This window comes from Streptomyces sp. NBC_00075 (assembly GCF_045041225.1).
Taxonomy (GTDB): Bacteria; Actinomycetota; Actinomycetes; order Streptomycetales; family Streptomycetaceae; genus Streptomyces; species Streptomyces adonidis.
Map to the genome: position 1 here is coordinate 6,369,506 of NZ_CP108243.1, position 229,385 is coordinate 6,598,890.

Below are 229,385 nucleotides of genomic sequence, written 5' to 3' on the forward strand. Positions count from 1 at the left end.
CCCGGAGAGAACTACTCATCTGCGCCTACACCGTGGCCCTCGACCCGCTCAACGCGTTGCCCGAGTCCAACGACGACAACAACGAGTTCGCTTCCGGGACCGGCGACGGCTGAGTGAGTCCGTGCGTAACGCCCGTCCGCCTTCGTGCAGCCGTTCCGCATCTCTGTAACAGCCGTACGTCGTTTCCGGCGGCCATGTGTGATCCGGCCGCCGGACCACCGAGACATTCGGCCGCTGTCATTGGGCCCAGCCAGGGGCGTACTGCCCCGGCGGACACCCGAGAACAGACCAGGGAGCCACCATGTCCCCAACTTCCGGGCGGAGCCTGTCGGCCCGCCTCCGCGCCCACGCCCGTAAGGTCGCCGTCCCGGCCGTGCTGCTCGGCCTCACCGTCGGTGGTGTCGGTGTGTCGGCCACCGCGCACGCCGCCGAGGGCCCCAGCTGCGCCAGCGTCCCGGGCCAGACCTGCCCCGCCCCGGGCCCGGCCGCGGACCCCCTGCCGTCGCGCGGCTCGCAGCCCGCCGGTGTCTCCACCCAGCAGTGGCGGGGCGCGACCACCGCGGCCACCTTCTGGAGCAACGAGGGGATCAGTACGGCGTCCGGCGACCGCTACCACCTCGTGATGCGCGGCCAGACCGGCTACCCCGGACAGGGCTGGCCCGGCAACACGAGCGCGAACGCCCGAGCCTGGTACCACTTCGAGACCGGCAGCAGCTGGCGCCCGGAGCACCACTACATCGTGTACGGCGGTGTCTTCCAGGACCGCGACCACCGCATCGAGAACCTGGAGGAGTCCCACCACGTCACGCAGAACAACGCGAGCGGCTCGAACGCCGTCTACCGCGAGTACGACGTCAACTCGTGGAGCACCACCACCGCCAGCCGCGGCCGGGAGCGCATCGTCCGCAACGTCCGCAACGGCCACGTCTACGCGACGTTCGACCACTACGGCTCCTTCCACTACCTCGGCCGCTGGTAGGAGGACGTCATGACGGAGGGCCCCGAGGTCCGCGGCAGCCACTGCCGCACCGCCCTCGACCTGTTCGCCGAGTGGGCCGAAGTGCTCGGTTTCCCGGAGTACTTCGGGCACAACTGGGACGCCTTCGAGGAGTGTCTCCGCACGGTGACCGGGTCGGCCGACGGCCCCCTCACGGTTCTCGTCCGGGACGCCGGTCTGCTCCTCGTGGACGAGGACCCGCGGCAGCTGGCGACGTTCCTGGCGATCGTCGACACCGTCACCCAGGAGGCCGGTTTCACGCTCAGGTCCGATCAGGCAGCGTGAGCACCGCCTCCGCCCCGCCCTCCGGACGGTTGCGGAAGGCCAGCCCGGCGCCCAGCAGCCGGGCCTGGCCGACCGCGATCGTCAGCCCCAGGCCGGTTCCGGTGCCCGGGGCGGTCGTACGGAAGCGCTGGGGCCCGGAGGTGTGCAGGACCGCGAACAGGTCGGGCGGGAAGCCGGACCCGTGGTCGCGGATCCGCACCACCGGGCCGTCCACCTCGACCTCGACCGGCGGGGCGCCGTGCCGCAGCGCGTTGGAGGCCAGATTGGCGAGGACGCGTTCGACGCGGCGCGGGTCGGTCGTCACGACCGTGTCCCGGACCACCCGGACCTCCACCTCCGCCAGTCCCGCCGCCGGCCCCGTCTCCGCCAGTCCCGCCACCGCCCGCCGGGCCATCGCGCTGACCTGCCGCTGCTCGGTCTCCAGCACCGCCACCTGCGCGTCCATGCGGGCCACCTCCAGCACGTCCTCGACCAGCCCGCGCAGGTTCTTCACGGACCGCCCGATCAGGTCCGTGGCGGGGCCCGGCGGCAGCAGCCCGACCGCGGTCGCCATGCCCGCGACGGGGGTACGCAGTTCGTGCGCGATGTCGGCGGTCACCCGGCGCTCTGCCTCCAGCCGGGCGCCCAGCGCGTCCGCCATCGTGTCGACGGCGGCGGACAGCCGCGCGATCTCGTCCCGGCCGTCGGGGCGGACCCGGGCGTCGAGGTCGCCGTTCGCGATGCGTTCCGCGGTGCGCGCGGCGGCCGTGGCCCGGCGGCCCATCCGCACCCCGAGGAACAGACCCGCCAGGGACACCACGACGGTGGCCGCCGAGCCCACGGCGGCCAGGGTCCGGTCCAGCGTGGCCAGCGACCGCGCCTCGGGGACGTAGGACCGCGACAGCGCGAGCACCTCACGGTCCGAGACCCGGGTCGCCGCCCACAGCACCGGGCGCGAGCCGTCCCGCAGATACGTCACCCGGACCCCGTCCCGCACGGCCTTCGCCACCGGGGCCGGCAGGTTCGGCGGATCGATCCGCGCCGGGGACTTGCGGGCCGCCGCGTAGTCGTACGCGGCACTCATCAGCTGCTGGTCCAACTCATTGCGGGCGGTGGCGAGTTGGTCCGCGGCGGTGAGACGGTGGACCAGGACGCCGACCACGGACGCCACCGCCAGGGCCGCGGCGGCCACGGCGAGGGCGACCTTGGTACCGACGTGCACGCCGGGCGGCCGTCTCATGCGCGCAGCTTGTAGCCGAAGCCGCGCACCGTCTCGATGCGCTCCCGGCCGATCTTCGCGCGCAGCCGCTGCACATGGACGTCCACGACCCGGGTGTCGCCGGACCAGGCGTAGTCCCACACCCGCTCCAGGAGCAGGTCCCGGGTGAGCACGGTGCCGGGCGAGGCGGTGAACTCCCGCAGCAGCTTCAGCTCGGTCGTGGTCAGCGAGAGGGGCCGCCCGTCCCGCCGTACGTCCAGGGTCACCGGGCAGAAGGCCAGGTCGCCGAAGTGCTGGGCCTGGGCCGACGATGTCTCCGGTCGCTCGGGCGACGGTTCGGCCGGTGCCGCGCGCCGCAGCAGCGAGCGGATCCGGGCGACCAGGACCGGGCCGTCGAACGGCTTGGTCACGTAGTCGTCGGCGCCCGCCTCCAGGCCCATCACCACGTCCACCGGGTCGTTGCGCGCCGAGATCAGCAGCACCGGCACCCCGGACTCCTCGCGGATACGGCCGGCCAGGCTCACCCCGTTGAGCCCCGGCAGCATGATGTCGAGCACCGCCACGTCGGGCCGGCGCTCCCGGAACAGGGCGAGCCCGGTGACACCGTCGGCCGCCGTACGGACCTGGTACTCGTGCCCCTCCAATATCAGCCGGGTGGCCTCGCGGATCATCTCGTCGTCCTCGACGAGCAGGATGTCGGGCATGGGCGTCCCTTCGGGATGGGCGAGATGGTCAGGGCTTCGGTGTCTCAGTGCTTGGTCGTCAGGGCTTCGGCACATGCAGCCGGACACGGCTGGTGTCCTCCGCCCAGCCGGGCGCCGGCTGCCGGACCGGGGTGACGGACGCGCGGCTGTAGTACGCCGCGTACTGGCGCTCCACCAGCCCGCTGAAGGCGATCGAGACGGGGAAGCCCTTGTAGTCGTGGTGGGGGCAGCCGCCGGCGCAGGCGAAGTCGACCACCGTGGCCGTCGCGGTGGCCCGGGGGGAGCCCCAGCCGTGCCACTCCACGCCGTACAGCACGGTCCGGCCGGTCAGGTCCATCACGTCCGGGTGCTGCCAGGCGAGGGACTTCCAGTCCAGTACGTACACCGGTCCCGACCAGGGGATCCGGGACGGGGCCGGGCCCTCGACGCGTACCCCGCCGTCCGCCGCGCCGCATCCGGTGAGGCAGGCGAGGCAGGCCAGCAGACAGGCGGTGAGCGAGGCGCCCAGCACCGAACGACGACGAGGCATGGACGTCTCCCCCGTGCGATGAGTGGTCCACCTGGAATAGTGCATGTCCGTACATGAACGACTGGTCAAATCCACCCGTGATGTCCGCAACAGCGTCCTGCGCAACCTTCGGCGGGGAAACGGCGTCGAGCGGTCGGCGGCGTCCGGCTAGCGGCCGATACGGAGGTGGACGCGGACGGCCGTACCGCCGGAGCCGGTGTGGGTCCGGACCAGGTCCGTGACGGTGTGCACCAGCAGCAGGCCGCGCCCGCCCCGCTGGTCCCGGGCGGCCGGTCGGCGTCCGGCGAGCGGATCGGTCAGCCGTCCGCGGTCGCGGACCTCGCACACCACCTGACCGTCCTCGGCCCAGATCCGCAGGGTGCCGGAGCCGCCGCCGTGCACCACGCTGTTGGTGGTCAACTCGGCCACGGCCAGGGCGAGATCGTCCAGTCGTACGCCGGACAGGCCCAGCCGCGCCGCCCGCGCGACGGCGTAGTGCCTGACGACCGGCAGCTCGTCGACGCCGAAGAGTTGGGGCTCGGCCGACGGGGGAGCCGCCGGGAAGGGCCGGTTGTAGTGGGCGATGACCTCCCCGGGCGCGTACGACGGACTGGGCCGCCGGGTTCCGCTTCCGCCGGAGACGATCACGGGGTGGGTGGCGTACGCGTCGGTGAGCACCTTCTCGTCGAGGCGCTCGGCGTCGTACGGGCAGAGGATGGTCACGTCCCGGCCCTGGAAGGCCAGGTTGATCAGCGCCTCGTGCTGCACGCACGCCGGGTACTCGACGCTGCTGCGGCCGGGCCAGATCGGCTCCCCGATGATCCGTACGCGGTTGCGGGGGTGGGCGTCGGCGAACGCGCGTAGCACCCTCGGGATGATCCGGCCCGGGTTGCGGCCCGCCTCGGTCATGTCGACGAAGTACACGGACGCGGCGTCCCCGTCCAGGCTCTCCCTGAGCAGGTCCAGCTGCCGTCCGGGCACGGCGACCGCCACCGGCTGCCCCGCCTTCAGCCCTTCGCGGACGAAGGGCACCGTGCCGTCCAGGTACTCCTCCTCGCCCCGGTAGAACAGGGCGGGATGCACGAACGGGTCGGTGGCCGGCTCGGCGGTCCGCGGGGCGGTCATCGGGCCACCGCCCCGATCACGGTCTCCCCGGCCGGACGCGTGGCCGAGGCGTTCGTCTGCCGCAAACTGTCCACGCACCCACCCCGGTATGCCGGTTGACCCTCCCGTGTCCCGCCCCAGTATTACTCCCCGGCCCCGGGAAGGCCCTTGCCAGCCCTTGCCGGCCTTGTCGGTCCTCGTCAGTCCTCGTCAGTCCTTGTAGTCCGGGGCGATGCGTTCCACCAGCCGGAGCAGGGCCGACCAGGCCAGGGCGTACGCCTGGTCGTCCTGGAGGTCCGAGCTGTCGTCCTCGCCCGTGAGCTGGCGGGCGGTGAGTTCGCAGATGTCGGGGCCGGGGATGACGAGCGGGGTGCCGGACGCGGTGGCCGTGGTCTGGATCTCGCAGGCCTTGTCCAGGTAGTACATGCGCAGGAACGCCTGGGCCGGGGTCTCGCCGACCGTGAGGAGGCCGTGGTTGCGCAGGATCATCGCGGGGTGACCGCCGAGATCGGCGACCAGGCGTTTCTGCTCGGCCAGGTTGAGGGCGACGCCCTCGTAGTCGTGGTAGCCGAGCCTGCCGTAGAACTCCATGGAGATCTGGTTCAGGGGGAGCAGCCCGTGTTCCTGGGCCGCGACGGCGCAACCCGCCCTGGTGTGGGTGTGCAGGACGCAGTGGGCGTCGGACCGGGCCGCGTGGATCGCGCTGTGGATGACGAAGCCGGCGGGGTTGACCGGGTGGGGGCTCTCGCCGACGGGGTGGCCGTCCAGGTCGATCCTGACGAGGTTCGACGCGGTGATCTCCTCGAAGAGGAGACCGTACGGGTTGATGAGGAAGTGCTGCTCCGGGCCCGGGAGCCGGACGGAGATGTGCGTGAAGATCAGGTCGGTCATCCGGAAGTGCGCCACGAGGCGGTAGACCGCGGCGAGTTCGCGGCGCAGGCGCAGTTCTTCCGGGGAGACGGCGGGGCCGGACATGGGGACCTTTCGACGAGGTACGGCACGTGCGGGTGCGGGTGCGGGTGCGGGTGCGGGTGGGTGCGGGTGGGTTTTTTTAGGGGGAGGCTTCCGGTACGGCCGGTCAGGCCACGCTCAACTCCGGTGCGGCCGGGGCCGGTTCGCCCGCCAGGCGGCGGTGCCATGCCTCGACGACGGCTTCCTCGGTCGGCTCGGTCAGGAGGCTGACGGCCACGTAGGCGACGAGGCCGGCCAACAGGCCGTAGTAGATCGGCTCGTTGGCGAGGAGCCCGTCGGTCACCATGAACGCGATGACCGTCGTACCGCCCGCGATCATCGAGGCCATCGCGCCCTGGAGGTTGCCGCGCTTCCAGAGCAGCCCGCCCAGGATGGGCACGAGCAGCCCGCCGACGAGCAGGTTGTAGGCGACGGTGAGGGCTTCGATGACATCGCTGAGGACCACGGCGATGGCCATGGCGGCGACTCCGAGGACGACGATGGCGAGCCGGTTGGCACTGATCTCGTCGCTGTCCTGAGCACTCGTAGCCGTGGATCGGTTACGTCGGCTCAGCCGGGCCCAGATGTCGTTGTTGGCGACGGTCGCGGAGGCGATCAGCGCGCCGCTCGCCGTGGACATCATCGCGGAGAGCGCGGCGGCCAGGACCAGGCCCCTGACCCCGGTGGGCAGGGCGTGCTGGACGATCGTGGCGAACGCCTGGTCGGCGGCGGCGAGGCTCGGGTAGAGGGTCTTGGTGGCCATGCCGATGACGGCTCCGGCCAGGGCGTAGACCAGGCAGTAGACGCCGGCGACCGTACCGCCCCAGGCGGCGACCCTGTCGGAGCGGGCGGTGAAGACCCGCTGCCAGATGTCCTGCCCGATGAGCATGCCGAAGGTGTAGATCAGGACGAAGGTGAAGATGGTCTGGCCGCCGATGGAGGTCGGGGAGAAGAAGCCGTCCGGCAGCTTGTCGGCCATGGCGCCGAAGCCACCCGCCTTGACGACGGCGATGGGCAGCAGCAGGACGAGCACCCCGAGGCTCTTGACCACGAACTGCACCATGTCGGTGAGCGTGATGGACCACATCCCGCCGAGCGCCGAGTAGCCGACGACGATCGTCCCGCCGATGAGCACCGCGACCCAGCTCGGCACGTCGAACAGGACGTCGAACACACTGGCGTACGCGATCGTCGAGGTCACGACCAGCATGAGCGTGTAGATCCACATCACGACGCCGGAGATCACGGCGGCCGTGTCGCCGTAGCGCAGGGAGAGCATCTCGGCGACGGTGTAGACCTTGAGGCGCGCGATACGGGCGGAGAAGAACACGCTCAGGGCCAGCAGTCCGAGCCCGATGGCGAAGACCATGGCGGCGCCGGATATCCCGTACGTGTAGCCGAGTCGTACGCCACCGATGGTGGAGGCGCCGCCGAGGACGACGGCGGCCATCGTGCCGGTGTACATGAGCGGGCCCAGCCGCCGGCCGGCGACGAGGAAGTCGCTCTTGGAAGCGGCACGTTTCTTGCCCCACCACCCGACACCGACGATGCCGAGCAGGTATGCGGCCATGACGAGGTAGTCGACGGTCATCAGATCCTCCGGGGAACGAGGGAGAGGGGAGGGGGGATGTCGGCGACCGGGTGCGGGCCGGGCCGGAGAAGGGAGATGCGCGCGCGGGGGGTGCGAGGGCGGGGGTGGTGCCCTGTGGGTGGCACGACGATAGCGGCGGGCGGTACTGGTGCCGAAGTGGCGGATTCCTCCAATATGGAGAATCCCATTGGACGATTCCGGCACTCGCACGGGAGAACGGGAGAAGGGACGTCTCCTGATGACCGAGCCCGAACGGCCGTCCGAACAGCCGTCCGTACCGCTGAGCGCACTGCTCGCCGATCCCGCCCTGGGCCTGCGCCAGATCGCGGGCCCCGCAGAGGACCGTCGCGTGAGCACGGTCGGCACGACGGAGATCGAGAACCCGGCACCGTATCTGGTGGGCGGCGAACTGTTCCTCACCGCGGGCGTACGGCTGCCGCGCGACGCGGACGGCATCGATACGTACGTACGGCAGGTCGCCGCCGTCGGGGTGAGCGCGCTCGGGTTCGGCGTGGCCCCCGTGTACGAGGAGGTGCCGCCCGAACTGGTCGCCGCCTGCGACCGCCACGGCCTCCCGCTCCTGCGCATCCCGCCGGCCACCCCGTTCGTGGCGGTCGGGCAGGCCACGTACACGGCGATCGCCGAGGTCCGCACCCGCGAACTGCGCGAGATCTCCCGGGCCCAGTCGGCACTGGCCACGGCAGCGGCCCGGCCGGACGCGCTACGGGCCGTCCTCGACCGGCTCGCCGCGCACGCCGGCGCCTGGGCGGTCCTCTACGACGCCCACGGCAACGAACTCTTCAGCGCGGGCCCCCGCCCCGCGTCCCCGACCCCGGAACGCCTGCGCGACCTGGCCGTACGCACGCGCGGTGCCGCAGGTTCCGCACCGGCCGCGGCGGCGGACCATCAGACCGGCACCCACCTGACCGTCCACACTCTCCCCGGCCCCGACGGCACCGCCACCACTACGACCCTCGCCCTCGGCCAGGCCACCACCACGGCCCCGACCCCGGTCCACCGCCAGATCACCAGCACGGCAACGGTCCTGCTGGCCCTGCTCACCAGCCCCCGCCACGCCCTGGGCACCGACACCCGAGGCGCGGGCGCGCTGGTACGGCTGATGCTGGGAGCGACCCCGGCGGAGGTGGCCCCCACCCTCGATGCCGGCCACTGGACAGTGGTCCACGGCCGCCACGCCCGCTCGGTCTCCCCGGGCGATGACCCGGCCCAACTGGCCACCCTGGGAACGGCCTTGGGCACCCCGTACCTGTACGTGGACGGCCCCGACCTGAAGGCCCTGATCCCCGGCGAACCGGACGCCCGCCCCGAGGCTCCCGCCCAAGCGGCGGAACTGGGCTGGACGTTGGGCTTCAGCACGCCCGTATCCGCCTCGAACCTCCCCCAGGCCGACCGCCAGGCGGAACGGGCCCTACAACGAGCACTGGCCGCGCAGCTACCGGCCACCGTCCACACGGAGGACCCGCTGACGGTCCACGCCCTGGTCACCCCGGCCGACGCCCGCGACCTGGCCCGCACCCGCTTCGCCCCACTCGCCGAGGCGGGCACCCCGGGCGCCGCGATCCTCCTCGACACCCTCCACACCTGGCTGACCCTCCACGGCAGCTGGGACCGCACGGCCGCGACGCTCCAGGTCCACCGCAACACGGTGCGGCACCGCCTGGCCAGGGTGGGCGAGGCGCTGGGCGTCGACCTCCAGGATCCGGGCGTGCGGATGGAACTGTGGTTCGCGTTGCAGTGGTTGGAGCCTGACGCTACTTCGTGAGCATGCGGATGAGGGCGGTGAAGGCGGGGTGGGTGGTGGTGAGGATTGCTGAGGGGGAGGGGGTTGCGGAGTCGGAGAGGAGGACCGTTTCGGCGGTGACGGATATATGGACGCAGGCCTCGCCTTGGGCGCAGTAGGAGGACTTCTGCCAGGTGGTGGCGGGCATCTCGGGGTCCTTCACAAGTCGTGGGCGATGTCGTGGATGAGGCTCTGGGACTCCGCCGGGGGGAGGGTGGCGGTCTCCAGACGCTTGAGGAGCAGCCGGTACTGGGCCAGTTGGGCTTCGGAGTCGATGAACACGGGGCCATGGGACTGGTCCAGCTGCGCGGTGTCGAGTGTGGGTACGGGACCGCTCACGTAGTAGACGGACTGGCCCGAGCCGGGGTAGGAGCCCGCGTCGAAGGGGATCACGCGGATCGTCACGTGCTCGTGCTCGCCCACCTTGATCAGGTGCTGAAGCTGGGCGCGGGTCACGTCCGGGCCGCCGAACTTCATGCGCAGGGCCGCTTCGTGGATCACCGCCCGGTAGGGGACGGGATGATCCCGGTAGAGCACGGCCTGGCGCTTGACCCGGAACGAGACGCGGTGCTCGATCTCCGGCGGGGACAGTTCGGGGACGGCCTGGCGGTAGATCTCGCGCGCGTGGTCGACGGTCTGGAGCAGGCCGGGGATGTGCATGCTGTGTGCGGCGTACAGGCTGGTGCCGTGGTGCTCGATCTCGGCGAGGTCGAGCAGCTTGGGCGGGAGGATGTCCCGGTACTCCTCCCACCAGCCGCGCTTGCGCTCCCCGATCATGGCGACGAGGGCCTCGACGACCGCCGGTTCCGTGCAGGAGTACGTGCGCGCCATCACCCGTACGCGGTCCGCGCTGACGCCGAACCGAGCCACCTCGATGTTGCTCAGCTGCCCGGAGCTGGTGCCCAGCAAGGCAGCCGCCTGCGTGGTGGTCATGCCGGCGCGCTCGCGCAGCTTGCGCAGCTCGACGCCGAGCCGTGTGCGCCGGGCGGTGGGAGCTGCCCTGCCTGCCATGTCTGAAATCTCCCTAAAATGTCCCGAGTTGAGACGTCACCCACACGAGTGGAACTCTAAAGGAATCCGGTCATGAGGTGAAAGTAATCCTTGCGTGACCCTACTATGGATACCAGGCGCCCCCGCCCAGAAGCACCCCGCTCGACGGAGCGGCCACGGTCACTGGGCAACACCATCCAACTCCCCTCCGTGATCGGAGACTTCCGATGGCCACCGTATCGCCGTCATCCCCCTCCTGGAGCTACGCCCTCCAGCTCCCGCACGATCCCCGCGCACCGGGCATCGCCCGCGCGACCCTGCGTACCGTCCTGGCCGCCCACGACCTCACCCACCTGACCCCCACCGCGGAACTCCTCGCCTCCGAACTGCTCACCAACGCCCAACTCCACACCAGGGGCCCGTACATGCTCCGCCTCCTCGCCACGGAACCGGACCGTCTCCGGGTCGCGGTGTGGGACACGGACCCCAGGGTCCCGCCGGGCTTCCGAGACGAGGGCGCCCCCGCCTCCGTACCCCCGGACGACGCCGAAGGCGGACGCGGGCTGCATCTCGTACGGGCGTGTGCGGACTCGTGGGGGGTGTCGGTGCTGCGGGAGCTGGGGGCGTCGAAGGGCGGGAAGATGCTGTGGGCCGACTGCGGACCGACGGAGGTGCCCGGGTGATCACGCCCTGTCGGCCTTCCGTGAGCGGCGCCATATTGAGAAGTGTGGGGCCACGCCCGTTCATAGGAGCAGATCATGAGCGCACAGCCCGAGCACGCCTGGGGAGAGATGCCGCTCCCAGAGATCCGGACCGTGGACGACCTGCACAGTGCGCTCAGCCGTTATGGCTTCCCGGGGGACCGGGAGCGGTTCGAGGAGGAGCTGGCGGCTGCCATAGGGGCCTCCCCGACCAATGGCTTCAAGGGTCCCGCGGCCGTAATCAGGGCCTACCGCCACCGGGTTCGGATCAGGAACTCGCCGGAGATCATGACGGCCCTTGAGGAAGCTGCGCCCATGCCGAGAACGTTCGTGGCCCGCGCCCCCACCTCGGAGCGAGGCGGGGGTGCGGGCCGCGGAGCCTGTGGGGCAGTGCCGGGGTCAGCAGGCCGCGGTTGCTCCGCCGTCGTCGAGGTTGTCGTCGGAGAACCAGCCCTCGGTGCTGGTGCCGGAGATACGCGCGTACGTCCAGGTGTTGCCGTAGTCGTTGACGACGTAGCAGTGGTAGTAGAGGTAGGTCCCGGCGTACGTCTGGCCGGTGTTGCCGCAAGCGGCGTAGGGGCCGGTCTTCAGGGCGTACGTGCCCGTGGAGTAACCCGCGCCGGAGTCGTTGTTGCTGTGGCCCCAGCCGCTGCAGCTGATCGCCGCGACGGCGCTGCCCGGGGTCGCCGTGGCCAGGTTGGCGCCGGCCGCCAGACCGAGGGCGGCGAGGGAAACACCCAGCGTGCGACGTACCTTGCGGGAAACTCTGGAACTTGCCATCAGGCGTCCTCCTGAGAACACGGGGAGCTGATCTCCCCGCTCCTCGGCCATCCTGTGCGGCGCAGCCCGGAAGGTCGTTAGCGATCGGCGCCCAGTGCCTAGCGTTGCGTGCCGGGTGTCATGTGGCTCGGGGTACCGGTGGGGAGCGCGAGGGCGCGGTAGTCGCTGGGCGGCATTCCGTACGCGGCGCGGAAGGAGCGGGTGAAGTCGGCGGGGCGGCGGAAACCCCACCGTGCGGCGATGGAGTGGATGGTGCGGGAGACGAGTGACGGGTCGGCCAGGTCGTGGCAGCAGCGCTCCAGGCGTTGCCGCCTGATCAACGCGCCCACTGTCGTGTCCTGTTGCTCGAAGAGCCGGTGCAACTGGCGCAGGGAGATCTGATGGGCCGCGGCGACAAGTCCGGGGCTGAGCTCCGGATCGGCCAGGTGATGCCGAATGAACGCCTGGATGCGCAGGACCAATACGCGCTGGTGGCTCTCCGGCAACAGGGCGCGTCCGGCGTCGAGTTCGTGCGCGAGGGTCGCGGACAGCAGGTCGACCAGAACGGTGGCCAGTCGGGGTCCGTCCGTCGGCCGGAACTGGTCGGCGTCCTGGGACAGCCGCAGCATGAACTGCGCCAGCAGCGCCGCCACACCGCGCTGCGTGGTCAGCGAAACGGCGGTGAGGCCGAGGACGCGGTTCATGGGCAGTGCGAGCAGGGATCTGGGGATCTGGACGACGAGGTTCCCGGCGAGACCCTCACCGTTGGACACCCAGCCCTGGTGGGGGTGGGAGGTGTCGTAGAGGACCAGGTCATACAGGCCGGGCAGGGCGTCACGGCCGTGCTGGGACAGTGCCTGCCTGCCGCTGAGGATGAGCCCGGCACAGAGCTGTTCGGGGTCGCTCTCGCGGATCAGCCTCGGGGTCCGTTGGAACCGCATGGTCGACAACGACAGGTGACTCACCTGCACGGTGCCCAGATCCAGGAATCTCATCGACGCCCGGAACTCGTTCGGACGGTGGACGTAGAGGTCGGACGCCGCGAGTGAACGACTCATGTGGTCGTGCCAGTGCGGAACCCGCTCTGCGGCGGGCAGCGCACCGTTGTCGTAGGCCGTCACCATCATGGTCTCCCCCTTGATCCGAACCGGAGGGAATGCTGCGCTCGCTTGCGTACGGCCACAATGGATCGGCGCGCCAACAATCAGGCCACTTCGGCCACTTCAGCCACAGCCACTTCCGCTCTGAGTCGTATCGGGGAGCTACAGGTCGAAGACGGCGCGAAGCCCGATCTCGACGGCCCCCATGACCCGTTCGTCCACTGGTCCCAGATCCTCGGTGAAGCGAGGGGCGGACAAAGTGCGGAACTCGCCGAGCACGATGGTGCCCGAAGAGGGGGCACTGACGGGAATGTCGACGAGTGTCGCCTCGCGCACCTGCTGCGGGTAGATCAGTGCGCAGGTGGCGGTCTTGTTCTGAGCGTTCAGTGCATCGGATGAGATCACCAGGACGTGCGCCGGACCTCCGGAGAAAGAAAGCTGGTAGACGTGTCCGCGCTTCACCGGCCCGCCACCCGTGCCCAGCGCTCCAACGTGGTGTCCTCGGTTTCGGCGGGTTCCGCAGCGCTGGTCATGATTCCGGCCTCGGCCCGCACCCGCGCGGATTTTTCCAGCTCCTCGGAGAGCATCTGGCGGCGCAGTATCCGGGCGGTGTACGCGGAGGCGTTTCCCTTGGCCTTCACGAAGGCGGCCACCTCGTCGGGCAGGCTCATCGTCATGTTCACTGTCATGCGGTCATCATGCTCTGCGTCATGTTGACCCATGCCGTGCAACCGGACCGTCGTCCGGCAGGAGGTGGGCCGTGCGCGTGGCGCTACGGGATGCGGGCCGCCGACCCGCGCGTGATCACGCGCGCTGACGGTTGTCGCGCGGCGTTGCACGGGTTCATCCGAGCAAGTCCGCCGCTTCCGGCCGGGGTCTTCGACACCTCGGTGCTCACGCAGGACATCACCGCGGAGCTGAAGCGGGGCCATCCCGTCCTCGATCCTTGCCGGGATGCACCACGGGACCGTTGGGCGGGTTCGGTGGCGTGCTGCGCGTTCCGTCTCCGTGCGCTGTCAGGCGGCCTGGGTGAGTTCGGCGCGGCCGAACAGCAGGGCGTAGCCGGAGGGGAGTTGGGCGAGGACACGGCTGATGAGGTCCTCGCCGGCGAGCTGGGCCACGATGCGCAGGACGGTTCCGGTGTCCCAGCGGGTGGTGGCCGGGCTGCCGCCGGTGTGGGGCGCCAGGTCCTTCACGAAGGCCCAGCCTGTGACAGGTTCGGTGGCGGGGACCTGGGAGGTGAGGGCGACGGCGGCCCAATGCGGATCTGGCGCGGTCGCACCTCGTGCGAGCCGGCCTGAGGCGGATCCAGGCGGCCGGAGCGCACTTCGACGACACGTATCTGACCAGGGCCGAAATGGAGGACGCCCGTCTGCGGCGGGCCAGCCTCATCCGGGCCGGTCTGCCGGGCGCGGTCCTGCGCGGAGCGGACTTGAGGGAGGCCGATCTCCGTGACGCGGACCTTACCGGCGCCGACTTCACCGGCGCGAAGAACCTGTTGACAGCCGGTTTCAACGGTGCGGTCCTCAAGAACACCCGAGAGTTGCCTTCCTGACCGCAGCCCGACCTCCTCACCTCGACGAATTGTGTTGGCCGTTCTCACCAGGGCACCAGGTCCATTGCTCGCAGGGAACCGGACAGTGCGCCCAGGACGCTGTCCACTCCCTTCACTTGCTCTCCCTTCACTGCTCTCCCTTCACTTCTTCTTTCACTCCCCCAGATCCACCCGCACCGTCAGCAGATTCGTCCCCATGGTCCGTACGCCCGTGCTGTTCACCTTCGGCAGTGTCCGCAGCCGGGCGATCGGATCGTCGTCCGGGAGGAGGTGGGCCGTGCCCACGTGCCAGCGCCCGCCGACCCGAACTCGCACCCTCGGGTTCGCCTTGATGTTGCGTACGTACTGGGACTTCTCGCCGAACTCCGAGACCAGCCAGAACTCGTTGCCGATGCGGCGCCCGCCGAGCGGGGTGATGCGGGGGAGGCCGGACGTGCGGCCCGTGGTCTCCAGGAGGGTCTGGAAGGGGAGGCGGCGGGTGACGGGGTTGCCGATGCGGCGCTGGAAGGTGGTCGCGGCCTTGAATCTGAACTCTGTGAAGCGGGACATGTTGGTCTTGTGCCTCCTGCTCTCGTGCCGCTGCTGTCGCGTGCTCTTGAATGGTCTCCCAGAGGGGCAAGAGCTGGGTGAGATGGGTGGGCGGTGGCGAGTATGCGCGTGGTGACCTGGAACCTGTGGTGGCGGTTCGGGCCCTGGGAGGCGCGGCAGAAGGCGATTCTGTCCGTGTTGCGGGATCTGCGGCCGGATGTCGTCGGGCTTCAGGAGGTCTGGGAATGCGGTGGCGAGAACCTTGCCGCCTGGCTTGCCGATGAGCTCGGTCTGCACTGGACCTGGGCTCCTTCCGGTGCCCCCGAGCGCTGGCAGCGGCGTATCGGGGGCGCGAAGGTCGACGTCGGGAACGCGGTGCTGAGTCGCTGGCCCGTCGTCGAGAGCGAGGCGATGCGGTTGCCGGCGCCGGAGGAGCTGGACGACGGACGGCTTGCGCTCTACGCGCGGCTCGCCGCCCCCGGCCATCACGTGCCCTTCTTCACCACCCACCTCACCTCCGCGCCCCACGCCTCGGCGGTGCGCTGCCAACAGGTCACCGCCCTCGCGGAGTTCGTGGCGAAACGGCGTGACGGCACCGCCTTCCCGCCCGTCATCACCGGCGACTTCAACGCCTGGCCCGACTCCGACGAGATCCGGCTGCTGGGTGGTTACAAGACGGCCCCGGCTGTTCCGGGGCAGGTCTTTCTCGACGCCTGGGAACTGGCCGATCCGGCGGCCCCCGCCGCTACTTGGGACGCCGCCAATCCGTACGTCGCCGCCGGCTTCGGGCCCAGCGTGCGGATCGACTACGTCTTCGTCGGGCCTCCGGGGCGGGGCGGGCTCGGGCATGTGCGCAAGGTGGAGCGGGCCGGGCACGGGGTCGTGGAGGGCATCTGGCCGTCCGATCACGCGGCGGTGGTGGCGGATCTGGCGTCCGCCTGAGCCGGGGAGGGCGGGGTCGGGCTTGCGCGGCTGTGCCGCAGCTGGGAGCGGAGGACTGTTCCTTCGAACACCCCCGGCTGGCCTCCGCTCCCAGCTGCCACAACCATGTTTGATGCGCCGTGAGTTGTAGTCCATGTGCTTCGACGGTGTTCGAAGAGCGCTGGTCGGACGGTCGTGCGATGGGAGGGCGGTGTCTGGCGGCCGTCGGCCGCGACGAGTCGGCGTCAGTTCTCCGTGGGCTCGCTGTTCGCGAGTTGGTCTCCGAGCGGGGTCGGGATGTGGTGGGCGTGGGGGCCGGTGCGGTGGGTGGAGATCAGTCCGGCGTCGCGCAGCACGGCGGTGTGGTGGGAGACGGTGGCCGGTGAGATGCCCGCGCGGCGGGCGAGTTCGGTGGTGGTGGCGCCGTACGCGGCGATGATGGCCCGCAGCAGCGCGGCACGGGTGGGGCCGAGGAGTGCGCCGAGGACGCCGTGGTCGGTCCTGGCGGCGGGAGTACGTTCCGGGCTCCACCCTGTCCCGTGGGCGACGGGGTAGAACACGACGGGCGGCAGACCGGGATCCAGGTTGATCGCGGCTTCGCGGCCACAGAACAGGGACGGCACCAGACGCAGGCCGCGGCCCTCCAGGTGGATGTCGATGTCGTGGTCCGGACAGGCGAGTTCCAGCACGGGGGCTTTCCAGCTGATCGTGGGATGCAGCCGGGAGAGCATCGCGTCCAGCCCTTCGGTCAGCAGCGTCCGGGCCGCCGACAACCGGGCCTCTTCGGTACGGCTGTGCAGGTGCCGGCCCATGGGGACGATCGCGGCCGTGTGCCAGTCCCGCAGCGCCTGGGCCACTGTCCTCAGGGTCCGGGACGAGCCCTCGGCGAGCGGGTCGGCCCATGTCGGCAACCGGGAGTCCGTGAACCGGGTGAAGGTCTCCAGATCGGCCCGCAGAAGCGCTTTCGGTGTGTGCAGCAGGGTGTCCAGACCCGCGTCCAGGTCGGAGTGGCCGAGCGGTGTGAGGAAATCCGGGATCGCTCCATCGGGCCGCACCAGCGATCGCAGAGGGTGGACCGAGCGCGGGATGCGCTGACGCGCCCAGCGTTGCCATGGCCCGAACATCGCGCCCGGTCGCCGTTGCTGCAGAATCCGCAGGCTGATCACCGTCTCGGTCAGGAGAGCGGGACCCTCCGCGAGGGACACACGGAGAAGGTCGTCGTGGGTGAAGTGGATCCGGAACGCCATCTGTTCCCCCTGGAAGAGCCTTGGCAGGCATCGATCAGCGGACCAGACACAGGAAGCGATGACAAGCCGGTCCCAGGCCACGCCGCGCGTTTCCGTGCCCGGCTACAACCATCGGGCCGCCACAGCGGTCACACCGGTGTCAGTAGAACTTGCGCGAGAACGTGTGCGACGACGTGCGCTTCGCGCTGCCGACTTCCTTTCACCGGGGGCTACTTCATGAGATCTCGCCGTGCTTTGGCGCGCCCTGCCGTAGCGGTCGCCGCCGCGCTGATCCCGGCGGCGCTGCTGTCCGGGACGGTCGCGACGACCGCCGCGTACGCCACGGAATCGCCGAGCCCGTCGGCCTCGGCGCCGAGTGAGTCGGCGTCGCCCTCCCCGTCCGGCTCGGCGTCCGCTTCGGCCTCCGCGAGCGCCTCCCCGTCGATGTCCGCCTCCCCGTCCGTGTCCGTGCCGCCCGGCGACGGGAATCCGGAGTGCCCCACCGTGCCGGGCAAGGACGACAAGATCCTTCAGACCACCATTTCCGCCAAGACCAACAAGCTCGTCGCGGACAGCAGTTGGATGGAGATGACGTTCAAGCTGGAGAACCGCTCCGACATCGCCCTCAAGAAGGTGCAGGTCGGGCTGGAGAGAATGGCGTACGACAACGCCCCCGACAGCTCACAGCTGCACGAGGTGCTGGAATACGTCAATCTCCAGGAGTGGGACGCCAAGTCCCGTACCTGGAAGCGTGTCTGGTGGGACGAGGTCCAGATCGGCGGCTCGCTGCTCGGCTACTACGACGTGGCCCCCCACAAGACGACGAACGTCGCCGTGCGCATCCACGTCGGCAAGAACATGCCCTACGGCCGCTTCCCCGAGCTCGAACACGAGAACATCGGGTCCGGCTATATCGAGGCCTCCACCTATGGCATCCCCGATGGCGAGGGTGTGTGCGGATACGGGGACCACTGGGCCTTCACCATCCACAAGCCCGGCACGGACACCGGAGACGGTGACGGTGACGGCGCTTCCTCCACGCCCACCTCCACGCCGACCAGCGGCACCGGCGGCGGCAACACCCCCACCCCGCAGACCGGCAGCAGCACCGCCCCGGTCACCTCTGACACCACCCCGACGGGCGACCTCGCCCACACCGGCTCCTCCTCCGCGCTTCCGGTGATCGCCGGCGCGGGCGCCGTGGCCGTGGGTCTCGGCGTCGGAGCCGTGTACGTCGTACGGCGCCGCAGGTCCGGTACAGGCACCCACGCCTGACGCCGCCTCATTCCGCACCTCAACTTCCTTCCAACGCCAACGGGGGCCACTTCATGAGATCCCGCCGCACCCTGTCACGCCCTGCCCTGGCGGTCGCCGCCGCGCTGATCCCGGCGGCGCTGCTGTCCGGGACGGTCGCGACGACCGCCGCGTACGCCACGGAGTCGCCGAGCCCGTCCGCGTCGGCGTCGAGTGAATCGGCGTCGCCGTCCGCGTCCACGTCACCGTCTCCCTCGCCATCCGACTCCGCGTCCCAGTCGCCCTCGGCGAGCGTGTCTCCGTCGGCGTCGGTCTCCCCGTCCTCGTCGTCGGGGCCCACCGACCCTGTGGCCTGCACCGGTGAGAAGAGCGACCCGAGCCTGGCTGTCACCGTCTCCGGCGACGCCAAGAGGATGCTTCCGGGCGGGAGTTGGCGCAGTGTCACGGTCAAGGTGGAGAACCGTGCCGACACCGCGTTCAAGGGAGTCGAACTGAGCCTCCACAAGATCGGGTACCTGGACGGGCCCGACTTCCTCTTGGAGATCATGGAATACATCGACATCCAGCGGCGGGACGCGAAGACCCACGCCTGGGTGGACGTCCCGTTCGTCGACTACGGGGGGACCGGCTACCTGCCCGACCTCGACCTGCCCGCGCGCAAGACGACGACCCTCGATCTCCGTATGAGCGTCGACAAGGACATTCCCATGCCCGTTGCCTATCCCGGCTCGGACTATGCGGAATCCGGCTACATCGGGGGCGGTTCCTTCTGGGCCCGCACCAAACGACCCGGCGACGACGGCGGGTGCCTGTACGCCCAGGCGAAGAACCTGTTCTTCGACGTCTACGAGTCCGGAACCGACACCGGCGAAGGCGGCGGCACCAAGCCGCCGAGCAGCAGTGAGCCCACCCCGCAGGCCGGTACGACCGCCCCCGTCGACCCGTCGTCCTCCGCAACCACCACCCCGACCGGCGACCTCGCCCACACCGGCTCCTCCTCCGCCCTCCCGGTGATCGCCGGCGCGGGCGCCGTGGCCGTGGGTCTCGGCGCCGGAGCCGTGTACGTCGTACGGCGCCGCAGGTCTGAACCCCAGAACTCCTGAACCTCTGAACCTCTGAACCTCCTGAACAGGGCCCCTCTCGATGACGCCTGTCGAGAGGGGAAATCGCCATGCCATTTTCCGAATTCCCTTCAGACAAACGAACCCCTCCCTTCCGCTTGGGAAGGTTTCCGTAATTCCGTCGGGAAGGTAAACAGTCGGTTGACTGGTCACGGACAAGCTGTAACTATTTGGCGTCCAGCGCAAGATCATCCGGTATTGGGAGGGGTTCACTAAATGAAAATCCGTTTGGCCGTCGCTGCCCTCGGAATGTCGCTCGTCGCCTCGTTCGCCGCGGCCGGCCCGGTTTCCGCAGAAGAGGCGGATGCGACGCCGGTCGCGCAGCTCGCCGGAGACGCCGACGACCCGGCCATGGTCAATGGGGAATTCGCCACTTCCTCCAGTGGAATGGCCGCCGTGTTCTCGAACGGCAGCTTCGTCTGCTCCGGTTCCATCATCGCCGAAAGATGGGTTCTGACCGCCAAGCACTGCGTCGGCGGATCGATGTCCGTGCGCGTCAAGAGCCTGGACCGCACCTCGGGCGGCGGCATGGTGACGGTGGACGACACCAAGGTGCGTACGAACCACGACATCGCGCTGCTCCACCTGAACCGGTCCGCGAACGCCGAATACGTGCGGCTGGCATCCGCGCATCCCGCCGAAGGCACGACGAACTACATATTCGGCTGGGGAGCCACCTGTGAGACCTGCTCCTCGTCCGTGAAGCTGAAGCGCTCCACGGTCAAGGTGACGGACGTCAACGCGACTGACTACTACGGCGGCAGGGCCATCCGCAGCACCAAGATCAACGGTCTCGCCTGCTACGGCGACTCCGGCGGCCCGGAGTTCAAGCTCGTCGACGGGCTGCGCTACCAGGTGGGTGTCCTGTCCACCGTGCGCTCGGACTGCGCCGGATACAACAACTACTCCAGCGTTCCCACCAGCCTCGACTGGATCAACGGAGTGGCCGGTCTCTGACGGCGAGGGTTGCGCACCGCCGCGCCGCTTGCGCCGCGGCGGTGCGCAACCGCGCGTGTTCCATCAATCCTGTTCAGAGGTGAGTGAGTTGGGTCTTTCGCACAGCAAGATGTTCCGTATGTTCCGTGGCCGTCCGAGCCGCAGGTGGGCCTCCCGGATGGCGGCGGCGTTCGTCGTGGTCGCCCTGGCGCCGCTCGCGCAGCCGTCGGCCGCCTCGGCCGCCGACCCGCCGGTCGTCACGGGCGCGGTGTTCAACAATCCCAAGGGGACGGCGGCGCAGCAGAACGCCGTCAAGAATCACATCATCCAGGCCATCGGCGACACGCAGAGCGGGCGCCTCATCCGGGTCTCCCTCTACGCGCTGAAGGACCAGGACTACACCGACGCGCTCGTGGCCGCCCATGAGCGCGGGGTGAACGTCCGGGTCGTACTGGACTCGTCCTTCGCGGACGCGGCCGCCACGCAGAACCTCGTCAAGGAACTCGGCACGGACCGGACACAGCGTTCGTGGGTCGTGCAGTGCACCACCGGTTCGGCCTGTATCGCCGAGGGCGGCACGAATCCCATCAACCACAACAAATTCTTCACCTTCTCCCGGATCGGTGATGCCGGAGAGGCCGAAGACGTCGTCATCCAGACATCGGCGAACCAGACGGAAGTCAACGTCGCCAAATACTGGAACAACGCGTACACGATTGTCGGCAATACGGATCTCTATACCGCCTACGCCAACTATTTCAATGATCTGGCCGACATGAAGAAGAACGCCAACTACTACACCACCGCCAAAGTGGGGGATGTGAAGTACTACTTCTTCCCGCAGAAAACCGGGGACGTCGTGGTGGACATCCTGGAGAACGTCTCATGCGCCGGCGGATCGACTGTGAGCGTGGCAGCGCTCGCCCTCCATCGGGACGAAGTCGCCGCCGCGCTGGTTTCACTGGGCCAGCAGGGCTGCACCGTGCGCATTGTCTATTCCGAGAGCAACGACGTCGAAAAGCTGGCCGGTAAGAAGAACATCGACATGCGTCTGCTCCACACCAGTGACGGCTATCTCGTGCACTCGAAGTACCTGCTGATCGAGGGCACCTACGCCGGCCACGCCGACACCAAGTGGACCTTCACCGGCTCGCACAACCTCGACTTCTCGTCGCTCCGCGAGAACGACGAGGCGCTGCTCCGCCTGGAGGGGGCGGCGCCCTACGACGCGTACCTCGGCAACTTCACCAGCATGTTCCAGCAGGCGGTCGCGCAGTAGTAGGCGGTCGCGCAGCAGGACGGCCGTCCCGCACGGTCACATCGGCGTGGGCCTACTTCCCCAGGAAGATCGGGTTCGTGAACGCCGCCAACGCCCCGGGCAGAGGTGCGAGTACGGCCTCGTGCCGCACCTCCGCCCGGACGTACGCCGCGTACTGAGCCGTCGTACGCCACTCCACGACCCCCGCGCCCGCCACCGGCAGCACCGCACTCGTGAACAGGACGCCCTGGTCCGTCACGAGGCGGACCGTGCAGCGCGGGGCGCCGGACACCTCCAGGCGGACCGTCACCGGCGCGTCCTTCGACACCTTCAACCGGCCCCCGATGTCCGCGTGTTCGCCCTTCGGGCCGGATGCTGTGAAGGCGAGGACGACCGACTTGGACTCGGCGACGTAGGAACGTCCTGCCTTCAGGCCCTCCTGGATCGCCTCCCGGGTCAGGTCGTCGGCCAGGACGACCGTCTGCGGGACGCCCACCGGGTCGGGGTCGCGGTGGGCGTCGCTGTTGCCCATGGCCGGAATCCAGCCGCGCGAGCCCGAGGAGCCCTCCCGGTCCCGTACGGAGGCGACCAGCATGCCGTCCCAGTCCGCCAGCGCCACCTCGTCCTCGGGCGAGTAGGCGCCGTTCCACACCTCGACCGCGTCGGCGTCGTTGAAGCCGAACTTCCAGTTGCAGCCGACGCAGGTGGCGTGCGGGTGGGCCGGGACGACCAGGCCGCCGGCGCGGCGGATCTGGCGCGCGTACTTGCCGAAGCGGTTGTCGCGGGCCCGGTAGCGCCAGTCCACGAAGGTGCCCGGGTCGATGCCGAGCGCGACGACGTGACCGTTGCGGGTCGTCACCTCCTCGCCCAGCATGATGAGCAGGTCGTCGCCCGCCTCGTCGGCCCAATGGGCGTGTGCCGACTGCGTGTTGTGCTCCGACGAGTTGATGAAGTCCAGGCCCGCCGCCCGGGCGAGAGCCGCGAGTTCCGCCGGGGTGCGGCGGCCGTCCGAGTACCAGGAGTGCAGGTGGCAGTCGCCCCGGTACCAGGCCCGGCCCCTGCCCTTCGCGCGCTCGGGCGGGTAGACCGGGTCGACGACCTCTCCGGGCTCGCCGTAGGTCAGCGTGATGGTGATCTCGTACGAGAGGCCCTGCGGGGAGACCGTGTAGGGGCCCAGCGCGATGTGCCAGGTGCCCGCCTTCACCGGGCCGGGGATGTAGCCGGGGGTGGCGTCGTCCGCGCGGACGAAGAACTCCGTGCGGGCCCCGCCCGACCAGCCCCGGAAGCCCTTGCCGCCCAGCTCGGTGCCGCGCTGGTCGAAGACACCGATGTCGAGCGCGTTGCCCGCGGTGCCGACCGGGACGGACGGGCGGTCGTAGCTGTACGCGACCTTCAACTCCCGTACGCCCTCAGGGATTTCGACGGGCAGATAGACGAAGTCGGGGGAGCCGGTGGGCAGTGTGCCCCGTACCGTCTTCGTCTCGGTGCCGGGGGTCGCGGCCGCCGGGTTGCCATCGGAGAAGGTCACGCTTCCCAACGTAAGCGCGGCGGCGGCTCCCGTCACGAAGAGGGCGCGTCTGCCGAGTCCGGTTCCGTGGTCGTCTTCGCACATGCTGCTGCTCCCAGAGTGTCGGGGTATGACGTGGGCGATGTGACGTGGGTGACGCAGTGGTGGCGTGTAGCACCTTCATAGCCACTCTCGGGTCCGGGAGTGAACGCCCGTACAAGACAGGGGAATCGCGGTCTTTCGAGCGTGCAGCGCACACCTCGAGGTGACAGCGTGTTCTTGTTGATGCCGACTGGTCGGTATGGACAGACGGCGTGTCGCCCGGTACAGATATGGACATGCGCCTAGCCGTCACGATCTTCCTCACCGACGAGACGATCACCCCGACCCGCCTCGCCCGTGAGCTGGAACAGCGCGGGTTCGCCGGGCTGTACCTGCCCGAGCACACGCACATCCCGGTCGAGCGGACCAGCCCGTACCCGGCGGGCGGCGACCTGCCGCCCGAGTACGGCCGTACGCTCGACCCCTTCGTCGCGCTCGGCCAGGCCGCCGCCGTCACCGAGCGGCTCGCCCTCGGCACGGGCATCACGCTCGTCGCCCAGCACGACCCGATCGACCTCGCCAAGCAGATCGCGACCCTCGACCACCTCTCCGGCGGCCGTTTCACCCTCGGCCTCGGCTACGGCTGGAACGTCGAGGAAGCCGCCGACCACGGGGTGGAATGGCGTACGCGGCGCGCGCTGATCCGGGACCGGATGGCGCTGATGCGCGCCCTGTGGTCGGACGAACCGACCGCGTACGAGGGCGAGTTCGGGAGTGTGCGGGCGAGTACGGCGTATCCCAAGCCGGTGCAGAAGCCGCGCGGGCCGGTCGTCGGACCGCGCACCCTCATCGGCGGTTCGGCGGGGCCGAAACTGTTCGCGCACATCAGCGAGTACGCCGACGGCTGGCTGCCGATCGGCGGGCGCGGTCTGACCGAGTCGCTGCCCGTGCTGCGGTCGGTGTGGGCGGACGCGGGCCGCGACCCGGCCGCCCTCCAGGTCGTCCCGTACGCCATCCAGCCCACGCCGGGCAAGCTCGCGCACTACGCCGACCTCGGGATCGAGGAGGCCGTGGTGCAGCTGCCGCCGGTCGGCGAGGCGGAGGCGCTGAGCCTCTTGGACGCGTATGCCCCGTATCTGTAGCTCAGCGGGCCACGGCTGCCAGTGCCGCCCTGTAACGTTCGGCGGCCCGAACGGACAGGGCGGTCCCTGCAAGACCTGATCACATCGATCGTATGCTCGAAGGATGACGACTCCCGAGACCTCCGGAACCGGCCCCACCGAGCGCCCCGGCGCCACCGGCCCGACCGAGAACTCCATGCGTCGCGCCCTCAAACGCGCCCGTGACGGCGTCGCCCTCGACGTCAACGAGGCGGCCGTGCTGCTTCAGGCCCGCGGCGAGGCCCTCGACGACCTCACCGCGTCAGCGGCCCGCGTCCGGGACGCCGGCCTGGAGGCGGCGGGCCGCCCCGGCGTCATCACGTACTCGAAGAGCGTCTTCATCCCCCTCACTCGCCTCTGCCGTGACAAATGCCACTACTGCACCTTCGTGACGGTGCCCGGCAAGCTCCGCCGGGCCGGGCACGGCATGTTCATGTCCCCGGACGAGGTCCTCGACATCGCGCGCAAGGGCGCCGCCCTCGGCTGCAAGGAAGCCCTGATCACCCTCGGCGACAAGCCCGAGGACCGCTGGCCCGAGGCGCGCGAGTGGCTCGACGCGCACGGCTACGACGACACGATCGCGTACGTCCGTGCCATCTCGATCCGCATCCTGGAGGAGACGGGCCTGCTGCCCCACCTCAACCCCGGGGTGATGTCCTGGACGGACTTCCAGCGTCTGAAGCCCGTCGCCCCGAGCATGGGCATGATGCTCGAAACGACGGCCACCCGCCTCTGGTCGGAGCCGGGCGGCCCGCACTACGGCTCCCCGGACAAGGAACCGGCCGTACGGCTAAGGGTGTTGGAGGACGCGGGCCGGTCATCGGTCCCCTTCACTTCCGGCATCCTGATCGGCATCGGCGAGACGTACGAGGAGCGCGCGGAGTCGCTCTTCGCCCTGCGCCGCGTGTCCCGCGCGTACCACTCCATCCAGGAACTGATCATCCAGAACTTCCGCGCCAAGCCGGACACCGCGATGCGCGGCATGCCGGACGCGGAACTGGACGAGCTGGTCGCGACGGTGGCGGTGGCGAGGCTGTTGTTGGGCCCGAGCGCGTGCCTGCAAGCCCCGCCCAACCTGGTCGACTCCGAGTACGAGCGACTGATCGCCGCCGGTATCGACGACTGGGGCGGCGTCTCCCCGCTCACCATCGACCACGTCAACCCGGAACGCCCCTGGCCCCAGATCGAGGAACTGGCCGCCAAATCGGCAGCAGTCGGCTTCGAACTGCGCGAACGCCTCTGCGTCTACCCGGAGTTCGTGCAGCGGGGCGAGCCCTGGCTGGACCCGCGCCTGCTCCCGCACGTACGGGCACTCGCCGACCCGGAGACGGGCCTCGCGCGCGAGGACGCGGTCGTCGAGGGCCACCCCTGGCAGGAGCCGGAGGAGGTGTTCGTGGCGTCGGGTCGTACGGATCTCCACTCCACGATCGACACCGACGGCCGTACGTCCGACCGGCGCGACGACTTCGACGAGGTGTACGGCGACTGGGGCGCCCTGCGGGAGGCGGCGGCGCCCGGGATGGTGCCGGAGCGCATCGACACGGACGTACGGTCGGCACTGGCGACGGCGGCCGACGACCCCACTCGCCTGACCGACGACGAGGCGCTGGCGTTGTTCCACGCGGACGGCGCAGCTCTCGACGCACTGTGCCAAGTGGCCGACGACGTACGGAAGTCGGCGGTAGGGGACGAGGTCACCTACATCGTCACGCGGAACATCAACTTCACCAACGTCTGCTACACCGGCTGCCGTTTCTGCGCCTTCGCCCAGCGCCGCACGGACGCCGACGCGTACACGCTGTCGCTGGACCAGGTGGCGGACCGCGCCCAACAGGCCTGGGAGGTGGGGGCAGTTGAGGTCTGCATGCAGGGCGGTATCCACCCGGACCTCCCTGGAACGGCCTACTTCGACATCGCGCGCGCGGTGAAGGAGAAGGTCCCCGGCATGCACGTACACGCCTTCTCGCCGATGGAGGTGGTGAACGGCGCGACCCGCACCGGGATGTCGATCCGCGAGTGGCTGACGGCCGCGAAGGAAGCGGGCCTCGACACGATCCCCGGCACGGCGGCGGAGATCCTCGACGACGAGGTCCGCTGGGTCCTGACGAAGGGCAAGCTGCCGACGGCGACGTGGATCGAGGTCGTCACGACGGCCCACGAGCTGGGCATCCGCTCGTCCTCGACGATGATGTACGGCCACGTGGACCAGCCCCGCCACTGGCTGGGCCACTTCCGCACGCTGGCCCGCATCCAGCAACAGACGGGCGGCTTCACGGAGTTCGTGACGCTCCCCTTCATCCACACCAACGCGCCGGTGTACCTGGCCGGCATCGCCCGCCCCGGCCCGACGATGCGCGACAACCGGGCGGTCATCGCGATGGCCCGCCTGCTCCTGCACACGCACATCCCCAACATCCAGACGAGCTGGGTGAAGTTGGGGACCGAGGGCGCGGCGGAGATGCTCCGCTCGGGCGCGAACGACCTGGGCGGCACGCTGATGGAGGAGACCATCTCCCGTATGGCGGGGTCGAGTTACGGCTCGTACAAGTCGGTGAAGGACCTGATCGCGGTCGCGGAGGCGGCGGGACGTCCGGCCCGGCCCCGGACCACCCTCTACGGGGAGGTCTCGGAGGAGCGGCAGCAGGCGGCGGCTGTTTCGGACGGGCATCTGCCGGAGCTGTTGCCTGTGCTGGAGTGAAGGGGCGTGTGGATCCGGGCGCGACGGGGGACCGTCTGGGATGACTGTGATGACTCGGCTGCCGTGTGGGGCGGTCGGCATCATCGGCATCGGCATCGGGCGAGGAGAAGCGTGTGGATTCGAGCAGGCGTCGGTTCCTGGGCCGGTGGGGGAGTGCGGCGGCGGGGGTGGCCGCGGTGCCGTTCGCGGTTCCGCGCCCCGACCTTCCCCGCCCTGATCGTCCTCGCTCCGAACTTCCGGAGAGCCAGGTCCGCCCGGACGAGCGGTTCACGCATGAGCGGTACATGCGGCTGGCCATCGAGCAGGCCCGGAAGAACGCCTATTGGCCGTTCGGCGCGGTGATCGTCGCCACCCGCAGCGGCGAGGTGCTGGGGAGCGGGGTCAACACCGGGGCGGACAACCCGATGTTCCACGGCGAGGTGGTCGCCATGAACGACTACGTACGCCGGAACGGCAACCAGGGCTGGGCCGACACCACCCTCTACACCACCGGTGAGCCCTGCTCGATGTGCATGAGCGCGATGGCGTGGGCGAACCTGCGGCGCGTCGTCTGGGCCAGCTCGATCGACGAGATCCGCCGCACGGACATCAGCCAGATCGCCCTGACCGCAAGGGAGGTGGCCGCCGCGGCGCGGTCCCTCTACACCCCGGAGCTGCTGCTGGGCGGGGTGCTGGCCGGCCGCACGAACGCCCTGTTCGAGGAGGCGCGGCGCCTGCGCGAGCAGCTTCCGGCCGCGCCCTCGGCGAACGTGTCCTGACGACCATGGTCCGGCCGAGGGCGAAAACGCGGCACCACGAGCGGGTGGGGTCTCAGTCGAGGCAGAACTCGTTGCCCTCGACGTCGAGCATCACGAGGCACGACTCGTTGTACTCGTCGGCGATCAGCAGTCGCTCACGTGTCGCCCCGAGCGGGATCAGCCGCGCGCACTCGGCTTCGAGTGCGGCGAGACGCTCTTCACCGACGAGACCGGTGCCGACCCGTACGTCGAGATGCACCCGGTTCTTGACGACCTTGCCCTCGGGGACACGCTGGAAATACAGTCGCGGGCCGACGCCCGTGGGATCACTACAGACGAACCCCGCACCCTGCTGCTCGGGAGGCAGGGAGTGCTCGTAATCGGCCCAGGTCGCGAACCCCTCCGGGGCCGGCGGTACGACGTACCCCAGCACCTCGCACCAGAAGCGGGCGACGCGCTCGGGTTCCGCGCAGTCGAAGGTGACTTGGATCTTCCTGATCGATGACATCGGCGCACCTTAGCAAGGGGGTTCAGGGGATTCGGTGTAGTGCCCGGCTGCCTCATCCGGCGTGCAGGACCCGAAAGCGAGCAGCGGGTTCAGCGGGCTCCGCCGGATCCCGATCGACGACCTGGACGGGCGGCCGGGCCCACTGCCACACGCTGATGCCCGGCGTACGGGAGAACTGGATCCGCCCGCGGGTGCCCTCGACCGCGACGCTCGCCCAGGGCGCCCGGTCCGTGCCGTGAGAGCGGAACAGTTCGGCGAGGACGGTGACGGTGTCGTACCCCTCGAAGGCGACGAAGGAGGGAGCTGAGCCCAGCCGCTCGCGCAGGGCCGTCTCGACCCGTACGCCGAGCGGGGTGAGCCGCTCGGGCAGATAGCGCAGGAACGGCACCCCGGCGCCGTCCTCGCCCAGCAGCGCCGCCCATTCGGTGAACTCCGGTTGCCCGGCCGGGGCACCGATCAGGATCCCGGCGAGGCGCTGGTCGCGGCGGACGGTCTGGACGATCGGCACGGCGGGCTCCGGGTGGCCGACCAGCAGGAGGAGGGCGGTCGCGCGACTGCGGAGCAGTTCGTCGCACACGTCGGCAGGCGTGAGCGCGCTCATGTCGATGTCGACGACGGTGCCGCCGCGTGGAGCGAGGTGGTCCCGCAGGATGCGCGTCCCGGAGGCCCAGTACACACTCGGCTGGACCGCCACGGCGATACGGCGATGCCCCGCGCCGAAGAGAAAATCGGCGTAGACCTGCCACCCACGCGACTGCGGCGGGGAGAGCCGCGCGACCCATTCCGTCGGCTGTTCGGTGAGCGCGTCGAGTACGGCCGAGGAGCAGAGGTACGGCAGGCCGAGGGCGTCGGCCCTGGCGGCAGCGGCGCGGGCGACGACGCTGTGATACTCGCCGGCGAGGGCGGCGACGCCCAGCCGAGCCAGCTCGTCCACGGCAGCGGCGGCCCGCTGCGGATCGGCGGCGGTGTCCCGGACCACGAGTTCGAGCGGCCGTCCGGCGATCCCGCCGACGTCATTGACGTCACGAACGCCCAACTCCAGCCCGGAGAGCAGGTGTTGACCGGCCTCGACCCAGCCGGGTCGGGTCAGTGGAGCGAGGGCGCCGATACGGACCGGTGACCCGTCGGTCCGCTCTGCGGCGGCTGAGGGCGCGTTCGGGCGAGCCGGGGTGACCATGCCGGTCATTGCATCGACCCCCGTCGCCGACAGGCAACCGATTATCCGCTTGTCCGCCGATGGGTGTCGGTCCTGGTGGCTGGTCCTGGTGGCTGGTTCAGGCCGGCGGCCAGTTCCGCAGAGCCATGTCGGCCACCCGCTGGAGGTCGTCGCGGCCGGCGCCGCCGGCGGCTTGGACGGCGATGCCGTTCCCCACGGTCATGAGGTAGCGGGCGAGCAGTCCGGGATCGGTGTCCGGGGGCAGGTCGCCTTCGTCGACGGCCTGTTGGAACCGGTGCCGGAGGCAGGAGACGGCCTCGTCGCGCCAGGCGCTGAGGGTGTCGCGGGCGCCGCGTCCCGGTTCGCCGGCCGCGAGGGCGCCCTGGACGCCGAGGCACCCGGTGGGGCAGCCGGGGCGGGTGCTGGCCCGGACGGAGCCGTTCAGGAAGGCCGTCGCCACCTGCCGGGCGGTCGCCTCTTGCAGGGCGCGGGCCGCGTACGAGGCGGGGCCCTCGGTGTAGCGGTCGAGTGCCTTGCGGAACAGTTCCTCCTTGTTGCCGAAGGCCGCGTACATGCTGGTGCGGGTGATGCCCATGGCGTTGGTCAGGTCGGTGAGGCTGGCGCCTTCGTAGCCCTGTTCCCAGAAGACGTGCACGGCGCGTTCGAGGGCTTCGTCGGCGTCGAAGCCCCTGGGGCGGCCGATCGGCGCCTTCCGCTGGATCTCCATGCGGTCCACCCTACCTCTTCTGTACTGGTCGGTTCGAAAGTCGCCCCGAAGGTGCTACGGTCTCATTCGTCGGCAATCGGTACCGATCGGTACCGAACTTTGTGGAGGTCATTGGCATGGGCAGCATGGGACAGCTTGAGGGCAAGACCGCCGTCGTCACCGGTGGCGGCACCGGGATCGGCCTGGCCACCGCCTTACGGCTGGCGGCGGAGGGCGCGCACGTGTTCGTCACCGGCCGGCGCAAGGCCGAACTGGACGCGGCCGTCGCGGCCATCGGCCCGGCACGGGCCACCGCGGTGCCGGGTGACATCTCGGACCTGGCCGACCTGGACCGGCTGTACGACGCGGTCCGTGCCCGGGGCCGGGGTCTGGACGTGGTGTTCGCGAACGCGGCGAGCTTCTCGTTCGCGAGTCTGGAACAGACCACCGAGGACCACGTCGACCAGATCTTCGGCGTCAACGTGCGGGGCACCCTGTTCACCGTCCAGAAGGCGCTGCCGCTGCTCAACGACGGCGCCTCGGTGATCCTGAACGCCTCCACCGCCGCCGACAACGGCACGGAGGCGTTCGGCGCGTACGCGGCGTCGAAAGCCGCCGTCCGGTCCTACGCGCGGACCTGGGCCAATGAACTCAAGGGCCGCGGCATCCGGGTCAACGCGGTCTCACCGGGCCCGGTCGACACCCCCGGAATCACGACCGTCTTCGGCGAGGAGAAGGCGGCCGACGCCAAGGTGAGCCTCGCCGCGAGCGTGGCGATGGGCCGGATGGGCCGGCCGGAGGAAGTCGCCGCGGTGGTGGCGTTCCTGGCCTCCGGGCAGAGCAGCTATGTCCTCGGGGCCAACCTGTACGTCGACGGCGGCGAGAACCAGATCTGACCCGCGGGCGCCGACCGCCGATGTCCCAGCCATGGCCCGGGAGCGGCGCCGCCTGCCCCGACACCTACCCCCAGCCGTGCTCGGTAAGGCGGTTGGCGCCGTTCAGGTAGCCGAGCAGGCCCGCTTCGGGGTACTCGATGATGTCGTCGGGCAGATCGTGCACGCTGAACCATTCGAGGGCGAGACACTTCTCGGGTTCCCGGTTGCGGGGCGCTCCCTCCCACTCCGTGGCCTCGAAGAAGAAGCCGATCCGCTCGCCCGCCCCGTCCTGATGGTGATGCACGACGTGTACGAGGCGAAGGCGGGTGGGATCGACGGTCACGCCCGTCTCCTCGAACAACTCCCGGGCCGCACCGACACTCAAGGGCTCACCCTCGTCGAGCTTGCCCGAGGGCATGTGCCACCGGTGACGGCCGTAGGGGCTGCCCCGCTGCGACATGAGGATCATGTCGCCGTCGCGGAGGATGACGTGGGTGTCGATGACGGGCTGCGCGAGTTGTTCGCTCATGGGTCCTGGGGGGGATCGTCGGCTGGGGCGACTGACGCTAGCGGCAGCGGCGGGACGGTATCGACGGTCGCGGGCGGAGACTCGCCTGGCCGCCTGGCTCAGCCGGGGACGGCCAGGTAGTCATCTGTGGCGCGGTGCAGCGGGCATGCGGGCATGCGGGCATGCAGGCAGGCATGCAGGCATGCAGGCATGCAGGCTTTAGCGATACGATACGTCTCGTCTTGCTGTAGTCTCCTGTAGGAGGGGCATCATGGAACACTTCGTCGACGCCGCACCCGGTGTACGCCTCTGGGTGGAAGGCCGTGGTGCCGCCGACGCGTCTCCGTTGCTGCTGATCATGGGTGCGCAGGCGTCCGGCCTGGGCTGGCCGGACGAACTGGTGGACATGCTCACCTCGCGCCATCGTGTGATCCGCTACGACCACCGCGACACCGGGCGCTCCACCTGGGCCTTCGACCAGCGGCCCTATCCCCTCAGCGAACTCGCGGAGGACGCCCTCGCCGTGCTGGGCGCCCTCGACGTCCGACGCGCACACGTTGTGGGTATGTCAATGGGCGGCATGCTCGCGCAACTCCTCGTCGCCGACCATCCCGACCGGTTGCTCAGCGCGACCCTGATCGGCACGGGCGCGCTCAGCACCGTCCCGTACGTTCAGCCGGACGGAACCCTGACCCCGCCCGAGGAACTCCCGGGGATCGCCCCCCGCCTGCTGGAGATGTGGTCCCGCCCCGTGGCGGACCTCGGCCTGGAAGCAGAGTTGGAACGGCGGGTCGAGCACTGGCGGGTACTGGGCGGCGATCAGCTCCCCTTCGACGCCGAGTACGCCCGCGCCCTGGAGCGGAAGGTCATCGTGCACACCGGGCACTACGCCACCAGCACCGCGCATGCCCGCGCCGACGCCTCCGACCTGGACCGCACCGAGCAGCTCGCCCGGACCGCGGTGCCCACCCTCGTCATCTCCGCTCCCGCCGAACCGGTCTTCCCGCCGCCGCATCCCCACCACCTCACCCAGGCGATCCAGGGCGCACGCGTCGTCGACATCCCCGGCATGGGGCACGCACTCCCACGTGCGGTGCACGCGCCCCTCGCCGCCGCGATCCTGGACCACACCACCAAATGCTGACGCGTTGCAGGCCCGGCAACAGCCCCAGCCTCAGTACCCCACCCGAAACGTGGCGTCCTGCCGCTCGGTAGCCGTAGAGATGGGATCGATCCGCAGTACGTAATTCGAGTGCCGTATATACCGCGTCGGGTTGTTGTACGACCGGAACGACGACCACGTACTGTCCGCCAACCCCGCCGTCCGGTAGAACGTCGCGTCCCCCGCGAACGTCGACGTGCCGTCGTTCACGTCGAGTTGGAGGGCGTAGTTGTAGTGCCGGAGGTAGCGGGTCGGGTAGTTCACCGACTGGAACGAGACCCCGGCCGTGTCCGCCAGGCCCGGGACCAGCTTCCACTCCGAGTCGGTGTACAGGTCGAAGGGGTACTCGTCGATGCGGCCCACGAAGCCGGCGTGGCGGACGTAACGCGCCGGGTAGTTGTACGACTTGAGGCGGTTCCAGGCCGGGGAGCCCCACTTCGTCAGCAGGTTGTTGTACTCGGTCGTCGTGATCGTCGCGATGCCGCAGTGCTTGGAGTTGACCGGCTGGGTGTACGTCTTCTGGTCCAGCGCCGTCCAGGTGCCGGAGGCCAGGTCGGAGGTCTGCCAGGCGTAGAAGACACCGTTCGGGGTGTACGTGTCGCCCCACAGGTACCACGTGCTCGACGTCAGTGACTTGAAGACCGTCGGCGCCTCCGTACCCCCGTGCGCCACCCCCGCGCTGTACTCCGTGAAGCTGCCCGGGTTGAGAGACGTCGAGCGGGCCGATACCAGCGTCTGGTTCTTCTTGTAGAACAGGTAGTTGTAGCCGTTGACCCCTACCGCCATGTCGCCGTCGATCACGTCGTAGCCGGGGTCGAAGAACACCTGCGGTGCCGATGCCGTCACGAAGTCGCTCGTGTAGTTCACCATGATCACGTTGTGGCCGCTGGAGTTGACCGACGAGTAGATCACCGCGTACTGGCCCCGGCCCGCGTCCCAGAACGCCTCCGGTGCCCAGCTGTGGGTCGTCATGTCGTGCAGTTTCAGGCGGCGGTAGCCGGTGAAGGTGCGCAGGTCGGCCGAGTCCCAGACGTGGATGTACTGGCTGTTGTACGACCAGTCCGTGCCCTTGAGGTCGGTGGCGATGACGACGAACGTGCCGTCCTGCTTCCGCATGAGGAAGGGGTCGCGCAGGCCCAGGGCGCCCGCGGTCGGGGTGACCACGGGGTCGTTCTGGTTCAGCGGTGTCCAGTTGAGCGAGTCGGTGCTGACGGCCAGGTGGAGGCCGTAGTCGGTGCCGAGCCCGAGGCTCGTCGACTCGGTGAAGTAGCACATCACGTACGCCGAGTCCGCCGCGTGGGCCGTGCCGGCGCCCAGGGTCATCACACCGGACATGGCCAGGGGAGTTGTTGCTGCCATGCCGAGGAAGAGGCGGCGGGACGGCTGGGGTCTTGCGCTCATCTTTGTCTCCAAGCGGGTGCGGGGACTTGAAGTACGTAGCCAGGCTGGTTAGTTGGCGCCGGCTATTGGCCGAGATTTCGAACGCGGTTCGGAAAGTCGATCAGAAGGTAGATCGCACCACCGTGCTCGTCAATCACTCTGGCGACGCTGTGAGGATTCTTTGCGCACAACCCTCCGTGCTCGTCGCGAGTCACCTAGGCGTCTTGCAACTCGCCTGCTCCTCGTGAAGGTTGTGCAATGCCCTCTCGTTCCATAAGCCGCAAGGTGCTCCGCACCGCCTCGGCCCTCACCCTGGCCGTCACCACCGGACTGACCGCCCTGGTCGCCCTGCCCGCCTCCGCGGGTGCCGCAGAACGTGTTGCCACCGTGACGAGGGCTGCTGACGGCCGGTCCTTGGTCTACACGGCGGCGCCGGGCCAGACCAACAAGGTGCGGGTCGAAGAGTGGAACGACGGCGGTATGACGCTCGTCCTCATCCACTTCATCGACGACGTGGTCCCGATCGAGGACCCGGGAGACCTCTGCGGCTACCCCGACCCCGCAGACCGCACGAACATCGCCTGCGAGCAGATCATCCCGGACGACACCCAGGGGCACGTGGCGCTGACCATGAAACTCGGTGACGGCGACGACACCGTCGCCTTCAACAACCACACCCTTCTGGAGAGATACCCCACCGCGATCGACCTGGGCGCCGGAAAGGACACGTCGACCCAGACCGGCAGCATCGACGGCAACCTGGTCTACGGCGGACCCGGCGACGACAACATCACCGTGCACGGCAACGGGAGGGCCTGGGGCCAGGACGGCAAGGACACGATCCACGCCGACGGCGAGGGAAGCCGTGTCGACGCGGGCACGGGCAACGACCTCGTCTACGGGGGCGCGGGCCGGCAGACCCTGACCGGCGGCAACGGCAACGACACGGTCCGCGGCGGCACCGGCAACGACCTGATCTACGGCAGCCCGGGCAACGACATCCTGTACGGCAACAGCGGCAACGACACGATCCAGGGCAACAGCGGCAACGACAAGCTGTACGGCGGCCCCGGCAAGGACACCCTCAGCGGCGGCCCCGGCCGCAACGTCGTCCACCAGGACTGACGGCCCCCACCACGCACTTCACGCCTGTCCCCGGCACCCTTCCGGCCGGGGACGGACCCCTTGTCGGAGTACGATGATCCGACCCCCGGCGGAGTACCCGGCGGCGGGTTCCGTAGCTGAGGAGATGCGTGACCGTGGCTGCCCGACGGCTTCCCTCATCGGTCTGGGTCACCGGTCTGACCTTGGGCGCGGTAGCTGTCGTCGCCGCCCTGGCCGTGAAGGCCGAACAGGGTCCGCAGCCCCACGCCACCGCCGCCGCCAGGCCCAGCGCGTCCGCCTCCGCGCAGCCCTCCGCCAAGCCCAGCCAGGCCGCCGCGCCGGCCGTGCCGGACGGGTCGGGGACCGGGCGGCGGGTCGTCTACTCGCTCGGGCAGAAGCGGGTCTGGCTGATCGACGCGAGCGAGCAGACCCGGCGTACGTTCGTGGTGTGGCCGGGCTCGGTGAGCCCGGAGCCGGGGACGTACTCCGTGGGGCAGCGGGACGAGGCCCGCACCGGCTCCGACGGCGTCGCCATCGAGCACGTCATGTTCTTCGCCACCAGCTCCGGGCTCTCGATCGCCTTCTCCAACGCCGTCGACGGCGCCTCACCGCAGCCCGTGTCCGGCGTCCAGACGGGCGGTATCCGCATGTCCAAGGCGGACGGCACCGCCCTGTGGGCCTTCGGGGACGCGGGGACCGCGGTGACGGTCGTCCAGTGAGCGGCGCCGCTCCCTAGGACTCCTTCGAATCCTCGTCAGCCGTCCGGGGCGTACCCACCGGCAGATGGATCACCAGCAGCACCAGCCCGCTCAGCAGGAACACCCGCGTCGCCGCGTCCAGCCCGTTCCAGTCGCTCGACTGCCACATCGCGAACCACTCGCCGCCGATCGCGATGAAACCGGCGCCGAACAGCAGCATCAGCATCAGCAGGCCGTACGTCGAGACGCGCCGCGCCCGTTCGAGGTCGCGGCGGACCCACAGCCACGTACCGGCGATCAGGACGAGGGCCGCGACCGTCTCCCACGCGATGATCGCCACGTACGCCGCGTCCTGGAGGCCCTTCGACGTGATCGCTCTCCACATCAGGTCGTCGTCCTTGAACGTGGTGTCCATCGCGAGGACATGGCGCACGAACTGCTGGTTCGAGTCGAAGTCGGTGATGTTCCCGAGCGCCACCAGGGCTATGTAGAGCGCGACCGTCGCCGTCAGCAGGGTCGAGGCGAGGGTGAGCGCGGTGTGGGTGGAGGCGGAGGTACGGGTGGGGTGGGGGGTACCTGTTGTGGTCATGAGGCAACTCTATGGATCGGCCCGCACGCCGTCTCCCCGTTCCCTCCCCGGTTGACCTCCCGTTCACCGTCCGGGAGTTGGGCCAGACTGGTGTACGCGGCGACAGACAGTACCGATACGAGGGGACCCACGGATGGCTCAGGCCTCGCGGCCGTCGATGCGGCAGCTGATCGAGCAGCGCAGACGTGCCGGATTCGTCGGCCGGGGTGCCGAACGGGCCGCGTTCCGGGCCAACTTCGAGCTGCCGCCGGACGACGAACGCCACCGCTTCCGCTTCCACGTGCACGGCAACGCCGGAGTCGGAAAGACCTTCCTGGTAAGGGAGTTGGAGCAGCAGGCCAAGGAACGCGGCGCGCTCACCGCGTACGTCGACGAGGGCGTCGGCAGTGTGCCGGAGGCGCTCGCGGTGATGTGCCGTCAGTTCGCTGCCCAGGGGCGGCGGTTCAAGGAACTGGAACGGCTGCTCGCGGCCCACCGGGAGCGGCGGCACGAGGCCGAGTCCGCCGTCGCCAGCCTCGAAAGCCTTGAACCGCAGCCCGAAGGGCCCTCCGCCGGGAGTCTCGCGGCCGCCCGGATGGGGCTCGTCGGCGCCGGACTCATCCCCGTCGTCGGACCGTTCGCCGGTGCGCTCGACGCCGACCGGATCGCCCAGGGCGCCGACCGGGTGCGGGCCGGGATCGCCGCCCGGCTCCGCAACCAGGACGACGTCCAGCTCGTCCTCGCGCCCGAGCGTGTCCTCACCCCGGTGCTGCTCGCCGAACTGGACGGCATCTGCACGGCCGTGCCGTGGATCGTCCTGTTCCTCGACACGTACGAGCGCACCGGGCCGTTCCTCGACGGCTGGCTGCACGACATCATGACCACCGACCGCTACGGCGACCTCTCCTTCCCCTCCAACCTCGTTCTCGTCACCGCGGGTCAGCGGCCCTTCGACACCGGACGCTGGGGCGGCTTCGCGGACTTCGTCACCGAGGTGCCGCTCGGGCCGTTCACGGAGGCCGAGGCGCGCGGACTGCTCGCCGACAAGGGCGTGACCGCCGAGCCGGTCGTCGAGGAGGTGCTGCGGCTCACCGGCGGGCTGCCGGTGCTGGTGTCGACCCTCGCCGAGGCCCGCCCCGCCGACCCGGACGACGTCGGTGACCCCAGTGCGACCGCCGTCGGCCGGTTCCTGAAGTGGGAGACCGACCCGGTGCGTCAGGCCGCCGCCCTCGCCTGCGCGCTGCCGCGCCGCCTGGACGCGGACATCTTCCGGGCCGCCCTCCCGGCCGCTGTGCAGGCGGGCGACGAGACCGAACTCGACCTGCTCTTCGGGTGGTTGAGGTCGCTGCCGTTCGTGAACGACCGGGGGGACCGGATCCAGTACCACGACGTCGTCCGGGCGCCCATGCTCCGACTCCAGCGCCGGCGCTCCCCGCGCCGCTGGGCCGAGCAGCACACCGGTCTCGCCGACACCTTCGCCCGCTGGCGCGCCGAGGCCGAAGTCCCGCTCCTCGCCGACGAGTTGTGGGCGACGGAGGAGTGGCGGGAGCTGCGGCTCGCGGAGTCGTACCACCTGCTGTGCGCGTCCCCGCGCACCGCGCTGCCCGTCGTCCTGCGGGACGTCGTCGACGCCTGCGACCACGGGGAGGTGGTCGCCCGGCGCTGGGCGCACGTGCTGGTCGAGGCGGGCGACGACAACGAGGCGCCGGTGGTGGGTGGTTGGGGGCGCGACCTGCTCGCCGCCCTCTCCGTGCCCGCCGCGAACGAGGCCAACTCCACTGGGGCCGGCGACTCCACCGGGGCCGGCGACTCCGACGAAGCGGGCGGGGAAGGGGACGCGCGCAGGCAGGGCGGCGCGAGCGCCTACGGAGCCGACGGAGGCGGATACGGCGGCGACGGCGGAGTGCTCGGCGCACTGGCGCTGCTCCTGAACAGGGGCGGCCTCGACGCGCACGGGCAGGCCGTCGCGCGCATGCTGCGCGGGCGCGAACTGCGCATGGGCCGGGAGTACGAGAGGGCCCTCGGCGAGTACGAACAGGCCGTCACCCTCGACCCGGAGTTGGAGCGCGCCTACTACGGCCGGGGCGTCACCCGCGCCGAGCAGCGCGACTACGCCGCCGCCATCGCCGACCTCGACCTGGCCGACGAACTCGCCCCCGACACCGCCCGCATCCTCTTCGTACGCGGCGACTACCACCGCATCCTCGGCCACCACGAGGAAGCTGTCCGGGACCTGGACCGGGCGGTCGTCCTCGGCCCCGATCTGGCCGGTGCCTGGGCCTCCCGCGGTGTCACCCGGCACGGTACCGGCGACACCGAGCACGCCCTCGCCGACCTCGACCGGGCCCTCGAACTGGACCCCGAGCATGTGTGGGCGCTGGTGCGGCGGGCCCGGGTGCACCGCTCGCGCGGGGACCGGGACGGTCAACTCGCCGATCTGGACCGGGCGGTGGCCCTCGGCCCCGAGCTGGCCTGGGTCGCGTGCGAGCGCGGTGACGCGCTCCGGGTCGCCGACCGCGACGCCGACGCCCTCGCCGACTACGACCGCGCCCTCGAACTCGACCCCGCCTACGCGGGGGCGTACGCCAGCCGGGGTGTCTCCCGCAGCCGACTCGGCCGCAACGAGGGGGCGTTGGCGGACCTGGACAGGGCGCTGGAGCTGTATCCGTCGTACGCGTGGGCGCTGGTGCAGCGGTCGGTGGTGCGCCGTCGGGTCGACGGCTACGAGGCCTCGTACGAAGACGCCGACAGGGCAGTCGAGTTGGAGCCGGAGAGCGCGTGGGCCCTGTGGAACCGGGGCGAGGCGCTGCGCTGTCTGGGCCGCTTCGAGGAGGCGCGCGCCGACCTGGACCGGGCGCTGGCACTCGCCCCGGACAGTGTGTGGGCGATCGGCTGCCGGGGCGCCGTACTGCACGAACTGCGGTTGTACGGCGAGGCGTTGGCGGATCTGGACATGGCGGTCGCGCTCGATCCGGACGGCGCCTGGCATCTGATGCGCCGGATCATGACCCTGCTGGCGGTGGGCCGCCCGGAGGACGCCCGTACCGACCTCGCCCGCTTCCTGGTGATCGGCGACGACCTGGCCTGGGCGCACCACACCCTCGCGCAGATCCATCTCCTGGAGGGGCGTCCGGAGGACGCGGCGGCGGCGCTCGCGGAGGCCGCGCGGCACGGGCTGGTGGAGCCGGCCGGGCTGGAGGAACTGGCCCGTACCGCGCGGAAGTTGGGGGAGTGGGGGGCCGCCAGGGAGACGGCGGACCGGATGCGCGCCCTGCACGAGGCCGGCGGCGCCTTCTGTCTTGCCCTCGCGGTCGGCGGGGAGCAGGGCACGGAGGCCGCCCGCCCGGTCTGGCGCGAGGCGCACCGGCTGGCCTCCGGCTGGGACCTGACCGAGGGCGCCTCCGACTTCCTGCACGCGGTGATCGCGGCTGGCCTCGGCGACTGGGCCGACCTGGACGAACGCCTGGCCATTCTGCTCACGGGGCGGCGGGAGTGGGCCGACGTGGCATGGCTGGCCGACCTGCTGGGCGAGCTGGCGGCGGCACCGGGCGTACCGGCGGCGGACGGCGAGCGGATCGCCGTACGGCTGGAACGGGTCCGGCGGGCGGGGGAGAGGATCAGGAGGCGATATGCGGAGTGAGGGTGACGTAAAGCAGATATGGAGGAAATGGGGGGAGGGGGTGGGGGCCGTCGAACGGCTGTCGAATTGGTGATCAGTCGGGATCACTAGTGCGCTCTCATGCCCACTCATGTCACATTCCGCATACCAATCAGGCCCCTGAACAGACCGTTCCCGGTCGATTACAGTGCTGAGCTGTCGATCGTACGAACGTGCTGTGAGGGAGGCCCGAGGTGGGCGTGATGACATCCGGGGGCATGACCGGTGCCGCGTCCGGCGCCATCTGGGGCCGCTCGGAACAGCAGGACTTCCGCAGCCGGGTGCGTGGCACCCTGCTCGGCGCGGCCCTCGGCGACGCCCTGGGCACCCCGCTCGACGGGCTCACCCTCGACTCCATCCACGAGGCGTACGGCGCGGACGGCCTCGCCGATCTCGCCTTCACGTACGGCAGACGCGGCGCGATCACCGACCTCACCCAGCTCACCCTCTTCACCCTGGACGGCCTGATCCGCGCCCAGGTGCGCCGCGACACCGGCGCCTGGCACCCGCCGACCGACCTGCACCGCGCCTACCGCCGCTGGGCGGCCACCCAGAGCGACTGGGGCCCCGACGAGCGCCGCAAGGAGGACGGCTGGCTGGCCCACGAGGAGTGGCTGTACGCCCGCCGCGACCCGTCCCTCGCCTGCCTCCTCGGCCTCGGCGACGAGACGATGGGCACCCTGGACGCGCCCAAGAACCCCGGCGAGGCGGGCGCGGAGGCGGCGGCCAGATCGGGCCCGTTCGGGCTGCTGGTCGGCTGGGAGCCGCAGCTCGTGATGCAGTTGGCGGTGGAGTGCGCCGCGCAGACCCACGGCCACCCGATCGGTTACCTGGCGGCGGGCGCGTACGCCGTGATCGTGCACGGTCTGGCGCGCGGCGAGGGCATGGACGCCGCCGTGCAGCGGTCCCTCGCCCTGCTGTCGGCCAGACCGGGCCACCAGCCGGTGGCGGAGGCCCTCCAGCGTGCCCTGGGCGCCGTACGCCAGGGCATCCCGACCCCCGCGCGGGTTGACGACCTGGCCGGCGCCGGCACGGCGGAGGGCCTCCTGTCTGTGGCGGTGTACTGCGCGCTCGTCGGCGAGGACGTCCGCCACGGCCTCGCCCTCTCGGTCAACCACAGCGGTCAGTCGGCAGTGACGGGCGCCCTGACCGGCGGCCTGCTGGGCGCCCTGCACGGCGAGACCGCTCTGCCGCCCGCCTGGCTGGCGGAGCTGGAGGGCCGCCCGACGATGCTGGTCCTCGCGGACGACTTCGCGATGGAGATGACCCAGGGCCCGGCCCTGCACGGTCCGGCGGGGTCGTCTCCGGGATGGCTCACGCGGTATCCGCGGGCGTGAGAAGGGAGCGGACGTCAGGGACTCGTCGTGATGACTCGTTCCGCGCCGTGGCCGCCGCCGGCGTGGACGGCTGCCGGGCGCGTGGTCAGCACGGCACCCCGCTCACGGTGCTGAGCTGGCTGTCCGGGACCCATCCGGCCCACCCGCCGGTGGTGTTGTCACGGACGTAGTTCCAGTACACGCCTCCCACGATGCGATAGCAGTGGAGGTCGACGACGTGGCTCCTTTGTCCCTCGGCGCACGCGCTGGCCGAGGTGGAGGCCGTCTGGCGGAGCTTGGTGGCGTTGTTGATGAAGAACGTGCCCCAGGGAGCGGAGTCCTGGTCGTTCGGTGCCCAGTACGAGCCGGCGGTCTGGCACGGCCGCCAGGCGTCGGCGGCCTGCGCGGTGCCCGACAGGAGGACACCCTGCAGCCCCGCGGAGACGGCGATCACCGTTGCGGCCGACATGAAGCGTGAGGTCAGCGATTTCATCGAGAGCCCTTTCTGGCTTCTTCGTGGAGGAATGCGAGGGTGAATGCGTGGATGATCCCGGCCCTGAGGCGGGAGATTCGGCCGAAGTACCTGGCCGGACGACTCAAACGGTCGCAGCGACAGGTCGGCGCAGCCAGGAAAGCAGCACGCAACTGACCCGCAACTGTCCGGCACTTGGGCCGCAACTGACCGGATGTCCCCTCACCCGACAGGGGTGGGGAGATGGGACAGTTGGGCGACCAGAGGCGGGGGCCAGGGGGGTTGCCGATGCTGGGCGAGGTGCTGCGTGACCAACGGCGCCGACTGGGGCTCACGCAGGAGGAGTTGGCGGAGCGGGCGGGCGTGAGCGTGCGCACGATCTGCCATGTCGAGACGGGCCGTATCGCACACCCGAGGCCTGCCACCGTACGACGGCTGGGGGAGGCACTGGGCCTGGCGGGAACGGAACTCGAGGAGTTCCAGCGGGCGGGCACCGGCATCGCGGAAGCGCCGCACCCGTCGCGACCCGCGCCCGCGACGAAGGCGGCACCGGCTCAACTCCCGCCCTCGCACCCGGGTTTCATCGGCCGGACAGAACAACTCAACTTCCTGGACGCGTTGTTGGACAGCGAGGATGGCCAACTGCCCACCACCGGCGCGGTCGTCATCTCCGCCATCGCGGGCACCGCCGGCGTCGGCAAGACGGCCCTCGCCGTGCACTGGGCGTCGCGGGTGGCCGCCCGCTTCCCCGACGGGCAGTTGTACGTCAACCTGCGCGGGTTCCATCCGAGCGGCGCGGTGATGACGTCGGCGGAGGCGGTACGGGTGTTCCTGGACGCCTTCGAGGTACCGGCGGAGCGCGTTCCGGCCGGTGCCGAGGCGCAGTTCGGGCTGTACCGGAGTCTTTGCGCAGGAAAACGGCTGCTCGTTCTGCTGGACAACGCCCGCGACGCCGAACAGGTCAGACCGCTGCTGCCCGGAGCCCCCGGCTGTCTGGCCCTGGTCACCAGCCGCAACCAGCTCACCGGCCTCGTCGCCTCCGACGGCGCCCACCCGCTCCGCGTCGACCTGCTGACCATGACCGAGGCCAGGGAACTGCTCGCCCACCGGCTCGGCGCCGCCCGCCTCGTGGAGGACCCCCAGGCGGTCACGGAGATCATCAACCGCTGCGCCCGCCTCCCCCTGGCCCTGTCGATCGTGGCCGCCCGCGCGGCCACGGACCCCCACTTCCGCCTGCCGGAGTTCGCGAACGAACTACGGGGTACGGACACGGGGCCGGACGCCGGGACGGGCATCGCGCTGGACCCCTTCACGGACGACGACCCCGCGACGGACGTACGGGCGGTGTTCTCCTGGTCGTACCACCGCCTGAGCCCCGCGGCCGCCCGCCTGTTCCGCCTCCTCGGCCTGCACCCGGGCCCGGACATCACCGCCCCGGCGGCGGCCGGCCTCACCGGTCTGAGACCCGGGCAGGTACGCCCGCACCTGGCCGAACTGACCCGGGCGCATCTGCTGAACCAGCACGCCCCCGGCCGCTACACCCTCCACGACCTGCTCCGCGCGTACGCCACGGAACTGACCCACGAACACGACCCGGAGCCCGACCGACGCGCCGCACTGGACCGTCTCCTCGGCCACTATCTCCGTACGGCGGTCACGGCGTCCGAGATCCTCAGCTGGTACCGCGACCCGATCCCGCTGACGCCCCCGGGGCCGGAAGCCGCCGCACCGGAGGAACTCAACGGTCCGGCACACGCGTCGGCCTGGTTCACCGCCGAACTGCCCAACCTGACGGCGGCGGTACGCCGGGCGGCCAGGGCCGGCTTCGAGACCCACGCCTGGCAACTGGCCTGGACGATGGTCGCCTTCTTCGACCTCGCCGGCCACTGGCAGGAGTGGGTCACCACGCACCAGCAGGCGCTGGACGCGACCAGGCGGTCCGGTGACCTCGTCGGCGAGGCGCGGACCCGGCGCAACCTCGCCCGCGTCCGCTCCCGGCAGGGCCGGCACGAGGACGCCCTCGTGCATCTGCGCCGGGCGCTGAGCCTCTGCCGCGAACTCGACGATCCGGTGGGGCAGGCGCAGGTGCTGCGCAACATGAGTACGGTGCTCGGCCGCCGTGACCGGCACGCGGAGGCGCTGGACCTCGCCGAGCAGGCGCTGGGCCTGTTCGAGGGCGCGGGTCACCGGATCGGCCAGGGTCGGGCCCTGAACCAGGTCGCCTGGCACCAGTCGTACCTGGGAGAGCATCGACAGGCGGTCGACCACTGCCGCCGATCCCTGCGCATCCTCCAGGAGTTGGGGGACCGGGACGGGGAGGGCGCCACCTGGGACACCCTGGGCCACGCCCATCACCACCTGGGCGACCACCAGGAGGCGATGGTGTGCCTCACCCAGGCCCTGGGCCTGCGCCGGGAGCGGGGTGACCTCGCCGAGATCGCGGAGACCCTGGACCACTTGGCGGAATCCCACCTGGCCCTCGGCAACCGCCCCGAGGCGGCGGCCTGCTGGCGGTCCGCCCTGGAACTCCTGGACCAACTGGGCCACGTGGACGCGGAACGGGTCCGCGAACGGTCACGGGCGGCGGTGACACCGGAGGCGACTCCGCCGGACGCCCTGCACCCGGCGTAGGTCCGCGCCGGTGTCCCACGTCAACCGGGGCGACCGTTGCACGGCGGCCCTTGTCGGACAGCTGATGCGTACGGTTTTAATGCGTTTCGTCTGCGTATGGCCCGTCCGGGCGCACAGGTCTAATGTGGCGGCACGGAACTGTCCGCGGGCGCGGACACTGGTCACGGGGGACGTGCCATGGATCCGATCGTGCTTTCGGCACTCGCTCCGCCCCGCGGCGGACACCACGTCGGTACCCGGTCGACGAGGGCCGAGGCGCCCGGCGACCCCCGTGTCCACCGGGCCGGGCACGAGCAGCACCTCACCGGGGGCTGACCTTGGCCGGAGCGCCGCCGCCCGAGGAGGACAACGGGCGGCACGAGCCCCGCTTCCGGGCCGCGGCCTCGGGCGACGCCCGCGTCTACCAGGCGGGCCGCGACCAGCACATCGCCGAGCGGGACGTCCATCTGCACTACGCGGACGGGGTGCGCGAGGCCCGACGGGCGCTGCCCGGGGCGGACGCCGGTGTGTGCCCGTACCCGGGTCTGCCCGCGTTCGAACCGGACCAGTCCTCCTGGTTCTTCGGCCGCGACCAGCTCACCGCCCATCTGGTGGACCACCTCGACACACGGCTGCGCGAGGGCGGGGCGCTCGCCGTCGTCGGAACGTCGGGAGCGGGCAAGTCCTCGCTGCTGCGCGCGGGTCTGCTGCCGGCCCTTGCCCGGGGCGCACTGCCGGGATCGGCACACTGGCCGTGCGTGGTCCTGACACCGACGGCCGACCCGCTCGGCACGCTCACCGCCCGGCTCGGCGAGGCGCTGGCGCTCCGCGTCCCGGGTGCGCACAGCCCGGCGGGGTGGGCGGCGGCAGTCCGAGGAGCGCTGCGCCAACGCGGTCCCGGGCATCGACTCGTCCTGGTGGTCGACCAGTTGGAGGAACTGTTCACGGCCTGCGAGAGCGAACCGGACCGGCATGCCTTCCTCGATCTGCTGTCCACCCTGGCCCTCCCCGATCCGCGCGGCGGCACGACCGCGGTCCTGGTCGTACTCGGACTCCGCGCGGACTTCTACGGGACCTGCGCCCGCTATCCCCACCTGCGCGCGGCGCTGAGCCGCGGGCAGATCCTGGTCGGCCCGCTGTCCGAACCGGAACTGCGCCAGGTGATCCTCTTCCCGGCCCGTACGGTGGGCCTCGACGTGGAGCCCGGCCTGGTGGAGCTGCTCCTGCGGGACCTCGGCGTCACCACGGCCCACACAGCGGACGAACCGTACGAGGCGGGCCGCCTCCCGTTGCTCGCGCACGCGTTGCGCGGGACGTGGCAGCAACGGCACGGCCACACGCTGACCGTGGACGGATACCGTGCCACCGGCGGCATCCACCAGGCGGTGGCCGCCACCGCGGAACACCTCCACACGGCGCTCGACCCGGCCGCCCAGAGCGCGGCCAGGACACTCTTCCTGCATCTCGTCAGACTCGGCGACGGTGTCCAGGACACCCGCCGCCGACTGCCGTCCGACCGCCTCGGCACCCTCGGCGACGACCCGGCGGCCACCGCGCGAGCCGTCGAGGCGTTCGCCGACGGGCGGCTGCTGACCCGGCGTCAGGACGGCGTGGAGATCACCCACGAGGCGCTGTTGCGTGCCTGGCCGCGGCTGCGCCGCTGGATCGACGCCGACCGGGCCGGGCAACTACAGCACCAGCAGCTGGAGGAGGCGGCAACCGACTGGGCACGGTCCGGCCACGACACCGGCCTGCTCTACCGCGGTGACCGGCTGGCGGCATCCCGTGCCTGGGCCGACGGGCCGCACGCGGCGGGACTCAGCACCACGGCGGCGGCCTTCCTCGCCATGTCCGCACGGCACCGGCAGCGGGCCCTGCGGATACGCCGTGCCCTGGTGGCCGTCCTGACGGCACTGACCCTGCTCGCCTCCACCGCCGCGGTCGTGGCGTTCCAACAGCGCTCGACGGCCCGTACCCAGCGAGACGCCGCGAACTTCGGCCAGGTCACCGCCCAGGCCGACCGACTGCGCACCACACAGTCCCCGCTGGCCGCCCGGCTCGACGTGGTGGCCCACCGGATGCGCCCCGCCGACGCGGCGACCCGCCTGGATCTGGTGGCGGACGGCAACAATCCGCTCGCCGGCAGGCTCACCGGCCATGACGGTCCCGTGCGCGCGCTGGCGTACGCACCGGGCGGCGGACTCCTCGCCAGCGGTGGCGGCGACGGCACGGTGCGGTTGTGGGACGTGTCGAGCCGCGGCCTTCCCACCCCGCGCGGCGAGCCACTCGAGGTCCCCGGCCCCATGGTCATGTCGCTGTCCGTCGCGGCCGACGCACCGCTGCTGGCGAGCGGCGACAACAGCGGTGCGGTCCAGGTGTGGAACGTGGCGGACCCGGACCGTCCGCAGCCCCTGGGCGAGCCGCTGCGCGGCCAGAAGGGCGGCCATGTGATGTCCGTGGCCCTTAGCCCGGACGGGCGCACCCTCGCGGTGGCCGGCGCGGACCCGACAGTGAGCCTGTGGCGCGTGAGCCGCACCGGCGCGCCCCGCCCGCTGGCCGAACTGCCCGTCCTCGAGTACGCGCGCATGGTCTACGACGTGGCGTTCAGCCCGGACGGCACCACCCTGGTGAGCACGGCGGTGGACTCCACCCTGTGGCGCTGGGACATGACGGACCCGGCCCGCCCCAGGGCACTCGGCAAGCCCTACACCGGTTCCGGCAGCCTGTTCTCCGTGGCGTTCAGTCCCGACGGCGACACGCTCGCGGGCGGTGCCCCGGACGGGACGGTGGTCCTGCTCGACCTGTCGGACCCGGCCCGTCCCAAGGCACGCGGCCGGCCCCTGACAGGACACGTCGGCGGCATCGCCGAGGTGCTGTTCAGCCCGGACGGCAGCACCCTCGTCAGCTGCGCCGAGGACCGGACCGTACGCCGATGGCGGGTGACCGACCCCGACTCCCCGCAGCCTCTCGGCGAGCCCCTGACCGGCCACACGGCGACCGTCGACGCGGTGGCGTTCAGCCCGGACGGCAGGACCCTCGTGAGCGGTGGCGAGGACCGGGCGATCCTGCTGTGGAGCTTCCCGGTGACCGTCGTCGACGACGTCAGCGGGGCGTACTCACTCGCCTTCGCCCGGCGCGGCAGCACCCTCTTCGCCGCCACCGGGGACCTGTCGCTCGACGCCTGGCGCCTGACGGACCCCTCGCACCCCAGACCGCTCATGGCGACGCGGGACGACAGGGCCCGGACCGGCGGGGACATCGCCCTCTCCGCCGACGGACGCACCCTGGCCGCCGACACTCCCGACCTGTCGGTGCGGTTGTGGAACGTGGCGGACCCGGCCCATGTCACTCCCCTCGGCAGGCCCCTCGACACCCCGGACGAGATAGGAGATCTGGAGTTCAGCCCGGACGGCCGCATCCTGGCCGGCTACGACGACACGGGCGCCGTACGGCTGTGGGACGTGCGCGACCCACGCCGTGCCACCCTCCTCGGCAGACCGCTGGCCGATCAGTCCTTCCTCAGCGGAGCACTGGCGTTCAGCCCGGACAGCCGCACGCTGGCCGTCTCTGCCGCCCCCAACGGCATCAACCTCTGGGACGTCTCCTCGCCCGCCCGTCCCAGGCTCCTGGGCAGACCGCTGACCGGTCACACCGGGAAGGTGCTGGCGCTGGCGTTCACACCGGACGGCCGGACGCTGGTCAGCGGCGCGAGCGACGGCACGGCCCGGCTGTGGGACACGACCCGGCGCACCGCCCCCACACCCCGGGGAAAACCGCTGACGGGCCACTCCGGGGCGACGGCCTCGCTCGCGGTGAACCACGACGGGCAGCTGCTGGCCACCGGCGGCAACGACGCGACGGTGCGCCTCTGGGACATCACCGACCCGGACCACCCGATCTCCGCCGACCGCACCCTGACCGGCCACACCGAGGGGGTACGGGCGCTGGTCTTCAGCGCGGACGACCGCACTCTGGCCGGCGCCGCCGCGGGCCCCCTGGAGAAATCGGTACGTCTGTGGCACCTGGACCCGGCGGAGAACGCGCGCCGCGTCTGCGCGCTCACCCCCGGCGCGCTCACCGCCGATGACCGGCGCCGCCATCTGCCGGGCCTGCGGTTCGCCCAGCCGTGCCGCTGACCCGGCGCTGCCCGGTGGTGAGGACGGGCAGGGCCGGGCAGCGAGGAGAATCCGTCCCACAGCCGCCCGACCCTGCCTCGCGCCCTCAGTCCTTCACCCACCCCTTCCCGCCCGGCACGGAATCCGCCGGCTCCGGCACAGGCACCCGCACGGCCGTGCTGTCGTCCCCGTCCGTGTTCACGGTCTCGATGATCGCCAACCGCTCAGGCGTGTCCTCCGGCCGCAGGAACCCGATCAGGATGTACAGCACCAGCGACACGGCCAGCGGAATCGACACCTGGTACTGGAGCGGCACCCCGCCCTCCACGTTCCAGTTGATCGGGTAGTTCACCAGCCAGAAGGCCAGCAGCCCCATCGACCAACTCCCCAGCGCAGCCGTCGGCCCCGACCGCCGGAACGGCCGCAGCAGACCCAGCATCATCGGAATCGCCATCGGACCCATCAGACCGGCCACCCACTTGATGACGACCGTGATGATGTCCTTGAACGCGGGGGAGTTGACCTGCGTCGCCGCCGCCATCGACAGCCCGAGGAAGACGACCGTCGTCACCCGCGCGGCGACCAGCCCGGACGAGTCCGTCCACGACCGTGCCCGCTTCCAGATCACCGGCGCGCAGTCCCGGGTGAAGACGGCGGCGATGGCGTTCGCGTCGGACGAGCACATGGCCATCGTGTGGGAGAAGAACCCGACGATGACGAGCCCCAACAGGCCGTGCGGAAGCAGCTGTTCGGTCATCAGGGCGTAGGAGTCGGAACCGTCCGGCTTCTGTGACTCGACCAGCAGCGGAGACATCCACATGGGGAAGAACAGCACCAACGGCCAGACGAGCCACAGCGCCGCCGACAGACGGGCCGAGCGTTCGGCCTCCCTCGGGCTCGCCGTGGCCATGTACCGCTGCGCCTGGTTGAGCATGCCGCCGTTGTACTCGAACAGCTTGATGAAGAGGAACGCGAGCAGGAACACCGTGCCGTAGGGGCCCACCAGCGGCTTGCCGTGCCCTTGCAGCGCGGGCTCGTCCCAGACCCCGAAGAACCCTCCATGGTCGTCGAGTTCGGCGACGACGGCGACGAACATCGCGATGCCCGCCAGGAGTTGGATGACGAACTGCCCCAACTCCGTGAGTGCGTCGGCCCACAGCCCGCCGATCGTGCAGTACACGGCGGTGATCGCACCGGTGATGAGGATGCCCTGGTTGAGGGAGATGCCGGTGAAGACGGACAACAGGGTCGCGATCGCGGCCCACTTGGCACCGACGTCCACGATCTTCAGCAGCATCCCGGACCAGGCCAGCGCCTGCTGGGTCTTCAGGTCGTACCGGTTCTTCAGGTACTCCAGCGGGGACGACACATGGAGCCGCGAGCGCAACCGGTTGATGCGCGGCGCGAACAGCTTGGAGCCGATCGCGATGCCGAGCGCGATGGGAAAGGACCAGGTGACGAAGGACGTGACGCCGTACGTGTAGGCGATGCCCGCGTAGCCGGTGAACATCACCGCGCTGTAGCCGGACATGTGGTGGGAGATGCCGGACAGCCACCAGGGCATCTTTCCGCCCGCGGTGAAGAAGTCACTGACGTTGTCCACCCGTTTGTGGGACCAGACACCGATCGCGACCATCACACCGAAGTAAGCGATGAGCACGGTCCAGTCGAGACCGTTCATGTGCTCCCTCCCAGGGGCGTCGAGCAAGTCGAGCGGGGGTGTCGAGCGCCCGCTCATCGTCGATTCGCTGACATGGCAGCGACAACCGCCCGGTGGGTCAAGAGGGAGTAAAAAAGTTCGCGGAACTGACCTCTGTTCATGTCCATGAATGAATCCGCGAACGGTGAAGAATGGCGGAATTACGGCTACCGCATCAGCTCACCCGCGTTCACCAGCAACGACTGCCCGGTGATGGCCCGGGCCCGGTCCGACGCCAGAAACACCGCCGCGTCCGCGACATCCCCGTCCGTGGCCAGCTCGGGCAGTGCCATCCGCTCCGCGAGCCGCCGCCGTACCTCCTCCTCCGGTACCCCTTCTCCCTGGGCCGTGAACCGCACGTACGCCTCCACCGGCGGCCCCCACATCCAGCCCGGCAGCACGGTGTTGACCCGTATCCGGTGCGGCCCCAGCTCCCGCGCCAGTGAGTACATCGCGCTGGTCAGCGCCCCCTTCGAGGCGGCGTACGCGGCCTGCCGCACCTGCGAGGGAGCGGCCACGGCGGACTGCGTACCGATGAACACCACACTCCCGCCCCGCTCCTTCAGCGCCGGCAGGCAGGCCCGCGTCATCCGCAGGGTGCCCAGCAGGTTCACGTCCACGACCCGCGCCCAGCTCTCGAAGTCCGCGTCCTCGATCCCCCCGAAGTAGCTGTCCCAGGCGGCGACATGGACGACCCCGTCGATCCGCCCGAACCGCTCGCACGCCAGCCCGGCCAGCGCCCGGCACTGCTCCTCGTCGGTGATGTCGGTCGCCCGGTACGCCGTACGCGCCCCGTCCGGATCCAGCTCGGCGGCGGTCTTCACGAGGTGTGCCTCGGTACGCGCCCCGAGCACGGCGTTGCCCCCGTCCCGCACGACGGCCGCCGCGACCTGAAGTCCTAGCCCGGCACCGACCCCGGACACGACGACGGTCCTGCCCTCCAGCAATGACATCGGAGACTCCCTGGCTACTGACTCGGTTCCTGACGGGGCGTCAAAGTAGGGATGTTCGGCGGAGAAGGCCAGTGGCGTGCCTGGGCGACTCAGCTCGCGTACACCGGACGGATATGAGCTGGGTCGAATGGGGCCCGCCCCTTGCCGGACGGCATGACATGAACAGCCGTGAAGATCTCGCCGATCAGGGCGCGGCGTTGTTCGAAGCCTCCGTTTCCCCACTCGGTCGCATAGTCTCGCGGCCGAGCTGCCTCTGTGTTCACCGTGTTTTCGGCGGCTTTCTTTTCCAGGAGGTCGAGTTCGGAATTCATGGCTGAGATCGTTTGGTAGTAGTCGTCCGGGCGCAGGCTGGAGACGGACTCGTCCCCTCTGGCCCATGCGGTGATGAGAGTGCGCTTACGGGTGCCGATCTCCGAGATCCGCGTCTGTGCGTCGCGCAGTTCTTCCGCCGATGAGTCGTCGTTGCCGAGGGCCGGTGCTGCCCGCCCGCACATCCACTCCGTGACCAGTTTCTCCAGATGCTGATCCACCGGCGCCGCGCGGCGGCTGACTTTGCCGCAGGCGTTGCGGGCCCGTCCTGGGCAGTAGTAGATGACGTGCCCACGCTGTGCGACCCGCTTGGTGCTCATGGGAGCCTTGCGGACCCCGCACCGCAGGTACCCCGTGAACAGGTACTTGCGGTGGTCCAGCTCCAGCTGCGTATCTGCCCACAGCGTCCGTGCGTTGCATTCCTTTGTACGAGACGAACCCGCAATAACGGGGATTGGTCAGGATTGCCTTTACGGTCGGCTGAGCCCACTTTGCGCCTCGCGGTGAGGGAATTCTGTCGTGGTTGAGTTCGCGGGCGATACCAGTGATGGAGACGCCTTCCGCGAACCGCTCGTAGATGCGCCGAGCCACACGGGCGCGATCGGGCCTGAGAGTGCCGTCAGGGTTCCACGCACAGGGCGTCCTGCCGGTGAGTTCACCGGCCGCTGCGTCCGCCAGATGGTTTCGGGCGACACGTCGTGACATGTCCTGTGACGACTTGAGCGCCATGATGCACAGCATTCGTGCCATGTGCCTGTCCGCGTCGGAGATGAGATCGAGGTCGCCCGTGACGCCGGCCGCAGGGCGCTTCGTGTATTCGATGACGTCGATCAGGTCTTCGAGGTCCCTTGGCCGGCGGGCCGGCCCGACAACAGGTCGCCGAGCATGCGCCCAAACTCGGGGCGGACAACGGCCCAGTCGGCTGAGCCGTCCGCCCGCACGGTCCGCTTCTTCTTGAAGGCGCTGGTGTCGTTCTCCCGGTAGACCGCGGTGAATGGGGCCCAGCCCAGGGCGATGCGCCTTGCCTCGGCGTCGTCGAGTTGGAGGTCAACACTTTTCTCGTCGCCTTGGCGGTCCCGCGAAGTGCGTAGGTAGCAGCCGGGCCGTTGCGGAAGGTAGGCGCGCAGCGAATCGCCGACCGCGAGTGCAACCGAGGTCCGGTTGCGCCCCCGCTCGGGGATCGTCACTCCGTCCCACGACACGACGTCGGTCGACTCGTCGCACGCCCGTTCCCTCCGTCGGTGACCTGACGTACCGTCAGGAAATGTTCTGGGAAGCAATTTCGGGAGAGTGGGGGAGGGTGCATGCGGGACGCGGGAAGCGAAGGGACCCATTCTGATCTGTACGCCGAGCTGGCCTCGGTCGGGCCCTACGGGGCGGAGGTCGGGCACGCGCTGATCACGATGGTCGAGCCTCATCGGGGGCACGAACACGCCTACAACAGATGGTATGAGGATGATCATTTCATCGCTGGAGCGATGGCCATGCCCTGGATGTACGCGGGACGGCGCTGGGTGGCTACGCGCGACCTCCAGCTTCTGCGGTACCCGAGCGAGTCGGCCGTTGCCCGTCCGGTCACGGACGGCTGCTACCTCTCGGTCTACTGGCTGACCGCCGGTCGTTACGAGGAACACATGCGGTGGACCGTCGGGATCAACAAGCGGCTCAACCGTGACGGACGCGTCTTCCAGCAGCGCACTCACGTCTTCACCGCGTTCCAGGACCACGAGACGACGGTCTACCGGGACGGAGCGGCGGGACCACGTGACTTCCACGCCCTGGACCATCCGTACGCAGGTCTGGTGTTGCAGGTCATCGACGCCGAAAGCCCCGCAGTGCGAGCGGACCTGCTGGAGTGGCTGCGCGTCAGGCACCTGCCCAAGCGGCTCGCCGGCTCGCCCGCCGCGATGGTCACGGTCTTCCGGCCGACGCCGCTCCCTGGCGACCGTATGACGTACGTGAAGCAGGTAGAGGGTGTGGATGTACGGCTGACACTGCTGTGGTTCCTGGAGACGGGTCCACGGGACTGCTGGGAGCAGCACTTCACGGGGCTGGGGGAGGAGGTGCAGGAATCAGGGCTGGGGAGAGTGGAGTTGGTGGCGCCGTTCATTCCCACCGTGCCCGGGACGGACCGTTATGTGAACGAGCTGCGGTGAGCCCCGCGTCGCCGAGTCCGGGTGAACTGGCCTACCCGCGTCGGAAATACGCGTTGTCCCAGGCCGCGTAGCCCACGGCGGAGTCGTCCGCGGTCCTGACGGTGGTGACGAGCCTGAGGGTCTGTCCTTGGGTGACGGGAATCGAGATCCTGCCGGTGCTGTTCATCTTCACCGTGACGGTCTCGGTGTCCTTCTCGGTCTCCAACCGGAACTCGACCCCGACGGCCGCGAACGGACTCTCGATCGTGACATCAGCAGAGAAAACACTCGCCCCTGCCTGAACCTCGTACTCGTAGACCGAGGTTCCGCCGGCTGTCTCGGTGGTGACGGGAGAGAGGATTCGATAAGGGCACTCGACAGCTCCGATGCCTTCCGCTGCTGACGCGACGATGTTCTGAACCTCAGGAGTGCCCCTGAGGGGAGCTGTCTTCGCGAGACATACGCCCACGCGCGAATCTGGTTCCTCGAAGTATTCCCACACGACGAACGACGTGGCTCCGAGGAGCGCAAGGGTTCCTGCGACGGCTACCACGGCCGCTGCCCGGTGAGCCGCTGTCCACTGGAGAGTTCGACGCCATCGGGGAGTGGGCAGCGGTGGTTGACGAACAGCCCCGTCACCTTTGTCATCCGGCTTCAACTCGATGTTGTTGATGATGTTGTACTGGTCGCGCCCGACCTGGTTGGTTCGTCCATGGCCGGACGCTGTGGCCTGTTGGGACGTCGGGTCACCGGCGGGGTCGTCACTCATCGTCCCCCGGCTCTCTGTACTGGTCGCCGCCAACCTGGGTGACCGACGCGTCGCCCGACACCTTCGCCTCTTGTTCCACCTGCCCCGGCCTGCTGTCGGCAGCGGCGGGCGGGGGAGTGCGGAGGGCGTACTGGTTCCCGGCCACCTGCACGGACCGGCCCTGGCCGGAGGCCGTCGCTCGTTGCGACACGGTTCGTTGCGGGGAGGGCTCGCCGCGTTCCGGCGAGGGTTCCTCGGGTGCCCGGGAAGGCTCCCCGGGCTTCTGGGAAGGCTCCTCGCGTCCAGCCCACCAGCCGACCGCGGCGGCGGCCACCGTGGCCACCACTGTGGCGAATGCGGTCGCCACCACCCACTGGTTGGCTTCCTCGTCCGGCATCCAGTCGAACGACACCGATCGTGCCGTCCACAAGCACACCCCGAACACGACGACCGCCACTCCCACAACGACCGTCCACCGCCCCAGACGCCTCATCCCTGCCCGCTCTCCACTGATCCGTACGGCTTCTCCGCCCGCCCGCCCGTCTGCCTGCATGCCAGCACCGGAGAGACTTCACCTGCGCCGCGCTCCACTCGGCGCGGACTTGCCGCGACCGGCGTCAACTGGCCAGGGAGATTCGTTCGACGTGAGCTATCTCGACAGAGGCGATGTCGGACAGACCGCGGTCGTCATCCAGTTCGCTGTACTCGTCGAAATCGCCGGTGTCCGCGTCGGTCTTGCCGGGGGCGAGATGGGTTGCGGACACGTAGGCCTGGCCGACGAATTCGCCGTCCTTGTCGAAACCGTTGACGATCACGGCGTAATTGGCAGGCTCGTCGCCCTCGTTGGTGATCTTGTAGATGAACTCGTAGGCGGTGTCGGAGTCACAGTCGTTGTAGGCGTAGCTGTCGGAGTCGTCGCATTCCTCGCCGTCGCCGAGAAGGCTGTTCTTGCTCTCGACGAGCTTGCCGCCCGAGACCTCCACGTGGTTCATGGGGTCGTCATCGGCCAACGCCCACCAGGTGGTGCCTCCGCCGACGAGCAGGACCGCGGCGACGGCAGCGGCTGTCAGGGTGCGCTTGCCGGGGCGGCGCGATGGGCCGCCCGTGATGGGCGGGGCCGGGGGAGCGGGCGGCGGAGGCGGGGCGGCGACGCCGGGTCTGTCGGGCGGGTTGTCGGACATGGGATGCGGTGTACTCCAAGTCGGGCGCCCATCCGCGTGGACGGGTGTCGGCAGGCGTCCTGTTGAAAGGGGTTCCGGGGCGGGTCGCCCCGTCACGAGGCTACAGAGAGACGGGGCCCGGGGGTGGGTAAATGCCGAGCCCCCTCGGCTAGGACGGCGGGCCAGTCGAGAGGGCTCTTCGGTGGTGCTTGTGAAGTTGTTCTACTGCTGGTTCTACTTCTGGTTCTGCTGCTTGCTCTACTGCTTTTTCTGCTGCGTGGTGATCGTCGTGAGCGGTGTTACTTCACCGACGTCACGAACGAGTTCCACGCATCGGAGGGGAACGAGAGGGTCGGGCCCTCGGTGACCTTCGAGTCGCGGACGGCGAGCGCCGAGACGGTGGGCGACTTGACCTCGACGCACGCGCCGTTGTTGTTGGAGTACGAAGACTTCGTCCACGTGTCCGTGGCGCCCTGAGGAATTGCCATTTCTGCTCCGGTAGTTCAGATGCCGAGTTGCTGTCGCCGCACTACTGCCCCCATAGGGGAACGCAGTGCGGTTTGCGCCAACCTTTGGCGATCGTTGGCGTGATCGACGCTACTCGTCGACGCTCACGTTCGGAGCAGTCGTTCACTCGACCGGATGGCATATTCCGGAGAACCTTCCACCTGGTCTTAGCCCGGTGTAGGATCCGGCCGCTTACGCCGGGTCGGCTCAGCGCGCGTACTCCTTCGCGACATCCTGGATGAGGTGGAGGGAGTCGTCCACGTTCAGCGCCTGGGCCCGCAGATGCTCGTACATCACCGTGTATTTCTGCACCTCATGGGGCTTCTCCAGGTACAGGTCGCTGGTCACGCCCTCGATGTACACCACGCTCGAATCCGCGGCGTCCGCGAACTCCAGGATGGCGTACTGGCCGTTGATGCCGGGATGCGCGCCGACCCCGAACGGCAGCACCTGCACGGTGACATGCGGGAGTTGGGACATCTCCGCGACGTGCTCCAACTGCTCGCACATCACCCGCTTGTCGCCGACGGCCCGGCGCAGGGACGCCTCGTCCAGGACCACCCACAGCCGCAGCGGGTCCGTCTCCGCGGTGATGCGGTCCTGCCGCCGCAGACGGACCTGGACGCGTTTCTCGGTCTCCTCCGACGAACTCTCCGGTGACCCGCCCCGGATGATGGCCTCGGCGTACGGCCGCGTCTGCAACAGGCCCGTGATGATCTGGGGTTCGTAGACCCGCAGCGACTCCGCGTCCGTCTCCAGCCCGATGTACACGCTGTACGGGACATCCCCGAACGCGTGCCACCAGCCCTGCTGCCGCGAGTCCTTGGCCATCTCCATCAGGGAGTCGACCATCCGTTTGTCCTCGACCTCGTACACCCCGCACAGGTCGCGGACGTCACGCTGGCTGATGCTGCGCCTGCCGTTCTCGAGCCTGCTGATCTTCGACTGGGAGACCAGCAGCCGCTCGGCGACCTGCTCGGCCGTCATGTTCTTTTCCTCGCGGAGCCTGCGCAACTCCTGGCCCAGCCGGCGTCGCCTGACGGTGGGATTGACGTTGGACGCCATGGGACGTGCACCTCCGGCTGCGTGCCTGTTCGTGGCTTGCCACTTTCCGTATCTGCTGTTGAGCAGACTGCCACCAAGGTGCGTTCTACCGCTGGAAAACTGCGGATATGCGGTGGCCAGTCGGTGGATATGCGTCCGGTACAGGCCAGTTCGGCGGATTCCGCTTGTGCCCCGGCCACTTCCCGGCTTCGGCGGCATCCCGTATATGCCCGATGTCATGTGCCGCCAGGCGTGCCATGTGCCGCCGTGCGCCGAGGAGTTCCTCCCGACCGCCGCCGGACATGCGGCCGCGCGGGGCGGCGAGGAACGTTTCGGCTGCCCTCTCGGACAGTCTTGCGTTCCTCACCGCCCCGCGCGGGCCAGCGGCTCCCGAACCGGTCTTGGGGACTGCGGTGCGGCGCTGTTGAGGTCCTGCGTCGTGCGGGGTGGTGCGGGTGCCTCGCGGATCGGGCGTTCGCCGTGGGACTGCGGCTCAGTGAGCCACGGCGCGCGCCATGGATCCGCGGTGCTGGTGCGGCTGCATCGGAACGCCGCGAGCGGGTTCCGGTGCGGACCTGGCTCCGGGGGCGGCCTGACGGCCGGCCGGTGCCGGGCTGCGACGCGGCTGGGCCGCGACGCCGTTCTGCACGTCCATGACAGCGTGGGCCACCAGTCCGCCCATGGGGTCGTGCCGGATCAGATCCCGCAGCCGGGAGCGGGACGAACGTCCCTCGTTACCCGGATACAGGTGCTTGCCGAGACCGACCGCATGGGCCAGCGCGGCGAGCGCGGCCGTCCGCGGGTCCGGCGGTACGCCGGTGCGGATGGCCGTGTCCAGTCGGGCTCTGATCTCCCGGCTGATCTCCGTGTCCGTCGCCTGATAGCGAGTCGTCGGAAGCACCCCGCACATCTGTCCCGCCACGGCATGCACCATGCCGCACCGCTCCAGATGCGAGAGGTAGGTCTGACGCAGCCCCAGGCGGGGCCCGCCAATCCAGTTCACTGCGCGTACGGGTGCTCCGCGTCGGCGAAGCAGTTCCAACGCACAGTCCAGTGTTGGATCTCCAGTCGGCCGTGGTACGACCACGGCGATACGATCCCCGTCCGGGGCTATCCGTCCGGCCAGCGCCAGCTCCACTAGCTGTGCTCCGGCCAGACCGAGGTCGAGCGACTGCGGCTGTGCGGTGGTGCCCGTGGCCGGGTCCAACGCCAGCAGAAGAAGCTCTTCCGGAATTGATCTGCGGCTCCTGCCCATCCATGCCTCCCCGCGTGGATGAATGACAGGGTGACCCCTCTCACATTCATCTGTCGAGAGGGCGTGACCGGTTCGTAGTGGAACCAGTAGGTATGTCGTTCTCGTCTACCGCAGGAGTCAAGGCTGCGCACAGGACACTGGTAGGTGGTTCGGACAGTGTCGTTCGGGCGGCGGTTCACGGTTCGGTACACGCACGGTGAAGCGTGCGACGCATGGAGGAGGCATCGGTGGCGGGCGAGTTCCCCGACAGGTCGAAGCAGCGCGAGTCGTCGGAAGAACCGACGTCGGGGAGCGCGGGTCCGGTTCCCGGGGCCAGGGGTGAATCAGGCGCCGGGGCACGCGATCCACGGCTGGCGGTGGCCCGGGACCGGGAATCCACGGCGCGAGGTGGCGTGGACACGGCGACCCGGGTGTTCTCCCGCCCGCCGCTCCCGGCGGACGAGGGCGACGCCGACGTGAGTACGCCGGACACGGCCCCCGAAGCCGAGAGCGAGCCCGAGGACGCCGTCCCGGCCGGCGGTGGCACCGACGGCACGGGCAGCACCCGGCTGCGTGCGGCGGTGGCCGCCTGGGTCGCCGGCGCGGACGAGGGCGAGGTTGAGGGCGAGGACGGGTCCGAAGGCGCCGAGGGAGCCGCCGAGAAGGACGGCCTCGATGCGGACGCCGACCCGGACGCGGATACGGACGCCACGGCCGACGCCCCTGAGGGCGACGAGGAGCCCGCGGCGGGCTCTGCCGCCGATGCCGGACCCGCCGAGCCCTCCGAGGCCGCCGACGAGGCCCCTGGGGGCGCCGACGGGGCATCCGGGGATTCCGGCGAGGACTCCTCTGAGCCGAAGAGCGCACAGGAGAGCGAATCGACGCCCGGGACCGAACCGGAGCCCCGGTCCGAAGCCGATGCGGAGCGCGAGGACACGGCGGAGCCGAAGCCGGCTGCGGCGGCCGAGGGTGCGGCCGCCGACCTGAAGCCCGCCGCTGGGGCCGAGAGCGCGGCCGACCTGAAGCCGGATGCGGACGCGGTGGCCGAGCCGAAGTCGGACACGGAGCCCCGGGACGCGGCCGAGTCGAAGCTGGACGCGGGCGCGGTGACCGAGTCGGAGTCGGACGCGGGCGCGGTGACCGAGTCGGAGTCGGACGCGGACGTGCAGGCCGACTTGAAGTCGGACGCGGACGTGTCAGCCGAGCCGAAGCCCGACGCGGAGGGCGCGGCCGACTCGAAGCCGAAGCCGGACCCCCGCGTGGTGGCCAAGCCGAAGTCGAAGCCGGACCCGCGCGTGGTTGCCGAGTCGGACTCGGACGTGGAGGGCGCGGCTGACTCGAAGTCGAGGCTGGACGCGGAGTCCGAGGGTGCGGCCGAGCCCAAGCCGGATGCGGAGGCGGCCGAGCCGAAGCCGGCCACGGAGGGCGCCGCCGGCTCGAAGGCCAAGCCGGATCCGGATGTGGAGTCCGAGGGCGCGGCCGACTCGAAGTCGGACGCGGAGGCGGCGGCGGAGCCGAAGCCGGGCACCGAGGATGCGGCTGGCTCGAAGGCCAAGCCGGATGCGGCCGAGCCGAAGTCGGACGCAGCCGCCGACACCGACACCGACACCGACACCGACACCGACACTGAAGCCGAAGCCGACAGTGACGCCGATGGCGACCCCGCCCCTGGCGCCGCCGCCGACCCCGCCCCCAAGCCCCCCGTCGACCAGCCCACCGCCATCTTCAAGGCCGTACGCCCGCCCGCCGCGCCCCCGGTCGACCAGCCGACGACGATGCTCAAGCTGGGCGACGTCGCGGCCGGAAAGGCGAAGGCGGCCGAGAAGCCTGCGGGCGAGACGGCCGCGGCGGGCGCCAAGGATGGCAACGGTGAGTCCGTTGCTGAGCGCACGAGCAAATTCGTAGCCCTGAGGCAGCTGGACGACCCGGCCACCCGGAAGCCGCCGAGTGCCGCGCCGCCCGCCGCCGAGACGGCCAAGGCGCCCGCCGCCCAGTCGCCGAAGGCACCCGTCGCCGACGCCACCGCCGCGATCCCGCAGGTCGGGCCGGAACGTACGACGCAGCAGCCGTTGCCTCCGTTGCCGCCGCTGGATCTGCTCGCGGAGCTGACGAACACTCCGCCGCCGCCGAACACCGCGGTGCGGACGATCGCGCGCCGGATCAAGATCTGGACGCCGCTGGTCGTCCTGCTGGCGATCATCTTTGCAGTCGTACAGGTTCTGCGTCCGCTGCCCACCCCCGAGCTGACGCTGACCGCCGAGGACTCCTACACCTTCGACGGGGCGGCAGCCGCGCTGCCGTGGCCGTCCGAGGGGCAGGGCTGGATGGACGTCAACGGCATCGGGACCATGGGGAAGTTCGGCGAGCAGAAGCCCGTCGGCATCGGGTCCGTCGCCAAGGCCATGACCGCCTACATCGTCCTCAAGGACCACCCGCTGAAGTCCGGCGAGGACGGTCCGAAGATCACCGTGGACGCCCTCGCGGAGAAGGAGGCCGGCTACTGGAAGGAAGGCGAGTCGACCCTCACCACCGCCAAGGAGGGTGACACCCTCACCCTGAAGCAGGCGATCTCGGCCATCATGATCCCGTCGGCGAACAACATCGCCCGCCTGCTGGCGCGTTGGGACGCGGGCACCGAGGCGGCGTTCATCAAGAAGATGAACGACACCGCCAAGGAACTCGGGATGAAGAACACCGACTACACCGACGCCTCCGGCCTCAAGGAGACCACCGTCTCCACCGCCGAGGACCAGGTGAAACTGGGCAACGAGCTGGTCAAGATCCCGGCGTTCACGGACATCACCAAGCTGCCGGTCTGGTACGACCACACCGGAAAGAAGTGGGACAACTTCAACCGTCTCGTCCCCTACAACGGCGCCATCGGCATCAAGACCGGCACCACCACCGCGGCCGGCGGCAACCTGCTCTTCGCCGCCACCAAGGAGGTCGGCGGCGAGACGGTCACCGTCGTCGGCGCGATCCTCGGCCAGCACACCGCGCCGATCATCGACACCGTCAACGCGGTCAGCAAGACGGCGATGATCGCCGCCCGGGACGCGCTGCTCTCCTCGAAGATCCTGAAGAAGGGCGACGTCGTCGGATACGTCGACGACGGACTCGGCGGGCACACCCCGGTCGTGCTGTCGAAGGACGTCACGGCGGTCGGCTGGGCCGGGATGAAGGTCGAGCTGTCGTTCGCCGCGGCCGAGGACCTGCCGCACTCCGCCAAGGCGGGCACCACGGTGGGCACCCTCACCGTGGGCGACGGCAGCGGCGGCGCGGTGAAGGTACCGGTGCAGCTCCAGACGGACCTGGTCGAGCCCGGCTACGACAAGAAGCTGACGCGGGTCGGCTGAGCGGCACAGGGACAGGACGAGTAATCAGGAGAAGGAGAAGGGCCCCGGTCGGTACCGACCGGGGCCCTTCTCCTTCTCCTGATGTCCTGATTACTTGTCCGCTTCCTTCTCCTTCTCGTGGGCCTTCTCCACGGCCTCGCACTCCATCGTCGTGTCCTGGGAAGGCCCGCCGTACGCCGAGCTGATCCGGATGTCGCCGGGCCGCTCGACGGTCAGCCTGGTGAACTCGCCCTCGTCCGTCAGACAGCCGTTCTCCGCCCACAGCCAGGGCGAGTACGCGATCCGTACGGTCACCTCGCCGGCCTTCGGCATCCGGACGACGAGGTTGGCGCCGTCGGCGCTGACCACGGAGGCGGGCTTGTCGACCAGCGGGGTCGCGTTCTTGACCCGGTAGATCTTCCAGTTGGCGTCCTCCCAGACCGGCTGGAGATAGCTCGGCCCGCTGGACACCAGCGCGTGCTCCAGCTTCGCCGGGCCGTCCGGTTCGCCGTTGACGAGGACGACGAAGCCCACCGCCCACTGGGAGAGCCAGGCCTTGTAGGAGGCGGCGGAGAACCCGCCCTCGGGCTCCTCGGTGCCGCCGTGGCCCTCGTAGAAGAGCCGGCCCCGCTCGACGTCCGCCTGCCGGTTCCAGCCGCGGGCCATGTTGATGTACGGGGCGAGGATGGCGGCCTCGCGGTGGTCGCGGGCCGGGACGACCTCGACGCGCGTCTCCTCGGCGCCCAGCCGCTTCAGCTCGTTCACGACACCGTCCGTCTTCACGGCCCACTCCGGCACCGAGGTGTTGGTGACGATGTCGGCGATCGTCTTGCCCGACAGCCAGCTCACCGCGACCGTCATGGCGAGCCCGAGCGCCACCATGCGCCGCCGGGACGTGAACCAGGGGAGGGGGAGCGGCACCCGGGCCGTGAACCGGGGCAGGAGCGTCGGCCGGGGAGTGCCGGTGCCGGCCGGGACGACAGCCCCGTCCGGCTGCTCGTCCCGGTCCCCCACGGGCTCCTCGCCCGGCCGCTTCTCCGTGCGGTACATCATGATCGCGAGCAGGGTCGCCGGGGCCGCCAGCTCCGAGAGCCGCTCGACGTTCGTACCGATCGGGGTCGGGATCAGATAGCAGAGGACCACGCCGAGCGCGTACACCGCGGCGCCGAGTCGCAGCGTGCGCCAGGCGCGCGGGGCCGTCAGGACGACGATCGCGCACAGCACGACCGGCGGCCATATACGGGCGAACGGCATCGGCTGCTCGCCCTCGAACGGGAACAGCAGGGTCGTCACGCCCACGACCGCCACCGGGGGCACCAGCAGGGCCGCGGCCCGGCCCCAGTCCCGGGACAGGAAGTAGGCGGCGCCGACGACGAGGACGAACAGGCCGGCGACCGGGCTGCCCGTCGTGGCCAGCGTCGCGCACAGCGCGGCGGCGCCGAGATGCCGGACGCCGCGCCCGCTCACCACCGCGAGCACGGCCGCCATGCCGAAGGCAGTGCCCAGCACGAAGGTCGAGCGCCCCGAGATCACCTGGCACCACAGCGAGAAGCCGACCGCCATCGCCGGCCACATCGGCTTGCGCACGCCCGTGCGCGCGACCAGTTCCGCGCCGAGGACCGTGGCGGTGACCCCGGACAGCATGGTCGTCGCGACGACCCCTATGGCGGCCATCAGGTACGGGGACATCAGGCTGTAGTTGGCCGCGTGCAGACCGCCGTACCAGAACAGGTTGTATGCGGAGCCCGGGTACATCTTCGCGAACTCGGCCCACGCCACCTGGGCGGCCAGGTCGCCGCCGCCGGTCGCGAAGACCGCCCACCACACGAAGTACAGCGGCACCGCACAGGCGGTCACCGTCAGGGCCACCCGGTGGCGCTCGTGCCACACCCCACGTGCCTGCGTGGGCTTGTCGGCGCGCAAGGCAGGTCTGCGTGGGGTCAGCTCGGCAAAGGCCACTGCAATTCCGTTTCCGTTCGGCTCGGGCGCGCACACATGACCGGCGGGTGTCTGTGCTGTGGAGGTCTTTCCGAGGTAGACGCTAACCGTCCCCCGTGAGTTGGCTGACACGGCCCCATGTGACCAGGTGGTGACCGGGGCATGACGGAACAGAGCCCCACCAGCTTGAGACGGTTCCCGGACGGGCGCGACCGGATAATTCCGGCCGCGCCCTTCAGGACATCCCCAGGACATCCCCGACACGGTCCTCAGGGTCAGATGGGGAACGCGATGTCACACACCGCGTCGTCCGGCCCCGCCGCCTCCCAGTCCGCGAAGTACACCTCGCGGCAGAGCCCCGTAGCCTCGATGCCCTCCCTCGACATCCACCGCTCCACCGCCTCGAACGCGGCGATGATCTGCGGGTGGGCGACCTGCGCCTTGCTGATCCGCGTGTACGCGAGCCGCCGGGCCGGTTCCACCCGTACCGCCGTCCCCCGGGCCCGCCCGTGCGCCTCGGCCCAGGCCCGGGCGGCGGTCTCGTCGGCGACCGGGACGCATGCCTCGGCCGGGCCGTCGCTCTCCATGGACACCTCGGAGTGGTACACGACGAACGGCGCCGCCGTCACACCCCCGAACTCCCGGGCGCCCGCCTCCAGCCGCCCGAGCGACGCCCCGATCCACGCGGGCAACTCATCCGCGAGAGTGTGCCGCGTCTCCGTCAGCACCACCCGCTCGGGTACGTCCACCGTCTCGACCACGAATTTTCCGTACAGCTCGGCCATCTCGGAGCTCCTCCCGGACAGTCGTCCACGGAGGTAGTCGGACAGGGTGCGCCGGCTCGCGTGCCGCGCCTCGACGTCCGCCCAGTAGGCGGCGAGCCGCCCGGAGGCGGCCGGTCCGTCCCGCTCGGCCAGCTCCACCAGTTCGCCGATCAGGGCGAGCGGCATGTCCAGCTGGCGCAGCAGGGCCACCAGGCGGGCGCGTTCGATCTGCGCCGCGCGGTAGTAGCGGTAGCCGTTCGCCTCGTCGACGTGCGCGGGGGCGAGCAGCCCCAGCCGGTCGTACAGCCGCAGGGCCTTGGCCGAGAGCCGGGCCCGGGCGGCGAACGCGCCGATGGTGAGCAGCTCGTCGTCCCCGTCCACGTCCACTCCGACATCCTCCGTCACCGGGCACGGTCGGCCCGGTGACACAGGACGCTCACCCTTGCCCCAGGGACAAGGTCAACCCAGGTGGACGGAGGAGGTCAGCCGAGGGCCTTCTCCAGGGCGCCCACCAGCTCCGCCGTCTCCGGCTCGGTCTGCGGGGAGAAGCGGGCGACGACCTGGCCGTCGCGGCCGATCAGGAACTTCTCGAAGTTCCAGCGGATGTCGCCGGTGTGGCCCTCGCCGTCGGCGAAGCCCACCAGGCGGTCGTAGAGGGTGTGCCGGGCGTCCCCGTTGACCTCGATCTTCTCGGTCATCGGGAAGGTCACACCGTACGTCGCCGAGCAGAACTCGGCGATCTCCTCGGAGCTGCCGGGCTCCTGGCCCATGAACTGGTTGCAGGGCACCCCGAGCACGGTGAAGCCCTGCTCGGCGTACCGCGCCTGGAGCTTCTCCAGGCCCGCGTACTGCGGGGTCAGCCCGCACTTGGAGGCGACGTTGACGATGAGGACGGCCTTGCCCGTGTACTGGGCGAGGTCCGCGGAACCGCCCGTGAGGGCACCGATCTCGACGTTCAGGGGGGAAGAACTGGCATCTGTGGTCATAAGCGGATGCTAGCTCCGGTAGTTGTCGGTCGCGGCGCCCGCCCCCGAAGCCGTGACCAAGACCTCACCGGCCGCCGTACGCGAGTACAGCACCGACCGCCCCGCCCGCCGCCGCTCCACCAGCCCCGCGTCCAGCAGCACCCGCAGATGCCGCCCGACCGAGCCGAGCGCCTGTCCGGTCAGGGCGGTCAGCTGGGTGGTACTGAGGGGTGAGTCGAGGAGTACGAGCACGGCGGCGCGGGTGGGCCCGAGGAGCGCCCCGAGGGCCGCGGGCGCCGTACGCCCGTCGCGGTGCTCGGCCAGCGCCCCCGCGCAGGGATAGATCACGGCGTACCGCTCCGGCTCCTCCCACGCCACCCACCCCGCCTTCGGCGTCACGGGTACGAAGACCAGCTCGGCGCCGGCGATCTCGCGGGGCGGGTTCGCGTACAGGTTGATCTGGAGCCGGTCGCCGCCGAGCCAGCGCGTGCCGGGCCGCAGCGCGTCCAGCACGGCCGCCCAGCCGACCTGCCCGACCCGAGCGGTCCGCGCGACCACGTCGGCTTCGAGGATCCGGCGTCGCCGGTCCCAGTACGGGCGTACGGCGTCCTCCCACACGTACTCCATCAGGTCGGCGGCGAGTTCGGGCAGGTCGTCCCGGTCGGCGAGGGCGGCGGGGAGCGGGCCCAGGAGGGAGCGGGTGAGGTTGGCGTGGGCTTCCGTGGAGGTGGCGGCACGGATCCGCGCGACGCCCTCGGCGACGGTCTCCCGGTCCCTGGGGGTGGGGATGAGGAAGTCGGCGATCCAGTCCCGGCCGAGGCCCGCGCGGATGAGGAGGGCGGTCACGGGGTTGTCGGCGAGGTGGCGGCGGTACGCGGGCAGGTGGGCGTCCAGCCAGGCGCGCTCGCCGGGGTGGGCGGCCTTGGCGTAGTGCAGCAGTCCGAGGCTCGCGAAGGTCTCGGCGAGCGGGGAGATGACGAACCGGCTCCCGGCGAGGGTGTCGGCGTTGACCTTCCACCAGCCCAAGTCCCCCGCCCTTCCCCGTTGTTCCGCGGTTTCGCGCGTACGCGAAACAATAACGACCGCCCTGCGCGTCCTCGCAGACTCCGCGCATGCGCAGTTACTCCGCTCTCTTCCGCACGCCCGAATTCACCACGCTCTTCCTGTCCGCGTCGTTGCGGCTGGCCGCGTCGACGGTCGGCGGCCTGGCCCGCGGAACTCTCACGTACCGCGCCACGGGCTCCCCGCTCCTCACCGCCCTGAGCATGTTCGGTCCCCAACTGGCCCAGGTACTGGGCGCGACCACGCTCCTCTCGGCCGCCGACCGCCTGCCGCCGCGCGCGACGCTGACGGGCATCGCGCTGGGCTTCGCGGTCGGTACGGCGGCGATGGCGATGCCGGGGCTCCCGATCTGGGCGCTCTTCGGGATCGTCTTCCTCCTCGGTCTGATCGCGTCGCTGGGCGGCGGGGTGGGCTGGGGCCTGCTGAACGAGATCCTCGCCAAGAAGGGCGAAGGGGGCTATCTGCTGGGGCGTTCGGTCTTCAACATGGCGAACGGGCTGATGCAGATCGCCGGTTACGCGACCGGCGGCATCCTGGTCGCGGCCTTCTCCCCACAGGTCACGCTCCTGCTCGCTGCGGCCTTGCACCTGGCCGCCGCCCTGGTCGCCGCCGTCGGCCTGACCCACCGGCCACCCCGTGCCTCCGGCCGCCCGTCCATCGCCCAAACCTGGCGTACGAACGCCCAGTTGTGGGCGGCACGCCCCCGCCGCCTCACCTACCTCGGCCTCTGGATCCCCAACGGCCTGGTCGTCGGCGTCGAGTCCCTGTACGTCTCCTACGACCCCGGCTCCGCGGGCACCCTCTTCGCCTGCGCGGCCCTCGGCATGCTGATCGGGGACGTGACGATCGGCCGGTTCGTGCCACCCCGGTTGCGGCGCCGACTGGCTGTCCCGCTACTCCTGTTGCTGGCCGTCCCGAACCTGCTCTTCGCCTTCGGCCCCGGGGTGTGGGTGGCCGCGCTGACGGTGTGCGTGGCCTCGGTCGGGTACGGCGCCAGCCTTGTCCAGCAGGAACGCCTGATGTCCCTCACTCCGCCCGAACTCTCCGGCCACGCCCTCGGGTTGCACTCCGCCGGCATGCTCACGATGCAGGGCGTGAGTGCGGCCCTGGCGGGCACGATCGCCCAACTCACGTCCCCTGGCGCGGCGATGGCGTTGATGGCGGCGGGGTCGGTGTGCGTGACGGTGGGGCTGGTGGTGGCGGGGCGGCGAACGGAGCGCGGCAGGGCCGAGAACGGGTGCGCCACGCCCGCGGCGCGGGAAGAGATGGGCGTGACCTACGCGCCTGGGCCGCGTGGGCGCGACTCGACCGGCTCGCCGAGGGGGACCCACCCGGATGACGACGCGTGACGAACGTACGAAGAAGGCGGAGCAGGCGGAGCAGGTGACCGAGGGGGAGTTCGGCACCGACGATGGTGTCTCCGAGTCCGAACGGCTGTTGTTCGGGGGGCCGTTGCGGTACGACATGGGGTTCAACCAGCATCAGGGGTCGTTCCTGGAGCTGGGGCTGCGGACCATGATCTGGCGGATGCCCCGGCTGATCGGTGCCACCATCCGGCTCGCCCACCGCGCCGACCCGCGCGCTCTGCGTACGGTCGCCGTCGCGGAGTTGGGCGGGGGAGTGGCGCAGGCCGTCGGGCTGGTGGCCGTCAACCGGGTGCTCGCCCAGCTGCTCGGCGGCGGTGCCACCACCGACCGGCTGCGGGACGCCGTACCGGCGCTGGTCGTCGTCGCGGTCACCTCGCTCGTGGGGGCGCTGTTACGGTCCGCGTCCACCGCCGGGACCGGGCGCCTTGAGCCCAAGGTGTTCCGGGTGGCGACCGAGGAGTATCTGGAGCGGGTGGCCCGGGTGGAGCTGGCCGCCGTGGAGGACGAGGAGTTTCACAAGCTCCTCGATTCCGCCCAGTGGGGCGCCGAGTCCGCGCGGCGCATGATCCGGTTCTGTACGTCCGTCATGACCGCCGGTATCGCGCTGGTCGCCGCCGCCGGTGTGCTCACCGTGCTGCATCCGGCCCTGCTGCCCCTCCTCGCGCTGATGACGCTGCCCAGCGCCTGGAGCGCGCTCACCATCGCCCGCCGGCGCTACGTCTCCTTCCACACGTGGGTCCAACACGCCCGCGCGGGGCAGCTGTTGGCGCGGCTGCTGATCGACACCGAGGCCGCGCCCGAGGTGCGGGTGCACAACATCGGGCCGTTCCTGCTGCGGCACTTCCGGACCATGGCCGAGACGGGGGAGCGGGAACAGACCCGGCTCGCCTCGCTGGCCGCCCGTACCGGGCTGATCGCCTCCGGGTGGACCGGTATCACGACCGCCGGTGCGTACGGCGTGCTCGGGCTGCTGCTGTGGACCGGGGCCATGGATCTCGCCGTTGCCGGTACGGCCGTCATCGCCATCCGGACCGGGTCCGCCAACCTGGAGGCGCTCGTCGTCCAGCTCAACTACCTCTACGAGGAAAGCCTGTTCGTGGCTGATCTGGAGCGGTTGTGCCAGGAGGCCGACCGGCGGCTCATCCCCGAGACGGGTGTCAGACTCCCTGCCCGCGTCGACGCCATCCGCTTCGAGAATGTCTCCTTCACCTACCCGGGCACGGCCACCGAACCCGCGCTCGACGCCGTGAACGTCACCATCCCGACCGGCCGGATCGTCGCGCTGGTAGGCAACAACGGCAGCGGGAAATCGACGCTGGCCAAGCTGCTGTGCGGGCTGTACGCGCCCGACGCCGGCCGTATCCTCTGGGACGGGCTCGACTCCACCGACTTGGACCGCACCGACCTCTTCGACCGGATCGCGGTCGTCGCCCAGGACTTCTACCGCTGGCCCTTCACGGCCCGCGTCAACATCGCCATCGGCCGCCCCGACGCCCCGCACGGGGACGAACTCCTGCGCGCCGCCGCCGAGTACGCGGGCGCCGACGAGACCATCGCCGCCCTGCCCCGGGGCTGGGACACCCTCCTCGCCCGGGGATACAAGGGCGGCCACCAGATCTCCGGCGGCCAGTGGCAGCGCCTCGGCATCGCCCGCGCCCGGCACCGCGACGCCCGCATCCTCGTCGTCGACGAACCGACCAGCGCCCTGGACGCGGAGACCGAGCAGCGCGTCTTCGACCAGATCCGCAGCCTCGCGGCGGCGGGCCAGACGATCATCCTGATCACCCACCGGTTGCACAGCGTCCGGCACGCGGACGAGATCTACGTCCTGGAACGGGGCCGGGTCGCCGAACACGGCACGTTCGACGACCTGATGAGGGCCGAGGGCGAGGGGCCGGGGCTGTTCCGGCGGATGTATCTGGTGCAGTCGGAGCAGTACCGCCTGGAAGGGGAACAGTGATCCACATCACGAGTGTGTGATGTGAAGAAAGTGAAGCAAGTGTGCCTCGTGGGGTGCGCGGGGCTGGCATGCTCATGCGTGGCTACCGAGGGGTAACCATTCGTGTTCCGCCCCAACCCCCGTGCCCCGTCCCCCAGTTCGATCAACTCGATCCCGAGGACCCCCACGCGTGCACAAGCTCACCAGACATGCCCTGTTGGCGTCCGTCACCGTCGCCGCCCTGCTCACCACCGGCTGCTCCGCAAGCTCGTCGACGGAGACCGACAACGCGGGCGCGGCTGCGGCCGAGACCCCCGCCGCCTCCTCCGCGCCGGACCAACTCGCCGTCGTACAAGCCCCGTTGGGCAAGTCGGCGCCGACTGCCCTCGCCACCCAGGACGCCACGGAGACCGGCGACGCGGCGCAGAAGTCCTCGCTCAAGGTCGCCTCGTACGACAAGAAGAGCGGGCGGGCGGTCATCGCCGCCAAGTCGGCCACCGTGACCCCCTCTTCGCCCTCCTCCTCCGAGAGTTCCTCCCCCTCGCCCTCCGCGTCGGAGACGGCCGCCGCTCCGGTCGCCGTCGGTGACGTCATCGCCAGTGCGCCCGCTCCCGGTGCGCCCGACGGTCTGCTGGCCGAGGTGACGAAGGTCGTCGGCGAGGACGCGAGCGGCGGTACGGAGGTCGTCACCAAGGCCGCCGAACTCAGCTCCGTGCTCGGTGAGTCCAAGGCCGAGGGCGAGGTTCCGGTCGACCCGGCCGCCATCGAGGTCGAGCCGCTCGTGGAGGGCGTGAAGGTCTCCTGGGCGAAGACCGGCGACCTCACCTTCGGCCCCGAGGGCGCCAAGCTGCCGCTGGGCAGCCTCCGTATCGACGTGGGCGCCGCGATCGCCACCGCCGAGGGCGCTCCCGCCTCGGCGGCGGCCTCCGTGGAGGGCTTCGTCCAGCTCGCGCCCGAGGTCGCCTTCTCGTACGACGGTTCCGGCAGCGGGACCGGCTCGGCGCCCGGCGGCGCGTTCCTCGGGCTGACCGGTGACTGGGCCTCGCAGTGGTCGCTGAAGGGCCGCGCGGCCGGGACCACCACGACCGACGGCAAGCCGCTGCGCATCCCCTTCGCGCAGCTGCACGCCGACCCCGTCATCCAGGCGGGCCCGGTCCCGATCGTCGTCAACCTCGACCTGGTCTGCTACTTCCAGGTCGCCGCCGACGGCACGGTGACCGTCGACGTCGAGCAGGACCTCAAGGGCGACTTCCGCGTCGGCGGCAGCTTCTCCTGGAGCAAGGGCTGGACGCCGGTCAGCGAGTCCGCGATGACCGGGACGCCGCTGGACGTGAACGTCACGGCGACCGGTGACGTCAAGGCGTCGCTGGGCGCCGAGGCGTCGATCGGTCTGTACGGCACGGTCGGTGTCAGCGCCGACCTCGCCCCGTATCTCCGCGTGGAGGCGGACGCGGTGGCCGAGGGGTCGAGCGACGGGACGGGGTCGGTCAGCGGCTCCTGGGCGCTGTTCGGGGGCGTGGACCTCTCCGGCGCCCTCCAGATCCAGCTGACCATCTTCGGCACGCCGATCTTCCAGCACCGGATTCCGCTGGGGGAGCTGCACCAGGAGTGGCCGTTGGCGAAGGGTGAGGCGACGACGTCGACCGGGTCGGCGACGCCGGCTGTCTGACGTACGGCTGTCCGACGTACGACGAGGGGCCCTTCCGTCCGGTACCGGAGTACCGGACGGAAGGGCCCCTCGGCCGTTCGCCCCTGGGTCAGCCCAGTCGCTTCACCGTCGTCCATCCGTCCGCGTCCAGCGTGTCCGGGGACGCGTCGTTGGCGGTGGCGGTGCCCGCGAACAGGAGCAGGGCGCCCGCGGTGTTGGTCGCGATCATGTCGGGGATGCCGTCACCGGAGAGGTCCGGACTGCCGTACACCAGTGGGTAGTTGGCGGTCGTGAACGTGGTGGAGGCGTAGGCGTCGTCGCCGTCCAGGCTGCCGCCGGACGTGCCCAGGCTGCTGAGGACCGTGCTCACCCCGTCGCTGGCGAGGATGCCCTTGCGCAGCTGGATGTTGCCCGCCGAGGTCCGGTAGGTCAGGTCCTTCGCGCCGTCGCCGTTGTAGTCGGCGATGGCCACGAAGTCCCGGCCGTCCCAGGCCGTGGTGGTGTGCTGGGTGGCGGTGGTGAAGGCGCCGCCCGTGTAGCCGGAGAGGATCCACAGTTCGGCGCCGTTGACGCCGCCCGCGACGAACAGCTCGGGCTGGCCGTCGCCGGTGAGGTCGCCGGCCGCCTTCATCTCGGACCAGGTGGACGGGGCCGGCATGTTGGCGGGCAGCCGTACCTCGACGCGCTCCCTGACGTTGATGGCGCCGTAGCCGTCACCGGGGTAGATGAAGAGCCGGTTGTCGGGGGTGCGGATCACCCAGTCGGTGACGCCGTCGCCGGGTGCGAAGTCGCCGTTGTGGGTCACCAGCGAGTACGCGGGGGCCGCGCTGTCGCCGTTCCAGATGTGCGGGGCGGTGCCGGCGTCCCGCAGCAGCGTGCCGTTGTCGTGCTGGCCCCACGAGCTGACGTTCCACTTGCCGTTCTGGTCCGTCGTGTTGATCCAGAGGTTCCCGGCGGCGGTGACGTGCCCGTAGTCGGGGGAACCGTCGCCGTTGAGGTCGCCGGCGGCGTCGGCGGTCGGGCGCGGGGTGACGTAGAAGGTGTGCTTGTACGGGTTCGGCGAGATGTTGCCCGCCGAGTCGACGGCCTTGACGTAGAGGGTGTTGGGGCCGGCCGCGGGGGGCTGCATCCCCGTGTAGTTCTCCGTCGAGGAGATGACGGTCGTGCAGGTGGCCGCGCCCGTGCCCTGCTTGGTGCCCGCGCAGGCGTAGTGGTCGTAGGTCGTGTTGTTGATCGAGAAGACGAACTTCACGATGTCGGTGTCGGCGCCCTTGGTGAAGGTGAAGTCACCGGCGGTACCGAACTTGACCGTGGACCAGACCTCGCCGTTGCTGTCGTTGTTGCTGTCGGCGGGGAACTGCGCGGAGGTGACGTTGGTGGGCGAGTCGGGCAGGTCGCTGTCGTAGGCGAAGCGGCACAGCCCGGCGCCGCTCGTGGGCGACCAGGCGCTGCTGACCTTCGCGTCCCAGGACCGCACCCGCCACACGTACTTGTAGCCGTTGGCCAGCGTGAACTTGCTGGAGTCGAGCTTGACCGAGGCGGTCTCGCCGTCGTCCACCGAGTCGGAGAAGTACTTGTGGGTGGCGTCGTACGACCCCTCGCGCCAGACCTCGAACTCCAGCTTGGCGAGGTCGCTGTCGGGGTCGGTGGCCTTGGCGCTGATCGTCGGGACGGTCTTGCCGAGGCTGATGTAGGGCGAGGCGCTGGTGTCGCAGTAACCGGGGCTCATGGTCACCGAGGTCGGCAGGCCCGGCTTGCGGTTGTAGGTGATGGCCACCGACGGCGAGCCCTCGCCCTCGGCCTTGAACTTCTTCCAGGAGTACGTGTCCGTCTCCAGGCTCGACGCCGAACCGGTCGGCGCGGAGGAGGAGGTCGAGGCCACCAGACCGATGTTGAAGGAGGTCCAGGCGTTGTCCGCGGCCTCCTGGGCCAGCGAGGTCACGGTGAAGTTGACGTGCGTGTCGGGGCAGGAGCTGTTGGACTTCCAGCCGTACGCGAACGACTTCGAGGTGATCTTCCGGCTCCAGCTGGGCTGCTTGTTCCAGGTGGTGGAGCTGGAGAAGTTGCCGGTGCGCCACACCTGCATCGTGCGCTTGCTGCACGACCAGGAGTGGGTCTCCAGGACCTTCAGGGTGGCGCTGGAGACGTCGGCGTCCTTGATGTTCTTCTGGAGCTTGAGCTTGAAGAGGGACCGCGCGGTGCCCCAGGTGTCCCGCTCGAAGCCGACGCGGGCCTCCTTGGTGTCCTGGTTGTAGTTGGCGCCGTCGTAGAAGCTGGAGCTGGGGTACTTCTTGTAGACGGTGGTCCAGTTGGACCGGGTCGCGGTGGTGGACGGGTCCAGGAACAGCGGGTACACCGGGGCCTTGGCGCCGGCCGCGTCGAGGTACTCGCTCGGCGGGTCGATCGTCAGGACGCGGCTGACCTGGTTCAGGGAGGCCCCCGCGGTGGTGGCGTGCGCGCCCTCGCCGGGCCCGTTCACGGCGGGCAGCGCGAGGGTCTCGTTCGCGGCGGCGGCCGGGAGGGAGTAGGCGGCGGGGTCGATGTCCGCACCGGCGAGCTGGGAGTCGGAGTCGTCCGACGAACTCCCGGCGCTCTCCTCGGGGTCGGCCTCGGCGGACTTGTCCACCTCCGAGGTCCAGCCCTCCACGTCCTCGGCGTCCTCGTTGCTGCCGGTGGCGGCGTCCGGGTCGGCGGCCGGGGTGTCCGTGTCGTGCGTGCCCGCCGAGTCCCAGAGGAACGGGGTGGGCGAGACGGTGATCTCGTTGCCGTCCTTGTCCTTGCCGTGCACGACGTCGGTGGACGGGTCGAGGGAGAAGGCGAGGGTGGGCGAGGTGAAGCGGTAGCGGGGCGGGGCGGCGGCCAGTGCGGCGGCGGCCTCGGGGGTGTGGATGACCAGGACATGGGTGTACCCGGTGTCCCGCGCGGTCAGCATCAGGTCCACGTCGGGCAGCACGTTCTCGTACAGCGCCCTGTTGTCCTCGACGACCGGCTCGGGGAGCCCGCCGGGCCACTCGACCTGGATCTCGTGGCCCTCGGCGGACATCGTCAGGAGCGGGGTCCAGGCGTTCTCGGCGTCATCGGCGACGGTGTCGGCGGAATGCGTGCCGTTAACCTGCAATTCACCTGAGGAATGCGAGGTGTTCTCGCGGGTGGCGGTTGTGAAGATCGCGCGACTGGTCGTGGCTTTACCGGAAAAGCCCGCACTGTTTGCCTTCGATTTGCCTGCGGCGGGGCTGTGGTCCGAGTCTCCCGACGCGAAAGTCACGGGATAGGGGCTGTTGACGGTGGTCCAGCCGGCCTTTCCCTCCCGCAGCGAGACATCGATCGGCGCCCACTTGCCCTTGGCGTTCTTCGCCCGCACCGGCGCGACGGAGGCCGTGTAGGTGAAGGAGCCGTCGGGATTGGCGAAGGTCTGGGAGAACTCGTCGGTCAGCGCGGCCACTTCGACCTTCTTGCCGGTCCTACGGGCCTTCTTCTGAGCCGTGTCCTCGGCGCTGACCTCGCTCTTCGCCGCCTTGGCCTTCGCGCCCGCCGCCGGCGTCCTCTCCGTGGCCGGCCCGTCGTCGCTCAGGGCCAGGACGGTGGCACCGCCGGCCAGCAGCGCGAGGGCGACCGCGGCGGCGACGCCACGTCGAACTCCCCGTCTGCCAGGGGGTGTTGATGCAATGTCATGACTGTCGTGGTCGCTCAAGGGACCCTTCTCCCGTTGTCCTTGGGCCTCGCTTGAACGCACGACCCCCCGTTTTGGACGTGTGGAGTATGTGCAAGCCACCCCGGCGAGATCAACACCCCTGTGAAGCCGAGAAGTAGGAGAGGCGTAAGTGGCTGTGGGGTATGGCGATTCTTTGCTGTTCTTTGTCGCTTTTTGGGGCGTGACATAGCTAACACAAACTTATCTGACCTTGACGCAGATCTTCACGAGGGGTCAATTTCATCCCGTCATTGATCACCGTGTGCCATCACTCCGAACGTTTTCCGGAGGGCGTGCGGCACGGTGATACGGGGAAACGGGGAGAGGTCGGTCCGCCATGCGTGGGGGCTTGTCGTGGTGCGGCAAAGGTTGGCTGACGGAGAGAACTTCACGTGATCGGCTGTTCCGCCGAAGAGCGCGACTAGGAGTCGTCGCCGCCGTTTTCCTCGCCCTCAACGTCGCCTCGTTGCAGGGCGCTGTCGCGTTCGGCCCCGACAACGACGCCCGTACGACGGTCGAGCTGGACGAGCTCCAGGCGACGGACGCCGTCCCGGTCGACGAGACCAAGACCGACAAGCTGGAGCAGCTCGAAGCGCCCGCGCTGGAGAAGCTGACCGACTACGCCCCGGCGGCCGTGGTTCAGGTCCCCGAGGCCGTCGACGTGACCGCCCCGGTCGCCGACGTGACCGCGGGCGGCACGCCCAAGCCGGTCGCCGCCTCCACCGACGGCACGCTGACCGTCGGTGTCACCGCACCCGACGGCGCGACGCAGGCCCAGGCCGACTCCCTCGAAGGTGCCTGGAACGTCACGGTCGAGCCCGAGGCCGACGCGGTGGCCGCCGGTACGCAGGGCGTCATGCTCCAGATCGACGCCCCCGACACCGCCACCGGTGACGCGGTCATCCAGATCGACGCGACCCGCTTCGCCGAGACGTACAGCGCGCAGTGGCTGGACCGCCTGTCCTTCGCCCTGATGCCGGCCTGCTACGCGACGACGCCGGAGCTGGAGGAGTGCTCCACGGGCGTCCCGGTGACCACCGAGGTCGAGCGCACCACCGACGAGGTGACCGTCTCGGTCGACGCGGGCGGCGACGACTCCGGCTCGGAGGCGGACCCCGGCGAGGACAGCGCGACCGACGAGACCTCCGACTCCACGGCGACCACCAAGGACATCCAGGAGACCCTGCTCAACCTGACCGTCGACACCGCCGCCCTGGCCTCGGTGTCCACGGCCACGTCCACGAGCGCCTCCACGGCCGCGAGCACCGACGAAGGGTCGGTCGACTCGGCGGTATGGCGCGGTGAGAGCGCGACCGGCGTGCAGCAGGTGGCCGACTCCGCGGGCGGCCTGCTGGTCGGCACCTCCTACGGCGCGGGCTCCGGCGGCGACTTCGCCGCGACCCCGCTGTCCTCGGCGGGCACCTGGTCGCAGGGCGGCTCGTCCGGCGCCTTCACGTACGCGTACACGATGGCCGGCCCGCAGGTCCCGTCCGGCCCGTCCCCGAACGTGACCCTGAGCTACAACTCCCAGTCGTCCGACGGCCGTACGTCAGGCACGAACAACCAGGTGTCCTGGATCGGCGAGGGCTGGGACTACAACCCGGGCGCGATCACCCGCACCTTCGTGGGCTGCGCGGCGGACACCGCCGACGCGAACAACGACAAGCACTTCACCGGCGACCAGTGCTGGGGCTCCAACAACGCGGTCCTGACGCTGAACGGCACGACGACCGAGCTGGTGTACGACGATGACGACAAGGTGTGGAAGACCTCCCGCGGCGACAACACCCGCGTGGAGCTGCTGACATCGACGGACTACACCCGCATCACCGGCATCTCCAGCTCCAACAACGGTGACAACAACGGGGAGTTCTGGCGGGTCACCACCAGCGACGGCACCCAGTACTACTTCGGCATGAACCGCCTGCCGGGCTGGACCTCCGGCAAGGAGGAGACCAAGTCGGTCCTGAACGTGCCGGTCGCCGGCAACCACAGCACCGACCCGTGCCACGCCACCAAGTTCGAGGACTCCTTCTGCGACCAGGGCTGGCGCTTCCAGCTCGACTACGTCGTCGACCTCAACGGCAACGCGATGTCCCTGTGGTGGCACAAGGAGACCAACGCCTACGCGAAGAACAACAAGGAGGCGAAGGCGGTCGAGTACGACCGCGCCGGTTACCTCTCCCGCATCGACTACGGCCAGCGCGCGAACACCTTGTTCTCCGCCGAACCCCTTGGCCGGATGAAGTTCACGGCCCAGGAGCGCTGCTTCGAGAAGGACGGCGACAACACCTGGGACTGCTCGAACACGAGCTTCGACTCGAAGCAGTCGTACCTGACCCGCCCGTGGTTCGACACGCCGGCAGACCTCGCCTGCAAGACGAACACGAAGTGCTCGACGTACGCCCCCACGTTCTGGTCGCGCAAGCGCCTGGCGACGGTGACGGCGTGCGCCCAGCGCGAGCAGGGCGTGACACTGACCGAGTACAACTCCACGGACGACACGGGTGCCCGCAACGCCTGCGGCATCGACGACTCGACGTACGGCACGACCGCCCTCGCGAAGGTGGACTCCTGGAGCCTGGCCCAGTCGTTCCCCTGGGGCCTGACCGGCGAGTACACCGCACTCTGGCTCGAGTCGATCACCCGCACCGGCTACGCGGTGGACGGTTCGACGGAACGCCTGAACCCGGTGATCTTCGGCCGCAACAAGCTGGTCCTCCCCAACCGGGTGAAGAAGGCGACGGGCGACACCGACCCCCTCTTCGGCCGCCTGCGCATCCAGGACGTGGTCTCGGAGTACGGAGGCCGCACCCACGTCACGTACAAGGCACCGGAGGGCGCCTGCGCGACAGGCGACAACTTCCCGGCGGTCGACAAGAACACCCTGCGCTGCTACCCGGCCTACTGGCACGCGGACGGCGAACTGACCGACAAGCGCATCTCGTGGTTCCACAAGTACGTGGTCGAGTCGATCACGGAGTACCCGCAGCTGGCGGACGCGACGGACGTCACGACGACGTACGAGTACGACACCGACACGTCCGACAAGACGGTAGGCGCCCTCTGGGCCAAGAACCAGGCGGAGTTCTCCCGCCCGAAGACCCGCACGTGGGACGACTGGCGCGGCTACCCGGTCATCACGACGATCTCGGGCGTCCCGTCGGCACCGGATGGGAGTGTCGCCTCCAAGTCGGTGACGCGTTACTTCCGCGGCATGAGCGACGACGTCCTGGACGACAGCACACCGAAGGACTCGAGCGACGACGTCAAGCGGTCGTTCAAGGTCCAGGACGTCACGGGCGCGGACATCGCGGACGACCGCAAGGCGTACGCGGGGATGGTCGCGGAGTCGCTGACTTATCCGGATTCGGGTGCGTCGACGTCGTCGGGGTGGCTGTCGCGGACGGTCAACTACCCGGATGCGCCGGTGCGGTTGGCGACACGTAACCGGACAGACGGTCCGGACGTGGTCTCCGAGCGCGTCACCTTGGGCAAGGTCAAGACGGTCACCAAGTCGTCGGGTACACGGCCGGGGGATTCGGCGACGCTGCGTACGGTGCTGACGGAGACGGACTACGACTCGACGTACGGTCTGCCTACCGAGGTTCGGGAGTTCGGGGACAACGCGGCGTCGAAGACGACGGACGACTCGTGTACGCGTACGTCCTACGTGCACAACAACTCGACTGCCGTGGACGGCATCTTCCTGATCGGCCTGGTCAACAGGACGGTCACGACGACCGGCACGACCACCTGCTCGACGGACCTGTCGGCGTCGACGGCCTCGACGATGGTCACCGGCTCGCGCGTGTTCTACGACGACGCGACTTCGCTGACGGCCACGCCGACCAAGGGGCAGGTGACCCGGACCGAGGTGCCGACGGGCGCGGGCACGGGCTGGGAGACCTCCAACCCCGAGTCGCGTACGACGTACGACGAGTTCGGCCGGGTCACCAAGGTCGTCGACCCGACCGGGCTGACGAACACCACGTCGTACACGCCGGGCTCAGGCCAGGTCTACGAGATCAAGACGGTCAATGGCACCAAGGCTGACAGCAGTGGTGCGGAAACCGGCCTCATCACCATCACCAAGGTGGAGCCCGGCCGCGGCGCGACGCTGACCTCGACGGATGCCAACAGCCGTGTCACGTCGTACGCGTACGACCCACTGGGCCGCACCACTGCTGCCTGGGACACGACCCAGCCCGCCACCGACGACCCCACTGCGCGCTACACGTACAACACGGTCGCCGACAAGCCGGTGTCCGTGGTCACCGAGTCGTTGGAGGACAACCCCAGCAGCACGTCCGGCGACGGCGTGTACAGCACCTCCACCGCGATCTACGACGGACTGGGCCGTGAACGGCAGTCCCAGACCCCGGCGGTGGGCGGCGGCAAGCTGATCACCGACACCTTCCACAACGCGGCCGGCCAGGTCAGCTTCACCCGCAACGCCTACTACATGGCGGGCGACCCCGGCACCGACCTGATCGTCCCCGTCTCCGAGTCGCTCGTTCCCAACGCGACCACCTACACGTACGACGGCCTGGGCCGCGTTCTCACCGTCACGCCCGTCCACCACTCCTTCCCGCAGACGGGTGAGGATGCGGTGGACGGCAATTCGACGGTGAAGACCACGGACCGCCGTACCCGCTACCAGTACGGCCTCGACTACACGATCGTCCGCCAGCCCACGGGCACACCCGGTTCCAGGGTGTGGACGGACGCACTGGGTCGCACGGTCCAGCAGGACACGTACAGCGACACGGCGTTGACCGAGGCCGACGCGATCAGTACGACGTACGAATACGACGTGCGTGGCGACATGTACAAGTCCACCGACGAGGTGGGCCACACTCGCACCTGGACGTACGACGCCCTCGGCCGCGTCACCGACACGACCGACCCGGACACCGGCGCCACGCACACCACGTACGACGCGTACGGCCGCGTGAGTACGGCGAAGGACGGCCTCGGCCAGATACTCACCTACAGCTACGAGCGCTACAACCGCGTGAACGAGGTCAAGTTCACTGCGGCGGGCGGCACTTCGGGCACCACGGTCCAGTCGTATGTGTACGACTCGGCGCCCAGCGGCAAGGGCATGCTGGCCTCGGCGACCCGCTACAACGACGGCGGCAAGGCGTACAAGACATCGATCGCCGGGTACACGGCGGACTACCAGCCGACGTCGATGACGATGACGCTGCCCGACGGCACGACGTCGGGAACGACCGCCGACGGTTTCAAGACCAACTACACGTACGACTACACGTACAACGACGACGGTCAGCTGGAGAAGTACACTACCCCCGAGGTGGGAGGCCTCAGCGCCGAGTCCGTCATCACCCGTTACAACGAGGCCGGGCTCCCGACCACGGTCTCCGGCCAGGACTGGTACGTCGCCGAGACGTCCTACTCACCCTATGGCCAGGTGATGCGCTCCACGGTGGGCGAGGTCGGCCACCGGGTCTGGCAGGACAACTCCTTCGACGAGGCCACCGGCGAACTGCTCACCAGCAAGCTCGTCCGGGAGAACATCGGTGACACGGGCGTCGTCCCCGACCACACGGTGAGCACGCGCGCCTATGCCTACGACCCGTCGGGCAACATCCTGTCGGTCGCGGACAAGCTCGGCTCGGGTACGACGGCCACCACCGACCAGCAGTGCTTCACATACGACACGCTCGGTCAGCTGAAGACGGCATGGACGACGCCGAGCGGCAAAGCCTGCACCGCCTCCGGCAAGTCCACGGCCGAACCGGTGTACGCGGACGGCACGGTCAACGTCTCGTCGAACTACGACGGTTACTGGCAGTCGTACACCTACGACGTGCTGGGCAACCGGAAGTCGAAGACGGTCCACAAGGCGGACCCGACAGTCACGTCCGGGGTGGTCGACACCAAGAACGACGTGGTCACCGACTACAACTACGGCAGCAATTCCGATGACGCGGTAAAGAACGACCAGCCGCACACCCTGACCTCGTACGACACCACGTCCAAGACTGCGGCCGGCGCCGAGGTCAAGACCCGCTCCACGCAGACGTACGACGCGGCGGGCAACCTCACCAACCGCACTACCGGCGGTGACACAGAGCAGGGCCTGACCTGGACCTGGGACGGCCAGGTCGAGTCGGTGACGGGCTTCGGCCCGGATGGTTCCGGGCCCTGGCTGGGCACATCCGACATGTGCATGGACCTCGCGGGCGGCAACCCCGTGGCCGGCGGCGTCATCCAGATCTACGTGTGCAACGCGTCCAAGGCGCAGAACTTCCGTCTTGAGGCGCTGGACGCCGACAACAACGGCACGGTCGAGGACAAGACCATCGGGCAGTTCGTTGTCGCGGGTGCTTGCGCCCAGCCGACCAGTGCGGCGGCTGGAGCGGCGGTCCAGGTCCAGCCCTGTGACAAGACGGTGGCAACGCAGCGCTGGCAGGTCGTGGACACGGGCCTGATCAAGCTCGTGGGCACCACCCTGTGCATGAACGCCCCGTCCACCGCGAACAGCACCGACCTGGTCCTGGCGACCTGCTCGGCGTCGGCGACGGGCCAGGTGTTCAAGCCGGCCTCGAAGACGACGTACGTGTACGACGGCATGGGCAACCGTGTGCTGGAGCGCTCGACCTCCGGTGCGGTTCTGCACCTGCCCGACACGACCGTCTCCCTGACGGTCTCGGGCAAGCTCCGCTCGGCCGAGCGTACTTACGGCCACGACGGCGCCCCGACGGTGACGCGCTACCGCGAGGCGTCCTCCGCGACCGGATCCAGCGAGCAGTTGTTCGCCCAGGCGGTCGACCACAACGGCACCCCGCTGGCCGAGGTCCGGCTTGACGGCGGCCAGTCGGTCCGCATCACGAAGAAGGACCCGTGGGGCGAGGACCGCAGGGGGTACACCCCGGCGCGCTCGCGCACGTCGTTCGCGACAGGTGACGATGACAAGGCCGCCGGCCTGGTCCATCTCGGAGCGCGGGAGTACGACCCGGCGACGGGACGCTTCATCTCGGTCGACCCGGTCCTGGACCAGAGCGACCCGTTGCAGGCAAACGGCTACTCCTACGCCAACAACAACCCGGTCACACACTCGGACCCGAGCGGCCTGACCTCGTCGGCCTCGAGCTTCGACGCGTCGATCGCGGCGCTGGAGAGCCAGATCGCCGAGTACCAGCGCACCCTGTCGGTCTCGATCGGCGATGTGATCCTGTCGGTCGGCTGGGCCGTGTTCAAGGAGTTCATCGGCTGGAACGACGTGGTCGGCTGCTTCTCCCAGGGCGACCTGTGGGCCTGCGGCAGTCTCCTGATGGACGCGATTCCGTGGACGAGCGTCTTCTCCAAGGGCAAGAAGATGTGGAAGGCCTTCAACGCGACGCTGAGCGCGGTGAAGGCGTGGAAGGCGGCCAAGGCTGCCGCGGAGATCGGCCTGAAGGCGGCGAAGGCGGCCAAGGCGGCGCTGATCAAGGCGAAGAAGGCAGCGGAGGCTGCCGCGGCCGAGGCGAAACGCAAGGCGAGAGCGGCGGCCAAGGCTGCGGCTGAGGCTGCGAAGAAGAAGGCGCATACCGGTTCGAAGGGTGCGCGGGGCAATGCTCCGCAGGTTCAGGCTCGCAAGACGACCCAGCAGAAGGGGTCGTCCGGTGGTGGCCGGGCGGAGTCCAAGTCTGGTGGGTCGCGCGGAGGGTCGGGGCGGGATGACTCCGGTGGCGGGTCCGACGGAGGTTCGGACGGAAGTTCGGGCGAGGGCGCGAGCTGCTCGATCAACAGCTTCACCCCGGAGACCCGGGTCCTGATGGCCGACGGTTCGACCAAGGCGATCAAGGACGTCAAGGTCGGCGACAAGGTCATGGCCACCGACCCGGAAACGGGCGAGACCAAGGCCGAGGAAGTCACCGCCGAGATCAAGGGCGAGGGCGTCAAGCACCTGGTCAAGGTGACCATCGACACCGATGGCAGGAAGGGCTCGAAGACCGCCGAGGTCACGGCGACGGACGGGCACCCGTTCTGGGTGCCGGAACTCGGTGAGTGGCTCGAGGCGACAGACCTTCAGCCGGGCCAGTGGCTTCAGACCGGAGCCGGCACGCTGGTCCAGGTCACCGCCATCGAGCGCTGGACGGCCCAGGGTGCCACGGTCCACAACCTGACCGTCAGCAGCCTGCACACCTACTATGTGCTCGCGGGAGCCACATCGGTCCTGGTTCACAACTGCGGTGTCGCCAGGTTCGAAGTGGATTCCAGCGGTGTTGTGAACGACGTGGATAACCCGGTCACGGCAACTGAACCCTACGATCGTGCCAAGCATTACGGTGGCTCCCAGACGAACGGCCCTGCGGGACGCGCAGCGCGAGCCGAAGCTCAGGGGCAGCCGTGCCCCGTGTGCGGCACGACGATGAGATCAGGCACTGCCAACCCTCCCGTCCCCGAGCATGAACCGGCGTTGGTTCTTCACTACTATCGCGGCGGAGGTTCAGAGATGACAGACGCAGAGCGAAGAGCCTACGCGAAGAACGACGGCATCAAGGGTGCGGCTTGTGGGCCCTGCCAGCGATCGCAAGGAGCCGAAATGGCGAAGGTCTCCAAGGCGATTAAGAGGAATCTGGGGCTATGATCGACGAAAATGAACGGTTGTCTGCTCTTGAGGGACACGTTCGGAAATTCTGGGACGGTCATATCGTGGAGCCGGCTCCTTGGGGGCGCGGGCCGATCCTGGAGCGAGTTCCGAAGTTCTCCGCTTATCGAGTCCTTCCTCAGCGTGCTGGCGAGGCTTGGGTTTATGTGACGGTGGGTTCCTCTGTCGACGGATCTGAAGTCGGTGGAATCGAGTTCTTCGTCATGTCGCCCGTGGCTGACGAAATTCACTCGGAAACGTTGGCCATGGTGAGCCACTACCATTCGTTTGAGGCTCACCGGCTGAGTATCGGATCGATCATCAATATCGGCCGTCCATGGATGTCGGATTCACCCATGGATCACCTTCTCGTGAGTCTTCCCTATCCGTATGGGCCTCAACTCGAATGGGCTCCGCCGGAGGCCGGGGGTGCGCGATTCTTGTGGCTGCTTCCCATCCATCGAAGTGAGGCAGATTTCATTAAGCGTGAGACGCTTGATGAATTCGAATCCATCTTGGATTCGAAGGGTGTGAATGTGCTGGATCCCCATCGGGATCCGGTTGCCTGACGGGTCGTTCTACGGGGGTCCATGGCTCATGCTGTGAGCCATGGCCCCCCGATCCTGAGTCCGTGTGCGGGCGTAGCCCGAGCCGCTCGGATCATCCAGTTGACGCTTCAGACACGCTGAGGCACACGCATCCCGGCACGCACCTTCGCGGCCAGGGAGACGGTGTGGACAACGACTCGGGCACGGGGACTCGGGTTCTGCACTCCGAGCCCCGAGGGCTTCCCTGCTGGGGCCGGTAGACCGTTCGCCCCTCGCGCAGAGTCCCCTTGAGGGTGTGAAACGACGAACACCCGCCCTCGTGGTGGACGAGAGCGGGTGCGGCGGGGCGGGGTCAGGTCGTCTGCTCGATCGCCTCGAAGATGTCGGCGTCGGTCTCCTGCTGCCACTCGGGGAGTTCGGGCCAGTCGGCCACGTAACCCGGCTTCGGGTTCTCGAAGTGCTTGTACATCTGGGCCGTCCAGCAGGTCGCGACGAAGCGGCCCTTCTGCTCGCGGCTCAGGCGTGCCGCGTGGCCCGCGCTCAGCTCCAGAAACTGGCGTACCTGTTCGCACACGGCGGCTGCGGCTTCACGCTCCCACTCGGGAGTTTCCTCCCACGGCGTCACGTAACCCGACTTGGGCTCGCCCGGGAAGTGCTTGCGTACGCCCGCGATCCACGCCTCGCGGAAGATCCTGCCGTCTGCCATGCGGTTCCTTGTCGTCATGCGGCACCCGCGAGTGCCGCGATCCGATGGTCCAGGTCTGAGACTCGGGTATTCGAGGCCAGAGTGGCAAGGCGCGGCCGGAGGCCACTGAGTTTCGCGCCGATGTACCCCGAGTGGGTCTGGTCGGCGAGGAGCAGGGCGGCGTCCGCGTAGTGGAGCGCCTGATCGACGTCGCCCTGGTGGATGCCCAGTGCCGCCAGGTCGACGAGGACGGCGCCGCGTCGCCGCAGGCTCAGATCCTGGGCCAGGGCGGTCGTCAGGGCCTCTTCGGCGAGGTCGGGGCGTCCGACTGTAGGTAGCAGGCGCCGCGTTCCTCGGCGAGCCGGGAGCCGTCGAACCGAAGCCAACCGCCGTTGTGGACCTGGCCGGACAGCGTCTGTACTCGCTCGGCCTCGTCCAGGGCGCGCATGCACGAGTCGGTGTCTCCCAGAGAGGCATATGCCTCGGCCTGCACAGCGGCTACCCAGTATCGCGTCGACAGGGCGCTGTCGCCCCGCTGGGTGTACAGCTCGACGTAGGCGTGCCGAGTCATGGCGCAGGCCCAGAGGTCGTAATCCCCGGCTGTTTGGGCTGCGTTGGCCGCGAGCGCGTAGCAGTGCGCGGCGGCGGTGTACTCGCGCGCGTCGAAAAGCACTTCGCCGGCGAGCTGGTAGATGTCCGCGATCAGCGTGCAGACCTGCTGTCGCTCCGAGGGACCGCGAACGTCGTCGAGGCTCCGGACCAGGACATCGAGCTGATGCCGGACGGCCGGAAAGACGGCGCGTTTGGAGTCCGAGAAGGCGTAGACCTGCCAGAGGCTGCGGTTCAGCTCCCCGCCGAACTCGGTGACCGTGGCGGCCATCCGCCCGTGCGGTGAGAACTCCGCGCCCGGCAGAGCTATCTGTGCGCCCGCCACGGCGAGCAGTGTCAGTACGTCGCGGCGTCTCATGTCGTCACTTGTGGTTAGGAGAGGATCGGGGGCCGTACACGACGTCTTCGGGGCAGGGGCGGGGTTGAGGAGAACGTTCAGTTCGGCGAGGTTCAGCTGGAGGAACTGTGCAATCCGGGGACGCTGGTAAGGACGTGGTGTCGATGTCCCCGCTTCCCAGCGCACCACGGTGGACGTGGCGACGCCGAGCTGCTCGGCCATCTCCTCCTGAGAATGGCCGCAGCTCGATCTTTGCTCCGCCAGCGCTTCACGCCTGCCCATCGCGATGATGTTCCCCTCCCACGCAGCGCTTTCTGAGGTCTGACGGTTCAACGCCTGGAAAACGCCCAGGTGTTGCTCGGCACCCGCTCTGGGAGACGGTAACGCGCCGTCGTTGACTGGTGACAGACGCCGAGTGCCATCCGCAGGCTCCCTGCTCTCGGCGGCTTCCCCGGCGGCGGGCTTGCTGTGATCACCCCTGTGTCCCGCAGGTCTGCCGCTGCCCTTCCGAGCCACTGGACCCCCACATGACCGTCGCTCAGATTCCTCCCAGGCCGCAGAACGGCACTCTCCAGTACCCGCCGCTGGGCGGGGCATCATGACCATGACCTCCGTACGACCCGCCCCGACAGGGCCACCCGGATACAGCGAGACCATGCCCTGCGAGCCCCTGACCGCCCGCCGCGCCCGTCTCCTTGTCTCGGCGGCACTCCATACCTGGGACCTGGAGGAGTTGGCGGACGCGGGCACGCTCATGGTTTCCGAGCTGGTAGGCAACTCGGTCCAGCACACCGCTTGTCGCCTCATCCGCGTCTCCGTCCGGCGCATTGCCGTCGACCGCGTACGGATCGGCGTCACCGACAAATCCCGCCGTCTTCCGGAGATCGGCGGAGGCGAAGGCAGCCGGGAGGGCGGCCGAGGCCTGTTCCTGGTCGAAGCCATGGGTGACCGCTGGGGCTACGACCTGCACCGCTGGGGCAAGACGGTCTGGGCCGAGCTGGTCGTCGAGGTCGGCGAGGAATGAGGGTCCCCGACCGACTCCCGGCGCCAACCACCACGAAGGGACGAACGCACATGCACACGTTGATCGCCGGTCCACAGCAGCACACGTACCTCGTGGCACGACCAGGTGCACGGCGCGGTGTCCAGCTCCGGGCCGCCCGGTACGACGAACTGGCCGCCGCCGACGCCGCCGATGCGCTGGTCCCCGAGTGGCTGGTCGACGCCGCCCGCAAGACCTGGGCCTTGGACCTGGCGGGGCGGCCTGTGCACGGGACTGTCGTCGTTCGCGCACGTACGCGGCTGAACTACTCGCGGGCAACGTGGGAGTTGAACAAGGGGTGCAATTTCAACTGTGCCATGTGCTATCTCGCGCAGCGCACGTTCGAAGGGCTGCCGTGGTCGGAAAAGGCACGGCTCATCGACATGTTCTGCGAAGCCGGAGTCCTGTGGCTTCAGTTCACTGGCGGGGAGCCGACGATCGACCGCGACCTCCTTGAGGCCTACGCGTACGCGTACGAGCGCGGGATGCTGCTGGAGATCCTGACCAACGGCAGTCGGCTGCACCGCGACGACGTGCTCGGCACACTGATGCGGATGCGCCCGCACAAGGTCACCGTGAGCTTGTACGGGGCGAGTGAGGAGGCCGCGGATTCCCTCACTCGCACGAGGGGCTCGTTCCGGCTCGTCATGAAGGGACTTGAAGCGGCTCGGGCGGCGGGTCTCCCCGTCGAGATCACGCTGATCATCACCAAGCACAACGAACACGAGGCTGACGCCATGCGCGGGATCGCGCGGGAGTACGCGGATCAGTTCAGCGAGTACGGGTCGATCTCCCCCACCTATGACGGGCAGCCGGACCCGCTCGCCGCGCAGTCCCCGTGTTTCCTCGGCGGAAATACCGTTTTTCAGGGGTGCCCCGCCGGCCACACCTTTTTCCACGTAGGCCCGTTCGGGCTCGCGACGATGTGCAAGATCGGCCGCGAGAACCCCATCGACCTCATGACGACAGGCGTCGCCGGGCTGCTCGGACTGCAAGCTCTCCGGCACCTGCCGGGTCTGCCGCCCGCTGGCGAAGGCGTACCAGATCGCGAAGGCACCACTGGAGAACTACTGCCAACATCGTGAAGGAGCACCGGCATGACCGCTGTCGCTGTCGAAATCGCACCCCCGCCCGCCAAGAGGGCCCAACCCGTGGACCTGGTGGGCCTGGTGGTTGTCGAGGACATCGAGGAACTGACCGTGGGCGCCATCCCCGGCTGCGGCGACGACAACCCGTACCAGTAACAACGCCCTGGTGGCCCTACGCAGGCGTCGCGTCGCGCTGTGCGGGGCCACCCCTACCCCTGCCTGTCTCTGCAAAAGTGCACCCATGCCGACCGAACGCATCGACTTCGCCGACCTCCCCGACGATGTCCAGGGCTCCGTACTCGCCCGCACGGGCCCGCTCTTGAGCGCCGAAACCGTGCCGTCCGGCTTCAACTCCGCCGTCTCCGCACGACTGACGACCGAGCAGGGCGAGTTGTATGTCAAGGGGCTGCCTGTGGACCACCCCCGCGTGTGGACGCAGCAGCGAGAGGCGGTCGTCGGAACGTACGTGAGTGGTATTTCTCCACGAGTGCGGTGGCACCTCCAGGCCGGCGGATGGGACCTCGTCGCCTTCGACGCACTCGACGGCGGCCATGCCGACTACACGCCGGGCTCGGACGATCTCCCGCTCGTCGCCGCGACTCTGGAACGGCTGTCGGGGCTGCGCGCACCGGGCGGCGTGGAACTCAAGGAGGCTGGACACCGGTTGCGTGAGCACGCGCCTGCCGCAGCTCTCGCGCACTTCACCGGAGACGTCCTCTGCCACACCGACCCGAACCCCGCCAACGTCCTGGTCGGCCAGGGGCATGCGTGGCTCGTCGACTGGGCGTGGGCCACCCGAGGTGCTCCGTGGCTGGACGCCGGGTACTGGGTCGTCTGGCTGATCGCCGAGGGCGGCCACACCCCCCAGAGCGCTGAACGATGGGCTTCCCGTATCCCTGCCTTCCGCGAGACCCCCGAGGTCGGGCTGAACGCGTTCGCGGCGGCCAACGAAAGCGTCTGGAGAGAGATCGCCGAGGAGTCGCCCAACCCCTGGACCCACAGCGTCCACACGGCCGCCAAGTCATGGGCCGCCCACCGCTCGGCAGCTTTCATTCAGGCAGGTCGTGGTCGATGAAGGGGTGCCGGCAGCTGACTCGTTTGCACTTTGCCTGTGGGCCGCCGTGTTGGAAGCTGGGGCACGGGCAGGACAGACAGTGGATGTCGCCGTTGGGGTCGGGCTCCCAGCCGCTGTGAGTCAGTCGCGCTCGGGCGGTTTCCCGTATGCCGCGTAGTCGGTCGTCGAATTTGCGGAAGTCGGCCTCGTTCTCTTCGAAGGCCTTCTTCTGGGCGCCTGTCAGGTCGTACTGCTGCATCTTGCCCTCCCGAGGTGGAGGTGGCGGCGAGGAGTGTCTCGTCCCTACGCCCACGATGGCCCGGCGGGCGCCTGCCCGCACGTCGAGAGAGTGGGGAGGGGGCCTGCGGGCGCTCCCGACGCGTTTTCGCCCGATGAGCCGCCTCACCGTCGCGGGAGCAAGAGAGCACTGAGGCCAACACCTCGGACATGCACGCGACTTGGTCGGCGGTGACCGCGTGCGGGGCCGTCGCCTCCGAGCTTCGCGGTGATCGTCGCGAGGAGAGCGGTACGCCAGGAGCGCTCGGTCACCGACCCGGGTCGCGTACCGGAGTTCTCCAGCTCTCGACCGTCAACCCCGTGCAGCCGGTCGTGCCGGACTCGGCCTCTTGACGGCGGGAGTACGGAGATCCGCGTGACTACGGTGGGACGATGAAACTCTCGCCGCCAGTTGCCCGGGAACGCTTCATCGCGTCGCCCGTCGCCCGGCTGGCGACGGCCGACCGCCACGGGGTACCCCACGCGGTGCCCGTGACCTTCGTCGTCCTGGACGACAGCCTGTACTTCGCCGTCGACCACAAGCCCAAAGCCACGTGGGACCTGCGGAGGTTGCGCAACATCAGGGAGAACCCGTCGGTGACGGTGCTGGTCGACCACTATGACGAGGACTGGTCACGGCTGTGGTGGGCGCGTGCCGACGGGCGAGGGGAAGTCCTGGAGGACGGCGAGGAGCGGCTCCACGCGGTGGAACTGCTGCGCGGGAAGTACGACCGGTATGGCCAGTACGGGGATTCTCCTCCCCAGGGCCCCGTGGTCGCCGTTCGGGTCGGACAGTGGAGCGGCTGGGCTTTCTCATAGCCGTGCCGTGGCCGTGCCATAGCCTTGCCGTGGCCTTGCCATGGCCATGTCGGCCGGAGACGGCGATCGCCAGGACCGCCGTCCCGTACAGCCGTACAGCCGGTCAGCCGGTGCTTCAGAGGATCCTGACCTTGTTGATGCTGACCCCGCCGGGGTGGTTCGGCCAGGTCATGACGGTCCACTTGTTGATCCCGGACGCGGGCTGCCAGCTTCCGTCCCCGAGCCACTGGACGCGGTTGTTGCCCGTCGAGATCCGGGTGACCCACCAGTTCGTGGAGATCAGGTCGGCCTCTCCGGCGTTGGCGTAGCACCGCATCTGCGAGTTCTCGCCGGGTCGGTGGATGGTGATCTGTAAGAAGTCGGTCCTGCTGCACGTGCCCTCGTTGATCGCGAACGCGCTCGTCGCGCCGACGGTGAGCGAGGCCGTCACCGCGACGGACGTGAGCGCGGCCAGGACCGCCTGCTTGGCGATTTGCTTCATGGGGGGTTGTCCACCTTCCAGGAGCAGGGGCGGAGCGACCCTTTGGGCCGAACTCGCCTCACGTGCCACTCCGTTGAGGCGATCTTCTTCCGCCGGCCCGGTCGCTGACCAGCGCGAGGAGGCGGAGCTGCCCGAAGAAACGGGAGGTCTGCCTGGCGGGCCATCGGCGGCTGCCCGGGGCACGGCCTCCTTGAGGAGCCGCTTCTGCGCAGGACCGCGGGCAAGATGGTATCGACGGCGATAGTATCGCTACCGATACCATTGTCTACGGGAGTCTTCTCATGCGCCGCTTCATCGGCAGGGACCGCGAGCTGACCGTCCTCCGCGATGCCCTGCAAGGGGTCGGTGAAGCTGTCGGGTCGCCCAGACCCGGCCAGTGCATCCTCATGCGAGGCAGGCGCCGAGTAGGCAAGTCCAGCCTCGTCGAGGAGTTCCTCCGGCGTACCGAGACCCCGTATCTCTTCTTCACCGCGGCCGGCGGTACGGCGGAGGGTGAGCTGACGGAGTTGCTCGACGCCGTCGCCCGGTCCACGCTCCCCGGCCGGGAACTGTTCTCCGAGGAGGCCCCCACGCAGTGGAACGCGGCCCTCAGGCTCCTCGCCGAGGTCCTGCCCGACGACCGTCCGAGCGTGGTCGTCATCGACGAGGTCCCGTATCTCATGGACCGCATCGACGCCTTCGAGGGCATGTTGCAGCGGGCGTGGGACCGCCTGCTCAGCCGCAAACCCGTACTCCTCCTCCTCGTCGGGTCCGACCTGTCCATGATGGAGGCGCTGAACAGCTACAACCGCCCCTTCCACCAGCGCGGGCGGGAGATGGTCGTGGGCCCGCTCAACCCCGCCGACATCGGCGAGATGCTCGACCTGGAACCGGCGGCCACCTTCGACGCCGCCCTGATCACGGGCGGCCTCCCGCTGATCTGCGCGGAGTGGCGGCCCGGGGCGGACGTGTGGGACTTCCTCCGTGACTCGCTCGACAATCCCATCTCGGCGCTGCTGGTCTCCGCCGAGCGCTCGCTGGCCGCGGAGTTTCCCCCGCAGGCGATGAGCGGGGAAGTCCTACGGGCCATCGGCACCGGCGAGCGGACCTTCACCAACATCGCGCGCGCCGCCGGCGGCATCTCCCACACCACGCTCACCCGTGCCACCGATCTCCTGACCGGGAAAGGGATCGTGGCTGCCGAACTGCCCCTCTCCCTACGGCCGTCGAAGGAACGCCGCTACCGGGTCGCCGACCCCTACCTGCGGTTCTGGCTCGCGTTCCTGGACCCGCACATGGCGGAGATCGAACGGGGGCGAGGGGACCTCACCCTGGGCCGGATCAGGGAACGCTGGACGAGCTGGCGGGGCCGCGCGGTCGAGCCCTTGGTCCGGGAGTCACTCGCACGCCTTCTGCCGGACGGCGCCCTGCCCGCCGTACCGGCGATCGGCGGGTACTGGACCCGCAGCAACGACGTCGAGATCGACCTCGTGGGCGCCGACCGGCAGCCGGTTGTCCGGCAGTTGCTCTTCCTCGGCTCGGTCAAGTGGCTGGAGAACTCCGCGTTCGACAGCCACGACCTGGCCGCGCTCCAGAAGCATCGCGCGGCGATCACCGACGAGCCGGTACCGCTGGTCGCGGTCTCCCGCAATGGGGTCAGTTGTACCGGGCTCCAGGCGGCGTACGGTCCCGAGGAACTCCTCGGCGCCTGGCGCACGAGTTGACGGGCGCCTACCGAAACACTTCGAGCGAGATGTGCGCCGACAGAGCGCCAAGGAAATCCGCCGCGTCGAACACCGCCCCCGCCGACACAACCCCCACGCCCCGACCCCGCCCCGCCAACACCCACCCCACCGCCTCCACGGCCAACGGCGCGCTCACCGCGTAGATGTCCCGCCCCCGAGCCACCGCCCGCCGTTCCACCCCACCAGCCCGTACGACGACATCGACGACGAACGTCTGTGCGGACCGTCCGTCCTCGTCGACCGCGACCGGTGTCGGGGTGTCGGTCGACGTCAGGTCCCTCGCCGCCTCGGCCGCCATGTAACTGCGCACCTCGGGTACGTCGAGGTGGCTCGGGACGGTGACGACATCCGCCATCGAGAACTCGCCGATCACCTCCCGGGTCCCCATCGGCTCCGGGAAGGGCCACTTCAGGGTCGGCAGCGCGTCGTCGTGGTACTCCAGCCGCCCTCCGCTGTAGCGGACCCGGCGGCCGTTCCTGCGGTCGCGGGAGACGGCGCCCGCGGTGCGTGTACCGGCCGTGGGGTGCCAACTGCTCAGGCCGTACGCGATGTGCGCCTCGTCGGCCGACGTCCAGTCACCCATCGCCGCGGTGACCAGCAGGTCGCCGATGCCGCCGAAGAAGGCCATCGCCGGGATCACGACGGCGTTCGCGGCCCGGGCACGCTCCGCGAAGTACGTGAACGTGTCGAGGTTGGCCTCGATCTCGGCCGCCACGTCCACATACGGGATCCCGGCCCGCAGCGCCGCCTCGATCACCGGCGCGGCCGTCACGGCGAAGGGCCCGGCGCAGTTGATCACGGCGGCGGCACCGGCCAGCGCGCGGTCCAGCGCCGCCGGGTCGTCGACCGAGGCCGGGCGGGCGTCGAGCCCCGGGTCGTACGACGCGGCCAGCGCCCGCAGCTGCTCCGGGTCGCGCCCGGAGACGATCGGGACGTACCCCCGTACCAGCAGCTCCGCCACCACGAAGCGCCCGGTGTGCCCGTACGCACCGAACACCACGACTGTCCGCCCCGACCCCATTACCGGTCCCATGTCTTCTCCCCGTCGCGCTTCACGAACCGTTGCCAGTCGCCATCCTGGCCGCGACGCCCCACCCACACGAGTGTCCGGAACGACACACCCCGTACAGTTCCGGACATGGAAACGAGTACGAGTACGAGTACGAGCACTGTCGCGCTCGCCCTCACCGACGGCATGCTCCACTTCGAACTCGCCATCGCCTACGAGGTGTTCGGCTCCGACCTCTCCCACGTGACCGCCCCCTGGTACGAAGTCGCCCTGTGCGGCCCCGCCCCGATCCGCGCCGGCCGGTTCCTCCTGGAACCCGACGCCGGCCTCGACCGACTCCCGTACGCCGACACGGTGATCGTCCCCGGCTGGGCGGACGTCGATCAGGCGCCGCCCGCCGAACTGGTCGGCGCGGTGCGTGCCGCCCATGACGCGGGGGCGCGGGTCGCCTCCCTGTGCACGGGGGCGTTCGTGCTGGCCGCCGCCGGACTGCTGGACGGGCGGCGCGCGACCACGCACTGGGCGCACACCGACGTCCTCGCCGCCCGCCATCCCCTCGTCGAGGTCGATCCGGACGTGCTGTACGTCGACAACGGCAGCGTCCTCACCTCCGCCGGCAAGGCGGCCTCGATGGACCTGTGCCTGCACCTCGTACGCCTCGACCACGGCTCGGCGATCGCCAACACTGTCGCCCGCCGCCTCGTCGTACCCCCGCACCGGGCAGGCGGACAGGCGCAGTTCGTCACCGCGCCGGTGCCCGCGCGGGACGACCATCCGCTCGCCGAACTGTTCCCCTGGGCGATCGAACGCCTCGACCGCCCGCTGACCGTGGAGGACCTGGCCCGCCGGGCGAACATGAGTTCGCGCAACCTCGGCCGCCACTTCCGCACGATCACCGGCACCACCCCACTCCAGTGGCTGCTGACCCAGCGCATCCGGCGCGCACAAGAACTGCTGGAGGCCACCGGCGACAGCGTCGACGCCATCGCCGAGGCCGTCGGCATGGGCACCGCCACCACCCTGCGCCGCCACTTCAACCGCACGATCGGGGTGCCCCCGGACACGTATCGCCGTACGTTCCGCAGCTCGCGATCCGCTGTCGGATGATGCCCAACACCTTGACGTGTCCCTGTCGCAGTGGGTTTATGGGAGCGCTCCCACGTTTCCGCTGATGCTGAAGTTTCTTGGCGCTCACTTTCTGGAGTCGCAGTGAGAACAACGAGAAGCACCACGAGAAGCACCACGAGAAGCACCACGAGAAGCACTACGAGAAGCACTACGCGAAAGAGCCCCTTAGTCGTCCTGCTGACCGCGCTGGTCACCCTCCTCGGTCTTCTGGCGCTCGCCCCAACTCCCGCCCAGGCGCAGGCACATGAGGTGGCCGAGCCGCCCCCCACCACCCAGGCCACCGGCATCCACATCTCCAACGGCCGTCTCCTCGAAGGGAACGGCAACGATTTCGTGATGCGGGGCGTCAACCACGCCCACACCTGGTACCCGAACCAGACCCAATCCCTCAGGGACGTCAAGGCGTTGGGCGCCAACGCCGTCCGCGTCGTCCTCGCCGACGGTCACCGCTGGACCGCGAACACCGCCGCCGACGTGGCCGCCGTCGTCGCCCAGTGCAAGGCCAACCGGCTGATCTGCGTACTGGAGGTGCACGACACCACCGGCTACGGCGAGGACGCCGCCGCCGGCACGCTCGACCAGGCGGCCGACTACTGGATCGGCCTCAAGAGCGTGCTCGCGGGCCAGGAGAACTACGTCATCATCAACATCGGCAACGAGCCCTGGGGCAACACCGATCCGGCGGGCTGGACCGCCCCCACCATCGCCGCCGTGCAGAAACTCCGTGCCGCCGGATTCGAGCACACGATCATGGTGGACGCGCCCAACTGGGGCCAGGACTGGCAGGGCGTCATGCGCGCCAACGCCCAGTCCGTGTACGACGCCGACACCACCGGCAACCTGATCTTCTCGATCCACATGTACAGCGTCTTCGACACGGCGGCCGAGATCACCGACTATCTCAACGCCTTCGTCACCGCCGAACTCCCCATCCTGATAGGTGAGTTCGGCGGCCCCGCCGACCAGTGGGGCGACCCGGACGAGGACACCATGATGGCCACGGCCGAGCAACTCGACCTCGGCTACCTGGCCTGGTCCTGGAGCGGCAACACGGACCCGATCCTCGACCTGTCGATCGGCTTCGACCCGACGCAGCTCAGCTCCTGGGGTCAGCGCATCTTCAACGGCGCCAACGGCATCGCCCAGACGTCCAAGGAGGCCACGATCTACGGCGGCGGCACGGGCACCGACACTCAGGCTCCGACCGCCCCCGGCACCCCGGCCGCCTCCGCGACCACCGCCACCTCGACCACCCTGACCTGGACCGCCTCGACGGACAACGTCGGCGTCGTCGGCTACGACGTCGTACGGGTGGGCAGCGGCGGTACGGAGACCACGGTCGCCGCCTCCACCACCAGCACCGTCACGGTCACCGGCCTCACCGCGGCCACGGCGTACACCTTCGCCGTGTACGCCCGTGACGCGGCCGGCAACCGCTCGCCCCGCTCGGCGACGGTGAACGTCACCACGTCCCAGGGCGGCGGCACCCCCGGAGTCAGCTGCTCGGTCGCCTACCGGGTGGTCGGCGAGTGGCCGGGCGGTTTCCAGGGCGACATCACCCTCCGCAACTCGGGCACCACCGCCCTCACCAACTGGACCCTGGGCTTCTCCTTCGCCAACGGCCAGACCATCAGCAACATGTGGGGCGGCACGCCCACCCAGACGGGCGCCGCCGTGAGCGTCGTACCCGCCTCCTACACAGCCACGATCCCGGCGGCGGGTTCGGTCACCGTCGGCTTCATCGGGGTGAAGGGGACGACCAACGCGGCGCCGACCGCCTTCACGGTCAACGGCACTGCCTGCACGACCAGTTGATCCGCGTCAGCGACACGAGGGCGGCGTTCCGTGGTCGGGACGCCGCCCTCGCACTCCGTCACTCGAGCCCGTTCCCTATCCACAGATGGAGAAGGAGATCCGCCCCTGGTGCGACGCGAATCCCACCCGCCGTCGGGGAGGCTGGACGTCATGACCGGCAAGAAGCGGGAAGGCAGCATGGAAGCGATCGTGGAAGCACTCATCGAGCCCGACTGGAAGACCGTGGGCATCCTGGGGGCCGCTCGGGGCGGCGCGCTCGCGACCGACGGCGCGGCCATCGGCACCGAGCACCTTCTCGCCGCCATCACCACGACCAAAGGGCCCGCGCGCGAAGCACTCGCCGCCGAAGGGGCCACCCAGACCGCGCTGTTGGCGGTGATACGGGACCGGATGGGCCGGGACGACGCGTGGCGCGGTGCCGACGACGCCGAGGGAAGTGTCGCCGCGCAGGACGTGCTGGGGGAGGACGGGGGCCGGCGCGACCGCTTCACGGGCGCCGCGGCCGGGGCGTTGACGGCGGCGATGGGTCAGGCACGACGGGAAGGCGCGTCGAAGTTCGGCGCGGTCCATCTGCTGCGGACGTTGCTGGGGGAGGACAGCAGTACGGAGGACCGCAATGTGGAGGACAGCCCGGCGGAGGGCAACCGCGCGGTCGAGTTGCTGGGCGTCTGCGGGATCTCACCGCAAGCCGTACGGGACCGCCTCGACAGCGGCACTGGCGGCACCCGTGGTCAGGAGGACGGCCTCAGCCCCCTGCTGCACGCCACCCGCGACGTACTTCTCGGCCGTGACCAGTACCGTCATCTGCCCTTCTGGAAGCGCTGGCTGGTCAAGAGCGCCGGGATCAACCTGGCGTCCAAGCCCGCCTGGTGGACCGGGATGGAGACCTACGAGCAGGCCCACCGCCTAGGCAACCGCACGGTGGGTACCGAACACGCCCTGCTGGCGATCCTCGCCACCCACGAGGTCGCGCTCCGGTACCCGCATCTGGCGGGGGAGAACGCTCCCGCTCCCGACACCCGGTACGCGGGCGGCGAGCGGCTGGCCGGCCTGGGCATCGACTACGCCTCGGTGCACAGTGCGCTGACCGGCGATCGCGTCCTTCTGACGGCCGACGCCCGCCCTGTCGAGCTGTACCTCGAAGAGGCCGCGGGCCCGAGCGCGGTGAGTACGGCCGACTCCGGCGGCGAATCACCGGTCGACCCGGGCACGGGCCCGCTGGTCGAGCTCCTCCTGAGCGAGGAGACACGCGCCCGGCAACTGGTCGACGCGCTGGCTGTGCGGGACGCCTGAAAGCACTTGTCCGGCACGTAGCCCTGCCAGGATGATCGTCGATCACGCGCCTCGACGAACTCAACGCTCCCGAACGGCAGTTGTGGGACTCCTTCCCGCAAGGACGCACCGTCGACGTCCGGGACGCTCCGGCGTCGGCGCGGGCGGAAGAAGATGACCGGCTGCGGCCTGCCGGGCCTGGTCGCCGACGCGGCCCAGATCGACGCCCGACTGGCGCTCTCCCGCTGCCGGTTGACCGGGCCGCTCGTCCTCACCCGCGCCCAGCTCAACGGCGACCTGGACCTGCGTGACACGACGGTCACCGCTCCCGGCGGCGAGGCGGTATCCGCCGTCCACGCCACGGTGGACGGCGACGCGCTGTGTACCAACCTGACCGTCGACGGCGGGTTCCGTCTCTCCGGGGCATCCATGGACGGCGAGTTCGACCTCGAAGGCGCCGCGCTGTGAAATCCCGGCGGTCACGCCCTGGACGCCTACCACGTCCGGATCACCGAGGACTTCACCTTCCACCCGGGGTTCAGCGCCGAGGGCCGGATCACCGTCTCCGGCGCCACGGTCGGAGCGGGCCTCGGTTTCTGCGGCGCCCGGCTGAGCAATGCCGGTGCCATCGCCCTGGAGGCGATCGATGTCACGGTCAACCGCAACATCGACCTCGGCGGTGGCCTGACGGCCGAGGGCGGCATGAAACTCGACGGCACGCCACACTCACCCACCCCGAGGGCACCGCCCTGTCCCTGCGCGCGTACCCAGGCCCGGGAGACCGACCTGGGCACCCGGCTGCCGATCGACGGCACGGTCGACGCACGCAAATGCCCACCTGGGCACGCTGTACGACGCCCCGGACACCTGGCCGGCCGACCTCCGCCTGGCCGAGACGACGTACGACGCCCTCGCGAACCCCTCCCGGCAGCCGAGAGAGTCCGCTGGATCAGACGCACCGGCGGCGGCTACCTGCCCCAGCCGTACGAGCAACTGGCCGCGGCCTACCGGAAACCGAAGCACGAGGACGAAGCGCGCACGGTACTGCTCGCCAGACAGCGCCACCGCCGCACGACCCTCGCCCCGCACGTCCGCGTCTGGGGTACGTCCAGGACGCGGCCGTCGGCTACGGCTACCGCCCCCTCCACGCAGGCCTCAGGCTGCTGGCCCTGCTCGTCTGTGGCGCGCTGTACTCCGGCCCGCATCCCCCGGCCCCGCTCGAAGCGGGCAAGGCACCGCGGTTCAACGCCGTCTTCTGCACCCTCGACCTGCTGGTCCCGATCATCACCTTCGGCCGGGAGGCCGCCTTCGCACCCCGGGACACCGGCCAATGGGTGGCCTACACGCTGATCGCGGCGGGCTGGATCCTGGCCACGACGGTCACGGCAGGAATCTCCCGCGCGATCAGCCGTCAGTGACAGGCCCGGCACCACCCGGGCCCTCGGCAGTCGAAGGGCCCTCCCGTCTGTTGGACGGAAGGGCCCTTGACCTGCGATTTTCCCTGTGCCCTCGGCAGGATTCGAACCTGCGACACCGGCTTTAGGAGAGCCGTGCTCTATCCCCTGAGCTACGAAGGCGGGGTCTGTAGGAACATGCGCCGGAAATCGGGGTGAACCCTGCGATTCCAGACACGTGATTCCGGTGGGTTGTACCGCGCACGGCCGAGGCCACGCACCTGCGCCAGTGTAGCGGGTGAGGGGTGCGGGCTGCTGCCGCCCCGTCCCGGCCGCGGGCACGGGTGCGGGGTCGGGGCGGCACGTTGATGTTCTCTCCCGTCTTGTCCTGTTGGGTCGCTCGGTCGAGCTCAGCGGCGGGGCGGTGCTTCGACGCCCGTCATGGCGAGGGCCGCCGGGGGGAGCCGGTCGCCGTGGATGGTGATGCTCGCGACGGCGGCGTTGAACTCCTGGAGTTCGGCGGGGGTGAACCTGACCTCCTCCGCGCCGATGTTCTCCAGGAGGTGGGACAGGCGGGTGGTGCTGGGGATCGGTACGATCCAAGGCTTCTGGGCGAGCAGCCAGGCGAGGTCGATCTGGGCGGGGGTGGCGCCCTTGCGTACGGCCCACTCCTGGAGCAGCTGGACCAGGGGCATGTTGGCGGCCAGGTTGTCCCGGCTGTTGCGGGGGAACGCGGTGCGGCGGTCGTCGGCCGTGAAGGGGAAGTAAGGGCTCATCGCGCCGGTCGTGAAGCCCATGCCCAGCGGTGCCCAGCAGACGAAGCCGATGCCGAGTTCCTCGCAGAGGGGCAGGACGTTCTGTTCCGCGCCGCGCCACAGGGTGGAGTACTCGTTCTGGATCGCGGTGAGCGGGAGGACCGCGTGGGCCCGGCGGACGGTCCCCAGGCCCGGCTCGGACAGGCCCCAGTGCAGGACCTTGCCCTGGGCGACGAGGTCCTTCACCGTGTCCGCGACGTCCTCGATCGGGACGGTGGGGTCGACCCGGTGCTGGTAGAGCAGGTCGATGTGGTCCGTCCTCAGGCGCTTCAGCATGCCGTCGACGGCTCGGCGGATGTGGTCCGGGCGGCTGTTGAGGCCGTTGCGGGCCCCGGTGACCGGGTCGATGTCCCAGCCGAACTTGGTCGCGATCACCACCTTGTCGCGGACGGGCCGCAGGGCCTCGCCGACGATCCGCTCCGACTCGAACGGCCCGTACGCCTCGGCCGTGTCGAAGAACGTCACACCCTGGTCCACCGCCGTCCGGATGAGGGCGACCATGTCCTTGCGGCTGGTGACCGGGCCGTAGAGGTTGCCCGGCATGGTCTGGGTGCCGAGGCCGATGCCGGAGACCTTCAGGGAGCCGAGCCTGCGGCGACCGGTCTGTGTGACGGACGCGGTCACGGGGTTGCGACTGTGTGTGCGGGCGCTGCTGCCCGTGGCGGACGGTGCCGCTTGCGCCGGGGCCGCCGCGGCCACCAGTGAGGTCGCCGCGAGTGCGGCCGCGCTCAGGAAGCCGCGACGGCCGCGGTCGGTCGGGTTGCCGTTCTGCGTGCTGTCCTGTTCGTGCATGCGTGACATCCCTCGTGGTCGTCTGCTGGGAGCGCCTCACGTCCGTGACCGCGGTCGACGCCCACGCTCGTCCGGCGCTTGGCGTCCTGCGGTTCGGATGTCGCCGGGCGGTGAGACCGAGTCAATCAGCGTGTCCGTGGGGGTGGGAGGGCGTGCTGTGCCGGGTAACGGCAGTACCCCTCAAGCCCTCAGGTCCCCAATTCCCCAAGTCCTCAGGTCCTCAGGCACCCGTGCTCCCACATGTGTGCGGGTTCGCTACCAGGTCGTTGCCACGGAACGCAGCGCGGTCCAGGTGTCGCCGTCCCGGGCGTAATCCATCGTGAATCGCAGCGGCCAGTCGGCGTGGGTGCCGTAGACCGTCGCCTCGGTGACGATGCGGCCGACGAGGCGGGCCGAGTCGCCGTCCACGTCGACGGTGACGTTCTTCTCGGTCACGCCGTGGTAGACGAACCGGCCGGCTCGCATCTGGGACAGCCACTCGGTCTTGGGCTGCTGGTAGCCGGTGATGTGGGTGAGGGTGAAGCCGTCGTCGAGCAGGTCGTCGAGGGCGTCGGTGTCTCCGTCGGTCATCGCCCGCAGGTGCGCGCGGTAGGCGGTGAGAACCTCGTCGCGGGCGGTCGCGTCCGGGGATGCCGGCATGGTGGCTCCTTTCCTGGTGGGGCCATTCGGCGGCCCTGGCGGGGGTCATTCGGCGACCGGGCGTCGGGACAGCCGTACCTCTTCGATGTCGAGCCGGCGCTGGACCTGGCGCAGCACGGTGTCGTCGATCTCGTGGTCGTCGCGGAGGCGGACCAGGGTGGCGCGTTTGTGGGTGAGGAGGGCCAGGCGCAGGGCGGTGTAGTGCCGGTGGTGGCGCAGGACGGCCGCTTCGTCGGAGGTGTCCGTCTCGCCGCCGCCCGCGCGGACGACGAGCAGGTGGGTCTCGTACTCCTGGCGCATGCGCTCGGTGACCGTCGGGTCGGTGTCCAGGTCGGCGGCGAGCGTGGGGAGAGCCTTGAGGGCCTCCTCGGTGGCGGTGGTCTCGGCGAGGAGGCGTTCGTCGTCCATTGATGTGTCGTGGGGCAGGCGGGCCCAGCGCACCACGGCCGGGAGCAGCAGTCCCTGTACGACCAGGGTGGTGACGATGACTCCGGAGGTGACGAAGACGATGGTGTCACGGTCGGGGAAGGGCGCGCCGGAGTTGAGGGTCGTGGGCACCGACAGGGCCACGGCCAGGGAGACCGCGCCCCGGAAGCCGGCGATCGAAGTGACCACCCGGGCGCGGTAGTTCATCCGGCGCAGGCGTTGCTGTGGACGCCGGTCGAGCAGGCGGATCAGATACGGGACGGTGAAGTTGAAGGCGAAGCGTGCGGCTACGACGACTGCGGAGACGGCCGCTACGGCGATGAGGGCGTTGGTGAGGTCGTCGCCGTGCAACTCGCGTACGGCGGCCTGGGCCTGGAGGCCGACGAGGACGAACAGGGAGCCGTTGAGCAGGAAGGTGGCCAGCGACCAGGCCTCCTCCGCCTGGCGGCGCATCTCGGCGCCGGCCATGCGCGGTCCGGCCTGGCTCATGATCAGCCCGGCCGCGACGGCCGCGAGGACGCCCGAGGCGTGGATCAGCTCGGCGAGGAGATAGGCGGTGAAGGGGGTGAGGATCATGACCACGTTGCCGAGGAGCGGGTTGGCGAAGACCCGCCGCGCTCTGATCACCAGCCAGGCGATCACGGCGCCGGCCGCCGCTCCGCCGATGTAGGAGAGAGCGAACAGCCCGGTGACGTGCGGGACGGTGAGGTGCTCCTCGCCGACCGTGATGCCGACGGCCAGGCCGAAGACGACGAGTGCGGTGCCGTCGTTGATGAGGCTCTCGGCGCGCAGCAGGGTGACGTTGCGGCGGGGGAGTGCCTTGGCGAGGACGCCGACGGCGGTCGCGTCGGTGGGGGCCACGGCCGCGCCCAGCACCCAGGCCGGTCCCCAGGCCAGGCCCAGCTGGTGTGCCACGGTCGCCACGGCTCCGGCGGTGCCGATGACAAGTACGGTGCTCATCAGGACGATGCCGCGCAGATCCTGCCGGATCCCCCGCAGGGAGGTGGTCAGGCTCTCCCAGTACAGCAGCACCGGCAGGAAGATCAGCAGCACCGCCTCCGGCGGCAGCTCCACCTCGCGCAGCGCGGGCACGAAGCCGAGCAGCGCGCCGAGGACGAGCAGCACGACGGGCGGGGCGATGCGGTAGCGGTCACCGGCGGCGTTCCCGAGGAGCACCGCCACGCCGAGGACCACGACGAGTTCGAGACCGATCACGGCATGGCTCCCGGCGGGGTCAGGGGTCGCGTGGCCACCCGACCGCGGGCACCCCTGGTCGGGACGCGGGGTCTGCCGGACGAAGTGGCCGCACAGGCGTTGAGGGGGAACATCGGTCTTCTCCGGCAGCGGGTCAGCGCGGCAGGAGCCGCATGGTCGTCGAGCCCGCGGTGGCGCTCGTGATGCGCTGGATGGTGTCGGCGGAGTAGCGGCCGTACTTGGTGCGGTAGGCGGCGTCGACCGCGTCGTTGATCCCGCTGCCGACGTCTCCGTTCATGTCCGCGTCCACGGTTACGTCCTCGAACGTCACGTCCTTCTCGACGCCGCCCGCCTCGACACGGCCCTCGTGCCGGGCCCGGGTGCCGCGGTACCAGTCGGAGCCGGGGCCGTTCACGGAGCGGACGTAGATGCCGTCGGCCATGCGCACGACCCAGATGGTGCGCCGGCTGCCCAGCTCGCCGTCGCGGCGCAGGGACGCGATCTCCAGTTCCTCCGCGTGCCCGATGCTGTCGAGTTCCTGGCTCGTCCAGGCAGGTGTCGCAGGTGTCGCAGGTGTCGCCGGTGTCGAGGTCATGAGGTCTTCTCCTTGAGGAGTACGGAGGCCACCGCGGTCAGGACCACGAGCAGCGCGGCGATCAGGAGGCTGGAGCGCAGCCCGTGCAGGAAGTGCGCGTGGTTGGAGACCAGGGCGCCGAAGACGGCCACGGACAGGGCGCCGCCGAGCTGGCGGGACGCGTTCAGTACACCGCTCGCGGTGCCGGCGCGCTCGGCGGGGACACGGTCGAGGAGCAGCGAGGTCACCGCCGGTACGGCGAGGCCGCCGCCGGTTCCGACCGGGATCATCAGCAGGACCAGCAGCCAGGCGGGCGCCGACGCCGGCGGAACGCACAGCGCGACCAGGCCGGCGGCCATGAGGAGCTGGCCGGTGATGATCGGCATCCGCGCGCCGAACCTCGCGGCGAGCCGGGCCGCCGTCGGGCTGACGACCGCGGTCAGCAGCGTCATCGGCAGGAACGCCAGTCCGGTGGCCATCGGCGACAGGTCCTGTTCCTGCTGGAGGTACAGGCCGAGCAGGAAGATCATGCCGTAGAAGCCGACGTTGAGCGCGAAGCCGATGGTCGCCGAGAGCGCCATCGTCCGGGCGCGCAGGAGAGCGAGCGGCACCATCGGGTTCCGGCCGCGTGCCTGGGAGGTCAGGAAGACCACCGCGGCGACCACGGCCACCGCCAGTGCGAGCAGTACGCGCGGCGCGCCCATGCCCACGTCGCCGGCCTCGATCGCCGCGTACGTCAGTCCGCCCATCGCCGCCACCGCCGCGATCTGCCCGGTCCAGTCGAACGGGGCGTCGCCCTGGCGGGGCGAACGCGCGGTCCGGGTGAGCAGGAACAGCGCCAGCACGCCCACCGGCAGATTGACGAAGAAGATCATCCGCCAGCTGAGTTCACTGAGCACACCGCCCAGCACCGGCCCGGCCGCGGCGCCCACCGAGCCGCCCATCGCCCACACCGAGATCGCCCGGGCACGCCCGGCCGGGTCGGGGAACGCCTCGCGGATCAGCGCCAGCGAGGCCGGCACGATCACCGCGGCGCCCGCACCCTGCACCAGCCGCGCCACGACCAGCACACCCAGGTCCGGTGCGAGACCGCAGGCCGCCGAGGCGACGGTGAACACCACGAGCCCCGCCCCGAACGCCTGCCGCGCACCGATCCGGTCGGTCACCGACCCGGCCGACAGCAGCAGCGCGGCGAACATCAGCGTGTAGCCGTCCACCACCCATTGCAGGCCCGTCATACCGCCGCCGAAGCCGCGCCCGATCTCGGGCAGCGCGACGTTGACGATCAGGGCGTCGAGCGTCATCACGAAGAAGCCGAGCAGCGCTGCCGCCAGTGCCCACCGGGCACCGTTCGCGGTGCCGGGCCGCCTGGCGGCGGTATCGGCCGACGCCGACGCCGACGGCTTGTCCGATGCGACAGAACTGGACACGGGTGCTTCTCCTGAGGACGAGACGGGACGAAAGGGGTTCTCTACGGGGTCTCTGGCGGTTCTCTGTGACGGAACGAGTTCTTCCACCGCCGTCCAGCCTGCGCGCCGGACGCGTCGCGTGGCAGGCCGGGTTGTGCCGGGGAGCGCTGTTCGGGGGTGTGACAGGTCCCCCCAGGTCCAGCCCATGGATCCGTCCTGGCCGCCCTGACACACTGGCCGCATGGCACGTGAGCAGCGCAACGGCAGTGACGGCACTGAACTGGGGCGTTTCCTGCGCGCCCACCGCGCCCGGGTGACTCCCGAGCAGGCCGGTCTCAAGGCCGGCCCCGGCCTGCGGCGCACGCCCGGGCTGCGCCGTGAGGAGCTGGCCACCCTCGCCGGTGTGAGCATCGACTACTACACGCGCCTGGAACGCGGCAAGGAGTCCCACCCCAGCCCGTCCGTCGTCGACGCGCTCGCCCGGGTCCTGCTGCTGGACGCACACGCTCATGCGCACCTGCGAGATCTCGCCGTGTGCGCCGCCCGCCCCGCCGCCTCCGAGCCCTCGACGGCGCCCACCTCGTCGGTGGGACCCGGGGTCACCCTGCTGTTGGAGAGCCTGCGGCCCCACCCCGCGGTCGTGGTCAGCCGCACGATGGACCTGCTCGCCTGGAACCCGGGCGGGCTACGGCTGTTCGTGGGCATGGAGCAGTGGCCGGCCGAGAAACGCAACGTCGCCCGCTGGGTGTTCCTCAACCCCGGCGCCCGTACGGTCTTCGACCACTGGGACGAGCAGATCCGCGCGTGCGTGGGGCGCCTGCGCGCCCTGGCCGGCACCGACCCGGACGCCCCCGACCTCGTCGGGCTCGTCGACGAACTCCTCGCAGAGAGCCCGGAGTTCGTACAACTCTGGGACCGCTACGACGTACGGGCGCACACCCACGGCAGCAAGACCTTCCACCTCCCGGACGTCGGCACCCTCACCCTCGACTACCAGTCCATGCAGCTGGAGGGCTTCCCCGGCCACCGCCTGGTCGCCCACTACGCCGAACCCGGCACCCCCGACCACGACAAGATGGTCCTGCTGGACATGGTCGCCACCGGGTCGGACACGAAGCCCGCCGAGAAGGAGGAGTACGAGAAGTAGAAGGGGTAGAAGCAGCGGAACCGACGCGGCCCTAGGTCGTGTCCGCAATGTCAGGGGAGCCAGAGTCGTAGGCAGGCGATGGTGACGAGGGCCTGGTAGTGGCGGGCGCGTTTGTCGTAGCGGGTGGCGAGGGCTTTGTTGTGTTTGAGCTTGTTGAAGCAGCGTTCGACGACGTTGCGGCGCCGGTAGGCGGCCCGGTTGAGTCGGCAGCGGCTCTCGCCGCGCCGGATGCGGCCGTTGATCTGATCGATGCGTTCGGGGATCGCTGCTCTGATGCCTCGTCTGCGCAGGTAGGAGCGGATCTTCGTGGATGAGTAGCCCTTGTCCGCGACGACCCGCTCGGGCCGCGATCTGGGTCGGCCGGGCCCGCACCGGCTGACGCTGATGCGGGCCATGACCTGCTCGAACTGGGTGCAGTCGTTGACGTTCCCGGCGGTGAGGGTGAAGGCGAGCGGCCGGCCCTGCCCGTCGCAGGCCAGGTGGATCTTCGTGGTCAGCCCGCCGCGGGACCGTCCGATCGCCTCGCCCGGCCAGAGCCCCCTTTTCGGGCTCCGGCCGCATGCTGGTGGGCCCGCACAGTGGTGGAATCCACGCAGACGACCGTCCAGTCGACGGCGCCGACAGCGTCGCAGTGCTGCTGGACACGGGCCAACAGCCGGTCCCAGGTACCGTCCTGCGACCAGCGGCGGAAACGCTCGTAGACCGTCTTCCACGGCCCGTACCGCTCAGGCAGATCTCTCCAGGCCGCCCCCGTGGACAGCTTCCACAGGATCCCGTTGACCACCTGGCGGCGATCGCGCACCGGTCTGCCCATCCTCGACGGAGCCAGCAACGGCTCAATCACCGCCCACGACTCATCAATCAGCTCATGACGACGCACCACGAACAGACCAACGACCCCACCACTTTGCGGACACGACCTAGGGCCGGATCAGGACCTTCAGCGCGGTCCGGTCGGCCATCGCCCGGTAGCCGTCCGGTACGGCGTCGATGCCGACGGTGTGGTCGAAGACCCGGCCGGGATCGACCGTGCCGTCGAGGATGCCGGGCAGCAGTTCCTCGATGTAGGCACGGGCCGGGGCCGCGCCACCGGTGACGGTGATGTTGCCCATCATCGACTCGAACCCGAGCGGGATCCCGGTGTACTGCGCGACACCGAGCCGGCTGATCACCCCGCCGTGGCGGACGATGCTCAGCGCCGTGTCCATCGCCTGCGTGGCGCCGACGGCCTCGATCACCGCGTGCGTGCCGTCGCCACCGGTCAGCTCCCGGACGCGCTCGATGCCTTCCTCGCCGCGCTCGGCCACGACGTCGGTGGCGCCGAAGTCCCGGCCCAGGTCGGTACGGTCCGTGTGCCGGCCCATGAGGATGATCCGCTCGGCGCCGAGCCGCCTGGCGGCCAGTACCGCGCACAGCCCGACCGCGCCGTCGCCGATCACCGTCACCGATTTGCCGGGCGCGACCCTGGACGTCACCGCGCCGTGGTGGCCGGTGCAGTACACGTCGGACAGGGTCAGCAGGGACGGCAGCAGGGCCGAGTCCTCGGCCACCGGCAGCTTCACCAGCGTGCCCTGTGCCTGCGGGACCCGTACGGCCTCGCCCTGGCCGCCGTCGACACCGTTCGGGCCCCACTGGCCGCCGTGCCGGCAGGACGTGTGCAGTCCCTCCGTACAGAAGTCGCAGGTGTTGTCCGCCCAGACGAAGGGCGCGACCACCAGGTCACCGGACTTCAGCCCGGCCACCTCCGGGCCGACCTCCTCGACCACGCCGAGGAACTCGTGGCCCATGCGCCGGCCCTCCTCCGAGGCGGGCATCGACGCGTACGGCCACAGGTCGCTGCCGCAGACGCAGGAGCGCACGACGCGTACGACGGCGTCGGTGGGGTTCTGGATCTTCGGGTCGGGGACGTTCTCCACGCGTACGTCTCCGGCGCCGTACATCACTGTTGCTCGCACGAGATTTCTCCCAGCTCTGTTGCTCAAAAAAGGGGGGGTGATCGGAAGGGGTGCCGCTACGAGGGGCGGCTCAGCGGGTGCTCCTGCGACGGGCGTCGTACTCCCCGTACTCCTCGTCCGAGACCTTTTCGAGCCACTCGGTCTCGGGGCTGCCGTCGCCGGTGCCCTCCCACAGCGCCAGGTGCTCCATGAAGCGGTCCGGGGCGGCGCCGTGCCAGTGCTCCTCGCCCGGCGGGGTGTGGACGGTGTCGCCGGGGTGGGCCTCGACGACCGTGCCGTCGCGTGTGCCGATCAGTGCGACGCCGGAGACGATGTGGAGCGTCTGGCCCATCGCGTGCGAGTGCCAGTCGGTTCGCGCGCAGGGCGAGAACCGCACCATGTTCGCGCGTATCCGCGACGGCTCCTGGCCCGCGTGGACGACGTCGAACCAGACGTCCCCGGTGAACCAGTCGGCGGGCGCCTTCACGGTGGACTGCTGCGTGAGGACTTCCAACGTGCGCTCCTTGCTTCCTGCGCCGCTCGGCACCGCCGGTGCGTGCCGGTGCCTCCGACGGACATCTTCGATGTCGTCGACTCTTTCCGCATCGCGGGCCACGTGGCAGGGCGGGCCGTGCCGGGGAGCGGTATTCCGGGGTGTGACAGGGCCCCCCCACGGCAGTGCCGCGCAGGTGGCGGGGCCCGCAGACTGGAGGACATGGACAGCGAGCAGCAGAACGGCGGGGGCACCGAGCTGGGCCGCTTCCTGCGCGCCCGCCGGGCCCGGGTGACCCCGGAGGAGGTCGGCCTGACGGCCGGTACCGGACTGCGCCGTACGCCCGGACTGCGCCGCGAGGAACTGGCCACCCTGGCCGGGATCAGCATCGACTACTACGTCCGTCTGGAGCGCGGCAAGGAGACCCGGCCCAGCGTGTCCGTGGTCGATTCCCTCGCCCGCGCCCTCCTGCTGGAGGACGACGAGCACGAGCACCTGCGCGGTCTGGCCGCCCGTGCCGCGCGCAGTGCGCCCGAGCCGCCCCCCGCGCCCAGCCGTACCGTCCGGCCCGGCGTGAAACTGCTCCTGGAGAGTCTGCGCCCCCAGCCCGCGCACGTCGTCAGCCGCACCAATGACCTGCTCGCCGCCAACCCCGGCGGCCTGCGCCTCCTCCCCGGCATCCAGGACTGGCCGGCCAGGGAGCGCAACATCGCCCGGTACCTCTTCCTCCATCCCGCCGCACGGGACCTGTTCCACGACTGGAACACCCACCTCCGCGGCTGCGTGGCCCGGCTGCGCGCCCTGGCCGGCACCGACCCCGACGCCCCCGACCTCACCCGGCTCGCCGGTGAACTCCTGCTCAAGAGCCCGGAGTTCGCCCGCCTGTGGGAGCGCTACGACGTCAAGGGCCACACCAACGGCCGCAAGACGTTCCACCACCCGGACGTCGGCACGCTCACCCTCGGCTACCAGTCCATGGAGCTGGAGGGCACCCCCGGCCACCGCATGATCACGTACTACGCCGAACCAGGCACCCCGGACCACGACACGATGGTTCTGCTCGACCTCCTCGGCCAGGACCAGCCCACACGAAGGCCGACGGCACACGAGGCCCGGCCGAAGCCGCCGGAGGACGATCCCGCGTCGCCACTGTCCTGACCTGCGGTGCCGAACGGATGGGGCGGCTTCGGCCTGACGACCGCCCCTGGCCGCACGCCCCTGTGCCTGCCGCTCGCGGGCATGCCCACGACGACTGCACTTCCGGTGGCTGCACTTCCGCGGGCTCCCCGTCCCGCCGCTCACCGCCGCCGGGATGACGACGAGGCCCGCCGAGGCGGAGAGCCGCGCTGCCATGTGGGCCGGTGAGCTTCCTGACGCGTCCCGGCGGCTCGGTCGCGCTGAGCGACCCGGCCCGGGAGGTCTCGTGGCTCGGACACGACACCCGCTCGACGTCTGCCGCCGACGTCGCCGCGCCTCTTGGAGCCGGGTCACTCGGCCGGTGGGGATCAGCCGTTCGGGGTCGGCCGGTGAGGATCAGCCCTTCAGGGACAGCTGGTGGGGGCCGGCCGTTCGGGGTCGGCTGGTGGGGATCTGCTGTCCGGGGGCAGCTGGTGGGGGCCGGCCGTTCCGGGTCGGCCGGTGGAGATCAGCTGTCCGGGGGCAGCTGGCGGGGACCGGCCGTTCCGGGTCGGCCGGTGGAGATCTGCCGTCCGGGGGCAGCTGGCAGGGACCAGTCGCCCCGGGGCAGCCGGTGAGGATCAGTCGTCCCGGGTCAACCCGAGAGGACTGGCCGTTGCGGGGCGGCCGGTGGGGATCAGCTGTCCCGGGGCAGCCGGTGAGGATCAGCCGACCGCCCGGAGCCGGACCGCCCGGAGCCGGCGCCGTGGCTCGTCACGGTGTTGTCAGTTCGCCTGTGCGTAGCGCTGCGGTGACGCCGCCGTCCATCAGGAGGTCGGCGCCGGTGATGAAGCCGGCCTCGTGGCCGAGGAGGAAGGCGGCGGCAGTGGCGACCTCCTCGGAGGTGCCGAAGCGCTTCGCGGCCGAAGCCTCGCGTACCTTCTCGAACCACTCGCGGCGCGGCCCGGAGAGTTCGTCGAGGGCCAGCGGGGTGATGATCACGCCGGGGCTGACGGCGTTGACACGGGCTCCGCGCTTGCCCCACGCCGCGGCGGCGGTCTGCACGCGCAGCGAGTTGGCCCGCTTGGACAGGGCGTACGCGTGGACGGAGGAGCCGATCCGGTCGGGCTGGAGGAACGGCAGCGCGAGCAGTTCCGAGGTCTCGGTGGTCGCGAGGGCGTGCTCGATCTCGGGCGGATAGGGGCTCTCCCGGTGTCCGGCCATGCTGGCGACCACGATCCCGGCGCCGCCGGGCGCGATCACCTCGGCGAAGGCGTCGAGGACGTACGCCGTGCCCAGCAGGTCGACGTGCAGCAGTCGTTCGATGCTTGCCTGGGTGGGGGAGACACCGGCGGCCTGGATCACCTGGGTCACCGCGCCCATGCTCGCGGCCGTGGCGGCCAGTGCTTCGACCTGGGCCGGGTCGGAGATGTCGGTGGCCTGGACGGCCACCTCGTAGCCCTCGCCGCGCAGTTGCTCGGCGGCGGCCCGCGAGGCCTTGTCGTCGTGGGCGGCGAGCAGCAGGGTGCGGCCGGCGCCGACCCGGCGGGCGATGGCCAGACCGATGCTGCCGGGGCCGATGACGACGACGATCTCCTTGGCGTGCGGCCGGTGTTCGCTACTCATGTCGGAGGCGCTCCTTCGTTCCATGTTCTCGGGACCTGTGCGACGTACCGGCTAGGCCGTTGCGCCGTCACCACCGCCGTCGCCGAACAGAGCGGAGAAGTTGATCTTCCCCTGTTGCAGCTTCGCGTCGCGGGACTCGGCGAACCCGCCGTCGGTGATGTACAGCCGCTGTCCGCGCACCACGGTGGCGGTCGGTGAGGCGAGCCCGTCCGCCCTGGTCAGGACGGTCCTCTTGGTGCCGTTCGGGTAGATCACGGCGATCTCGTCAAGGCTGTTCAGCGCGGCGAACACCACGTCGGACCGGCCGCTCAGGAAGTTGAAGTCGTCGATGCCCACGACCGAGTCCGCCACGACATGGACCCGGCCGGCCGAGCCGGTGGCCGTGACCGGCACCCGCAGCAGCGTGCCCTTGCTGAAGTTGGAGACCCACACGGCGCCGTTGTGGAAACGGAGCCCGTTCGCGCCCAACGGCAGCGGGGCGGCCTGGTCCGGCGTGAGGGAGGCGTCGGTCAGCCAGGGGGTCGCCGTACCGCCCGAGACCGGGACCGTCCAGACGGCACCCTTGAAGCTTTCGGCGAGGTACAGGGTGCGTCCGGCCGGGTCGATGGCCAGGCCGTTGGGGAGTTCCCCGGCGGGCAGGGCGGCGATACGGCGGGGGCTTCCGCCCAGGGGCAGCTTCCACACGCCCGACCGGGCGGCGTCGGCGGAGGACACGTTGTAGTAGACGCTGCCGTCGTGGCCCCGCGTGTTGCCGGTGATCATGTCCCCCGGCTGCCCGGCGACGAGCACCTCACGGTGGTGCCCGGACGCGTCGACCCGCACGAGCGCCGGCCGTCTGCCCGCCGAACCGCCCAGCATCGAGACGGTCAGCGAGCCGTCCGGGTTGAGGGTGACGTTCTCGGGCGCGTCGCCGACGGCGAAGTCGAACGAGGCGACGGTCCTCACGTGGGTGACGACCGGCTTCGACCGCGCCTGGCCGGTCGCGGCGGATGCGGCGGACGCGGCGGTCGCGTACGGGGAGACCGTCGCCGCCGAGACGAGCACGGCCGACGTCACGGCGACCGCCGCCGCGAGTCCGAACCGCTTCTGCAAAGGGGTGCCTCTGTGGTTCATCGCATTCTTTTCTTCTCGCGGCCGTGCCCTCGGAGCGGGCACCGTCCGGTGGCTGCTTGGCCTGATGCCAAGCTAGGAGCCAGGACTGGCGGGTGGCAGGTCGGGCTGTGCCGGGGAGCGGTGTTCCGGGCTGTGCCACAGCCCCCCACCCGTCGAACAGGGACCAGGGACCAGGCATCAGGGAGAGACCTTGAAGAACGAGCGGGAATTCTTCTCACCGGACGCCATGCCGTGGCGCACCGGACCGCAGCCCGGGACCGCCGAGCGGATCCTGAGCAGGGACGAGGCCGACCCGGATGTGCTGACCCGCCTGGTGCGCTGGGAGCCCGGCCTCGACACCTCGCCCTCCGGTGTGATCCGGCACGAGTGGGTCGAGGAGGTCTGTCTCCTCGAAGGCGACCTGCACGACCTGACCCTGGATCAGACCTTCCGCGCAGGAGACTTCGCCTCCCGTCCCCCGGGCATGGAGCACGGCCCGTACCGGACGACCGACGGCTGCGTGATGCTGGAGGTCCGCTACCGGCCGTAGCGTGTGTGCCGTGTTCGGTTCCGCGTCTGGAACAACGGCATCGGGCGGGGCACCCTGGGCTCTCCGGCCCATTTCTGCTCGTACTGCCGGACCGGCCGGAGAGGGGAAACAACGTGAACTCCGACGACGGTACGGGGCCGGCTCAGTGGTCCACCACGTCACCCGAGCACCTCGACCGGCTGGCCCTAGGGGTGCTGAGGGCCGCCCGTGACGCGGCCCGGGAGCTGAGGCGGGAACCTCCGGATCCGGATCGGCAGACGTGGGCCCTCGGTGTGCTGGCGGGGCAGACGCAGGCGATGCTGGGACCCGGAATGCCGGACCATCCGCCGGTCGGGGCCGAGGCACGGGAGGGATTCGTCCGTACGGCTCTCGCTCTCGCCGTGCATGTACGGGCGCACAGCTGGGCGAAGGCCGACCTCGGCGCGGCCGGCGTACCGGGCCAGAACGACGTCCCGCACGCCGGGGAACTCCGGTCGGCCGACACCTTCGACGTCCTCGGGCGGCTCCTGCTCCCGAACACCTCGCCCGAGGGCTGGACCGCCACCCTCGTCACCGACCTGGCCCGCGGCGACCAAAAGCTGGAGGCCGCGGTCAAGCTGGGCAAGTACGTCCTGCACCCCACTTTCCTGGCCCTCACCGACGACACGACCCGCGTCATCGGCGAAGCCCTGCACAACATCAATGTGCGCCGCCTGGGGCAACTGGCCGACGAGCTGCGCCACTGGGCTGGAGCCGCTGCCCCGCCCCTGCCAGAGGTGCCACGCATACCGACCCCGATCATCACGGAAACGGTGCTCGACGAGGTGGTGGGTGACTTTCCCTGGCCATCAGTGGACCCCTCGACGGTGTCCGACGAGGTGGTGGGTGACTTTCCCTGGCCATCAGTGGACCCCTCGACGGTGTCCGACGAGGTGGTGGGTGACTTTCCCTGGCCATCAGTGGACCCCTCGACGGTGTCCGACGAGGTGGTGGTCGACTTTTCCTGGCCATCACTGGAACCCTCGGACGCGGGTGGTACGGCGTTCGACAGAATGCCCTTCGTGGACGAGCCCGACGACCCGGACATCGACCCCCTGACGATCCGAGGCTTCGGCCTCTGACCGCACCCTCGCCCTCGCCCGAGGTGTACACCGCCCACCCACCCTTCACGAGTGTGCGACAGCCCCATGCGTGAACGTCGGCGTCGTCCCCGGATTCGCCCAGGACGCCGTCAGTTCGCTGGACGGGAAGAACTTGCAGGAAACGCGGGTCCGACTGCGAGCGGTCGACCAGGGTCTTCTCGACGATCAGGGAGTTGTACTGGTCGGCCGTCGTCTCGATGGTGTTGGCGTTCAGGACCACCTCCTGGCCCCACGCGCGGGCCCAGCGGGCGATGCCCGGCATCCGGGAGTGCTCCGGGGTCAGGCACTCGGCCGCGATCCCGTTCTCGCTGCTCGCCCAGATGCCGGTGGAGGTGTTGAGGACGATGGTCTGGTTGCCGAGGACGTGTCCCGGGGTCTCGACCACGGCCACGCCCGGCCCAAGCAACAGGGAGCCGTCGACGGGGAGGAACGCGTCCGGGCGTACGTCCCGGTAGGTCTCCGGCTGGTACCAGGGCTGTTGGAGGGGGTGCAGCTGGGACATGGCCAGCAGCTCGTGGCGCTGGACTGTCACCTTGGCGTTGGGGAAGGCGGGCTCGACGACCGCGCCGCCCAGGTCGCGCTGCGGGCTCGTCGTACCCACCCAGCGGCGCAGGTCCTGGGTGTGCAGGTGGTCGAAGAGGAGGTAGTCGACGTCCTCCGGTTGGATGCCCAGGTGGGCCAAGTGGCCCAGTACCGTGCCGTGTTCGGTCGTCAGTAGTGACTGCAACGGCTTGGGCGTACGGCGGATCAGGGACGCGAAGTACGGCGTGTTCTGGCCCAGTTCGTGGTCGCTCGGCTCGAACAGCAGGACCCTGCCCCGGCCGTCGCTCTCCGTCCACCGCACCACCAGCATGCGGTTGGTGATCGACAGGAACGGCGCGATCGCCCGACTGGCCCTGAACAGACCGAACTTGGTCGGGTACGGGAGTGTGATCAGGTCGCAGGTCGTGACGCTGTCCGGGGTGCCCGTCGCGGCGAACTCGGTGCGGAAGAACTTCGCTTGGGCACGGGCCCAGGCAAGGTGTTCAGGAAGTTGCAGACCAGCTGGTAGAAGCCGATCGTCAGGACCAGGTCGGAGAGCTGCCCGGCCGTGAGGAACGTGAGCGCCTCGGCGCGCTCGGGTTCCGTCAGCGTGTGCTGCTCCAGCAGCCGGTCCGTCAAGGAGAGGACTGCCGTCTGCTCCGCCGTCAGCCCTTCAGCCGAACCACTTCCCGCGGCGGCTGTGCCTGCCTCGTCGAGTCCGAGGAGGCGGCCGATGTTCTCGTGGTGGTGGATCTCGTACGGCGTCCGGCGCCGATGTGCGGAACGGCAGGTCGCCGTGGCGTCGCGGGCGGGTGCCGTTCGTCCCTGGCCGCGCCCTGAGTGCCTGCCCCGGTCGTGCACCGAGGCCGGGGCCGGCCGGAGCCGTGGGCGGGTCCGAACCCGCTTAACGGCAGGGAAACGAGCGAAGGCCGCGGGTGAAATACACCCCGGGCATCTTTCCTCTACGAACGTAGAGAAAAAACGGCCGCCGTCCTCCGTAGGAGTCGGTGCTCGCCGCATGACGCTCGGCACGCCCCGGAGGGGAACCCACCCATGGACGTCCTGCCCCTGCCCTCACGCACCCCGACAGAGCCCCATCCGCTCGACTCCCTCGCCCCCGTCGAGATCGACACCGCCCGCCGGACACTCGCCGACGCCGGTCTCCTCACGGCGTCGACCCGCTTCGCCTACCTAGGGCTGGAAGAACCGGCCAAGGGCGATCTGCTCGCCCACGCGCCCGGTGTTCCGGTCGACCGCCGAGTACGGGCGCTGCTGCTCGACACGGACCCGGCGGGCGGCCCGGCCCGGGACGTGATCGTGTCCGTCACGCACGGCCGGGTCGATTCCCAGCGTGCCCTCGATGTCGCCGTCGACGGGCAACTCCCCGTACTCGACGAGGAGTTCGGGCTCGTCGAGGAGATCCTGGCCGGCGACGAGCGATGGCTGGCCGCGCTCAGGAGCCGGGACCTGGACGTCTCACGCGTACGGGTCGCGCCCCTGTCGGCCGGGGTCTACGCCGACGAGTACCCCGAGGAGCGCGGGCGCCGCGTCCTGCGCGGCCTCGCCTTCGTCCAGGAGCACGACACGGACCACGCCTGGGCCCACCCGGTCGACGGGCTGGTCGCCTACGTCGACGTCCTGAACCGAACCGTCGACCGTGTCCTCGACTTCGGCCCCGTCCCCATCCCCATCCCCACCGAGTCGGGCAACTTCGACGACCCCGCCGTCACCGGCCCCCTCCGCACCACCCAAAAACCCATCGAGATCACCCAGCCCGAGGGCCCCAGCTTCACCCTCGAAGGCAATCTCCTCACCTGGGAGAAGTGGACCCTGCGCGTAGGCTTCGACGCCCGCGAGGGCCTGATCCTCCACCAACTGGCCTTCGCCGACCGCTCGATCATCCACCGAGCATCGATCGCGGAGATGGTCGTCCCGTACGCCGACCCCTCCCCGGTCCGCTCCTGGCAGAACTACTTCGACACCGGCGAATACCTCATCGGCCGCTACGCCAACGCCCTCCAGCTCGGCTGCGACTGCCTCGGCGACATCACGTACCTGGACGCGGTCATCGCCGACGAGACCGGCGCCCCGAAAACCCTCCCCAACGCCGTCTGCGTGCACGAAGAGGACTACGGCATCCTCTGGAAGCACACCGACCTCTGGGCCGGCTCCGCCGAGACCCGACGCCAACGCCGCATGGTGATCTCCTTCTTCACCACCGTCGGCAACTACGACTACGGCTTCTACTGGTACCTCTACCTCGACGGCACCATCGAGTTCGAGGCCAAGGCCACCGGCGTCGTCTTCACCTCCGCCCACCCCGGCGGCGACCACCCCTACGCCACCGAGATCGCCCCGGGCCTAGGCGCGCCCTACCACCAGCACCTGTTCAGCGCCCGCCTCGACATGGCCGTCGACGGCACCGCCAACCGCGTCGAGGAGATCGAGACGGCCCGCGTGCCGATCGGTCCCGACAACCCGCGCGGCAACGCCTTCGCCCTGTGCCGTACCCCCCTCACCCGGGAGAGCGAGGCGCAGCGCATGGCCGACGCGGGCACCGACCGGGTCTGGCACATCTCCAACCCGGGCTCCCTCAACCGCCTCGGCCACCCGGTGGCGTACGCCCTCTGCCCCGAGGGCAAGCCCGCGCTGCTCGCCGACCCGGCCTCGTCCGTCGCCGCCCGCGCCGCCTTCGCGACGAAGCACCTGTGGGTGACCCGCTACGACCCGGCCGAGCGCTACCCGGCCGGCGACTTCGTCAACCAGCACCCCGGCGGGGCCGGCCTGCCCGCGTACACCGCCGCCGACCGCGACCTCGACGGCGACGGGAACGGCCAGGACATCGTCGTCTGGCACACCTTCGGCCTCACCCACGCCCCCCGGCCGGAGGACTGGCCGATCATGCCGGTCGACTACACGGGTTTCAAGCTCAAGCCGGTCGGCTTCTTCGACCGCAACCCCACGCTCGACGTTCCCCCCACTCCGACCGCCCACGCCTGCTGCGCACCGGAGGACCACCATGGCTGACCTGACCACACAATCATCCGGTACGGCCACTCCCGCGCCGGGTCTGCGCGGCTCGATCGGCGTCACCGGAATCGTCTTCCTGGTCGTCGCGGCAGCCGCACCGCTCACCGCCATCGGCGGCGCGCTGCCCGTCATGTTCGCCATCGGCAACGGCCCAGGCGTCCCCGCGGCATACCTGCTGGTAGCCGCGGTCCTACTCCTCTTCAGCGTCGGCTACGCGGCGATGAGCCGCCACGTGGTGGACGCAGGCGCCTTCTACTCCTACGTCACGGCAGGCCTGGGCAGGATCACCGGCACAGGCGCGGCAGGCCTGGCTCTCCTCACGTACAGCGCGATCCAGGCGGGCATCTACGGCCTGGCCGGGGTCACGACCGGCGGCCTGGTCACGAAGTACGGTGGCCCGGACCTGCCCTGGTGGACATGGAGCGGCATCCTCCTGGCGCTCGTCGCGATCCTCGGCTACCGCAACATCGAGGTCGGTACGAAGGTGCTGTCGCTGCTGATAGTGCTGGAGGTGGGCATAGTCGCCGTGGTGTCGGTCGCGGTCCTGGTCCAGGGAGGCGCCGACGGCATCAACTTGACCTCCTTCACCCCGGACGCCTTCTCGACCGGCTCACCCGGCATAGGCGTGATGTTCGCGGTCGCGTCGTTCGTAGGCTTCGAGGCGACGGCGATCTACGGCGAGGAGGCCCGCGACCCCAAGCGCAGCGTCGCGAAGGCGACCTACCTGGCCGTGATCCTGATCGGTGTCTTCTACGCCCTGGCCAGCTGGGCCATGGTCCTGGCCGTCGGCACCGACGAGGTGCAGGGCGCCGCCGCCGAGAACACGGCGGGACTGGTCTTCGCGGTCGCCGGCGAGTACGTAGGCGGCGCGGCCTCGGATCTGATGGAGATCCTGCTGCTCACGAGCCTGTTCGCCGCTCTGCTCGCCTTCCACAGCGCGATCGCCCGCTACCTGTTCTCCCTCGGCCGCCAGGGCAGCGCCCCTTCGGCACTGGCCCGCAGCCACGCCCGACACGGCTCCCCGCACATCGGCTCGCTCACCCAGACGGCCTCGGCAGCCGTGGTGGTCGCCGCGTTCGCCTTGGCCGGCGCGGATCCGGTGCTGCAACTCTTCACCTGGATGAGCGGCCTGGCCACGCTAGGGGTGCTGGTCCTGATGATCCTGGTCAGCGTGGCGGTCCTGGTCTTCTTCAGCCGCACCGCCACCGACTCCCGCCTCTGGCACACCCGGATCGCCCCGGTACTGGGCGGACTCGGCCTGTGCGCGGTGGCATGGCTGGTACTGGCCAACTTCACGACCCTGATCGGCGGCTCCGCGGGTCTGGCCCGTCTCTTCGAGGGAGTCGTGGCGCTGTTCTTCACAGGCGGCGCCCTGACCGCAGTACGGCGACGAGGCAGCACCCCAACACCCTGAACCCCTGAGCCAAGGCCCGGCTCCTGGGCCGGGCCCGCTGCTCGGGCCCGCCGCACTTCAGCACCGGCCGGAGCATTTCAGCCCGTCCGGCGTTTGAGGACGAGCGCGTTCAGCGCGACCTTCCCACCCACCCACCCGGCCACCACCACCCTCCAGCCCGTCCGGCGCTTGAGCACGAGGCCGTTCAGCGCGACTTTCCCACCCGCCCACCCACCCACCCGGCCGCCACCGCCCTCCAGCCCGTCCGGCGTTTGAGGACGAGGCCGTTCAGCGCGACTTTCCCACCCGCCCACCTGCCCACCCGGCCGCCACCGCCCTCCAGCCCGTCCGGCGTTTGAGGACGAGGCCGTTCAGGCCGACAGTGGGGGTCTGGGGGCGGCAGCCCCCAGGGATGGGAACGGGTAAGGGCGGCGGGGGCGAGGAAACCCACCCCTCACGCCGCCAGATCCCGCTCCTCCGCGTCCGACCCCCGGACCCCCGCCGACAAGGAGGCCCCCGTGCCCGACGCACCGGCCCTCACCTCCACCGCAGGGGCGATCCTCTGTCTCGTCGGACACTTGCCCGCGCCCGTCCGTCACTGGGCACCGCACGCGATCGTGCTCGTCGTGATGGTGCTGATGGCCTCCCCGCACACCGGCCCCGACGTACTGCTCGCCGGAGCCGGCACAGTCGCCGCAGCCTGCCTCTGGGCCGCGATCAAGGGCTGCCCCACCCGGCGCCCGGCCGATGTCGTGGACCTCGCGGCCATGGCCGTCCTTACCACGGCCACCGCCCGGGCCGGTCACATGGACGGGACACACATGACCCACCACGGACCCGCCACCTGGGAGCCAGGACCCTTCCTCTTCCTCACCGGCTGCTGGGCCGTCGCCCGGGCCGCCGCCCACCTCCACACGCAGCTCGATCTCATCGGGCCGACGGACCGCACCCCACGGCGCCGACAGCCGTACCGGAGCGCGATGCTGCGCGAGTCCGGCGGCCTCGTCATGATCGCCGGCATGGCCGCGATGCTCACCTGACCGGTTAGGGTCGGACCGCAGAGCGAACCCGCAGAGCGAACCCGCACAGCGGGACGGGGAGCGGGACGGGGCCAGGAGGAAGGGCGCATGCCGAAGATCGTCGACCACGACGCGCGGCGCCGTGAGATCGTCGAGGCGGTGTGGGCCCTGATCGCCCGCCGCGGGCTGGACGCCGTCACCATGCGGGAACTCGCGGCCGAGGCCGGATACGCCAACGGCGCCCTGTCGGGCTACTTCCGCAACAAGGACGAGATCCTCCAGGCCGCCTTCCAGCACGCCTTCGACGCCACCAACGTCCGGGCCCGCCAGACCATAGGGGAGCAGCGGGGACTCGCGGCGCTGCGCCTGCTCTGCCGGGAGATCATGCCCCTCGACGAACTGCGGCTCCTGGAGGCCCGCGTCGTGATCGCCTTCTGGGACCGCGCCCTGCACGACGCACGCATGGCCGCCGTCCACGAGGCCGTCATGACCACCTGGCGGGCCCAGATGCACGGCTATCTCCGACAGGCCCGCCTGGACGGCGACGTCACCACCGCCACCCCGGACGAGACCGTCATCGACAGCCTCCTCGCCGCCCTCATGGGCTTCCAGATCAACGCCCTCTTCGCCCCCGCGGCCACCCCGGAACGGCAGGAGGCGGTCCTCGACGAACTCCTCGGCGCACTGGCGCCCTGACGTCCCGGGCAGCGGGTGGCGGGGAGCAGCCTCATCCGCCGCTGGGTGCCGAGGCCCGCTGTTCCAGCCGTGTCAGCGCCAGCGTGCCCCACCGGAGGTTCTCCTGTTCCAGGGACACCCCCCGCAGCAGCGTGAGATAGGGGCCGATCCGTTCGGCGGTCGCGAAGAACTCGTCCTCGGTACGTCCGTCCAGCAGGCGTTTCCGCAGCCGCTCGTAGCGGGCCAGCTTGGCGGCGGACCACTCCATGCGTTCGGCGATCGAGGCCCGTACGGCGTCGGTGTCGCCCGCGTCGACGCACTGGACCTTGACCATCAGCTCGTCCCTGATGGCCGTCGGCCTGGACGGGGGCTCGGCGGTGTAGGCGCGCACCGCCTCCAGTCCGGCCTCCGTGAGGGAGAACAGCCGCTTGTTGGGGCGGCGTTCCTGCTCCACGACGCGGGCCGTGATGAGCCCGTCGCCCTCCATGCGCTCCAGCTCTCGGTAGAGCTGCTGGGGGGTGGCCATCCAGAAGTTGGCGACCGAGGCGTCGAACCCCTTCGCGAGGTCGTACCCGGACGCCTCGCCCTCCAGAAGGGCTGCCATCACCGCGTTGCGCAGAGCCATGCCACCACCCTAGTCTGTGATGCACCTATTCAACTTGTTGAATATTTGCGCATGCTCGTTGACTTGTTGATCATGTGAGGTGATCCTGTGCATCCCTTCCGCGCGGCCGTCGAAGCAGGCGACATGGATTCCGTCGTCGCCCTGCTGGCCGAGAACGTCGTCTTCACCAGCCCCGTCGTCTTCAAGCCGTACGCAGGCAAGGCGATCACCGCCGCGATCCTGAACGCCGTGTCGGAGGTCTTCGAGGACTTCGCCTACATCCGGGAGATCGCGAACCCGGACGGCCGTGACCACGCCTTCGTCTTCACCGCCACGGTGAACGGCAAGCAGCTCACCGGCTGCGACTTCCTCCACTTCGACGAGGACGGCAGGATCGACGACTTCACGGTGATGGTCCGCCCCCTCTCGGCCGCGAACGCGCTGGCCGAGGCCATGGGTGCGAAGTTCGACGAGATCGCGCGCGCGGCGGGCGCGGCCTGAGTACGGGACGTCAGAGAGGCGTCACCGGAAGCAGGGCCGGGCGCTTGGCCTCGCGGCCGTCACCGGACGAGCGACCGCGCAGCCGTCTGACCAGCCACGGCCCCAGGAAGGAACCGGCCCAGCGCAGTTCGGTGCCGACCGCTCGCAGACCCGAGGGGATGGTGAGCGGGGTCGGGAGCGGCTGCGCCCAGCTGTCGTCGCTGCCGGGCAGCTCCAGGGCGTGCGCGACCGCGGCGGCGATCCGGGCGTGACCGAGCGGGCCTGCGTGCAGCCGGTCGGTGCTCCACAAGCGCGGGTCCGTGACCACCTGGTGGTGGGCGGTCTCGGCGACGACCACACCGTGCCGCCGGGCCGCTTCCCGGATGCGGTCGTTGAGGGCGACGACCCGATGACCGGCCGGGCGGGCCAGCGGCGTGATCAGGGTGATGTCGGGGAAGGTGAGCGTCGCGACGCGGGCCCCCTGGCCGGTGAGCGCGGCGAACATGGCCTCCAGGTGGCCTGCCACCTCGTCCGCGTCGAAACGGGGACGCAGCAGATCGTTGACGCCGGCCACGACCGTCACCAGGTCGGGCCGCAGTGCCAGGGCCGGCGCGAGCTGCTCGGCGCGCACCTGCCCGGCGAGCCGGCCGCGTACGGCGAGATTGGCGTACCGCGCATCCGGGCTGTGCCGCGCGAGCTGCTCGGCGAGCCGGTCCGCCCATCCCCGCAGCCCCGATACGTCGTCGCCGTCACCGACGCCCTCGGTCTGGCTGTCGCCCAGGGCGACATAGCGGAGATAGGGGTAGCCAACGGGTGACCTATTCACATTGTTGACTATAGCGCGAGTTGTTTATCAGTGACCCGGCGAAGTGAAGTATGGGACCCACCGGTGTTCCTACCGCACCAGACAGGGCCGCTTCCCGTCGAACTCCCAGCCAGGGAGCAGGTATTGCATGGTGGCCGCGTCGTCCCGCGCCCCGAGCGCCCGCTCCCGGTACAGCTCATGGGCCGCGAGCACCCGCTCCATGTCCACCTGGACGCCGAGCCCCGGCGCGTCCGGCACCGCGATCTCGCCGTCGACGATCCGGGGCGGAGCGACCGTGAGGCGTTCCAGGCCCTCCTGCCAGATCCAGTGGGTGTCGAGGGCGTTGTACTCGCCCGGGGCCGCCGCCCCGCAGTGGGTCACCATGGCCAGCGAGATGTCGAAGTGGTTGTTGGAGTGGCAGCCCCAGGTCAGGCCCATCGCGTTGCACAGCTGGGCCACGCGCACCGATCCCTGCATGGTCCAGAAGTGCGGGTCGGCCAGCGGGATGGACACCGACTGGAGGGCGAGGGCGTGGGTCAGCTGCCGCCAGTCCGTGGCGATCATGTTCGTCGCCGTCGGCAGACCCGTCGCCCGGCGGAACTCGGCCAGGATCTCGCGCCCCGAGAAACCGCCCTCCGCGCCGCAGGGGTCCTCGGCGTAGGCCAGCGTGCCGTTCAGGGGCGCGCACAGCTCGATCGCCTCGCGCAGCGACCACGCGCCGTTCGGGTCGAGCGTGATCCGGGCCTCCGGAAAGCGGTCCTTCAGCGCCCGTACGGCCTTGACCTCCTCCGCGCCTTCCAGGACCCCGCCCTTGAGCTTGAAGTCCCGGAAGCCGTACAGGGCGTGGGTGGCCTCTGCCTGGCGGACGATCGCCTCCGGGGTCAGGGCCTCCTCGTGCCGTAGGCGGTACCAGTCGACGGGGGAGTCCGGCTCGCGGACGTAGTCCAGGTCCGTCCGGTCCGGGTCGCCGACGTAGAAGAGGTAGCCCAACACCCGTACGGAATCCCGCTGTTGACCGTCGCCGAGGAGCGCCGCCACCGGTACGTCCAAGTGCTGGCCGAGGAGGTCGAGCAGGGCCGACTCGACGGCCGTCACCGCGTGGACGGTGGTCCGCAGGTCGAAGGTCTGGGCGCCGCGTCCGCCCGAGTCACGGTCGGCGAAGCGGGCGCCGATCTCCCGCAGGACGCGTTTGTAGTCGCCCACCTTCGCCCCGACGACCAGCGACTCGGCGTCGCGCAGTGTCCGCGTGATCTTCTCCCCGCCCGGGACCTCGCCGAGTCCCGTACGGCCCTCGGAGTCGGTGAGGATCACGATGTTGCGGGTGAAGTAGGGGCCGTGGGCGCCGGAGAGGTTCAGCTCCATGCTGTCGCGGCCGGCGACGGGGTAGACGGCGAAGGAGGTGACGGCCGGCTGGCTCGTACTCATCGAACTCATCGAACTCATTGAAATCCTTAAATGCGGAGGATCAGATGCTGAGGACGTCCAGGGCCCACTCCGCCACCAGCACCCCACCCAGGCCCAGTACCGCCAGCACCGTCGTGTAGCTCGTACGGACCTTGATCGCCTCGACGACGGACAGGTTGAAGTACTCCTTGAACAGCCAGAATCCCGGGTCGTTGACGTGCGAGCAGGCGATCGAGCCGCAGGCGACGGCGAGGACCATGATCTCCGGGTGGACGCCGCTGCCCGCGAGCAGCGGCAGCACCACGCCGGAGGCCGTGACGACGGCGACCGTCGCTGAGCCGAGCGCCACGCGGAGGATGACGGCGATCAGCCAGGCGAGGACGATCGGGGAGATGGACCAGGAGTCGGTGGCGTCCTTGATGTAGTCGGAGATACCGCCCTCCACCAGGACGTTCTTGAAGGCGCCGCCCGCGCCGATCACCAGCAGGATCATCGCCATCGCCTGCGCCGCCGAGGTGCAGGACGCGCCGACCTCCTCCAGGCTCCGTCCGATGCGCGGACCGAACGCCCACACCGCGAGACACAGGGTGAGCAGCAGCGCGATCGGGGCCGAGCCGATGAACGCGACGAAGTTCAGGAAGGGGCTCTCGGCGGAGGTGGCCAGGTCGGTCACCGCCGCCCCCGCTATCAGGACCACCGGGAACAGGGCCACCGACAGCGACCAGCCCAGGCCCGGCATCTCCTCGTCGGTGAACTCGCGCTCGCTGACCAGGCCCTTCGGGATGGCGGGGTCCATCGCCCTGATGAACGGGAGGCGCGGCCACAGCAGTGCGATGAGCGCGCCCGCCGGTACGGCGATGAACAGGCCGTAGAGCAGGGTCAGTCCGACGGAGGCGTGGAAGGTGGCGGCGACGGCGGTGGGGCCGGGGTGCGGGGGCAGGAAGCTGTGCATCGTGGAGAGGGTGATCGACATCGGCAGCCCGACCCAGAGCAGCTTCGCGCCGGTGACCCTGACCAGGGTGAACGCGATCGGCACGATGATGATGAAGGCGACCTCGTAGAACATGGTCACGCCGATGAGCATCGACGTGACCACCATCGCCACCTGGACCCCGCGCGGTCCGCCCGCGTCCAGCAGCCTGCCCGCGATCCGCTGGGCGGCGCCCGAGTCGCCCATGACCCGGCCGACCATCGCGCCGAGGCCGATGGTGAGCATGGTGTCGCCGATCTGACCCCCGATGCCGTCGGAGAGGACGTCCGGGATGGTCGCCACCGGAATGCCCCGGACCAGCGCGACACCGACCGCGACGAGCAGCAGGGCGGCGAAGCCGTTGAGTCTCAGCCTGGTCATGAGGAGCAGCAGGATCAGAACGCTGATGCCGACCACGAGAAGAGGCATGTATCCCATCCGTCTATGCAGATGATGTCTACGTATGGAGATGGAGGCTAGGTGGGTGAACGGACAGGGGTCAATGGAAGTGACACGATGAGTCCATGCCGGAGAAGAGAGGTGAGAGAGGCGTCCGCAGTGTGAAGTCGGCGGCCCGGACCGTCGCGCTGCTGGAACTTCTCGCCGCCCGGGGTGAACAGCCCTCGCGCCTGGACGAACTCGCCGAGGGCCTGGGCGTGCCGCGCAGCAGCATGTACCAGCTGCTCCAGACCCTCGTCGACTGTGGCTGGGTCCGCTCGGATGCCACCGGTTCCCTGTACGGCATCGGCATCCGTGCGCTGCTCACCGGTACCGGGTATCTCGACGGCGACCGGCGTATCCGTGCGGTGCGGCCCTATCTCGACGAGGCGTCGGACGCGCTCGGCGAGACGATCCATCTGGCTCGGCTCGACGGCTCCGATGTCGTGTATCTCGCCACCCGTGAGTCGCACGAGTATCTGCGCACCATCAGTCGGGTCGGGCGTCGGATTCCGGCGCATGCGGGGGCGTTGGGGAAGGCGTTGCTCGCGGAGCGGTCGGATGACGAACTCCCGCTTTCTGAGGGGGAGTTGGTTGCGCTTACGCCCAATACGCATACCAGTCTCGGTGCGCTGTGGGCGGATCTGGCGGGGGTGCGTGAGCGGGGGTATTCGGTGGATCGGGAGGAGACGGTGAGTGGTATCGCGGGGTTTGGGTTCGCTCTGCGGTATGACGTGCCGGCGACGGATGCGATCAGTTGCTCGGTGCCGGTTGCTCGGCTGACGCCTGAGCATGAGGTTCGGATCGTCGCTGTGATGCGGGAGGTTCGGGCGAAGATCGAGAGTCAGCTGCCCCTGGCCTCGGGGACCCCTGACTGGCGCTGACCTCTCTGCGGGCTTGCGCGATCCCTTCGCCCGCGCGCCGGTGGGGGCTTGTCGCGCAGTTCCCCGCGCCCCTGATCGGGGCGCTGCGCGCGCCCGATCCCGCCTGCGCCGGTCGGGACGCTATGCGCGCCCGATCCAGCCCGCGCCCGCGAACCCGTGCGACAGGACCCGTACCCCCCTCTACGCCAGCGGCACCCTCGTGAACCGGCCCGCCGTCCTCAGCTCCCCCTCGATTCGGGACGCCGTTCCGTGCAGCTCCGGCAGGATCTCCTCCACGCACTGTTCTGCTGTGCGGCGGGTCGTGTGCATCTCCACGCTTACCGCTGCGACCACCCGGCCCGTGCGGTCGCGGATCGGGACCGCGATGGAGCGGAGGCCCTCCTCCAGCTCCTCGTTGACCAGGGCGTAGCCCTGCTTCCGTACCTCTGCCAGTACGCCGGTGACGGCTTCGTCCGGTGTGTCGGCCAGGAGGACGCGGCCCATCGAGGTGGCGTACGCCGGGAGGCGTGTGCCGACTGTGATGTTGGCGCTCAGGATGCGTCGGGTCGCCACCCGTGCCGTGTACTGGATCTCCGCGTCCGTCAGGACCGCCAGTGACGCCGACTCCTGTACGCGGTCCGCGAGTTCGGCCAGGTGGGGGGAGGCGATCTCGGGCAGGGAGGTGCGGGAGAGGGGCGGGAAGCCGAGGGACAGGACCCGGGGGGTGAGGGTGAAGGTGCGGCCCCGTGACTCCACGTATCCCAGGTGCTCGTACGTGATCAGGGCCCGGCGGGCGGTCGCCCTTGCCAGGCCCGTCGCCCGGGCGACCTCCGTCAGGGTCAGCTCGGCGCGGGACTCGCCGAAGGCTGTCAGGACGGTCAGGCCCCTGGCCAGGGACTCGATGAACTCCCGGCCCAGTTCCTGCTTCGAGGCCCCCGTCCAGGCCGCCAGGTCCGAAGGGGGTGCCGGTGGCTGGGCAGCGGGCCGCTCCCTGAGTTCGGCCTCCATCGCCGCCACCGTCGACCTGAGGCGCGGCAGCAGCTCCTCGCGCAGGTCGGTCGCCGTGCGGCGGCTCGTGTGGCTGACCACGCTCGCGACACAGGCCACCCGGCCCGTACGGGGGTCCCGTACGGGTACGGAGACCGCGACCAGCCCGGGTTCGATCAGCTGGTCGTCCAGTGCCCAGCCGTCGGCGCGGGCCCGTTCGACGTACGCCTCGAAGGCGGCGCCCGAGGCGCCCGAGGCGTCCGAGGTGCGCGGCGGGACCGCCGGGAAGCCCAGGTCGGTCGGGTCCGCCGTCCGGCGCTCGTGCCAGCGGTGCCAGTCCGCGGGTGTCCACTCCGTGGCGAACAGCGGGCCGGGGGCGGTGCGTTCGGCGGGGAGGAGGTCGCCGATGCGGAAGCTGAGGGACATCGCGCGGCGGCGGGTCGCCTGGTGGATGAAGCGGATGCCGTCCCGGTCGCCGACCGCGAGCGACACCGACTCGTCCAGCTCGTCGGCGAGGGCGTCCGCGTGCGCGTCGAGCAGGGCGGGCAGCCGGAGCGCGGCCAGATAGGCGTTGCCGAGTTCCATCAGCCGAGGGGTGAGAACCGCGTCCCGGCCGTCGAGACGGACGTACCCCATGCGGGCGAGGGTCGCCGTGATCCGGTCGACGGTGGAACGCGCCAGGCCGGTCGCCCGCTCAAGACCGCTCAGGCTCAACGTCCCGCCCGCCTCCGTCAGTTGCCGCAGCACGGCGATCCCGCGCATCAGCGGGGCGACGGCCTCGGCGGGCACGGGAGCGGGGGCGGACACCTGGTCGGGGACGGGGTCAATCATGGGCTCACCGTAATGCCCGTACGGAACCACCGGCCGTGTGCCCGGCCTCCACCAGTACGGGAAGACCCTTACCGGCGGGTGATCGCCACCCGGTGGTTCCCGTCGAGGTCCGCGCTTGCCACGGTGATCCGGATGCTCCGCCTCGGGTCCGTGAAGGACTCGCCGGGGGCGAAGGGCGCGTCGGAGAGTTCCGCGTGGACGTTCGGGCTGCGCGTGCAGCCGCCGCTGTCCCGGCGGGAGTCGTACACCGTGACCGGGCCACGGCCGGTGTCGACGTTCGCGTCGACCTTGTAGATCAGCACGCCGGGGCGGCACACCGTCTCGTCGTTGCCCTCGCGCGTGCGCAGCTCGACGGCGTACCCCGTACGGGAGTTGATGGGCACGAAGACCAGTTTCGCGCCGCCGGGACGGGCCAGCGGGGTGAGCGTGTACTCGCTCGTCCCGGCCGTCACCGCGCACCCGACCTGCGAGGGGTCCAGCCAGCCGAGCTTCCACTTGTGCCAGCCGAGCAGGTCGTTGTTGGCCCCCCAGTCCTCGCTCATGATGTCCCAGTGCCCGACCGCGCCCCCGCCGTGCTGTGTGTAGAGGTCGGGCAGGCCGAACACATGGCCGTTCTCGTGCGGGAGGACGCGGTAGCCCGTGGTGTCGTACGACCCCGAGCCGTCGTCCTGCCGGGAGTAGACGAAGGACGCGTTGGCGACGGGTACCCCGTCCGCGACCGGCGCCTCCCTGTTCCCGGCGAAGGTGACGGACAGGACGGTGTCCAGGGCGGAGGGGCCCGCGTTCGGGGTGACCAGCACGTTCAGCAGGTCGTACGAGCGGAAGTCGACCCTCGGGTCGGCCGTGGCCACGATGTCCTGGACGAGTCTGCGGTAGCCGGGGTCGAAGGGGGCGCCGCGCTGTATGCCGTACGAGCGGAAGGACCGGGGCATCCGCAGCCAGGTGTCGACGGGGGCCTCGGGGCGGTAGTCGAGGCGGCCGTAGGAGCTGGTGGTGAACCAGTCCCGGGTCTGCGGGAAGAACTCCGCGAGCCGGTCGAGGGCGCTGCCCTGGCCGGGGGCGTCGGAGAAGTCGACCATCAGGTTCAGCGCGCGGACGGTGCCGGTGGAGCGGGAGTAGCCGGCCGGGGTGGGCAGTCCCTCGGACATCTGGACGCCGAGGCCGCCCCTGATCACACAGGGGCTGAGCTGGGCGGAGCGGGCCAGCGGGACCGAGCCCGCGGCTGTCGCGGAACCCCTGGTGAGCTGTCCGGTCCCGGCCGAGGTGCTGACCGCGAGGGTCAGCGCGGCCACGGACACCAGGGCGGCCACCCGGCGGGGACGCGGGGTGCCCGGCGGGCGTATCCGACGACGGCTGGTCGGCTGCTGCATGCACGGACCCTTCGCGCCACGGCAGCCGCCGGTCTCGGACTGCACCCTTCCGATCACCCTGTGTCGAGGTCGGCGGGAGCGCGCGCTGGAGGAGACCGATCGTGGGTATCCCGCCCCGAGGTCATGTGACCCAGGTCACATGGAATCTCTTCGGATGCGGGAAATAACCGGGGACCACTTCCCCGTTTAGCCATGTGTCCGAGCGAAACGGGGACTGCCTCCCCGGATCGCAACATACCGTTCATCAACGCTCATGCCGTCAACGATCATGAAGGAGTACGCCGTGCAGACCGCGACCCCCGTGCAGAAGGCGGCCCGGCCCCGCGCCGACGCCCTGCGCAACCGGGAGCGGATCGTCACCGCCGCCCGCGAGATGTTCGTCGAGTTCGGCCCCGAGGTGCCGATCGACGAGATCGCCCGCCGGGCAGGCGTCGGCAACGCCACGGTGTACCGCAACTTCCCCGACCGGGAGGCCCTCGCTCGGGAGGTCGTCTGCTCGGTCATGGACCGGATGTCCGAGGCGGCCGAACTCGCCCTCGCGGAGACCGGCGACGCCTTCGCGGCGCTGGAGCGCTTCGTCCACGTCACCGCCGACGAGCGGATCGGCGCGCTCTGCCCGATGATGGCCGGCACCTTCGACAAGCGGCACCCCGACCTGGAGGCCGCGCGGGAGCGGGTCGAACAGCTCACCGAGAACATCATGGACCGGGCGAAGGCGGCCGGTCAGCTCCGCACCGACGTGGGCGTCGGTGACCTGATGGTCGTCGTGGCCCAGCTCAGCCGTCCTCCGGCGGGCACGGGGTGCATGAGCATCGACCGCTTCGTGCACCGACACCTGCAACTGTTCCTGGACGGTCTGCGGGCCCCGGCCCCCTCCGTGCTCCCCGGCACGGCCGCGACGATGGAGGACCTGCGCCAGCCCTGATGGCGACCTGATCCTCTCTCATCTCCTTCTCCGCTCCCCTTTCCTCGTCCCCGTCACGTCCTTTCGCGTTCCTTCACGTCCTTTTTCCGTCACGAAGTCCCGAAGTGGGTACCCCCATGTCTGAAACAGCCCAGGCTGCCGCCGCCAAGGCGCCGGCTCCCGATACGAACCGCTGGAAGGCGCTGACCTTCATAGCGCTCGCCCAGCTGATGGTCGTGCTGGACGCGACCATCGTGAACATCGCTCTGCCCTCCGCCCAGCAGGACCTGGGGATCTCGGACGGCAACCGGCAGTGGGTCATCACGGCCTACGCCCTCGCCTTCGGCGGACTGCTGCTCTTCGGCGGCCGGATCGCCGACATCTGGGGCCGCAAGAACACCTTCGTCACCGGTCTGATCGGCTTCGCCGCGGCCTCCGCCCTGGGCGGCGCCGCGACGAACGAGGCGATGCTCCTCGGCTCCCGCGCCCTCCAGGGTGCCTTCGGCGCACTGCTCGCGCCCGCCGCGCTCTCCCTGCTCGCGGTGATGTTCACCGACGCCAAGGAGCGCGCCAAGGCGTTCGGCATCTACGGTGCGATCGCCGGTGGCGGTGGCGCCGTCGGTCTGATCCTCGGCGGCTTCCTCACCGAGTACCTCGACTGGCGCTGGACGTTCTTCGTCAACATCCCGTTCGCGATCGTCGCCGCACTCGGCGCGTACTTCGTCATCCGTGAGCCGTCCGGCAGCCGCAACCGCTCGCCGCTCGACATCCCGGGTGTCGTCCTGTCCACCCTCGGTCTGGTCTCTCTCGTCTACGGCTTCACGCGCGCCGAGTCCGAGGGCTGGAGCGACTCCCTGACGATCGGCCTGTTCGTCGCCTCGGCGCTGCTCCTCGCGACCTTCGTGTTCGTCGAGTCCAAGGTCAAGGCCCCGCTGCTGCCCCTGCGCGTCATCACCGAGCGCAACCGCGGCGGTGTCTACCTCTCCCTCGGCCTCGCGATCATCGCGATGTTCGGCCTGTTCCTCTTCCTGACCTACTACCTCCAGGTCGTGAAGGGCTACTCGCCGGTCAAGACCGGCTTCGCCTTCCTGCCGATGATCGCGGGCATGATCACGGGCTCCACGCAGATCGGCGCCCGCCTGATGACCCGCGTCCCGGCACGCCTGCTGATGGGCCCGGGCTTCCTGGTCGCCGCCCTGGGCATGCTGTTCCTCACCCAGATGGAGATCGGCTCCTCGTACGCGACCCTGCTCCTGCCGGCGATGCTCCTGCTCGGCCTCGGCATGGGTACGGCGTTCATGCCGGCCATGTCCCTGGCCACGCTGGGCGTCGAGCCGCGTGACTCCGGTGTCGCCTCCGCGATGGTCAACACCTCGCAGCAGGTCGGCGGCGCCATCGGTACGGCCCTGCTGAACACCATCGCCGCCTCGGCGACGACGACGTACGTCGCCGACCACATCGGCGGCGCGTCCTCCCGCTCCCAGCAGCAGCTGGTCCAGCTGAAGGGCATGGTCGAGGGCTACACCAGCGCCATCTGGTTCGCCGTCGGCATCCTGGTCGCCGCCGCGGGTATCGCCTTCACCTTCATCAACGCCGGCCGCCCGGACATGAGTTCGGTCAGCGGCGAGGGCGCGGAGGAGGAGCTGAAGGTCCCGGTGGTCGCCCACTGACCCCGGCTGTCGTCCCCCTCGTACCCCTTCGGGCCACTCCGTACGTCACGCGGGGTGGGGACGCCTCGTGACGTACGACTCCAGGATCTGCCCTGGTTCCGCTCAGCGGAGCCAGGGCAGATCCGCGCCCGCGTCCTTCGGCTGAAGGCCCTGGGCGACGATCTCCATGACCTCGTGGAGCGTCTTGCGCTGCTCGTCGCTGATCCGGTCGAAGAGTGCCTGGCGTACGGCGGTCACATGGCCCGGCGCGGTGCGCCGGAGCACCTCCCGGCCCTGGTCGGTCAGGACCGCGAACTGGCCGCGCTTGTCCGAGGGGCAGTCCTCGCGCCGTACCCAGCCGTTCTTCTCCAGCCGGGCGATGGCGTGCGAGAGCCGGGAGCGGGTGATCTTGGCCTTCATGGCCAGCTCGGTCATGCGCAGCCGCCGGTCCGGGGAGTCGGCGAGGCCGACGAGCAGACCGTAGTAGACGTGCGGCATACCGGCGTCGCGCTGGAGCTGACGGTCGAGGTGGTCCTCCAGCAGCGTGACGGCGTGCACATACGCGCGCCAGGTGCGCTGCTCCTCGTCGGTGAGCCAGCGGGGCTCCTCGTCGGATGTAGATGCCGTGTTCATGTACTCCACTCTACGTTCCCCGTCCTTGAATTTTAAACCAAAACGATGTATGTTCAGTATGCGAGAAGCTTGAGACTTCAAGATGCAGACTTGAAGGAGAGCCTGTCTCGGGTAACCGAAGGGAGCAGCAGTCATGTCCGCCGCCACCCAGGAGCGCATGCCCGCGCTCTACCTCAGTCACGGCGCGCCCCCGCTGGCGGACGACGCGATCTGGCCCGGCCAACTCGCCGCCTGGTCGGCCGACCTGCCCCGCCCCAGGGCGATCCTGATGGTCTCCGCCCACTGGGAAGAGGCCCCGCTCGCCATCGGCGCCATCGAAACGATCCCCCTCGTCTACGACTTCTGGGGCTTCCCGGAGCACTACTACCAGGTCGAGTACGCCGCCCCGGGCGCCCCCGAACTCGCCGAGTCCGTACGGAAGCTGCTGCGCGCCCCCGGTATCCCCGTCCAGGACGTCCCGGACCGCGGTCTCGACCACGGCGCGTACGTCCCCCTGGTGGAGATGTTCCCCGAGGCGGACATCCCTGTCCTCCAGATCTCCATGCCTACCCTCGACCCGGTGAAGCTGATGGACATCGGCCGCAAGCTCGCGCCGCTGCGCGACGAGGGCGTGCTGATCGTCGGCTCCGGCTTCTTCACCCACAACCTGGCCGCCCTGCGGCACACGGGCCCCGGCGTGCCGACCTGGTCGAGCGAGTTCGACGACTGGGGCCGCCGGGCACTGGAGGCACGGGACGTGGACGGCCTGCTGGACTTCCTGAACAAGGCTCCCGCCGGCAAGTACGCCCACCCCCGCACCGAGCATTTCGCCCCGCTCTTCGTGACGATGGGCGCGGCCGACGTGGCCGGCGAACTGGACTCCCAGAGGTCGGTCATCGACGGCTTCTGGCTGGGCATGGCCAAGCGGTCGGTGCAGTTCGGCTGACCTCGTAGGTCGGTATTCGGCCCCTTCGGGCAGGTGCCCGGGGGCCGGAAGGACCATGCCCCGGTCCTCAGAGTTCCTTCTCGTACCAGGCCACGTCCCAGTACCGGCCGAACTTGCGGCCCACCTCGTGGTACGTCCCGACATACCGGAACCCGAAACGTTCGTGCAGCCGCACGGACGCCTCGTTCGGCGGCACGATCCCGGCCAGCGCGCGGTGCACGTCCTCACCGGCCAGGGCAGCGAAGAGGGCCTTGTAGAGCAGGGTGCCCACGCCGCGCCCGCCCGCGTCCGGGGCGAGATAGACGGTGACCTCCACGGTGGTGCCGTACGCCGGCTTCGCCCGGAAGGCGCCGGATGTGGCGTACCCCAGAATCCGCTGTGAGTCCACCTCTGTGGCAACCATCAGGCGATGCGGGCCGTCTTCAGGGTAGGAGAGCAGCCAAGGGCGGCGCTCTTCCGGAGTGAAGACCTTGGTGTCGAACGTGGTGGGTGTCTCGCGCACGTAGTGGTTGTAGAGGTCGGTGAGAGCTGTGAGATCAGCCTCGACTCCCGGCCTGACCTGCACCTCTGCATGTTCCGACGACATCACGCCTCCTTTGCGCGCGGCACAGGGTACTGCAAGATCAGAAAAATAGGAGGGCGCGGTGGGAATTCTGTCCTGATTCCAGTCGTTGTTTCCTTCGGATGCCGGGCACGCGAGGAGTGTGCTGAGCGTTCAGAGACAAACAGGAACATCCAGGACCACCCGCTGACCTACCATCGCAAGGGAGCACGCATGGCAACCCGTGCCGTCGCCCGTCGTACGTCGTCCGCCACCGGCGGATCCGTCGGCGGCGCACGCAGTGTTCGCGCCCATGGCGGCGAGATCGCCGACCGCGACCTGGTCGGCATGTACTTGGACGAGATAGCGCGGACCCCGCTGCTCGACGCCGCGAAAGAGGTCGAACTGTCGCAGACCATCGAGGCCGGTGTGTTCGCACGCCAGATCCTCGACGGCGAGACAGAGGCCAAGGCGGACGCCACCGTCGAGGAACTGGAGGCGCTGGTCGCCGAGGCCGAGCGGGCCAAGGACGTCTTCATCCGGTCCAACCTCAGGCTGGTCGTCGCCGTGGCGCGCCGCTACCCCCGCAGCGGCCTGCCCCTTCTCGACCTGATCCAGGAGGGCAACGCCGGCCTGGTGCGCGCGGTCGAGAAGTTCGACTACCGCAAGGGCTTCAAGTTCTCGACGTACGCCACCTGGTGGATCCGTCAGGCCATCACCCGCTCCATAGCCGACCAGTCGCGCACGATCCGCCTCCCCGTCCATCTGGTCGAGGAACTGGGCCGGATCCGCCGCGTGCAGCGCGAGTTCAACCGCAAGAACGGCCGCGACCCGGAGCCGGCGGAGATCGCCGCCGAACTGGACTCGACGCCGGAGCGCGTGATCGACGTCCTGGACTGGGCCCGCGACCCGGTGTCGCTGAACATGTCCGTGGACGACGAGGGCGAGACGCAGTTCGGCGACCTCCTGGAGGACACGTCGGCGGTGTCACCGGAGCAGTCCGTGCTGACGCTGCTGCGCAGCGAGGAACTGGACGACCTGATCGGCCGCCTCGACCAGCGCACGGCGTCCATCATCAAGATGCGGTACGGCATCGACGACGGGCGCGAGCGGACGCTGACGGAGGTCGGCAAGGAGCACGGGCTGACCCGTGAGCGGATTCGGCAGATCGAGAAGCATGCGTTGCTGGAGCTGAAGAAGTTGGCTCGGGACACCGGGTTCGACGCAGCCGCATAGCTCCGCTGGGTGCGTGGTTCTTTGGCCGCGCGCCCGGTGGGGGCTGGTCGCGCAGTTCCCCGCGCCCCTATCGGGGCGCGCCTTGGGGGGCGCACTTTGGTGCGGCGCGCGCCCTCGGCGTACGACTGTTGGGGGTCGCGTGCGCGGGGTGGCGGGGGGCCGCGCAAAGATAGCGGTGTCACGCTGCTTCAAACCAGCGGGTCCGGGGCACAAGACCTCAGGGCCCAGGACTTCCGGGTCCGGACGGCAACGCCCTGGACCCCCTGAGCCAGGTTCCGACGCAACCCCCCCCGCGTCGGGACCTTCCCAAGCCGGGCTTCGGTACCTAACCCCCCCCAGGTACCGGAGCCCGGCTCACTTCTGCGTCCGCTCGCAGGCTCGCCCGCTCACTTAAGGGCGGGGCACCCCGTACCTGAACCCCGGGGTGGCCCGCCGGATGGCAGATTGTGCCACAGCGGCATAACCTGGCGTCCGTGTCCCACCCCGATATCTCCCGTTCCTCCGGCTTCTCCGGCTTCGCCGGCTTCTCCGGTTCGCTCACCGAACGGCGCAAGTACGCGACGCGGATGGAGATCGCCCGAGTGGCGGCGAAGCTCTTCGTGACCAACGGGCTGCGGGCCACCCGCGCCGAGGACATCGCCCAGGCGGCCGGGGTGGCGCCGCGCACGTTCTACCGCTACTTCGCCACCAAGGAGGAGGCCGTCGGCCCCCTGTTCGGCGCGGGCATGGAGCACTGGGCGGACACGGTGCGCGCGGCGCCGGCCGCGCTGTCCGTGCCGCAGGCCCTGGAACACGCGGCACGGCATGTGCTGACCCCCGGCGCCGGGGTCCCGCCGGGCGCCCTGGACTGGGCCCGCACCCTGCTCCGGCTGGCCGAGGAGAGCCCCGCCCTGCTGCGGGTGTGGGCGGAACGGTGCCGGACCTCGGAACGCGCACTCGCGGAGGCGCTGGCCTCCCGGGGCGCGGGCCCGGCCGACTCACCCGAGGCCCGCTTCACGGCCGCCGTCGCCAGCGCGGCCGTACGCGTCGCCTTCGAGACATGGGCGGCGGGCGACGCCCCGGCCGACGGCCCGACGGGCCCGGCGGCACTGGCCGTACGCAACCTGGGGACGCTGCGGGACTTTCCGTGGAGCGGCGCGAGTTCTTGAGACGCGGGCCTGAGGAGGCGCGAGCCCTGAGGGGCGGTTTTTTGAGGGCCTCCGGTCGGCTGCCCGCCGCCCGGGTCGGGTTCGTGGGGCGGGTCGGTTTCTGTGGCGCGGGTCTTGGTGGGCCGCCGGTCGGGGCATCCCCGGCCGTCCGGGGCGGGCGCGGCGTGGCTTCCGCGTCTGTCGGCCAGTCCGGTTCGTGGAGCGGGGTCGGATTCTGTGGCGCGGGTTCTGGAGGGCTGTCGGTCGGCTGCCCGCCGCCGCCCGGGTCGGGGCGCCTCGACTCCTGTGCCTGGTCGGCCGGTTCGGGTTCGCGTCCGTGGAGCGGCGCCGGCTTCTGACGTGCGAGTTCCTGAGGTGTCGGTCCCGGTGGGCCGCCGGGTCAGCTCCCCGTCGCCGCCTGGGTCAGCCGGGCCCCCAACTCCCTTACCCGCTCGACCAGTTCGGGCGGTTCCTGGACCGTGAAGGCGCAGTCGACCGACGCGAGTCGTACCGCCAGCCACTCCACCGCGTCGCCGGTCGAGGAGCGGATGCGGCAGTGGTCCTCGCCGAGGGGCTCGGGGGTGCCGAGCCACGCCGGGACGCGGGCGGCGACAAACGCGGCCGGGGCGGCGAACGTCGCCTCGAACGCGTACTCCTCCCGCCGGACGTGGATCGACCGGCGCAGATACTCCGCCGCGTCGCCCGTCGGCAGCTCGCGCGGGGCGAAGCGGGCGCCCGTGGCGAAGGGGTCGGAGACCCGGTCGACGCGGAAGGTGCGCCAGTCGGCGCGGTCGAGGTCGTACGCGACCAGGTACCAGCGGCGGCCGGTCGAGACGAGCCGGTACGGCTCGGTCAGGCGCTTCGTCGCCGTACCGTCCTTGGCGCGGTAGGCGAACCGCAGCCGCTCCTGCCCGGCCACCGCCGAGGCCATCACGGTCAGCGTCTCGGGTGCGATGACCGCGCCGTCTCCGCTGGTCAGCGGGGTGGTCGCGGCCTGGAGGGTGGACACGCGGCGGCGCAGCCGGGACGGCAGGACCTGCTCCAGCTTGGCCAGCGCCCGTACGGACGCCTCGTCCAGCCCCTCGACCGCGTGCCCGGCGCCCGCCCGCAGCCCGACCGCGATGGCCACCGCCTCCTCGTCGTCGAGCACCAGCGGTGGCAGCGCCTTGCCCGCGACCAGCCGGTACCCGCCGTCGGACCCCTTGCTCGCCTGCACGGGATAGCCGAGTTCCCGCAGCCGGTCGATGTCCCGCCGCACGGTGCGCCGGGACACCCCGAGCCGGTCGGCCAGCTCGCCGCCGGGCCACTCGCGGGGCGTCTGGAGGAGCGAGAGGAGCTGAAGGAGCCGGGCCGGGGTGTCCGTCGTCATGGGTACGAGGATGCCGTACCACTAGGACAGGATCTGACCTAGTGGGGTCCTAGCGTGAAGCCATGAACTCCACCGAGACCCCTTTGGGCACACCGACTGCCGTGCCCGACCGGCGGCGCTGGTTCGCCCTCGCCATCGTGATGACCGCGGCCTTCATGGACCTCGTCGACGTCACGATCGTCAACATCGCGATCCCGTCGATCCAGCGCGAGGCCGGCGCCTCCTTCAGTCAGATCCAGTGGATAACGGCCGGCTACGCGCTCGCCTTCGCCGCGGGCCTCGTCACCGGCGGACGCCTGGGCGACATCCATGGCCGCAAGCGGCTGTTCCTCGTCGGGATAGGCGGCTTCACCCTGGCCTCCGCGCTCTGCGGCCTCGCCGCGAACCCCGAGATGCTGGTCGCCTCCCGCATCCTCCAGGGCGCGATGGCCGCGCTGATGGTGCCGCAGGTCCTGTCGATCGTCCACGCGACCTTCCCGGCGCACGAACGCGGCAAGGTGTTCGGCCTCTTCGGCGCGATCGTGGGCCTGGGCGCGGTGACCGGCCCGCTGCTGGGCGCGCTGCTGACGGAGTGGAACCTGTTCGGCCTCGGATGGCGGCCGATCTTCCTGATCAACCTGCCGGTGGGCATCGCGGGCCTGATCCTGGGCCACCGCTTCATCACGGAGTCCAAGGCCCCGCGCGCCCTCAAGCTGGACCTGGTCGGCGTCGCCCTGGTGACCCTGGGCCTGCTGATGCTGCTCTACCCGCTGACCCGCGGGCGCGAGCTGGGCTGGCCGCTGTGGGGGTACGTGTCGATGGCGGGCGCGCTCGTCGTGTTCGGCGCGCTGGTGGCGTACGAGAAGCGGAAGACCCGGATCGACGGCTCCCCGCTGGTCGAGCTGTCCCTGTTCAGGGTGAAGAGCTTCGCCGCGGGCATCGCCGTGCAGACCGTCTTCGGGGTCGGGCTCGGGATCTTCTTCCTGGTGTGGACGCTGTACATGCAGTACGGGCTCGGCTGGAGCCCGCTGAAGGCCGGGCTGACCGGCGTGCCGTTCTCGATCGCGGTGTCGGTGGCGGCCGGCATGTCCGTCCAGAAACTGACCCCGCGCTTCGGCCGCAAGGTGCTCCAGGCGGGCGCGCTGGTGATGGGCCTGGGCGTGCTGCTCTACATCTGGGAGTCGGGCCGGTACGGCATGGCGATCGCCTCCTGGCAGATGGCGTTGCCCCTGGTCGTCATGGGCGCGGGCATGGGCCTGATCGTCGCCCCGCTGACGGACGCGGTGCTGTCGGAGGTGCCGAGGGAGCACGCCGGTTCGGCGTCCGGGCTGATCAACACGGTGCAGCAGATGGGCAACGCGCTGGGGCTCGGGCTGGTGTCGGTGGTGTTCTTCGGGGTGATGGGGGACCGGCTGACGCCGGCCGAGGTGGGTCCGGCGTTCGTGGACGCGTTCCAGCATGCGCTGGGGTGGGTGGCCGGGCTGATGGGCCTGATCTTCTTGGTGATGTTCGCGTTGCCGGGGCGGGCCGCCGCGGTGACCGGGCCGGAAGAGGCGGTGGAGGACGAGCAGGAGAAGGTCCTCGTCGGCTGAGCAGGGCGCGGTGGAGCGGGGCCCGGCACCTCAGGCATCAGGCCTCAGGTGCCGGGCCCTTTCCCGTGCGCGTATCCGTGCCGCACCCATACAGAAGCCTGATTGTGTCCGCATCACGCCCGAACTTGTTTACTTTCTGGAAATCCGGGCGTAGCCTCCCGGGTGAAAGCAGCCGAAACAACAAGTTCGGGCATGAGTCGGAGGCGAACGGACATGTACGCACCGGAGCGGCAGCAGGAGATCCTGCGGCTCGCCCGTGACGGCGGGCGGGTGGACGTGCTGTCCCTCGCCGAGCAGTTCCAGGTCACCGCGGAGACCATCCGCCGGGACCTGAAGGCGCTGGACCGCGCGGGCCTCGTACGGCGTGTGCACGGCGGCGCCATACCGGCCGGTCGCCTCGACTTCGAGCCGGACCTCACCGAGCGCGAGTCGACCTACGCCGACGAGAAGGACCGCATCGCCAAGGCCGCCCTCGCCGAGCTGCCCACCGAGGGCACCCTGATCCTCGACGCCGGCTCGACCGTCGCACGCCTCGCCGCCGCCATCCCGCTGGAGGCGACGCTCACCGTCGTCACCCACAGCCTCCCGATCGCGGCCCGCCTCGCCGACCACCCCGGCATCCAGCTGCACCTAGTCGGGGGACGCGTCCGGCACCGTACGCGCGCCGCCGTCGACGCCTGGGCCCTGCGGGCGTACGGCGAGATCCGCGCCGACGTCCTGTTCGTGGCCGCCAACGGGTTCTCCGCCGAGCACGGGCTGACCACGCCCGACCTCGCCGAGGCCGCCGTGAAGCGGGCCGCCGTGGAAGCCGCCCGCCGAGTGGTGCTGCTCGCCGACTCGACGAAGCATGGCGAGGAGCACTTCGCCCGCTTCGGGGACCTGGGCGACGTGGACCTGCTGATCACGGACAGCGGCCTGGACCCCGAGCACGCCACCGCGATCGAGCGCGGCGGCACGGAGGTAGTGCGCGCATGATCCTCACCGTCACTCCCAACCCGTCCCTCGACCGTACGTACGAGGTCCCGTCGCTCGACCGCGGCGAGGTCATCCGGGCCACCGGCGAACGCATGGACCCGGGCGGCAAGGGCGTCAACGTCTCGCGTGCGGTGGCCGCCGCAGGTCAGCGCACGGTGGCGGTGCTGCCGCTGGGCGGCGCCCCCGGAGCGCTGGTCGCCGACCTCCTGGACGCACAGGGCATAGAGGTGGCACCGGTACCGATCGCGGGGGCGACCCGCTCGAACATCGCGCTCGCCGAATCCGACGGCGTCCTGACGAAGATCAACGCACCCGGCCCCGAACTCTCCGCCGCCGAACAGGAGTTGCTCCTGGAGACGGTACGCGTGCAATCGGCCGACGCCGACTGGATAGCCTGCTGCGGCAGCCTCCCGCGCGGCCTGGCCCCTTCCTGGTACGCCGACATCGTGGCCCGAACGCACGCAGCAGGCGCCCGAATCGCCCTGGACACCTCGGGCCCCGCCCTCCTGGCGGCCCTGCGCGAACGCCCGGACGTGGTCAAGCCGAACGCCGAGGAACTGGCCGAGGCGGTAGGCCGCCCGTTGGCCACGATCGGCGACGCGGTGAAGGCGGCGGAGGAACTCCGCGAACTGGGCGCGGGCGCCGTCCTGGCCAGCCTCGGCGCCGACGGCCAACTCCTCGTCAACGGCACGGGCACCTGGTTCGCCAGCGCCCGCGTCGACACCGTACGCAGCAACGTGGGCGCCGGCGACTCCTCCCTGGCCGGCTTCCTGATCGCCGGCGGCAGCGGCCCCGAGGCCCTGGCCTCCGCAGTCGCCCACGGCGCCGCCGCCGTCCAGCTGCCCGGCAGCGTGATGCCGACGCCGGCAGACCTCGACCCGTCGGCGGTGACGGTGACTAGCGAGGTGCCGGTGGACCGGCCGCTGAGGGAGCCGGTGTCATGAGCGCCAGCCTGAGAGCCCGCCTCGGACCGCCTCTGCCGCAGCCGTCCGCCGCCGCGTATGGCGCCGACCGTCTGCCGGGCAGCGCGATGCCGCTGCCCGTGACGGCCGTCACGCGGTACGCCCGTCCCCGTGGTGCGGTCCTGTCTCGGCCCTGTGCCGTCGAGCCCACTGCCGCCGAGCGGATGCCGGGCAGTTCGGTGCCGACGCCCATGCCGGCCGCCACTCGGCACGTCCGCTCCTGCGGACCGGGCCTCACCCGGCGCTCGGCAGTCGCGTACGACGCCGTCCAGTTGCCCGGCAGCGTGATGCCGCCCCCCGCCGACCTCGACCCGTCCGCCGTGACGGTGACGGGCGAGGTGTCCCTGGACCCTCGTACCGGGGGAGCCCGTCTGGTGACGGCGCCCGCCCGCTACGCCCGTCCCCCTGAACCGGCCCTGACGCGGCGGGGTTTCCCCGGCCCCGCCGCAGCCACCCCCCTCCCCAAGAGCCCCCACCGCAGTACCCGTACCAACCCCGTCCCCAGCCCCGCCCACCCCACTTCCCGGGCGATACGCGTGCGAAGGAGCCCGCGATGAGCGAGATGATCACCGCGGACCTGGTCGACCTCGACCTGTCCGCCCAGACCAAGGATGCGGCGGCCCGTGCCCTCGCCGAGCGCATGGTGGCGAAGGGGCGGGTGACCGACCTCGACGGTTTCCTCGCCGACGTGGCCGCCCGTGAGGCGCAGATGCCGACCGGCCTCGACGGCGGTATCGGCATCCCGCACTGCCGCAGCGAACACGTGACCGAGCCGACGCTCGCCTTCGGGCGCAGCGCCGCCGGGATCGACTTCGGCGCGGCCGACGGTCCCGCCGACCTGATCTTCCTGATCGCGGCCCCGGCCGGCGCCGACGACGCCCATCTGACGATCCTGTCGGCGCTGGCCCGCCAGCTGATGAACGACGAGTTCACCGCGGCGCTGCGGGCGGTCGGCGACGCGGAGACGGCCGCCGCGCTGATCCGCGGCGACGAGGCCCCGGCCACCGATGACTCCGCGGCGGCTTCGGCGGCGGCCTCCGCCGAAGCCGCCGCGGGCAGTGACGACGGTGACGGGGGCGCGCGTCCGTTCCGGATCGTCGCCGTCACCTCCTGTCCGACCGGTATCGCCCACACGTACATGGCCGCCGAGGCGCTGGAGAACGCGGGCCGCGAGGCAGGCGTCGAACTCGTCGTCGAGCCGCAGGGCTCGGCCGGGTTCACCCGGCTCGACCCCGCCGTCATCGCCGCCGCGGACGGCGTGATCTTCGCCCACGACGTGCCCGTACGGGAGAAGGAACGCTTCGCCGGGAAGCCCACCGTCGACGTCGGCGTGAAGGCCGGCATCAACAAGCCCGCCCAGCTCATCGCCGACGTACGCGGCAAGGCCGAGCGCGGCGAGAGCACCGCACCCGCCACCGGCGGTACGCCCGTCGAGCGGGCCGGCGAGTCCGGCGACAGCTACGGCACCAAGCTCCGCAAGTGGCTGATGACCGGCGTCAGTTACATGGTCCCGTTCGTCGCTGCGGGCGGTCTGCTGCTCGCCCTCGGCTTCGCGATCGGCGGCTGGGAGATCAACAAGGCGCCCTCGGTCATGGAGCACTTCTCCTGGACCCAGGTCGACAGCTGGGGCGCGCTGCTCTTCCAGATCGGCGGCGTGGCCTTCGGGTTCCTGATCCCCGTCCTGGCCGGCTACATCGCCTACGGCATGGCCGACCGCCCCGGCCTCGTCCCCGGCTTCGTCGGCGGCATGATCGCCTCGAACATCGCGGCCGGCTTCCTCGGCGGCCTGGTCGCCGGTCTGCTGGCCGGTGGCATCGTCCTCGCGATCCAGAAGATCAAGATCCCGCCGGTGCTGCGCGGCATCATGCCCGTCGTGGTGATCCCGCTGATCTCCTCGTTGGTCGTCGGCTTCCTGATGTTCGTCGTCGTCGGCAAGCCCATCGCCGAGGCCCAGAAGGGCATGACGGACTGGCTGGCCGGCCTCTCCGGCACCAACGCCATCCTGCTCGGCGTGCTGCTCGGCCTGATGATGTGCTTCGACCTGGGCGGCCCGGTCAACAAGGTCGCGTACGCCTTCGCCACGGCAGGCATCGCCGTCGCGGACCCCAGCGACTCCGCGATGAAGGTCATGGCCGCCGTGATGGCCGCCGGTATGGTCCCGCCGCTGGGCATGGCGCTGGCCACCGTCGTCCGCAAGAAGCTCTTCACCCCGGCCGAGCAGGAGAACGGCAAGGCCGCCTGGGTACTGGGCGCCTCCTTCATCTCCGAGGGTGCCATCCCGTTCGCGGCGGCCGACCCGCTGCGCGTCATCCCGGCCTCCATGGCGGGCGGCGCGGTCACCGGCGCCCTGTCGATGGCCTTCGGTGCCACGCTCCGCGCCCCGCACGGCGGCATCTTCGTGGTCCCGCTGATCGGCAGCCCGTTCCTCTACCTGATCGCCATCGCGGCCGGCACGTGCGTCACCGCGGGCCTGGTCATCGTCCTCAAGAGCATGCGCAAGCCGGCAGCGGGCGCCACGGCGGCCGAGTCGCCGGAGGACATGGCGGCCGTGCCGGCGAAGAAGGAGCCGGTGGCGGCGTAAGCAGAACGATGCGCGGGCGTGCTGGGCGAGCCCGCGGGTACCACCGCAAACACCACGGTCCCGGACAGGAGTTCCCTGTCCGGGACCGTGGTGTCTGTGTCTTCGGGGAGGATCGGGTAGGAGCAGCGTGCCGGGGTTACGACGCCCGGGCCGCCCGCCGCTCCATCGCGTCCCGCGCCCCGTCCTCCGTCGGATACACCTCGCACATGTGCCGACCGTCGGGCGTCGCCGTGTGCTCGACCTCCCACAGGGAGATCTCCTCACCGCCCGGCAGCAGGAAGGCGTGCTCGTAGAGCGAGAAGCCGATCCCGGACCGGCCCGCCCGGCACGGCCGCCCGAACGCCTGGGTGATCTGGTGCGCGAACGCCGTACGCAGCAACTCGGCCGTCTCCGTCCCCGGCCGGTCCGTGTTCTCCGCGCGGCGCAATAACCTGCGCGCGTGGTCCGCCGAGTCGTCCGGAACGTACACATGCCGGGGCTGGACGACCGGCGTGAGCTGAACCGTCACCGGCAGCTCGAAATCCGGGCCGTCGGCGGGCAGCGGGAGCCGGGCCGTGGCGGCGCGCAGCTCCTCCTCGTCCACATACACCTCGTGCTGCGGACCCGCCCCCGGCGCCGTGTTGTGCACCAGCTCCCAGAGGGTGAGCGCCGAACCGTCGGCGAGCAGCCAGGTGTGCCGGTACGTCTCGCGGTGCAGCCCCGCGCTGTGGTGCGCCGAGTGCAGCGAACTGTCGTGCGCCAGCGCGCAGTCGAGCCGCCGTATCGCCTCGTCGGGCAGCTCGAAGGAGTTCAGGGCACGACCGAGGAGTCGCTCGAGGTGCTCCTCCGGAGACTCGGGCGACTCGGGTGGTTCGTACGCTGCCGTCTCGTACGGAACGCTCAAGGCTTCTCCCGGCGTTGCTGCATGTCACCTTGTGGGTGCATACCGTAGCCCCTCGGTCGGACATCATGTCCGGGAACCGAGAAAACATACGTCTAGGAGACGCCCGGGCCGCACGAAAAGTTCCCGCACGGCCCCGAAAACCATCAATGATCCATCAACACGCCCTGATCGGACGGTACTTCACGCACTGTCAGGACGTGGCCCCAGCCGTCCACTCGCTCCACGGCAGATTCCAGCCGTTGAGACCGTTGTCCGGCGAGACCTGCTTGTCGGCGGAGTTCTTCACGATGACGACGTCCCCGATCATCGAGTTGTCGAAGAACCACTTGGCGGGCGTGTCCCCGTTGGCCCCCTGCACGTCCTGAAGACCCACGCACCCGTGGCTGGTCCCCGTCCGCCCGAACGGCGGATTGCCCTTCTGGTACCAGTAGTTGCCGTGGATGAACGTCCCCGACGTCGTCAACCGCATCGCGTGCGGCACGTCCGGGATGTCGTACGCGTTGGCCAGATCGACCGTACGGCTGTCCATCCGCGTCTCCTTCAGCTTCTCGGAGATCACCATCTGCCCGTTGTACGTGGTGAACTCCGGGCTGCCGGCCGAGATCGGGATGCTCTTGAGGGTCTGCCCGTCCCGTACGACCGTCATGGTCTGCGTGTTGACATCTACCGTGGACACCTGCGAGCGCCCGATCGTGAAGCTGACGGTCTTCTTCTGCACCCCGACCACACCGTTGGCGCCCTCGACCCCGTCCAGGTCGATCTTCATCGTGACCTTGGAACCGGCCTTCCAGTACTCCTCGGGCCGGAAGTCGAGCCGCTGCGCCCCGAACCAGTGCCCGACGACCTGCTGCCCGCTGCTCGACGTGACGGTGATGTGCGACCGCACGGCGGCCTGATCACTGATCGCCTTGTCGAACGTGAACGACACCGGCATACCCACCCCGACCGTCGTCCCGTTGTCCGGCGTGTACGTCCCGATGAAGCTGTTCGCCTTGGTGACGGTGGTGAAGGTCGAATCGGCTGCCTGGGTCCGCCCGTCGGCGTCCTTCGCGGCCGCCGATATTCGGTACTGCGTCCCCCGCTCCAGCTGCTCGGCCGGCTTCCAACTCCTCCCGTCGGCGGTTATCGCCCCCGCCACGGCCGCCCCCGTCCCCGCGACGGTCATCTTCACCTCGGTCAACGTGCCCCCGCTGGCCTTCACCCCGGTCGTGTTGATCGAGGCACCCGCCGACCCGTTCTTCGCGGAGATGACGATCCGGGCGTCCGACGTCGCGACGGACCCACTACCACCCTTACCGCTACCGCCCTTGCCTCCCTTCCCGTCATCGCCACCGCTACTGCCACCGGCGCACGCGGTGAGGGACAGGGCACCGACCATCAGGACGGCACAGGCCCCCAGAGCGCGCCGAGCTGTCGTGTCCGCCGTTGTCACGGGCTGCTCCAGGTTTGTGTGATCCGGGGTGTCCGGGGTCTTTGGGTGATCCGCTCCACTTACGTGAAGAAAGAGGGGGACACCGACGGCCCGGGTTCCCGGCGGACCGCCTTCACACCCATCACGTGACAGAACCGGGACAATCGCCATCTCCTGGGGGAGGCACTGTTGTTGGCGCCGCTGGGGGGGGCTCCCCCCCCAGCCCCTCCCCCTACCCGCGCCCCCCGTACAACTCCCCATACGAAGGCCAAGCCCCGCCCGCCCCCACCACCGGCCCCGCCGCCCGTACCGCCCGGACGATCGCTCGGGTGACCAGGTCCGCGCCCGCCTCCAGGATCTCGTTCAGTGCGAGCGGGTTGTCCTCGGCCAGGGGACGCGCACCCGTCGCCAGCGTGAACACCGTGTCCCCGTCGGTCAGTAGATGCACCGGTCGTACGGCACGTGCGATGCCGTCGTGGGCCGTGCCGGCGACCTTCTGGGCCTGGGCCTTCGTCAGCGCCGCGTCGGTCGCGACCACTGCGAGTGTCGTGTTCAGCGGGGGGAGGGGGGCCTGGGCCGCGACCTCGGCCAGCCGTCGCTGTGCTGCCTTGTGGACACCGGCCGCGGGGTACTCGACCCGCCGGCCCTCGAACAACTCCCCGTACAGCACCCCCGTTTCCGGATCCACCGAGTACCCCGCCGCGTTGGCCACCACCAGCGCCGCCACCGTGATCCCCGAGCCGAGCACGGAGCTCGCGGTGCCGATGCCACCCTTCAGGAACCCGATCACGGCCCCCGTTCCGGCGCCCACGCACCCTTCCGGCACCGGCGCGCCCAACTCGCTCGCGGCGGCCGCCTCGACGGCCACCCGACCGGTGGCCGCGTCCGGCCGGGCCCGGAAGTCGCCGCCCCGGCCCAGGTCGAAGACGCAGGCGGCGGGCACCACCGGCACGACGTGCCCGGGATCGGGCCCGACCCGTACCCCGCGCTCCTGCTCCTCCAGCCAGGCCATCACTCCCGACGCCGAGTCCAGCCCGTACGCGCTGCCGCCCGTCAGCACCACCGCCTCGACCGTGCGCACCACGTTCCGCGGATCCAGGGCGTCGGTCTCCTTGGTGCCGGGTCCGCCGCCCCGCACGTCCACGGCCGCCACAGCTCCGCCCTCCGGTGCGAGCACGACCGTCGTGCCGGTGAGCCATCCGTCGCCGATACGCGTCGCGTGCCCCACTCGCAGGCCGGCCACATCTGTCAGAGCGTCAACTGTCATGACGCCCAGTCTTGTCCAGCGACCCCTCTCCGCCGCTTCCTCAGCCTTGCTTCGCCGCTTCCGTGTCTTCGGCCCGGTGCTCCCCGGCCACCGTCCGCGCGGTCAGCGTCACCCCGGTCGCCACCGCGAGCGCCGACAGGAGGCCCGCCGCGAGCACCGCCCAGTCGCCCAGGAACGTGCACACGATCACCAGCAACGCCGTGGTCGGCAGGACCAGTTGCTGGACCGTGCCCACCTTGAAGTGGCGCGAGTGCAGGGCCCAGACCGTGAGGAGATAGAGCGCCGTCGGCAGGGTCACGGCAGCCGACGCGGCCAGCGTCGAGATGTGTGCCTTGCCGACCGTGTCCTCGACCGCGACCTCCAGGCCCGCCCCGATCGCGGCCACCGACGCGAAGATCAGATAGTGGCCGTAACCCCACAGGAACGACTGCCTGTTGGAGCGCAGATGCCCGTGGATGGGGACGGCGAAGTAGATCCACCAGGCGGAGAACACGATCAGCAGCCCGCCCACCGCGATCGGCAGCAGATCGCCCAGCGCGTCGTTCTCCTCCACACCCGTCTTCACGGCCACCGTCGCCGCCGCGACCGCCTCGCCCAGCACGATGATCGTGAACAACCCGTACCGCTCCGAGATGTGGTGCGGGTGCCAGGACGTGGCGAAGCTCCTCTCCGCGTAGAGGGGGACCGCCAGTTCGGCGAGCGCCATCACCAGGAACAGCCACGGGCGGGCGGGCTCCGGCAGAAGCACCAGACCCAGCCAGCCGACCAGGCACAGGAGCACGCCACCGGCGTAGCGCAGTGCCATCGTCCGCTCGGCTCCGGTGGCCGAGCGGGCGACCCGCAGCCACTGGGCGGCCATCGGCAGCCGCATGATCAGATAGCCGAGCCAGACGATCAGGAAGTCGTGGCTCTCGAAGGCCCGTGAGATCCCGGCCGCCAGTACCAGTACGCCGGCGATCTGGACCAGCGTGACGATCCGGTACAGCACGTCGTCGTTGTCGTACGCCGAGGCGAACCAGGTGAAGTTCATCCAGGCCCACCAGATGGAGAAGAACACCATCGCGTAGTTGAGGATGCCCTCGCCCGCGTGCCCCTCGGCGACGGCGTGCACCAACTGGACGCCCGCCTGGGCCACAGCCACCACGAAGCACAGGTCGAAGAAGAGTTCCAGCGGCGAGGCGACCCGGTGCGACTCGCCGCGTCCGCGCGCGGTCAGCTTCCGCAGGGGCGCGGCGCGGCCGACACCGTCGGCTGCGGGGGAAGACGTCATACGACCCAGCACAGCAGATGAGCCCGCCGTGCGCAGGCCGAAGGGCGGCGCCGGAGCGTGATCGTGATCCGGCGTGCGCCCCACGGCCCGGACCGGGCCCGGCAGGTGGGACGTACCCTGGAGTCATGACCAGCCCCGCCGCCCCCGAACCGAGCGCCCCGAAGCCCGCGCTGATCTTCGACGACCCGCTGGACCAGCAGTCGTCGGACGACACGGACCGTGGGTGGGGCGAGCGCCCGGGGGACAGCGGCGGCGACAGCGCGGCCGACCTGAAGCGCTTCCTCGACGAGAAGCCGCCCCACCACATCTGAACCGCGCCGAACCACCCCGGTGCGGCCCCTACCGCTCGTCGTGCCCGGAGCCCCGCTGGGCCACCAGGGCGTCGCGGATCTCCTTGAGGACCTCCAGCTCGCTCACCTCGATGACCTCCTGCGCGCCCTCCTTCGCCTTCTGGCGCGCGGTCTGCCTGGCCAGGTACTTCGACATCGGCAGGACCATCAGGAAGTAGACGACGGCCGCGGTGATCACGAAGGTGAGCGTGGCGCCCAGAACCGAGCCCCACATGATCTTGACGCCGGTCGCGGTGTCGCCGGTGCCGGTGCAGGGGTCCTTGATGCAGGAGCTGTAGTTGTCGAGGTTCTTCGTCCCGAACGCCCCCACCATCGGGTTGATGACGCCCTTCACCACCGAGTTCACGATGTTGGTGAACGCGGTGCCGATGACTACCGCGACCGCCAGGTCGACGACGTTGCCGCGCGTCAGGAAGGCTTTGAAGCCGTCCCAGACGCTCGGTTGCTTCTTCTCGCTCACCGCGGGGCCTCTCCTCGTACACGCAAATGGGGGAACAAACAGTTCCGCAACCTACGTCAACCTGTGGCGGCCATGTCCAATTGGCCGACTCCAACGAGGGACTTGACGGCAGACGGTTCGAGACGATCACCCGACCGTTCACCACACCGTCACCGCCAACCGTGCCGTCGCACCCGCGCCGGCCAGCCGGGACGCCGTGGTGCGCGGCACCGAGAGCACGACGAGAGCCCCGCCCTCGGCCACGCTCTCCTCGGGTGTCATGGCAGGCGGCACCTTCGTCACCCGCGCCCGGTGCGCGACCACCCGGGCCTCGATGCCCGTCGGCGACTCCTCGGCCGCGATGACGTCGACCCGGTCACCGGGCCGCAGCAGCCGGACCGTTGCCGCGTCGGCGATCCGCACCGGCGCCGTCACCATCTCGACCGCGCGCCGCTCCCGTACGGGATCCGCCACGGGATGACCACGGACCCGTCCGACATCGGGCGGCGGACCCGACGCCTCACGTGGACCCGCCGCCACGATCGCGGCGGCCGTGACGGCGAGCCCGAGGGCCAGCGCCCGCCTCCGATTCCGTACCAGGCGCCGCAGTTGACCCCGCCCGCCCCGTACCCGCACGGGAGCGAACTGCGGCACCTCGCAGGGCGGGGGGACGAGCGGAACGGAGCGCACGGGACGTACGGGAGACACGGGACGTACGGATGACATGAGGACCACCACCTGTGACGAGGGAGCTGCTTGCGCCCCCACGATGAGGCCTTTCGGCGAACCCCGCTCAGGCCTGTGTGTTACTCACCGGTTGTGGACAACTCGCTCACCCGAACGGGAAGTTCCGCTCCCGCCGACCCCGTTAGGGCAGCTCGAACCCCGGATCCATCCCGCCCAGCGCCTTCGTGCACAGGCAGTCCCGCGTCTCGCCCGCCGGCAGCGCCGCCACCGCGTCGGACAGCACGCCCCGCATCCGGTCCACGTTCGCCGCGAACACCTGGAGCACCTCCTCGTGCGAGACGCCCTCACCGGTCTCCGCGCCCGCGTCGAGGTCGGTGACGAGGGTCAACGACGTGTAGCAGAGCTCCAGTTCACGGGCGAGGCCCGCCTCGGGGTGGCCCGTCATGCCCACCACCGACCAGCCCTGCGCCCGGTACCAGAGCGATTCGGCACGGGTGGAGAACCGCGGTCCCTCGATCACGGTCAGCGTGCCGCCGTCCACCGGCTCCCAGTCGCGGCCACGCGCCGCCTCCAGCGCGACCTTGCGGCCGACCGGACAGTAGGGGTCGGCGAGGGACACGTGAACGACGTTTGGGACGGCCCCGCCGGGCAGCGGCAGGCCGTCGAAGAAGGTTCCCACCCGGGACTTCGTACGGTCGACCAGCTGGTCCGGCACGAGCAGTGTGCCCGGACCGTACTCGGGCCGCAGACCGCCCACCGCGCACGGCGCGAGCACCTGGCGTACGCCGACCGAGCGCAACGCCCACAGGTTGGCGCGGTAGTTGATGCGATGGGGCGGCAGATGGTGTCCGCGCCCGTGCCGGGGCAGGAAGGCGACCCGGCGGCCGGCGACCTCGCCGAGGAACAGGGAGTCACTGGGGGATCCGTACGGCGTGTCCACATGTATCTCGGTCACGTCGTCGAGGAAGGAGTAGAAGCCGGAGCCGCCGATCACGCCGATCTCGGCGCTCGGAGCGCTCCCGGGATTCGCCTGATTCACCATGCCCGCACCCTAGCCGCGCGCGGAAACACCGAGGACCCCGTCGCCGTAAGGCGGCGACAGGGTCCCGTGGGCAAAGAGGCTGCGAGTGGTGCTTACGCGGCCGAGCTGGTGCTCGACGAGCTGCTGGAGCCCGACGAGGAGCTGGACGAGCTCGATGACGAGCCGGACGACGAGGAGCCCGACGAACTCGACGACGAGTCCGAGGACGACGACGAAGAAGTGGCCGTCGACGGCTTCGACGCGGGCGCGCTGCTCGACGAGGAGCCGCGGCTGTCGTTGCGGTAGAAGCCGGAGCCCTTGAAGACGATGCCGACCGCGGAGAACACCTTCTTGAGGCGGCCGTTGCAGCTGGGGCACTCGGTCAGGGCGTCGTCGGTGAACTTCTGCACCGCTTCAAGGCCCTCGCCGCACTCGGTGCACTGGTACTGGTAGGTCGGCACTGTGTCTTCCTCCTGGCACTCTCACTCGATGAGTGCTAACGATCGTCCATAGTGACGTATTCCCGCCGATCAGTCCACTGTCACCGGCGTGCGGTGACCGACGCCACGTGCCACGGTCAGGCTCGCCGGACGGATCGTCACCCGTGGCGCGAGCCGTGAACGCAGGGCCACCAGGGTCGTCAGGGCAAGCAGGGTGCCGCCCATGGGGACCAGGAACCCGGCGCCGGCCCACAGGCGGTCCTCCAGCTGGCCCGCGGCGGTGACGGCCGCCGCCTGGCCGAGGGCGACAGCGCCGGTCAGCCAGGTGAACGCCTCGGTGCGGGCGCCGGCCGGGACCAGGGCGTCGACCAGGGTGTAGCCGGTGATCAGCGCGGGCGCGATGCACATGCCGACCAGGAGGCCGAGCCCGGCGAGGGTCAGGACGGAGTCGGCCGCCCACAGTCCGGAGGCGGTGACCGCGAGGGCCGCGTACCCGGCGACCAGGCGCCGCTGCGGGGCCATGCGCCAGGCGACGGCTCCGCAGACCAGGCCGGAGAGCATGTTGCCGGCGGCGAAGACCCCGTACAGGACGCCGTTCAGGCCGGGGTTGCCGATGGACTCGCTGAACGCGGCCAGCGAGACCTGCATGCCGCCGAAGACGGCGCCGATGCCGAGGAACGCGACGATCAGAACGCGTACCCCGGGGACGCCCAGTGCGGAAACGCGCTCCACGCGCGCGTGCCGCCCGTTCAGTGAACCGGCCGTCGTCACCGACGGCTGGGTGCTCTTCTGCGCCGCGAACAGCAGGCCGCCGAGGAGGGTCAGCGCGGCCTCGGTGACCAGGCCGGCCGCCGGGTCGACGGCCGTGCACAGGGCGGTCGCGAGCAGCGGGCCGAAGACGAAGGTCAGCTCGTCGGTGACGGACTCGAAGGCCGCCGCCGTCGGCATCAGGGGCGAGTCCTGGAGCTTCGCCGCCCAACGGGCACGGACCATGGGGCCGATCTGGGGCGTGGAGGCGCCGGTCAGGACGGCGGCGGCGAACAGGGTCCACAAGGGGGCGCCGGTCAGCGCCAGCGTCGTCAGGGCGAGGCCGGACAGGGTGTGCAGGACGACACCGGGGACGAGGACCGCGCGCTGTCCGTGGCGGTCGGCGAGGCGGCCCCCGTAGGGCGCGCACAGGGCCATGGAGACGCCGGTGACGGCGGCCACGGCGCCGGCGGTGCCGTACGAGCCGGTGGTGTGCCGGACGAGCAGCACGATGGAGATGGTGAGCATCGCGAACGGCTGTCGCGCGGCGAAGCCGGGGAGCAGGAACGTCCAGGCGCCGGGGGTGCGGAGCAGCTGTCCGTAGGTGACCGTGGATGCCACGGCCGTGCCTTTCTGCTGCCTGGTAGCGCGGCCCCGTGCGTACGGGCGGCGCCGAGAGCTGTCCTCTTGCGCGGACTGCGGTAGATGCCGACGCCCCCGCAGAGGATGTCCCGGCCGCCATACGGTCGCGCCAGCTCTGCTTCAGACAGAGTTGGTTCGATCAGGGTGCGCCTTCACTGTACAGGGGCGATGGCACCCCGTACCTCTGAAAGGAAGCGGAGAGGTGCGTCACGCCTCTGCTCCGTTGCCGCCCGTCCCCAGCCACTGGGCCAGCTTGCCGCCCTGTCCGACGGCGCGCAGGCGTCGTTCCGCCGCGTCGCGGACCGGGTCGGTGGTCACGACGAGGAGTTCGTCGCCTCGGCGCAGGACCGTGGTGGGAAGCGGAACGAACGATTTTTCATCGCGGACGACGAGGGTGACGGCGGCGCCTTGCGGCAGCCTCAGCTCGCCCACCTCGACGCCGTGCATCTTGGAGCCGTCGGGGATCGCGACGGACAGCAGATGCCCGCGCAGCCGCTCCAGGGGTGCCGATTCGATGCCGAGGTCGGCGGGCCCCTCGCCCTGGCCCAGGTGCAGTTTGCGGGCCAGCCAGGGGAGCGTCGGGCCCTGGACGAGGGTGTAGACGACGACCAGGACGAAGACGATGTTGAAGATGCGGCGGCTGTCCTCGACGCCGCTCACCATGGGGATCGTCGCCAGGATGATGGGCACCGCGCCGCGGAGTCCGGCCCAGGACATCAGGGTCTGCTCCTGCCAGGGCACCCGGAAGGGCGTCAGGCAGATCAGCACGCTCAGGGGCCGCGCCACCATGGTCAGGGCGAGGCCTATGACGAGCGCGGGCCAGATGTCGTCGCCCATCTCGTGCGGGGTGACCTGGAGGCCGAGCAGGACGAACATGCCGATCTGGGCGATCCAGCCGAGTCCGTCGGCGAAGCCGCGGGTGGCGGGCCAGTGCGGCAGTTTGGCGTTGCCGAGGACCATGGAGGCGAGGTAGACCGCGAGGAAGCCGCTGCCGTGGGCCATGGCGCCGGCGGCGTACGCGGTGACGGCTATCGCCATCACGGCGATGGGGTAGAGGCCGGACGCGGGCAGGGCCACGTGCCTGAGGCCCCAGGAGCCGAGCCAGCCGACCGCGATGCCGATGGCGGCGCCGATGGCCAGCTCCAGGATGATGACGCCCAGCAGTGTGTACCAGTGCTCGACCGGGCCCGCGGTGGACAGCGAGACGACCAGGATGACCACGGGGGCGTCGTTGAAGCCCGACTCGGCCTCCAGCGTGCCCGTCACGCGCGCGGGGAGGGGGATCTTCCGCAGGACGGAGAAGACCGCCGCCGCGTCCGTCGAGGAGACGACCGCCCCGATGATGAACGCCTGCCGCCATTCCAGCCCGATCAGGTAGTGCGCGGCCGTCGCCGTGATCCCGACGCTGACCGCGACCCCCACCAGCGCCAGCGCGGAGGCGGCCGGGAGGGCGGGCTTGATCTCCTTCCACTTCGTGGCGAGTCCGCCCTCGGCCAGGATCACGACCAGGGCCGCGTATCCGATGACCTGGGTCAGTTCGGCGTTGTCGAAGTGGATGTCGCCGATGCCGTCCTGGCCCATGGCGACGCCGATCCCCAGGTAAACGAGCAGGCTGGGGAGCCCGCTGCGCGAGGAGATCCGGACCGCTGCCACAGCGATGAGGAGGACGAGCGAGCAGACGAGCAGGAGCTGGTTGAGATGGTGGACAGTCAGCGGCCGTTCCCTTCACTGGCCCGGACGCGGCACGCGCGCGGGTCACGTACATCGGACACGACGTGAAGTCACCGCGCACCCGAGTACTTCGTTACCTTACCTAACTCTTGACGATTTCTTGACGCTTCCGCAGGCATGATCGAACGCCCGTCCGTTCGCGTACCCGACTCCGCGTCAAGTCGCGTCGGGCCCTGCGCCTATGGTTGCTCCAGCACTCCAGTACCGCCTGCCGCTCGCGTTAGGACAGCAAGGACAGCGATGCCCCCCACTACCACCAGCTCTTCCGGCCACAAGCCCGGCAAGTCCGGCAGGAAGAAGGGGCGCAAAGCCCGACTGTTCGTGATCGTCCTGGTTCTGGCGATCATCGGAGGCGTCGCCTACGGCGCGTTCTGGTCCGTGAGCACCGTCCGGGCCTCCTTCCCGCAGACCAAGGGATCGATCTCGCTCGAAGGCCTGTCGGGGCCCGTCGACGTCAAGCGCGACAGCTACGGCATCCCGCAGATCTACGCCTCCTCCGACGAGGACCTGTTCATGGCGCAGGGCTACGTCCAGGCGCAGGACCGGTTCTACGAGATGGACGTACGCCGGCACATGACGTCGGGCCGCCTCTCCGAGATGTTCGGCAAGGGGCAGGTCGACAACGACGAGTTCCTGCGCACCCTGGGCTGGGACCGGGTGGCGAAGAAGGAGTACGACGAGACCCTGTCGCCCGCCACGAAGAAGTACCTCCAGGCCTACGCCAAGGGGGTCAACGCCTACCTCAAGGGCAAGGACGGCGCCGAGATCTCCCTGGAGTACGCGGCCCTCGGGTTCAGCAACGACTACAAGCCGCAGGAGTGGACCCCGGTCGACTCGGTCGCGTGGCTGAAGGCGATGGCCTGGGACCTGCGCGGCAACATGCAGGACGAGATCGACCGCTCCCTGCTGACCAGCCGCCTCGGCCCGCAGCAGATCGCCGACCTGTACCCGGAGTACCCGTACAGCCGCAACAAGCCGATCGTCCAGGAGGGCGAGTACGACGCCTCGTCCGGGACGTTCGTCAAGAGCGGCACCGGCACGAGCACGCAGACCGGCTCCTCGGGGTCGGGTACGTCGTCCTACGCCGCCGCGGACTCCGCGGCGCTCCAGAGCCAGCTGGAGGGCCTCTACCGGGTCCTGGACGACGTCCCGACGGCCGTCGGTGTGAACGGCAACGGCATCGGCTCGAACTCCTGGGTCGTCTCGGGCGCCCACACCATCACCGGCAAGCCGCTGCTGGCCAACGACCCGCACCTGTCGCCGTCGCTGCCGTCCGTCTGGTACCAGATGGGCCTGCACTGCCGCAGCGTCTCCGCCAAGTGCCAGTACGACGTCTCCGGGTACACGTTTGCGGGCATGCCCGGTGTGATCATCGGGCACAACGGTGACATCGCCTGGGGCATGACCAACTCGGGCGCCGACGTCACCGACCTCTACCTGGAGAAGCTCTCCGGCGACGGCTACCTGGTCGACAACAGGACCAAGCCGTTCACCACGCGCGAGGAGACCATCAAGGTCGCGGGCGGCGAGTCCAAGACGATCGTCGTCCGCGAGACCGACAACGGGCCCCTGCTGTCCGACCGCGACGACGAGCTGGTCAAGGTCGGCAAGAAGGCCACCGTCGACGCCTCCGCCCCCGACCGGGGCGACGGCTACGGCATCGCGCTGCGCTGGACCGCGCTGGACCCCGGCAAGTCCATGGACGCCGTCTTCCTGATGGACAAGGCGTCCAACTGGACCGAGTTCCGCGCGGCGGCGGCCTCCTTCGACGTGCCCTCGCAGAACCTCGTCTACGCGGACACCGAGGGCAACATCGGCTACCAGCTGCCCGGACTCATCCCCACGCGCGCGGCGGGCGACGACGGCTCGCTCCCGGTCCCCGGCTGGGACTCCAAGTACCGCTGGACCGGCTATCTCAAGCAGTCCGAGCTGCCCTTCGAGTTCAACCCCACGCGCGGCTACATCGTGACCGCCAACCAGGCCGTGGTCGACAAGGCCAAGTACCCGTACACGCTCACCACGGACTGGGGTTACGGCACCCGCAGCCAGCGCATCGCCGACCTGATCGCCTCGAAGATCAGGGGCGGCGGCAAGATCTCCACCGACGACATGCGCCAGATGCAGCTGGACAACAGCAGCGAGATCGCCAGGCTGCTGGTGCCCAAGCTGCTGGCGATCGACGTCAAGGACAAGTACGTCCGCGAGGCGCAGAAGCTCCTGGTGGGCTGGGACTACACCCAGGACGCCGACTCGGCCGCGGCGGCCTACTTCAACGCGGTCTGGCGCAACATCCTGAAGCTCGCCTTCGGCAACAAGCTGCCCAAGGAGGTGCGGGTCAAGGGCCAGTGCCTCTATGTGAAGCCGGTCAACACCACCAGCCCCGCCGACGCGGACCAGCGCGTCCTCGAATGCGGTCAGCGGGACGCGGACCAGGCGCAGCCGGACGGTGGCGACCGCTGGTTCGAGGTGGTCCGCAGGATCATCAACGACACGGACAACGACTGGTGGAGCACGCCGAAGACCCGCACCGAGAAGGCCGCGACCAACCGCGACCAGCTGTTCTCGCGCGCCATGACGGACGCCCGCTGGGAGCTGACCGCCAAGCTCGGCAAGGACATCGACACCTGGAGCTGGGGCCGGCTGCACCGCCTGTTCCTGAAGAACCAGACCCTGGGCACCGAGGGCCCCGGCTTCCTTCAGTACATCCTCAACCGCGGCCCCTGGAAGCTCGGCGGCGGCGAGGCGACGGTCAACGCGACCGGCTGGAACGCGGCCGGCGGCTACGGCGTCGTCTGGGTGCCGTCGATGCGGATGGTGGTCAACCTCGGCGACCTCGACAAGTCGAAGTGGATCAACCTGACGGGAGCCTCCGGGCACGCCTTCAGCGACCACTACACCGACCAGACGGGCAAGTGGGTCGACGGCGAACTGCTGGACTGGTCCTTCACGGACAAGGCGGTCGAGGACAGCACGAACGACACGCTGCTGCTGAAGCCATGAGCCTGCGGTAGTCCTGAAACGGCCCTCCACGCGCGCGTGGAGGGCCGTTTCCCCTTCTACGAGGGCTCGCGGAACCGGTGTGCTCCCGAAGGCGTGACCACCGCGTGCACCGGCCGGTCGTGCGGCTCGGCCGGGACACCGGGGACGACCTCGGAGTCGTACAGCAGCACCACCAGGGCCGGATCGGCTGCCGACCGCTCCAGTCGGGCCAGCACGCGGTCGTACGAGCCTCCGCCGCGCCCCAGGCGCATTCCCCGGTCGTCCACGGCCAGGCCGGGCAGCAGGACGGCGTCGGCGGTCGTCACGGCGTCCGCGCCGAGGCGCTCGCCGGACGGCTCCAGCAGGGCCATCCGCCCGCCGTGCCGCACCTCCACCAGAGACCCCTCGCCGGTGTACGTGCCCCAGTCGAGGTCGTTGTCCGGGAGGAGGACCGGCAGCAGGACGCGCACCCCGCGCGCGTGGAGGACGTCCAGGAGGGTGCGGGTGCCGGGTTCGGTGCCCACGGAGACGTACGCGGCCACCGTGCGCGCGTGCGCGAGTTCGGGCAGGCCGAGCGCGCGGGCGGCCAGGGCCGTCGCCGCTTCCCCGACGTCGTCGGCCGTCAACCTGCTTCTCACCGCCAGGAAGTCCCGCCGCAACATTCGCTTGTCAGGCTGTGCCTCCATGGCTCTCCCACTGTCGTTCCCGGAACTCTCATATGGTTCATATGCTGATATGAGGGTCAATTAATCGGAGCCTCAGAATCGGCCCAAAGGCACCGGATAAGGTTGCGGCCATGACTGAGTCGCACCCCAGGATCAGCAAGGCTGTCATCCCCGCAGCAGGCCTCGGCACCCGGTTCCTGCCGGCCACCAAGGCCACTCCCAAGGAGATGCTGCCGGTCGTCGACAAGCCGGCGATCCAGTACGTGGTCGAGGAGGCCGTCTCCGCGGGCCTCGACGACGTCCTCATGATCACGGGACGCAACAAGCGCCCTCTTGAGGACCACTTCGACCGCAACTACGAGCTGGAGTCCGCCCTTCAGAAGAAGGGCGACGCCGCGCGACTCGCCAAGGTCCAGGAGTCCAGCGACCTCGCCACCATGCACTACGTCCGCCAGGGCGACCCCAAGGGCCTCGGCCACGCCGTCCTGTGCGCCGCCCCGCACGTCGGCCACGAGCCCTTCGCCGTCCTCCTCGGCGACGACCTCATCGACCCCCGCGACCCCCTCCTCCAGCGCATGGTCGAGGTCCAGGAGCAGCACGGCGGCAGCGTGATCGCCCTCATGGAGGTCGCCCCCGAGCAGATCCACCTGTACGGCTGCGCGGCCGTGGAGGCCACCGTCGACGGCGACGTCGTCAAGGTCACCGGCCTGGTCGAGAAGCCCGAGCCGGCCGACGCCCCGTCGAACTACGCGATCATCGGCCGCTACGTCCTCGACCCGCACATCTTCGGCATCCTCCGCCGGACCGAGCCCGGCCGCGGCGGCGAGATCCAGCTCACCGACGCCCTCCAGCAGCTCGCCGACGACGAGAAGATCGGCGGCCCCGTGCACGGCGTCGTCTTCAAGGGCCGCCGCTATGACACCGGGGACCGCGGCGACTACCTGCGTGCCATTGTCAGACTCGCATGCGAACGTGAAGACCTGGGCCCGGACTTCCGGACCTGGCTTCGCAGTTACGTAGCCGAGGAGATGTAGCAACGTTGAGCAGCGCCGCGCCCCGCACCACCGGCCAGGACCACCTGTGGTCGGTGGACGAACACCTGGAGGACATCCTCGCGACCGTCCGCCCCCTCGAACCCATCGAGCTGCAACTCCTCGACGCCCAGGGCTGCGTCCTGGTCGAGGACGTCACGGTGCAGGTCTCCCTGCCGCCGTTCGACAACAGCTCCATGGACGGGTACGCGGTCCGGGTCGCCGATGTCGCGGGCGCGAGCGAGGAGTACCCGGCCGCCCTGACGGTGATCGGGGACGTCGCGGCCGGCCAGGACGGACTGCTCCACGTGGGCCCCGGCCAGGCCGCCCGCATCATGACCGGCGCCCCGCTCCCGCCCGGCGCCGAGACCGTCGTCCCCGTGGAGTGGACCGACGGGGGCCTCGGCGAGGGCCCCGTCACCGGGATGCGCCCCGGCAGCGCGGACCCCGAGGGCCCCAAGGGCCAGGTCTGCGTGCACCGCCCGGCACCGGCACGCGCGCATGTGCGCGCGCAGGGCAGCGACGTCCAGGCCGGCGACCGCGCCCTCGCCGAGGGCACCGTCCTCGGCCCGCCGCAGATCGCCCTGCTCGCCGCGATCGGCCGCGGCACCGTCCGTGTGCGCCCGCGCCCGCGCGTGGTCGTCATGTCCACCGGCAGCGAGTTGATCCAGCCCGACGAGAAGCTCGCCGGCGGCCAGATCTACGACTCCAACAGCTTCGCCCTCACCGCCGCCGCCCGGGACGCCGGCGCGATCGCCTACCGCGTGGGCGCGGTCGCCGACGACGCCGAGACCCTCCGCTCCACCATCGAGGACCAGCTCGTCCGCGCCGACCTCGTCGTCACCACCGGAGGCGTCAGCGTGGGCGCCTACGACGTGGTCAAGGAGGCCCTCTCGCACGTCGCCGACGAGGACGAGCCCGGCGCCGGCGTCGACTTCCGCAAGCTCGCCATGCAGCCCGGCAAGCCCCAGGGCTTCGGCACCGTCGGCCCCGACCACACCCCGCTGCTCGCCCTGCCGGGCAACCCGGTGTCGTCGTACGTCTCCTTCGAACTGTTCGTGCGGCCCGCGATCCGTGCCCTGATGGGGCTGCCCGACGTCCACCGGCCCACGGCCAGAGCGGTCCTGGAGACCGGCAAGGCGCTGACCTCGCCCGCCGGGCGCCGCCAGTTCCTGCGCGGCACCTACGCGGACGGGCGCGTGACGCCGGTCGGCGGCGCCGGCTCCCACCTGATCGCGGCCCTCGCGCACGCCGACGCGCTGATCGTCGTACCCGAGGACACGGAGTCCCTGGAGCCCGGCGCCGATGTCGAGGTCGTGCTGCTCGGCCGGCCGGTGGGCTGGGGCGGCTGAGAGGCGCGGGTTGGGAGTACCGTGTCGCGCACAACAGGCCCGACCGGGAGCGCCGCAGCACATGAGCACGCAGGACGACCGACTGACACACATCGACGAGGCGGGCGCCGCCCGCATGGTCGACGTATCCGGGAAGGACGTGACCGCGCGGACCGCCCGTGCCAGCGGACGTGTCCTCGTCTCGCCCCGCGTGATCGAGCTGCTGCGCGGGGAGGGCGTCCCCAAGGGCGACGCCCTGGCCACCGCGCGGATCGCGGGCATCATGGGCGCCAAGCGCACCCCGGATCTGATCCCGCTCTGCCACCCGTTGTCGGTGTCGGGTGTGAAACTGGATCTGTCGGTCGCGGACGACGCCGTCGAGATCCTGGCCACCGTGAGGACGACGGACCGCACGGGCGTCGAGATGGAGGCCCTCACCGCGGTCTCGGTCGCCGCGCTCACCGTGATCGACATGGTCAAGGCTGTCGACAAGGGAGCGGTCATCACGGACGTCCGGGTGGAGGAGAAGACCGGCGGGAAGTCGGGCGACTGGAGCCGGTCATGACACCGGTGACGCTGCCTGCCGACGCCGGGGGCGCGCTGCTCGCGCCGTACGCCGCCCTGGTCGTGACCGCGTCCAACCGCGCGGCGGCGGGCGTGTACGAGGACAAGAGCGGCCCGGTGCTCGTGGCGGGGCTGGAGAAGTTCGGCTTCGCCGTCGACGGACCGTGGGTCGTGCCCGACGGGGACCCGGTGGAGGACGCCCTGCGGGTCGCCGTCGAGGCCGGGTACGACGTCGTCGTCACCACCGGCGGCACCGGCATCTCGCCCACCGACCGCACCCCGGAGGCGACCCGCGCGGTGCTCGACCGGGAGATCCCGGGCATCGCCGAGGCCATCCGGGCGTTCGGCCGGGAGAAGGTGCCGGCGTCGGCGCTGTCGCGCGGACTCGCCGGAGTCGCGGACGGCACGCTGATCGTCAATCTGCCGGGTTCCAGCGGCGGCGTGAAGGACGGACTGGCGGTGCTGGAACCCTTGTTGAAGCACGCCGTCGACCAGATCCGGGGCGGCGATCACCCCAGACCCGGCGGCAGCAGTGGGGGTGCGAGCTGAACAGCCCATCCTGGCCGGTCGAGCTGGTGGACGGCGATGTCGTCCTCCGGCCCGTCAGGCTGCGCGACCAGCGGGTCTGGCGCGAGGTCAACCGGCGCAACCGGGACTGGCTGCGCCCCTGGGAGGCGACGATCCCGCCGCCCACGCCCAGCGGCCCGATCGCCCACCGGCCGACCTACCGGCAGATGGTCCGCCATCTGCGCGCGGAGGCGAACGCGGGCCGGATGCTGCCGTTCGCCATCGAGTACCGGGGGCAACTGGTCGGGCAGTTGACGGTCGCCGGAATCACCTGGGGCTCGATGTGCTCGGGCCACGTCGGCTACTGGGTGGACGAGGCGGTCGCGGGCCGGGGCGTCATGCCGACGGCGGTCGCCCTCGCTGTCGACCACTGCTTCCGCACGGTCGGACTGCACCGCATCGAAGTCTGCATTCGACCTGAGAACGGGCCCAGCCGCCGGGTCGTGGAGAAACTCGGATTCCGCGAGGAGGGACTCAGGCCCCGCTATCTCCACATCGACGGCGCCTGGCGGGACCATCTTGTCTTCGCGCTCACAGCGGAAGAGGTGCCCGAGGGGTTGCTGAGCCGCTGGCAGCGGGCACGATCCCAGAACACCCCACGGAATCCCGCGTAAATTGAATAAGTGTTCGAAAGCGATCGACTTCGGGTGCCAAATGCGCACCCTCGATGACCCGCTGATCGCACCGATCACAAAAAAAGCTCGAAATATCAGCCAGATCGTGCGACACACCGGCTCAATTGGCAGATGGCCTCACACAAACCCCTCTACCGTGTGAGGCGTGAGCAGCAGCGGCCTCATCTACGCAGTCATTGTCGGGGCCTGGGCCGCCTACTTGGTGCCGATGTGGCTCCGTAGGCAGGACGAGCTGAACGAGGCTCGTCCGACGGAACGCTTCAGCACCGCCATCCGGCTCCTGTCCGGACGGGCGGGCATGGAGCGCCGGTACGCCAAGGACCTGCGGGCGCGCTCCACCGACGAGGGGGAGCACAGCGCCGGAGACCCGGAGGGTGTCACCGACTCGGTGGACGTCCGGGCCTTCGCCATGCCCCCGGCCCGTCCCCAGGCAAAGGCCCAGGTACAGGAACAGGTTCAACAGGAGCAGGCTCCGGCGCAGCAGAGGGCGCCGAAGCGGGAGCAGCAGGCGTCGGCCCCGGCCCCGACGAGGGAACGGGAGCGCGAGCGTGTACCGGCGGCTCGTCGGAGCGCGGGCACCTCGGCGGAAGCCGCCGCGCGCGCCCGGCGCTCGAAGGTGCTCGCGCGCCGTCGGCGTACGACGGTGATGCTGTTCTTCGCCTTCACGCTCGGCGCGATCGTCGCGGCGGTCGGCGGACTCGCGCTCCTCTGGGCCCCCGCCGTCCCGGCGGTCATGCTCAGCGGATACATCGCCTATCTGCGTACGCAGGAACGGCGCCGTTTCGCCTACCAGATGGACCGGCGCCAGGCCGAGCTGGCCGCGCAGCGACTGCGCGAGCGCCAGCCCCGGCGGCGGCCGTCCACCGACCCCGGGGCCGAGGACCAGGACGAGCACCCGGAGCCGGAGACCGACCCCGGTCTGTCGGCCCTGTCCGCGCTCGCCGCGGACCGGCGTGCGCTGGTCGAGCAGACCGACCACGCGGAGTGGGTCGACCAGCAGCGCGAACGCCAGCGCCGCCCCGGCCACGGCGACAGCTGGGACCCGGTCCCGGTACCCCTGCCGACGTACGTGACGGCCCCGGTCGCCCCCCGCGCCACGTCCGACGTGGACCTCGGCGCACCGGACGCGTGGAGTTCGGCGCGGTCGAGCACGGTGGGGCGCGAGTCGGAGGAGTCGGCGACGACGGAGGACGTGGCGGAGTCGGAGACGGACCTGTCGTCCGAGCCGGAGTCGGAGCAGGGCCAGGAAGGCCCGGAGGGTGCGGACGGCCGCACCGACGCCCGCCGCGCGGCATCCGCCCGCCGGGCCCGCGAGCGTGGCCGCACGCCCCTGTTCGACCAGTACGAGGACGGCGAGCGGCCCCGCGCGGCCAACGAGTAACGAGCACCACACGCCTCCGCCCGGCCGCACCCGGCCCGAACTTCGGGCAGGTGGGGGAGCGTGCGGAGGCCTCGACCGAGGGCGCGGAACGGATTTCCGAGCACCCGGATCGGGATGCTAGAGTTTCACTCGTTGCAAGGGCCTGTGGCGCAGTCTGGTAGCGCACCTCGTTCGCATCGAGGGGGTCTGGGGTTCAAATCCCCACAGGTCCACGCACAGCTCGAAGCCCCGGCGGGTTTTCCCGTCGGGGCTTCGGCATGTCCGGGGGAGGCCGGGCAAGTCCGAGGGGTTTTCCGTGACTTGGGGTAGGGACAGGCATACCCCCAACCCGCCCGCTGGGCCCATGGTGGGACCGGCATGCGCCTCCTACCGTGATCGTCATGCAGTCGAAGAGCGTGTGGCAGGCCATGGGCCGGCCGGGGTTTCTGGTGTCGTGGTGGCCCTGGCGGGCGGTCGTCTATCTCGTCAGTGGGGCCGTGACCGGGGCCTTCGTCTTTGTGCTGGTCGTGCTCATGGTGGTGGCCGGTGGGGCGCTCGCCGTGGTGCTGGTGGGGCTGCCGCTGCTGGTCGCCCTCGCGCTCTGCGGGCTTCCTGTCGCCCGGGTCGAGCGGCTCAGGCTGCGGATCGTCGACGCTGAGGCGGTGCCCGATCCGCATCGGGAGCCCGTGGTGCCGGGGCTGCGGGCCTGGCTGGTCGTGCGGTTGCGGGAGCGGGCCACCTGGCGGGAGCTGGGGTATGTGGTGCTGTTCGCGGGGCTGTTGTGGCCCGTGGACGCTCTTGTCGTCGCCGTCGGGCTGCTCGTCCCGGTGTCCCTCGTGGCGACTCCGGTGCTGATGGCCACCGTCGGCGACGGGCAGGAGGCCAAGGTGCTCAAGGAGTGGACCGTCACCGGGTGGCCGACTGCCTTTGGGGTCTCCGTTGTTGGGCTGGTACTGCTTGGCCTGTGTGCCTATGCGCTTGGCGTTGTCGCCGGGGCTCGGGCCGGGCTGACGCGGTTGCTCATCGCCGCCCGTGACGTCGAGTTGGGGGAGCGGGTCGTCGAACTCGCCCGTTCCCGGGTCCGGTTGGTGGACGCCTTCGAGGCCGAGCGGCGGCGGATCGAGCGTGATCTGCACGACGGGGCCCAACAGCGGCTGGTCGCCCTGTCGGTGACTCTCGGAGTGGCCCGGCTGGACGCGCCGCCGGAGTCGCCGCTCGCCGAGCAACTGGCCAAGGCCCAGGGGGAGGTGGGGAGCGCGTTGGAGGAACTGCGCGAGCTGATCCACGGGATCCATCCCCAGGTGCTCGCGGACTATGGGCTTCAGGCTGCCGTGGCCGACGCCGCGGATCGTGCGGCCGTGCCCGTGGACGTCAGCCTCGACCTGCCCGGACGTCTGCCCCGGGCCGTGGAGTCGGCCGCGTACTTCGTGGTCTGCGAGGCGCTCGCCAACGTCGACCGGCACAGCGGGGCCAGTCGGGCCGAGGTCGGGGGCGGGCATCGTGAGGGGCGGCTGTTCGTCGAGGTGCGGGACGACGGGTGCGGTGGGGCCGATCCCGGGGGTGGCAGCGGGCTCACCGGGCTCTCGGACCGGGTGTCAGTGCTCGATGGCAGACTTTCCCTGTCCAGCCCGCCGGGTGGACCTACGTCGCTGCGGGTGGAGATTCCTTGCGAGTGGAGCCAGTTGACGGATCGCGGCCGGCGCTCCGCGTAGTCCTCGCCGAGGACAGCGTGCTGCTCAGGGAAGGGCTGATCGGGCTGCTCAATCGTGTTGGGCACGAGGTCGTCGGTGCCGTCGGGGACGCCGAGGCGCTGCTCGCGGCGGTCGCCGAGCACGAGCCCGACATCGTGGTGACGGACGTACGCATGCCGCCCGGGTTTCGGGACGAGGGGCTGCACGCCGCGGTGCGGCTGCGTGAGACGCGGCCGTCGCTGCCCGTGCTCGTCCTCAGCCAGTACGTCCAGCGGGCCTACGCCGCCGAGCTGCTCGACTCCGGGGACGGCACCGGCGTGGGGTATCTGCTCAAGGACCGGGTCGGGCAGGTCGAGGAGTTCGTCGACGCGCTGGGGCGGGTCGCGGACGGGGGTACGGTCGTCGACCCCGAGGTCGTACGGCAGTTGCTGCGCCGGCGCCGCGACCCGTTGGAGCGGCTGACCCCGCGTGAGCGCGAGGTGCTGGCGCTGATGGCGGAGGGCCGGTCCAACGGCTCGATAGCGCGGGAACTGGTCGTCTCCGAGGCGGCCGTCGGCAAGCACATCGGTGGCATTCTCGCGAAGCTGGAGTTGCCTCCGGCGGACGAGACGCATCGGCGGGTGCTGGCGGTGCTCACCTATCTGCGGGCGTGAGGAACCTGTTTGCGCGGGCGTGAGCCGACCGGCCCCCCCCCGTATCGGCTATGGGCATCGGCTATCGGCTATCGGCCCTACAGGCTCTTCGCGAAGCAGTGGCTCGATTCGAAGTGGCGGTAGTAGCCGAACTTCTCGCAGGGTTCGTAGCCGCTGGAGGTGTAGAGGGCGATGGCCTCCGGCTGTCTGTCGCCCGTCTCCAGGACCATGCGGGTACGGCCGGCGGTGCGGGCGTCGTCCTCCAGGGCGGCGAGTATGCGGCGGGCCAGGCCGAGACCGCGGGCCTCCTCGACGACGTACATCCGCTTCAGCTCGGCGTCGCCGGGCAGATAACCTTCCTCGGTCTCCTCGTCGTGGCCGCGCCAGCCGCCGGTGGCCATCGGGCGGTCCTGCTCGTCGTACGCGATCAGATACAGGCCGGACGGCGGGTCGAACATCGCCGGGTCGAGATGCGTGACGTCTCCGTCGTCGTTGTAGCGGGCGGCGTACTCGGCCTGGACCTGGTCGTTGAGCTTCACGGCGTCGGGGTGGTCGAAGGAGACCCGGCGGATATTCATGCCAACCACCGTACATCTATGCGCACTCCTGTCGCCAGGGAGTTTCGGTCGGGCGGGTATCGTGCCCGCGTGCTGACAGTGACCTCTGTGAATGTGAACGGACTGCGGGCCGCCGCGAAGAAGGGCTTCGTGGAGTGGCTCGCCGAGACCTCCGCCGATGTGCTGTGCCTCCAGGAGGTGCGCGCCGAAGCCCAGCAGCTGCCGGAGGAGGTCCGCGCGCCCGAGGGCTGGTACGTCACGCACGCGCCCGCCGCCGCCAAGGGCCGCGCCGGCGTCTCCCTCTACAGCCGCCGCGAGCCCGACCGCGTCCAGGTCGGCTTCGGCTCCGCCGAGTTCGACGGCAGCGGCCGGTACGTCGAGGCCGACCTGCCCGGTGTCACCGTCGCGAGCCTGTATCTGCCGTCCGGGGAGGTCGGTACGGACCGGCAGGACGAGAAGATCCGCTTCATGGACGAGTTTCTCGCCTATCTGAAGGACCTGCGGGAGCGGGCCGCCGCCGACGGGCGCGAGGTCGTCGTCTGCGGTGACTGGAACATCGCCCACCAGCCGGCCGACCTCAAGAACTGGCGCGCCAACCAGAAGAACTCCGGGTTCCTGCCGGAGGAGCGGGAGTGGCTCGGGCGGGTGCTCGACGCGGGGGACGGCGGGTACGTGGATGTGGTGCGGGCGCTGCATCCGGAGGTCGAGGGGCCGTACTCGTGGTGGTCTTATCGGGGGCGGGCCTTTGACAACGACGCAGGATGGAGGATCGACCTCATTGCCGCGACGGCCGGGCTCGCGGGGCGTGCGGCCAAGGGGATGGTGGAGCGCGCCGCCAGTCATGAGCAGCGGTGGTCGGATCATGCACCGGTGACGGTGGTCTTCGAGACCTGACAGTGCGGGGCGGACCGCCCTGATCTGTGCGGCCCGCCCCGGTGGTCTCAGTTCTCCCACCGTACGGTTGGTGGTTCCTGCATGGTGAAGACCAGGCGCGTGGTGTCGGGCCCGGTCAGGCGCTTGGCGCCTCCCCCTTTGCGGCCTTTGGCGACGGTGACGCGGACTCCGTCGCGAAGAAGGTCCTCCCGGGCCACAACTTCTTCCGCCGGGACTGTCTGGCGGTAGCGGCTGACGACGTATTCCTCAAGCCAGTCCGAGCGCACTGAGGCGGGCGCAGGGCACACGTCGCCTCGGGCGGTGGCACGACACCCGTAGTCGCCGTACGGATACCCCTTCCGTACGGCGAAGTACATACGCCCCTCGCAGCCCTCGCAGTGGGCCACTCCAGTGAGCAGGGCACTCGTTGTCCGGCGCTCGCGACGAGTGCCATTCGAACGCGCCAGAAGGACGGCCTGGAGGGTGCGGAACTCGTCCTCGGTGAGCAACGGCGGACCGATCAGCACGGGTAGCCCTGCGGTATCGCGAACGGTCTGCCCTTGATGCACGCGATGGCCCATCAGTGACGGGCTGCGCAACACCTTGGACAGGGTTCCGGACGTCCAGCGGAAGCGTTCGAAGTCGCGCCCGTGGCGTCGGCCTCCCAACGGACGTCCTTGAAGCTGGGCGTGGCGGTCGCGGGGCACCAGTGCGCCTGTCTCGTTGAGTTTCCGTGCAATGGCGATCAGCGAGAGTCCCGCATGAACTTCTTCCACGATGGTTCGGACGACTGGGGTCGTTTCGGGGTCAGGAGTCAGGCACCATCCGCTACCAGACGGGTGCGGCGCCTTGAGGTAGCCGAAGGGGACCAGGCCGCCGCCGTAGCGACCGGCGGCACGCAGCGCCTCATGGCTGCCGGTGAGCCGTTCGGAGATGGTGCGCGCCTCTTGCTCGGCGGTGTGGGCGAGGTCCATGCATCGACGGATGGTGGCGCCGTTCGCCTGTGGTGTCACTACGAGGGGCCTGTGGTCCTCGGATGTTCCGAAGACGAGCGTCCGGTCCTGTTGGCGCCCCCAAGCGACCAACTCGGCCATGTGTGCCACGGATCGCACGGCGCGGTCCACGTGGGACCACACAACAGCGCTGTACTCCTGCGGGCGACACAGCCAGGACGACAAGGACGGCCTCTCGAATGGAGACGTCTGGCACGCTGAGACGCCAAGGTCGGCAGCTTCGCCGATCAGCGCGAAGTTGAGGCGCTCGGCGCAGAGTTGGATGGTGGCGCGCTGCCGGGCAGGCGAGGTGGTCACGCTGGTCACGTTGCTGAGGCGTAGTACGGCGAGGGCGTGTGGTTGACCGCCGGAAGGTGAAGTCGGTGGAGCCTGTGCGCAACTACTCTTGGGCATGTTGGCACTCCTTGTCAGTGTCGGCCGTGCCCCGGGGCTGGTAGGACAGCCGCCGGGGTCTTTCGGTCCCACTTTCGGAGTGTGAACTGAAGTTTGTTCTCTGTTAGTTGGAAATTGGCTCTATGGAGTGAATCTTCAGGAAGTCGGCCGTCTGCTGAGTTGACGGTCCAGCGCCAGTGACAGTTCCGCCTCCACCACCCGGCGGGCCAGTGGGCGCAGGCGGGCCGGGTCGCCCTCCGGGGCGTGGGTGAGGATCACGTCCGTGAAGATCTCGGCCAGGGCGTCCGCGTGGTCGCGTACCCGCTTGCCCGCCGCCAGGACCGCCGACAGCGGGATGCCCTCCTGGACCAGCGCCGCCGACGCCTCCAGGAGGCTGCGGCTGATGTGGACGATCTGGTCGCCGTCGATGCCCAGATAGCCGAGGTCCATCGAGGCCGCGAGGTTCTCGGGGGTGGCGTCCGGGCCGAAGCGGTCGGCGAGGTCCTCGGGGGTGAGGCGGACCGGGGTCTCCTCGGTGGGGGCGCCGAGGCCGAGCAGGTCGGCGACATCCCGGCCGTGGTCGAAGGCCTCGGCGAGTTCCGCGATGCCGCTCAGGGTGTGGCCGCGTTCAAGGAGCGCCGAGATCGTGCGCAGCCGGGCCAGGTGGTGGTCGTCGTACCAGGCGATGCGGCCCTCGCGGCGGGGCGGTGGGATCAGTTTGCGTTCGCGGTAGAAGCGCAGGGTGCGGACGGTGATGCCGGCCAGGTCGGCCAGCTCCTCCATCCGGTACTCCATCCGGTACTCCGTCCGGTGTTCGCGTCCTTCGGCGTTCTCCGCCGTGTCTGCGTCTGCGTCTGCCACGTCGGAACCCTAAGGCGTACCGTCGGTAACTTTCCTCCTTCCGGCCCCTACCGGTCAGTACGCCCCTCCTCTACTCTCCCCATTGCGCCAGTGTTCACTGGCGGAGTCGCGTACGACGCATGGAGGCATCGGCATGGCCGAACACGAGCATGTGCGGGTGGCGGTGATCGGGTCCGGGTTCGGGGGGCTCGGGGCCGCCGTGCGGCTGCGCCGCGAGGGGATCACCGACTTCGTCGTGCTGGAGCGGGCCGGCAGCGTCGGCGGGACCTGGCGGGACAACAGCTATCCGGGGTGCGCCTGCGATGTGCCCTCCCACCTCTACTCCTTCTCCTTCGCGCCCAATCCCGACTGGCCGCGTGCCTTCTCCGGGCAGGAGCACATCCGTGCCTATCTGGAGCACGTCACCGATGTCTTCGGGCTGCGGCCCCATCTCCGCCTCAACTCCGAGGTGAAGACGATGACTTGGGACGGGGGGCGGTTGGTGTGGGTCATCGAGACCAGCAGTGGGACCCTGCTCGCCGATCTCGTCGTCTCCGCCACCGGGCCCCTCTCCGATCCCAAGGTGCCGGACATTCCGGGGCTCGACACCTTTCCCGGCAAGGTCTTCCACTCCGCCCGCTGGGACCACGACTACGACCTGCGCGGCAAGCGGGTCGCGATGGTCGGCACCGGGGCCTCCGCCATCCAGATCGTGCCCGCCGTCCAGCCCGACGTCTCCCGCCTCACCCTCTTCCAGCGCACCCCGCCCTGGGTGATGCCCCGCGTCGACCGGGCCATCGGCGGCGCCGAGCGCGCCGTGCACCGCGCGCTGCCCTTCACCACCCGGCTGCGGCGCGGACTCCTGTGGGGCATGCGGGAGTTGCAGGTCCAGGCGTTCACCAAGCACCCGGGCGAGCTGGGTGTGGTGGAGGCGCTGGCCAAGCGGAACATGAGCCGCTCGATCAAGGACCCGGCCCTGCGCGCCAAGCTCACCCCCGACTACCGCATCGGCTGCAAGCGCATCCTGCTGTCGAGCGAGTACTACCCGGCCCTGACCCGCCCCAATGTGGACGTCGTCGCCAGTGGGTTGAGCGAGGTCCGCGGGTCCACTGTCGTCGGGGCCGACGGGAGCACCGCCGAGGTCGACGCCATCGTCTTCGGTACGGGGTTCCACGTCACCGACATGCCCATCGCCGACCGGGTCGTCGGCGCCGACGGGCGTACGCTCGCCGAGGCCTGGGCGGGCAGCGGGATGCGGGCGCTGCGCGGAGCCTCCGCCGCCGGGTTCCCCAACTGGATGACGATCATCGGGCCCAACACCGGCCTCGGGAACTCCTCCATGATCCTGATGATCGAGTCCCAGCTGAACTACATGGCCGACTACGTACGGCAGTTGGGCGTTCTCGGGGGGCGGGTGGCTCTCGATGCCCGGCCTTCCGCCGTCGACGCCTGGAACGGGCGGGTGCAGGAGCGGATGCGGCGCACGGTGTGGAACACGGGTGGGTGCAGCAGCTGGTACCTCGACGCCGAGGGGCGCAACACCACCGTCTGGCCCGGTACGACATCCGAGTTCCGGCGGGCGACCCGGCGTGTGGATCTCGCCGAGTACGAGGTTCTGCGGGCGGCGACCGTCGGCACCGGCGAGACCAACTCGGCTGTGGGGGTGGGCGCGTGAGCCGGTTGACGTCCGTGACGGGCGGTCCGTACGCCCCTCCTGTCCCCGTCCGTGAACTCACCGCCGTCTCCGCCGACGGGGCCCGGCTGCATGTCGAGGTGCACGGCGTCGATGACGGACCCGTGGTCGTCCTCTCCCACGGCTGGACCTGCTCCACCGCCTTCTGGGCCGCCCAGATCCGCGAACTCGCCCCCGATCACCGGGTCGTGGCCTACGACCAGCGCGGCCACGGACGCAGCCCGGCGAGCCCCGTCTACAGCACCGACGTACTCGCCGACGACCTGGAAGCCGTACTCGCGGCCAGCCTCGCACCCGGCGAGAAGGCCGTGGTCGTCGGGCACTCCATGGGCGGGATGACGATACTGGCAGCGTCCACGCGGCCGGGGTTCCGGGAGCACGCGGCGGCCGTACTGCTGTGCAGCACCGGCAGTTCGCGGCTCGTCGCCGAGGCGCTGGTCGTGCCGATGCGGGCCGGGCGGCTGCGGACCTGGCTCACACGGCTGGGCCTCAGTTCGCGCGCGCCGTTCGGTCCGGTCACGCCCGTCTCCCGGCGCATCCTCAAGTACGTGACCATGGGCGCCGGTTCGTCGGCCGCCATGGTCGAGGCGTGCGCCAGGATCGCGCACGCGTGCCCGCGCAAGGTGCGGTACGCATGGGCGCGGGTGCTGGACGGGGTCCAACTCGACGCCGACATAGGAGAGTTGACCGTACCGGCCGCTGTTGTCGTCGGTACGGCCGATCGGCTGACCCCGCCCGTGCACGCGCGGGCGCTGGCCGCCGCGCTGCCCGACTGCCACGGTGTGACCGAGCTGGCCGGGCTGGGGCACATGACTCCGGTCGAGGCGCCGGAGGTGGTGACCGGGGTGATTCGTGAACTCGTGGTGGCGTACGGGCAGTTGGACGCGCACGGTACAGAGGCCGACGTACGGATCGAGGAGGGCGCATGAGCAAGGTCAGTCTGGACGGGCAGGTCGCTGTCGTGACCGGGGCGGCTCGGGGGGTCGGTGAGCTGCTCGCGCGCAAGCTCTCCGCGCGCGGGGCCAAGGTCGCGCTGGTCGGGCTGGAGGCCGACGCGCTCAAGCAGGTCTCCGAGCGGCTCCACACCGAGAGCCAGGCCTGGTACGCCGATGTCACCGACCACGAGGCGATGTCCCGGGTGGCGGCGGAGGTCAAGGAGCGGTTCGGGAAGGTCGACATCGTCGTCGCCAACGCGGGGGTCGCGAGCGGCGGGCCCTTCGTCGACTCCGATCCGGAGTCCTGGCGGCGGGTCATCGAGGTCAATCTGATCGGGTCGGCGGTCACGGCGCGGGCGTTTCTGCCGGTGCTGACGGAGAGCAGGGGGTACCTGCTCCAGATCGCCTCTCTCGCCGCCATCACCCCGGCGCCGATGATGACCGCGTACTGCGCGTCCAAGGCGGGTGTCGAGGCGTACGCGCACTGTCTGCGGGCCGAGGTCGGGTACAAGGGCGTCCGGGTGGGGGTCGCGTATCTGTCCTGGACCGACACCGACATGGTCCGCGGGGCCGATCAGGACGACGTCATGCGGGAGTTGAGGCAGCGGTTGCCGGGGCCGGCCGGCAAGACGTATCCGCTGGGGCCGGCCGTCGACCGGCTCGTGGCCGGGATCGAGCGGCGGTCCAGCCATGTGTACGGGCAGTGGTGGCTGCGCGGGATGCAGGGGGTGCGGGGGTATCTGCCGGGGCTGATCGGGGCGGTCGGGCAGCGCGAGGTCGGGCGGTTCTCGGGGCGGTTGCAGGGGATGGGAACAGGGCTTGTGGGGGCTGGTGGAGCGGCCGATGAGGAGGCCCGGGGCGTGGGGTCGGGCACTGGCAGTGACTGAACGTTACTGATCGAAATGCGTGCTTTGTGCTGGCGTGTGAGTCTGGTCGAGCCCCGATCCCCTCACCCACTTACGGGAGTGAACTCACATGGGCATGAAGGACGAGATGCAGGAGAAGGCCCGGCAGGCCAAGGAGAAGATGGAGCGGACCCGGGAGGGTCAGCGCCAGCAGGGCGAGCGCCAGCAGGGTCAGCCGGGCGAGCGTCAGCAGGGCGAGCGCCCGCAGGGTCAGGAGCGTAGGCCTGGCCAGGAGCGTAAGCAGGGGCGGGAGGAGACTCCTGAGCGGGGGCGGCCGCGCGACGAGGACACGGAGCGGGCCATGCGGGAGGAAGAGGACCGGTTGAACCAGGACTACGACATCTAGTCCTGGCTTGAGCCGATGATGTGGGGTGCCCTTGGTTTTGAGGGCACCCCACATCCTGCTTTGTGGGGTGCGTTGTTGGGTGCGGGCCCGGTGGGGGCTTGTCGCGCAGTTCCCCGCGCCCCTAGGTACGTCCACGCGGGGGGAGTTTTGGTCTTGCTCTGTTCGGGACGCCGTCGTACGTCGGTGGGGTGGCCGCCGGGTGTGTGTCCAGGAGGGTCAGGGCCAGGCGGATTGCGTCGTCCATTTCCACGTGGCGGCCCTCTGCCCAGTCCAAGGGGGTGCGCAGGATCTCCAGGTCCGGGGACACGCCCTGGTTTTCGACCGTCCAGCCGTACGTGTCGAACCAGGCCGCGTTCATCGGGACCGTGATCACCGTGCCGTCGCCCAGGCGGTGGCGGCCGGTCATGCCGACCACTCCGCCCCAGGTTCGCTGGCCCACCACCGGGCCCAGCTCCAGCAACTTGAAGGCCGCCGTGATCATGTCGCCGTCCGACGATGTCGCCTCGTCGGCCAGGGCGACCACCGGGCCCCTGGGCGCATTTGAGGCGTACGACACCGGCTGGGCGTTGCGGGTCAGGTCCCAGCCCAGGATCGTGCGGGTCAGTTTCTCCACCACCAGCTCGCTGATGTGGCCGCCCGCGTTGCCGCGTACGTCGACGATGAGCGCGGGCCTCGACACCTCCATGCGCAGATCGCGGTTGAACTGGGCCCAGCCCGAGCCGCCCATGTCGGGGATGTGCAGATAGCCGCACCGGCCTCCGCTCAACTCCCGTACGACTTCCCGGCGTTTGGCCACCCAGTCCTGGTAGCGCAACGGCCGCTCGTCGATCAGGGGGACCACCGCGACCCGCCTGGCCCTTCCCTCGCCCCGAGAGTCCTCCGCCGGTGTGAACGTCAGCTCCACCGTCGTACCGCCCGCCCCCGCCAGCAACGGGAACGGGCCCGTCACCGGGTCCACCGGGCGGCCGTCCACATGCGTGAGCAGAGCGCCCTCCCGGATTCCCGAACCGGCCAGCGGGGAGCGGGCCTTGGAGTCCGAGGAGTCGCCGGGGAGGATGCGGTCCAGCATCCAACCGCCCTCCCTGCGGACGAAGTTGGCGCCCAGGAGGCCCTGCCTGCGCTGGTAGTGCGGTGGGCCCTCGTTGCGGCGGGCGGCCGTGACGTACGCGTGGGACGTGCCCAGCTCGCCCAGGACCTCGCGGAGCAGGTCCGCGAACTCGTCGGGGGACGCGACCCGTTCGACCAGCGGGCGGTACTGCTCCAGCACCGCGTCCCAGTCGATGCCGCACATCTGGGGCTCCCAGAAGTAGGCGCGGATCAGGCGGCCCGCCTCCTCGTAGGACTGGCGCCACTCCGCCGGGGGGCAGACCTCGTGCAGGACCCGGCGCAGGTCGATCCAGACCGTCGTATCGCTGTCGCCCGGGTCGGTGGACGGCACCGCGCGCAGCTCGTCGTCGTCCACGACCACCAGCCGTGAGGCGTCGCCGCTGACCGCGAACCAGTCGAGGTGGTCGACGAGTTCGGACTTCTTGGCCTTGCTGATGTTGAAGTATTCGAGCGTCGGCCGACCGCTCGTGTCCGCCGGGTTCGCGAACGTCTCGCCGAGCGCGCCCGAGATCGGCCAGCGCAGCCAGACCAGTCCGCCGCCCGCGACCGGGTACAGCGCCGAGTACTTGGAGGCGGTGACCGGGAAGGGGGTGACGCGGCTCTCCAGGCCCTCCACCTCGACGGTCACCGTGCCGTCCCCGCCCTCCTCCTCGGGGTCCAGGCCACCCGCGGCCGGGCGGCCGTCGGGGGACAGGGCGAAGGGGGAGGGGGTCGCCGAGGAGAGCGGGACCAGGTAGGGGCGGCAGCCGAGCGGGAAGGAGAGGTCGCCCGTGTGGACGTCGTACACCGGGTCGAAGCCGCGCCAGGAGAGGAAGGCCAGGTAGCGGCCGTCCCTCGTGAAGACCGGGTTCTCGTCCTCGAAGCGGCCGTTCGTCACGTCGACGATCAGGCGGTCCTTTATCCGGGCCATCTTGATCTGGCGGAGGGAGCGGCCGATGCCCGGGTGCGACCAGGTCAGCCAGGCGCCGTCCGGGGAGAAGGCCAGGTCGGTGACCGGCCCGTTGAGGGAGCAGATCAGCTCCGTCGCGTCCCCGTTCGAGTCCTCCGTCGCGTCGATGAGGAGGAGGCGGCCGTCGTGGGCCGCGATGGCCAGGCGTTCGCCCGCCGGGTCGGACACCAGTTCCAGTACCCGGCCCAGCGCGCCCGACGCCAGCCGCCTCGGCTCGCGCTCCCCGCTGGCCCTCGGGAGGTAGGCGATCTCGATCGCGTCCTCTCCCTCCGCGTCCGTGACGTACGCGACCTGGCCGCCCGAGCCGAGCATCTCGGGGAGCCGGACCCGTACGCCGGGGGTGTCGGTGATCGTCCGGGCGGGGCCGTCCCGGTGTGTCAGCCAGTAAAGACTTCCTCGTACGACGACGGCGCTCGCGCGGCCCGTCTCGTCGACCGAGATGCCGTCGACGTGCTGAGCGGCGGGCACCTGGTACGTACGCCGGCCCGCGCGGGGGCCGCCGAGCCGTACGTCGAGGCGGCGGGGGAGGGAGTCGGCGGCGAGGTCGTCGACGATCCAGAGGTCGCCCGCGCACTGGTAGACGACGCGGGTGCCGTCGCTGGAGGCGTGCCGGGCGTAGAAGGCGTCGTGGTCGGTGTGCCGGCGCAGGCCGGAACCGTCGTACGCGCACGAGTACAGGTTGCCGATGCCCTCGTGGTCGGAGAGGAAGGCGATGCGGTCGCCGACGAACATGGGGGAGTGCAGGTGGCCTTCGAGGTCGGGGAGGAGGCGCTCGCCGTGCAGCCAGAGGCGGCCCATGGCGCCGCCCCGGTAGCGCTTCCAGGCGGCCGGTTCGTGGGGCGGGGTGCCCGTGAGGAGGAGGGTCCTGCGCTCGTCCTCGATGTCGGCGACCTGGATGTCGGAGACCGGGCCCCAGGGGAGCCGGCCGCCGGGGCCGCCGCCCGCCGGGACGCTGTAGGCCCAGGTGAAGTAGGAGAAGGGCTGGCCGTGCGAGGCGACGGCGAGGATGTCCCCGTCCGGGGACCAGCCGCAGACCTGGGTGTCGGCGCTGCCCCAGTAGGTGAGCCGCTGCGCCGGGCCGCCGTCGACCGGCGCCCGGTGGATCTCGGGCACGAGACTGCGCCAGCTCGTGTACGCGATGTGCCGTCCGTCCGGCGAGAAACGCGGGTGCCCGACCTTCGTACGGTCGACGGTGAGCCGCCAGGCTCGGCCGGGCCCGTCGAGGGAGGCGAGCCAGAGGTCGTCCTCGGCTACGAAGCACAGCAGGTCGTCGCTGAGGTGGGGCAGGCGCAGATAGCTCACCTCCCCATGCTTTTCCGGGAAACGGGCCCCAGCAACTTCTGAAATCACCCGCGGGACATGTGAACATGTGCAGGACACGTACGAAACAGTTTCGTTTCTGTCATTCTCAGGCTATGCTCATTGACGTACGGCGGAGCTGTACGAAACGGTGTCGTCCGATACTGGAACCGGAAGGGTGAGTGGCATGACCGAGGTCGCAACGGCGCGTCGTAGTCGGATCACTCCTGAGCGGGAGGCCGAGCTGTACGGCGCCACGCTCGACCTGCTCCGGGAAGTCGGCTACGAGGCGCTCACCATGGACGCCGTCGCCGCCCGTACGAAGTCCAGCAAGGCCACGCTCTACCGCCAGTGGGGCGGCAAGGCCGAACTGGTCGTCAGGTCGATGCGGCACTTCAAGCCTGGTGGTGCCGCCGTCGCCGACGTCGACACCGGGTCCCTGCGTGGTGACTTCCACGCCCTGCTGGTCCGCGAGGACGACTGCGTCATGGAACAGAACTCCGCGCTGATGCGGGCTCTGGGCATGGCGGTCCACGCGAACCCCGATCTCCTCCTGGCGTTCCGGGAACTGCTCGTCGAACCGGAGATGCTGGAATTCCGCAAGGTGATCCAGCGTGCCATCGACCGCGGTGAGGTCCGTCCGGACAATCCGGCGGCCGACTACGTGCTGCACATGATGATCGGCGGCTTCGTGGCGCGCACGCTCATCGACGAACTGCCCCCGACGCAGGCCTACTTGCGCGACTACATCGACGCCGTGGTGCTCCCCGCCCTCGGCGTGCCACCGGTCTCGTAAGGCAGCCTGCCTCTCACCGGTCCGCCCGCACCATCCGCGGGGCGGCACCCGACATCCCTGTGAACGACCCCACTTGCACCTGACGCGACCGCTCACGTCGTCGGGCTGATCACCCCTGCCCCCCAACAGGCCGATCAACCCTGCCCATTTGCACCTCAACGACCTGACCGGGAGTACGCCCCAGTGGCCACGTTCCTCTACAAACTCGGCCGGCTCGCCTTCCGGCGACGGCATTTCGTCGCCCTGATCTGGGTGGCGCTGCTGACGCTCGCGGGAGTCGGCGCGGCCAGCGCGCCCGCCGCCGGCACCACCTCCTTCTCCATACCGGGTACGGAGGCCCAGAAGGCCTTCGACCTGCTGGAACAGCGCTTCCCCGGCGCCAGCGCCGACGGAGCGACCGGGCGCATCGTCTTCAAGGCGCCCGAGGGCCAGAAGATGACGGACGCCGACAACAAGGCGACCGTCGCGAAGACCGTCAAGCAACTGCGCGACGGCTCCGAGGTCGTCTCCGTCACCGACCCGTTCACGACGAACGCCGTCAGCAAGGACGGGTCGGTCGCCTACACCTCGGTGAAGTACGACCTTCCCGGCATGGAGTTGGCGGACTCGACCAAGGACGCCCTGGAGAAGGCCGGCGACGAGGCCCGGGCCACCGGGCTCACCGTCGACGTCGGCGGTGACGCGCTCCAGGCCGCGGCCGACCCGGGAGCGGTCGGCGAGATCATCGGCCTCGCCATCGCCGCGGTCGTCCTCGTCATCACCCTGGGTTCCATGGTCGCCGCCGGGCTGCCGCTGCTGACCGCGATCATCGGCGTCGGGATCGGTGTCTCCACGATCACCGCCCTCGCGAAGGCGCTCGACCTGGGCGACACGACCTCCACGCTGGCCCTGATGATCGGCCTCGCGGTCGGTATCGACTACGCGCTGTTCATCGTCTCCCGCTACCGCAGCGAGCTGGCCGAGGGCCGCGACCGCGAGGAAGCGGCAGGCCGGGCCACCGGCACCGCCGGTTCGGCGGTGGTCTTCGCGGGCCTCACGGTCGTGATCGCCCTGGCGGGGCTCGCGGTCGTCAACGTCCCGATGCTGACCAAGATGGGCCTCGCGGCGGCGGGCACGGTCGTGGTCGCCGTACTCATCGCACTGACGATGGTCCCGGCGCTGCTCGGATACGCGGGCCGGAAGGTGCAGCCGGCGGGCGAGAAGAAGAGCAAGAAGAAGAGCAAGGAGAAGGGTGACGCGCCGGTGGGGCCGGCGAAGCCCAACATGGGTGCGCGCTGGGCGAGTTTCGTCATCCGTCGGCCGGTCGCCGTCCTGCTGTTCGGTGTGCTCGGTCTGGGCGCGATCGCGGTCCCGGCCACGCAGCTGGAGCTGGGCCTGCCCGACGACGGTTCGCAGCCGACGTCCACGACACAGCGCCGCGCCTACGACCTCCTCTCGGAGGGCTTCGGCCCCGGCTTCAACGGTCCGCTGATGGTCGTGTACGACGCGGCCGGCAGCGCCGACCCGAAGGCCGACGCCGACGCGCTGACCGACCGGATCAAGGGCATCGACGACGTCGTGTCGGTCAGCCCGGCCCAGTTCAACAAGGCCGGTGACACCGCGACGATCACCGTGATCCCGGACTCCAAGCCGTCCTCGACGCAGACCGAGGACCTGGTGCACGAGATCCGTGCCGAGGGCGCCGACGTCAAGGCCGACACGGGCGCGAACGTCCTGGTCACCGGCACGACCGCGATGAACATCGACTTCTCGCAGAAGCTCAACGACGCCCTGATCCCGTATCTGGGCCTGGTGGTGGGCCTCGCCTTCCTCCTCCTGATCGTGGTCTTCCGCTCGATCCTGGTCCCGCTGAAGGCGGCGCTGGGCTTCCTGCTCAGCGTGCTCGCCGCACTCGGCGCAGTGGTGGCGGTCTTCCAGTGGGGCTGGCTGAGCGGCCTGATCGGCGTCGAGGAGACCGGCCCGATCATGTCGATGATGCCGATCTTCATGGTCGGCGTGGTCTTCGGTCTCGCGATGGACTACGAGGTGTTCCTCGTGACCCGGATGCGCGAGGCATACGTCCACGGCGAGTCCCCGACCGAGGCCGTGGTGACCGGCTTCAGGCACAGCGCCCGGGTCGTGGCCGCCGCCGCGGTCATCATGATGGCCGTCTTCGGCGGCTTCATCAGCTCCTCCGAGTCGATGATCAAGATGATCGGCTTCGGCCTGGCGATCGCGGTCTTCTTCGACGCGTTCGTGGTCCGCATGGCGATCGTCCCGGCCGTACTGGCCCTGCTGGGCAAGAAGGCCTGGTGGCTCCCGAAGTGGCTGGACCGCGCCCTGCCGAACGTCGACGTGGAGGGCGAGGGCCTGCGCACCCTGGACGACGACAACCGCCCGAAGGACGAGGACAGGGAGCTGGTACGAGCCTGACGCACCGCGTCTCCTGACGTACCGCGCCCGGGAAAAGCCGGCCGGTGAGGGCCCCGTGGGGACGGGGAGCCCTCACCGGCTTCTTTCATGACCTGGGCGGACGGCTGACCGGAATTCGTTCGTGATGCATCGGTCCGCCCGCTAACGTGCCGGGCATGACCACGTCCTCCCGTTTCGCCGAGGCCCTCGAACAACTGGGGCTCGGTGAACTCACCTCCCACATCCGGCGGTTCCCCGACGAGACGCGTACCGCTGCCGAGGCCGCTGCCGCGATCGGGTGTCAGCTGAGCCAGATCTGCAAGTCGCTGATCTTCTCCGCCGACGGGGTTCCGGTGCTCGTCCTCATGGACGGCGCCTCCCGCGTCGACGTCGAGCTCGTGCGGCGCGAACTCGGCGCCGCGAAGGTCACCCGCGCCAAGGTGGACGTCGTACGGGAGACCACCGGGTACGCCATCGGAGGCGTACCGCCCTTCGGGCACCGGACCAGGACGCCTGTGCTCGCCGATCGTTCGCTGCTGGAGCACGACCTCGTCTGGGCAGCCGCCGGTACCCCGTACACCGTGTTCCCCATGGAACCGAAGGCGCTGATCGCCCACGCCGGAGCCACCCTCGTCGATGTGCGGGAGTCGGCGGCTTCGTGACCCCCACCGTCACCGCCGCCGTCCTGCTCGCCGCCGTCACCCACGCCTCCTGGAACGCGCTCGCGCACCGCATCACCGACAAGCTGGTCGGGTTCACGCTCATCGCCGGGGGCGGGATGGTGATCGGGCTGGTCGCCGTGCCGTTCGTGCCCTTTCCCGCTGCCGACGCGTGGCCGTATCTGGTCGTCTCGGCCGTCATCCATCTCGTCTACTACGTGCTGCTCATGCGGTCGTTCCGGCTCGGTGACTTCGGGCAGGCGTATCCGATCGCGCGCGGTACCGCGCCCCTCGTCGTCACCCTGCTCGCCGCCGTGTTCGCGCACGAGGTGCCCGACGGCTGGGCGGCGGCCGGAATCGCCTTGTCCTGTGCGGGACTTACCGGGGTCGCGCTGTGGGGGCTGCGCGGCCGGCGGCCCAACTGGGCGGCGATCGGGGCCGCGTTGGCGACCGGGCTGTCCATCGCCGCGTACACCGTCGTCGACGGGCTGGGGGTACGGGCGTCGGGGTCCGCGCTCGGCTATATCGCCTGGCTGATGGCTCTTGAGGGCATCGCCATTCCCGCCTATGCCCTCTACCGCTGGCGGGGCCAATTCCTCGCGAAGGTACGGCCGTTCGCCGGGGTCGGGCTGCTCGGGGCCGCGCTCTCCGTGGCGGCGTACGGGCTGGTCCTGTGGGCCCAGACCAAAGCCGAACTGGCGCCGATCGCCGCCCTCAGGGAATCCTCGATCATCGTGGGCGCGGCCATCGGAGCCGTGTTCTTCAAGGAACGGTTCGGGGCTCCGCGTATCGCCGCCGCCGGGCTGCTGGTCATCGGGATCGGGCTGATGCTGCACGCCGGTTAGGCGGCGGCACCCCGGCCCCCTACGGGCGGATCGCCACCGCGTCCACCTCGAACAGCATCCCCGGCAGGGCCAGCGAGGCGACACCGCTCAGTGTCTGTGCCGGCAGCCGGTCGCCGAAGCGGGCGTGCAGCGCCTTGCCGAGGGTCTCCAGCTTGCCGAGGTCGTGGTCGACGACGAACGTGCCCAGCCGGACGACGTGTTCGTAGCCGAGGCCGGCCCCTTCGAGTGCCGAACGCAGCCGGTCGAAGGCCAGCTCCACCTGGGCGGCGAAGTCGCCGGGGACGGGGGCGCCGGTGGCGTCCGAGGCGTACTGGCCGCCGATGTACACGGGTTCACCGGGTGCCGACACCACGTGGCTGTAGCCGAAGGGTGCCGGGTCGTGCAGGGCGGGCGGGTTGGTGATCGTGCGCTGGTCGGAGTCGGAGGTCATGTCGGGCAAACCCCGGCGGATGCCTGCCCATTCCTGCCTGGTCGATTTCTGAGCGGGTTGGGTGCAGGTGCAGGTGCCGCATAGCAGCGAACCTTCACCCGCTGCCCCGGCCCCCACTCCTGCTCCACCTCCGCCGCCAGCAGCGTCCAGCCCAGCCGCTCGTACAGCGCCGCAGCCGCCGTGTCCGTCGACGCCACGTCCAGGACCGGGTGCAGGGCACGGGATTCGGCGTCTGCCACGGCCTGGGTCAGCAGCGCCGCGCCGACTCCCCGGCCCCGGGCCGCCGGATCCACGTACAGGCGGTTGATCACGGCCGTCGGACCCCCGGTCCACAGGGCCGCCGCCGCGTCGCCCTCCTCGCTGCGGGACAGGACGACGTGGCCGACCACCTCCTTCCCCTCCTCTGCCACCCACGCCGCGAGCAGTGAGCGCGGCGTCAGCCAAGTGGCCGGGTTCTGCGGCCAGTTGAGGGGATACCCGTTCCGCTCGTGGACGGTCGCCAGTACGCGTACGCATGCTTCCAGGTCGGCCTCCGTGCGGGGGCGGACGCGGAACAGGGCTGCGTCTGCTGAGCTGTTGGCTGTCACGCGGGCATGTAAGCACGTACGCCCGACAGGTCGTGGAGGCGCATGCTGTTGCGGTCGGTCACCGCGCGGCCGAAGGCGTGGTGGGGCCACAGGCCGCCCGCCGTGCGGCGGCTGCGTTCGACCCAGGCTCGGGCCGGGACGCTGCTGTTCTTGTAGTAGTTGAGGGCGTAGCCGCCGGTGTGGATCCGGAGCAGGCAGAAGCCGCCCGGGTAGTCCTTCACCGCGCTGACCTCCTGCTGGGTCACGTGCGGCGCGCTGGTCAGGGCCGTGCGCTTGTTGCGGTGGGTGTGGCCGGCGTGGTGCAGGAAGACGCCCGGGGCGGAGGCGTACGCGTCGACGATCGAGCGTGCCTGGGCGCGGTCCAGGCGCTGGCCGCGTCCCATCGGGAACACCGAGTCCCTTGTGGTGAGGGGGTGGTGGCCGAAGACGAGCGTCGGTCGGTCGGCGTCCGACCTCAACTGTGCTCTGAACCAGGCCAGTTGTTCTCCGCTCAGCCCGCCCGCGTCGCCCCCGTTGCCGCTCTTCTCGTACGTGTCCAGGCCGATCAGACGTAGCCCGCCCAGGTCGCGCGCGAAGTAGCCGAGGCCGTCGGCGTTGCCCAGGAAACCGTCGCGGAAGGAGTCGCGGAACGAGTCGTCGGGGTGTCTCGGGCGGTCGTGGTTGCCCCGTACGACGAAGTAGTCCCGTCCGTGCGTGCCGAAGCCGTCCAGGATGCGGCGGGCCTCGGCCAGGTCCCGGGGTGCGCCGGCCGCCGAGATGTCCCCGGCGGCCAGGAGGACGTCCGCCCCGCGTCGATGCGCCTCCTCGACCATCGCCCGGCTCATGATCTCCGGGTACGGGTCCAGGCCGGGCTGCTGTGAGACCCCGCGCAGCATCGGTACGCCGGCCACCAGGCCCGCCGTCGTCTCGCCGAGGTGCAGGTCGTTGCAGAGCGCGATGGAGAGGAGGTGGCGGCCGGGGGGTGGCTGCGGGGTCGTGAAGGAGTACGGGCCGCCGTGCGAGCCCAGGCCGTGGAGCGAGGTGCCGACCGCGTTGCCGCGCACCAGGTGCAGCGGGGTCGGCGTGGCCGCCCTGCCCCGCGAACGGGCCCGGTAGTAGTACGTCTGGCCCGGCTCCAGGTCCGTCAGCTCCACGTAGTGGTGGGCCGTCGGGTGGTCCTCCGCCGCCGTACGGTCGAGGTGCGCGGGGTGGGTGCCGTACACCACCTCGCCCTCGGTGACCGCCGGGACCAGGTGGCCGAAGCCGTCGTCGGTGCCGGGCACGGCCGTGTACCAGGTGATGACGGCGCGGTCCTCGGTGAGCGTGACCAGCTCCAGGTTGAGGGCCGTCACGGTGTCGGGGTGGGCGATGCGCTCCCGGCGGGCGGCGAGCGCGGAGCGGAGCACGGCGGGCGTGAGCAGCGCGCCGGAACGGGCCAGGTCGCGGGGGGAGGGGAACGCCGCCAGGGCGGCCAGGGGAGCGGAGAGACAGCAGCGCATGGGTGGGTACGTGCCCGTGGCCCGTTAACGGCTGCCGTGGGGACGGGGGCGGCACGAGGTATGGGGCACGACAACTCCTTCGCGTCGGTGCGGGACGTTCGCGGGAAGCTTTCAGCAGAGCACGGCGGGGGGCCTGAGGACACAGTAAGTAGGGTCATCGCGACGAACGTCACACAACGGGCGTGCATGCCGGGGCGGACAGGAGCACCCTGGAATCAGCGGTACCGGTACCGGAGGTGATCGTCATGACGCACACCGCAGTGGGATGGCATGTCGAGCTGGAGTTCGAGGAGGACGAGCAGCGCACACGTGCCGCGGCGCTCGTACGGCTCGCGGACGGGAGCGAGGTACGGGCCCACGGCTACGCCAGCCGTCACCGGTCCGACGAGAACCAGCCGCGCGTCGGCGAGGAGATCGCCGGGGCGCGCGCCCTCAACGAACTGGCGATGAAGCTGCTGACGAAGGCGCACGACGAGATCGACGAGGCGTCGGGGCGGACGTCGCGTTCGCTGACGGTTCGGTAGGCGGCCGGGGGCGGACTGGGGTGCCGGTTGGGTTTTCTCGCCCCCGCCGCCCCTACCCGTTCCCATCCCTGGGGGCTGCGCCCCCAGACCCCCCTTTCGGCCTGAACGGCCTCGTCCTCAAACGCCGGACGGGCTAAAAGCTCTCAAGTGACGGGCAGGCTGGTGCGCACCGCCCGAACCAACGCCTGCGCCCGCCCGTCCGCCGTCACGCTCTTGCGGAGGCCGTTCGTGACGTAGCCGAAGGCGATGCCCGACTCGGGGTCGGCGAAGCCCAGGGCGCCGCCGCGGCCGGGGTGGCCGAAGGAGCCGGGGGACAGGAGCGGCGAGGCGGTGCCGTGGAGCATGTAGCCGAGGCCGAAGCGGGTGCCGATCACCAGGACGCGGTCCGGCCCGGCGGATTCCTCGCGCCGGGCCAGTTCGACCGTCGCCGGGGTGAACAGGCGTGTCCCGCCGTCGACCTGGCCGATCAGGGAGGCGTAGAAGCGGGCGAGTCCGTCGGACGTGGCGATGCCGTTGGAGGCGGGCAGGGCGGCGGCCCGGTACGTGGGGTCGTTCTCGTCCGGGAGGGGCGTGATCGCGGCGAAGGCGCGGCTGGTGAGGGACTCCGGGTCGGCGTAGGCGGCGGCGACGGACCGCTTGGGGCGGGTCTTGAGGGCCCCCGAATCCGGAGTCTCCGGTGTGGGGACCCGCCCGACCCTGCCCACGCGCCCCGCCTCGGCCTCCGACTCCGGCAGCCCGATCCAGAGGTCGAGCCCGGCCGGGCCCGCGATCTCCGACGCCACCCACGCGCCGATCGGGCGCCCGCTGACCCGCCGTACCAACTCCGCCGTCAGCCAGCTGTACGTCTGCGCGTGGTACCCGTGGTCGGTCCCCGGCGCCCAGACCGGTGCCTGGGCGGCGACCGCCGCCGCGCCGAGGGCGGGATCGACGGCCTGCGCGGGCGTGAGCGGCCGGTCGAGCACGGGGATGCCGGCGCGGTGCGAGAGCAGATGCCGCACGAGGGTCCGCTCCTTGCCCGCCGCCTTGAACTCGGGCCAGTACTCGCCGACGGGAGCGTCCAGGTCCAGCTCGCCGCGCTGGGCCAGCATCAGCAGTACGGCGGCGGCGACACCCTTCGTCGCCGAGCGCACGATCTGCGCGGTGCCGTGCTCCCAGGGCGCGTCGCCGTCCACGTCACGGGTACCGGCCCACAGGTCGACGACCCGGTGCCCGTCCCGGTACACGGTGACGGCGGCGCCGCGTTCGCCGCCGGTCGCGAAGTTCCGTACGAACGCGTCCTGGACGGGTTCGAAGCCCGGCGCCACTGTGCCCTTCACGTTCAGTTCCACGCCGCTGTAACGCGCACTGGCCCGCCGGCGATTCCTCAGCCCAGGATGATCGTCACATCGATGTTGTCGCGGGTGGCGTTCGAGTACGGGCAGACCATGTGCGCCGCGTCCACCAGCTTCGCCGCGATGTCCTGGTCCAGGACCGGCAGCGAGACACTCAGGGCGACCGCGAGGCCGTAGCCGCGCTGCTTGTTGGGGCCGATGCCGACCTTCGCGGCGACCGTGGAGCCGGACAGGTCGTAGCCCTCGCGGCGGCCGACCAGGACCAGCGCGTTGTGGAAGCAGGAGCTGTAACCGGCCGCGAACAGCTGCTCGGGGTTGGTGCCGTTGCCGTCGCCGCCCAGCTGCGGCGGCATGGCGACCTTCAGCGCGATCTGGCCGTCCTGGCTCGTGATCTCACCGTCCCGGCCGCCGTGGGCGGTGGCCTCGGCGACGTACATGATCTTCGTCGGACGGGTGTCGACGGCGGCACCTTCGTCGGTCACTGCGAAACCTCCCCCAAAAACAACTACGTCAATTACATCGTGCACAAGGTACCGGCCGGTAGGGATGCGCTCGCTACCCGGGGGTAGAAACCGCGGGTAACCTCAGGTCAGGGTCAGGTCAGGGTCAGGTCAGGTCAGCGGCGGGCCCGGTCCGCCGCCCCCTGCGCCCGTTCCGCCAGCTCCCACAGCTCGCCCCGCAGCCGCGCGACCTCGCCCCCGCTCAGCTCCGTCGCCGCGAGCAGCGCGCCCGGTACGAGCGCCGCGCGCTCCCGGAGTTCGTCGCCGCGCCCGGTGACCCGGACCGACACGGACCGCTCGTCCAGCGCCGACCGCTCCCGGCGGACCAGCCCGGCCGACTCCAGCCGCTTGAGCAGCGGCGAGACCGTGCCGTAGTCGAGGCACAGGGCGGTGCCCAGCTCCTTCACGGTCACCTCGCCGCGCTCCCACAGGACCAGCAGCACGAGGTACTGGGGGTAGGTGAGGCCCAGCTCGTCCAGGAGCGGACGGTAGGCGGCGGTCACCGCGCGCTGGGCCGCGTACAGCGCGAAGCACAACTGGTCGTCGAGGCGCGCCGACCCGGCGTTGTCCACATCGTCGTGCGCGTCCTCTTGTTCGATCACGCGCCCATTGTCCACGCGACCGTCGTCATGAGGTGCGGGTGGCGGAGACGGAGCGCGGGTCGAAACCGAACGGCAACTCCAGGCGGTGCGCGCTCATCAGGGCGTCGTCGGCGAGGAGTTCGCCGGTGGGGCCGTCGGCGGCGATGACGCCCTCGCTGAGGATCAGCGCGCGTGGGCACAGCTCCAGGGCGTACGGCAGATCGTGCGTGACCATGAGGACGGTGACGTCCAACGACCGCAGGATGTCGGCCAGTTCACGGCGCGAGGCGGGGTCGAGGTTGGACGACGGCTCGTCGAGGACGAGGATCTCGGGCTCCATCGCGAGTACGGTCGCCACCGCCACCCGGCGCCGCTGCCCGAAGGAGAGATGGTGCGGCGGCCGGTCGGCGAAGTCCGCCATCCCGACGAGTTCGAGGGCCGTACGGACGCGCTGTTCGAGTTCCTCGCCCTTCATGCCCGCCGCAGCGGGCCCGAAGGCGACGTCTTCCCTAACGGTCGGCATGAAGAGCTGGTCGTCGGGGTCCTGGAAGACGATCCCGACCTTGCGTCGGATTTCGGCCATGTGCCGCTTGCTGACGGGCAGTCCGGCCACGGTGACCGACCCGGCGCCCGCGGTGAGGATGCCGTTGAGATGCAGCACGAGGGTCGTCTTGCCGGCCCCGTTCGGCCCGAGCAGCGCCACCCGCTCACCGCGCCCGACGGAGAAGTCGACGCCGAAGAGAGCCTGGTGGCCGTCGGGGTAGGCGTAGGCCAGTCCGGCCACTTCGAGGGAGAGGGGGGCTGTCACAGGGACCATCCCAACACACAGACGACGAGCGCGGCGACCGGCAGGGCGAAGGCGTACGACCACTGGGCCCGGGACGCGGTCACCTCGTCGATGACGGGCATGGACCCGGCGTACCCCCGGCTGACCATGGCCAGATACACACGCTCACCCCGCTCGTAGGACCGGATGAACAGCGCCCCGGCGGACTTGGCCAGCACTCCCCAGTGCCGCACGCCACTCGCCTCGAACCCCCTGGACTCCCGGGCGATCCGCATCCTGCGCATCTCATCAGCGATGACATCGCCGTACCGGATCATGAAGGAGGCGATCTGTACGAGCAGCGGAGGCAGCTTGAGCCGCTGGAGCCCGAGGAGGAGTGCGCGCAGTTCGGTGGTGGAGGCGAGGAGTACGGAGGTGGCGACGCCGAGGGTGCCCTTGGCGAGGACGTTCCAGGCGCCCCACAGCCCGCTGACGCTGAGCGACATCCCCAGCACCTCGACCCGCTCGCCCTCCGCCACGAACGGCATGAGCACGGCGAAGGCGACGAAGGGCACCTCGATCAGCAGCCGCTTGAGCAGAAACCCGGCGGGTACGCGGGCGAGCCGAGCGACAGTCGCAAGCAGTACGGCGTACGCGGCGAAGGCCCACACCGCCTCCCGGGGTGTGGACACGACCACGATCACGAAGGCGAAGGCGGCGGCGAGCTTGGTGTGCGGCGGCAGTGCGTGCACGGGGGAATGCGCGTGCCGGTAGAGCCGGTGGGCGTGCCCCGCACCCATGTCAGACGCTCGCGGTGGGGGTGGCGGCGGCCGAGGGGGCCTCATCCGTACGGCGCCTGCGCACCGCCCAGAAGACACCGGTCCCGGCGACGACCGTGACGCCGACGCCGATCACCCCGGCGAGGCCACCGGACAGCCGTCCGTCGCTGATGCCCTCGACGCCGTAGTCGGCGAGCGGGGAGTCGGCGGCGGCGTGGTCCTCGACCTTGGCGTCGATGCCCTTGTCGGCGGCGACCTTCTCCAGGCCGTCCGGGCTGGCGGAGGCGTAGAAGCTGACGACACCGGCGAGGAGGAGGGAGGCGGCGAGGCCGGTGAGCCAGACGTTGCGGGTGCGGTGGGAGGAGGCGGGTTCCGGCTGGGGGGCCGCTGCCGGGGCCACGTCGACGAGTTCGCCGCCGACCCGCAGCTGGAGCTTCCGGGTCAGGCCCCGGGCGCCGTGGACGAGGTCAGGGCGTACGGCGATGACGGCGCCGACCGTGAACGCGGTGATCGCGGCCTCGCCGAGCCCGATCAGGACGTGCACGCCGACCATGGCGGTGAGGACCCGCCCGATCGGTACGTCCGTCGTGCCGCCGATCGCGTAGACGAGCGTGAAGGCGAGGGCGGCGGCCGGTACGGAGATCGCGGCGGCGACGAAGGCGGAGACGGTGACCGAACGGCGCTTCTTGGGCAGCACCTTCACCAGTCCGCGGAAGGTGGCGTAGGCGACGACGCTCGTCACCACGGCCATGACCGTGATGTTCACGCCGAGCGCGGTCAGGCCGCCGTCCGCGAAGAGGATGCCCTGCATGAGGAGTACGACGGACACGCACAGGACCCCTGTGTAGGGGCCCACGAGTATCGCCGCGAGCGCACCGCCGAGCAGGTGTCCGCTGGTCCCGGCCGCGACCGGGAAGTTCAGCATCTGCACGGCGAAGATGAACGCGGCCACCAGACCGGCGAGCGGCGCGGTCCGTTCGTCCAGCTCGCGCCGGGCGCCGCGCAGGCTCACGGCGACGGCACCGGCGGCGACGACTCCGGCCGCTACGGAGACGGGGGCGTTGATGAATCCATCAGGCACATGCACCGTTCGATAATAGTGGCTTGTTGCGAACTCCTTGCAAGAGCGAGGAGGGAGCAATCTGAGGCGCAATCGGGAAAATGTGCGACATTGGAGAGGAAGTGGATTCACAGCTTCTGCACAGGTCACGCAGCGTAAGGGGCCGTCCGATGTCCGCAGTCGAGCAGTACGCCCGAGCCCATATCGTCACGGACACCCAGGACGATGATCGCGACGCGGTTCCTGTGGTCCTGCGCTACGACCCGGAGGCGGATCCGCGGGCGGTGCGGATCGGGTTGCCCGGGCCGCACGAGTGGACGTTCTCGCGGTCGTTGCTGGAGGAGGGGTTGCGGGCGCCCACCGGCACTGGCGAGGTCCGGGTGTGGCCGTGCGGCCGGGTCCAGGCGGTGGTCGAGTTCCACTCGGCGGGTGGTGTCTCGGTGGTCCAGTTCGAGACGAAGACGCTGAAGAGGTTTTTGCGGCGGACGTACATGGCGGGTGGCGCGCGGGTGGCGGGCTGATTTCTTTCGCCCCCGCCGCCCCTACCCGTCCCATCCTCGGGGGCTCCGCCCCCGAACCCCCTTGTCCTCAAACGCCGGACGGGCTGACTACCCAGCCCGTCCGGCGTTTGAGGACGAGGCCGTTCAGGCCGACAGCGGGGGTCGGGGGGCGGCAGCCCCCAGGGATGGGAATGGGTAGGGGCGGCGGGGGCGAGGGAAAATCAGCTGCCAGCCTTCAGCAGGGCCGCCACGATCGGGCCCGCCGTGCTCCCCCCGTGCCCGCCCTGCACCACCACACCCGCGCCCGCCAGATCCCCCCGGTACGCCGTGAACCACCCGTTCGGCTTCTCCTGGCCGTCGACTTCAGCAGACCCCGTCTTCGCCCCGTAGTCCGGGCCCAGCCCGGCCATCGCCTCCGCCGCCGTCCCGTACGCCGCCGTGTACTGCATCAACTCCCGCAGCTGCGACAGCGTCGACGCCGACATCGTCCGGGAGGCGGTCGCCAGCGTGCGGCCGTCCACGTCCGCCGAGACCAGATACGGCTGCCGGAACACCCCCGACTCCACCGTCGCCGCCACCGATGCCATGTTCAGCGGGTTCATCCGCACCCCGCCCTGCCCGATCAACGACGCCGCCATCTGCGCCTGCGACTGCACCGGCACCGACCCGTCGAAGGTCGAGACCCCGACCGCCCAGTTGTCCATGCCGAGGCCGAACACCTGCTGCGCCTGCTCGGTCAGGCTGTCGTTGTCGAGCTTCTTGGCCTGGCTGATGAAGGCCGTGTTGCAGGACCGCGCGAAACTCGCCTTGAACGTGCCGCCCTTGATCTCGAACTCGTCGTCGTTCTGGAACTTCCAGCCGCCGTACGTCGAGTACTTGGGGCAAGGGTGCGCCTTGTCCGCCGACGCCAGCCCCTTCTCGATCAGCAGCGACGACGTGATCACCTTCATCGTCGACCCCGGTGCCAACGACCCCTGGAACGCCGTGTTGAAGCCGTGGGACTGATTCGCCACCGCCAACACCTCCCCCGTCGACGGGCGGATGAGGACCACGGACGACTTCGCCTTCTTCGCGACCTGCTCCTCCGCCGCCGCCTGAAGCCCCGGGCTCAGCGTCGTCTTCACCACACCCGGCGTGCCCTTGCTCAGCTCCAGCAGCGTCTTGTCGGCCGACTTGGCCGCCTTGGACGCCGTACCGCGCACGACCCGGAGTTCGATGCCCGCCTTGCCGCCGGCCTTCTTGCCGTACTTCTCCCGGAGGCTGTCCAGGACCGTGCCCAGCGACGGGTACTTCTTCAGGGTCAGTTCGCCGCCGTCTCGGTCGACCGCCTTGATCGGCGGGGTGCCGGCCTCCCCCGTCAGCAGCTTGTCGCCGTCGGACAGGTCGGGGTGGATCACCGACGCGTGCCAGTCGACCAGCGGCTTCCCGTCGGACGTACGACGGACCACCGTCAGGGCGCCGGTGTACGCCAGCGGCTTGCTCGTGCCGCCGAACGTCACCGTGCCCTTGACCGAGAAGGGCACCTTGGCGCCCGTCGCCACGCCGGGTGTGATCGTCACACCGGTGATGTGGGCGTCCTTGGTGTAGCCGGTGAGGAGGGTGGTCGCCGCCTTGGTGGTGTCGTTCGTCGAGGCCGCCGCCTGGGCGACCTTGCCCGTCTGCCAGGCCGTGAGGAACTGGGTGGAGATCGCCTTGACCTGGGCAGCCGACACCGGGCCCGTCGGTACCTTCGGCTTCTGGTCGGCCGTGGTGGCCGTCGAGGAGCCGTCCTCGGCCGCCGCCCCGCCGCCGTACAGCGCGTAGACGCCGAGACCGGCGCCGCCGACGACCACGGCGATCATCCCGCCGATCACGGCGGGCCTGGTCTTCCGTGCGCTCTGTCGCTCGGCGACGGCCTTCTTCTTGCCCCTCTTGCCCACAGCTCCCGATCCTCCGCGGTAATCCCCAGGGTCCCCGTTGCCCTCACTTGCACCTCAACGACAACGACCACCCTAGAGTCCCGTCCTGTGCGGGTGAGTTCAGCCGCCGGTCCGTAGCACGGCTGCGACAATCGGGCCGGCCGCGTCGCCGCCGTGTCCGCCCTCCTGGGTCATGGCCGCCGCCGCGATGTCGCCCCGGAATCCGGTGAACCAGCTGTTGGACTTGGCCTGTCCGTCCACCTCGGCGGACCCGGTCTTCGCGCCGATGTCCCCCTTCAGCCCGGCCATGGCCTCCTGGGCGGTGCCCTGGGTCGCCGTCATCCGCATCATCTCCTTGAGCTGCGCGGACGTACTCGCCGGGAGCCCCTTCGCCGTCGCCAGCTCACGGTCGTCCAGGTCCGGCGAGACGAGATACGGCTGCCGGAACTCACCGGTGATCGCCGTCGCCGTCACCGACGCCATGTTCAGCGGGCTCATCTGGACCTGGCCCTGCCCGATCGCGTTGGCCGCGCGGTCCGGGCCGGGGGAGGCAGGGACGCTGCCGTCGAAGGAGGTGATCCCGGTCTTCCAGTTGTCCTGCCCGAGCCCGAACCGCTCCTGCGCCTCGGTCGTCAGGGACTCGTCGGTGAGCGGGTTGGCGTCGGTGCCGTCGATCAGCTTGATGAAACCGGTGTTGCAGGAGCGCAGGAAGTCATTGGCGAGGGTGGCGTTCTCGTTCGGTTCCATGCCCTTGAGGTTGCTGAAGGTCTGGCTCTGCCAGACCGCGGTCGGCGTGCAGGGCGCCGGGCTGTTCATCGTCGCGACACCGTTGTCGATCAGCATCGCCGAGGTGAGGATCTTCATCGTGGAGCCGGGCGCCAAGGTGCCCTCGAAGGCCGCGTTGAACTGGTCCGTACGGTGGTTGGCGACCGCCAGCACCTCACCCGTGCTCGGCTGTACGGCGACCACGGACGACTCGGAGAATTTGAGCACCGCCTTCTCGGCGGCGGCCTGCGCGCTCGCGCTCAGCGTCGTCGGGAGCTTGCCCGGGGTGCCCTCGGAGAGGGTCAGCAGCGAGGTGTCGGCCGTCTCGGTGTCCGCGTGCCGGACCATCAGCTCGATGCCCGGCGTACCGCCCGCCTTGTCGCCGTAGCGCGCCCGCAGGGTGTCCAGGATCGGCCCGAGCGACGGGTACTTCTCCTTCGTCAGCACCTTGCCGTCCCGGTCCACGGCCTCGATCGGCGGGTTCGCGGCCTCCCCGGTGACCAGCTTGTCCCCGGAGACCTTGAGGTCGGGGTGGATGACCGACGGCTGCCAGTCGACCAGCGCCTTCCCGGTCGTCGTACCCCGGACGATGGTCAGCTTGCTGCTGTAGGCGAGGGGCTTGGTCTTCCCCTCGTACGACACCGTGGCCTTCACCGAGAAGGGCACGGTCGCGCCGGTGGCCGTCCCGGGGGTGATCTTCACCCCGGTGATGTGCGCGTCCGCGCTGTACCCGGTGAGCAGGTTCTTCGCGGGTATCGCGTTGTTGGTGAGATCGGCGGCGGCCTGCGCCTGCCCCTTCTCCCAGGCCGCGAAGAACTCCTCGCTGGCCTCGGCGATCTCGTCCTTCGACGGCGGCCCGGTCTTCACACCCGTACCGCCGTCGTCGCTGAGCGCGGACACGACGTTGAACGCGCCGTACCCGGCCCCACCGACCATCACCGTGAACACGGTCCCGATGACGGCGGCCTTCGCTCCCTTGCGCATGTGTACTTCCCTCCCCGTTGGCCACAGCACTGTAAGTGGCCTGAGGGGCTGCTGTGAGGGGAGTTGCCGTCATCTTGGCCCAAGAGTGACCAGAGCGACAGGACCCGAGTGACTAGACCCAGGTGTCCAGCCACATACGGGAACGCCACGAATCGAGCGGAATCGCCGTCCCCGTGTACAGGGGCCAGAAGTAGATGAAGTTCCAGGCGATCAGCAGCACCAGTACGCCCGCGCCCGCCGCCCCCGCGACGCGGCGCCGTTCGCTCGACCCCGGTGGGCCGACGATCGCGCCGATCATCATCGCCACGGCCAGGCAGAGGAAGGGCAGGAAGACGATCGCGTAGAAGAAGAAGATCGTGCGCTCCTGGTACATGAACCAGGGGAGGTAGCCCGCCGCGATGGCGCCGGCGATCGCGCCCGCGCGCCAGTCGCGCCGGAACAGCCAGCGCCACAGGACGTACAGGACCGCGAAGCAGGCCGCCCACCACAGCAGGGGGGTGCCGAGGGCCAGGACCTCGCGGGCGCACTGCTCGCCCGCGTCCGTGGGGCAGCCGTCCTTGCCGGGGGAGGGGGACTCGTAGAAGAACGAGACCGGGCGGCCCAGGACGAGCCAACTCCACGGGTTGGACTGGTAGTTGTGCGGGGAGTGCAGGTTCACGTGGAACTCGTACACCGCGTGCTCGTAGTGCCAGAGGCTGCGCAACCAGTCCGGGAACAGCCAGGTCCAGCTGCCGCCCTTGCCCTCGGTGGCCGCCCAGTTGCGGTAGTAGCCGCCGGTGCCGTCCGACGGGGAGAGGATCCAGGCCGTCCAGGAGAGGATGTACGTGAAGATCGCCACCGGGACCGTCGCCAGGAACGCCCAGCCCAGGTCGCGCTTGATGACCGCCTCGTACGGGTGGCGGGCGCCGGCGACCTTGCGGTTGCCGACGTCCCACAGCACCGCCATCACACAGAACGCGACCAGGATGTAGAGGCCGTTCCACTTCGTGCCGATGGCCAGGCCCAGCATCAGGCCCGCCGTCCAGCGCCAGGGACGGAAGCCGAAGCGGGTCGTCTCGGCGACGTGCGCGTCCGGCCGTACGACACCGTCCGCGTCCGGCGGTAGTGCCGCCGCCAGCCGTTCGCGGGCCTTGTCACGGTCGATGATCAGACAGCCGAAGGCGGCGAGGACGAAGAACTGGAGCACGCCGTCGAGCAGCGAGGTGCGGCTCATCACGAAGGCCAGGCCGTCCACGGCCATCAGCGCACCCGCCAGGCAGCCCAGGAAGGTCGAGCGGAACAGACGGCGGCCGATCCGGCACAGGATCAGGACGGACAGCGTGCCCAGCAGCGCCGTCATGAAGCGCCAGCCGAACGGATTGAACCCGAACATCCATTCGCCGAGGCCGATCATGTACTTGCCGACGGGCGGATGCACGACATAGGCCGGGTCGGACGGGATCGGGACGTTCCCGTCCGACTTCAGGATCAGGTCGTTGACGTTCTTGTCCCAGTTGACCTCGAAGCCGCGGTGGATGAGACCCCACGCGTCCTTCGCGTAGTACGTCTCGTCGAACATCACCCGCTTCGGATTGCCCAGGTCCCAGAAGCGCAGCAGGCCCGCGAGCAGCGTCACCAGCAGCGGGCCGCCCCAGCCCGACCAGCGGTTGATCCGGTCGGTGAGGGTCGGCGGCACCCCGAGGGTCGCCCACAGCCGGGGGCTCGGCGCGGTGTACGGCGGCACCAGCCGGTCCCGGACGTCGCTTCTCGGCTTCGCCGTGTATCCGTAGCGGCGCAGCCGCTGTTGCCACGACGGCCGCTGCTCTGGCGAGGATGCGCTATGCCGGGTGTCCGTGGAGGGCGCGGTACTGGTCACCGCGCCATCGTAGGGAACAGCGCTGTGTGCGTCCCGTGTAAGGGGTCCTTGGGGCCCTGCGAGGATGGAAACGTGACAGGAACACTGGTTTTGGCGGGCACACCCATCGGCGACATCACGGACGCGCCGCCCCGGCTCGCGGCGGAGCTGTCCGGCGCCGACGTCATCGCGGCCGAGGACACCCGGCGGCTGCGCCGGCTCACGCAGGCGCTCGGGGTGCAGCCCAAGGGGCGCGTGGTGTCGTACTTCGAGGGCAACGAGGCCGCGCGCACCCCCGAGCTGGTGGAGGCGCTGGTCGGCGGCTCGCGGGTGTTGTTGGTGACGGACGCGGGGATGCCGTCGGTCTCCGACCCCGGGTACCGGCTGGTGGCCGCCGCCGTGGAGAAGGACATCAAGGTGACGGCCGTACCCGGTCCGTCCGCCGTCCTGACCGCGCTCGCGCTCTCCGGGCTGCCCGTCGACCGCTTCTGCTTCGAGGGCTTCCTGCCGCGGAAGGCGGGCGAACGGCTGTCGAGGCTGCGGGAAGTGGCCGAGGAGCGGCGCACGCTCGTCTACTTCGAGGCCCCGCACCGCCTCGACGACACCCTCGCCGCCATGGCGGAGGTGTTCGGGTCCGACCGACGGGCCGCCGTCTGCCGCGAACTGACGAAGACGTACGAGGAGGTCAAGCGCGGTCCGCTGGGCGAGCTGGCGGAGTGGGCGGCCGAGGGCGTACGGGGTGAGATCACCGTCGTCGTCGAGGGCGCCCCCGAGAAGGGCGCGGAGGACCTCGGCGCCGAGGAACTGGTACGGCGGGTGCGGGTGCGCGAGGAGGCGGGGGAGCGGCGCAAGGAGGCCATCGCGGCGGTCGCGGCCGAAGTGGGGGTGCCCAAGCGGGAGGTGTTCGACGCGGTGGTGGCGGACAAGAACGCCGTTCGTGGCGGATAAGAACGCCGTGAAGAGCGATACGCATCCGCGGGTGCCATAACCGGGCAAAAGAGTAAGGCGAAAGGCAAAGCCCAGGCCTCGGACCAGGGCTGTTCCCACAAGGAATACCCAAAACGCCTTCAACAGTCGACAGGGGCTGATGCCTTCACGCCGGTGGAGGCGTCCACTGGTTCACAGGGACGCACCCGTCCCGTGTCCAGCGGACAAGAGGAGCTGGCATGAGCGAGATCACCGGCCACCGCAGCACGGCCACCGCCGTCGTTCACGAGTCGTATTCCTTCGCCTGCATGCGTTGCGGGCACGGCTGGGAACAGTCGTACGAGATCGAGCATCACGTCGACGGCAATGGTGCCGACATGGTGATGTACGTGGCGGACGGCCGGGTCGTGCCGTCGCCGCTTACCCGGCCCACCTGCCAGAACTGCGACAACCATGTGGTGCGCATCATGCGTGCGGGGCAGGTGTCCGCTGTGCAGAAGTCTGTGCAGCGTGTGCCCAAGCCGGCGGGGCCGGTGGGCGACGCCGCGGCGGAGTCCGGTGAGGCCGGGGCGCAGCGGGAACCGCACCACTGGCACTTCTCGGATCTCCTCCACCCGTTCCACCGCAAGGCCAGTTAGTCCCGGCGGCTGGGCAGTTTGTTGGCTGCCGGCCGGTGGGGGCTGGTCGCGCAGTTCCCCGCGCCCCTGAGGGGCGCGGGGCGTGCGCCCCTTCGTAGGATCGGGGCATGTCTGCCAAGTCCGAAGCTCCGCCGTTGCCCGAGCCCCTCCGTGTGGCGGTGGCCGATTCTCACACCCATCTCGACATGCAGTCCGGGACTGTGGCGGAGGGGCTTGCCCAGGCCGCGTCGGTCGGGGTGGTGACGGTCGTGCAGGTCGGCTGTGACATCAAGGGTTCGCGGTGGGCGGCCGAGACGGCGGCCACGTACGAGAGTGTCCACGCGACCGTCGCCCTGCACCCGAACGAGGCGCCCCGGATCGTCCACGGCGATCCGGACGGCTGGTCCCGGCAGGGCGCGCGGGTGCCCGGCGGAGACGCGGCCCTGGACGAGGCGCTGGCCGAGATCGACCGGCTGGCCGGGCTCCCGCAGGTCAAGGGTGTGGGAGAGACAGGGCTCGACTACTTCCGTACCGGCCCGGAGGGGAAGTCGGCCCAGGAACGCTCCTTCCGCGCCCACATCGAGATCGCCAAGCGGCACGGCAAGGCCCTGGTCATCCACGACCGGGACGCCCACGCCGACGTCCTGCGGGTGCTGAAGGAGGAGGGCGCCCCCGAGCGGACCGTCTTCCACTGCTACTCCGGCGACGCGGAGATGGCCGAGGTCTGTGCGGCGAACGGCTACTTCATGTCCTTCGCCGGCAACATGACCTTCAAGAACGCCCAGCCACTGCGCGACGCGCTGGCCGTGGCCCCCCTGGAGCTGGTCCTGGTGGAGACGGACGCGCCTTTCCTCACCCCCGCGCCGTACCGTGGCCGCCCCAACGCTCCCTACCTCATCCCGATCACCCTGCGGGCGATGGCCGACGTACGCGGCATCGACGAGGACACCTTGGCGACGGCGATCGCGACGAACACCGCACGCGCCTTCGATTACTGACACGCACTCACGTACATTGACGCTCCGTAGCCGCGTCGCTTTGGAGAGTGACGGCCGCTCCGCTAGGTTCTGGTGCCCGTCGCCGGAACCTGGAGCGTGTCGTCGTGAGCAGTTCGCCGTACGAGACGTACAGCCCCGTCAGCGGGCCACAACAGCCGCAGCCCTATGAGCCGTACGACCCGCACAGCGCCGAGACGGTGGCGTACGGGATGTCGATGCCGGGGCCGGTGCCGGGGCCGGTGTCGGGGCCGGTGACGGTGCCGCTGCCGTACGAGGACACGTACCGGCCCGCCTACGAGCCGCCGCCCACCCTCCCCCAGCAGGCGGTCGGCGGGAGGGCCCAGGACCGTCGGGCGGCCAGGCGCCGCAAGGGTTCCGAACGGCCGGACGCCATCCGCAGGCTGCTGCCGCAGGCGCTCGTCGTGGCCTTCCTGGCGGGCGGTACGACGGCCTTCGTCGCCGAGGACAAGGCGATCGAACTGAGCGTCGACGGCAAGCCGCGCACCCTGCACACCTTCGCCGACGACGTGACCGAACTGCTGGCCGACGAGGGGGTCGCGGTCGGCGCCCACGACGTCGTCGCCCCCGCGCCGGGCACCGCGCTGGCCAGCGGCGACGAGGTCCGCGTCCACTACGGGCGACCCGTGCGGATCACTCTGGACGGTGAACGGCGTGAGCTGTGGACGACGGCGCAGACGGTGGACGAGGCACTCAGACAGCTCGGGGTGCGTGCGGAGGGCGCGTACCTGTCGCTCGCGCGCTCCCAGAAGATCGGACGCCAGGGCCTCACCATCGACGTCCGCACCGAGCGCACGGTCACGATCATGGCGGACGGCCGGGCCCGCACGATCCGCACGAACGTGGCGACGGTCGGCGAGGCGGTGGCGGAGGCCGGGATCACGCTCCGCGGCGAGGACGCGATCTCGGTGGCCGCCGCGAGCTTCCCGCGCGACGGCCAGACGGTGACGGTGCTGCGGGTGACGGGCACGAAGGAGGTACGCGAGGAGCCGATCCCCTACGACGTGCGCCGCACCCAGGACATGTCCCTGTTCAAGGGCACGGAGGTGGTCGACCAGGCGGGCCGCCCGGGCCTGCGCCGGGTCACCTTCGCGGTGCGCACGGTCAACGGCGTGAAGGGGAAACCGCGCCGGGTGCGGACGGAGGTGGTGCGTGCACCTCGGGCGCAGTTGGTGAGGGTCGGCGCGAAACCGCTGCCGACGTCGGTGCAGGGGGCGGACGGTCTGGACTGGGGTTCCCTGGCGGCCTGCGAGTCCGGGGGTCGCCCGAACGCGGTGGACCCGTCCGGGACGTACGGGGGCCTGTACCAGTTCGACACGCAGACGTGGCAGAGCCTGGGGGGTGCGGGGCGCCCACAGGACGCGACGGCGAGTGAACAGACGTTCCGCGCGAAGAAGTTGTACGTGAAGCGGGGGGCGGGGCCTTGGCCGCATTGTGGGGGGCGGTTGCATGGCTGAGCGGGTCTTCTCGGGCTGTGGCTAGGCGACGGCGAGTTCACACCAGACGTACTTGCCCCGGTGCCCGAACCGGGAGAGCGGCTGCCATCCCCAGAGGTCGGAACAGGCCTGGATCATGCCCATGCCTCGTCCGTCTTCTGAGTCGATGAGATGGGTCAACTGCTGTGGAGGCTGCGGAGGTTGGGGGTCGGCGTCCCAGGCTCCGATCCGGAGTACGCCGGCGGACCAGCGGACGCGCAGGGCGGCGGGGCCCTCGGTGTGCCGTACGGCGTTGGAGACCAGCTCGGCGGCGAGGAGTTCGGCCACGTCTACGAGGCCGATGAGTCCGTGCATGGTGAGGATGAGGCGGAGCGTGCGGCGACTGACGGTGACGGCGCGGAGGTCGTTGGGGATGTAGAGGGAGTACTCCCAGGGGGTGGGCTGGGGGTCCTTGTTGGTTTCGGGCATGCGTCAACTCCCGTTCGGTGGTGGGGGGTTGCGGGTTGGCGGGCGGTGGCATGCCGCAGCCGTCGTGGCAGGACGGAGTGGTGCGCTTCCGGGGGTCCCGGGGTTCCGCAGGGTGTGCGTCGCATCACTGACAGTAGACTTAACTTTTTAAGTTTTGCAAGCGGATCGCGTAGCCTGACCCCGAACGAGTCGCACCCACAGGCGTGTTGAGAGGAACGGTCGATGGTGTTGAGGCGCGAGCCAACGGCACGTCAGATGCGTCTGGCAGTCGAGCTGCGCAAGCTTCGAGACGCTGCGGGACTGGCCGCCCGCGATGCGGCGGAACTGCTCGGAGTGGGCTCCGCTCAGATCAGCCAGATCGAGTCCGGCCTCACGGGCGTGAGCGAGAAGCGGCTGCGCCACCTCGCCGTCAACTACGCCTGTACGGATGGCGAGTTGATCGATGCCCTGGTGGCCATGGCGAGAGACCGCACGCGTGGCTGGTGGGAAGAGGATCGAGGCCAACTGCCCACGCCCTTCCTGGAGTTGGCCGAGTTGGAGCACCATGCCCGTTACCGGTGGGACATGGACTTCCTGCACGTTCCTGGCCTGCTCCAGACCGAGGACTACGCCCGGGCACTCTTCTCGTACGTCAACCCGGAGTTCCCGGCGAACGAGGTGGCACATTGGGTGGAGCATCGTATGAAGCGGAAGGTCATCATCGAGCGCCCCGACCCGATCCCGTACGAGACTGTGATCCACGAAGCGGCGTTGCGCATCAGGGTCGGCGACCGGACCGCCACTCGGGTTCAGCTCACCCGGGTCCTGGAACTCTCCGAGGCCGACCACATCACCGTGCGTGTCATCCCCTTCGACCTGGACGACTTCGGTGGGGCCGGAAGCACGATGGTGTACGCGGGCGGAGCCGTCCCCAAACTGGACACCGTGGTGCGCGACGGACCCAACGGTCCCGTGTTCATCGACGCCGAGGCCCAACTCAGCCGCTACCGAACACTCTTCCGTAGGGTAGAAGCGGCGTCACTGGAACCCGAGCGTTCGCGTGACTTCATCCACAGGCTGGCGAAGGAGCTGTAGGGACATGACCACCACCGACACCTGGCGGAAGTCGTCCTTCTCCGGCGGCGGCCAGGGCGACGCCTGCGTCGAGATCGCCTACCGTCGCGCCCACATAGCCGTTCGCGACTCCAAGACCCCGACCCGAGCGGCCCTCACCTTCCCCGCCGACGCCTTCACGCCCTTCATCAGGGCCCTCAAGTCACCTTGAACGCCTCACCCCACCGGTGACCGGTTGCCGTCACTCGTACTGGACGAGCTGTTCCACTTCGTCCACGAGGTACTCCCCATACCCGAACCGCTCACCGATCACCTCGTACCGCTCGTACTGCCCGCGCGTAAGCTGCACGGACAGTACTCGCAGCACCCGGAGAAACAACCGGAACCCGAGGTCGGGATCCACCAGGCCGACGACCTGTTCCAGCGCGGCCATGGCCTCGGGGGCAGGAAGCGGCTGCCAGTGGGGGCTGATTGCCTGATCCGTCACCGCGAGCGCCGTTTCCCGGACCTCCCGCAACACCGTGTCCGCCAACTCCGTACGGGCGGGCGGCGCTACCGGGGTGTACGCGGGCGCAGCCTCCCGCAGCCGCTCCCCGCACACCTCCGCGACCAACCGCATCGCATCCCGTCCGTCGATACGCAGTGCCGCGTCCGAGACGGCAACCCACAGTGTGGTGAGCGTGCCGTCGGACAGTGAGGAGTCCAACAGGCGCCGGGCGTCCTCCAGGAGGAGGGCCGCCGCTGTACCCGGGGACTGTCCGGAGTCGTCCGCGTCGGCCACCCTCCGGACATCCCTCCGGAAGGTGCTCTCCTGCCAGTCCTGGTGGGCGTTGCCTGCGAGCGCGGAGAGTCCGAAGTCCCACGACGTGTCGCGGCGCGTGGTGTCGACGGGTGGCCAGTCGACGTCTAGGCCGTCGCGGACGACCGCGACCGGATACCCGAGCCGCTCGCCGAGTCCGAGGAACCTGTCGTACCGCTCCTTCGGGACCTGCACGGCGTACACCTTCAGGGCCCGCAGGAAGAGCCGGAAGCCGAGGTCGACGTCGGCATGGACAACCACCTGCTCCAGGCTCCGTGCCAGATCCGGAAGCTCGGCCGCGTCGGTCAACTCCTCGGCCAGAGACCGGATTTCCGCCGCCACCTTCTCGCACAGGTCCTCGTCCCGTACCGGGGACACCGGCGGCGGGGCGTAGGAGCGCTTGTTCTGTCGGAGACGGTCCGTGGCCAGGTCCGAGACCGACCGCAGCCAGGTGCGGGCGTCCATGCCGCGGCCGGCCGGGTCGAAAACCCGGCCGGCCGCGGCCAGCCACACCGTACGGAGAGCCTCCTCCGGCAACGGAACGCCGGCATCCAGCAGGCGACGAGCGTCCTCCCCCAGTTCCTCGGCCTCGTCGCCGTCGGACCCGTCCGCCGACCGGGCCGCGACCGCGAGCGCGGTCGGAAGGTCGATGGTGAGGCCGGCGGCGGGACGGTCCAGGGAACACAACTGCTCCGTCAGACCGGTGAGCCCGAAGTCGCCGGAATAACCCAGTTCGAGATATGTTGGACGCTTCTGTGGCATGGATCATTTCCTACTTCGGATAGGCGGTCTTGACGACGAATCCGTAACGCCCGTCCCCCTTGTGGTTCCTGACCTTCATCAGGATCACCACGACCTCGTTACCGGCGTTCCTGACCGTCGTCCCGTCCGGAAAATACGTCTTGCCGAGGGAAGGATAGGCATCCCACGTGCCGGTGATCGCCTGGTACTGCTCACCGTCCCTGGCCTTCGCCGCCCAGTCCTGGAACTTCTTCCATTTCTTTTCGTCGAAGATCTTCTGGCCGTTCGTGGCCCGCTTGCTGAAGAAGTCGCCCACCACCCGGTCCACGGCCTGCTGTGCGATCTCCTGGCTGGTCCAGATCGTCTTGGGCTCGTTCTTCTGCACGGCGAGCGCGAATGCTTGTGCCGGAGTCCGGTTGACGTGGTCCTTCAGGGTGTGGATCTCTTCCGCGTAATCTGCCAGAGCCGAGAGGTTCTCGTCCCCCAGATTCAGGCAGTTGTGGACCAGTACGTCCACCGCCGCAGCACCCTCGGTGCGCACATAGAACGTGTGCAGGCCGCTGACGGTGAGGTCGTACACCTTGCGCGGGGCGAGACCCGAGCGGTCGAGCATGCCGGTCACGGTGTTCGATGTCCCGTCCGGGCCGAGCAGCCGGTCGCCCGGGCGCAGTTCGGAGGCGAGGACCCAGACGCCTTCGCTGGTGCGGATCTTGTGTCCAGCGGTGGTGTTGAGGCTGCTGCCACCGGCCAGGCCGATGGTGACCAGCCGTTCGGTGTCGTGCCGGAACGTGTCGGTGACTTGCTCGGCGCGCAGTCGCCCGTCACCGGGGTCGGTGGCCATGACTTGGTCGCCCTCGCGAACGTCACGGATCGCCTTGCGCCTGCCATCGGCCATCAGCACCAGGGTGTCCCCCGGAAAGCTATTGACCTTGCACGTCGTCACGACGTCCTCGTAGGCGTTGACGCCGGCCTGAATCTTTGCCAGCGTCGCCGTGTCCAGGTCCAAGGCCTTCAGCGCCTTCATCGCGTCGGCGACTCCGACACCGGTCTTCATCGCGGCGTCGAGCGCTCGGATCGCCTCGGCGGCCTTTTCGAACACCTTGCCCGGGATGAAGTTGGACGCGAACCAGGCGCAGCCGGCCTTGTCGCCGTGGTAGCACTTGGCAATGTCACCCAGCACGATCTCGTACAGGACCGCGCCCACCGTGTCTCCGAAGAGGTTCTGCCAACCGATCCTGGTGATGTCTCCGAAGCTGAAGTGGTGCGTCCACTCCTGCTTCTGGTTGCGGAGCGTCTCCGTCTTGAGAAACACGGTGTCCGGCTTCGGGCAGCCTGCCTCGGTCGCGGGAACCTCGGGGTTGGCGCAGAAGTAGTAGCTGACTGTGACATCGAGCTGTAGCTCGTACGTCACCGTGCAGCCTTCGACCGTGTAGGTGCACTCGTTGAGCTGCTTGGCCGGTCCCGCCTCGGTCATCTTGTCGACGATGTAGAAGACACCGCCCACACCGGTTCCGGAACCCTCGGCGACCGTTTCATTGGCCTCCTTGCGCTCCGAGGAGTCCGCGGCCTCCTGCGCCGAGTCCGCGTACTTCTGCGCATCCTTCGCCGCCTCCTCCGCGAGCGTCGCTTCCGCGTCCGCGCGGTCGGCCGCCGCGCGGGCGTCCTTCGCCGCCTGCTCGGCCTCCGACGCGGCCTGACGCGCTGCCGCCGCGTCGAGGGCCGCCTGGTCGGCGGAGGCACGGGCATCCGTCGCGTAGCTCTCGGCGCGCCCAGCCGACTGGTCGGCCGCTGCCGCGTCCTGGGTCGCCTGGCGGTCGTACTCGATGGTGCGGGCCAGCGACTTCTGCGCCTCGGCCGCGTACTGCGCCGCCTCGGCGGAGTAACCGAGGGCTTCCTTGGCCGACTTGCGGGCCTGTGCCGCGAATCCGGCGGCCTCGGACGCCAGCACGAGGGCTGCCTTGGCGTCACCCGTTGCCGCGTTCGCGGTGCTCTGCGCCTGCGCTGCGGCCTTCTGCGCGTTCGCTTCGTGCGCTGCGGCCACGGCCACCTGCTGCTCGGCGATCGTCTTCGACGACTGGCCCGACAAGACCACCAGGCCGGCCACCGCGTCGGTGGCGACGTACGGCGAGCCGAGCTGGATCGCGTCGTTCGCCGGGGCCGCGACCTGCTGCGCCGCGTTGCGGGCATCATCGGCAGCCTGCGCGGTGGTGTACGCGTGGCCGGCGGCCTCTGCCGCTCCCGCGACGGCCTTGGCCGCCTCCGCCTTGGCCACGTCGGCGTGTGTCTTCGCCTCGGCAGCGTGCTTCTCGGCCTCGTCGGCGAGTTCGACTGCGGTCCGGGCCGAGGATGCGGCGGCCTTGGATGCCTGGATGGCCTCCGCTGCCGTGCTGGTCGCCGTCCGGACTGCCGCGTCCGCCTTCAGTTTCGCGGCGTTCGCCGCATCGGAGGCGGCACGGGCTCGCGTGGCGGCAGCTTCCGAGCGCGTCGCCGCCGCGTCGGCATCGGCAGCGGCCCGCGAGGCCGCGTTCGCCTCGCTACGGGCCGACACGGCCGCCGACTCCGCGTCACTCGCGTGACGGTCCGCCTCGTCGGCCGCCGTCCGCGATGACGTCGCCTGGTCGTCGGCATCGTGCGCCTGGGCGTACGCCTCCTTCGCGTCAGCCTTCGCGCGGGCCGTGTTGGCCCTGCTCTCGGCGTCCCACGCGTCGTCCCGCTTGGCCTTGGCGTTGTCCCGTGCCGCCTCCGCGTCCTTACGACGCTCACGAGCCGTCGTCTCGGAGGCCTCGGCCCGGCCCTTCGCCTGGTTGGCCTCGGTCGCGTACCCCTCGGCGTTCTGCCGGTGCTGGGCGGCCTCGGCCTGCTTCTGCGCGGCGGTCTCCTTCTCCGCCCTCGCCGTCAGCTCCTCCTTCTCCGCGTCCAGCCGTCGGGCATGAGCCGTGGCAGCCGCGGCCCTCGCGTCCGCCTCCGCCTGCTGCGTCTCGCCCAGCTTGGCCTTGGCCAGATCCCGGGCCGTCTTCGCGTTGTTCGCCTGTACGGCAGCAGCGTCGGCGGCAGCCTTCGCCTGCGCCCTGGCCTGATTCGCCGCGGCCGTACGGAACGCCGCCTTCGATGCGGCGGCCTGGGTCAGGGCGCGGGCCGTGATGGTCGCACTGTCCCCGGCGGCGGCACGCGTGGCCGCTTCAGCCGTCTCACCGGCCTTCAGCAGAGCGTCGAGCGCGGCCGAGGACGCCTTCGTGACCTGCGCTTTCTGTAGACCGACCAGCAGACCTCGGCCCCTCGGGGCACCCGCCTGATCGGCGATCGAGTACGCGTGCTGCTCGGCCCCGTCCGACGAGGTGGCCCACTTCCTCCCGGCAGATGCCTGCGCCTTGAGCACATCGAGCTGCTGCTTTGCCGCGGCCTGCGCAGCCGTGAGAGCTGCCTTTGCCGTGTCGAACTGGGCCTTCTCCGGGTAGACCGCGCTGTTGGTTCCGTTGTGACCCGACGGCGTCATGTCGAACTTCTGCGGGTCGGTGCCCTTGCAGTCCCACATCCGCGCGTCACGGCCGTTGTCGTACGTCGCGAGGTCGAGGCAGTTGCCGGTGCCCGGGTTGTACATGCGCGTCGTCGCGTGGGTGTTGTACTCCCACTTCTGGGCGGCACTGTTGTTGCACGTCCAGATCTGCAACGTCGTACCGTTCGCGGTACCTGCGCCCTTCACCTCCAGACACTTGCCGGAGTTGACGTTGACGAACGCGTCGCCCTGGATCGCCCACTTCTGGCCGGCGGTGCCGTTGCAGGTGTAGATCTGCACCGGCGTGCCGTTGTCCTTCTTGCTTGCCCCGACTTCGAGGCACTTGTCGGCGGCGCCGTGCGCGTGCACGACCATCGGGCTGTCACCGATCCAACCTGGGCCTCCGGCGGACCAGTAGTCCTGCCAGCGGGTGGTGTAATCGGTGATCCAGGACTGGCCGAGCAGCTCACCAAGAGCGAACGATCCGTCCTGCAAGGCCTTCGCGGCCTGGCTGTTGGCGTTCAGGATCTGGTTGCGGGGCGCGGCCTGCGCGGCGATCTCCTGCTGCCACTCCGCCGACGCGGCGGCCACCTGCTTGCCCAGGACCTTGTTCGGATCGACCGGCCCGCGCCAGGCGCAGGACGCGAACCGTGTCTTCAGGTCCTCGACAGCGATACGGAACTCCGCGGTGCCCGGCTGTGCCGCCGTACGGGGAAAACCGCCGGAGGACAGGAACACACGGGAGTCGTCCGCATACGACTGAGGCGGAGTCCCGGTCACCTGCTTCTTCCACTGGGTCCAGGCAGCTGCCTCAACAGTGGACGCACCGGTGCCGTACAGCTGGTCCCCGAGCGCGAGGACTGCGTCCGTGGTCGTTTTGTCCGCTGCCGGTGTCGGGTCGTAGAAGAAGAAACCGAGACCGGCGAAGTACGTCTGGTACAGCCAGGGCAGCAGCCCCGTCCTGTCGAAGATCTTGTCCTCGTCGTCAGGCGACCCGGGGTAGTCGATGAGGCTCCTGACAGCGCCGGACCAAGCCTGGGTCCGGTCGCCGGCCTTCTTCACCCACTGGTTGGTGTTGTCCCCGTCCTTGTTGAAGGCCTCCGCAAACGGCGTGTCCGGGTAGCCGCGGTCGGCTTTCTGGTGAAGCTGGTCCGCCGGCAGGGCCAGGGAGTCCTTGGCCAGGGCGAACATGTTCGGGCCGCCCTGGCGCAGGGCGTCGGCCATCAGGCACTGGTCCAGGCGCAGTTGCTCGGCGGCCTTGGTGTCGAAGCCGTCGTAGCTGTCAGCCACCAGGCTCATACCAGGCTGCTGGTCGACCACGACCAGGTCCGGCCGGGCGGCCAGCCCTGCCAGCACCGCGACCGAGACAACAAGCGGCACGGTGCGCGCGAACAACGGCCCTCTTCGCCGCGAAGTGCGCTTCCGGTGGAAGGAAAACTCAGGTCTGAATCTCAACATGAACCCCCTCGTCGTTCAGGGGCAGGCAAATGCGCCCACCCGAAAGATGGCGGCGAGCTAAGAGCAGCCCGCCCGCCGCGCCCGGCAACGTCAGAAATGCCGGGCGCGGGTCGGACGGCGATGCGTGAACAGCCGGATTCGCGGCACGACGAAGTCCCCCTCCCCGTGGCGACGGTGTCCCCCCGGTCGCCGATGGACGCGCACGACATACGGACTGGTCAGGGCCCGCCGAGCGCGACGATCAATGTAAGCACGGCATAAAAATGCCTGCTCAGAATTTGTGGACGGGTTCGGGACCGGCCCCGGACACCCCCACGCCAAGCACCCTAGGCGCAGCCACTGACAACGGCCCCGACCTCACACCGCGGCCTCACACCGCCCCCGGGCCCGACTGCGCGAACCCACCCCCCACCCCCCGTACCCTGGACCCGTGAGTACCAGCCCCGCCCCCGATGCCTCCTCCGACGCCCTCCTCGGTCCCGCCGACATCCGTGAGCTGGCCGACGTCCTCGGCGTCAGGCCCACCAAGCAGCGCGGGCAGAACTTCGTCATCGACGCCAACACCGTCCGCCGTATCGTCCGCACCGCCGACGTGCGGCCCGACGACGTGGTCGTCGAGGTCGGGCCGGGGCTCGGGTCCCTCACCCTCGCGCTGCTGGAGGCCGCCGACCGGGTCGTGGCCGTCGAGATCGACGACGTGCTCGCGGGCGCGCTGCCCGCCACCGTCGCCGCCCGGATGCCGACCCGCGCCGACCGGTTCTCCCTCGTGCACTCCGACGCCATGCGCGTCACCGAGTTGCCGGGGCCCCCGCCCACCGCACTGGTCGCCAATCTGCCGTACAACGTCGCCGTGCCCGTGCTGCTGCACATGCTGGAGATGTTTCCGAGTATTGAGCGGACCCTTGTGATGGTGCAGGCCGAGGTCGCCGATCGGCTCGCCGCGCCGCCCGGGTCCAAGGTGTACGGCGTGCCCTCCGTGAAGGCCAACTGGTACGCCGAGGTCAAGCGGGCCGGTTCCATCGGCCGTAACGTCTTCTGGCCCGCGCCCAACGTCGACAGCGGGCTCGTCTCGCTCGTCCGGCGGGCCGAACCGCTCAAGACCTCCGCCTCGCGGACCGAGGTGTTCGCCGTCGTCGACGCCGCCTTCGCCCAGCGGCGCAAGACCCTGCGCGCCGCGCTCGCCGGGTGGGCCGGGTCGGCCGCCGCCGCCGAAGCCGCCCTCGTCGCCGCCGGTGTCTCCCCGCAGGCCCGTGGCGAGGCCATCGGCGTCGAGGACTTCGTCCGTATCGCGGAGAACAAGGTCGCGGAGAACAAGGTCGCGGAGAACAAGGTCGCGGAGAACAAGGTTCAGGAGCAGGACGACAACGGGGAGTCCGGGCAGCTGTGAGCGTCACCGTACGGGTTCCCGCCAAGGTCAACGTCCAGCTCGCCGTCGGTGCCGCCCGCCCCGACGGCTTCCACGACCTCGCCAACGTCTTCCTCGCCGTCGGGCTCTTCGACGAGGTCACCGTCACCCCTGCCGATGAGCTGCGGATCACCTGTGCCGGGCCTGACGCCGGCCAAGTGCCTCTCGACGGTACGAATCTCGCCGCCCGTGCCGCCGTCGCGCTCGCCGAGCGGTACGGCCGTACGCCCGCCGTGCACATCCACATCGCCAAGGACATCCCCGTCGCCGGGGGGATGGCGGGCGGCAGTGCCGACGGCGCCGGTGCGCTGCTCGCCTGCGACGCGCTCTGGGGGACCGGGGCCTCTCGTGTCGAACTCCTCGACATCTGCGCCGAGTTGGGCAGCGATGTGCCCTTCAGTCTGGTGGGCGGCGCCGCGCTCGGGGTCGGGCGTGGGGAGAAGCTGACCGTTCTGGAGACCGGCGGTGACTTCCACTGGGTGTTCGCGATGGCCGAGCGCGGGCTGTCGACGCCCGCCGTCTTCCGGGAGTTCGACCGGCTGGTCGCGGTTGCTGACAGTGAGGTTCCTGTGCCTGTGGCCTCGCCCGAGCTGCTCGACGCGCTCGCCAAGGGGGACCCGGACGCGCTTGCCGCGACCGTCTCCAACGACCTTCAGCCCGCCGCCCTTTCCCTCTTCCCGGCCCTCGCCGACACCCTCGCCGCCGGCCGCGCCGCCGGTGCCCTGACCGCTCTGGTCTCGGGCTCCGGTCCGACGACGGCGTTTCTCGCGCGGGACGCGGTGGCCGCGCGGGAGATCGCGGAGGCGCTGTCGGCGTCCGGCACCTGTCGTGCCGTACGGGTGGCGGCCGGGCCGGTACCGGGCGCCAGCGTGCTGTAACAGCGTGTACAGGGAGTTACTTTCGGGTTACCCGAATTGCCCGATCCCCACAGGGAATTCACCGTTCCTTGGCATCAGGAGGTGCGGGTGGGGTGGGCGTGACGCGTAGGGTTTTTTCAACTTCAAGCACTCGCCGTCGCAGATCTCATCACGAGTCACGAGTCATGAGTTCCATGGGTTCCCTGAGTTCCCTGAGTTCTATGAGTGCGCGCGGCGTGGGGTCCCCCTTGAGTTGCCACCTCCCCCAGCACTTTCGGAAGGCATCTCCGTGTCCGTACCTCCCCCCTCGTCACCCTCCCATCGCAGGAAAGTCCCCTTCACCCGGCGCGGTGTGATCGGCGCCGCGGGCGCCGTCGCCGTCGGCGGCGCGCTGACCCCGGTGGTCTTCGCGGCCGGCAGCGGAGGCGACTCCGACTCCGGTGCGTCCGTTACGACGGACAGCGCGTCCGGCACCGCCGGCACCGAGCCGCAGAAGTTCCCGGCCACCCGTACCGAGGCCGCCACCGGCACCGCCGAGGCGAGCGCCGCGTTCGCCATCTCGTACGTCGGTGTGCGCTGGAGCGGCGCGGCGGACGGCGCCGGGATCAAGTTCGCGGACGGCGACTCCGCGCCCGGCAAGTGGCAGGACCTGAGCGGCGGTTGCGCGACCGTCGAGGGTGGCGGCACGGCGCTGGTGGCGGCGGGGGACGCCACCGCGTACGAGCTGAAGCTGCCCGACGGCGCGAGCGTGAGCGGGGTGCGGTCGCTGGCGATCGACACGACCGGCGGGGCCGACAAGACCTTCCACGTGCCGACCGAGCCGACCCGGGTGCGCGGCGTGCAGTACCTGTCGCGGCCGGCGTGGGGCGCCGACGAGTCGAAGCGGTACAAGGACGGCAAGGTCAACTCGCCCGAGGCGTACTACCCGTTCCAGACGATCACCGTCCACCACACGGACGGCGTGAACAACGACCCCGACCCGGCGGCGACCGTCCGCGCCATCTACGAGTACCACGCGGTCACCCTCGACTGGGGCGACATCGGCTACCACTTCCTCATCGACGAGGCGGGCGTCGTCTACGAAGGCCGCTACTCCGGCGACGATCTCGTCCCGGCCTTCGACAAGGACGGCAATCTCGTCACCGCCTTCCACACCGGCGGCTTCAACTCCGGCAACCTCGGTATCGCGCTGCTCGGCAACCTGGTCTCCCAGCCGCCGACCGACGCGGCCAAGGCATCGCTGATCCGCCTGATCAAGGTGATCGCCCGTTTCAAGGGCCTGGACCCGCAGGCGAAGCTGACCTATGTGAACCCGGTCAACGGTGTGACGAAGGACGTCAACGCGATCAGCGGTCACCGTGACTGGCTGTCGACCGAATGCCCCGGCCAGACGATGTACGACCTGCTCGGCGAGGTCCGTACGGCCGTCGCCGGCAAGTAGTCCTCCAGTCCTTGCGAGCAGTCCTCGTCATTACGTGATCATGGCTCATTAGCGTCGGTGCGTAACGGTACTGAAGAGCGCTGAGGGGTCGGCCTGAAGTCGGCCCCTCTGTCGTTGACCTGCATAAATATTCGGGCCAACTGTTACCTACATCACCGTATTTGAATTTCCGTCAATCCACCCCAAGGTCCCTTTCGCGCCATCTGACGCATGGGAAGTGGTGGCATGATCGGCCGATCCCGGTTCCCTGTTACCGGCGGTACTACCTGGGCGAGAGGAACTCCCCCCATGGGTCACATGGACCACTTCAGTGCCGGATGGGTCACCCCCGTTCTTTCCTACGCGATGGCCTGTCTCGGCTCCGCACTCGGACTGCGCTGCACCGTACGGGCGTTGGAATCGGACGGCGCCTCCAAGCGGAACTGGCTGACGCTGGCCTCCTTCGCGATCGGGTCCGGTATCTGGACCATGCACTTCGTCGCGATGATGGGCTTCAGCGTCGAGGGCACCCCCATCCGCTACGACGTCCCGCTGACCGTCCTCAGCCTCGTCATCGCGATCGCCGTCGTCGCCGCCGGTGTCTTCACCGCCGGGTACGGGCGCTCCCGCGTCAGGTCCGTGATCCTCGGCGGGCTCGGCACCGGGCTCGGTGTCGCCGCGATGCACTACGCCGGGATGTACGCGCTCAATCTGCACGGTGCCATCTCGTACGACCCGTTGCTCGTGATCGCGTCCGTGGCGATCGCTGTCGTCGCCGCCACCGCCGCGTTGACGCTCACGCTGATTGTGCGGGGGCCTGTGCTCGCGACCATTGCCGCGCTGGTGATGGGGCTCGCGGTGAGCAGCATGCACTACACCGCGATGTTCGCGGTCGATGTGGCGTTGGCGCCCAGCAGTGCGGAGTTGCCGGGGGCCACGTCTACGGAGTTCCTGTTCCCGTTGGCTGTGCTGCTGGGGTCGTTCCTGTTCCTGGCTTCGGCGTATGTCGCGTTGTCGCCGACGGGGAAGCGGGCGGAGTCTGCGATCGCGGCGGAGCTGCTCCGCGAGGTCGAGCTGTCCACCGCCTGATTTTTCTCGCCCCCGCCGCCCCTACCCATTCCCATCCCCTGGGGGCTGCGCCCCCAGACCCCCCTTTCGAGCTGAACGCGCTCGTCCTCAAACGCCGGACGGGCTGAAAAGACCAGCCCCGCCCGACGGGCTGAAAGACCAGGCAACGAGGTTCCACATGAGTATGGCTCGCACCTCCGAACGACTCCGCCCCAGATCCGTCCGGGCGAAGATCGTCGCCCTGCTGATGCTGCCCGTCGTCTCGCTCATGGCTCTGTGGAGCTTTGCCGCGGTCACCACCGCGTCCACCATCGGTGATGCCGAGCGGGCCAAGGACGTCAACTCCGAACTGCTCGCCCCGGTCGCCGACTTCGTCACCGCGATACAGGCCGAGCGGACCGCCGCCACCGGCGACGCCGATGTCCTGAAGCGGGCCCAGAAGGCCACCGACAAGGCCGGCGAGGCTCTGCTCGACGGCATCAACTCCGCCAGTTCCGACGCCGCGCTCCTCAACTCCGCGCTCCCCGAACGCCTCGACAAGCTCACCGGCGATGCCAAGGGAATCGCGGCACTGCGCGTGTCTCGGGAGAGCGGTGGCAAGAACGCCACGCAGGACGCCTACACGGCGTACACCGGCATCGTCGAGGACGCCTTCGCCGTCACCGGCGCGCTCACCGGGGAGAAGGGCACGACCACCGCGTCCGAGGCCCGAGTCGTCCTCGAACTCTCCCGCGCCCGCGAGGCGTTGGCCCAGGAGCAGGCGCTCCTCGCGGCGGGCGCCGCCGCCGGGAAGCTCACCGACGAGCAGTACGCGCTGTTCGTCGGCGCGGTCACCGTCCAGCGAGGTCTGCTGAAGCCCGCCGTCGCCGATCTGAAGCCCGAGCACCAGAAGGCGTACAACGCCCTGCTGGAGAGCGGGAGTTACGGGCAGGTAGCAGCGGTCGAGAACCGGGTACGCAGTGCCGGATCCGGTGAATCGGCCGTGGCCGACGGTCTGTTGGAGGGCTGGGACGCGTCCGCGACCAGTGTGCTGCGAGCCCTCGGCAAGGCCGAGACCGAGGCCGGTACGGCCGCCGCCGCCAAGGCCAACCCGTTCGGCTGGGACACCCTCGGCGCCTCCGGAATCGCCGTTGTCCTGGGCCTCGTAGGCGTGTTGCTGTCTCTCCTCGTCTCCGTGTCCGTCGGGCGCGGGCTGATCGTCGAGCTGCTCGACCTTCGTAACTCCGCCCTCGAAGTCGCCGGGCGGCGGCTGCCGCAGGCCATGCGGCGGCTGCATGCCGGGCAGGGTGTCGACATCGACGCCGAGGCCCCGATGCGCCGCCTCGCCGGGGACGAACTCGCGCAGGTGGGCACCGCGTTGACGGCCGTACAGCGCGCCGCGCTCAAGGCCGCCTCCGAGCGTGCCGAACTCCTCAGCGGTATCTCCGGCGTGTACGTCAGCCTCGCCCGGCGCAGTCAGGTGCTGCTCCACCGTCAGCTCGACATCCTCGACCAGCTGGAGCAACGCCCGCGCGAGGCAGCCGAGTTGCACGAGCTGTACCGCGTCGACTACCTCGCCACCCGGATGCGTCGGCACTCCGAGAGCCTTCTCATCCTGTCCGGTATCGCGCCCGGCCGCGGCTGGCGGGACCCGATCCCGCTGGCGGACACCCTGCGCGCGGCCGTGGCCGAGATCGAGGACGGCAGCCGCGTCCAGATCTGGGCGGTCCCGCGGGTGTCCCTGAACGGCGGCTCGGTCGCCGACGTCATCCATCTGCTCGCCGAACTCGTCGAGAACGCGGCGGCGTTCTCCCCGCCCAGCACCAAGGTGCAGTTGCGCGCGGCCCGGCTGCGCGACGGCGTCCTCATCGAGGTCGAGGACAGCGGCTTCGGTATGAACGAGGACGCGATGGCCGACGCCAACCGCAAGATCCAGTCGGAGAAGGTCGACCTCCTCGACGCCAAGCAGATCGGCCTGTTCGTGGTGAACCGCCTCGCGGAACGCCAGGGCCTGCGCGTCGAACTCCGCGACTCCCCGAACGGCGGCGTCACCGCGGCCGTCCTCATCCCCGAGAACCTGCTGCGCGACGACATGCCGGTGCACGAGCACGAACTACAGGCGGTGGGGAGCGGCGGCCGGGCGTTGGCACCGGCGTCGGCGCTGATCCCGCAGCAGCGGGGCCAGCAGCCGTAGCGGATCCCCCATGGAACGGCCGTGCGCCTCGGGTGAGTGGTGTCCCCGGGGCGCACGGCTTCTGTCGTTCAGCGGGTGCTGCTGTTGATGCCGATGTGGATCAGAAGGTGAGCTTCCAGCTGTTGATGTAGCCGGTGTCGGCGCTGTAGACGTCCTGGACCTTGAGCTGCCAGGTGCCGTTGACGGTGGTCTCGCTGGACGCGTCGACCGTGTAGGTGGCGTCGACGTTGTCGGTCGAGTCCGAGGAGCTGCTGCTCTTCAGGCGGTAGGTGGAGCCGTCCGGGGCGACCAGGTCGATGACCAGGTCACCGCGGTAGGTGTGCACGATGTTGACGTACACGGACAGGTCGCTGGGCGCGCTGCCGGTGAGGCCGCTGACGGTGATCGGCGAGTAGACGGCCGAGCCGGCGTCCGGGATGGAGACGTCGGTGGTCGACTCGAAGGCCGTACCGGTGTCGCCGCCGTCGTCCCCACCGTCGTCGTCCCCGGCGGGGGTGACCTGGAGCAGCAGGTTGGGGCTGCCGGTGCCGACGCTGGTGAGGGTGGACGCGGAGGCCGCCGAGGTCAGCGCCGAGGTGACCGCCGCTGGTGTGGCGCTCGGGTTCTCGCCGAGGTAGACCGCTGCCGCGCCGGCGACGTGCGGGGACGCCATCGACGTACCGGAGAGGGACGCGGTGGCCGAGTTGGAGGTGTTGTACGTCGAGGTGATGCTCGACCCCGGCGCGAAGATGTCCAGCGTGGAACCGTAGTTGGAGTACGAGGCCCGGGCGTCGGCGCTGGTGGTGGCGCCCACGGTGATCGCGGAGGCGACGCGGGCGGGGGAGTAACTCGACGCGTTGGCGTTGTCGTTGCCCGCCGCGACGGCGTAAGTGATGCCCGCCGCGATGGAGTTGGCGACGGCGGTGTCGAGGGTGGAGTCCGCGCTGCCGCCGAGCGACATGTTGGCGACGGCCGGGAACTCGGCGTTCTCGGTCACCCAGTCGATGCCCGCGACGACACCGGCGGTCGTACCGGAACCGTCGTCGTCGAGCACGCGCACGGCGACGATGTTCGCGGCCTTGGCGACACCGTAGGTGGTGCCCGCGACGGTGCCGGCGACGTGTGTGCCGTGGCCGTTGCCGTCGTCGGCGGTGGAGTCGTCGTCGACGGCGTCGTAGCCGTACGAGGCGCGTCCGCCGAAGTCGGTGTGCGTGATCCGTACGCCGGTGTCGATGATGTACGCGGTCACGCCGCTGCCCGCGCTGGACGGGTAGGTGTAGGCGGAGTCGAGCGGCAGATCGGCCTGGTCGATCCGGTCGAGACCCCAAGTGGGGCCGGTCTGCGTGTCGTTGATGTGCACGGTCTTGTTCTGCGCGACCGACGCGACGGCCGGGTCGGCGGCGAGCCGCTTGGCCTCGGTCTCGGTCATCTCGGTCGCGTACCCGTTGAGGGCGGCCGTGTAGGTCTGCTCGACCTCGGCGCCGTACCGGGTGGCGAGCGCCTTGCCCTTGCTGGAGGCGGCACGGAAACCGGCGCTGTCCTTCAGCGTGACGATGTAACTGTCCTTGACGGCGCCTTCGGCACCGGCGCCCTGGATCACACCGACGGCCGGGGTGGCGGCGGAGGCGGGGGTGATGGCGGCACCGCCGAGCGCGAGCACGGAGGCCGCGGCGGCGAGCGCGGCGAGGGCGCCACGTCTGCGGGACCCGGAGGAGGACATGGCTGTGGGGGAGTGCGGTACGGACACGGGGTGGTTCCCCTCTTGTTCGAGGTGCACGAGTGGTACGGGGACGTGTGGGGGGTGAGGGGGGTGGCGTCTCCGTGCGGACACGGTCGCGGAATTGAAGAGATCACGTCAATTAGGGGAATCCCTACGTCCGGGTAACGGGCGGTGCGATGTGCGGATGTGCCCCGGGAATTCCCCAACTAAGGCTGTTGGGAGGCCTGTTGAGGTGTTGAGGTGACTTGGGCGGGGCATTGATGAGTGCTCGTCGCTCCGGGGTCGACCTGGGGCGACAGGGGTCGATATCCGGTTGCCGATCAATTGAGATGCCGGATGCAATGTCCGGCATGGTGACCGAGATCCGCCCGCCACGCCCCGACGAGATGACCGCGTACTACCGGGCACTGCCGTACGCGAACGGGCTGCCGAAGTGGGAGCCGGCGGACGCCGCGTGGCACGGCGGTCCCGAGCCGTGGCCCCCGCAGCGTGCCCCCGCGACCGCGGAGCAGCTCGACAAGTGGGCGGCGGCCGACGTCAGGGACGAGTCCTTCCATCCGGTCGCGACGTTCGTCGACGGCACGTGCGTCGGTGCGTCGGCCACCATCTCCTTCGAGGTGACGGTCCCCGGCGGGGGAACGGTCAGGATGGCCGGTGTCACCGCCACCGGGGTGATCGCGACCCACCGCCGACGCGGTTACCTGCGGCAGATGATGCGGGCCATGTTCGAGGGTGCCCTGGACCGGGGCGAGCCCCTGGCGATGCTCAGCGCGAGCGAGGGCAGCATCTACGGGCGGTTCGGGTTCTCACCGGCGACCCACCGCACCCGGTGGGAGCTGGCCCGTCACGAGGCAGCGCTCCTTCCGGCGGAGCCAGATCCGGGGTCGCTGGAGCTGGTCGGCGCCGCGCAGGCGAAGCAGGTCTGGCCCGTGGTGCACGCGGCCGTGCGCGGGTTCCGCGTCGGTGAGCTGACCCCTCCCCCCGGGCGCTGGGACGGGCTCTCCGACGACGCCGACGGCCCGAACGGACCGCTGCGGTATCTCGTCCACCGTGACCGGCACGGCGAGGTGGATGGCATCGCCGATTTCCGGCTGCCGTGGTCCTCGACAGCGGGCAACGCGGGAACGCTCGTCGTGGAGGCCCTGGAGGCGTCGAACCCGGTGGCCTACCGCGCCCTGTGGAGCCTGCTGATCGACTTCGACCTCACCAGGACCGTCGTGGCGCCCGCCCGTCCCCGCGACGAACCCCTGCGGTGGCTGCTCACGAACCCACGTGCGATGCGCGTGACCCGCCAGTCGGACAACCTGTGGGCCCGCCTTCTGGACGTGCCCGCCGCCCTGACACAACGCTCGTACGACACGGTCGACAGGCTGACGTTCACCGTCACCGGCGACCTGATGCGCCCGGCGAACAACGGCACCTGGTGTCTCCGGGCGGACAACACTGCCCCGGCGACGTGCGCCCCCACCGACCGGGCGGCCGACCTGACCCTCACTCTCCCCGCGCTCAGCTCGCTCTACCTCGGTGGCATGTCCGCGCACGACCTGGCATACGCGGGCCACATCACCCCGCACACCGACGGCGCGATCGGGCGGCTGGCCCGGATGTTCCGGACCGACCCCGAACCGCACAACTCCTTCGGCTTCTGACCCCGACGGCGGACGGGCCCACCCCTGCCAGGACGGGGACCGCACCCCCGCCGAGGCGGCCCCGGACTCCGCCCGCCGGGTACCCCACCCCCGCCCACTACCCTGGAAGGTCGATCCACCCCCGCGTCAGGAGAAAAATGGCCGTCAACCTCGTCAATGTCGAGAACGTCAGCAAGGTGTACGGGACCCGTGCCCTGCTCGACGGGATCTCGCTCGGGGTGTCCGAGGGGGACCGGATCGGGGTCGTGGGGCGTAACGGCGACGGGAAGACCACCCTCATCCGGATGCTCGCCAAGCTGGAGGAGGCCGACACCGGGCGTGTGACCCACTCCGGCGGACTGCGCCTCGGTGTGCTCACCCAGCACGACTCCCTCGACCCCACCGCCACCGTCCGCCACGAGGTCATCCGGGACATGGCGGACCACGAGTGGGCCGGAAACGCCAAGGTCAGGGACGTACTCACGGGATTGTTCGGCGGGCTCGACCTCCCGGGGTTCCCGCAGGGGCTCGACACCGTCATCGGGCCGCTCTCCGGTGGTGAGCGGCGTCGGATCGCGCTCGCCAAGCTGCTCATCGACGAGCCCGACCTGATCGTCCTTGACGAGCCCACCAACCATCTCGACGTCGAGGGCATCTCCTGGCTGGCCCGGCATCTGCGCGAGCGCCGGTCCGCGCTCGTCTGCGTCACCCACGACCGCTGGTTCCTCGACCAGGTCTGCACGCGGATGTGGGACGTGCAGAAGGGGGATGTGTACGAGTACGAGGGCGGGTACTCCGACTACGTCTTCGCCCGTGCCGAGCGTGAGCGCATCGCCGCCACCGAGGAAGTCAAGCGGCAGAACCTTGTGCGCAAGGAGCTGGCCTGGCTGCGGCGCGGTGCGCCCGCCCGTACGTCCAAGCCGCGCTTCCGCGTCGAGGCCGCCAACGAGCTGATCGCCGACGTACCGCCGCCCCGGGACAGCAGCGAGCTGATGAAGTTCGCCTCGTCGCGGCTCGGCAAGACCGTGTTCGATCTGAAGGACGTCACCGTTCAGGCGGGCCCCAAGGTGCTCCTCAAGCACCTCACCTGGCAGCTCGGGCCCGGTGACCGGATCGGTCTCGTCGGTGTGAACGGCGCCGGCAAGACCTCCCTCCTCCGTGCCATGGCCGAGGCCGCCACCAGCGAGGGCGAGACGCAGCCCACCGCGGGGAAGGTCGTCGTCGGGAAGACCGTCAAGCTCGCCTACCTCTCCCAGGAGGTCGGCGAACTCAACCCGAATCTGCGGGTGCTGGAAGCCGTACAGCAGATCCGCGACCGCGTCGACCTCGGCAAGGGGCGCGAGCTGACCGCCGGACAGCTGTGCGAGACCTTCGGGTTCGGGAAGGAGAAGCAGTGGACCCCGGTGGGGGACCTGAGTGGTGGTGAGCGGCGTCGGTTGCAGATCCTGCGCCTCCTCATGGACGAGCCCAACGTCCTCTTCCTCGACGAGCCCACCAACGACCTCGACATCGAGACCCTCACCCAGCTCGAAGACCTCCTCGACGGCTGGCCCGGCTCCATGGTCGTCATCTCCCACGACCGGTTCTTCGTCGAGCGGACCACCGACCGCGTCTTCGCCCTCCTCGGTGACGCCTCCCTCCGGATGCTGCCGCGCGGCATCGACGAGTACCTGGAGCGGCGCCGGCGCATGGAGGAGGTCGCGGCAGCCGCCATCCAGGCCGCTGCCCCCGCCACCAAGACCGTCGCCGAGAAGAGCGCCGCCGACACCCGTGCCGCCAAGAAGGAACTCCAGAAGATCGAGCGGCAGTTGGACAAGCTCTCCGAGCGTGAGAGCAAGCTGCACACCCAAATCGCCGACAACGCAACCGACTTCGAGAAAGTGGCCAAACTCGATGCCGAACTGCGCGAACTCTCCGGCGAACGCGACGAACTCGAACTGCGGTGGCTGGAACTCGCGGACGACGCGTAGAACTCGCGGACATGGCATGAAGGGCACGTGAACGCGCATAACGGCGGCATCACGGGGCGGTTCGCCCTTGGGAACAGAGGTGGGCAGGGGCGGGCAGGGGTGGATACAGTCCGGTGTCGGGCGGCCACGGAGTGGTAGAAAGAGCCCTCTGAGAACTCCCTGAGTGAGCCTGACCGACTGGGACTCCGGACCCTTTGCGCACCTCAGGGCGTGGCTAAAAATCAGCTGAAGGGGGAAAGCGCTGATGACCCAGCCGCCCAGCCAACCACCCCAGGGGCCGTACGCAGGCCCTCCCCAAGGCGGCTTCGGCTTCGGACCGCCACCGGAGCTGCCACAGACGGGTGCGCCCCAGACCGGTGCTCCGCAGGGAACGCCGTACGGGGCCCCGCCGCCCCCGCAGTCCCCACCGCCACCCCTGCCCACCGTCCCGCCCCAGTCCGGTTACGGCCATCCGCAGCAGCCCGGCCCCTACGCCCAGCCGGGCCCGTACGGCAGCCCGCCCGGCCAACCAGGCCAACCGGGCCCTTACGGGTACGCTTCCGCGCCCGGATACGGCTACCCCGGCCAGCAGCAGCCCCCTCAGTTCCCCGGCGTCCCCGTACCGCCCCCGCCCGGCGGCGGTTCCCGCAACCCCTTCAAGGGGCGCCCCGCACTGATGCTCGGGGCGGCGGCCGCCGCGCTGCTCGTCATCGGCGGCACGGTGTACGCCGTGACCAGCGGTGACGACGACAAGAAGCCCGCGGCAACCGGTCCCGACCTCTCCGCGCCCGCCTCCGGACCCGCCGAGTCGGGCGACGACAGCGACAACGGCGGCGGTGTCGCCGGTGCCGACCCCGGCGACCTCAACGAGGGGCGCCAGGCAGGCGAGTCGAAGGTGCTCTGGTCCAAGGACGCCCCGGACGCGCCCGCCTCCGGCGCCGACGCCAACGGCATGTGGATCACCGACAAGGTGGCCGTGAAGGCGGCGTACAAAGAGGTGTTCGCGTTCCGGGTCGCGGACGGGGAGACGGCCTGGGGGCCGATCTCCTTCCCCCAGAAGATCTGCGCCGTCACCCCGCAGAAGTCGGCCGACGACAAGATCGTGGTCGCCTATATGAACGGCGACAGCCAGCGCGCCAAATGCAACAGGCTCCAGTTGCTCGACCTGAACACGGGCGCGAAGGGCTGGAGCGGTGAGGTCGCCGACGGGGCGCTGTTCGACAGCTCGCTCAGCGTCGAGCTGACGATCACCAAGTCGACGCTGATGGTGGGGCGTTCGCAGTCCGGCACGGCGTACGACCTCGCCACCGGCGCCAAGCTCTTCGACAAGGTGAAGTACGGCGCCGCCTGCTTCCCCGCCGCCTTCGCGGGCGGCGCCCGCCTGATCGCCGTGTCGTCCTGCGGGGTCTCCACCTCCACCGAGCACGACGAGGTGCAGGAGCTGGACCCGAGGACCGGCGCCGCCAGGTGGACCCGGGCGATCCCGAAGGGCTGGGCGGTCGGCCGTACGTACTCCGTCGATCCCGTCGTCCTCTACCTCACCAACGAGGACAAGAAGTCGTGGAACATCTCCACGCTCAAGGCCGACGGCAGCTTCCGTTCCGAGGTGACCGTCGACGAGTCCTTCGCCCCCGTGTGCGGCTGGGCGATCCTCGAACGCGACCTCCAGGGCTGCCAGGGCCTTGCCTCCGACGCCCAGACCCTCTACCTCCCGACCGAGGCGACCACCGGCGCCAACGAGATCGTCGCCATAGACCTCGCCACCGGCAGGCAGAAGTGGCGTGCCAAGTCACCGGCCGACGAGTCCATGCTGCCGATCAAGGTCGAGGGCGCGCAGCTCATCGCCTATGTCGAGCCGTCGTACGACACCGGCGGCCAGGTCGTGTCGATCCCCCTCACCGGCAGCGGCCACACCCCGGTGAAGCTGCTCCAGAACCCGGCGTCCGCCGCCGACGTCGAGAACGGCTTCTACTCCAAGGCCTACGACTGGGTCGACGGCCGCTTCTATCTCTCCTCCACCAGGCTCAGCGGCAAGGACGAGCTGAAGGAGAAGCTGATGCTCGCCTACGGCAAGTAACTCGCCCCCTCCCTTCTCCCCTCCCCCTTTCTCTCCGCTCCCGAGGTACGCACGCCATGACCCAGCCCCCGCCCCCGCCTCCGCCCAACCAGCCCCCGCCGCCTCCCCCCGGCTACGGCTATCCCCAGGCCGCCCCGAACCCGTACGCCCAGCAGCCCCCGTACGGATACGGCTATCCGACTCCGCCCCAAGCCCCCACCCCCAACCCCAACCCCAAGCGGAAGCTGAACGCACAGGCGGTCATCATCGTCTCGGCCGTCGCCGCGATCGCCCTGATCATCGGCAGCGGGGTCTGGTACTCCTCCACCAAGGACGGCCAGAGCGGCGACGACAAGAACAACGCCACCGGCACCGGGGCGACCAGCGGCGCCACCCCGGACACGAAGGCCCCCGCCAACACCGCCTCCAAGGTCCTCTTCCAGATCCCCGAGCCCGCCATCGGCGCCGACGAGAACAGCGCCACCGTCGTCGGGTCCTGGCTGACCGACTCGGTGTACGCCAAGAGCGGCCACGCCGAGATCGTCGGGTACGACCCCGAGAAGGGCACCAAGCTCTGGACGGTCCCCCTGCCGGGACCGGTCTGTGCCGCGAGCCGTCACACCACCGACAGCCACCAGACCGCGATCGTGTACGAACCCGCCATGCCGACCAAGGACAAGCCCTCCCACGGCTGTAGCCAGGTCGCGGCGATCGACCTCGACGCGGGCAAGCAGCTGTGGACACGGACGGTCAGGTCCGGCGACCAGGTGATCAACCTCAACAACGTGACGGTCAGCGCGAACACCGTCGCCGTCGGCAGCACCAGCGGCGGCGCCGCCTTTGACATCACCGGCAAGGCTCTCTGGGCCCCCAAACCCACCGACACCTGCTACGACGCGGGCTACGGCGGCGGCGAGAAACTGGTCGCGGTCCGCAAGTGCGGGTCGTACGGCGCCCGCCAGCTGGACATCCAGACCATCGACCCGGTCTCCGGCAAGGTCCTCTCCGAGTACGCCATGGCCAAGGGCATCGAGGACGCCAGCATCGTCACGACGAACCCGCTGGTCGTGGCCGCGGACGTCAACCGCTCCGCCGGCGACGGCAGCGGCATCTCGGACATCTTCTCCATCGACAACAAGACCGGACAGCTGCGTACGAAGATCTCGGTGCCCGGCGACAAGTACGCCGCCGAGTGCGAGGGCATCACCAGGATCGAGTACTGCACCAAGCTCGCCGTCGGCAACGACAGGATCTACCTCCCCACCGAGAACCACGACGGCACCGGCGAGTACAGCAAGACCAACGAGATCGTCGCCTTCGACCTCGCCACCGGTAAGCAGGACGGCCGGCGGGCCGACGCGGGCGACGGCTGGACGATCTCCCCGCTGCGCATGGACGGCGGCAACGTGATCGCGTACAAGCGCCCGCCCTACGACAAGGGCGGCCAGGTCGTCAGCATCGACGCCGGCACCTTCGCGCAGACGAAGCTGATGGAGAACCCGGCGACGAAGGCGGTGCGCGAGGTCGAGTTCAGCATGCAGCCCGAGTTCGCCGAGCTGATCTACGCCGACGGCCGCCTCTACATGTCCCAGGTCTTCGCCCACAAACCCTCCAGTACGGGCGGGACGAGGTATCTGGCCATCGCGTACGGCACCGGCTGAACCCCTGCTCAGGGGCGAGGTGGTGCACGTACTACATCATCACCCTCGAATGAGAGGATTTTCGACGATCCGGGGCACTTCTCTCCAGTAGGGGAAGCGCAACGTCGAACAAGCGTGTAGCTTCCGGGGGCATGGGAAGCGGGGGGAGCCGGGGGGCTCCTGTCCGTGCGGACCAATGGGCATCCAGAAGGGACAACCATTGGGGGGACTGGGGGGTGGCTCAGTGGGAGTGCGGCTCATGGTGGTCGACGACCACCGACTGCTCGCCGAGGCGTTGGCCTCGGCGTTGAAGCTGCGCGGGCACCGGGTGCTCGCCGCGGCGGCGCCCGCCGCGGGCGCGGCGGAACTGGTGATCACGCGCGCGCCGGAGGTGTGCCTGCTGGGCACGGCCACACCGGCCGAGCCGGGCATGTTCGACCCGGTGGTGCGGATCAAGCGCGAGCGTCCGCAGGTGGCGGTCCTGGTGCTGGGCCCGGTGCCCAGCCCGCGCGGAATCGCCGCCGCCTTCGCCGCGGGCGCTTCCGGGTACGTACGTCACGACGAGCGCATAGAGGGCGTCGAGCGCGCCATCATGAAGGCCAGGGCGGGCGAGGCGGCGGTCGCTCCCGCGCTGCTCCAGGGCGCGTTCAGTGAACTGCTCAACCCCGCCGCCCAGCCCGACGACGAGGGCCAGCGCCTCCTCCAGATGCTCACGCCGAGGGAGGTCGAGGTCCTGGTCCGGGTCGCCGACGGCGAGGACACCCGGCTGATCGCGGCCGGCATGGGCATCGCGCCCAGTACGGCCCGTACGCATGTGCAGCGGGTGCTGATGAAGCTGGGCGTGGGGTCGAGGCTGGAGGCGGCGGCACTGGCGGCCCGTACGGGCCTGCTGGACCGGGCGGGACCTGTGCAGCAACACTCGCCCCCTGGCGCCGACTTCTGACGTGCGTAGGTGACGCACGTATCTCACTTCCCGACTGCGGAGCCGGAGTTCCCGTGAACTCCGGCTCCGCTGGCGTTTCACGGCTCGCTCAGGGATACCCATGCTTGTGGACTTATGATTTGATGTGTTCGGTTCTGTTTGAAGCTAGGTTTGGTACGGATGGAGAGTCCGGCGTGAAGAAGACCTCGACGAGGCTCGCCGACGGTCGTGAGCTCATCTACTACGACCTGCGCGACGACACGGTGCGTGACGCGGTGGACCGGCGCCCCCTGGAGCGCACGGTGACCACGTCCCAGGTACGCCGGGACCCGCTGCTCGGCGACGAGGTGGCGATCGCCTCGCACCGCCAGGGCCGCATCTACCACCCCCCGGCCGACGAGTGCCCCCTGTGCCCGACCGAGGGCGACCGCCTGAGCGAGATCCCGGACTCCTCGTACGACGTGGTCGTGTTCGAGAACCGCTTCCCCTCCCTGGCCGGTGACTCCGGGCGCTGCGAGGTGGTCTGCTTCACCTCCGACCACAACTCGTCCTTCGCCGACCTCACCGAGGAGCAGACCCGCCTCGTCCTGGAGGCGTGGACCGACCGGACGTCGGAGCTGTCCCACCTCCCCTCCGTCGAGCAGGTGTTCTGCTTCGAGAACCGCGGCGCCGAGATCGGCGTCACCCTCGGCCATCCGCACGGCCAGATCTACGCGTACCCCTTCACCACCCCCCGCACGGCCCTGATGCTCCGCTCGGTGGCCGCGCACAAGGAGGCGACGGGCGGCGAGAACCTCTTCGACGAGATCCTGGAGAAGGAACTCGCGGCGGGGGAGCGGATCGTGCTCGCCACCGACCACTGGGTGGCCTTCGTGCCGTACGCGGCCCACTGGCCGTACGAGGTGCACCTGTACCCGCGTCGCCGGGTGCCGGACCTGCTGGGGCTGGACGAGGAGGCCCGCACAGAGTTCCCCAAGGTCTACCTGGAACTCTTGAGGCGCTTCGACCGGATCTTCGGCGAGGGTGAACCGCCGACGCCGTACATCGCGGCCTGGCACCAGGCGCCGTTCGGCACGCTGGAGGAGTTCGAGGGTGTCAACCGGGACGACTTCGCGCTCCACCTGGAGCTTTTCACCATTCGCCGTACTTCCGGCAAGCTGAAGTTCCTCGCGGGCTCCGAGTCGGGGATGAGCGTGTTCATCAACGACATCCAGCCGGAGTCCGCGGCCCAGCGACTGCGAGAGGTAGCGAGTTGATGAGCGGTAAGTACCTGGTCACCGGCGGTGCGGGCTATGTCGGCGGGGTGGTCGCCCAGCATCTGCTGGAGGCCGGCCACGAGGTCGTCGTCCTCGACAACCTCTCGACGGGCTTCCGGGAGGGCGTCCCGGCAGGTGCCACGTTCGTGGAGGGCGACATCAAGGACGCGGCCAAGTGGCTCGACTCGTCCTTCGACGGTGTCCTGCACTTCGCGGCCTCCTCCCAGGTCGGCGAGTCCGTCGTGAAGCCCGAGAAGTACTGGGACAACAACGTCGGCGGCTCGATGGCGCTGCTCACGGCGATGCGCGAGGCGGGCGTCCGCAAGCTGGTCTTCTCGTCCACGGCGGCGACGTACGGCGAGCCGGAGGAGACCCCGATCGTCGAGACGGCCCGGACCTCGCCGACGAACCCCTACGGCGCCACGAAGCTGGCCGTCGACCACATGATCACCAGCGAGACGACGGCCCACGGCCTGGCCGCGGTCTCCCTCCGCTACTTCAACGTGGCCGGCGCCTACGCCACCCAGGGCGAGCGCCACGACCCCGAGTCCCACCTGATCCCCCTGGTCCTCCAGGTGGCCCAGGGCAAGCGGGACGCGATCTCGGTCTTCGGTGAGGACTACCCGACCCCCGACGGCACGTGCGTACGGGACTACATCCACGTCGCCGACCTGGCGGACGCCCACCTCCTGGCCCTTACGGCGGCCCAGCCGGGCGAACACCTGATCTGCAACCTCGGCAACGGCGAGGGCTTCTCCGTCCGCGAGGTCGTCGAGACGGTCCGCCGGGTCACCGGCCACCCGATCCCGGAGGTCGTGGCCCCGCGCAGGGGCGGCGACCCGGCGGTCCTGGTCGCCTCCGCCGAGCGGGCCAAGACCCGCCTCGGCTGGAACCCGACCCGGTCGGACCTCGCGGGAATCGTCGCGGACGCCTGGGAGTTCGCGCAGCGCAACGCCAAGTAGCAAGCAAACAGCAGCACTTAGCACGTACGAAGAAGGGCCAGAGGTAGAGGGCATGACGGGCATGACGACTGTGGATGTCGCCGAGGCGTTCGAGGGTCTGTACGGGGCTGCGCCGGAGGGAGTGTGGGCGGCGCCGGGCCGGGTCAACCTGATCGGCGAGCACACCGACTACAACGACGGCTTCGTCATGCCCTTCGCCCTCCCGCACACGGCGCTGGCAGCGGTCTCCCGCCGCACGGACGGCGTGCTGCGCCTGCACTCGTCGGACATCGAGGGCGGTGTCGTCGAGCTGCGGGTGGGGGACCTGACGCCGGAGTCGGACAGAAACTGGACGGCGTACCCGTCGGGCGTGGTCTGGGCCCTGAAGGACGCGGGACACACAGCCGTGTCGGGCGGCGCGGACATCCACCTCACCTCGACGGTCCCGACCGGCGCGGGCCTGTCCTCGTCGGCGGCGCTGGAGGTCGTGGTCGCCCTGGCCCTGAACGACCTGTACGAACTGGGCCTACAGGGCTGGCAGTTGGCCCGCCTGTGCCAGCGCGCGGAGAACGTGTACGTGGGCGCGCCGACCGGCATCATGGACCAGACGGCGTCGGCGTGCTGCACTGCCGGGCACGCCCTGTTCCTCGACACCCGGGACCTCTCCCAGGACCAGATCCCCTTCGACCTCGCGGCCGAGGGCATGACCCTGCTCGTGGTCGACACCCAGGTCAAGCACTCCCACAGCGAAGGCGAGTACGGCAAGCGTCGCGCGGGCTGCGAACGGGGCGCGGAGCTGCTGGGCGTGGACGCGCTGCGGGACGTGCCGTACGAGGACCTGGACGCGGCGCTGGCCCGCCTGGGCGACGAGGAAGAGGTACGTCGCCTGGTCCGCCACGTGGTGACGGAGGACCACAGGGTCGAGCGGGTGGTGGCCCTGCTGAAGTCGGGCGGCGACACCCGCGCCATCGGCCCGATCCTCACGGAGGGCCACGCCTCCCTCCGCGACGACTTCCAGGTCTCCTGCCCGGAACTGGACCTGGTGGTCGAGTCCGCGGTGGAGTCCGGCGCCCTCGGCGCCCGGATGACGGGCGGCGGCTTCGGCGGCTCGGCCATCGTCCTGGTGGAGGCGGAGGACGCGGACCGCGTCGGCAAGGCGGTCGAGGAGGCGTTCGGCGCGGCCGGGTACACGGCACCCCGGGTGTTCGCGGCGGTGCCCTCGGCGGGGGCGCGCCGGGTCCGGTGACGCCGTAGCCGCCCTTCGAGGAGGCGGTCCGCCAACCGGCTGACGTCCGCGGCGGGTCACGGGTCGCTCTTCGGGGCGGCTGGGACGATTCGCCCATGGCACCCGGAACAGGCACAACCGAGAGTGCGGCGACAGCGCGACTCGTCCTGGTGACACTCGCCGCCGGTCAGTTCCTGATGGCGCTCGACAGCTCTGTCATGAACGTCTCGATCGCGACGGTGGCCGAGGACGTGGGTACGACGGTGACGGGTGTCCAGGGCGCCATCACGGCCTACACCCTCGTGATGGCGATGTTCATGATCCCCGGTGGCAAGGTGGGGGCGCTGATCGGACGCAAACGCGCGTTCCTGGTCGGCTGCGTCATCTACGGCTGCGGCTCTCTCACCACGTCCCTCGCACCGAACCTGCCCGTGCTGCTGATCGGCTGGTCGTTCCTGGAGGGGATCGGGGCGGCACTCATCATGCCCGCGATCGTGGCGCTCGTGGCAAGCAACTTCGCCGTCGACCGCCGTCCCGCCGCCTACGGACTCGTCGCGGCGGCGGGGGCCGTGGCCATCGCGCTCGGGCCGCTCATCGGCGGTGTCGCGACGACGTACTTCTCCTGGCGCTGGGTCTTCGCCGGCGAGGTCGTCGTGGTGCTCGGCATCCTGGTCCTGGGCCGCCGTATCGCGGACGTGCCGGTCGGCGAACGCCCGCACATCGATCTCGTCGGCGCGCTGCTGTCGGCTCTGGGGCTCGGAGCCTTCGTCTATGGCGTACTCCGCTCCAGCGAATGGGGCTGGTTCCGGCCGAAGCCCGACGGACCCTCGTGGTTCGGGGTCTCACCGACCGTGTGGCTGATGTTCGCCGGTCTGCTGCTGGTCTGGCTCTTCCTCCGCTGGGAGGCCCGCCTGGAGGAACGGCACGGCGAGCCGCTCGTCGACCCGGCCATGCTGCACAACAAGCAGCTCACCGGCGGGCTGACGATGTTCTTCTTCCAGTACCTCGTGCAGATGGGCGTCTTCTTCGTCGTACCGCTCTATCTGTCGGTGGCCCTGGGCCTGTCCGCGCTCTCGACCGGTGCCCGCATCCTGCCGCTCTCGCTGACCCTGCTGGCAGCCGCCGTCCTGATCCCCCGCCTCTTCCCGGACGTCTCGCCGCGGCGGGTCGTGCGGCTCGGGGTCCTCGCGCTGTTCGCGGGCGCGGTGGTCCTGATGGCCGCGCTCGACGCGGACTCCGGCGCGTCGGTCGTCACCGTCCCCCTCCTGCTGATCGGGCTCGGGATGGGAGCGCTGGCGTCCCAGCTCGGTTCCGTCACCGTGTCCGCGGTGCCGAAGGCGCAGACCGCGGAGGTCGGCGGCGTGCAGAACGCCGTGACCAACCTAGGCGCGTCGATGGGTACGGCACTCGCCGGGTCGATCCTGATCGCCACCCTCACGTCCTCGTTCCTGACCGCCGTGGACCAGAATCCCGATGTCCCGTCCGGCGTCAAGAGCCAGGCCGCCGTCGAACTCCAGGACGGCGCGCCCTTCCTGTCGGACGCCCAGCTCAAGACCG

General features: G+C 70.2%; 195 protein-coding genes, 2 tRNA genes and 5 pseudogenes (2 of these 202 running past the window's edge). 103 read left to right on the top strand and 99 right to left on the bottom strand.

Annotated features, from left to right (window positions below):
* The 3 genes from OG787_RS27875 to OG787_RS27885 form a co-directional block, all read left to right on the top strand.
* Positions 1-113, top strand: the 3' end of a protein-coding gene (locus tag OG787_RS27875; RefSeq protein WP_405540600.1) for a choice-of-anchor D domain-containing protein. Its footprint begins 1,984 nt before the window's first position; only the last 113 of its 2,097 coding nucleotides appear in the window; the start codon falls outside the window, past its left edge; it ends in the stop codon at positions 111-113.
* A gap of 188 nt (positions 114-301) precedes the next feature.
* Complete coding sequence (locus tag OG787_RS27880; protein WP_405536806.1) at positions 302-979, top strand: hypothetical protein; 678 nt, start codon at positions 302-304, stop codon at positions 977-979.
* A 9-nt stretch (positions 980-988) separates the two neighbouring features.
* On the top strand, positions 989-1,282 hold the full coding sequence (locus OG787_RS27885) for a barstar family protein (RefSeq protein WP_405536807.1): 294 nt from the start codon (positions 989-991) through the stop codon (positions 1,280-1,282).
* Here OG787_RS27885 and OG787_RS27890 read toward each other — a convergent pair.
* The 6 genes from OG787_RS27890 to OG787_RS27915 form a co-directional block, all read right to left on the bottom strand.
* Positions 1,260-2,501 carry an ATP-binding protein gene (locus OG787_RS27890; RefSeq protein WP_405536808.1) on the bottom strand — a complete coding sequence of 414 codons (1,242 nt, stop codon included), beginning with the start codon at positions 2,499-2,501 and terminating at the stop codon, positions 1,260-1,262. The two genes, OG787_RS27885 and OG787_RS27890, sit on opposite strands and share 23 nt — an antisense overlap.
* A complete protein-coding gene (cseB, locus tag OG787_RS27895; protein WP_405536810.1) occupies positions 2,498-3,184 on the bottom strand; it encodes a two-component system response regulator CseB in 687 nt (228 codons plus the stop codon). The genes OG787_RS27890 and cseB overlap by 4 nt, the downstream gene beginning before the upstream one ends.
* Before the next feature lie 58 nt (positions 3,185-3,242).
* The gene (locus OG787_RS27900; protein WP_405536811.1) at positions 3,243-3,713 is read right to left on the bottom strand and encodes a hypothetical protein; all 471 of its coding nucleotides are present in this window, start codon (positions 3,711-3,713) and stop codon (positions 3,243-3,245) included.
* A 147-nt stretch (positions 3,714-3,860) separates the two neighbouring features.
* A complete protein-coding gene (locus tag OG787_RS27905) occupies positions 3,861-4,817 on the bottom strand; it encodes an anti-sigma factor RsbA family regulatory protein (protein ID WP_405536812.1) in 957 nt (318 codons plus the stop codon).
* Positions 4,818-5,006: 189 nt separating this feature from the next.
* Complete coding sequence (locus OG787_RS27910) at positions 5,007-5,771, bottom strand: class II aldolase/adducin family protein (protein ID WP_369032279.1); 765 nt, start codon at positions 5,769-5,771, stop codon at positions 5,007-5,009.
* Between the two features lie 103 nt (positions 5,772-5,874).
* Complete coding sequence (locus OG787_RS27915; protein WP_369032280.1) at positions 5,875-7,338, bottom strand: sodium:solute symporter; 1,464 nt, start codon at positions 7,336-7,338, stop codon at positions 5,875-5,877.
* Positions 7,339-7,576: 238 nt separating this feature from the next.
* Between OG787_RS27915 and OG787_RS27920 the strand changes: the two genes are divergently transcribed.
* Positions 7,577-9,121, top strand: a complete 1,545-nt coding sequence (locus OG787_RS27920) for a PucR family transcriptional regulator (protein WP_369032281.1) — start codon at positions 7,577-7,579, stop codon at positions 9,119-9,121.
* On the opposite strand, the gene OG787_RS27925 is transcribed toward OG787_RS27920, so the two are convergent.
* Together OG787_RS27925 and OG787_RS27930 are read right to left on the bottom strand one after the other, a co-directional pair.
* Positions 9,111-9,287, bottom strand: a complete 177-nt coding sequence (locus tag OG787_RS27925; RefSeq protein WP_405536814.1) for a DUF397 domain-containing protein — start codon at positions 9,285-9,287, stop codon at positions 9,111-9,113. The two genes, OG787_RS27920 and OG787_RS27925, sit on opposite strands and share 11 nt — an antisense overlap.
* Positions 9,288-9,298: 11 nt before the next feature.
* Positions 9,299-10,150, bottom strand: coding sequence for a helix-turn-helix domain-containing protein (locus OG787_RS27930; RefSeq protein WP_405536816.1), 852 nt, complete (start codon positions 10,148-10,150; stop codon positions 9,299-9,301).
* Between the two features lie 206 nt (positions 10,151-10,356).
* Between OG787_RS27930 and OG787_RS27935 the strand changes: the two genes are divergently transcribed.
* On the top strand, positions 10,357-10,812 hold the full coding sequence (locus OG787_RS27935; RefSeq protein ID WP_405536817.1) for an ATP-binding protein: 456 nt from the start codon (positions 10,357-10,359) through the stop codon (positions 10,810-10,812).
* Positions 10,813-11,229: 417 nt separating this feature from the next.
* On the opposite strand, the gene OG787_RS27940 is transcribed toward OG787_RS27935, so the two are convergent.
* The 5 genes and pseudogenes from OG787_RS27940 to OG787_RS27960 form a co-directional block, all read right to left on the bottom strand.
* Positions 11,230-11,610: an SH3 domain-containing protein gene (locus tag OG787_RS27940; RefSeq protein WP_405536818.1), complete on the bottom strand. Its 381-nt coding sequence runs from the start codon at positions 11,608-11,610 to the stop codon at positions 11,230-11,232.
* Between the two features lie 98 nt (positions 11,611-11,708).
* On the bottom strand, positions 11,709-12,716 hold the full coding sequence (locus tag OG787_RS27945; RefSeq protein WP_369032286.1) for a helix-turn-helix domain-containing protein: 1,008 nt from the start codon (positions 12,714-12,716) through the stop codon (positions 11,709-11,711).
* Between the two features lie 135 nt (positions 12,717-12,851).
* Positions 12,852-13,151, bottom strand: a complete 300-nt coding sequence (locus tag OG787_RS27950) for a type II toxin-antitoxin system PemK/MazF family toxin (protein ID WP_405536820.1) — start codon at positions 13,149-13,151, stop codon at positions 12,852-12,854.
* Entirely contained in the window at positions 13,148-13,378 is a 231-nt protein-coding gene (locus OG787_RS27955; RefSeq protein ID WP_369032288.1) for a hypothetical protein, read from the bottom strand. Before OG787_RS27955 ends, OG787_RS27950 begins: the two co-directional genes overlap by 4 nt.
* 327 nt (positions 13,379-13,705) lie before the next feature.
* Positions 13,706-13,954, bottom strand: a pseudogene (locus tag OG787_RS27960) (DUF2267 domain-containing protein); the annotation flags it as partial.
* Between the two features lie 20 nt (positions 13,955-13,974).
* Here OG787_RS27960 and OG787_RS27965 point away from each other — a divergent pair.
* Positions 13,975-14,244, top strand: a complete 270-nt coding sequence (locus tag OG787_RS27965) for a pentapeptide repeat-containing protein (protein ID WP_405536821.1) — start codon at positions 13,975-13,977, stop codon at positions 14,242-14,244.
* 153 nt (positions 14,245-14,397) lie between these two features.
* On the opposite strand, the gene OG787_RS27970 is transcribed toward OG787_RS27965, so the two are convergent.
* On the bottom strand, positions 14,398-14,793 hold the full coding sequence (locus OG787_RS27970; protein ID WP_369032290.1) for a nitroreductase/quinone reductase family protein: 396 nt from the start codon (positions 14,791-14,793) through the stop codon (positions 14,398-14,400).
* A 102-nt stretch (positions 14,794-14,895) separates the two neighbouring features.
* On the opposite strand from OG787_RS27970, the gene OG787_RS27975 reads away from it, so the two are divergent.
* Positions 14,896-15,714 carry an endonuclease/exonuclease/phosphatase family protein gene (locus tag OG787_RS27975; protein ID WP_369032291.1) on the top strand — a complete coding sequence of 273 codons (819 nt, stop codon included), beginning with the start codon at positions 14,896-14,898 and terminating at the stop codon, positions 15,712-15,714.
* 224 nt (positions 15,715-15,938) lie between these two features.
* Here OG787_RS27975 and OG787_RS27980 read toward each other — a convergent pair whose 3' ends face one another.
* Positions 15,939-16,940: a winged helix-turn-helix domain-containing protein gene (locus OG787_RS27980; protein WP_369032292.1), complete on the bottom strand. Its 1,002-nt coding sequence runs from the start codon at positions 16,938-16,940 to the stop codon at positions 15,939-15,941.
* Between the two features lie 209 nt (positions 16,941-17,149).
* Positions 17,150-17,434 carry a hypothetical protein gene (locus OG787_RS27985; RefSeq protein ID WP_369032294.1) on the bottom strand — a complete coding sequence of 95 codons (285 nt, stop codon included), beginning with the start codon at positions 17,432-17,434 and terminating at the stop codon, positions 17,150-17,152.
* Between OG787_RS27985 and OG787_RS27990 the strand changes: the two genes are divergently transcribed.
* Positions 17,424-18,194: an LAETG motif-containing sortase-dependent surface protein gene (locus OG787_RS27990; protein WP_369032295.1), complete on the top strand. Its 771-nt coding sequence runs from the start codon at positions 17,424-17,426 to the stop codon at positions 18,192-18,194. The two genes, OG787_RS27985 and OG787_RS27990, sit on opposite strands and share 11 nt — an antisense overlap.
* A 19-nt stretch (positions 18,195-18,213) precedes the next feature.
* Here the strand turns inward: OG787_RS27990 and OG787_RS27995 are convergent, their stop codons facing one another.
* Complete coding sequence (locus OG787_RS27995; protein WP_369032296.1) at positions 18,214-18,531, bottom strand: hypothetical protein; 318 nt, start codon at positions 18,529-18,531, stop codon at positions 18,214-18,216.
* Here OG787_RS27995 and OG787_RS28000 point away from each other — a divergent pair.
* From OG787_RS28000 to OG787_RS28010, 3 genes are all read left to right on the top strand, one after another.
* Positions 18,521-19,276 (top strand): LAETG motif-containing sortase-dependent surface protein, encoded by a 756-nt coding sequence (locus tag OG787_RS28000; RefSeq protein WP_369032297.1) that lies wholly within the window; start codon positions 18,521-18,523, stop codon positions 19,274-19,276. The genes OG787_RS27995 and OG787_RS28000 overlap by 11 nt on opposite strands.
* A 234-nt stretch (positions 19,277-19,510) precedes the next feature.
* Positions 19,511-20,251 carry a S1 family peptidase gene (locus tag OG787_RS28005; RefSeq protein ID WP_405536823.1) on the top strand — a complete coding sequence of 247 codons (741 nt, stop codon included), beginning with the start codon at positions 19,511-19,513 and terminating at the stop codon, positions 20,249-20,251.
* Positions 20,252-20,408: 157 nt separating this feature from the next.
* Complete coding sequence (locus OG787_RS28010) at positions 20,409-21,509, top strand: phospholipase D-like domain-containing protein (RefSeq protein WP_405536825.1); 1,101 nt, start codon at positions 20,409-20,411, stop codon at positions 21,507-21,509.
* Positions 21,510-21,561: 52 nt separating this feature from the next.
* Here the strand turns inward: OG787_RS28010 and OG787_RS28015 are convergent, their stop codons facing one another.
* Positions 21,562-23,100 (bottom strand): CehA/McbA family metallohydrolase, encoded by a 1,539-nt coding sequence (locus OG787_RS28015; RefSeq protein ID WP_405536827.1) that lies wholly within the window; start codon positions 23,098-23,100, stop codon positions 21,562-21,564.
* 233 nt (positions 23,101-23,333) lie between these two features.
* On the opposite strand from OG787_RS28015, the gene OG787_RS28020 reads away from it, so the two are divergent.
* The 3 genes from OG787_RS28020 (at position 23,334) to OG787_RS28030 (ending at position 27,653) form a co-directional block, all read left to right on the top strand.
* Positions 23,334-24,179, top strand: a complete 846-nt coding sequence (locus tag OG787_RS28020; RefSeq protein WP_369032301.1) for an LLM class F420-dependent oxidoreductase — start codon at positions 23,334-23,336, stop codon at positions 24,177-24,179.
* Between the two features lie 103 nt (positions 24,180-24,282).
* Positions 24,283-26,895: a bifunctional FO biosynthesis protein CofGH gene (locus tag OG787_RS28025; RefSeq protein ID WP_405536828.1), complete on the top strand. Its 2,613-nt coding sequence runs from the start codon at positions 24,283-24,285 to the stop codon at positions 26,893-26,895.
* A 113-nt stretch (positions 26,896-27,008) separates the two neighbouring features.
* On the top strand, positions 27,009-27,653 hold the full coding sequence (locus OG787_RS28030; RefSeq protein WP_405536830.1) for a nucleoside deaminase: 645 nt from the start codon (positions 27,009-27,011) through the stop codon (positions 27,651-27,653).
* A gap of 52 nt (positions 27,654-27,705) precedes the next feature.
* Here OG787_RS28030 and OG787_RS28035 read toward each other — a convergent pair whose 3' ends face one another.
* The 3 genes from OG787_RS28035 to OG787_RS28045 form a co-directional block, all read right to left on the bottom strand.
* Complete coding sequence (locus tag OG787_RS28035; protein ID WP_369032304.1) at positions 27,706-28,140, bottom strand: VOC family protein; 435 nt, start codon at positions 28,138-28,140, stop codon at positions 27,706-27,708.
* Positions 28,141-28,192: 52 nt separating this feature from the next.
* Entirely contained in the window at positions 28,193-29,317 is a 1,125-nt protein-coding gene (locus OG787_RS28040; RefSeq protein ID WP_405536832.1) for an ABC transporter substrate-binding protein, read from the bottom strand.
* 97 nt (positions 29,318-29,414) lie between these two features.
* On the bottom strand, positions 29,415-30,023 hold the full coding sequence (locus tag OG787_RS28045) for a TetR/AcrR family transcriptional regulator (RefSeq protein ID WP_405536833.1): 609 nt from the start codon (positions 30,021-30,023) through the stop codon (positions 29,415-29,417).
* A gap of 125 nt (positions 30,024-30,148) precedes the next feature.
* Between OG787_RS28045 and OG787_RS28050 the strand changes: the two genes are divergently transcribed.
* Positions 30,149-30,898, top strand: coding sequence for an SDR family NAD(P)-dependent oxidoreductase (locus OG787_RS28050; protein ID WP_405540602.1), 750 nt, complete (start codon positions 30,149-30,151; stop codon positions 30,896-30,898).
* A 64-nt stretch (positions 30,899-30,962) separates the two neighbouring features.
* On the opposite strand, the gene OG787_RS28055 is transcribed toward OG787_RS28050, so the two are convergent.
* Positions 30,963-31,406, bottom strand: a complete 444-nt coding sequence (locus OG787_RS28055) for an NUDIX domain-containing protein (protein ID WP_405536834.1) — start codon at positions 31,404-31,406, stop codon at positions 30,963-30,965.
* A gap of 250 nt (positions 31,407-31,656) precedes the next feature.
* Here OG787_RS28055 and OG787_RS28060 point away from each other — a divergent pair, with 250 nt between their 5' ends.
* Positions 31,657-32,529, top strand: a complete 873-nt coding sequence (locus OG787_RS28060) for an alpha/beta fold hydrolase (protein ID WP_369032313.1) — start codon at positions 31,657-31,659, stop codon at positions 32,527-32,529.
* A gap of 30 nt (positions 32,530-32,559) precedes the next feature.
* On the opposite strand, the gene OG787_RS28065 is transcribed toward OG787_RS28060, so the two are convergent.
* The gene (locus OG787_RS28065; protein ID WP_369032314.1) at positions 32,560-33,948 is read right to left on the bottom strand and encodes a glycoside hydrolase family 43 protein; all 1,389 of its coding nucleotides are present in this window, start codon (positions 33,946-33,948) and stop codon (positions 32,560-32,562) included.
* Between the two features lie 237 nt (positions 33,949-34,185).
* Between OG787_RS28065 and OG787_RS28070 the strand changes: the two genes are divergently transcribed.
* On the top strand, positions 34,186-35,052 hold the full coding sequence (locus tag OG787_RS28070) for a calcium-binding protein (protein WP_369032315.1): 867 nt from the start codon (positions 34,186-34,188) through the stop codon (positions 35,050-35,052).
* Between the two features lie 128 nt (positions 35,053-35,180).
* Complete coding sequence (locus OG787_RS28075) at positions 35,181-35,750, top strand: hypothetical protein (RefSeq protein WP_369032316.1); 570 nt, start codon at positions 35,181-35,183, stop codon at positions 35,748-35,750.
* Between the two features lie 13 nt (positions 35,751-35,763).
* On the opposite strand, the gene OG787_RS28080 is transcribed toward OG787_RS28075, so the two are convergent.
* Positions 35,764-36,318, bottom strand: coding sequence for a DUF2165 domain-containing protein (locus OG787_RS28080; protein ID WP_405536836.1), 555 nt, complete (start codon positions 36,316-36,318; stop codon positions 35,764-35,766).
* Between the two features lie 133 nt (positions 36,319-36,451).
* Between OG787_RS28080 and OG787_RS28085 the strand changes: the two genes are divergently transcribed.
* A complete protein-coding gene (locus tag OG787_RS28085) occupies positions 36,452-39,937 on the top strand; it encodes a tetratricopeptide repeat protein (protein ID WP_405536838.1) in 3,486 nt (1,161 codons plus the stop codon).
* Positions 39,938-40,158: 221 nt separating this feature from the next.
* On the top strand, positions 40,159-41,292 hold the full coding sequence (locus OG787_RS28090; protein WP_369032319.1) for an ADP-ribosylglycohydrolase family protein: 1,134 nt from the start codon (positions 40,159-40,161) through the stop codon (positions 41,290-41,292).
* 85 nt (positions 41,293-41,377) lie between these two features.
* Here the strand turns inward: OG787_RS28090 and OG787_RS28095 are convergent, their stop codons facing one another.
* A complete protein-coding gene (locus tag OG787_RS28095; protein ID WP_369032320.1) occupies positions 41,378-41,764 on the bottom strand; it encodes a hypothetical protein in 387 nt (128 codons plus the stop codon).
* Between the two features lie 267 nt (positions 41,765-42,031).
* Here OG787_RS28095 and OG787_RS28100 point away from each other — a divergent pair, with 267 nt between their 5' ends.
* Together OG787_RS28100 and OG787_RS28105 are read left to right on the top strand one after the other, a co-directional pair.
* Positions 42,032-44,374 (top strand): ATP-binding protein, encoded by a 2,343-nt coding sequence (locus OG787_RS28100; protein WP_405536840.1) that lies wholly within the window; start codon positions 42,032-42,034, stop codon positions 44,372-44,374.
* 317 nt (positions 44,375-44,691) lie between these two features.
* Complete coding sequence (locus OG787_RS28105) at positions 44,692-48,489, top strand: AAA family ATPase (protein ID WP_405536842.1); 3,798 nt, start codon at positions 44,692-44,694, stop codon at positions 48,487-48,489.
* Between the two features lie 85 nt (positions 48,490-48,574).
* On the opposite strand, the gene OG787_RS28110 is transcribed toward OG787_RS28105, so the two are convergent.
* From OG787_RS28110 to OG787_RS28130, 5 genes and pseudogenes are all read right to left on the bottom strand, one after another.
* Entirely contained in the window at positions 48,575-50,149 is a 1,575-nt protein-coding gene (locus OG787_RS28110; RefSeq protein ID WP_405536844.1) for a sodium:solute symporter family protein, read from the bottom strand.
* Between the two features lie 185 nt (positions 50,150-50,334).
* The gene (locus OG787_RS28115; RefSeq protein WP_369032324.1) at positions 50,335-51,120 is read right to left on the bottom strand and encodes an SDR family oxidoreductase; all 786 of its coding nucleotides are present in this window, start codon (positions 51,118-51,120) and stop codon (positions 50,335-50,337) included.
* An 89-nt stretch (positions 51,121-51,209) separates the two neighbouring features.
* A complete protein-coding gene (locus OG787_RS28120; RefSeq protein WP_405540829.1) occupies positions 51,210-51,749 on the bottom strand; it encodes a hypothetical protein in 540 nt (179 codons plus the stop codon).
* A gap of 106 nt (positions 51,750-51,855) precedes the next feature.
* Positions 51,856-52,179, bottom strand: a pseudogene (locus tag OG787_RS28125) (recombinase family protein); the annotation flags it as partial.
* Between the two features lie 80 nt (positions 52,180-52,259).
* A complete protein-coding gene (locus tag OG787_RS28130; protein ID WP_405536846.1) occupies positions 52,260-52,616 on the bottom strand; it encodes a hypothetical protein in 357 nt (118 codons plus the stop codon).
* Between the two features lie 117 nt (positions 52,617-52,733).
* On the opposite strand from OG787_RS28130, the gene OG787_RS28135 reads away from it, so the two are divergent.
* A complete protein-coding gene (locus OG787_RS28135) occupies positions 52,734-53,585 on the top strand; it encodes a hypothetical protein (protein WP_405536848.1) in 852 nt (283 codons plus the stop codon).
* A gap of 31 nt (positions 53,586-53,616) precedes the next feature.
* Here OG787_RS28135 and OG787_RS28140 read toward each other — a convergent pair whose 3' ends face one another.
* From OG787_RS28140 to OG787_RS28165, 6 genes are all read right to left on the bottom strand, one after another.
* A complete protein-coding gene (locus OG787_RS28140; protein WP_405536850.1) occupies positions 53,617-54,333 on the bottom strand; it encodes a hypothetical protein in 717 nt (238 codons plus the stop codon).
* Positions 54,326-54,805 carry a hypothetical protein gene (locus OG787_RS28145; RefSeq protein WP_405536852.1) on the bottom strand — a complete coding sequence of 160 codons (480 nt, stop codon included), beginning with the start codon at positions 54,803-54,805 and terminating at the stop codon, positions 54,326-54,328. The genes OG787_RS28140 and OG787_RS28145 overlap by 8 nt, the downstream gene beginning before the upstream one ends.
* A gap of 124 nt (positions 54,806-54,929) precedes the next feature.
* Positions 54,930-55,493, bottom strand: a complete 564-nt coding sequence (locus OG787_RS28150) for an FxLYD domain-containing protein (protein ID WP_369032329.1) — start codon at positions 55,491-55,493, stop codon at positions 54,930-54,932.
* 278 nt (positions 55,494-55,771) lie between these two features.
* Positions 55,772-55,960, bottom strand: a complete 189-nt coding sequence (locus OG787_RS28155; protein WP_369032330.1) for a DUF397 domain-containing protein — start codon at positions 55,958-55,960, stop codon at positions 55,772-55,774.
* 226 nt (positions 55,961-56,186) lie between these two features.
* Positions 56,187-57,044 (bottom strand): helix-turn-helix transcriptional regulator, encoded by an 858-nt coding sequence (locus OG787_RS28160; RefSeq protein WP_235477805.1) that lies wholly within the window; start codon positions 57,042-57,044, stop codon positions 56,187-56,189.
* A gap of 472 nt (positions 57,045-57,516) precedes the next feature.
* On the bottom strand, positions 57,517-58,278 hold the full coding sequence (locus tag OG787_RS28165; protein ID WP_235477808.1) for a GPP34 family phosphoprotein: 762 nt from the start codon (positions 58,276-58,278) through the stop codon (positions 57,517-57,519).
* 212 nt (positions 58,279-58,490) lie between these two features.
* Here OG787_RS28165 and OG787_RS28170 point away from each other — a divergent pair, with 212 nt between their 5' ends.
* Positions 58,491-61,613, top strand: a complete 3,123-nt coding sequence (locus OG787_RS28170; RefSeq protein ID WP_405536855.1) for a D-alanyl-D-alanine carboxypeptidase — start codon at positions 58,491-58,493, stop codon at positions 61,611-61,613.
* Between the two features lie 90 nt (positions 61,614-61,703).
* Here OG787_RS28170 and OG787_RS28175 read toward each other — a convergent pair whose 3' ends face one another.
* The 4 genes from OG787_RS28175 to OG787_RS28190 all read right to left on the bottom strand — a co-directional run bounded on the left by OG787_RS28175 (position 61,704) and on the right by OG787_RS28190 (position 66,285).
* The gene (locus OG787_RS28175) at positions 61,704-63,461 is read right to left on the bottom strand and encodes a hypothetical protein (protein WP_405540604.1); all 1,758 of its coding nucleotides are present in this window, start codon (positions 63,459-63,461) and stop codon (positions 61,704-61,706) included.
* A 344-nt stretch (positions 63,462-63,805) separates the two neighbouring features.
* On the bottom strand, positions 63,806-64,699 hold the full coding sequence (locus tag OG787_RS28180; protein WP_405536856.1) for a MerR family transcriptional regulator: 894 nt from the start codon (positions 64,697-64,699) through the stop codon (positions 63,806-63,808).
* 77 nt (positions 64,700-64,776) lie between these two features.
* Positions 64,777-65,280: a glutathione peroxidase gene (locus tag OG787_RS28185; protein WP_369032333.1), complete on the bottom strand. Its 504-nt coding sequence runs from the start codon at positions 65,278-65,280 to the stop codon at positions 64,777-64,779.
* Between the two features lie 9 nt (positions 65,281-65,289).
* Positions 65,290-66,285, bottom strand: a complete 996-nt coding sequence (locus OG787_RS28190) for a helix-turn-helix domain-containing protein (RefSeq protein ID WP_405536857.1) — start codon at positions 66,283-66,285, stop codon at positions 65,290-65,292.
* An 86-nt stretch (positions 66,286-66,371) separates the two neighbouring features.
* On the opposite strand from OG787_RS28190, the gene OG787_RS28195 reads away from it, so the two are divergent.
* The 3 genes from OG787_RS28195 to OG787_RS28205 all read left to right on the top strand — a co-directional run bounded on the left by OG787_RS28195 (position 66,372) and on the right by OG787_RS28205 (position 71,296).
* Positions 66,372-67,670, top strand: a complete 1,299-nt coding sequence (locus tag OG787_RS28195) for an MFS transporter (protein WP_405536858.1) — start codon at positions 66,372-66,374, stop codon at positions 67,668-67,670.
* 115 nt (positions 67,671-67,785) lie between these two features.
* Positions 67,786-69,648 carry an ABC transporter ATP-binding protein gene (locus OG787_RS28200; protein WP_405540605.1) on the top strand — a complete coding sequence of 621 codons (1,863 nt, stop codon included), beginning with the start codon at positions 67,786-67,788 and terminating at the stop codon, positions 69,646-69,648.
* A 169-nt stretch (positions 69,649-69,817) separates the two neighbouring features.
* Positions 69,818-71,296 (top strand): hypothetical protein, encoded by a 1,479-nt coding sequence (locus OG787_RS28205; RefSeq protein ID WP_405536860.1) that lies wholly within the window; start codon positions 69,818-69,820, stop codon positions 71,294-71,296.
* Positions 71,297-71,384: 88 nt separating this feature from the next.
* Here the strand turns inward: OG787_RS28205 and OG787_RS28210 are convergent, their stop codons facing one another.
* Complete coding sequence (locus OG787_RS28210; protein WP_405536862.1) at positions 71,385-74,966, bottom strand: FG-GAP-like repeat-containing protein; 3,582 nt, start codon at positions 74,964-74,966, stop codon at positions 71,385-71,387.
* A gap of 466 nt (positions 74,967-75,432) precedes the next feature.
* Here OG787_RS28210 and OG787_RS28215 point away from each other — a divergent pair, with 466 nt between their 5' ends.
* Together OG787_RS28215 and OG787_RS28220 are read left to right on the top strand one after the other, a co-directional pair.
* Entirely contained in the window at positions 75,433-83,568 is an 8,136-nt protein-coding gene (locus OG787_RS28215) for a ricin-type beta-trefoil lectin domain protein (RefSeq protein ID WP_405536864.1), read from the top strand.
* The gene (locus tag OG787_RS28220) at positions 83,565-84,137 is read left to right on the top strand and encodes a suppressor of fused domain protein (RefSeq protein WP_405536866.1); all 573 of its coding nucleotides are present in this window, start codon (positions 83,565-83,567) and stop codon (positions 84,135-84,137) included. The genes OG787_RS28215 and OG787_RS28220 overlap by 4 nt, the downstream gene beginning before the upstream one ends.
* Before the next feature lie 331 nt (positions 84,138-84,468).
* On the opposite strand, the gene OG787_RS28225 is transcribed toward OG787_RS28220, so the two are convergent.
* From OG787_RS28225 to OG787_RS28235, 3 genes and pseudogenes are all read right to left on the bottom strand, one after another.
* Complete coding sequence (locus OG787_RS28225) at positions 84,469-84,822, bottom strand: hypothetical protein (protein ID WP_405536868.1); 354 nt, start codon at positions 84,820-84,822, stop codon at positions 84,469-84,471.
* A 274-nt stretch (positions 84,823-85,096) separates the two neighbouring features.
* Positions 85,097-85,768: a hypothetical protein gene (locus tag OG787_RS28230; protein WP_405540830.1), complete on the bottom strand. Its 672-nt coding sequence runs from the start codon at positions 85,766-85,768 to the stop codon at positions 85,097-85,099.
* A 135-nt stretch (positions 85,769-85,903) separates the two neighbouring features.
* A pseudogene (locus tag OG787_RS28235) lies at positions 85,904-86,503 on the bottom strand (helix-turn-helix transcriptional regulator); the annotation flags it as partial.
* On the opposite strand from OG787_RS28235, the gene OG787_RS28240 reads away from it, so the two are divergent.
* The 4 genes from OG787_RS28240 (at position 86,403) to OG787_RS28255 (ending at position 88,952) form a co-directional block, all read left to right on the top strand.
* The gene (locus OG787_RS28240) at positions 86,403-86,771 is read left to right on the top strand and encodes an ATP-binding protein (protein WP_405536870.1); all 369 of its coding nucleotides are present in this window, start codon (positions 86,403-86,405) and stop codon (positions 86,769-86,771) included. The pseudogene OG787_RS28235 and the gene OG787_RS28240 sit on opposite strands and share 101 nt — an antisense overlap.
* Before the next feature lie 50 nt (positions 86,772-86,821).
* Entirely contained in the window at positions 86,822-87,874 is a 1,053-nt protein-coding gene (locus OG787_RS28245) for a radical SAM protein (RefSeq protein WP_405536872.1), read from the top strand.
* A 12-nt stretch (positions 87,875-87,886) separates the two neighbouring features.
* Positions 87,887-88,033: a hypothetical protein gene (locus OG787_RS28250; RefSeq protein WP_405536874.1), complete on the top strand. Its 147-nt coding sequence runs from the start codon at positions 87,887-87,889 to the stop codon at positions 88,031-88,033.
* A gap of 85 nt (positions 88,034-88,118) precedes the next feature.
* Positions 88,119-88,952, top strand: coding sequence for a phosphotransferase family protein (locus tag OG787_RS28255; protein ID WP_405536876.1), 834 nt, complete (start codon positions 88,119-88,121; stop codon positions 88,950-88,952).
* On the opposite strand, the gene OG787_RS28260 is transcribed toward OG787_RS28255, so the two are convergent.
* A complete protein-coding gene (locus OG787_RS28260) occupies positions 88,927-89,190 on the bottom strand; it encodes a hypothetical protein (protein WP_405536878.1) in 264 nt (87 codons plus the stop codon). The two genes, OG787_RS28255 and OG787_RS28260, sit on opposite strands and share 26 nt — an antisense overlap.
* 410 nt (positions 89,191-89,600) lie before the next feature.
* On the opposite strand from OG787_RS28260, the gene OG787_RS28265 reads away from it, so the two are divergent.
* Positions 89,601-90,026 (top strand): TIGR03668 family PPOX class F420-dependent oxidoreductase, encoded by a 426-nt coding sequence (locus tag OG787_RS28265; protein ID WP_369032348.1) that lies wholly within the window; start codon positions 89,601-89,603, stop codon positions 90,024-90,026.
* 115 nt (positions 90,027-90,141) lie between these two features.
* Here OG787_RS28265 and OG787_RS28270 read toward each other — a convergent pair whose 3' ends face one another.
* Entirely contained in the window at positions 90,142-90,507 is a 366-nt protein-coding gene (locus tag OG787_RS28270) for a beta/gamma crystallin domain-containing protein (protein WP_369032349.1), read from the bottom strand.
* Between the two features lie 281 nt (positions 90,508-90,788).
* On the opposite strand from OG787_RS28270, the gene OG787_RS28275 reads away from it, so the two are divergent.
* The gene (locus OG787_RS28275) at positions 90,789-92,210 is read left to right on the top strand and encodes an ATP-binding protein (RefSeq protein ID WP_405536881.1); all 1,422 of its coding nucleotides are present in this window, start codon (positions 90,789-90,791) and stop codon (positions 92,208-92,210) included.
* Between the two features lie 7 nt (positions 92,211-92,217).
* Here OG787_RS28275 and OG787_RS28280 read toward each other — a convergent pair whose 3' ends face one another.
* Positions 92,218-93,252, bottom strand: a complete 1,035-nt coding sequence (locus OG787_RS28280) for a saccharopine dehydrogenase family protein (RefSeq protein ID WP_405540606.1) — start codon at positions 93,250-93,252, stop codon at positions 92,218-92,220.
* A gap of 117 nt (positions 93,253-93,369) precedes the next feature.
* On the opposite strand from OG787_RS28280, the gene OG787_RS28285 reads away from it, so the two are divergent.
* The 5 genes from OG787_RS28285 (at position 93,370) to OG787_RS28305 (ending at position 98,873) form a co-directional block, all read left to right on the top strand.
* Positions 93,370-94,347 (top strand): helix-turn-helix domain-containing protein, encoded by a 978-nt coding sequence (locus OG787_RS28285; protein WP_369032351.1) that lies wholly within the window; start codon positions 93,370-93,372, stop codon positions 94,345-94,347.
* Positions 94,348-94,545: 198 nt separating this feature from the next.
* A complete protein-coding gene (locus OG787_RS28290; RefSeq protein WP_405540607.1) occupies positions 94,546-96,183 on the top strand; it encodes a cellulase family glycosylhydrolase in 1,638 nt (545 codons plus the stop codon).
* Positions 96,184-96,291: 108 nt separating this feature from the next.
* Entirely contained in the window at positions 96,292-97,476 is a 1,185-nt protein-coding gene (locus OG787_RS28295; RefSeq protein WP_405536883.1) for a Clp protease N-terminal domain-containing protein, read from the top strand.
* Between the two features lie 153 nt (positions 97,477-97,629).
* Positions 97,630-97,923 carry a hypothetical protein gene (locus OG787_RS28300; RefSeq protein ID WP_405536885.1) on the top strand — a complete coding sequence of 98 codons (294 nt, stop codon included), beginning with the start codon at positions 97,630-97,632 and terminating at the stop codon, positions 97,921-97,923.
* Between the two features lie 362 nt (positions 97,924-98,285).
* Complete coding sequence (locus OG787_RS28305) at positions 98,286-98,873, top strand: hypothetical protein (protein ID WP_369032354.1); 588 nt, start codon at positions 98,286-98,288, stop codon at positions 98,871-98,873.
* Between the two features lie 86 nt (positions 98,874-98,959).
* On the opposite strand, the gene OG787_RS28310 is transcribed toward OG787_RS28305, so the two are convergent.
* The 6 genes from OG787_RS28310 to OG787_RS28335 all read right to left on the bottom strand — a co-directional run bounded on the left by OG787_RS28310 (position 98,960) and on the right by OG787_RS28335 (position 104,719).
* A tRNA-Arg gene (locus OG787_RS28310) sits at positions 98,960-99,032 on the bottom strand.
* A gap of 227 nt (positions 99,033-99,259) precedes the next feature.
* Positions 99,260-100,456 (bottom strand): aldo/keto reductase, encoded by a 1,197-nt coding sequence (locus OG787_RS28315; protein ID WP_369034021.1) that lies wholly within the window; start codon positions 100,454-100,456, stop codon positions 99,260-99,262.
* 255 nt (positions 100,457-100,711) lie between these two features.
* The gene (locus tag OG787_RS28320; RefSeq protein WP_405536887.1) at positions 100,712-101,095 is read right to left on the bottom strand and encodes a nuclear transport factor 2 family protein; all 384 of its coding nucleotides are present in this window, start codon (positions 101,093-101,095) and stop codon (positions 100,712-100,714) included.
* Between the two features lie 45 nt (positions 101,096-101,140).
* Positions 101,141-102,736: a Na+/H+ antiporter gene (locus OG787_RS28325; protein ID WP_405536889.1), complete on the bottom strand. Its 1,596-nt coding sequence runs from the start codon at positions 102,734-102,736 to the stop codon at positions 101,141-101,143.
* Positions 102,737-102,869: 133 nt separating this feature from the next.
* Complete coding sequence (locus tag OG787_RS28330) at positions 102,870-103,310, bottom strand: DUF2255 family protein (protein WP_405536891.1); 441 nt, start codon at positions 103,308-103,310, stop codon at positions 102,870-102,872.
* Positions 103,307-104,719 (bottom strand): MFS transporter, encoded by a 1,413-nt coding sequence (locus tag OG787_RS28335; RefSeq protein ID WP_405536893.1) that lies wholly within the window; start codon positions 104,717-104,719, stop codon positions 103,307-103,309. Before OG787_RS28335 ends, OG787_RS28330 begins: the two co-directional genes overlap by 4 nt.
* Positions 104,720-104,939: 220 nt before the next feature.
* Here OG787_RS28335 and OG787_RS28340 point away from each other — a divergent pair, with 220 nt between their 5' ends.
* On the top strand, positions 104,940-105,845 hold the full coding sequence (locus OG787_RS28340; RefSeq protein ID WP_405536895.1) for a helix-turn-helix transcriptional regulator: 906 nt from the start codon (positions 104,940-104,942) through the stop codon (positions 105,843-105,845).
* A 50-nt stretch (positions 105,846-105,895) separates the two neighbouring features.
* Here OG787_RS28340 and OG787_RS28345 read toward each other — a convergent pair.
* From OG787_RS28345 to OG787_RS28355, 3 genes and pseudogenes are all read right to left on the bottom strand, one after another.
* Positions 105,896-106,725 (bottom strand): annotated as a pseudogene (locus OG787_RS28345) (IS5 family transposase).
* A 40-nt stretch (positions 106,726-106,765) separates the two neighbouring features.
* On the bottom strand, positions 106,766-107,800 hold the full coding sequence (locus OG787_RS28350; protein WP_405536897.1) for a zinc-binding dehydrogenase: 1,035 nt from the start codon (positions 107,798-107,800) through the stop codon (positions 106,766-106,768).
* Between the two features lie 70 nt (positions 107,801-107,870).
* Positions 107,871-108,293, bottom strand: coding sequence for a cupin domain-containing protein (locus OG787_RS28355; protein WP_369034028.1), 423 nt, complete (start codon positions 108,291-108,293; stop codon positions 107,871-107,873).
* 201 nt (positions 108,294-108,494) lie between these two features.
* Between OG787_RS28355 and OG787_RS28360 the strand changes: the two genes are divergently transcribed.
* Positions 108,495-109,430 (top strand): helix-turn-helix transcriptional regulator, encoded by a 936-nt coding sequence (locus OG787_RS28360; protein WP_405536900.1) that lies wholly within the window; start codon positions 108,495-108,497, stop codon positions 109,428-109,430.
* A gap of 732 nt (positions 109,431-110,162) precedes the next feature.
* On the opposite strand, the gene OG787_RS28365 is transcribed toward OG787_RS28360, so the two are convergent.
* Both OG787_RS28365 and OG787_RS28370 read right to left on the bottom strand, forming a co-directional pair.
* Positions 110,163-111,014, bottom strand: a complete 852-nt coding sequence (locus OG787_RS28365) for an SDR family oxidoreductase (RefSeq protein WP_405536902.1) — start codon at positions 111,012-111,014, stop codon at positions 110,163-110,165.
* 51 nt (positions 111,015-111,065) lie between these two features.
* Entirely contained in the window at positions 111,066-112,127 is a 1,062-nt protein-coding gene (locus OG787_RS28370) for a hypothetical protein (protein ID WP_405536903.1), read from the bottom strand.
* A 190-nt stretch (positions 112,128-112,317) separates the two neighbouring features.
* Here OG787_RS28370 and OG787_RS28375 point away from each other — a divergent pair, with 190 nt between their 5' ends.
* From OG787_RS28375 to OG787_RS28385, 3 genes are all read left to right on the top strand, one after another.
* The gene (locus tag OG787_RS28375; RefSeq protein ID WP_369034032.1) at positions 112,318-112,656 is read left to right on the top strand and encodes a cupin domain-containing protein; all 339 of its coding nucleotides are present in this window, start codon (positions 112,318-112,320) and stop codon (positions 112,654-112,656) included.
* 113 nt (positions 112,657-112,769) lie between these two features.
* Positions 112,770-113,756 carry a hypothetical protein gene (locus OG787_RS28380; protein WP_405536905.1) on the top strand — a complete coding sequence of 329 codons (987 nt, stop codon included), beginning with the start codon at positions 112,770-112,772 and terminating at the stop codon, positions 113,754-113,756.
* A gap of 70 nt (positions 113,757-113,826) precedes the next feature.
* Entirely contained in the window at positions 113,827-114,495 is a 669-nt protein-coding gene (locus tag OG787_RS28385; RefSeq protein ID WP_405536906.1) for a hypothetical protein, read from the top strand.
* 215 nt (positions 114,496-114,710) lie between these two features.
* Here the strand turns inward: OG787_RS28385 and OG787_RS28390 are convergent, their stop codons facing one another.
* Complete coding sequence (locus OG787_RS28390; protein ID WP_405536908.1) at positions 114,711-115,160, bottom strand: hypothetical protein; 450 nt, start codon at positions 115,158-115,160, stop codon at positions 114,711-114,713.
* Positions 115,161-115,352: 192 nt separating this feature from the next.
* Between OG787_RS28390 and OG787_RS28395 the strand changes: the two genes are divergently transcribed.
* From OG787_RS28395 to OG787_RS28410, 4 genes are all read left to right on the top strand, one after another.
* Positions 115,353-117,326 (top strand): primary-amine oxidase, encoded by a 1,974-nt coding sequence (locus tag OG787_RS28395; RefSeq protein ID WP_405536910.1) that lies wholly within the window; start codon positions 115,353-115,355, stop codon positions 117,324-117,326.
* Complete coding sequence (locus OG787_RS28400; RefSeq protein WP_405536911.1) at positions 117,319-118,743, top strand: APC family permease; 1,425 nt, start codon at positions 117,319-117,321, stop codon at positions 118,741-118,743. Before OG787_RS28395 ends, OG787_RS28400 begins: the two co-directional genes overlap by 8 nt.
* A gap of 497 nt (positions 118,744-119,240) precedes the next feature.
* A complete protein-coding gene (locus tag OG787_RS28405) occupies positions 119,241-119,762 on the top strand; it encodes a DUF5134 domain-containing protein (RefSeq protein WP_369035151.1) in 522 nt (173 codons plus the stop codon).
* An 87-nt stretch (positions 119,763-119,849) separates the two neighbouring features.
* Positions 119,850-120,437 carry a TetR/AcrR family transcriptional regulator gene (locus OG787_RS28410; RefSeq protein ID WP_369035152.1) on the top strand — a complete coding sequence of 196 codons (588 nt, stop codon included), beginning with the start codon at positions 119,850-119,852 and terminating at the stop codon, positions 120,435-120,437.
* A gap of 31 nt (positions 120,438-120,468) precedes the next feature.
* Here the strand turns inward: OG787_RS28410 and OG787_RS28415 are convergent, their stop codons facing one another.
* Positions 120,469-121,041 (bottom strand): PadR family transcriptional regulator, encoded by a 573-nt coding sequence (locus OG787_RS28415; protein ID WP_369035153.1) that lies wholly within the window; start codon positions 121,039-121,041, stop codon positions 120,469-120,471.
* Positions 121,042-121,128: 87 nt separating this feature from the next.
* On the opposite strand from OG787_RS28415, the gene OG787_RS28420 reads away from it, so the two are divergent.
* Positions 121,129-121,521 carry a nuclear transport factor 2 family protein gene (locus OG787_RS28420; protein ID WP_405536914.1) on the top strand — a complete coding sequence of 131 codons (393 nt, stop codon included), beginning with the start codon at positions 121,129-121,131 and terminating at the stop codon, positions 121,519-121,521.
* Positions 121,522-121,531: 10 nt separating this feature from the next.
* Here OG787_RS28420 and OG787_RS28425 read toward each other — a convergent pair whose 3' ends face one another.
* From OG787_RS28425 to OG787_RS28435, 3 genes are all read right to left on the bottom strand, one after another.
* Positions 121,532-122,326 carry an SGNH/GDSL hydrolase family protein gene (locus tag OG787_RS28425; RefSeq protein WP_405536916.1) on the bottom strand — a complete coding sequence of 265 codons (795 nt, stop codon included), beginning with the start codon at positions 122,324-122,326 and terminating at the stop codon, positions 121,532-121,534.
* A gap of 69 nt (positions 122,327-122,395) precedes the next feature.
* On the bottom strand, positions 122,396-123,730 hold the full coding sequence (locus tag OG787_RS28430) for an enolase C-terminal domain-like protein (RefSeq protein ID WP_405536918.1): 1,335 nt from the start codon (positions 123,728-123,730) through the stop codon (positions 122,396-122,398).
* A 40-nt stretch (positions 123,731-123,770) separates the two neighbouring features.
* Positions 123,771-125,108: a gluconate:H+ symporter gene (locus OG787_RS28435; protein WP_405536920.1), complete on the bottom strand. Its 1,338-nt coding sequence runs from the start codon at positions 125,106-125,108 to the stop codon at positions 123,771-123,773.
* A 95-nt stretch (positions 125,109-125,203) separates the two neighbouring features.
* Here OG787_RS28435 and OG787_RS28440 point away from each other — a divergent pair, with 95 nt between their 5' ends.
* Positions 125,204-126,001, top strand: a complete 798-nt coding sequence (locus tag OG787_RS28440; protein WP_369035158.1) for an IclR family transcriptional regulator — start codon at positions 125,204-125,206, stop codon at positions 125,999-126,001.
* A gap of 180 nt (positions 126,002-126,181) precedes the next feature.
* Here OG787_RS28440 and OG787_RS28445 read toward each other — a convergent pair whose 3' ends face one another.
* Positions 126,182-127,798 (bottom strand): IclR family transcriptional regulator C-terminal domain-containing protein, encoded by a 1,617-nt coding sequence (locus tag OG787_RS28445; RefSeq protein ID WP_369035159.1) that lies wholly within the window; start codon positions 127,796-127,798, stop codon positions 126,182-126,184.
* Positions 127,799-127,866: 68 nt separating this feature from the next.
* Positions 127,867-129,168 (bottom strand): M6 family metalloprotease domain-containing protein, encoded by a 1,302-nt coding sequence (locus OG787_RS28450; RefSeq protein WP_369035160.1) that lies wholly within the window; start codon positions 129,166-129,168, stop codon positions 127,867-127,869.
* A 283-nt stretch (positions 129,169-129,451) separates the two neighbouring features.
* Here OG787_RS28450 and OG787_RS28455 point away from each other — a divergent pair, with 283 nt between their 5' ends.
* Complete coding sequence (locus OG787_RS28455; protein WP_369035161.1) at positions 129,452-130,093, top strand: TetR/AcrR family transcriptional regulator; 642 nt, start codon at positions 129,452-129,454, stop codon at positions 130,091-130,093.
* A 116-nt stretch (positions 130,094-130,209) separates the two neighbouring features.
* Positions 130,210-131,742 (top strand): MFS transporter, encoded by a 1,533-nt coding sequence (locus OG787_RS28460; protein ID WP_369035162.1) that lies wholly within the window; start codon positions 130,210-130,212, stop codon positions 131,740-131,742.
* 102 nt (positions 131,743-131,844) lie between these two features.
* Here the strand turns inward: OG787_RS28460 and OG787_RS28465 are convergent, their stop codons facing one another.
* Positions 131,845-132,354, bottom strand: coding sequence for a MarR family winged helix-turn-helix transcriptional regulator (locus OG787_RS28465; RefSeq protein ID WP_369035163.1), 510 nt, complete (start codon positions 132,352-132,354; stop codon positions 131,845-131,847).
* Positions 132,355-132,487: 133 nt separating this feature from the next.
* On the opposite strand from OG787_RS28465, the gene OG787_RS28470 reads away from it, so the two are divergent.
* A complete protein-coding gene (locus OG787_RS28470; RefSeq protein WP_369035164.1) occupies positions 132,488-133,279 on the top strand; it encodes a dioxygenase in 792 nt (263 codons plus the stop codon).
* Between the two features lie 67 nt (positions 133,280-133,346).
* Here the strand turns inward: OG787_RS28470 and OG787_RS28475 are convergent, their stop codons facing one another.
* Positions 133,347-133,865 carry an N-acetyltransferase family protein gene (locus OG787_RS28475; protein WP_369035165.1) on the bottom strand — a complete coding sequence of 173 codons (519 nt, stop codon included), beginning with the start codon at positions 133,863-133,865 and terminating at the stop codon, positions 133,347-133,349.
* Positions 133,866-134,054: 189 nt separating this feature from the next.
* Here OG787_RS28475 and OG787_RS28480 point away from each other — a divergent pair, with 189 nt between their 5' ends.
* Both OG787_RS28480 and OG787_RS28485 read left to right on the top strand, forming a co-directional pair.
* Positions 134,055-135,056, top strand: coding sequence for an RNA polymerase sigma factor RpoD/SigA (locus OG787_RS28480; protein ID WP_369035166.1), 1,002 nt, complete (start codon positions 134,055-134,057; stop codon positions 135,054-135,056).
* Between the two features lie 566 nt (positions 135,057-135,622).
* On the top strand, positions 135,623-136,204 hold the full coding sequence (locus tag OG787_RS28485; RefSeq protein ID WP_405540608.1) for a TetR family transcriptional regulator: 582 nt from the start codon (positions 135,623-135,625) through the stop codon (positions 136,202-136,204).
* Positions 136,205-136,583: 379 nt separating this feature from the next.
* On the opposite strand, the gene OG787_RS28490 is transcribed toward OG787_RS28485, so the two are convergent.
* Complete coding sequence (locus OG787_RS28490) at positions 136,584-137,552, bottom strand: helix-turn-helix transcriptional regulator (protein WP_369035168.1); 969 nt, start codon at positions 137,550-137,552, stop codon at positions 136,584-136,586.
* A 62-nt stretch (positions 137,553-137,614) separates the two neighbouring features.
* Between OG787_RS28490 and OG787_RS28495 the strand changes: the two genes are divergently transcribed.
* The 5 genes and pseudogenes from OG787_RS28495 to OG787_RS28515 all read left to right on the top strand — a co-directional run bounded on the left by OG787_RS28495 (position 137,615) and on the right by OG787_RS28515 (position 143,641).
* Positions 137,615-139,123 carry an MFS transporter gene (locus OG787_RS28495; protein ID WP_369035169.1) on the top strand — a complete coding sequence of 503 codons (1,509 nt, stop codon included), beginning with the start codon at positions 137,615-137,617 and terminating at the stop codon, positions 139,121-139,123.
* A 213-nt stretch (positions 139,124-139,336) separates the two neighbouring features.
* Positions 139,337-140,098 carry a DeoR/GlpR family DNA-binding transcription regulator gene (locus OG787_RS28500; protein WP_369035219.1) on the top strand — a complete coding sequence of 254 codons (762 nt, stop codon included), beginning with the start codon at positions 139,337-139,339 and terminating at the stop codon, positions 140,096-140,098.
* Complete coding sequence (gene pfkB / locus OG787_RS28505; protein WP_405536926.1) at positions 140,095-141,042, top strand: 1-phosphofructokinase; 948 nt, start codon at positions 140,095-140,097, stop codon at positions 141,040-141,042. The genes OG787_RS28500 and pfkB overlap by 4 nt, the downstream gene beginning before the upstream one ends.
* A gap of 263 nt (positions 141,043-141,305) precedes the next feature.
* Positions 141,306-141,410: pseudogene (locus tag OG787_RS28510) on the top strand (1-phosphofructokinase); the annotation flags it as partial.
* A 203-nt stretch (positions 141,411-141,613) separates the two neighbouring features.
* Positions 141,614-143,641 (top strand): fructose-specific PTS transporter subunit EIIC, encoded by a 2,028-nt coding sequence (locus tag OG787_RS28515; protein ID WP_405536928.1) that lies wholly within the window; start codon positions 141,614-141,616, stop codon positions 143,639-143,641.
* A 136-nt stretch (positions 143,642-143,777) separates the two neighbouring features.
* Here the strand turns inward: OG787_RS28515 and OG787_RS28520 are convergent, their stop codons facing one another.
* The 4 genes from OG787_RS28520 to OG787_RS28535 all read right to left on the bottom strand — a co-directional run bounded on the left by OG787_RS28520 (position 143,778) and on the right by OG787_RS28535 (position 148,472).
* Entirely contained in the window at positions 143,778-144,524 is a 747-nt protein-coding gene (locus OG787_RS28520) for a DUF6227 family protein (protein WP_235477896.1), read from the bottom strand.
* Positions 144,525-144,714: 190 nt separating this feature from the next.
* Entirely contained in the window at positions 144,715-145,956 is a 1,242-nt protein-coding gene (locus tag OG787_RS28525) for an Ig-like domain-containing protein (RefSeq protein ID WP_405536930.1), read from the bottom strand.
* Between the two features lie 211 nt (positions 145,957-146,167).
* Complete coding sequence (locus tag OG787_RS28530) at positions 146,168-147,202, bottom strand: P1 family peptidase (RefSeq protein WP_405536932.1); 1,035 nt, start codon at positions 147,200-147,202, stop codon at positions 146,168-146,170.
* A 40-nt stretch (positions 147,203-147,242) separates the two neighbouring features.
* Entirely contained in the window at positions 147,243-148,472 is a 1,230-nt protein-coding gene (locus OG787_RS28535; RefSeq protein ID WP_405536934.1) for a low temperature requirement protein A, read from the bottom strand.
* A 125-nt stretch (positions 148,473-148,597) separates the two neighbouring features.
* Between OG787_RS28535 and OG787_RS28540 the strand changes: the two genes are divergently transcribed.
* Positions 148,598-148,783: a hypothetical protein gene (locus tag OG787_RS28540; protein WP_405536936.1), complete on the top strand. Its 186-nt coding sequence runs from the start codon at positions 148,598-148,600 to the stop codon at positions 148,781-148,783.
* 28 nt (positions 148,784-148,811) lie between these two features.
* Here the strand turns inward: OG787_RS28540 and mscL are convergent, their stop codons facing one another.
* The 6 genes from mscL to OG787_RS28570 form a co-directional block, all read right to left on the bottom strand.
* Complete coding sequence (gene mscL / locus OG787_RS28545; protein ID WP_369035176.1) at positions 148,812-149,282, bottom strand: large conductance mechanosensitive channel protein MscL; 471 nt, start codon at positions 149,280-149,282, stop codon at positions 148,812-148,814.
* A 138-nt stretch (positions 149,283-149,420) separates the two neighbouring features.
* A complete protein-coding gene (locus OG787_RS28550; RefSeq protein ID WP_405536938.1) occupies positions 149,421-149,987 on the bottom strand; it encodes a hypothetical protein in 567 nt (188 codons plus the stop codon).
* Positions 149,988-150,129: 142 nt separating this feature from the next.
* Positions 150,130-150,990 (bottom strand): S-methyl-5'-thioadenosine phosphorylase, encoded by an 861-nt coding sequence (locus OG787_RS28555; RefSeq protein WP_369035178.1) that lies wholly within the window; start codon positions 150,988-150,990, stop codon positions 150,130-150,132.
* Between the two features lie 92 nt (positions 150,991-151,082).
* On the bottom strand, positions 151,083-151,430 hold the full coding sequence (locus OG787_RS28560) for an FmdB family zinc ribbon protein (RefSeq protein ID WP_369035179.1): 348 nt from the start codon (positions 151,428-151,430) through the stop codon (positions 151,083-151,085).
* 69 nt (positions 151,431-151,499) lie between these two features.
* A complete protein-coding gene (locus OG787_RS28565; RefSeq protein ID WP_405536941.1) occupies positions 151,500-152,777 on the bottom strand; it encodes an MFS transporter in 1,278 nt (425 codons plus the stop codon).
* A gap of 228 nt (positions 152,778-153,005) precedes the next feature.
* Positions 153,006-154,511: a potassium/proton antiporter gene (locus OG787_RS28570; RefSeq protein ID WP_369035220.1), complete on the bottom strand. Its 1,506-nt coding sequence runs from the start codon at positions 154,509-154,511 to the stop codon at positions 153,006-153,008.
* A gap of 258 nt (positions 154,512-154,769) precedes the next feature.
* Here OG787_RS28570 and OG787_RS28575 point away from each other — a divergent pair, with 258 nt between their 5' ends.
* Complete coding sequence (locus OG787_RS28575) at positions 154,770-157,529, top strand: penicillin acylase family protein (RefSeq protein WP_369035181.1); 2,760 nt, start codon at positions 154,770-154,772, stop codon at positions 157,527-157,529.
* Positions 157,530-157,585: 56 nt separating this feature from the next.
* Here the strand turns inward: OG787_RS28575 and OG787_RS28580 are convergent, their stop codons facing one another.
* Positions 157,586-158,194: a 5-formyltetrahydrofolate cyclo-ligase gene (locus OG787_RS28580; protein ID WP_369035182.1), complete on the bottom strand. Its 609-nt coding sequence runs from the start codon at positions 158,192-158,194 to the stop codon at positions 157,586-157,588.
* Positions 158,195-158,304: 110 nt separating this feature from the next.
* Here OG787_RS28580 and galU point away from each other — a divergent pair, with 110 nt between their 5' ends.
* From galU to OG787_RS28625, 9 genes are all read left to right on the top strand, one after another.
* Positions 158,305-159,207, top strand: a complete 903-nt coding sequence (gene galU / locus OG787_RS28585) for a UTP--glucose-1-phosphate uridylyltransferase GalU (protein ID WP_369035183.1) — start codon at positions 158,305-158,307, stop codon at positions 159,205-159,207.
* Positions 159,208-159,212: 5 nt separating this feature from the next.
* Positions 159,213-160,556, top strand: a complete 1,344-nt coding sequence (glp, locus tag OG787_RS28590; RefSeq protein WP_405536944.1) for a gephyrin-like molybdotransferase Glp — start codon at positions 159,213-159,215, stop codon at positions 160,554-160,556.
* Positions 160,557-160,617: 61 nt separating this feature from the next.
* A complete protein-coding gene (moaC, locus tag OG787_RS28595; protein ID WP_405536946.1) occupies positions 160,618-161,100 on the top strand; it encodes a cyclic pyranopterin monophosphate synthase MoaC in 483 nt (160 codons plus the stop codon).
* Positions 161,097-161,648 (top strand): molybdenum cofactor biosynthesis protein B, encoded by a 552-nt coding sequence (locus OG787_RS28600; protein ID WP_405536948.1) that lies wholly within the window; start codon positions 161,097-161,099, stop codon positions 161,646-161,648. Before moaC ends, OG787_RS28600 begins: the two co-directional genes overlap by 4 nt.
* 26 nt (positions 161,649-161,674) lie before the next feature.
* Complete coding sequence (locus OG787_RS28605; RefSeq protein ID WP_369035186.1) at positions 161,675-162,280, top strand: GNAT family N-acetyltransferase; 606 nt, start codon at positions 161,675-161,677, stop codon at positions 162,278-162,280.
* Positions 162,281-162,446: 166 nt separating this feature from the next.
* Entirely contained in the window at positions 162,447-163,682 is a 1,236-nt protein-coding gene (gene glpR / locus OG787_RS28610) for a gephyrin-like molybdotransferase receptor GlpR (RefSeq protein WP_405536950.1), read from the top strand.
* A gap of 138 nt (positions 163,683-163,820) precedes the next feature.
* Positions 163,821-163,894, top strand: a tRNA-Ala gene (locus OG787_RS28615).
* Between the two features lie 168 nt (positions 163,895-164,062).
* The gene (locus OG787_RS28620; protein ID WP_405536951.1) at positions 164,063-165,373 is read left to right on the top strand and encodes a sensor histidine kinase; all 1,311 of its coding nucleotides are present in this window, start codon (positions 164,063-164,065) and stop codon (positions 165,371-165,373) included.
* Positions 165,334-166,005 carry a response regulator gene (locus OG787_RS28625; RefSeq protein WP_369035196.1) on the top strand — a complete coding sequence of 224 codons (672 nt, stop codon included), beginning with the start codon at positions 165,334-165,336 and terminating at the stop codon, positions 166,003-166,005. Before OG787_RS28620 ends, OG787_RS28625 begins: the two co-directional genes overlap by 40 nt.
* A 77-nt stretch (positions 166,006-166,082) precedes the next feature.
* Here OG787_RS28625 and OG787_RS28630 read toward each other — a convergent pair whose 3' ends face one another.
* Positions 166,083-166,562 (bottom strand): GNAT family N-acetyltransferase, encoded by a 480-nt coding sequence (locus OG787_RS28630; RefSeq protein WP_369035197.1) that lies wholly within the window; start codon positions 166,560-166,562, stop codon positions 166,083-166,085.
* 69 nt (positions 166,563-166,631) lie between these two features.
* Here OG787_RS28630 and OG787_RS28635 point away from each other — a divergent pair, with 69 nt between their 5' ends.
* On the top strand, positions 166,632-167,435 hold the full coding sequence (locus OG787_RS28635; protein WP_369035198.1) for an exodeoxyribonuclease III: 804 nt from the start codon (positions 166,632-166,634) through the stop codon (positions 167,433-167,435).
* Positions 167,436-167,482: 47 nt separating this feature from the next.
* Here OG787_RS28635 and OG787_RS28640 read toward each other — a convergent pair whose 3' ends face one another.
* Both OG787_RS28640 and OG787_RS28645 read right to left on the bottom strand, forming a co-directional pair.
* Positions 167,483-168,733 (bottom strand): recombinase family protein, encoded by a 1,251-nt coding sequence (locus OG787_RS28640; RefSeq protein ID WP_405536954.1) that lies wholly within the window; start codon positions 168,731-168,733, stop codon positions 167,483-167,485.
* A gap of 222 nt (positions 168,734-168,955) precedes the next feature.
* Positions 168,956-169,582 (bottom strand): MerR family transcriptional regulator, encoded by a 627-nt coding sequence (locus tag OG787_RS28645; protein ID WP_369035221.1) that lies wholly within the window; start codon positions 169,580-169,582, stop codon positions 168,956-168,958.
* A gap of 211 nt (positions 169,583-169,793) precedes the next feature.
* Between OG787_RS28645 and OG787_RS28650 the strand changes: the two genes are divergently transcribed.
* The 4 genes from OG787_RS28650 (at position 169,794) to OG787_RS28665 (ending at position 173,518) form a co-directional block, all read left to right on the top strand.
* The gene (locus tag OG787_RS28650) at positions 169,794-171,314 is read left to right on the top strand and encodes a flavin-containing monooxygenase (protein ID WP_369035200.1); all 1,521 of its coding nucleotides are present in this window, start codon (positions 169,794-169,796) and stop codon (positions 171,312-171,314) included.
* Positions 171,311-172,261 carry an alpha/beta fold hydrolase gene (locus OG787_RS28655; protein WP_405536956.1) on the top strand — a complete coding sequence of 317 codons (951 nt, stop codon included), beginning with the start codon at positions 171,311-171,313 and terminating at the stop codon, positions 172,259-172,261. The genes OG787_RS28650 and OG787_RS28655 overlap by 4 nt, the downstream gene beginning before the upstream one ends.
* On the top strand, positions 172,258-173,154 hold the full coding sequence (locus tag OG787_RS28660; RefSeq protein ID WP_369035202.1) for an SDR family oxidoreductase: 897 nt from the start codon (positions 172,258-172,260) through the stop codon (positions 173,152-173,154). Before OG787_RS28655 ends, OG787_RS28660 begins: the two co-directional genes overlap by 4 nt.
* Before the next feature lie 94 nt (positions 173,155-173,248).
* Positions 173,249-173,518 carry a hypothetical protein gene (locus OG787_RS28665; RefSeq protein WP_369035203.1) on the top strand — a complete coding sequence of 90 codons (270 nt, stop codon included), beginning with the start codon at positions 173,249-173,251 and terminating at the stop codon, positions 173,516-173,518.
* Positions 173,519-173,639: 121 nt separating this feature from the next.
* Here OG787_RS28665 and OG787_RS28670 read toward each other — a convergent pair whose 3' ends face one another.
* The gene (locus tag OG787_RS28670; protein ID WP_369035204.1) at positions 173,640-176,876 is read right to left on the bottom strand and encodes a S41 family peptidase; all 3,237 of its coding nucleotides are present in this window, start codon (positions 176,874-176,876) and stop codon (positions 173,640-173,642) included.
* A 184-nt stretch (positions 176,877-177,060) separates the two neighbouring features.
* Between OG787_RS28670 and OG787_RS28675 the strand changes: the two genes are divergently transcribed.
* The 4 genes from OG787_RS28675 (at position 177,061) to OG787_RS28690 (ending at position 181,564) form a co-directional block, all read left to right on the top strand.
* A complete protein-coding gene (locus OG787_RS28675) occupies positions 177,061-177,669 on the top strand; it encodes a TetR/AcrR family transcriptional regulator (RefSeq protein ID WP_405536959.1) in 609 nt (202 codons plus the stop codon).
* Positions 177,670-177,852: 183 nt separating this feature from the next.
* Complete coding sequence (locus tag OG787_RS28680; protein ID WP_405536960.1) at positions 177,853-180,081, top strand: MMPL family transporter; 2,229 nt, start codon at positions 177,853-177,855, stop codon at positions 180,079-180,081.
* A gap of 155 nt (positions 180,082-180,236) precedes the next feature.
* Positions 180,237-180,722: a YbaK/EbsC family protein gene (locus OG787_RS28685; RefSeq protein WP_405536962.1), complete on the top strand. Its 486-nt coding sequence runs from the start codon at positions 180,237-180,239 to the stop codon at positions 180,720-180,722.
* Positions 180,719-181,564, top strand: a complete 846-nt coding sequence (locus tag OG787_RS28690) for an EamA family transporter (protein WP_405536964.1) — start codon at positions 180,719-180,721, stop codon at positions 181,562-181,564. Before OG787_RS28685 ends, OG787_RS28690 begins: the two co-directional genes overlap by 4 nt.
* 19 nt (positions 181,565-181,583) lie before the next feature.
* On the opposite strand, the gene OG787_RS28695 is transcribed toward OG787_RS28690, so the two are convergent.
* From OG787_RS28695 to OG787_RS28705, 3 genes are read right to left on the bottom strand one after another with little or no spacing between them, the layout of a single operon-like run.
* Positions 181,584-181,994, bottom strand: coding sequence for a RidA family protein (locus OG787_RS28695; RefSeq protein WP_369035209.1), 411 nt, complete (start codon positions 181,992-181,994; stop codon positions 181,584-181,586).
* The gene (locus OG787_RS28700) at positions 181,991-182,581 is read right to left on the bottom strand and encodes a GNAT family N-acetyltransferase (protein WP_405536967.1); all 591 of its coding nucleotides are present in this window, start codon (positions 182,579-182,581) and stop codon (positions 181,991-181,993) included. The genes OG787_RS28695 and OG787_RS28700 overlap by 4 nt, the downstream gene beginning before the upstream one ends.
* On the bottom strand, positions 182,578-184,059 hold the full coding sequence (locus OG787_RS28705) for a metallophosphoesterase (protein WP_405536969.1): 1,482 nt from the start codon (positions 184,057-184,059) through the stop codon (positions 182,578-182,580). Before OG787_RS28705 ends, OG787_RS28700 begins: the two co-directional genes overlap by 4 nt.
* Positions 184,060-184,304: 245 nt before the next feature.
* Here OG787_RS28705 and OG787_RS28710 point away from each other — a divergent pair, with 245 nt between their 5' ends.
* On the top strand, positions 184,305-184,583 hold the full coding sequence (locus OG787_RS28710) for a DUF1876 domain-containing protein (protein ID WP_369035212.1): 279 nt from the start codon (positions 184,305-184,307) through the stop codon (positions 184,581-184,583).
* Positions 184,584-184,726: 143 nt separating this feature from the next.
* On the opposite strand, the gene OG787_RS28715 is transcribed toward OG787_RS28710, so the two are convergent.
* The 6 genes from OG787_RS28715 to OG787_RS28740 all read right to left on the bottom strand — a co-directional run bounded on the left by OG787_RS28715 (position 184,727) and on the right by OG787_RS28740 (position 189,627).
* The gene (locus OG787_RS28715; RefSeq protein WP_405540610.1) at positions 184,727-185,905 is read right to left on the bottom strand and encodes a serine hydrolase domain-containing protein; all 1,179 of its coding nucleotides are present in this window, start codon (positions 185,903-185,905) and stop codon (positions 184,727-184,729) included.
* A 41-nt stretch (positions 185,906-185,946) separates the two neighbouring features.
* Entirely contained in the window at positions 185,947-186,351 is a 405-nt protein-coding gene (locus tag OG787_RS28720; protein WP_405540611.1) for an organic hydroperoxide resistance protein, read from the bottom strand.
* A 179-nt stretch (positions 186,352-186,530) separates the two neighbouring features.
* Positions 186,531-187,016 carry a MarR family winged helix-turn-helix transcriptional regulator gene (locus tag OG787_RS28725; RefSeq protein WP_369035214.1) on the bottom strand — a complete coding sequence of 162 codons (486 nt, stop codon included), beginning with the start codon at positions 187,014-187,016 and terminating at the stop codon, positions 186,531-186,533.
* 25 nt (positions 187,017-187,041) lie between these two features.
* A complete protein-coding gene (locus tag OG787_RS28730; RefSeq protein ID WP_369035215.1) occupies positions 187,042-187,812 on the bottom strand; it encodes an energy-coupling factor ABC transporter ATP-binding protein in 771 nt (256 codons plus the stop codon).
* Complete coding sequence (gene cbiQ, locus OG787_RS28735) at positions 187,800-188,561, bottom strand: cobalt ECF transporter T component CbiQ (RefSeq protein WP_405536972.1); 762 nt, start codon at positions 188,559-188,561, stop codon at positions 187,800-187,802. The genes OG787_RS28730 and cbiQ overlap by 13 nt, the downstream gene beginning before the upstream one ends.
* 1 nt (position 188,562) lies before the next feature.
* Positions 188,563-189,627 carry an energy-coupling factor ABC transporter permease gene (locus OG787_RS28740; protein WP_405536974.1) on the bottom strand — a complete coding sequence of 355 codons (1,065 nt, stop codon included), beginning with the start codon at positions 189,625-189,627 and terminating at the stop codon, positions 188,563-188,565.
* Positions 189,628-189,770: 143 nt separating this feature from the next.
* On the opposite strand from OG787_RS28740, the gene OG787_RS28745 reads away from it, so the two are divergent.
* Positions 189,771-190,121, top strand: coding sequence for an SsgA family sporulation/cell division regulator (locus OG787_RS28745; protein ID WP_369035218.1), 351 nt, complete (start codon positions 189,771-189,773; stop codon positions 190,119-190,121).
* A 200-nt stretch (positions 190,122-190,321) separates the two neighbouring features.
* On the opposite strand, the gene OG787_RS28750 is transcribed toward OG787_RS28745, so the two are convergent.
* The 3 genes from OG787_RS28750 to OG787_RS28760 all read right to left on the bottom strand — a co-directional run bounded on the left by OG787_RS28750 (position 190,322) and on the right by OG787_RS28760 (position 195,602).
* Entirely contained in the window at positions 190,322-191,941 is a 1,620-nt protein-coding gene (locus OG787_RS28750) for a penicillin-binding transpeptidase domain-containing protein (RefSeq protein ID WP_405540612.1), read from the bottom strand.
* Between the two features lie 177 nt (positions 191,942-192,118).
* Entirely contained in the window at positions 192,119-193,747 is a 1,629-nt protein-coding gene (locus tag OG787_RS28755; RefSeq protein WP_369035427.1) for a penicillin-binding transpeptidase domain-containing protein, read from the bottom strand.
* A gap of 112 nt (positions 193,748-193,859) precedes the next feature.
* On the bottom strand, positions 193,860-195,602 hold the full coding sequence (locus OG787_RS28760) for a dolichyl-phosphate-mannose--protein mannosyltransferase (protein ID WP_369035428.1): 1,743 nt from the start codon (positions 195,600-195,602) through the stop codon (positions 193,860-193,862).
* Positions 195,603-195,674: 72 nt separating this feature from the next.
* Here OG787_RS28760 and rsmI point away from each other — a divergent pair, with 72 nt between their 5' ends.
* The 4 genes from rsmI to OG787_RS28780 all read left to right on the top strand — a co-directional run bounded on the left by rsmI (position 195,675) and on the right by OG787_RS28780 (position 199,598).
* The gene (gene rsmI / locus OG787_RS28765) at positions 195,675-196,529 is read left to right on the top strand and encodes a 16S rRNA (cytidine(1402)-2'-O)-methyltransferase (protein WP_369035429.1); all 855 of its coding nucleotides are present in this window, start codon (positions 195,675-195,677) and stop codon (positions 196,527-196,529) included.
* Positions 196,530-196,747: 218 nt separating this feature from the next.
* On the top strand, positions 196,748-197,146 hold the full coding sequence (locus OG787_RS28770) for a hypothetical protein (RefSeq protein ID WP_369035430.1): 399 nt from the start codon (positions 196,748-196,750) through the stop codon (positions 197,144-197,146).
* 107 nt (positions 197,147-197,253) lie between these two features.
* Positions 197,254-198,123, top strand: coding sequence for a TatD family hydrolase (locus tag OG787_RS28775; protein WP_405536978.1), 870 nt, complete (start codon positions 197,254-197,256; stop codon positions 198,121-198,123).
* Positions 198,124-198,227: 104 nt separating this feature from the next.
* Positions 198,228-199,598 carry a ubiquitin-like domain-containing protein gene (locus OG787_RS28780; RefSeq protein WP_405536980.1) on the top strand — a complete coding sequence of 457 codons (1,371 nt, stop codon included), beginning with the start codon at positions 198,228-198,230 and terminating at the stop codon, positions 199,596-199,598.
* A gap of 21 nt (positions 199,599-199,619) precedes the next feature.
* On the opposite strand, the gene OG787_RS28785 is transcribed toward OG787_RS28780, so the two are convergent.
* A complete protein-coding gene (locus OG787_RS28785) occupies positions 199,620-200,045 on the bottom strand; it encodes an ATP-binding protein (protein WP_369035433.1) in 426 nt (141 codons plus the stop codon).
* A gap of 222 nt (positions 200,046-200,267) precedes the next feature.
* Here OG787_RS28785 and OG787_RS28790 point away from each other — a divergent pair, with 222 nt between their 5' ends.
* Both OG787_RS28790 and OG787_RS28795 read left to right on the top strand, forming a co-directional pair.
* Positions 200,268-201,119: a DUF5753 domain-containing protein gene (locus OG787_RS28790; RefSeq protein WP_369035434.1), complete on the top strand. Its 852-nt coding sequence runs from the start codon at positions 200,268-200,270 to the stop codon at positions 201,117-201,119.
* A gap of 4 nt (positions 201,120-201,123) precedes the next feature.
* Positions 201,124-201,309, top strand: a complete 186-nt coding sequence (locus OG787_RS28795) for a DUF397 domain-containing protein (RefSeq protein ID WP_369035435.1) — start codon at positions 201,124-201,126, stop codon at positions 201,307-201,309.
* A gap of 30 nt (positions 201,310-201,339) precedes the next feature.
* Here OG787_RS28795 and OG787_RS28800 read toward each other — a convergent pair whose 3' ends face one another.
* Both OG787_RS28800 and OG787_RS28805 read right to left on the bottom strand, forming a co-directional pair.
* Positions 201,340-202,659, bottom strand: a complete 1,320-nt coding sequence (locus tag OG787_RS28800; RefSeq protein ID WP_405536983.1) for a hypothetical protein — start codon at positions 202,657-202,659, stop codon at positions 201,340-201,342.
* 10 nt (positions 202,660-202,669) lie between these two features.
* Complete coding sequence (locus tag OG787_RS28805) at positions 202,670-207,589, bottom strand: ricin-type beta-trefoil lectin domain protein (protein ID WP_405536985.1); 4,920 nt, start codon at positions 207,587-207,589, stop codon at positions 202,670-202,672.
* A gap of 430 nt (positions 207,590-208,019) precedes the next feature.
* Between OG787_RS28805 and rsmA the strand changes: the two genes are divergently transcribed.
* The 5 genes from rsmA to OG787_RS28830 all read left to right on the top strand — a co-directional run bounded on the left by rsmA (position 208,020) and on the right by OG787_RS28830 (position 214,512).
* On the top strand, positions 208,020-208,976 hold the full coding sequence (gene rsmA / locus OG787_RS28810; RefSeq protein ID WP_369035438.1) for a 16S rRNA (adenine(1518)-N(6)/adenine(1519)-N(6))-dimethyltransferase RsmA: 957 nt from the start codon (positions 208,020-208,022) through the stop codon (positions 208,974-208,976).
* On the top strand, positions 208,973-209,872 hold the full coding sequence (locus tag OG787_RS28815; protein WP_405536987.1) for a 4-(cytidine 5'-diphospho)-2-C-methyl-D-erythritol kinase: 900 nt from the start codon (positions 208,973-208,975) through the stop codon (positions 209,870-209,872). Before rsmA ends, OG787_RS28815 begins: the two co-directional genes overlap by 4 nt.
* A 268-nt stretch (positions 209,873-210,140) precedes the next feature.
* On the top strand, positions 210,141-211,292 hold the full coding sequence (locus OG787_RS28820) for a peptidoglycan recognition family protein (RefSeq protein WP_405536989.1): 1,152 nt from the start codon (positions 210,141-210,143) through the stop codon (positions 211,290-211,292).
* A gap of 288 nt (positions 211,293-211,580) precedes the next feature.
* Entirely contained in the window at positions 211,581-212,360 is a 780-nt protein-coding gene (locus OG787_RS28825; RefSeq protein ID WP_369035441.1) for an MHYT domain-containing protein, read from the top strand.
* 157 nt (positions 212,361-212,517) lie between these two features.
* Positions 212,518-214,512 carry a nitrate- and nitrite sensing domain-containing protein gene (locus tag OG787_RS28830; RefSeq protein ID WP_405536991.1) on the top strand — a complete coding sequence of 665 codons (1,995 nt, stop codon included), beginning with the start codon at positions 212,518-212,520 and terminating at the stop codon, positions 214,510-214,512.
* A gap of 100 nt (positions 214,513-214,612) precedes the next feature.
* On the opposite strand, the gene OG787_RS28835 is transcribed toward OG787_RS28830, so the two are convergent.
* Complete coding sequence (locus OG787_RS28835) at positions 214,613-216,211, bottom strand: S8 family peptidase (protein WP_405540613.1); 1,599 nt, start codon at positions 216,209-216,211, stop codon at positions 214,613-214,615.
* Between the two features lie 350 nt (positions 216,212-216,561).
* Between OG787_RS28835 and OG787_RS28840 the strand changes: the two genes are divergently transcribed.
* The 9 genes from OG787_RS28840 to OG787_RS28880 all read left to right on the top strand — a co-directional run.
* On the top strand, positions 216,562-217,860 hold the full coding sequence (locus OG787_RS28840) for a GNAT family N-acetyltransferase (protein WP_405536993.1): 1,299 nt from the start codon (positions 216,562-216,564) through the stop codon (positions 217,858-217,860).
* Positions 217,861-217,997: 137 nt separating this feature from the next.
* A complete protein-coding gene (locus OG787_RS28845) occupies positions 217,998-219,809 on the top strand; it encodes an ABC-F family ATP-binding cassette domain-containing protein (RefSeq protein WP_405536995.1) in 1,812 nt (603 codons plus the stop codon).
* A gap of 244 nt (positions 219,810-220,053) precedes the next feature.
* Entirely contained in the window at positions 220,054-221,865 is a 1,812-nt protein-coding gene (locus tag OG787_RS28850; RefSeq protein ID WP_405536997.1) for a PQQ-binding-like beta-propeller repeat protein, read from the top strand.
* 56 nt (positions 221,866-221,921) lie between these two features.
* Entirely contained in the window at positions 221,922-223,505 is a 1,584-nt protein-coding gene (locus OG787_RS28855) for a PQQ-binding-like beta-propeller repeat protein (RefSeq protein WP_405536999.1), read from the top strand.
* Between the two features lie 238 nt (positions 223,506-223,743).
* The gene (locus tag OG787_RS28860) at positions 223,744-224,427 is read left to right on the top strand and encodes a LuxR C-terminal-related transcriptional regulator (RefSeq protein WP_369035447.1); all 684 of its coding nucleotides are present in this window, start codon (positions 223,744-223,746) and stop codon (positions 224,425-224,427) included.
* 173 nt (positions 224,428-224,600) lie between these two features.
* The gene (gene galT, locus OG787_RS28865) at positions 224,601-225,662 is read left to right on the top strand and encodes a galactose-1-phosphate uridylyltransferase (protein ID WP_369035448.1); all 1,062 of its coding nucleotides are present in this window, start codon (positions 224,601-224,603) and stop codon (positions 225,660-225,662) included.
* The gene (gene galE, locus OG787_RS28870) at positions 225,662-226,624 is read left to right on the top strand and encodes a UDP-glucose 4-epimerase GalE (protein ID WP_405537000.1); all 963 of its coding nucleotides are present in this window, start codon (positions 225,662-225,664) and stop codon (positions 226,622-226,624) included. The genes galT and galE overlap by 1 nt, the downstream gene beginning before the upstream one ends.
* A 61-nt stretch (positions 226,625-226,685) precedes the next feature.
* Positions 226,686-227,849, top strand: coding sequence for a galactokinase (galK, locus tag OG787_RS28875; protein WP_405540614.1), 1,164 nt, complete (start codon positions 226,686-226,688; stop codon positions 227,847-227,849).
* A gap of 95 nt (positions 227,850-227,944) precedes the next feature.
* Positions 227,945-229,385, top strand: partial view of an MFS transporter gene (locus OG787_RS28880; protein WP_369035450.1) — the 5' portion only. Its footprint extends 164 nt past the window's final position; 1,441 of the gene's 1,605 nt are visible here — the first part of the coding sequence; it begins with the start codon at positions 227,945-227,947; its stop codon lies off the right edge, out of view.

What these genes read in the sequence shown, in the direction of transcription:
- OG787_RS27880 (WP_405536806.1), top strand. Translation starts at nt 302, where the DNA reads ATGTCCCCAACTTCCGGGCGGAGCCTGTCGGCCCGCCTCCGCGCCCAC.
- OG787_RS27885 (WP_405536807.1), top strand. Translation starts at nt 989, where the DNA reads ATGACGGAGGGCCCCGAGGTCCGCGGCAGCCACTGCCGCACCGCCCTC.
- OG787_RS27890 (WP_405536808.1), bottom strand. Translation starts at nt 2,501, where the DNA reads ATGAGACGGCCGCCCGGCGTGCACGTCGGTACCAAGGTCGCCCTCGCC.
- cseB (WP_405536810.1), bottom strand. Translation starts at nt 3,184, where the DNA reads ATGCCCGACATCCTGCTCGTCGAGGACGACGAGATGATCCGCGAGGCC.
- OG787_RS27900 (WP_405536811.1), bottom strand. Translation starts at nt 3,713, where the DNA reads ATGCCTCGTCGTCGTTCGGTGCTGGGCGCCTCGCTCACCGCCTGTCTG.
- OG787_RS27905 (WP_405536812.1), bottom strand. Translation starts at nt 4,817, where the DNA reads ATGACCGCCCCGCGGACCGCCGAGCCGGCCACCGACCCGTTCGTGCAT.
- OG787_RS27910 (WP_369032279.1), bottom strand. Translation starts at nt 5,771, where the DNA reads ATGTCCGGCCCCGCCGTCTCCCCGGAAGAACTGCGCCTGCGCCGCGAA.
- OG787_RS27915 (WP_369032280.1), bottom strand. Translation starts at nt 7,338, where the DNA reads ATGACCGTCGACTACCTCGTCATGGCCGCATACCTGCTCGGCATCGTC.
- OG787_RS27920 (WP_369032281.1), top strand. Translation starts at nt 7,577, where the DNA reads ATGACCGAGCCCGAACGGCCGTCCGAACAGCCGTCCGTACCGCTGAGC.
- OG787_RS27925 (WP_405536814.1), bottom strand. Translation starts at nt 9,287, where the DNA reads ATGCCCGCCACCACCTGGCAGAAGTCCTCCTACTGCGCCCAAGGCGAG.
- OG787_RS27930 (WP_405536816.1), bottom strand. Translation starts at nt 10,150, where the DNA reads ATGGCAGGCAGGGCAGCTCCCACCGCCCGGCGCACACGGCTCGGCGTC.
- OG787_RS27935 (WP_405536817.1), top strand. Translation starts at nt 10,357, where the DNA reads ATGGCCACCGTATCGCCGTCATCCCCCTCCTGGAGCTACGCCCTCCAG.
- OG787_RS27940 (WP_405536818.1), bottom strand. Translation starts at nt 11,610, where the DNA reads ATGGCAAGTTCCAGAGTTTCCCGCAAGGTACGTCGCACGCTGGGTGTT.
- OG787_RS27945 (WP_369032286.1), bottom strand. Translation starts at nt 12,716, where the DNA reads ATGATGGTGACGGCCTACGACAACGGTGCGCTGCCCGCCGCAGAGCGG.
- OG787_RS27955 (WP_369032288.1), bottom strand. Translation starts at nt 13,378, where the DNA reads ATGACAGTGAACATGACGATGAGCCTGCCCGACGAGGTGGCCGCCTTC.
- OG787_RS27970 (WP_369032290.1), bottom strand. Translation starts at nt 14,793, where the DNA reads ATGTCCCGCTTCACAGAGTTCAGATTCAAGGCCGCGACCACCTTCCAG.
- OG787_RS27975 (WP_369032291.1), top strand. Translation starts at nt 14,896, where the DNA reads ATGCGCGTGGTGACCTGGAACCTGTGGTGGCGGTTCGGGCCCTGGGAG.
- OG787_RS27980 (WP_369032292.1), bottom strand. Translation starts at nt 16,940, where the DNA reads ATGGCGTTCCGGATCCACTTCACCCACGACGACCTTCTCCGTGTGTCC.
- OG787_RS28005 (WP_405536823.1), top strand. Translation starts at nt 19,511, where the DNA reads ATGAAAATCCGTTTGGCCGTCGCTGCCCTCGGAATGTCGCTCGTCGCC.
- OG787_RS28010 (WP_405536825.1), top strand. Translation starts at nt 20,409, where the DNA reads ATGGCGGCGGCGTTCGTCGTGGTCGCCCTGGCGCCGCTCGCGCAGCCG.
- OG787_RS28015 (WP_405536827.1), bottom strand. Translation starts at nt 23,100, where the DNA reads ATGTGCGAAGACGACCACGGAACCGGACTCGGCAGACGCGCCCTCTTC.
- OG787_RS28020 (WP_369032301.1), top strand. Translation starts at nt 23,334, where the DNA reads ATGCGCCTAGCCGTCACGATCTTCCTCACCGACGAGACGATCACCCCG.
- OG787_RS28025 (WP_405536828.1), top strand. Translation starts at nt 24,283, where the DNA reads ATGACGACTCCCGAGACCTCCGGAACCGGCCCCACCGAGCGCCCCGGC.
- OG787_RS28035 (WP_369032304.1), bottom strand. Translation starts at nt 28,140, where the DNA reads ATGTCATCGATCAGGAAGATCCAAGTCACCTTCGACTGCGCGGAACCC.
- OG787_RS28040 (WP_405536832.1), bottom strand. Translation starts at nt 29,317, where the DNA reads ATGGTCACCCCGGCTCGCCCGAACGCGCCCTCAGCCGCCGCAGAGCGG.
- OG787_RS28045 (WP_405536833.1), bottom strand. Translation starts at nt 30,023, where the DNA reads ATGGAGATCCAGCGGAAGGCGCCGATCGGCCGCCCCAGGGGCTTCGAC.
- OG787_RS28050 (WP_405540602.1), top strand. Translation starts at nt 30,149, where the DNA reads ATGGGACAGCTTGAGGGCAAGACCGCCGTCGTCACCGGTGGCGGCACC.
- OG787_RS28055 (WP_405536834.1), bottom strand. Translation starts at nt 31,406, where the DNA reads ATGAGCGAACAACTCGCGCAGCCCGTCATCGACACCCACGTCATCCTC.
- OG787_RS28060 (WP_369032313.1), top strand. Translation starts at nt 31,657, where the DNA reads ATGGAACACTTCGTCGACGCCGCACCCGGTGTACGCCTCTGGGTGGAA.
- OG787_RS28065 (WP_369032314.1), bottom strand. Translation starts at nt 33,948, where the DNA reads ATGAGCGCAAGACCCCAGCCGTCCCGCCGCCTCTTCCTCGGCATGGCA.
- OG787_RS28070 (WP_369032315.1), top strand. Translation starts at nt 34,186, where the DNA reads ATGCCCTCTCGTTCCATAAGCCGCAAGGTGCTCCGCACCGCCTCGGCC.
- OG787_RS28080 (WP_405536836.1), bottom strand. Translation starts at nt 36,318, where the DNA reads ATGACCACAACAGGTACCCCCCACCCCACCCGTACCTCCGCCTCCACC.
- OG787_RS28085 (WP_405536838.1), top strand. Translation starts at nt 36,452, where the DNA reads ATGGCTCAGGCCTCGCGGCCGTCGATGCGGCAGCTGATCGAGCAGCGC.
- OG787_RS28090 (WP_369032319.1), top strand. Translation starts at nt 40,159, where the DNA reads ATGACATCCGGGGGCATGACCGGTGCCGCGTCCGGCGCCATCTGGGGC.
- OG787_RS28095 (WP_369032320.1), bottom strand. Translation starts at nt 41,764, where the DNA reads ATGAAATCGCTGACCTCACGCTTCATGTCGGCCGCAACGGTGATCGCC.
- OG787_RS28100 (WP_405536840.1), top strand. Translation starts at nt 42,032, where the DNA reads ATGCTGGGCGAGGTGCTGCGTGACCAACGGCGCCGACTGGGGCTCACG.
- OG787_RS28110 (WP_405536844.1), bottom strand. Translation starts at nt 50,149, where the DNA reads ATGAACGGTCTCGACTGGACCGTGCTCATCGCTTACTTCGGTGTGATG.
- OG787_RS28115 (WP_369032324.1), bottom strand. Translation starts at nt 51,120, where the DNA reads ATGTCATTGCTGGAGGGCAGGACCGTCGTCGTGTCCGGGGTCGGTGCC.
- OG787_RS28120 (WP_405540829.1), bottom strand. Translation starts at nt 51,749, where the DNA reads ATGAGCACCAAGCGGGTCGCACAGCGTGGGCACGTCATCTACTACTGC.
- OG787_RS28135 (WP_405536848.1), top strand. Translation starts at nt 52,734, where the DNA reads ATGCGGGACGCGGGAAGCGAAGGGACCCATTCTGATCTGTACGCCGAG.
- OG787_RS28140 (WP_405536850.1), bottom strand. Translation starts at nt 54,333, where the DNA reads ATGAGTGACGACCCCGCCGGTGACCCGACGTCCCAACAGGCCACAGCG.
- OG787_RS28145 (WP_405536852.1), bottom strand. Translation starts at nt 54,805, where the DNA reads ATGAGGCGTCTGGGGCGGTGGACGGTCGTTGTGGGAGTGGCGGTCGTC.
- OG787_RS28150 (WP_369032329.1), bottom strand. Translation starts at nt 55,493, where the DNA reads ATGTCCGACAACCCGCCCGACAGACCCGGCGTCGCCGCCCCGCCTCCG.
- OG787_RS28155 (WP_369032330.1), bottom strand. Translation starts at nt 55,960, where the DNA reads ATGGCAATTCCTCAGGGCGCCACGGACACGTGGACGAAGTCTTCGTAC.
- OG787_RS28160 (WP_235477805.1), bottom strand. Translation starts at nt 57,044, where the DNA reads ATGGCGTCCAACGTCAATCCCACCGTCAGGCGACGCCGGCTGGGCCAG.
- OG787_RS28165 (WP_235477808.1), bottom strand. Translation starts at nt 58,278, where the DNA reads ATGGGCAGGAGCCGCAGATCAATTCCGGAAGAGCTTCTTCTGCTGGCG.
- OG787_RS28170 (WP_405536855.1), top strand. Translation starts at nt 58,491, where the DNA reads ATGGAGGAGGCATCGGTGGCGGGCGAGTTCCCCGACAGGTCGAAGCAG.
- OG787_RS28185 (WP_369032333.1), bottom strand. Translation starts at nt 65,280, where the DNA reads ATGACCACAGATGCCAGTTCTTCCCCCCTGAACGTCGAGATCGGTGCC.
- OG787_RS28195 (WP_405536858.1), top strand. Translation starts at nt 66,372, where the DNA reads ATGCGCAGTTACTCCGCTCTCTTCCGCACGCCCGAATTCACCACGCTC.
- OG787_RS28200 (WP_405540605.1), top strand. Translation starts at nt 67,786, where the DNA reads ATGGGGTTCAACCAGCATCAGGGGTCGTTCCTGGAGCTGGGGCTGCGG.
- OG787_RS28220 (WP_405536866.1), top strand. Translation starts at nt 83,565, where the DNA reads ATGATCGACGAAAATGAACGGTTGTCTGCTCTTGAGGGACACGTTCGG.
- OG787_RS28225 (WP_405536868.1), bottom strand. Translation starts at nt 84,822, where the DNA reads ATGGCAGACGGCAGGATCTTCCGCGAGGCGTGGATCGCGGGCGTACGC.
- OG787_RS28230 (WP_405540830.1), bottom strand. Translation starts at nt 85,768, where the DNA reads ATGAGACGCCGCGACGTACTGACACTGCTCGCCGTGGCGGGCGCACAG.
- OG787_RS28240 (WP_405536870.1), top strand. Translation starts at nt 86,403, where the DNA reads ATGCCCTGCGAGCCCCTGACCGCCCGCCGCGCCCGTCTCCTTGTCTCG.
- OG787_RS28245 (WP_405536872.1), top strand. Translation starts at nt 86,822, where the DNA reads ATGCACACGTTGATCGCCGGTCCACAGCAGCACACGTACCTCGTGGCA.
- OG787_RS28250 (WP_405536874.1), top strand. Translation starts at nt 87,887, where the DNA reads ATGACCGCTGTCGCTGTCGAAATCGCACCCCCGCCCGCCAAGAGGGCC.
- OG787_RS28255 (WP_405536876.1), top strand. Translation starts at nt 88,119, where the DNA reads ATGCCGACCGAACGCATCGACTTCGCCGACCTCCCCGACGATGTCCAG.
- OG787_RS28260 (WP_405536878.1), bottom strand. Translation starts at nt 89,190, where the DNA reads ATGCAGCAGTACGACCTGACAGGCGCCCAGAAGAAGGCCTTCGAAGAG.
- OG787_RS28265 (WP_369032348.1), top strand. Translation starts at nt 89,601, where the DNA reads ATGAAACTCTCGCCGCCAGTTGCCCGGGAACGCTTCATCGCGTCGCCC.
- OG787_RS28270 (WP_369032349.1), bottom strand. Translation starts at nt 90,507, where the DNA reads ATGAAGCAAATCGCCAAGCAGGCGGTCCTGGCCGCGCTCACGTCCGTC.
- OG787_RS28275 (WP_405536881.1), top strand. Translation starts at nt 90,789, where the DNA reads ATGCGCCGCTTCATCGGCAGGGACCGCGAGCTGACCGTCCTCCGCGAT.
- OG787_RS28280 (WP_405540606.1), bottom strand. Translation starts at nt 93,252, where the DNA reads ATGGGGTCGGGGCGGACAGTCGTGGTGTTCGGTGCGTACGGGCACACC.
- OG787_RS28285 (WP_369032351.1), top strand. Translation starts at nt 93,370, where the DNA reads ATGGAAACGAGTACGAGTACGAGTACGAGCACTGTCGCGCTCGCCCTC.
- OG787_RS28300 (WP_405536885.1), top strand. Translation starts at nt 97,630, where the DNA reads ATGACCGGCTGCGGCCTGCCGGGCCTGGTCGCCGACGCGGCCCAGATC.
- OG787_RS28305 (WP_369032354.1), top strand. Translation starts at nt 98,286, where the DNA reads ATGCCCACCTGGGCACGCTGTACGACGCCCCGGACACCTGGCCGGCCG.
- OG787_RS28315 (WP_369034021.1), bottom strand. Translation starts at nt 100,456, where the DNA reads ATGCACGAACAGGACAGCACGCAGAACGGCAACCCGACCGACCGCGGC.
- OG787_RS28320 (WP_405536887.1), bottom strand. Translation starts at nt 101,095, where the DNA reads ATGCCGGCATCCCCGGACGCGACCGCCCGCGACGAGGTTCTCACCGCC.
- OG787_RS28330 (WP_405536891.1), bottom strand. Translation starts at nt 103,310, where the DNA reads ATGACCTCGACACCGGCGACACCTGCGACACCTGCGACACCTGCCTGG.
- OG787_RS28340 (WP_405536895.1), top strand. Translation starts at nt 104,940, where the DNA reads ATGGCACGTGAGCAGCGCAACGGCAGTGACGGCACTGAACTGGGGCGT.
- OG787_RS28360 (WP_405536900.1), top strand. Translation starts at nt 108,495, where the DNA reads ATGGACAGCGAGCAGCAGAACGGCGGGGGCACCGAGCTGGGCCGCTTC.
- OG787_RS28365 (WP_405536902.1), bottom strand. Translation starts at nt 111,014, where the DNA reads ATGAGTAGCGAACACCGGCCGCACGCCAAGGAGATCGTCGTCGTCATC.
- OG787_RS28370 (WP_405536903.1), bottom strand. Translation starts at nt 112,127, where the DNA reads ATGAACCACAGAGGCACCCCTTTGCAGAAGCGGTTCGGACTCGCGGCG.
- OG787_RS28395 (WP_405536910.1), top strand. Translation starts at nt 115,353, where the DNA reads ATGGACGTCCTGCCCCTGCCCTCACGCACCCCGACAGAGCCCCATCCG.
- OG787_RS28400 (WP_405536911.1), top strand. Translation starts at nt 117,319, where the DNA reads ATGGCTGACCTGACCACACAATCATCCGGTACGGCCACTCCCGCGCCG.
- OG787_RS28410 (WP_369035152.1), top strand. Translation starts at nt 119,850, where the DNA reads ATGCCGAAGATCGTCGACCACGACGCGCGGCGCCGTGAGATCGTCGAG.
- OG787_RS28415 (WP_369035153.1), bottom strand. Translation starts at nt 121,041, where the DNA reads ATGGCTCTGCGCAACGCGGTGATGGCAGCCCTTCTGGAGGGCGAGGCG.
- OG787_RS28430 (WP_405536918.1), bottom strand. Translation starts at nt 123,730, where the DNA reads ATGAGTACGAGCCAGCCGGCCGTCACCTCCTTCGCCGTCTACCCCGTC.
- OG787_RS28435 (WP_405536920.1), bottom strand. Translation starts at nt 125,108, where the DNA reads ATGCCTCTTCTCGTGGTCGGCATCAGCGTTCTGATCCTGCTGCTCCTC.
- OG787_RS28440 (WP_369035158.1), top strand. Translation starts at nt 125,204, where the DNA reads ATGCCGGAGAAGAGAGGTGAGAGAGGCGTCCGCAGTGTGAAGTCGGCG.
- OG787_RS28445 (WP_369035159.1), bottom strand. Translation starts at nt 127,798, where the DNA reads ATGATTGACCCCGTCCCCGACCAGGTGTCCGCCCCCGCTCCCGTGCCC.
- OG787_RS28450 (WP_369035160.1), bottom strand. Translation starts at nt 129,168, where the DNA reads ATGCAGCAGCCGACCAGCCGTCGTCGGATACGCCCGCCGGGCACCCCG.
- OG787_RS28460 (WP_369035162.1), top strand. Translation starts at nt 130,210, where the DNA reads ATGTCTGAAACAGCCCAGGCTGCCGCCGCCAAGGCGCCGGCTCCCGAT.
- OG787_RS28465 (WP_369035163.1), bottom strand. Translation starts at nt 132,354, where the DNA reads ATGAACACGGCATCTACATCCGACGAGGAGCCCCGCTGGCTCACCGAC.
- OG787_RS28470 (WP_369035164.1), top strand. Translation starts at nt 132,488, where the DNA reads ATGTCCGCCGCCACCCAGGAGCGCATGCCCGCGCTCTACCTCAGTCAC.
- OG787_RS28475 (WP_369035165.1), bottom strand. Translation starts at nt 133,865, where the DNA reads ATGTCGTCGGAACATGCAGAGGTGCAGGTCAGGCCGGGAGTCGAGGCT.
- OG787_RS28480 (WP_369035166.1), top strand. Translation starts at nt 134,055, where the DNA reads ATGGCAACCCGTGCCGTCGCCCGTCGTACGTCGTCCGCCACCGGCGGA.
- OG787_RS28485 (WP_405540608.1), top strand. Translation starts at nt 135,623, where the DNA reads ATGGAGATCGCCCGAGTGGCGGCGAAGCTCTTCGTGACCAACGGGCTG.
- OG787_RS28490 (WP_369035168.1), bottom strand. Translation starts at nt 137,552, where the DNA reads ATGACGACGGACACCCCGGCCCGGCTCCTTCAGCTCCTCTCGCTCCTC.
- OG787_RS28495 (WP_369035169.1), top strand. Translation starts at nt 137,615, where the DNA reads ATGAACTCCACCGAGACCCCTTTGGGCACACCGACTGCCGTGCCCGAC.
- OG787_RS28500 (WP_369035219.1), top strand. Translation starts at nt 139,337, where the DNA reads ATGTACGCACCGGAGCGGCAGCAGGAGATCCTGCGGCTCGCCCGTGAC.
- pfkB (WP_405536926.1), top strand. Translation starts at nt 140,095, where the DNA reads ATGATCCTCACCGTCACTCCCAACCCGTCCCTCGACCGTACGTACGAG.
- OG787_RS28515 (WP_405536928.1), top strand. Translation starts at nt 141,614, where the DNA reads ATGAGCGAGATGATCACCGCGGACCTGGTCGACCTCGACCTGTCCGCC.
- OG787_RS28530 (WP_405536932.1), bottom strand. Translation starts at nt 147,202, where the DNA reads ATGACAGTTGACGCTCTGACAGATGTGGCCGGCCTGCGAGTGGGGCAC.
- OG787_RS28535 (WP_405536934.1), bottom strand. Translation starts at nt 148,472, where the DNA reads ATGACGTCTTCCCCCGCAGCCGACGGTGTCGGCCGCGCCGCGCCCCTG.
- OG787_RS28540 (WP_405536936.1), top strand. Translation starts at nt 148,598, where the DNA reads ATGACCAGCCCCGCCGCCCCCGAACCGAGCGCCCCGAAGCCCGCGCTG.
- OG787_RS28550 (WP_405536938.1), bottom strand. Translation starts at nt 149,987, where the DNA reads ATGTCATCCGTACGTCCCGTGTCTCCCGTACGTCCCGTGCGCTCCGTT.
- OG787_RS28555 (WP_369035178.1), bottom strand. Translation starts at nt 150,990, where the DNA reads ATGGTGAATCAGGCGAATCCCGGGAGCGCTCCGAGCGCCGAGATCGGC.
- OG787_RS28575 (WP_369035181.1), top strand. Translation starts at nt 154,770, where the DNA reads ATGCCCCCCACTACCACCAGCTCTTCCGGCCACAAGCCCGGCAAGTCC.
- OG787_RS28580 (WP_369035182.1), bottom strand. Translation starts at nt 158,194, where the DNA reads ATGGAGGCACAGCCTGACAAGCGAATGTTGCGGCGGGACTTCCTGGCG.
- galU (WP_369035183.1), top strand. Translation starts at nt 158,305, where the DNA reads ATGACTGAGTCGCACCCCAGGATCAGCAAGGCTGTCATCCCCGCAGCA.
- moaC (WP_405536946.1), top strand. Translation starts at nt 160,618, where the DNA reads ATGAGCACGCAGGACGACCGACTGACACACATCGACGAGGCGGGCGCC.
- OG787_RS28600 (WP_405536948.1), top strand. Translation starts at nt 161,097, where the DNA reads ATGACACCGGTGACGCTGCCTGCCGACGCCGGGGGCGCGCTGCTCGCG.
- OG787_RS28620 (WP_405536951.1), top strand. Translation starts at nt 164,063, where the DNA reads ATGCAGTCGAAGAGCGTGTGGCAGGCCATGGGCCGGCCGGGGTTTCTG.
- OG787_RS28630 (WP_369035197.1), bottom strand. Translation starts at nt 166,562, where the DNA reads ATGAATATCCGCCGGGTCTCCTTCGACCACCCCGACGCCGTGAAGCTC.
- OG787_RS28645 (WP_369035221.1), bottom strand. Translation starts at nt 169,582, where the DNA reads ATGGAGGAGCTGGCCGACCTGGCCGGCATCACCGTCCGCACCCTGCGC.
- OG787_RS28650 (WP_369035200.1), top strand. Translation starts at nt 169,794, where the DNA reads ATGGCCGAACACGAGCATGTGCGGGTGGCGGTGATCGGGTCCGGGTTC.
- OG787_RS28660 (WP_369035202.1), top strand. Translation starts at nt 172,258, where the DNA reads ATGAGCAAGGTCAGTCTGGACGGGCAGGTCGCTGTCGTGACCGGGGCG.
- OG787_RS28665 (WP_369035203.1), top strand. Translation starts at nt 173,249, where the DNA reads ATGAAGGACGAGATGCAGGAGAAGGCCCGGCAGGCCAAGGAGAAGATG.
- OG787_RS28675 (WP_405536959.1), top strand. Translation starts at nt 177,061, where the DNA reads ATGACCGAGGTCGCAACGGCGCGTCGTAGTCGGATCACTCCTGAGCGG.
- OG787_RS28685 (WP_405536962.1), top strand. Translation starts at nt 180,237, where the DNA reads ATGACCACGTCCTCCCGTTTCGCCGAGGCCCTCGAACAACTGGGGCTC.
- OG787_RS28695 (WP_369035209.1), bottom strand. Translation starts at nt 181,994, where the DNA reads ATGACCTCCGACTCCGACCAGCGCACGATCACCAACCCGCCCGCCCTG.
- OG787_RS28705 (WP_405536969.1), bottom strand. Translation starts at nt 184,059, where the DNA reads ATGCGCTGCTGTCTCTCCGCTCCCCTGGCCGCCCTGGCGGCGTTCCCC.
- OG787_RS28710 (WP_369035212.1), top strand. Translation starts at nt 184,305, where the DNA reads ATGACGCACACCGCAGTGGGATGGCATGTCGAGCTGGAGTTCGAGGAG.
- OG787_RS28720 (WP_405540611.1), bottom strand. Translation starts at nt 186,351, where the DNA reads ATGTACGTCGCCGAGGCCACCGCCCACGGCGGCCGGGACGGTGAGATC.
- OG787_RS28730 (WP_369035215.1), bottom strand. Translation starts at nt 187,812, where the DNA reads ATGGTCCCTGTGACAGCCCCCCTCTCCCTCGAAGTGGCCGGACTGGCC.
- cbiQ (WP_405536972.1), bottom strand. Translation starts at nt 188,561, where the DNA reads ATGGGTGCGGGGCACGCCCACCGGCTCTACCGGCACGCGCATTCCCCC.
- OG787_RS28745 (WP_369035218.1), top strand. Translation starts at nt 189,771, where the DNA reads ATGTCCGCAGTCGAGCAGTACGCCCGAGCCCATATCGTCACGGACACC.
- OG787_RS28750 (WP_405540612.1), bottom strand. Translation starts at nt 191,941, where the DNA reads ATGATCGCCGTGGTCGTCGGCGGCGCCGGTCTCGGCGTCTACGCGCTG.
- OG787_RS28755 (WP_369035427.1), bottom strand. Translation starts at nt 193,747, where the DNA reads ATGCGCAAGGGAGCGAAGGCCGCCGTCATCGGGACCGTGTTCACGGTG.
- OG787_RS28770 (WP_369035430.1), top strand. Translation starts at nt 196,748, where the DNA reads ATGAGCGAGATCACCGGCCACCGCAGCACGGCCACCGCCGTCGTTCAC.
- OG787_RS28775 (WP_405536978.1), top strand. Translation starts at nt 197,254, where the DNA reads ATGTCTGCCAAGTCCGAAGCTCCGCCGTTGCCCGAGCCCCTCCGTGTG.
- OG787_RS28785 (WP_369035433.1), bottom strand. Translation starts at nt 200,045, where the DNA reads ATGCCCGAAACCAACAAGGACCCCCAGCCCACCCCCTGGGAGTACTCC.
- OG787_RS28790 (WP_369035434.1), top strand. Translation starts at nt 200,268, where the DNA reads ATGGTGTTGAGGCGCGAGCCAACGGCACGTCAGATGCGTCTGGCAGTC.
- OG787_RS28795 (WP_369035435.1), top strand. Translation starts at nt 201,124, where the DNA reads ATGACCACCACCGACACCTGGCGGAAGTCGTCCTTCTCCGGCGGCGGC.
- OG787_RS28800 (WP_405536983.1), bottom strand. Translation starts at nt 202,659, where the DNA reads ATGCCACAGAAGCGTCCAACATATCTCGAACTGGGTTATTCCGGCGAC.
- OG787_RS28805 (WP_405536985.1), bottom strand. Translation starts at nt 207,589, where the DNA reads ATGTTGAGATTCAGACCTGAGTTTTCCTTCCACCGGAAGCGCACTTCG.
- OG787_RS28825 (WP_369035441.1), top strand. Translation starts at nt 211,581, where the DNA reads ATGGGTCACATGGACCACTTCAGTGCCGGATGGGTCACCCCCGTTCTT.
- OG787_RS28830 (WP_405536991.1), top strand. Translation starts at nt 212,518, where the DNA reads ATGAGTATGGCTCGCACCTCCGAACGACTCCGCCCCAGATCCGTCCGG.
- OG787_RS28835 (WP_405540613.1), bottom strand. Translation starts at nt 216,211, where the DNA reads ATGTCCTCCTCCGGGTCCCGCAGACGTGGCGCCCTCGCCGCGCTCGCC.
- OG787_RS28840 (WP_405536993.1), top strand. Translation starts at nt 216,562, where the DNA reads ATGGTGACCGAGATCCGCCCGCCACGCCCCGACGAGATGACCGCGTAC.
- OG787_RS28845 (WP_405536995.1), top strand. Translation starts at nt 217,998, where the DNA reads ATGGCCGTCAACCTCGTCAATGTCGAGAACGTCAGCAAGGTGTACGGG.
- OG787_RS28850 (WP_405536997.1), top strand. Translation starts at nt 220,054, where the DNA reads ATGACCCAGCCGCCCAGCCAACCACCCCAGGGGCCGTACGCAGGCCCT.
- OG787_RS28855 (WP_405536999.1), top strand. Translation starts at nt 221,922, where the DNA reads ATGACCCAGCCCCCGCCCCCGCCTCCGCCCAACCAGCCCCCGCCGCCT.
- OG787_RS28860 (WP_369035447.1), top strand. Translation starts at nt 223,744, where the DNA reads ATGGTGGTCGACGACCACCGACTGCTCGCCGAGGCGTTGGCCTCGGCG.
- galE (WP_405537000.1), top strand. Translation starts at nt 225,662, where the DNA reads ATGAGCGGTAAGTACCTGGTCACCGGCGGTGCGGGCTATGTCGGCGGG.
- galK (WP_405540614.1), top strand. Translation starts at nt 226,686, where the DNA reads ATGACGACTGTGGATGTCGCCGAGGCGTTCGAGGGTCTGTACGGGGCT.